Source organism: Hansschlegelia quercus, assembly GCF_004310425.1.
GTDB lineage: Bacteria > Pseudomonadota > Alphaproteobacteria > Rhizobiales > Methylopilaceae > Methylopila > Methylopila quercus.
In genome coordinates this window covers 1-222,841 of record NZ_SIUB01000003.1, presented here as the reverse complement: position 1 = coordinate 222,841, position 222,841 = coordinate 1, and the positions used below count along the sequence as shown (strand labels likewise).

The window sequence follows — 222,841 nt, the reverse complement described above, 5'->3', positions numbered from 1 at the left end:
GAGAACTGCGCGAGCACCTTTTCGGGCTCCATGTCGCGACGGATGATGAACAAAGTGCGGTCGCGTCGGGCGAAATCCGGGATCGCCTCGATCGTCTTCTGACCCGCGATCAGAACGTGGCCCTGCGTGAGCTCGAAGAAGCGCGCGACGTCGGCCGTGAACTCCGGCCGCTGGTCGCCCTCCCAGGGCAGCACGCCGTTCAGCCCCATCTGGCCGCTGAGGCCGGTCGCGCACATGGAACGGACGTCGGGCATGTCGGGCCTCCGGAGGTATGGCCTTGTCATGCCGCGTCGCGGCCGGTCTCGCCACCCCTTTCGTCAGATTGCGAGGTTCGCCGAAGCGGCCTCTCCTCCGGCGAGCGCCGCGGCGCGGGCGCCGTCCACCGGCCCGCCATAGAGCGAGCCCTGCGCTCGATCGCAGCCCTGCGCGGCGAGCGACGCCTCCTGCCCGGCGTCTCGGACCCCGTCCGCCGAGACGGAAAGATCCAGTCCCCGTCCGATGTTGATCAACGCGCGCACCATGACCGCGGCCTTCCGGTCGTGCTCCATGGCGGCGACGAAGCTGCTGTCGATCTTTATGCCGTCGAGCGAGAGCCGCTGGAGGTTCTTCAGGTTCGAATAGCCGGTGCCGAAATTCCGCGCGATGACCGCGACGCCGGCCGCCCTGAGCGGCGGCAGGAACGCTTCGGCCGCTTCGGTCTCGCGGATCAGAGCGCCTTCGTCGATCTCGAGGTCGAGACGCTTCGGGTCGAGCCCGGTTTCCGCAAAGGCCGCCAGGATTTTCAAGCCAAACGTGCGGTCGAGCATCAGGGCGCCGGGCAGGGCGAACGAGAGCCGCACGTCACGCGGCCAGCCCGCGGCCTCGGCGCACGCTCGCAGGAACAATCCCTGCATCAGCGAGGAGAGCAGACCAGCCTCCTCGGCGATCGGGGCGTAGCGTTCGGGTCCGATCTCGCCGAGCTTGGGATGGGTCCATTTGGCCGACGCTTCGAAGCTCGCGACGCCCTCCCCGCCAAGCCGCGCGGTCGGCTGGAAGAGCAAAGCGAAGCGGTTGGCCTCGATCGCCTCACGCAGAGCGCGCTCGAGTTCGTCGCGCTCACGGAGCCGGGCCTCCATGCCGGGTTCGAAGAAGCGGATGGCGGAGACGCGCTCGGCCTTGGCGCGGTAGAGCGCGACGTCGGCCTTGCGCAGGAGCTCATCGGCCTCGTCTCCGTCATGCGGGGCCAAGGCGACGCCGATGCCGACGCCGACCGCATGGCGCGATCCGGCGATCTCGACGGGCGTCGCGAAGGCGTCGAGCACGCGGCGCGCGACGCTGGAGGCGCCCTCGGCGCCTCCTACATTTCGCGCGACGATCGCAAATTCGTCGCCTCCAAGCCGCGCCACGAGATCCCCGTCGCGCACTGCCCTCATGAGCCGCGCGCCGACATTGATGAGGGCCTGATCGCCGACGGGGTGCCCGAATACGTCGTTGATCTTCTTGAAACCATTGAGATCGAGAAGAAGCAGAGCGTGGGCTTCGGGCTCGGCCGGCACGACCTTGAGCGCGGCCTTGAGGACATCGGTGAACTGGCGCCGGTTCGGCAGGCCCGTCAGCGGATCCTGCATCGCGAGCGCCATGACCTCGCTTTCAGCCTCGATCCGCCGCGCGTTTTCGCGCTTGTGCTCGCGGGCGCGCCGCCAAGCGTAGAACAGCACCCCGATCACGGTCAGCGTCGTCAGCGCGAACAGCTCGTCGAGTTCGATCCCTTGCTGGGCCTGCGAGAGCTGGCCCTCGTTCTTGAAGACGTCGACCTCGAACGCGAACAGCGCCGCGGCCGCAAGTCCGCCCGAGACCAGCCCGAGGTCGAAAATCTTGACGCGATGCCTCATGAAACCGGCCTTCAGCGTCGCTACTTGGTCTGCAAAATTCGCCATCGAACGCCTACCATCTCGTCAAGCTAGCCCCGCCGATGTTAACGCCTCCTTGATCCCTCGCCTTCGACGTCTTGCGATCCGCCGCTTGGGCGCGTATATCCCTGCCATCACTGACATCGTCGACTGGCTCGATAGAGCCCTTCGAGGGTGGGTCCTCCGGGGCCCGCTCCAAAATCGTTTAGGCGAACCCCAACTCTTCATGACCGACGGCATCGCGCTCGACATCGACAGCCCGCTGGACGAACCCCGCCTCGTCACCGAGACCGGGATCGACGCCCGCGTGGCCGCGATCGTCGCTCCTCCGCTCGCCGATCTCGGCTTCCGGTTGGTGCGGGTGAAGATCTCGGGGCGCGACGGCTGCACCCTCCAGATCATGGCCGAGCGCGCCGACGGCACGTTCACGGTCAATGATTGCGAGCTGGCCTCGAAGGCGATCGCGCCGGTGCTCGACGTCGAGGATCCGATCGACCGGGCCTACAATCTCGAAATGTCCTCACCGGGAATCGACCGGCCGCTGGTGCGGGTGACGGACTTCTCCCGCTGGGCCGGTCATCTCGCCAAAGTCGAGATGGAAGTGCCGGTCGAGGGGCGGAAGCGCTTCAAGGGCGTGATCGAGGGCGTCGAAGGTCAGAACGCCATTCTGCGGCGCGACGACGCCGCCAAGGACGAGACCGCGCGCTCGTCTCTGCCGATCGCCGATATCGGCGAGGCCCGGCTGATCCTGACCGACCAACTCATCCGCGAGGCCCTGCGCCGCGCGAAGGCCGCCGGGCGCGCGCCGGACGACGCGGACGAGGCGCCGCCCTCGGACGACGGACATAACGACGGCGCGAGCCCTGCTCGTAAGCCAAAGCCACGGAGGACGTGACATGGCGGTCAGCGCCAACAGGCTCGAGCTGCTGCAGATCGCGGAAGCCGTCGCCCGCGAGAAGGTGATCGACAAGTCGATCGTCCTCGAGGCGATGGAGGACGCGATCCAGAAGGCCGCGAAGTCGCGCTACGGTCAGGAGACCGAGATCAGGGCCGAGATCAACGCGAAGTCCGGCGAGATCCGGCTCTCGCGACTGATGCTCGTCGTCGACCTCGTCGAGAACGACAATATCGAGATCGGCGTCGAGGCCGCCCGCAAGAAGAACCCTGCGGCGCAGGCCGGCGACTATATCGCCGAGACGCTGCCGCCCTTCGACTTCGGCCGCATCGCCGCGCAGTCGGCCAAGCAGGTCATCGTCCAGAAGGTCCGCGACGCCGAGCGCGACCGTCAGTACCAGGAATACAAGGACCGCATCGGCGACATCGTGAACGGGCTCGTGAAGCGCGTCGAATACGGCAACGTGGTCGTGGACCTCGGCCGTGGCGAGGCGATCGTGCGGCGCGACGAGCTGCTGCCGCGCGAGCTGTTCCGCGTCGGCGACCGCGTCCGCGCTTATGTCTACGACGTCCGCCGCGAACCGCGTGGTCCGCAGATCTTCCTGTCGCGCACCCATCCGCAGTTCATGGCGAAGCTCTTCGCGCAGGAAGTGCCGGAGATCTATGACGGCGTGATCGAGGTTAAGGCGGTGGCGCGCGACCCGGGCTCGCGCGCCAAGATCGCCGTGATCTCGCGCGACGGCTCGATCGATCCGGTCGGCGCCTGCGTCGGCATGCGCGGGTCACGCGTCCAGGCGGTCGTGCAGGAGCTGCAGGGCGAGAAGATCGACATCATCCCGTGGAGCCAGGACGCGGCGACGTTCATCGTCAACGCGCTCCAACCCGCGCAGGTCGTGAAGGTCGTGCTCGACGAGGATTCGGCAAAGATCGAGGTTGTCGTCCCTGACGACCAGCTTTCGCTGGCCATCGGCCGCCGTGGCCAGAACGTGCGTCTCGCCTCCCAGCTCACCGGCTGGGACATCGACATCCTCACAGAGGCCGAGGAGAGCGAGCGTCGCCAGAAGGAGTTCCTGGCCCGCACGCAGACCTTCATGGACGCGCTCGACGTCGACGAGACGCTCGGCCAGCTGCTTGCGGCCGAAGGCTTCACCTCGGTCGAGGAAGTGGCCTATGTCGACCCGTCCGAACTCGCCGCGATCGAGGGCTTCGACGACGAGATGGCGGCCGAGATCCAGAGCCGCGCGCAGGACAATCTCGCCCGCATCGAGGCCGAATACGACGAGAAGCGCGTCGCGCTCGGCGTCGCGGACGATGTCAAGGAGGTCCCGGGCGTCACGACCGCGATGCTCGTCGCCTTCGGCGAAAACGACATCAAGTCGGTCGAGGACCTGGCGGGCTGCGCCACCGACGATCTCGTCGGCTGGATCGACCGCTCCGGCCCGGAGGCCCGCCGCGAGGCCGGCGCCCTCGACGGCTTCGAGATCACCCGCGACGAGGCGGAGGCGATGATCATGCAGGCCCGCGTGAAGGCCGGCTGGATCACCGAAGAAGACCTTGCCCCGCCCGCGATCGAGGAGCCGGCCGAGGCCGGCGTCTGAGGTCACGACCGGAATGGCCGCGAAGGACGACGACCGGAATGCGCCCGAGCGCACCTGTGTCGCGACCCGCGCGGTCCGACCGGCGGAAGAGCTGATCCGCTTCGTCCGCGCGCCGGACGGGCAGGTTGTCCCCGACCTGAAGCGCGAGCTTCCCGGCCGGGGCGCATGGGTGACGGCGACTGCGGACGCGGTGCGTCTCGCGGTCACCCGCAAGGCGTTCGCCCGCGGCCTGAAGGATGCGGTCATGGTCGATCCGGCGATCGACCAGACCGTCGACGAACTTCTCGAGCGCCAGACGCTCGCCATGCTCGGCTTCGCCAACAAAGCGGGCCGGGTGGTCTGCGGCTTCGCCAAGGTCGAGGCGGCTCTGATGAAGGAGCCCGTTCTCGCCCTGATCGAAGCCGCGGACGCCGGCGCCGACGGCGTCCGCAAGCTTGCGCAGGCCTGGAGGCGCGCCGGAAAGACCGGCGAGACCAGGCGTGTGGGACTGTTCCGCTCCGCCCAATTGGACTTGGCGTTGGGGCGGTCGAATGTGGTACATGCAGCGCTGCTCGCCGGCCCGGTCAGCGCCGCCTTTCTCGCGCGATGCGAAGCCCTCGCGCGATACAGGGGCATGAACGACGGGCCCGAGCCGGCGGAAGCCGCCGGTTCGACTGCGGCGTCGGGCGAAGAGCCCGCTAAAATGGACAGGGCATGACGGACAACAATAACAGCGGCGACAAGACACTGACGGCTTCCCCGAAGACGCTTTCCCTGAAGGGGCGTTCGGAGCCCGGAGTCGTGCGCCAGAGCTTCAGCCATGGCCGCACCAATGCGGTGGTGGTCGAGAAGGTGAAGCGTCGCATCCTGACGCCGGCCGAGGCCGCGAAGGCCGCCGCGCCGCAGCCGGCCGCGCCCGCACGACCTGCCGCCCCACCGCCGCCGCCTGCGGCCAAGCCCGAGCCGACAGCCCCGGCCCCCCGCCCGGCCGCGCCGCGCCCGTCCTCGCCCGGGATGGTCCTGCGCACGCTGACCTCCGACGAGATGGGCGCCCGCGCCCAGGCGCTCGCCGGCGCCAAGCAACGCGAGGCGGTGGACCGTCAGAAGTCTCAGGACGAGGCCCGCGCCCGCATCATCCGCGAGGCGAACGAGGAGCGTGAGCGCCTCGCCGCCGAAGCGCGCAAGCGCGAAGAGGACGCCCGCCGCGCGCAGGAGGAGGAGATCCGCCGCCGCGCCGAGATTGATGCCGCTAAGCGTCTCGGCGAAGAGCGCACGATCGAGCGCCCCTCCGACAACCCAAATTATGTCGCGCCCGCGCCTTCGCCGTCGCCCGCGCCTTATTCGCCCTCGCCGCGGCCGTCTTCGCCCAGCGCGCCACGTCCTCCGCGCAGCTTCGAAGGCCCCGCCGGCGGCGCCGGCCGCCGTCCGATGACGACGGAGAGCGATGAGCCTGCGCGCGCCGCTCCCCGCCGCATGGGCGCCGCGCCTGCGCGTCCCGTGACGCCGCCGAAGCCCGAGCGCACCCGCGTCGCGCCGACCAAGGAGCGCACGCGCCTCACCATCACGACCGCGACCGGCGCGACGGGCGAAGACCGCACGCGCTCCGTCGCCTCCTATCGCCGGCGCGTCCAGCGGATGACCGGCAAGGGCCATCAGGAGCCCAAGGAGAAGCTGATCCGCGAGGTCGTGGTGCCTGAGACGATCACCGTCCAGGAGCTCGCGAACCGCATGTCGGAGCGCGCGGTCGACGTCGTGCGCCTGCTGATGAAGCAGGGCGTGATGAAGAAGATCAACGAGCTGATCGACGCCGATACCGCGCAGCTCGTCGCCGAGGAGCTCGGCCACACGGTTCGCCGCGTGGCGGAGTCCGACGTCGAGGAAGGCCTGTTCGACGCTCCCGATCCTGAGGGCGGGCTCAAGACGCGCCCGCCGGTCGTGACCATCATGGGCCATGTCGACCACGGCAAGACGTCGCTGCTCGACGCCATTCGCCACACCACCGTGGTGAAGGGCGAGGCCGGCGGCATCACCCAGCACATTGGCGCCTATCAGGTGACCTCGCCGCTCGGCGGCCTCATCACCTTCATCGACACGCCCGGCCACGCCGCCTTCACCGCCATGCGCCAGCGCGGCGCGCGGTCGACGGACATCGTGGTGCTGGTGGTCGCGGCCGACGACGGCGTCATGCCGCAGACGGCGGAGGCCATCAACCACGCCCGCGCGGCCGGCGTGCCGATCATCGTGGCGATCAACAAGATCGACAAGCCCGAGGCCAAGCCGGACAAGGTGCGCAGCGAGCTGCTGCAGTACGAAATCCAGGTCGAGTCGCTGGGCGGCGAGACCATCGAGGTCGAGGTTTCGGCCAAGGAGAAGCTCAACCTCGACAAGCTGCTCGAGCTCATCCAGCTGCAGGCCGAAATCCTCGAACTGAAGGCGAACCCCGACCGTCCGGCCGAAGGCACCGTCATCGAGGCCAAGCTCGACCGCGGCCGCGGTCCAGTGGCGACCGTGCTGGTCCAGCGCGGCACGCTCAGGCACGGCGACATCGTCGTCGCCGGCGCCGAGTGGGGCCGCGTGCGCGCGCTGATCGACGATCAGGGCCAGGGGGTCGCCGAAGCCGGCCCGTCCATGCCGGTCGAGATCCTCGGCTTCAACGGCGCGCCGGAGGCGGGCGACCGTCTCGCGGTGGTCGAGAACGAAGCTCGCGCCCGCGAGGTCGCAGAATACCGTCAGCGCCAGAAGCGCGAGAAGGCGGCGGCGCGCTCCACGGTGCGCGTCTCCGGCCTCGAAGAAATGATGTCGCAGATCAAGGTCGCCGGGAAAAAGGAGTTCCCGCTGGTCATCAAGGGCGACGTGCAGGGCTCGGTCGAGGCGATCGTGCAGGCGCTCGAGAAGGTCGGCAACGACGAGGTCGGCGTGCGCATCCTGCTGTCGGGCGCCGGTGGCGTGACCGAGAGCGACGTGATCCTGGCCTCGGCTTCGAACGCGGTGGTGCTCGGCTTCAACGTCCGCGCGCTGAAGGAGGCGCGCGACGCCGCCGACCGCACCGGCACCGAGATCCGCTACTACAACATCATCTACGACCTGGTGGACGACATTAAGTCCGCGATGTCGGGGATGCTGTCGCCGGAGCGGCGTGAGGACTTCCTCGGCAACGCCGAGATCCGCGAGATCTTCGCCGTGTCGAAGGTCGGCAAGATCGCCGGCTGCCTCGTCACCGAGGGCGTGGTGCAGAAGGGCGCAAGCGTCCGCCTGATCCGCGAGAACGTGGTGATCCACGAGGGCAAGCTCTCGACGCTGAAGCGCTTCAAGGACGACGTGCCCGAGGTCCGCGCCGGCACTGAGTGCGGCATGTCCTTCGAGAACTACCAGGACATGCGCGCGGGCGACGTCATCGAGTGCTACCGCGTCACGGAAGTGAAGCGCTCGCTCTGAGAAAGACCGTGATCCCGGATCGGCCTGGCCGCTGTCCGGGATCACGCCTGAACCCATTCCGCTCAGCGCCGGTCCGATCCCGGCCCTGACGGTTCGAAAGCCTTTGGGCCCGAGCCGCTTGGCGAAGAAGGAAGAAAAAATGTCCCGCAGTTCCGGGCCTAAGGCCCCGTCCCAGCGCATGCTGCGCGTGGGCGAACTCGTGCGCCATGCGTTGGCCGACGTGCTCCAGCGCGGCGAGGTGATGGATCCCGTGCTGGAAAAGCACGTCATCACCGTCCCGGAGGTCCGCATGACGCCGGACCTCAAGCTCGCGACCGCCTATGTCATGCCGCTCGGCGGCAGGGACGAGGCGAAGGTGCTTGCGGCGCTCGACGCCAACCGCAAGCAGCTCCGCATGATGGTGGTTAAGCGGCTGGCGCTGAAATCCGCGCCGGATTTGCGCTTCCGCATCGACGACAGCTTCGACCGCGGCTCCCAGATCGACGCCCTGCTCCGCTCGCCCCAGGTCGCCCGCGACCTCGGCGGCGACGGGGCGGAGGACGAAGGATGAGCCGCCGCAAGAAAGGCCTCGACATCTCCGGCTGGCTGATCCTCGATAAGCCGGTCGGCGTTACCTCAACCCACGCCGTCTCGAAGGCGCGCTGGCTGTATCAGGCGAAGAAGGCGGGCCACGCGGGCACGCTCGATCCGCTCGCCTCCGGCATCCTGCCGATCGCGTTCGGCGAGGCGACCAAGACCGTGCCCTTCGTGATGGACGGCCGGAAGATCTACCGCTTCGAGGCGACCTGGGGCGTCGAAACCAACACCGACGACACGGAAGGCGAGGCGGTCGAGACCTCCGAGGTCCGGCCAACGCGCGAGGACATCCTCGCCATCCTGCCGAATTTTCGCGGACAGGTGACGCAGATCCCGCCGAAGTTCTCCGCGCTGAAGATCGACGGCGAGCGCGCTTACGATCTCGCGCGCGAAGGCGAGGACGTCATTCTCGAGCCGCGCGTCGTCGACGTCCACCGGCTCGACCTCGTCGACATGCCCTCCCCCGACCGCGCGGTGTTCGAAACCGAATGCGGCAAGGGCACCTATGTGCGCGCGATCGCCCGCGACATGGGTCGTGCGCTCGGGACCCGCGCCCACATCTCGGCGCTCCGGCGCACGGCCGTTGGCGGCTTCACCGAGGAGGACGCCGTCACGCTCGAGGAGCTCGAACGCTTGCGGCAGAGCGACGGTGCGTATAAGGAGATGGCCGACGCTCTCCTACCGGTCGAGACGGCGCTGGACGACATCCCGGCGCTCGCCGTCAACCGGGCGGAGGCGGCCCGACTGCTCAATGGGCAGCCGGTGCTGCTGCGCGGACGGGATGCCCCGACCTTTCAAGGAACGGTCTCCGTGACGACCGACGGCGCGTTGATCGCGCTCGCCGAGATCGAACGCGGCGAACTTCATCCCAGACGCGTCTTCAACCTCGACAGGCCTTGAGCCCGTCGGGTCCAGAAAACCGATCGAACAGTGAGACCCCGATGTCGATCACCGCTGAACGCAAGCAAGAGCTGGTCGCCCAGTACGCGACCAAGGAAGGCGACACCGGATCGCCTGAAGTCCAGGTGGCCGTTCTGACCGAACGCATCACCAACCTGACCGAACACTTCAAGACCCACGCGAAGGACAACCATTCGCGCCGCGGCCTGCTGAAGATGGTCAGCCAGCGCCGTTCGCTGCTGGACTACGTGAAGGGCAAGGACGTCGCCCGCTACCAGACCCTGATCGGGCGTCTCGGCATCCGCCGCTGACGCTCGCTTCGACGGCCGGTCCGATCGGCCGCCGTTCGCTTTTCGGGCGCGCCTTAAGCGCCCGCTGACGGTTTCGGGGCCCGCCCGGAACCGCCCAAGAGACCACGCGACGTCGGCGCAATGGGGCGCTGGCGCGTGATACGACAGACGAAAGGGACCCGGGACGCCATCGGGCCCGAACGTCATGGGGCAGGATCGCAGGGCGCTTCTTTCTTCACCGAAAGCGAGCGCCGCGCCGTCTTGCCCGTGGCGGACAATTAAGCCCGACGGCTTCCTTGGCTGGTCCCGTGACCGCAAGGAAAACCACACGCATGTTCGAAATTCACCGCGAATCCATCGAATGGGCCGGCCGCACGCTGACCCTCGAGACCGGCCACGTCGCCCGCCAAGCGGACGGCGCAGTGCTCGTCACCTACGGCGAGACCACCGTGCTCGCCACCGCCGTCTCGGCGAAGTCGCCGAAGCCCGGCATCGACTTCTTCCCGCTGACCGTCAATTACACCGAGAAGTACTATGCCGCGGGCCGTATCCCGGGCGGCTACTTCAAGCGTGAGCGCGGGCCGACCGAGAAGGACACGCTGACCTCGCGCCTGATCGACCGGCCGATCCGTCCGCTGTTCGCCGACGGCTACAAGAACGAGACCCAGGTCGTCGTCACCGTCCTCTCCTACGACCTCGAGAACGACGCCGACATCGTCGGCATGATCGGCGCCTCGGCTGCGCTGACGCTCTCCGGCGTGCCCTTCATGGGTCCGATCGGCGGCGCTCGCGTCGGCTATATCGACGGCGAATACGTGCTGAACCCGGTCGCCGACCGCATGCCGACATCCGACCTCGACCTCGTGGTCGCCGGCACGCAGGACGCGGTGCTGATGGTGGAGTCGGAAGCCAAGGAGCTTTCCGAGGAAGTCATGCTCGGCGCCGTCATGTTCGGCCACAAGGGCTTCCAGCCGGTGATCGACGCGATCATCAAGCTCGCCGAGAAGGCCGCCAAGGAGCCCCGCGACCACCAGGTCGCCGACGTCTCCGAGCTCGAGGCCAAGCTCCGCGAGCTGGTCGAGGCCGACCTTCGCGACGCCTACAAGATCAAGCGCAAGCAGGACCGTCAGGACGCCGTCGGCGCCGCCAAGAAGAAGGCGCTCGCCGCCTTCTCCGGCGAAGGCGTCGATAACCCCGTCGATCCGCTGAAGCTCGGCGCCGTGTTCAAGGAGCTCGAGGCCAAGATCGTCCGCTGGGGCATCCTCGACGACAAGATCCGCATCGACGGCCGCGACCTCACGACCGTGCGTCCGATCCTGGCCGAAGTCGGCGTCCTGCCGCGTACGCACGGCTCGGCGATCTTCACACGCGGCGAGACGCAGGCGATCGTGGTCGCGACGCTCGGCACCGGTGAGGACGAGCAGTTCATCGACTCGCTTGGCGGCACGTACAAGGAGCGCTTCCTGCTCCACTACAACTTCCCGCCCTACTCCGTCGGTGAGACCGGACGCATGGGCGCCCCCGGGCGTCGTGAGATCGGCCACGGCAAGCTCGCCTGGCGCGCGATCCACCCGATGCTGCCGAAGGCGGACGAGTTCCCCTACACGCTGCGCATCGTCTCCGAGATCACGGAGTCGAACGGCTCGTCCTCGATGGCGTCGGTCTGCGGCGCCTCCCTCTCGGCGATGGACGCGGGCGTTCCGCTGAAGCGCCCGGTCGCGGGCATCGCGATGGGCCTGATCCTGGAAGGCGAGAAGTTCGCCGTCCTCTCCGACATCCTCGGCGACGAGGATCACCTCGGCGACATGGACTTCAAGGTGGCCGGAACGGACGAGGGCGTCACCGCCCTCCAGATGGACATCAAGATCGCCGGCATCACCGAGGAGATCATGCAGGTCGCTCTCGGCCAGGCCAAGGAAGGCCGTCTCGGCATCCTGATCGAGATGGGCAAGGCGATCGAGGCCGGCCGCACCGAACTCGGCGAATACGCGCCGCGCATCGAGGTCATCAAGATCCCGACCGACAAGATCCGCGAAGTGATCGGCACCGGCGGCAAGGTCATCCGCGAGATCGTGGAGAAGACCGGCGCCAAGGTGAACATCGAGGACGACGGCACCGTGAAGGTCGCCTCCTCGGACGGCAAGGCGATCAAGGCGGCGCTCGCCTGGATCCGCTCGATCGCGTCCGACCCGGAAGTCGGCGTGGTCTATGACGGCACGGTCGTGAAGGTGGTCGAGTTCGGCGCCTTCGTGAACTTCTTCGGCGCCAAGGACGGCCTCGTCCACGTCAGCCAGATCTCCTCAGAGCGCGTCGCCAAGGTCTCGGACGTCCTCAAGGAGGGCGACAAGGTCAAGGTGAAGCTCATGGGCTTCGACGATCGCGGCAAAACCCGTTTGTCGATGAAGGTCGTGAACCAGGAAACCGGCGAAGACCTCGAGGGCGGCGCGTCCGCTCCGGCGCCTGCGGCCGGCGGCGAGGCCCCTGCGGCCGAAGCGCCCGCCGAGGACGGCAGCGAGCAGCGCGCCGGCGGCGGCCGCCGTCGCCGCGGCCCGCGTCGCGAGGAAGCCGCCGAGTAATCGAACGGTTCTTCGCCTGAAATGGAAAAGCGCCCCTCGCGGGGCGCTTTTTTCGTTCGGGGAGAGGGAGTTTCCGTGAAACGGACCCTCACCCTTACCGTCTCCCGCAAGCGGAATAGGGCCTAGTGATACCTACCCGTGCTTGATCATCACATGCCGCACGGCCGTGTAGTCCTCGAGCGCATAGGCCGACAGATCCTTGCCATAGCCGGACTGTTTTAGGCCGCCATGCGGCATCTCGCTGACCAGCATGAAGTGCGTGTTGATCCAGGTGCAGCCGTACTGCAGCCGTGACGCGACGGTCATCGCCTTGCCCACGTCCTTGGTCCAGACCGAGCTGGCGAGCCCGTAATCGCTGTCGTTCGCCCAGGCGATGGCGTCTTCCGGGTCGCTGAAACGCGTGACGGAGACGACCGGGCCAAAGACCTCGCGGCGGACAATCTCATCCTCCTGCCGGGCGCCGGCGATCACCGTCGGCTCGTAGAAGAAGCCGCCGTCGCCGGATTTCTTGCCGCCGGCCGCGATCTCGATGTGTGAAAGCTCGGACGCCCGCTCGACGAAGCTCGCGACCCGGTCGCGCTGGCGGCCCGAGATGAGCGGGCCGATCTCGTTCTTCGAGTCGTCCGGATCGTTGAAGACGAGGCTGGAGGCCGCGGAGGAGAGGTCCGCCACGAGCCGGTCGTAGATCTTCTCGCCGGCATAGACCCGGCAGGCGGCCGTGCAATCCTGCCCGGCGTTATAGAACGAGAAGGCGCGAAGGCCGTTCACGACCTCGTCGAGATCGGCGTCGTCGAACACGATGACGGGCGCCTTGCCGCCGAGCTCGAGATGGGTGCGCTTCACGGTCTTCGAGGCCGCCTGCAGGACCTTCTTGCCGGTCGCGACGTCGCCGGTGATCGAGATCATGTCGACGCGGGGATGGTTGATCAGCGCATTACCGACGCTCTCGCCACGGCCGAGGATGATGTTGACGACCCCCTCGGGGAGGATGTCGGCGAGCAGCTTCGCCATCTTGAGCGCGGTGAGCGGCGTCTGCTCGGACGGCTTGAAGACCACCGTGTTGCCGCCCGCGATCGCCGGCGCGAGCTTCCACGCCATCATCATCAGCGGGTAGTTCCACGGCGCGATCGAGGCGACGACGCCGATCGGGTCCCGGCGGATCATTGAGGTGTGGCCGGCCATGTATTCGCCCGCGACGGCCGCGTGCATGTTGCGCACCGCGCCGGCGAAGAACCGCCAGCAATCGACGATCGCCGGCATCTCGTCGTTCAGCACGGCGTTGATCGGCTTGCCGCAGTTCAGCGATTCCAGCGCGGCGAAGCCTTCAGCGTCCTTCTCGATCGCGTCGGCGATCTTGAGCAGATAAGCCGAGCGCTCGCCCGGCGTCGTGCGCGCCCAGCTCTTGAAGGCGGTCGAGGCGGAAGCGACGGCGGCTTCCACCTGCGCCGGCGAGGCCTCGGGCAGCGCTAGGATCTCGGCGCCGGTCTTCGGGTTCAGCACCTTCTCTTCGGTCTCGGTCCCGGCCTCGAAGGCGGAGCCGATCAGCATCGCGGTGTCCATGGGACGTCTCCTTGGTGGGGCTATTTTCCGGCGGCGGCGGCGGTCTGCTCGTCCGCGCCGGTGAGATAGAAGGCGAGCAGGATGGGGATGAAGGTCACGGCGATCACGACCAGCGCGACCACGTTGGTGACAGGGCGCTGACGCGGGCGGATCAGCTCCTCAAGCATCCAGAGCGGGAGGGTCTGCTGCTGGCCTGCCGTGAAGGTCGTGACGATGACTTCGTCGAAGGACAGCGCGAAGGCCAGCATGCCGCCGGCGAGGAGCGCCGTGCCGACATTCGGCAGGACGATATGGCGGAAGGTCTGAAAGCCGGTCGCTCCGAGGTCCATCGAGGCTTCGACCAGCGAGCCGGACATCCGCCGCAGCCGCGCGACGGCGTTGTTGTAGACGACGACGATGCAGAAGGTCGCGTGGCCGACCACGATCGTCCAAAACGAGAAGGGGATCTCGAAGGTCGCGAAGGCGGAGCGGAGCGCGATGCCGGTGATGATGCCGGGCAGCGCGATCGGCAGGATGACCAGCAGCGAGACCGCGTCGCGCCCGAAGAACCGGCTGCGGGCGACCGCCATCGCGGTCAGCGTCCCCAGGATCAGCGCGAGGATGGTGGCGACGGCCGCGACGCGGAGCGAGAGGGTGAGCGCGGCCCAGACGTCCGTTCGCTCCCAAGCCACGCCGAACCATTTGAGAGTGAGCCCCGGCGGCGGCCAGACGAAGCTGCGCTCTTCAGTGGTGAAGGCGTAGGCCACGATCACCAGCAGCGGCGCGATCAGGAAGGCGAGGCCGAGCCCCGCCGCGATTTTCACCGCCAGCGACCCTTCAGAGCGCATCGAAGGCTCCAAGGCGGCGGGCGATCGCGAGGTAAACGCCCATGATGAGGATCGGCACCACCGTGAAGGCGGCCGCGAGCGGGATGTTGCCAGCCGTGCCCTGCTGCACGTAGACGGCCTGCCCGATGAAGTAGCGGCCGGAGCCCACGATCTGCGGGATGATGTAGTCGCCGAGCGTCAGCGAGAAGGTGAAGATCGAGCCGGCCACGACGCCCGGCATCGCTAAAGGCAGGATGACATGGCGGAAGGTCGCCCACGGTGTCGCGCCGAGATCGGCCGAGGCCGCGATGAGCCCGCCCGGCACGCGCTCCAGCGCCGCCTGCGTCGGCAGGATCATGTAAGGCAGCCAGATGTAGAGGAAGACCAGGAAGGTCCCGATATAGCTCGTCGAGAGCGACGGGCCGCCGATCCCGGGCAGCGCGAGCGCCCAGTCGAGCACCGGCGTTAGCCCGACCTTGGCGAAGGCCCAGGTGAGGATGCCCTCGCGCGCCAGCATGAGCTTCCAGGCGTAGACCTTGACCAGGTAGCTCGACCACAGCGGCAGCATGACCGCGAGGTAGAACGCCGCCTTCCACGCCCCGCGGCAGTAGCGCGCCGCGACATAGGCGATGGGGAAACCCACGATCGCGCTCGCGACGCTGACGCAGGCCGCCATGGCGACGGTGCGGACGATGATGTCGAAGTTCGCCGGCTGGAACAGCTCCGCGTAGGTCGCGAGCGTGTAGTCCTCGACGATGAGGCCGGAAAACTCCTCGAGCGAGAAGAAGCTCTGCCGCAGGAGAGTCGCGAGCGAGCCGAGATAGACGATCGCCAGCCAGAGCAGCGCGGGGGCGAGGAGCAGCAGGACGGCGAGCTTCGGCGCGCGCCACAGGCCGTCGCTCAAACGCCCGGTCAGGCTGCGCGGCGGGGGCGCGATGGCCTCGGCGACGCTCATCCCGCCGGGCCCTCGATGAAGTGCAGCGCGCTTTTGTCGAAAGCGACCGCGACCCGCCCGTCGCTCGGCGTCGCGAACGCTCCGGCCGGCATGATGGCGTGAAGCGAGACGTCCGGAAGCGTGACGGCATAGCGCGTGGTCGCGCCGAGATAGCTTTCCGCCGTCACCTTCCCGACCAGCGCGCCATTCGCGCCGGTCGGGGCCGAGAGCCTGATCTGTTCCGGCCGCAGGCTCGCCCAGCGCGCCTCGCCCGCCGTGGCCTGCACGAAAGACGGCGGCAGCACGTTGGACGAGCCCACGAAGTCCGCGACGAAGGCGTTGACCGGACGCCGGTAGATCTCCTGTGGCGGCCCGACCTGGACGACCTTGCCGTCATTGAACACAGCGACGCGATCCGCCATCGAGAGCGCCTCGCTCTGGTCGTGGGTCACGAACACGAAGGTGAGGCCGAGGCTGCGCTGCAGCGTCTTCAGCTCCTCCTGCATGTTCTCGCGGAGCTTCAGGTCGAGCGCGCCGAGCGGCTCGTCGAGCAGCAGCGCCTTCGGGCGGTTGACGATGGCGCGGGCGAGCGCGACGCGCTGGCGCTGGCCGCCTGAAAGCTCGGCTGGCTTGCGGTCGAAGAAGTTCGGCAGCCGCATCAGCGCCAGCGCCTCTTCCGCGCGCTTCCTGCGCTCCGCCTTCGCGACCTTCTTCAGCATCATGGAATAGGCGACGTTCTCACCGACGCTCATATGCGGGAACAGCGCGTAGTCCTGGAACACGGTGTTCACCGCGCGCCGGTAAGGCGGGACGTTGGTCGCGTCTTCGCCGAAGATCATGACCTTGCCGGCGTTCGGGCGTTCGAAGCCGGCGATGACGCGCAGGCAGGTCGTCTTGCCGGAGCCCGAGGGGCCGAGCATCGCAAAGAACTCGCCCTCGGCGATCTCGAGATCGACCTCGTCCATCGCCCGCGTCGCTCCGAAATGGCGCGACACGCGTGCGAGCGAGATGGCGGGAGTCGCGGTCATAGGCAGTCTTTCGTGGATGACGCGAGCTCGCGCCGGACACTCCGCGGTCATCCGGAGCTCTCCGGGATCCGTTTCCGCCGCCCTCGCCTCGTCAGGCGAGCGGCGTGCTTATGGGTTCCGGCGCCGCGCCCGGAATGACTCGAGAATCAGATGGCGAGCGGCGCTCCGGTCCGCGGGCTTGGCCCTACTTCCCCATCACCGCGATGTAGTCCGACACCCAGCGAGAATACGGCACGCAGGTCTTGTCGCCGCACTTCGCGGTCGGCGTGCGCCAGAACTTGATCTTCTCGAAATTGTCGAAGCCGTTGGTCGCGCAGCCCTCGGCGCCGAGCAGTTCGTTGCCCTTGCACGCCGCCGGCGCGGAGGGCACGGAGCCGAACCACGCCGCGAGGTCGCCTTGCGTCTTCGGCGAGATCGAGTGCTCCAGCCATTTGTAGGCGCAGTTCGGGTGCTTGGCGTCGGTCGCGAGCATGGTCGTGTCCGCCCAGCCGGTCGCGCCCTCCTCCGGGATGGTGGACGCCACCTTGCGCTTGTCGGCGACCAGCGTGTTGACCTGGAACGGCCACGAGCTCGAGGCGACGACGCCTTCGGTCTTAAAGTCGTCCACCTGCACCGCCGCGTCGTGCCAGTATTTCGCGACCAACGCGCGCTGGCCCTTCAGCAGATCGAGCGCGGCCTCGTACTGCTTGTCGGTCAGGGCGTAGGGATCCTTGATGCCAAGCTCGGGCTTTTTCGCCATCAGATAATTGGCGGCGTCGGCGATGTAGATCGGCCCGTCATAAGCCTGCACGCGACCCTTGTTCGGCTTGCCGTCGGGAAAGTCCTGCGGCTCGAAGACCACCGCCCAGCTCTTCGGCGCCTCCTTGAAGACGTCCGTGTTGTAGAGCAGCACGTTCGGGCCCCATTGGAACGGCACGCCGTAATGCTTCCCACCGACCGTGTGCCACGGCGCGTCCTTCAGCCGGTCGTCGACCGTCTTCCAGCTCGGGACGAGGTCGGTGTCGATCGGCTGAACCTTCTTGCCGGCAACCAGGCGCAGCGACGCGTCGCCGGAAGCGGTCACGAGGTCAAAGCCGCCCTGGTTCATCAGGGTCACCATCTCGTCGGAGGTGGCGGCGGTCTTCACGTTGACCTTGCAGCCGGTCTCCTTCTCGAAGCCAGTGACCCAGTCATAGGCTTTGTCGGTCTCGCCGCGCTCGATGTAGCCGGGCCAAGCGACGATGCTGACCTCTCCTTCACCCGCGCCGACCTTTGTCATGGCAGCGAAAGCGGCGTTCTGAGAGGCGAGAAGGGCGATCGCGGCGAGCGCCGCCGTAGTCCGGGATGCTGAAGGCGTCATGGCGTCTCTCCGGAACGGGGAATGTCGTGCCTATAAAGTCAGCGTAGCCACGAAAGCAGCAATCGCAAATTCAAAAAACCGAACGCTGCTATCGGCTCACCCGATAGCAATCGGCCGCGTCTTCTGCTCCCGCCCGAAGCGGGCGAGCGCGATAAAGTCCTGCGCCGCCTGCGGCAGCGTCGATCCGCGACGCCACGCGACGCCGACCTGGATGACCGGCAGCGGCTCGATCAGCCTGCGGCTCTCGATGCGGTCGCCTTCCAGCGACCACGGGCGGTAGAACAGATCCGGCAGCAAAGCGACGCCTGCGCCGGTTGCGACCAGGCTGCGGACCGCCTCGACCGAGCGGGTGCGGAATGCGATCTCCGGTCGGACGCCGAGCGCCGCCAGCAGCCGCTCCGTCCCGTCCTCGAACTCGTCGACGGACAGCGCGATGAGCTTTTCGCCCTGAAGCGCGGCGGCAGGGGCGCTTTCGGCCTCGGCGAGCGGGTGACCGATCGGCAGCCAGAGCCGATGGGACGAACTCTCGACGATCTCGATCTGCAACGCGCTGTGGTCGCGCCGCGGCGAGACCTCCATGACCGCGACGTCGAGCTCGCCGCCGATCAGCAGATGCTCGAGATAGTCGCCGCCGTCCTCGATCGCCCTTAGCGCGACGGAGGGATGGGCGCGCCGATAGCGCTCCAGCAGGTCCGGCAGCACATAGCCCGCGACCAGCGACGTCACGCCAAAATTAAGCGCCCCGCCGCTTTCCGCAGTCCGTTCGGCCAGGCCGTGCCTGGCGTCCGCGACAGCGCTGAGGATGCGCCGCGCGTGCCGCTCGAACTGCCGGCCCTCATAAGTGACGACGAGTCCGCGCGGGCGCCGCTCGAACAGCAGCACGCCGAGATCGGCCTCGAGCGCTTTGATCGCCTCCGTCATCGCGGACTGTGAAACGCTGAGCTCCTGCGCGGCGCCGGACACGGTGCCGCCCTCCGCGACCGCGACGAAATAGCGAAGCTGGCGAAGGGTGAAGCTCATCTCGGCGCGCACCATTCCACGGGCGAAGGCCCCCGCGAAAGGGCCGCAGCGCCCGAATCGCGTAAAGCTCGGGCCCATGGAGACGACGCTCTACGCGCCCGTAAAAGCCTTCCTGGAAATGCTCGGTTATTCCGTGAAGGGGGAGGTCGGCAATTGCGACCTCGTCGGGCTGAAGGAGGGCGAGCCGCCTGTTGTCGTGGTCTGCGAGCTGAAGAAGAGCTTCAATCTCGAGCTCGTGCTGCAGGCGGTGGACCGCGCCGCCGCCTGCGACGAGGTCTGGATCGCCGCCGCCATGGCGTCGCGCGGCGTTGGGCATGACCGCCGCTTCCGCGCGCTCTGCAAACGGCTCGGCTTCGGCATGCTGGGCGTCTCGAGCGCCGGCGCCGTCGAGATCCTGGTGAGCCCGGTCGCGCCCGCGCCGCGCCGCGACCCGCGCCGTCGCTCTCGCCTTGTCGACGAACACCGCCGCCGCAAGGGCGACCCGACGGCCGGCGGCGGAAATCGCGCGCCGATCATGACCGCCTATCGCCAGCAGGCGCTCATCTGCGCCGCAGCCCTCGTCGCCGGGCCTTTGCGCCCGCGCGACCTCAGGCCGGCCGCCCCCGACGCGCTCAAGATCCTAGCCCGCAACGTCTATGGATGGTTCGAACGCGCCGAACGCGGCGTCTACGCGCTGACCCCCGTCGGACGCGAAGCGCTGGCCCGCTGGCCCCAGGAGCCGGCGAAAATGTCGAGGGAGATGTCAGAAGCTTGAATTCGGGAGGCTGGTGGAGCCGAGGGGAATCGAACCCCTGACCTCTGCAGTGCGATTGCAGCGCTCTCCCATCTGAGCTACGGCCCCGCGTCCCGAAGGCGCGCCATTTACGGGGGGCGCCTGAGTCCTGTCAAGGAGAAGCGGCGGCTCGAGACCGGCCGCGCTTGCGGGGCGCTCGCACGGCCGATATGTCTCCAGCCGTCACACTCTGCGAGAAGGCATCACAAGACCGCATGCGCGCGCTCCTCGACGTCGTCCTCCTCGCCCTCCAGCTCTACACCTGGCTGCTGATCGCCTCCGCCATCCTGTCATGGCTGATCGCGTTCAACGTCGTGAACACCCGCAACAGCGTGGTCTCGGCGATCTGGGACTTCCTCTACAGGGTGACGGAGCCGCTGCTGAGGCCGATCCGCAACTCGCTGCCGAACCTTGGCGGGATCGACATCTCGCCCATCATCCTGCTGCTGATCATCTTCCTGATCGAGCGGGTGATCGTGCTGTACCTCTACCCGAACGTGTTCTGACCGGGCGGCCGATCAAGGTCGCCACGTTCCCCGCTCGCCTGAAAGCTCGCGGTCGAGGAAAAACGCCGCGCTGATCAGCGCAAGATGGGTGAGCGCCTGCGGAAAGTTGCCGAGGTGCCCGCCGTCGAGGCCGATCTCCTCGGCGAACAGGCCGACATGGTTGGCGTAGCCCAGGATCTTCTCGAAGGCGGTGCGCGCCTCGTCAAGCCGCTCGGCCCTGGCGAGGCATTCGACGTACCAGAACGAGCAAGCCGTGAAGGCGCCCTCCCGACCCTTCAGCCCGTCCTCGCCGCGGTAGCGGAACACCAGCGCGTCGTCGGACAGCTTGTGGCCGATGGCGTCGAGGGTCGCGAGCCACTTCGGGTCGCGGGCGCCGAGGAAGCGGACGAGCGGCATCAACAGCATCGCGCCGTCGAGGTCCTTGGAGCCGCGGCTCTCGACGAAATGGCCGAGCTCCTCGTCCCAGAAGTTCGTCCAGATGTCCTTGTGGATCTCGTCGCGGCACGCGGTCCAGCGCGCGATCGGCGCCGGCAGCGAGCGCTTGCTCGCGAGCCTCAGCGCCCGGTCGACGGCGACCCAGCACATCAGGCGGGAGTGCAGGAACTCGCGCGGCTCGCACCTGATCTCCCAAATGCCGGCGTCGGCGCTCTTCCAGTGGTCGCAGACGTGCTCGACGATCTTGCAGGTCGCCCTCCAGCCGTCCGCCGACATCGCGCGCCCGTATTTGTCGGCGAGATAGGCCGCGTCGAGCAGTTCGCCGTAGATGTCGAGCTGGATCTGGTCGACCGCCTTGTTGCCGATCCGGACCGGCCGCGCCCCGCCATAGCCCGCGAGATGATCCAGCTCGATCTCCTCGAGCTCCCTGCCGCCGGTCGGCCCGTACATGATCGAAAGCCGGCCGTCATTCTCTTCGAGACGCTTGGCGATCCAGGCCATGAAATCCACCGCCTCGTCATGGAAGCCGAGGCGGACCAGCGCGTAGACTGTGAAGGAGGCGTCGCGGATCCAGGTGGCGCGATAATCCCAATTGCGCTCTCCACCGGGAGCTTCCGGAAGGCCGAAAGTCGGCGCCGCCACGATCGAGCCATGGTCGCGCGTGGTCATCAGCTTGAGCGCGAGCGCCGAGCGCATCACCGTCTCGCGCCAACGGCCCTTATACGTGGACTGGCCGGCCCAGCGCCGCCACCAGGCGACGGCGGAGGCGAGCGCGACCTCGGCCGCCTCGCCGAGCGGCGCGTCGCCCTCACCGCCGTCGAGCACGAACCAGGCGACCTCGCCCTTCTTCAGCGTGAAGCTCGCCGTAGCGTCGCCGCCGCGACGTGCGCGCAAAGGCGCGTCGGAGGTGAGGCGCAGATCGGCATGGCGCGATTTGAAGATGACCGAGTCGCCTTTCTTGCGCGCGACGCCGCGAGAGCGGGCGTAATCGAAGCGCGGGCTGCATGAGGCCTCGAACCGGACTTCGCCGCGGGTGGCCTCGACGCGGCGGAGGATGTGCGGCTCGCCGCCATCGACGCCGCGCTGCGGGCGCATGACGTCGGTGACCTCCGCGCTGCCGTCCTCGGCGAGCCAGCGGGTAAGAGCGACATTGGTGTCGGGTAGATAGATCTGCATTGTGCGCGCCCCGCGTAGCACCGGTCGGATCACGAACTCGCCGCCCTTCTCGGGGTCGAGCAGCGAGGCGAACACCGTCGGGCTGTCGAAGCGCGGCCAGCACAGAAAGTCGATCGCGCCTTCGCGCGAGACGAGCGCAGCCGTCGACATGTCGCCGATCAGCGCGTGGTCTTCGATCGCGACCGGCGGACGCCGCGCGCGCCGCTCAGCCATTCCCGCGGAATTCCGGATAGAGCGTCATGCCGCCGTCGACCGTGATCGTAGTCCCGACCACATAGTCGGCGAGATCGGACGCCAGCCAGACGGCTGCGTTCGCGACATCCTTGGCGACGCCGATGCGGCCGTAGGGGATAAGCTTCAGCAGCGCCTTCGCCGCCTCCCCTTGCGTCTCCTGCTCGTTGATCGCGGTGCGGATCGCGCCGGGCGCGATCGCGTTCACACGGATGCCCTCCTGCGCATATTCCTGCGCAAGGGTCTTCATCATCAGCATGACGCCGCCTTTCGACGCCGCGTAGTTCACGTGGCCGGCCCAGGGAATGACCTCGTGGACGGAGCTCATGCAGATGAGTTTTCCCAACGCCTTCGAGACGTCGCGGCGGCCTTGCGCGCGGAACTGCCGGATCGCGGCGCGGGCGCAGAGGAACTGGCCGGTAAGGTTGACGTCGATGACCTTGCGCCAGTCGTCGAGCGTCATCTCCGCGGCGCCGGAATCCTTCTGCATGCCGGCGTTGGCGACAACGATGTCGATCGCGCCGTACCGCCACACAGTCTCGGCGAACAGCGCGCCGATCTCGGCCTCGTCGGAGACGTCGGCCTTGATGGCGAAGGCCTCGCCGCCGGCGTTCGTGATCGTCGCGACGACTTCGTCGGCGGCCTCCGGCTGCGAACGGTAATTCACAGCGACTTTGGCGCCGGCGGCGCCCATGGCTTCAGCCACCGCGCGCCCGATTCCCGAGCTCGCGCCGGTCACGATCGCGACCTGCCCTTCGAGCGAAATCTTCATTCGGAACTCCGCGCGCGAAAACGGGCGGACGCTCACGCGCCCGCCCGTCAGTAAAAGATCAATCCGCTCAGGCGGCCTTCTTGTTCGCGCTCTTGTTCGCGCTCTCGGCGATCTGGCTCAGAAGCGCGTCGGCCTTCTTCTCTTCCTCGAGCGTCTGCTCCAGAAGCTTCGCCGCATCGGCATGGCCGAGCTGCGTCGCCCAGGTCCTGAGCATGCCGTAGCGCGCGATCTCGTAATGCTCGATCGCCTGCGCGCAGCCGATGAGGACGGCGTCGGCGGCGTCGGTCTCGCCGAAGTCCTCAAGGTCCTCCTCCATCTCGGAGGTGATGCCCTGCATGGCTTCACAGGTCTTGGCGCGCGGCGCCTTACCGATGATCTCGAACACCTGCTCGAGGCGCGTCACCTGACCGGCGCTCTCTTCCTGATGATTCTGGAACGCGGTCTTGAGCTCCTCGCTCTTCGCCGCCTTCGCAGACTTCTTCAGCGCCTTCACCGACTGCTTTTCGGCGTAATAGACATCCTTCAGCGTTTCGTAGAACGCGTCGCTCAGGGTTTTCTGCGCGGCCATCGGCACGTCTCCTCGCTTGTGGGCGCGTTCGCGGCCGCGCCCTTCCGCGTGCCTAACGGCCGCCGCCGCGAATCGTTCAGCGGGAGTCTAGTTCCCGCGGAAGATCTCGCGTTTTCCGGCATGGTTGGGCTGACCGACGATGCCCTCCTGCTCCATCCGCTCCATGATCGAGGCCGCGCGGTTGTAGCCGATCTGGAGGCGGCGCTGGATGTAGGAGGTCGAGGCCTTGCGGTCGCGCAGGACCACGGCGACGGCCTGGTCGTAGGCGTCGCCGCTCTCCTCGCCAAAGTCGCCGGCGTCGAACACAGCGCGCTCGTCGCCTTCGGATTCCTCGACGACCATCTCCTCGTCGTCGGCGGTGACCGCGTCGAGATATTCCGGGCGTCCCTGAAGCTTCAGATGGTCGACGACCTTCTCGACCTCGGCGTCGGAGCAGAACGGTCCGTGCACGCGGGCGATGCGGCCGCCGCCCTGCATGTGCAGCATGTCGCCCTGCCCGAGCAGTTGCTCGGCGCCCATCTCGCCGAGAATGGTGCGGCTGTCGATCTTGCTGGTCACCTGGAAGGAGATGCGGGTCGGGAAGTTCGCCTTGATCGTGCCGGTGATGACGTCGACCGAGGGGCGTTGCGTCGCCATGATGATGTGGATGCCGGCCGCGCGCGCCATTTGGGCCAAGCGCTGGATGGCGCCCTCGATGTCCTTGCCGGCGACCATCATCAGGTCGGCCATCTCGTCGACGATGACGACGATGTAAGGCAGCGCGGTGAGATCCATGACCTCGTCTTCATAGGTCGGCTGGCCCGTCTCGCGATCGAAGCCGGTTTGCACCTGCCGCGTCACGGTCTCGCCGCGCGCCATCGCCTCGCCGGCGCGGGCGTTGAAGCCGTCGATGTTGCGGACGCCGAGCTTCGACATCTTGCGGTAGCGGTCCTCCATCTCCCGGACCGCCCATTTCAGCGCGATCACCGCCTTCTTCGGATCGGTGACGACCGGGGTCAGAAGGTGCGGGATGCCCTCATAGACCGAGAGCTCCAGCATCTTCGGATCGACCATGATGAGGCGGACCTTCTCCGGCGGGTGCTGGTAGAGGAGGCTGAGGATCATGGTGTTGATCGCGACCGACTTGCCGGAGCCGGTGGTGCCCGCGACCAGAAGATGCGGCATCTTCGCGAGATCGGCGATCACCGGTTCGCCGCCGATCGTCTTGCCGAGGCACACCGGCAGCTTGTGCTGCGTCTCAGTGAAGGCCGGGCTTTCCAGCAGCTCGCGCAGGAACACGGTCTCGCGGGTCCGGTTCGGCAGCTCGATGCCGATGACGTTGCGGCCCTCGACCACGGCGACGCGAGCGGATTTCGCGCTCATCGAGCGGGCGATGTCGGAGGCGAGGGCGATGACGCGGCTCGACTTCACGCCGGGCGCCGGCTCCAGCTCATAGAGCGTGACCACGGGGCCTGGATTGGCGTCGATGATCTCGCCGCGCACGCCGAAATCCTGCAGCGTCTGCTGGAGCTTCACGGAATTCTTCTCGAGCGCCTCCTCGGAGAGCTCGGCGCTCGGCTCGCTCTCCTGCGGAAGGCTGAGCAGATCGAGCGGCGGGAGTTCGTAGATGTCCGAGAACGGGCGCGCGGCCGGGCGGGGAGCGGACACGACCGACGCCGCGGGCGTCGGCCGCGCGGCGACCGCGGGCTGCTCGACTCGCGCAGGCTGCGGCTCGGGCACGGGGACGGGAGCGACGGGCGCTTCCACGGACTCCGGCTCCTGGCTCGCGCGCTTCGCGATCAGCGGAGCGGGGCGGACGACCTTCGGCGACGGCGTCTTCGGGGCCGCGGGCTCCGCCCAGCCGAAACTGCTGCGGTAGGTCACGGGCGCGAAGCTCGCAAAAGGTTGCCCGAGCGAGCCGGTGATCGGCGACGCTACCGTGTCCTGCGCCTCACCCCCGCGGCTCTCATCGGACTCCGGGGCATTGTCCTGGCTAGCGGCGCGCGGCGGCGTCGCGGGCTCGCCGACGCGGATGGCGGTCGCGAGCCTGCGCAGCGTCGCGGGCGTCTCGCCGACCGGACGCGGCTCTCCCGCGAAGCTCATGTGAGACATCGCCTCGGCCGCGACGTCCGGCTCCATCGGCTGTGCGGATTCCGGGATCTCCGCGAGACGGTGCCGGCCGCGCAGGATGCTGTCCGGCGTGCGGGTGAAGCGTGCGTTCGGGCCGCTCGCGAAGGGCTTCAGCCAGCTCGGAATCATGTCGGCGGGCGCGCCCGGAGACGCGGCGACCTCGTCACGCTCAGCCGCGCGGCGCTCGCGTAACACCCGGTCGGGCGTGCGGACCGAGCGCACCAAAGGCGGCGCTTCCCGCCTGTTCGCCGCCTCGGCGGCGTCTTCGGAAACAGGCGGACGGCCGGAAAAACGCATGTCTGCTCACCCTGTGGAAGCGGCTCCGCAGCCGCTTTCGACGGAGGCAATTAACGAAGCTCAGCGTTAAGGAAGGGTGGATCGATCCGCAAAAGAACGTAGCGGGCTGTGGATCGTAGCCGGCAAGTTCAGCGCTCGACTATGCTGGCGAAGGCGCATGGCGATGCGGCCCGCAGTCAAGCCGCGAGTCGGTCACGTCGCTAGAAGCAGAGAGTTCAGGCCGTTTTGTCGACCGTCTCGCCGACGCCGGACTGCGTCAGCGCCTTGGTGGTCTCGGCGGATTGCTGAACGAAGTTCGCCATCAGCTGCTGCTGGTCGTTGGCGATCTTGAGCGCGGCTACGGAAAAGCCGTCGCGGGTCGACTGCGCAGATGTTGCAACGGCGGATGCGGCGAGCGAGCTGACGTCCATGGGCTGATGGCCTCCGATCAGGGACCATTGCGTGGACAAGACTAACAGGGCGTGAAGGGCCGAGCGCGCTCGACCGAAATGATCAACGAAGCGTTAACGCGTCGGGACCGGATGCTCGCCGCGATAGTCGTAGAAGCCGCGCTGGGTCTTCCGGCCGAGCCAACCTGCCTCGACATACTTCACCAACAACGGACACGGACGGTACTTCGAATCCGCGAGGCCGTCGTGGAGCACCTGCATGACCGACAGGCAGGTGTCGAGGCCGATGAAATCGGCGAGCTGGAGCGGACCCATCGGGTGGTTCGCGCCGAGCCGCATCGCTGTGTCGATCGCATCGACCGAACCGACGCCTTCGTAAAGCGTGTAGATCGCCTCGTTGATCATCGGCAGCAGGATGCGGTTGACCATGAAGGCTGGAAAATCCTCGGAGACCGCGACGGTCTTGCCGAGCTTGGCGATCAGGTTCTTGGAGCTCTCAAAGGTCTCGTCTTCGGTCGCGATGCCGCGGATGAGCTCGACGAGCTGCATCACCGGCACCGGGTTCATGAAATGGATGCCGATGAAGCGCTCCGGCCGGTCGGTCGAGGCGGCGAGCCGCGTGATCGAGATCGACGACGTGTTCGTCGCGAGCATCGCCTCAGGCTTCAGCTTCGGGCAGAGCTCGGAGTAAATCTTTCGCTTGGTCTGCTCGTCCTCTGTCGCGGCCTCGATCACGAGGTCGCAATCAACCAGCTCCTTGAAGTCCGAAGAGGTCGCGATGCGCTTGAGAGCGGCCTCGCGGTCGGCGTCGGTGATCGCGCCCTTGCCGGTCTGACGCTGCATGTTGGCGTTGATGAGCTCGACGCCGGCCTTCGCCTTGTCCTGGCTGACGTCGTTCAGGATGACGTCGCAGCCCGCGAGCGAAACCACGTGGGCGATGCCGCTGCCCATCTGTCCGGCGCCAACAACGCCGATCTTGCGAATATCCGTCGGCATGATGATCGTCCGACCGTCCTTGCTTGACTCGCGCGGGGGGCATTTCCCCGGCGCGGCCGGATATTACGTACCGCGTCGCACAAAGCCAGACTTTAGGCCGCGGCTCCTACCAAAGTCTGGCATGCCACGTCAGCGCTTCGCCTTCGCCAGTTCTTCCTTGAGCTCGGGCACGGCGGTGAAGAGATCCGCCACCAGGCCGTAATCGGCGACCTGGAAGATCGGGGCCTCCTCGTCCTTGTTGATCGCCACGATGACCTTCGAGTCCTTCATGCCGGCGAGATGCTGGATCGCGCCGGAAATGCCGAGCGCCAGGTAGAGCTGCGGCGCGACCACCTTGCCGGTCTGGCCGACCTGCTGGTCGTTCGGCGCGTAGCCTGCGTCAACGGCAGCCCGGCTCGCGCCGATCGCGGCGCCGAGCTGGTCCGCCAGCGGCTCGATGACTTCCTTGAACTTTTCCGCCGAACCCAACGCGCGGCCGCCGGAGACGATGATCTTGGCGGAGCCAAGCTCGGGCCGGTCCGACTCCGTCAGCGCCTCGCCGACGAAGCTCGATAGACCCGGATCGCCGGCGGCCGAAACCTCCTCGATCGCGGCCGAGCCGCCCTCGCCCGCGGCGGCGAAGGCCGCGGTCCGCACGGTCACGATCTTCTTGGCGTCGGTCGAACGAACCGTCTGCAGGGCGTTGCCGGCATAGACCGGACGCTCGAACGTATCCGGCCCCTCGACCTTCGAGATGTCGGAGATCTGCATCATGTCGAGCTTGGCCGCGACGCGGGGCAGGATGTTCTTGCCCGTGGTCGAGGATGAGGCGACGAGCGCGTCGTAGCCGTCGATCAGGCCGAGCAGCAGGTCGGTGAAGGGCTCGGCGAGGCCGTGGGCGTATTGCTCGCCGGAAGCGACGAGCACTTTCTCGACGCCGTCGAGCTTCGCAGCCTCGGCGGCCGCGCCTTGCGGCGCACGGCCCGCAACAAGGATATGGACCGGCGACCCGATCTGCTTGGCGGCCGTCAGCGCCTTCGCCGTAGCGTCGCCGAGATGGTCTTCGTGGTGGTCGGCGAGAAGCAGAGTCGCCATGGTCAGATCACTCCCGCTTCGGCCTTGAGCTTCTCCACGAGTTCGGCGACCGAGCCGACCTTAGCGCCGGCCTGCCGCTTTGGCGGCTCCGTGGTCTTCAGGATCTCAAGGCGCGGTTTCACGTCCACGCCGAGATCGGCCGCCGACTTCTCGTCGAGGGGCTTCTTCTTGGCTTTCATGATGTTCGGCAGCGAGGCGTAACGCGGCTCGTTGAGGCGCAGGTCGGTCGTCACCACCGCCGGAAGCTTCAGCGAAACCGTCTGCAGGCCGCCGTCGACTTCGCGGGTGACGTTCACCTTGCCGTCGCCGGGCTCGACCTTCGAGGCGAAGGTGCCCTGCGGCCAGCCCAGCAGCGCGGCCAGCATCTGGCCGGTCTGGTTGCAGTCGTCGTCGATCGCCTGCTTGCCGAGGATGACGAGCTCCGGCTTCTCTTCCTCGACGATCTTGGCGAGGATCTTGGCCACGGCGAGCGGCTCGGTCGGGCCGTCGGTTTTCACCAGGATGCCGCGGTCGCCGCCCATCGCGAGGCCGGTGCGGATGGTCTCGGCAGCCTGCGCCGGGCCGATCGAGACGACCACGATCTCGGTCGCCTTGCCGGCCTCCTTGAGGCGCAGCGCTTCTTCGACGGCGATCTCGTCGAAGGGGTTCATCGACATTTTGACATTGGCGAGCTCGACGCCCGAACCGTCCGGCTTCACGCGGATTTTGACGTTGTAGTCGACGACTCTCTTGACCGGCACCAGCACCTTCATCGGGTCGTCCACCTCAGAAAATTTGATCGCGCCTGACGGGCCGAGCGGCCCGCGCGAGAGGCCGCGCTCGCGGCCGGAACGCCCGCGCTTCGCTTGAAGAAATTATGCCGCGCGGAGCGGCGGACAGTAGGAGGCGGCCCGAACCCAAGTCAACGCTCGCAGGTGCAGCATAAGGTCTTACGACGCAGGTCCGTGGGCGGGTCCGCCGCGAGCGGACAGCCAGTCAGGCCGAGCCTTCCGCCGGCCCTTCGCCCCGTCGGCGGATGCGCGCGCGCAGTTCGTGGTCGAACAGGCCGACATCCGGACGCTTCAGTGCGGCGACCAAAACGGCGCCCGTGAGGAAGCCGCCGACATGCGCCCAGAACGCGACCTGCTGCTCGCCCGCAATCAACGCGTTGCCAAGTTGGAAGACGACCCACGCCCCGATGATCCAGAACGCCCGCAGCCTCAGCGACAGCACGTAGAACACCAGCACCCACACCTTGAGCTGCGGATGCAGGATGACATAGGCGGCGACGACGCCCGCAACCGCGCCCGAGGCGCCGACCAGCGGCGCATCCGGGTTTGTCGCGCCGAGCGCATGCGCCACGCCGGCCCCGACCCCGCACATGATCAGGAAGATGGCGTAGCGGACATGCCCGAGGTCCTCCTCGACATTGTCGCCGAAGGCGCGGAGGAACAGCAGGTTGCCGACGAGATGCAGCAGCCCGCCATGCAGGAACAGCGAGGTGACCAGCGTCGCCCAGGCGGGCACGACGGCGTAGCCGTCGGGCAGCACGGCTTCGGAGAACAGGACGCTCGGGATCAAGCCGAAGGAAACGACGGCTTCAGGGTGAGGGGGGAACAGCCAGTCCGACTGGAAGATCACCCAGATCATCGTGCAGACGGCCATAAAACCGTAGGTCACCCACGGCCTGCCGATGCGGCGGACCGGAGTGTCGTCCAGGAGGGGGACGAACATCGGCTCAAGGCTTTCGTCGTTACCGAGCAGGGGCGCTCTCGTCTAACGCCGAATATGTGCGGCCGGCGGTTTTCCTCCAAGACCTCCAAGGCCGGAGGCCGACGATAGACTCGTCAGCGTGTCTTTCCGGGCGCCCAAAGCACATCGCCTTGCGCGAGATTAGCGACCCGCGCCGCGACGAACAGATAGTCCGACAGCCGGTTCACATAGGACAGCGTCGCCTGCGAGACGGTTTCGCGCGCAGCGAGCGCCGTCATCAGCCGCTCGGCGCGACGGGCGATCGTCCGGGCCATGTGGAGATTAGCGGCCAGCGGCGTGCCTGCCGGCAGGACAAAGGACTTCAGCGGCTCCAGCCGCGCGTTCAGCGCGTCGATATCATGCTCGAGCCGCTCGACCTGGCTCGCCACGATCCGCAGCGGCTCATAGCCGAGATCCGCGCCGTCATCAGGCGTCGCGAGGTCGGCGCCGAGGTCGAACAGTTCGTTCTGGATGCGCGCGAGCGTCTCCTCGATCTCCGGCGCGGCCCCGGAATGGAGGCGCGCGAGGCCGATCGCGGCGTTGGTCTCGTCGACGGCGCCGAAGCTGTCGACCCGCAGATCGTGCTTCGCGCGGCGGGGCCCGGCGGCGAGCCCGGTCGTGCCGTCGTCGCCAGTGCGCGTGTAGATCTTGTTGAGCTTGACCATCTCAGCGCCCCATCACCCACAGCGTGATCATGATCAGCACGATCGCGCCGAACTGAAGGATCACGCGCCAGCGCATCAGCTTCTGGGACGTGTTGGAGTCGCCGCCGCGCATCATGTTCCAGAGGCCGAGCAGCAGCACCACCGCCACGGCGCCGACGGCGATCGGCACGGCGAAGTTCGCGAGAAAGGCGGACATGCGGCCTCTTAGGCGTTGAGGAACAGGATCGCGGCGTTGAGCGCGCAGGCATAGCCGACCCAGGCGAGATAAGGCGCCAGCAGCCACGCCGCGACGGCGTCGACCGCGCGGAAGCGCAGGATCGTCCAGACAATCGCGGGGATCAGCAACACGATGTCGACAAGCCCGAGCGCCGGGCTATGCGCGGAGAAAAAGGCGAACGACCATCCAATGTTGAGCGCGAGCTGGACGCCAAAGGCGATCAGGGCCCGACGCTTGGGCTCTCCCGAGCCGAGCACGAGCACGCGCCAGAGCGCGATCGCCATCAGCGCGAACAGCAGCGACCAGGCGATGGGGAAGGCGAGGTTCGGCGGATTGAAGAAAGGCTTCTCGAGACCCTCGTACCAGGGCGTGATGTTCGGCCGGGTCGCCGCCGAGCCGAGCTGGACGGCGGCGAAGCAGACGAGCGTGGCGGCGGCGAGCTTCAGCAGCGAGCCGGGCGCGACCCAGGACGGCTGACGGCTCGCCGCATTCACGTCCGTACGCCCTCCGCGGTCACCTCAGCCTCCGGCGGCTCGCGGTCGGGCTTCGGCGGAACCTCGCCGTAGATCACGGCCTCGAATCCGCGCAGGCGCTTATAGACCGAGAGCAGTTCGACGATCTGCGTCCAGGAGTTCACCAGATATTGGAATGACGAGCTGACCTGCTCGAACGCGCCCGCGATCTGCTGCAGCAGACCAAGCGTCAGCCGCCCGGCGACGATGCTCGGCGCAAGCGCGACATAGATCATGATGCTGTCTGCCTGCAGGTAGAAATAGCGGGCGACGTTGAAATACATGTAGTGGAAGTAAAGCCGGAAATAATTGGTCCGGACATGGGAGAACAGCTCCCACAGGGTGGGCGGCTGGGCCCGGCCGGGATCGTCCTCGCCATAGACGAGCTCCTTGCGGTAGGCCGCCTCCACGCGCTGATTGCGGAACTCCAGCCCGGGTAGCTTCACGCCGACGGTCGCGAGCAGCACGGTGCCGAAAAGCGCCCAGCCGATCGCGAGGAACACCAGCGGATAAGGGATCGCGCCGACGATCGGCAGCTCGGAGACTGCGCCGGACAATCCCATGAGAACCGGCAGGAACGCGATCAGCGTCATGACGCTATCCACGAGGCTGACGCCGAGCGCCTCCACCTGGGTGGAGAACCGCATCGTGTCTTCCTGCACGCGCTGCGAGGCGCCCTCGACCTCGCGGAGCCTCGGCCAATGCTCCGTGTAGAACTCGGTCATCGCCGTGCGCCAGCGGAAGATGTAGTGCTGGACGAAGAAGCGCGTCAGCACGGCGACAGCGATCGCGATCATGGCGATGCCCGCGAACTGAGCGAGCCCGCTATAGACCTCTTCAATCCCGACGGGGCGCGATTTCGCCAGCGCCGCCTGGATGACGTCGAAGAACGGTCCGCGCCAAGCGTTGATCGCGACGCTGACCTCGACCTGAAAGTATGTGACGAAGATGATCAGCGCCGAGCCGAGGATCGACCACGCCGCCCAGCGGTGCGGGGCGATCGTCATCCAGGCGCCGGCGAACAGGCCGACGGCCACCACGTAATAGGCGTAGAACCAGAGAAAGGGGCCGGTGAGGAACACCTGCGGCCCGATGACCGGCGCTGCGTCCGGCGCGGGATAGCTCAGGCCGATCGCCGCGCCGAGTTGCGATCCTCCGGCGAACCAGACCGCCGTGACGAAGGCGGTCCAGAGCGCCGCCGACAGGAAGAACACGCGGGGATTGGGAAAGAAGGATACGAACATGGGGCGAGCCGGCTCCTGAGCGCGAGGCCGGCGAGCGTTAGACCCCGCGAACGGCCGCGGCAAGTTACGAGCGGTTCACCACGTCGGACGCATCGCTGAGGGCAGGACGCGTCCGACGCCCGGCCGGTGCCGGCTCAGGCGTTGCCGGCGGTCTCTTCGGCGCGGGCGCGGTAAAGCGCCGCAAAGTCGACGGGGTCGATCATCAGCGGGGGGAAGCCGCCATTGCGCACCGCATCCGCCACGATCTGGCGGGCGAACGGGAACAGCAGGCGCGGGCACTCGATCATGACGACCGGATGGATCTGCTCCTCGGGGATGTTCACGACGCGGAACACCGCGCCATAGGTGAGGTCCACGTGGAAGATCAGCGTGTCGCCGTCCTTGGCCTGGCCCTCGAGCGCGAGCTCGACCTCGAAGTCGTTCTCCCCGACCTTGCGGGCGTTGACGTTGACCTTGATCTCGATGTTCGGCGAGCTCTCGCGCGGCTGCAGCGAACGCGGCGCGTTCGGGTTCTCGAACGACAGGTCCTTGGCGTACTGCGCGAGCACGTTGATGGCGGGCGCCTTGTTGTCGGCGGGCGCGCCGTTGTTGCTGGCCATGCGTCTCTCTCAGGCTCGCGGAACACGGCGCTCAGGGACGAGGCCGCAATTTGCGCGGGGCGTAGCACGAGGCTTCACGCCCCCGCAAGGCGATGAGAGGAGGGCGTCAAGCGTCCCGGCGCGGAACCTCGGCGGTCTCGCGCCACTGCCCGCGATCGAGTTCGAGCACGTCGCCGCGCGCAGTGCGCGTCGAAGCGGGCGCAGGCTGCGGGCGGAGCGGCGGCGCGCCGCCGATGAGGCGGCGAAGCCTCGCGCGCACCTCAGGCACGAGCGCCAAAACGCCAATGACGTCGGTGACGAAGCCGGGGATCGCAAACAGCAGGCCAGCGAGGCCACGCATCGAGCGAGAACTATCAAGCGCGAAGGAGACGAAGCCGCCGGCGGTGCGCGCCCGCGCTTTGGCCTCCGTCAAAAGGGAGCCGAGCATCGCGAAGCCGATGAGCGAGATGGCGAGCTGGAGAAGCACCGCCTTCCCGAGGCCGATCATGCCCGCCACCGCCACGAAGGCGACCAGTTCGAGCACAGGCAGAAGCAGGATGAGGCCGAGCAGACGGGGCATGACGTATCCGTGAAGGTCCTTTGAAGCGGAGGGCCGCAACCCTCATCTGGTGACGCTGCTATACGCCATTCAAGGACATGCCCGCAGCGAGCCGACTGGAATCGCGGGCCGGCTTGATCACATAGTAAGGCGCGCCGGCGTGATCGCGTTCCCCGCGGCCGCCCACGACGCGAACCAAGTGCGAGACGAGATGAGCGACGGCTTCGACATTTACACGATCATCATTCTCGTCCTGGCGGTGTTCATCTTCCTCCGGCTGAGATCGGTGCTCGGCACCCGCACCGGCAATGAGCGGCGCCCAAGCGACCCGCTCGTCGGGCGGCCCACGCCGACGCCTGCCTCCGACAAGGTCGTGCCCCTGCCACAGCGGAATTCTGAGCCCGTCCCGCTTGATCCGGACGCTGAGCCCGCGGCCGACCGCTGGGCCGGCGTGGCGACCGCCGACGGAGAGGTCGCCCGCGGCCTCGACCAGATAGCCGCCGCCGAGCGCGGCTTCGACGCCCGCGGCTTCGTGACCGGCGCCCGTAGCGCCTACGAGATGATCGTCACCGCCTTCGCCACCGGCGACCGCAAGACGCTGAAGCCCCTGCTCGCCCGCGACGTGTTCGAAAGCTTCTCCGCCGAGATCGCCGCCCGCGAGAGCCGTGGCGAGACGGTCGAGTCGAGCTTCGTGTCGATCGACAAGTCCGAAATCACCGCCGCCGAAGTCGCGGGCAAGAACGCCCAGATTACCATGCGCTTCGTCTCCAAGCTGATCTCCGTCACGCGCGACAAGAACGGCGCCGTGATCGACGGCGACCCCACCGAAATCGCGGATCTCGTCGACGTCTGGACCTTCGCGCGGGAGGTGAATGCCCGCGATCCTAACTGGCGGGTGATCGCCACCTCCGCGATCTGACGGACCGGCGATGCGCGGTTTGGCGACCGCCGCGCTTTTGGCTTCGGCGCTCATGATTGGCGTCGCCCGAGCGGAGGAGCCGCGCCCCGTAGCCTTCGCCGATCTTCCGGGATGGGCCGCGGACGACCACGCCGCGGCGCTCGCGGCGCTCAAGGTCTCCTGCGGCGGAGTGGACCCCCAGGCGCCGAAGCTTCGGGAAGGCGTACCCGACGGCGCCGCCCTCACCCAGGTCTGCGCGCGCGCAGCCGCCGTCCCGCCGGAAGCCGCACGATCGTTCTTCGAGGACATCTTTCAGCCGGTCCTGATCGGCCGCGGGCGGCTGACGGGCTATTACGAGCCGGAAATCGAGGGCTCGCTGAAGCCGGACGGCCGGTTCGACACGCCGCTGCTGGCGCGGCCAGATGATCTCGTCTCGCTCGACCCCGGCGTCGTGGCCTCCGGCCTGCCCGCCGGTCTCAGCGCCGCGCGGCGCACCGCAGCTGGGCTCGAGCCCTTTCCGACACGGGCGGCGATCGAAGACGGGGCGCTTGCCGGGCGCAGGCTCGAACTCCTTTACGCCGACCGGATCAACGCCTTTTTCACCCACGTGCAGGGCTCGGCCCGCGTGCGGCTCGCCGACGGGACCGCGCTCAGGATCGCTTATGACGGCAAGAACGGATGGCCTTTCACCGCCATCGGGCGGCTGCTCGTCGAGCGCGGGATCATGACGCCGCAGACGGCGACGATGGCGTCGATCCGCGCCTGGCTTGCGGACCACGAGGCCGAGGGGCGCGAGCTGATGCGGCAGAACAAATCGTACATCTTCTTCCGCATCGATCGATCGCTCCGGCCCGAGGACGGTCCGCGTGGCGCACAGAAGACGCCGCTGACCGCCGGCCGCAGCCTCGCCGTCGATCAGACGCTGTGGCCCTATGGCCTTCCGGTTTTTGTCGCAGGTCGCGCGCCGGACGGCGCCGATCTCCACCGGCTGCTGGTGGCGCAGGACACCGGCTCCGCCATCCTCGGCCCCGCCCGCGGCGACCTGTTTGTCGGCTCGGGCGACCAAGCGGGCGCGATCGCCGGAGCGATGCGCGACGAAGCCGACTTTTATGTTCTGCTTCCGAAGATCGAGACGGCGCGATGACGGGTCGCCGCCGACGCGTTGTCTCGGAGGCCGAGCTGGCGCTCTGGACCAAGGTCGTCGAGAGCGTAAAGCCGATGCCCGGCCGACGGCGCGCCAAGGCCGAGCCACAGCCGGCCGCGGCGCCGCCGGAGGTCCCCGCTTCCGAAAAGCCGCAGGCCGCGCCGAAGCGGTCATCGCCGCCACCGAAAGCAGCGACGCCCGTCGCGCCGAAGCCGCCGCCGCTGGCGCCGCTCGAACCCCGGATGCGCCGGCGGCTCGCACGCGGCGTGGTCGCGGTTGACGCCCGCATCGACCTGCACGGCCTTCGCCAGGACGAGGCGCATCGCCGCCTCGCGTCTTTCCTTCTCGGCGCGCAAGCGGGAGGCGCGCGCGTTGTGCTGGTGATCACCGGCAAGGGCCGGCCTTCCGCGGAGGGGACGCTTTTCGGCGAAGAGCGCGGCGTCCTTCGTCGCTCGGTCCCTCTATGGCTGAGCTCGCCCGCGGCGCGGCAGGTCGTCATAGGCTACGAGGAGGCCGACCCGGTTCATGGCGGCGGCGGAGCGCTTTACGTGCGCATCCGTAAGGCGGCCTCGAAGCGGTAGCTCTCGGCCGATCGTCATCCGATCAACTTACCCGTAATGCAACCTTAAGCTCAACTTGCGATCAGTGTCTTTACCGCAGGGGGCGCGGACCTTCACAAACCTCAAAAGGGCTGCGGAATGTTCGGACGTGACGATGCAGGCGCGATCCTGCGGGCGCAACACGCCTCCCAGGCGATCATCGAATTCGATCTTCAAGGCGCGATCCTCAGCGCGAACGCCAACTTCCTGACGCTCTTCGGCTACGCCGCGGAAGAACTGAAAGGCGCCAAGCACGCGCTGTTCGTCGATCCCGCCGACGTCAAAGGCGAGGCGTATAAAGGTTTCTGGGCGGCGCTCGCGCGCGGCGAGTTCCAGAGCGGTGAGTTCCGCCGGATCGGCAAAGGCGGCCGTGAGGTTTGGATTCAGGGTAGCTACAGCCCGGTCAAGGATCGCCGCGGCGTTCCTTACAAGGTGATCAAGGTCGCGTCTGACATCACCGCGCGAAAGCTGCTGTCGCTTTCCTATGCGGGTCAGCGCGAGGCGCTCAACCGCTCCCAGGCCGTGATCTCGTTCGAGCCGAACGGCAGGATCCTCCATGCGAACGCGAACTTCCTGAACGCGCTCGGCTACACGCTCGAGGAGATCAAGGACCGCCACCACTCGATGTTCGTGAGCGCCGACGAACGCGAGGGGCGCGCCTACGAAGCGTTCTGGGAGGCGCTTCGCAGGGGCGAGTACCAGAGCGCCGAATTCCTGCGCATCGGCAAAGGCGGCCGCGAGGTCTGGATCCAGGCGACCTACAATCCCGTCTTCGACGGCGCTGGCGGCGTCTTCGAGATCGTGAAGTTTGCGACCGACATCACGCCCCAGGTGACCGCCCGGCGCCGGCGCGAGGCGATGCAAGCGGTGATCACCAGCGGCCTCAACACAATCGGCGACTCGATCGCCGGCGTGAACGTGCAAACGGCCGACGTCGCAAACGCCGTGACCCAGGTGTCGACCGACATCCAGGCCGTCGCCGCAGGCGCGGAGGAGATGTCCGCCGCCGTGTCAGAGATCAGCCAGCAGGTCCATCAGGCCTCGGCCATCTGCACGCAGGCGGTCGATGAGGCCCAGCGCACCAGCGACATCGTCACCGGCCTGAGCGAGCAGGCGCGGGCGATCGATGACGTCGTCACCTTGATCCACGGCATCGCCGGCCAGACCAATCTGCTTGCGCTCAACGCCACCATCGAAGCGGCGCGGGCGGGGGAGTCGGGAAAAGGCTTCGCCGTCGTCGCCCATGAGGTGAAGACGCTGGCCGAGCAGACCGCCAAGGCCACTGAGCAGATCCGCAAGCAGATCAGCGCCACGCAGGCCGCCACAGCCGGCGCCGTCACGGCGATTGACGTCATCCGGAGTACGATCCGCACGCTCAACCAAGTCTCGGCGAGCATCGCGGCGTCAGTGGAGGAGCAGACCGCCGTGACGCGCGACATGTCCGCCACGATGCATACGGCCTCGGAAGGCGTGGCGCAGGTGGCGCAAAGCATGGGCCTGATCTCCCGATCGACCAGCGACGTCGACGAAGCCGCACGAAACGTCCGCGCGGCAGCGGCTGAAGCAGCCTGACGCCTTCCTCCGCGCCCTGCGCCAATGAGAACGGCGGAGCCCACCAGGGCTTTGCCGTTTCCATAACGGGACCCCTGCGTTAGCGGCGCTTGCGTGCGTGACGTCCCACAGTCGAAGCTGCGGGCGGCCGTCCTGGCCGGAGGAGCCGTCATTGCCGGAAACCCATCGGATCGCATCGTCAGCCGTCTCGGTCGTGATCGCAGCGAAGGGCGCTGAGCCCGTCAGCCTCAAGGACGCCGCGGGGACGGAGCTGCTCTGGCAGGCGGGCCCTGAGTGGCCGCGCCACGCGCCCGTGCTGTTTCCGATCGTCGGGCGGCTTGCCGGCGATACGCTGCGAAGCGGCGGTGAGGCCTACCGGCTGACCCAGCACGGTTTTGCCCGGGACGCGCAGTTCGAATGGCTCGAACGATCTTCGGACCGGGCGCGGCTCGCGTTCTCCGACGACAAGACGACGCGCGACAAGTACCCTTTCGCATTCCGCCTCGAGCTCGACTACCGCGTCGAGGGCGCTTCGTTCGCCGCCACGGCTCGGGTGACGAACCCTTCGGCGGACGCCGTGCTGCCGTTCTCGATCGGCGCGCATCCGGGCTTCCGCTGGCCCCTCGTGGAGGGAGTTCCCAAGGAGGCGCATGTCCTCGAATTCGCAGCCCAGGAGACGGGCCCGTCGCGCTCGGTCATCGGCGGCCTGCTCGGACCGGAACAACCGCTGCCGTTCGGCGGGCGGACCATGACGCTCATGCCCGAGCTGTTCGCGAACGACGCGGTGGTGATGCCCTCACTGTCGAGCCGCTCCGTCCGCTATGTCGCCGTTGCGCCCGAGGGCGGAATCGCAAGAGCGCTGACGATCTCATGGCGCGGCTACGACGATCTCGGCGTCTGGTCGCCGCCCTCCGGCGCGCCCTTCCTCTGCATCGAGCCATGGCGCGGCATGGCGAGCCCGCAAGGCTGGGATGGCGCATTCATCGACAAGCCGGGCGTGTCCCGCCTCAAGCCGGGCGCAACCGCGACATTCGAGTGGCGGGTGGAGGTCTGACGGTGCGAGCCGAAATGGCAAGGCGCTGCAGTCGTTAACAGTAAATTCAGGATGTTCTGCGCCCGACGATCGGCTGTGCCATGTCTACTCGGCAAGATTGTAGTCGAGGCCAGCACGTGGGGAGTCCTGCATACGCCGTTAACCTGCGGAACGGCTCCTCCGGCATGACCATCATCTGCAGCGAGAGCCGCGCCCGCGACCTCATCGGCAGCATCACGCCGGACCAGTTGATCGAAGTCGCCCGCGTCGAAGACGAGCGGCAGCCGCTCGTCCGGGCGAAAGAGCTTCAGGTTGCAGCGACTTCGGCTCCAAGCCTCTCCCGTCCGGAATGGATGAACGCCTTCGCAGACTACGAGCGCACGGAGCGACGGCGGCAGCTCACATGGAATCTGATCGTCTTCGCGCCGTTCATCCTGATCCCGCTATTCGCCTTGGCGGCGCTTATCTGATCGGACGTTAGATGCGCATCAGCGCCGCACGAGCGACAGGAACGCTCGGCTAGATCCGCTGACTGGTGCCAGGCTCCACGCCCAAGCGCGCCGCCTGGGCTCGAACGTCTCGGCCGCTTTCCACGATCGCATGCTCCCAGCCGGGCAGGTCGCGTTCGGCAATCTGGAGAGCCTCCGCCTCATCGAGCGCCAAGGCGATGAGTCTGAGCGTTCGCGCGCCTTGCGAGGCGTCGGCGTCGCCGCTTTTCGAGCGGCTCTCGATGATGAAACCATCGTCCGTGTTCGTTCCCATCGCCTGCATATGGGCGCGGAACCGAAGCGATCCACCGTCCGATAGGCTCGCGTGGGCAGGAGAGGTATACCGCGCCATCGAATCGCGGACCTTGAATGAGGTGGACCTCATGAGATTGCTCGCAGCCGTGGCGGCCCTTCTCTGCCTCGCCGCGCCCGCATCGGCTCAGGACGCTCAGGGCGCGACGTCGGTGCGCGGCTCATGCACGAAGCTCGTCCTCGCCGGTGAGGACGCGGTGGGCTCCTGCGGGGGCAAGCTCACGAGGATGACGCTCCCGGACGGCGCCCTCTTCCTGATCTTCACTTCGGGACAGACGATGATCGGCTTCAGCGGCCGCGTGGCGGACGAGCACGCGCAGGGCGACGAGACCACATGGCCCGTGGGCTTCGTGAATATCGGCGCGCCCGGCGCCGAGCCGAACGCCATCCCGGCCCGCGGCTCCTGCAGGTCCGGCGATCTCAATCGTGCTTCAGCGGCAATTGTCTGCTCGGCGACGACGGCTCAAGGCGCTTTTGAGGCGGCGTTCCGGTCGGGCCGGTCCACCAACCGCTGAGCCGCGCGACGCTTAGCAAGCTTGCTAATGCGTGAGATGAATGGCGCGTCCAAGCGGAGCAAGGCGAATTACTATAAAGTTTTATGAAATTTTTTCTAATCTGCCGCGGGAGATCTATAACATCCGATTACCACACGATTAAGTTGCATAAAACGAAAACATCCCGCGGAGGGTTCAGCAGTCTCATAGAAGGGAGACTGCAATGCGCTCGATACAATTCCTGGGCTCTGCCTCTCTAAGTACGCTTCTTCTGTTAAGTCCCGCTCTCATGCCGTCCGCCTCCGGGGCTTCCGTCCACGTGGGCGGATTAGGGGGGATCTCGGTGGGCGGGGGTAATGGCGTGTCCGCCAGCGTTGGCGGAGCATCCGTGGGCGTCGGGGGCGGAGGCGTCTCGGCAACCGCAGGCGGCGTGGGCAATGTCGGCGCGACCGTCGGCGGAGGCGGCGGAGGCGTCTCAGCAACCGTAGGAGGCGTGGGCAATGTCGGCGCGACTGTCGGCGGAGGCGGCGGCGCGGGCAGTCTCGGGTCGGGAACCGGCCTAACCGGCCTAAGCGGTTCACACGGCGGCGGCTCCGGCTTCGCCTCGAGCTTCAACAGCGGCTCCAATTTCTTCTCCGGCGGCGCTTCGCCGAATGGTTCAGCGGGGAACGCCGCGTCGTCGGCCTCGAACGGCTCGTCGCAGGGCGCCCTCGCAAGACGCGCCGCCGCTACGACCGGTCGCTCAACGAGATCGGCGACCGCAGCAGAGCGCTCCAGGCCGCTCGTCAGCGCAAAGGTCGGCGTCTTGAACCGTCAGAGAGGCGGAACGTCCGAATCGCCGTCCAACGCCCGATCGGCTGTGGCGATCAAGGCCGACGCGCTGAACCGCAACCGGACCGCCACGCGTGATGGCGGAGCGTCCGGCCGGGTCGCAACCGTCGACGTAGGCGCGCTCAACACGCGTCAGGGAGGCGCGTCCAGCTCGAACAGCAGCTCGCCGTCCGGCGCGACGCCGGCGGCCGCTGCTCAGATCCGGGCGCTGAACCGCGGCGACGGCGCAAATGGCGGCGCAACGCCGGCAGCTCGCGCAGCGGCTGTGGATGTCGGCGTGCTCAACAGCGGCGCCAGCCGTTCCCCGGCCTCCAACGACGGCTCATCGGCTGGCGCCGCGCCTGCGGTCGCCGCAAAGCTGAGGGTTCTCAACAGAGGTGACGGCTCGGGCAACGCGGCTCCGGAAGGCCGGGCCGCTGCGGTCGACGTCGGCGTGCTGAACAGAGACGGTGCGCGCCGATCCGCCTCTCCTGAAACGGGGACCGGCTCGTCATCCGGCGCCACGCCTGCCGTCGCAGCCGATGTCGGCGTCCTCAACCGCGGCGACGCGCGCGGCTCAACGCAGCGTTCGTCGGCCGGCCTTGCAGCGGTCGACGTCGGCGTCCTCAATCGCCGTGGCGGATCTGCGGGCTCCGGCGCGGGATCGTCGGGCGGCGCCAACGCGTCAGACGCCGGCGCAACGCCGGGCGCGGACCCTGCCGCCGCGATCGGGGTCGAAGCGCTCAACAGAGGCGCGGCTCAGCCGCGTCCGTCAGGCCAGCTCGCGACGGCCGATGTCGGCATATTGAACCGGAACTCCGGCGGCCGGGCCGGCTCCGCTTCGTCTGGAGACGATGGCGGTTCGTCACCCGGCTCGACGCCAGCCATCGCAGCCGTTGATGTCGGCGCGCTCAATCGGAGCGGACTTTCTTCGGCTCCGGGCTCCTCCGCGTCGGGCGGGTCTTCGCCGGCTCCGGCGGCCGCCGTCGGTCTCCGGGTCCTGAATCGCACCGCGGCCCCGAGCTCCGGATCGAACGCGGGCTCTGCTAGCGGCTCCTCGACACCTGCGGTGGCCGCCAATATCGGCGTGCTCAATCGGGGTGATGGCTCCGGCGCCGCCCAAGCGCCCGCGGCCGGTCTCGCGGCGGCCAATATCGGCGTCCTGAACACCGACGGATCCAGAGGTACGGGAGCGGCGGGCGGCGGAATGAACTCGGGCGCACCGGCGCCGGCAAACGGCTCTTCGTCGGGCGCGACGCCTGCAGTCGCGGCCGACATCGGAGTGCTCAATCGTTCCACAGGTCCTTCCACAGGCAGCCGGACGCCCGCAGCCCGCCTCGCCGCGGTGAATGCTGGCGTGCTGAACAGCGGAAGCGGCGCCGGGTCGACCCCCTCGGGCGCGAGCGGCGGATCTCCCGCAGCGAGTCCGGCTGTCGGCGCCGATATCGGCGTGCTTAACAGCGGAGAGGGCGCCGGCGGCTCCTCGGCCTCTCCGTCAGGGCGTCTTGCAGGCGTCAAAGTGGGCGTGCTCAACCGCGGCTCCGGCGGGACCGGACAGGCGCCTTCCGGCGGTCTCGCGGCTGCTAATGTCGGCGTTCTGAACGGCGGCGGCTCCGGGGGAACCGGAGGATCGAGCGCCGGGTCTGGCTCGTCCGGATCGGGTAACGGCTCTTCGTCCGCGCCGGCGGTCGCCGCTGATGTCGGTCTGCTGAATCATGGCGGCGGTTCGGCTACGGGCGGACAGACCCCGCCGGCGCGCGTGGCGTCCGTTAACGTCGGCGCGCTGAACAATGGCGGGACGTCCAACGCCAACCCCGCGGGTTCGAACGGCGGCTCGCCCTCCGCAGGCCCAGTGGTCGGCGCCAATGTCGGCGTACTCAACAGCGGCGGCGGAGACGGTTCCGGGGCCGGAAACAGCGGTACCGGTGGAACGGGCGGCGGGTCGCCGCCCACCGACTCCCTTGTCGCGGTCAATGTCGGCGTGCTCGACGGTCGCGGCTCTGACGGCCCGGCGGGCGGAACCGGCGGCGGCACCGGACCCGGCGGAACGGGCGGCGGCGGAACGGGCGGCGGTATTGGATCAGGCGTCGACGGAACCGGTAGCGGCGTCCAGGCCAGCGGCGGTGAGTCCGGCGGCGGCGGCGGCGGCGGTGGCGGCGGCGGCATCTCGATCGGCGGACCGAGCACGGTCTATGTCGAACGGGACGGTCGTCTGGACCAACGCGACCGCTGCTTCGAAATCCTCAAGCAGCCCCGCCGGTTCAAGCAAAGGATCGTCGACACCTGCCGGCGCTACGTCGCAAAGCAAGATCGCCGGAAGGAAGCGACGAACTGATCCCAGACGGGCGCCAGACTAAAAGGCGGGCGGCGAAAGCCGCCCGCCTTTCGCGCGTCATGATCAGAAGCGGGCCGTCACCGACGCCAGAGCGACGTTGCGCTGGAACTGCGACGACAGCGGATCATCGGTGTGGAACGCGAGCCGCCGATACTCCAGTCCCAGCGTGATGTTCTTGCTGGCGACGTATTTAAGCGACGCAAGCGGGCTCCAGTAATGGTCGCGGCGGTCTGCGTTCTTGAACGAGTCCACGAGGTAGGTCACACCGCCGCCCACGAAGAGGTTCGGCATCAGCTGATAGTCGAGCCGGCCTCCGCCATATGATTCGATCAGGCTCACGCCGCCATTGAGGCCCGATTCCTTGGCCTCGCGTCGACCTTCGACCGTAAAGGTCAGATCGTTCGTGACGAGGAAGGACAGCGAGCCGCCATAGGTGAAAGACGAGATGTTCGACAGCGTCGCGCCCTTATAGGTCTGGCGCATGAAGCCGCCCCACGCCTCGCCCTTCACGCGCGCGCCGGGGCCAGGTTCGAGCAGCACGCCGCCCACCACCCGGTAGCCGTCCGAGGAGAAGTAATCCTCCTTGAAGTCGCGGCGGTTCCCGGCGACTTCGACGAACACGCTGGTGAGCGGAGCGACCACATAGCCGACGCGCCCGTTCGCGACGCTGATCCCGCCGTCTCGATAGCTTTGGTCGATCGTGACGCCGCCAATCTTCGGGTTTTCGTAATTGACGTAGAGGCCCGCCAGGCCAAGCGACGTCCACAGCGGCCCGTAGCGGTTGTTGAGCGCGACGGCCCCGTCGAACTGATTGAAGGCGGTGGGTCGATCGGTCCGGAAGAAGGCTTCTTCGCCCGAGCCGCGTTCCTCATGACCCCGGAGATAGGATGCGCGCGCCTGTAGCTGCGAATCCGGAGTGAACTGATACGTGCCGCCGAGCGAGGCGCCGGCGTTCGTCTGGCTCTCCCGGGTCTGCTCGAAATATTGGCGGCGCTCTGCGAAGGCGTTCGCCTGGAATCCATAGTTTGCGCCGCTCGCCGCGAAGGAGAGGTCGGGCCGGACGACATAAGCGAAGTCCGACGTCTTATTGCGTCGGGTGGCGTAGATATTGTCGTCGAAGAGGATTGACTGGACGATGCTCGGAACGAGGACGTGAGAGCTCGCCGAAGGCGCTTCCGGACTGGCGGACCCCGGCCCTGTCGGAGCCACGGGCTGGGACGGTCGCGAGTCGATGATCGAACGCGTCGTCGCGGGCAGCGAACCAGTGTCGCGCCCGGATTGATCGGCTTTGGCGGTGGCGCCCAGAACGAGAGCGAGGGGAATCGCCGCACTAAGTGCAATGATGCGCACGGAATATTCCCTTGTTCTTGCGCGAAGTTTTCTCTGAAAGTCCTTTCGAGCAAAGCGTTGGGCGCGCTGTCATAACGATCGCTCCGTCGCCCTTCTCAACCATCGGTTTTGACGGCATCGAAGTACCTCGCTCGTTAAACGAGGCTGAGCTAATCATGGTTAATGAAGGGTTAATCTCTCATCGACCCGCATAAGTTGCGCATCCATGAGGATCACCGATCCGAGCCCGTCGCCTCAATGAGCCGTTGCGGTGGCCGTCGCTGCCGATGCCTTGGGTAGCGTCGGAATGGACGGCGCGCCTCTCATCCTTGATCGCCGCGGCTCGGCGCGCATCTCTTTCCGCCCGAGCCGCTGGGAAGGGGCTGATCTAAAGCCGCGCGGAACACGAATACGAGCCAGTGCGCCATCCGAGCGCGCCTCAACCAAGATCGTCAGGAGAGGTTATGACCCACAAGAAAATCGTCGCCGGTGTCGCCGCCGCCATTCTCACGGCTTCGACCAGCTTCGCCATGGCTCAGGCGACGGGCAAGGAGAACAACGCGACGACCGGATCTGAGGCTGGCTCAGGCCCCGCGTCGGGCATGGACAAGAAGGGCTCGCCTGGCATGCAGGGCGATATGAAGAGCTCCGGTTCGTCCGGCATGATGAAAGACAACACGCCGACCTCGGCGGGAACCGCTGACGAGCAGGCTAAGAACCTTCGCGGCCACAGCGAAACGCCTACGACCGGCAAGTAAGCTGATTGAAACGGCGGAGACGACCAACTGGCCTCCGCCGTTTCCTGTCTCCCGACCCGCTTGCTACCCTGCGAAGCCTCTTCGGTTTTTGTAGCATTCTGGCGTTCGACCTCGACTGGCTGCGGCTACGCGCGACGGTAATCCTTGGTTGGGGAGCAAGGACGGGAATTTCTCCAATCGTCTAACGGAAAAGTAGCAAATTACCTCCAGGCTCGCGTAATGAGACCCGTTCGCGCGCGCCCGATCCTTCCGCCTACGGCCACGATCCTTGGATTGATGGCGATAATTCTTCTGTCGACGTTCATGCTCTGCTACACGTGGCAGGAATTCGTCGATCGACAACTTTCCGCCGCTCTCGGCTGGGTCTATGAAAATCTTTCGGATCGTCTCCAGCTCGCGCTGACGTCGACTGCGTTTGCCGGAGCGTCGCTCTTCATTCCGACTGTCGTGCTGCTGACCATGTTCCGGCGGCTGAGCGCGGCGGAAGCCGAGACTTCGACGCTTTCACGCCGGGATTCTCTTACAGGCTTGGCCAACCGTCGTGGGTTCAGTGAGGCCCTGCAGTGCCTTTGCGGCGACCCCGGAGCACATTTCGCTCTTGTTCTTGTGGACGTCGATAACTTCAAGCCGGTCAACGACCAGCACGGTCATGGAGCCGGCGACGTTCTCCTGTGCACCGTGGCGGAGAGGCTGTCCGCATTAACGCCGGCGAAGGGCTTGGCGGCTCGCCTTGGAGGCGACGAGTTCGCCGTTTTGGTTCCGGACTGCGAGGATGCGCGCGCGGCGTCGCAGCTTGCGGAGAAGATGGCGCGGAGTCTCGCTGCGCCCGCGAGTCTTCATGACATTTGCATCGCGACATCGGCGAGCCTTGGCGTCGCCATGCGGACAAGCGCGTCGCAGCAGGCCGAGGCCATCCTGCGCTTCGCAGACATCGCCTTGTACCGCGCCAAGAATGAGGAACGCGGCGGTTTCCGCCTTTTTGAACAGCGCATGGAAGACGAGATCGAGGAGCAGCGCGCACTGGATCTGGAGATCCGCACATCGATCGCGGCCGGATCATTCGTGCCGTACTTTCAGCCTCTCGTTGAGTTAAATGGCGGACGCATCGTCGGTTTCGAGATCCTGGCGAGATGGCGTCACCCCCGGCGGGGGCTCCTTCTGCCCGTCGAGTTCATTCCTGCGGCCGAGCGTTTGGGATGCGTCACCAACCTCACGTTGGGGGTGCTGCGACAGGCGTGCGAGCAGGTGAAGAGCTGGACGGCAAAGCCGCGCCTCGCCGTCAACATCTCACCCGGCGAGCTCCATGATCGAACGCTGGCGCTGAAGCTTATGGCGGTTCTCTCCCAGACAGGCTTCCCGCCCAATCGCCTCGAGGTCGAGATCACTGAAGGCGCCGTCATCATCGATAATCTGGCCCGTGATTTCGTGGATCAGCTGAGGAGCGTCGGCATCAGCGTCGCGCTCGACGATTTCGGAACCGGCTATTCCAGTCTGTCCAAGCTGCAAGAGTTGCGGTTCGACAAGATCAAGATCGATCGCTCCTTCATTCGGCGAGCAGAACATAGCTCCGAAAGCCGCAAGCTCATTCGCATGATCGTCGCTCTGGGTAAGACCCTGAACGTGGCGACGACCGCCGAGGGGGTCGAGTCGCCTGAAATGGCGCGCCTTCTGGCGAGGAAGGGATGCACCTACGGGCAGGGATATCACTTCGGCAAGCCGATGCCGGTGAGCGAAGCGGAGACGCTGTTCAACGCGTCCGTGACGCCTTTCGGCATGTCAGCCTCGGAACGAGCCGCTGGACGTAAAACGACGGGACACCGGGAGATCGGCGAACCGGAGAACGACAGCAGTTCGCCGCCATCTTCGCTCGCGGTCGCCATAAGCGCCTTGCAAGGAGCGGGCTACACCGTGAACGTATGCTCCAATCCGGGGCGGATAGCCGTCGACGGCGCAGAGCTTGCGGTCGACGAGATCCTCGCGTTCGCTGCTGAAAAGACGGGCTTGCCGCCGCAAGCGGCTTCCGTGGCCTGAGCAGCGTCCAGGCCGGTTCAAGTTCAAATGCCGCAGCCCTCGAACGCCGGTTCATTCGACCGGGTGCGCGGAAACGGCTGACGAGCCGCTTCTCCCACATTGCATCGACATACGGCGGTCTAAGCCGTGCGGGCAGTTCGGCTAAACAGCGTGAGGCCAGCCGCTGATGCCTCCAGCTGGGCCTACGAGCGTCTCATGGCCGGTCGATCGTGGAGCCCCAAACCCTCACGAGATGAATTGGCCCCGGGAGCACGCCTTGTCGAAGTCTGGATTCATGGCGCCGGAGCCGCCTGTCCTACCGTCACCGTGGGCGACCGAGGCGCGTGTCGCGCTGATGGAGGACGCCCGAACCTTCGCCCGCGACGTGGTGCTGCCGATCGCCGATCGGCTCGACCCCCAAAAGGGCGAGATGCCGCGCGAACTGATCGACCAGATGGCCTCCAAGGGTTGGTTCGGACTGACGATCCCGGCCGAGCATGGGGGGATGGGGCTCGGCGTCTTTGAATACTGCCTCGTTTCCGAGGAGCTTTCACGCGCTTGGCTCTCCGTCGGTTCGATCCTGGCGCGCGGCCAGGGTCTCGGAACCCAGACCATCGACGACGAGCGCCGCAGGGCGCTGCTCGCAAGGTCGGCCCGAGGCGAATGGATCGGATCGATTTCGCTCTCTGAACCTACAGCGGGTTCCGATCTCGCAGGCGTTCAGACCCGCGCCGTGCGCGATGGCGATCATTGGGTCCTCACCGGCACAAAACGCTGGGCTGGATTCGCCCAAGGAGCCGACTTCATCGAGGTGCTCGCGCGGGTAAGGGATCCGAACGATGGCGAGCCGCGCTCCGCAGGCCTCGAGCCCTTTCTCGTCGTCAAGGAGAGGGGTTCCTTTCCGGAAGGCATCACGGCCAAGGTCATCGACAAGATCGGCTATCACGGCTTCCTCACCTTCGAACTCGCGCTCGACGCGGTTCGGGTCCCCGAAAACGACCGGCTCACCGGTCTCTATGGCGACGGTGGATCGGACGCCGATTCCGGCGGGTTCGCCTCGGTTCAGCGCGGCCTGAACATCGCGCGCGTCCACACCGCGGCCCGGGCCGTTGGCGTGGCGCGCGCAGCGGTGGAGGACGCCCAGGCCTATCTTCAGGAGCGCGAGCAGTTCGGGCGCGCGATCGGCGACTTCCAGGCGCTCCGGTTCGCGCTGGCCGACATGGCAGCCGAGGTCGCTCAAGCCCGCGCCTTCTGGCGACAAGCGGCGCACCTGCTGGATCAAGGGGAGCCTGCGGAGAGCGAGACCGCAATGGTGAAGCTGCTCGCGACCGAGATGGCGGTAAAGGTCACGAACCAAGCCATGCAACTGCATGGCGGGAACGGCTACACCACGGAGCGCAGAGTAGAGCGCTATTGGCGCGACGCGCGCCTGACGACAATTTTCGAAGGCACGAGCGAGATCCAGCGCCGGATCATCAGCGACCGCATGCTGCCGAGGCCATGACGCGCGTGTGGCGCGCCTTCTGAGGTAGCGTCGGATCTTCATAACGACGTACAGCGTTGGCCTCGGCGGAAGAGCGCCGCCAGCCGGCCATCACCAGAGGATCAGCTTATGCGATTGAGCGAGGTTATCGACGATGCAACCAGCGCCGCTGGCTACAAGTTCGACCTCTTCGACGCGGAGACGAAGGAGATCGTGAAGGTGTTCGCCACGCGAGACGCTCTCCAAAAAGCTGTCGCCATCGGCGACACGGAGCGCTCCTTCGATCTGGTTTTGATCGAGGCCGCGAACGCCAAATTCGGCCGCGGAGAACTCGAGGAGGACGGCTTGATCCTGATCAAGCCAGGCGACCTGCCTGACTGAAGCTCAAGTGCCGGCGGTCGTTCTGCGCCCCATCCAAGACGAAACGTCGAGAGCTGGAACGGCCGATAGAAGTCCAACAGGAATGTACGGCGGCCCTGGACGGTCAGGCGCCAACCGTCGAGCTGCGGTCGCACCGTCCCCGCTCGTGGAGCAAAGCGGCCATGTCCTCATCCTCGAACAGACCGCAATCGCCGCCGAACAGCAGCGAGGACGCGGAGCGTCGGTCAGGAGTCGAGAAAATATATTCTAAATCAATGAGATAATGGCGCGCCCGAAAGGATTCGAACCTCTGACCCCCAGATTCGTAGTCTGGTGCTCTATCCAGCTGAGCTACGGGCGCGCGGCCGGCTCGGGACTTTAGCCCCGGCGGAGGCGACGTGTTAGCCGCTGACGATCTGCTTGGCAAGCCTGCGAGTGATGTCCTGACATCAGGCGCGGGCGCGCTCGCGGACGCGGGCCTGAAGGTCGATCGGGCGGTCGGGAATGGTGATGCGGAAGGTCGCGCCGATCGTTCCGTCGACCAGCGCGATCGAGCCGCCGTGGGCGCGTACGAGCTCGTCGGCGATGGCGAGGCCGAGGCCCGAGCCGCCGGCCTTGGTCGAGGCGTGGAACGGCTGGAACATCCTTTCGCGCGCCTTCGGTGAAACGCCGGGCCCGGTGTCGGAGACCTCGATCACCGCGACGCCGCCCTCGCGACGGCCGGAGATCCGGATCTGGTCGCGCGCCGGGTCGGGGTCGCCGCGGTTCTCGAAGGCCTGAGCGGCGTTGCGGCCGAGGTTGAGCAGGACCCGGAACAGCTGATCGGGGTCCGCGTCGACGGCGAGGCCGCGCTCGATCGCGGTGGTGAAGCCGATCCGGCCGCCGCCGGCGGCCAAGCCGAGCGCGGTGCGCACCTCCTCCACGATCTCGTCGAAACCGGTCATCCGCCGCTGCGGCGGCGTTTCCTGCGCGGCGCCATAGGACAGCGTCGACTGGCAGAAGCTGATCGCCCGGTCGAGCGTCGCGACCAGCTTGGGCGCGAGCTTCTGCACCGTCGGGTCTGCGACCGTTCCCAGTCTGTCGGACATGAGCTGCGCCGAGGCCAGCAGGTTCCTCAGATCGTGATTGATCTTGCTGACCGCGAGGCCGAGCGCCGCCAGCCGGGACTTCTGCTGGAGCTGCGCGTGAAGCTCGCTCTGCATGCGCTCGAGCTCGGCTTCCGCGACGCCAATCTCGTCGGCCCGGCCGGAGGCCACCACGATCCGGCTCGCATCGTCCGGCGCCTCGGCGAAGGCGACCATCGTGGCGGTGAGCCGGCGGACCGGTCGCACGATGATGAGGTCGAGCGCGAGATAGACCAGGCCGCCGGCGATCAGCGAGATCGCCAGCGCAACCAGAAGGACGTTGGCCGAGAACGCCACCATCGCGCGGCGCAGCTCGGTCTCGTCGACCACGACGTCGAGCGTGTCGCCGGGCTCGCCCGCATCCTCGGCTGGCGCGACCAGACGCGCGATGCGCTTGTCGCCGTTCATCAGCGTGTCGAAGGCGTCGAGGATCGCCATGGCGCCTGCCGCAGGGCGCCGGTCGACCGTCACAGCGACCTCGTGCGGCATGTCGTCCACCGCGAGCAGCCGGCGCGCGTCGCCGGACTTGATCGCGAGCGCCTTGGCCCCGACGCTGCGCAGAAGCTTTCGCGCGAGCGGCTCGGCCACCATGCCATCTGGGGCTGCGTCGAGCGCCAGCGCCGCGGTGCGGGCCCGGTTCACCTGGTCGTCGATGAAGTTCAGGCGGAAGTTCGCGACCGACGGCACGAAGATGAGAATTTCGGAGACCATCACGAACAGCGCAGTGAGCGCGAGCAGCTTGCCGGAAAGGCCAAGCCGTCCGGTCGTTGCTGCTGCTGAGGGCGCGGTGTTCGTCATCTCGTCGGGTCGGAGGCAGGGCGAAGCGCGCCACTCGAAGCGCGCCGATGATGCGGCGGGAGAAGGGCTTCGTCAAACCGCCCGGTCGACCTCCGCTGCTCTCGCGCGTTGACTTTTGAGGCCGCGCGACCTTATAAGCCGCCCCGTGAAGCGCGCCCGCATTCGTCGCGGGCTTTTTTGTTATCGCCGCCCGAGAGGCCGCACGCCTGAGAGGGCGAGCCTTCGCGGTTTCGACCGGAGACTTACTGCCGTGAAACGGACCTATCAGCCCTCCAAGCTCGTCCGCAAGCGCCGCCACGGCTTCCGCGCCCGCATGGCGACCGTTGGCGGCCGCAAGATCATCGCCGCTCGCCGCGCCAAGGGCCGGAAGAAGCTCAGCGCCTGATCGGTCGGCCAGCCCGACGCTTATGCCTGCCGCCGCGTTCGAGACGCTCAAGTTGAGGCGCGACTTCGTCGCCGCCTCTCGCGACGGCGTGAAGATCGGCGGTCCGCTGGTCGGCCTCCAGATGCGCGATCGCAACGCCGCCGACGCCCTGCCGCGCGTCGGCTTCACCGCGACCAAGCGGGTGGGCGGCGCGGTTGAGCGCAACCGCATGAAGCGGCGGATGCGCGCCGCGGCGCGCGAAGCGCTTTCGGACATCGCCCGGCCCGGCTGCGACTATGTCGTGATCGCGCGGCGGGCCGTGCTGGATGCGGCCTTCGACCGCCTCCTCAAAGACCTCAAAGACGCCGCCCGGCGCGCCCACGGCCGCGCGAAACGCCCCTTACCGGCCGAGGCCGGAACCCCTCCGGCGCCGCTGGATGGGCGCGAAAGCGGACGCTGATGGACACCCGGAACACCATTCTCGCCGTCGTGCTGTCGATCGCGGTGCTGCTCGGCTGGCAGTATTTCTTTGCGCGCCCGCAGATCGAGGCGCAGCGCGCGAACCAGGCGACCCAGCAGGCGCTGACTGACAACAAGGACGCCGCGGCCCCGCTGCCGACGACATCGGCTGCGCCCGCAGCCACGCCGCAGCCCGGCGCCCCGGCGACGGCCGGCGCGCCCGCTGGCGCGACCCAACCGCAAGCCTCGCGCGACGCGCCGCGCGTCAAGATCGACAGCGAGCGGCTGAGCGGCTCGATCGCGCTCGTCGGCGGCCGGATCGACGACGTCTCGCTGAAGGACTATCGCGAGACGGTCGACCCGAAGAGCCCCGAGATCGTGCTGTTCGCGCCGATCGACAGCCCGCAGCCATATTACGCCGAGTTCGGCTTCGTGAACGCGCCGGGCGGCTCGATGAAACTCCCCGACGCCTCGACGCAGTGGACGCCCGAGGGCGAAGGTCCGCTGACCAGCGAGAAGCCGGTTGTGCTCACGTGGGACAATGGCGCAGGCCTGACCTTCCGCCGCACGATCTCGCTCGACAAGGACTACATGTTCACGATCCGGGACACGGTCGCGAACGCAGGCGGCCAGGCGGCGACGCTGTTCCCTTACGCTCTGATCTCCAGGCGCGGCGAACCGCATGTCTCGGGCTACTACATCCTGCATGAAGGCCCGATCGGCGTGATCGGCGAGCAGGGCCTGCAGGAGCTGAGCTACAAGAACCTGACCGAGGGCCCCAAGACCTTCAAGGCGACGGGCGGCTGGCTCGGCATCACCGACAAGTACTGGGCGGCGACGCTGATCCCGCCGCAGGAGACGCCCTACGCGGCGCGCTTCGCCTCGACCACCGATGGCGGCAAGGCCTATCAGACCGACTATCTGCTCGATCCCGTGACGGTACAGCCGGGCGCGCAGGCGGAGACCTCGGGACGACTGTTCGCCGGCGCCAAGCAGGTCGCGGTCGTCGACCGCTACGAGACCGACGGCGGCGTCCGCAAGTTCGAGCTGCTGATCGACTGGGGCTGGTTCCACTTCCTGACCCGGCCGATGTTCTACGCGCTCGACTTCTTCTACAAGCTCGTGGGCAATTTCGGCGTCGCGATCCTGATCGTGACGGTGCTGGTGAAGCTGCTGTTCTTCCCGCTCGCCAACAAATCCTACGTCTCGATGTCGAAGATGAAGCTTGTGCAGCCCGAGATGGCCAAGCTTCGCGAGCGCTTCAAGGACGACAAGGCCAAGCAGCAGCAGGAGCTGATGGCGCTCTACAAGCGCGAGAAGATCAATCCGCTCGCGGGCTGCCTTCCGATCGTGGTGCAGATCCCGGTGTTCTTCTCGCTCTACAAGGTGCTGTTCATCACCATCGAGATGCGGCATGCGCCGTTCTTCGGGTGGATCCGGGACCTTGCGGCGCCCGATCCCACGACTTTGTTCAACCTGTTCGGCCTGATCCCCTGGACGCCGCCGCACGTGCTGATGATCGGCGTCTGGCCGCTGATCATGGGCGTGACGATGTTCCTGCAGATGCGCTTGAACCCGACGCCGACCGATCCTGCGCAGCAGATCGTATTCACTTGGATGCCGGTGTTCTTCACCTATCTGCTCGCCTCCTTCCCGGCCGGCCTAGTGATCTACTGGTCGTGGAACAACACGCTGTCGATCATCCAGCAGACCATCATCATGAAGCGCCAGGGCGTGAAGGTGGACCTGCTGGGGAACATCCGCGAGACGTTCCGGAAGAAACCGGCGGATCCGGCGAAGACGTAGCCCGGCTAGCCGCCATCCCGGACGCCGCGAAGGCGGCGAGCCGGGATCGTCGTCAGGGTCGGACGCCTGCGTGCTTCGAGATGGCCCCTCGGGCCTCCTCAGCATGAGGAGGTCTGTGACACCCAAATGGTCCTCATGCTGAGGAGCCCGCGGCAGCGGGCGTCTCGAAGCACGCAGGGCGACAGCGCCGAGCGCCCTGATCCGATGACGACCGACACGCCTCCTGAAGACGATCCCTATCCCGAGATCGGCCGAAAACTGTTCGCAGGGCCGTGCGACTTCGTCATGGGCGCGGCGCGGCTCGAGCAGCTTCCGGCGATGGACCGGATCGAGATCGCCTTCGCCGGTCGATCCAACGTCGGCAAGTCGAGCCTCGTCAACGCGCTCACCGGGCGAAAGACGCTCGCGAAGACCTCCAACACGCCCGGCCGCACCCAGCAGCTCAACTACTTCAAGCTCGGCGCCGAAGCCTACATGGTCGACATGCCGGGTTACGGCTACGCGCAGGCGCCCGTCGAGACCGTCCGCACCTGGACCTCGCTGGTGCGCGCCTATCTCCGCGGCCGCGCCAGCCTCGCCCGCGTCTTCCTGCTGGTGGATAGCCGCCATGGCGTGAAGGAGGTCGACCGCGACGCCATGAGCCTGCTCGACCAGTCGGCGAGCTCCTACCAGGTCGTGCTCACCAAACTCGACCAGCTGAAGGTTCCGGAGCGTCAAGTCCGCATCGACGAGACCTTAGCCGCGCTCGCGCGCCGACCGGCGGCGTTTCCCGTGGTGCTCGCGACCTCGAGCCGCGAGGGCATCGGCCTCGAAGATCTGCGCGCCGCGATCGCCCGGCTTATCGACGAAAGACGGTAGTCCGGGGGCTTCACGCGGCGGCGATTTCGGCGTCTCGTCGCCAGCGCTTCGCGATACGAACTTAAAGACGTCGCTCGCGACGTCTCGGCCCGGCGCAGAGCCACAAGTTCGCCGCTCATTGGAATTAGAGGGATTATCAATTGACCCTCATGGCCTTGATGTGTGCGGAAGCTGACCTTAATCGGGCCGGATCGACGCTCGATCTTGTGTTGAAGGAGCCGGACCGTTGTCGAAACTGGTCGATCATCAAGCGCGCCGTTTCGGCGGTCTCGCGGCGGGCGCGGCGCTTGGCGCGCTCATCGCTCTGCCGGCGCTCGCTGCGTCCGGCGTGTCGATCGAGCTCAACCGGCTGGAGACCCGCGACCAGTCGTGCCGCGTCTCGCTCGTCGTCGGCAATCCCGGCGACAAGGCCTATGACAGCCTGAAGCTCGACCTCGTCTTCTTCGACAAGGACGGCGTGATCTCGCGCCGCCTCGCGGTCGAAGCCGGTCCGGTTCGCGCCGCGAAGACCACAGTGAAGCTGTTCGACGCCGCCGACACGCCCTGCGACGGCGTCAGCCGCGTGCTGCTGAACGACGTCACCGCCTGCGGGGGCGAGCAGGATTGCCTCGGCCTCGTGAGCACGACCTCGCGGGTGAAGGGCGTGGAGTTCGGCAAGTGAGCGCCACCAAGCGCTTCGCAGTAATATGGCTGGCCGCGAGCCTCGCTGGCTGGGTTGCGCCCGCCCATGCCCAGACGCCCACCGGCGCGCCCAATCAGGCCGCTCCCACTCAGCACGCCGCGCCGACGGCGACGCCCGCTCTGCCGCCCGCGGAAGAAGTGACGGCGACCGAACCCGGCGCGTCGCCCATCGCGCCCGCGGCCGCGCAGCAGGCCGCGCCAGCCAATGGTCAGCCGGTCGCGACCGAGCTGCAGCAGGTCGGCGGCATGAAGATTCCGCACGATCTCTCGCCAATCGGCATGTTTCTCGCCGCCGACTGGGTGGTGAAGGGCGTCATGATCGGCCTCGCCTTCGCTTCGCTCGTCACCTGGACCGTGTTCCTCGTGAAGGTGATCGAGATCGCCGCCGCCGATCGGCGCGCAAAAAAGGGCCTGTCGGCTCTTGTCGCGTCCCGCAGCCTGGAGGACGCCCGCTCGATCCTCGAGGGGGAGAAAGGCGCCGTGCCGGTCTTCGTGGCGGCGGCCGACGCCGAACTCGCTTATTCCGGCGACGCGCTTTCGCCCGAGGGCGTCAAGGAGCGCGTCGCGTCGCATCTGTCGCGCCTCGAGGCGCAGGCCGGGCGCAGGCTCACTATCGGCACTGGCCTGCTCGCCACCATCGGCTCCACCGCTCCCTTCGTCGGCCTGTTCGGCACGGTCTGGGGCATCATGAACTCGTTCATCGGCATCTCGAACGCGCAGACGACCAACCTTGCGGTCGTCGCTCCGGGCATCGCCGAGGCGTTGCTTGCGACCGCGATCGGCCTCGTGGCCGCCATCCCGGCGGTCGTGATCTACAACGTGTTTGCGCGCGCCATCTCGGCCCATCGCGCCGCGCTCGCCGACGCCTCCGCCGCGGTGCTGCGCCTCGTCAGTCGCGACCTGGACCGCCTCCCAGGCCGCCGTCTCCACGCCGCCGCCGAGTAAGCCCGGACCATGGCCGCCAAACTCGACCACTCCGGCGGAGACGAACTCGCCGAAACGCACGAGATCAACGTCACGCCGTTCATCGACGTGATCCTCGTGCTGCTGATCATTTTCATGGTGGCGGCGCCGCTGGCTACGGTGGACGTCGGCGTCGATCTGCCGTCGTCGAATGCGGCGCGCCAGCAGCGGCCGGACAAGCCGGTTTATCTCACGGTGAAATCCGATCTGAAGCTCGCGCTCGGCTCCGAGATGCTGGATCAGACGCAGCTCGGCGCGGCGCTCCAGCGCGCGACCAACGGCGACCGCGAACAGCGCGTGTTCCTGCGCGCCGACAAGTCCGTGCCCTATGGCGAGCTGATGAAGGTGATGAACGACCTGAGGCGCGCGGGCTATCTCAAGATCGCGCTCGTGGCGCTGGAGAGCGTCGGCCCCGATGGCGGCCGTTGACGGCCTGAACCTTGGCGCGCCTGACGGAGGCGCGGACTGGAAGCGTTGGTCGCTCGCCGGCGCGGCCGTGCTCGCGCTCCATCTCGGCGTCGTCGCCATGCTCAGGCAGACCGAAACGGTTGGCGGCGACTTCTCAGCGCAGACCGCAATCGAGATGGACCTGACCCCGCCGCCTTCGGGCGAGGCTCAGAAGGTCGAAGCCGGCGCGAACGCCGACCAGGTCGCAAACGAAGAGACCCCTCCCGCCGAGCCCGAACAGCTCGAGGAGGTGCAGGACGACACGACGCCGCCCGACCAGCTAGAGCCGGTGACCGCGGAGACCACGCCAACCGAAGACGTGCAGGAGGCGCAGCCGATCGAGACGCCGGAGGTCGCCGCCGACGACGTGGTGACGCCGAACGACGTCCAGGCCGCGGTCTCGCTGCCCCCGGAACGGACTGTCGTCGCGCAGGAAGAGACGCCGACGCCGCGCAAGGAGCGGGTCAAGGCGCCGCCGAAGCGCGAGCCGGTCAAGGAAGTGAAGCGCGAGAAGCCCGTCGACAAGCCGGTAGCGAAGCCCCGGACGGTCGCGTCCCAGGCCGGAGGTTCGGGCGGGGCGGCGAGCAGCCCCGGCGCCGCCGCTGCGGCGGCCGCAAGCTACGGGTCTCAGGTACGGTCCGCAGTTGCGTCGCAGAAGCGCTCGGGCACGAGTTTCACCGGACGCGCCAGCGTGACCTTCGTCGTGAATCGCGCGGGGCGGGTGTCGAGCGTTTCCGCATCTGGTCCGCCGGAGGCGGCGGCGGAAGCGCAGGCGATGGTGCGGCGCGCGTCGTTGCCCCCGATGCCGCCGGAGATGACGGGCGCCTCGAAGACCTACACTCTGCCGGTCAACTTCACGACGCGGTGACGGCCCTCAAAGGTCGGTCGGCGACTTGGTAGCCGCGGCAGACTTCGACTGGTCATTCTTCGGCAGCTTCTGCGCGATGCCGTAAAGCCGCTCGCGGCGGTCCATCTCGTCGAAGACGTCCTGCGGCGTAACGTCCGTGGCCGACCAGAGCACGACGAGATTGTAGATGAGGTCCGCGCTTTCGAGGATCAGCGCCTCGCGGGCCCCGGTTACGGCCTCGATCGCGACTTCGGCGGCCTCTTCGGCCACCTTCTTCGCCATCTTAGGCAGGCCTTCCTGGCGTAGCTTCGCCGTGCGCGAGAGAGCCGGATCGCCATCGCTCGCTTGGCAGGCCTTGAACAGGCGTTCGATCGAATCAGACATGGCTGCGCGGTGGGTCCGGCTGATCCCGACTGAGACGACGGGTGGTTGACGAAGGATTGAGATAGGGCTCCTCGGAACTCTGTGGATACCCCCGAAGACCGAAGATCGCCCATCTACGCTCCGCACGACCATGACGGATCGCCCGAAACGCCCTATAGTACGTTCGATCGACGGGCGAGCAGCGCATCAAGCGGTCGCCCGCCACACCCTCCGGACGCTCTATGCCTCTCCTCGACATCGCCGTTCTCTTGGGCCTCGTGCTCCTGAACGGTTTCTTCGCCATGTCGGAGTTGGCGGTCGTCTCCTCCCGCAGACCGCGCCTGAAAATGCTGGCGGAGTCGGGCAATGCCGGCGCGGAGCGGGCGATCAAGCTTGCGGACGACCCGTCCAGCTTCCTGTCGTCGGTTCAAATCGGCATCACGCTGATCGCGATCCTGACCGGCGTCGTCGGCGAGGCGTCGTTCGCCGATCCCGTCGCTGGCCTGCTCGCTGCGATCACGCCGCTAGACGACTACGTTCGGCCCGTGTCGAGCGCGCTCGTCGTTATGGCCATAGGCGGCCTGTCGCTGATCATGGGCGAGCTCGTGCCCAAGCGCATCGCGCTATCCAATCCCGAGCCCATCGCGGCCTATGTCGCCGGGCCGATGACGGTTCTGGCGCTCGTGGGCCGACCGGTCGTGGTCTTCCTGAACGTCGTGTCTGCGGTCACCCTCAAGCTGCTGCGCGTGAAGGAGCAGGACGGCTCCAACGTCACCGAAGAGGAGGTGCGCTCGGTCATCGCAGAAGGCGTAGCCGCGGGCTCCATCGAGCCGGTCGAAAAGCGCATGATCGAAGGCGTGCTCGGCCTCGCCGACCGGCCTGTGCGCTCCATCATGACCCCGCGCCGCGAGGTGTTCTGGGTCGACATCACAGACGACCTCGAAACCATCAAGACCGAGCTCGCCGAAAGCCCGTTCTCGCGCATCGTCGTGGGCAAAGAGGGGTCGGTCGACGACCCCGTGGGCATCCTGCACAAAAAGGACGTCCTGGCCTCGATGATCGCCGGCCGGTCCTTCGACGTCGCGACCGAGGTCAAGGACCCGCTTTACGTCCCCGAGGGCGCCTCGGCGTTGTCGTTGCTCGAGCTGTTCAAGTCGCAGCCCTCCTCCACCGCCTTCGTGGTCGACGAGTTCGGCGGGTTTGAGGGCATCGTGACCTCGCACGACGTGCTCGGCGCCATCGCCGGCGCGATGCCCGAGGAGCACGAGCGCCCCGAGGACCAGGACATCCGCCGTCGCGAGGACGGCAGCTACATGGTCGACGGTCGCGCCTCGCTCGACGTCATCATCGACACCTTCGCGGTGCCCGTGCCGCAGGGCGAGTTCCACACCGCGGCGGGGCTCGTGATCGCCGAACTCGGCCGCATCCCCATCGAAGGCGACACGATCGACTTCGGTGGCTGGACGGTCGAGGTGATCGACATGGACGGTCCGCGCGTCGACAAGCTGATGTTCCGCGCCAAGGGCGCGGAAGTGGGCGAGACGCCCGCCGGCGTCGGCGTCTGAAAGCAGGCAGACGTGACTCCGCCGCCGCTGCTGCGCGAGGCCGACCGCGCCGCCTTCGAAGCCGCTTTCGCGGTGCTCGCCGAAGCGGCGCTCGCCGGTGCGCCCAGCCCGACGCCGCTCATCCCGGGAAGGCCAGGCCCTCTCGTGTTGACCCAAGAGGGCGCGGCGCTCGAGGACGTTCTGGCGGAGATGATCGGCGAGGTGCTGCCGCGCGCGGCCCGTGGCGACCATCCCCGAGCCTTCGGCTTTACGCCCAGTCCCGCAAGTCCGCTGTCGCGGCTTGGCGACCTGCTCGCCTCAACGTTCAATCCGCATGCCGGCGCCTGGCCGCAAGCCGAGGGGCCGCTCGCCGTCGAACGCGCGATGATCCGCTTCATGGCGGACGCCGGGGGGTTTCCGGAGAGCGCCGGCGGGTTGTTCCTGGCCGGCGGTTCGGCCGCCAACCTGACCGCGGTCGTCGCCGCGCGCGAAGCGCGGCTTGGCCCCGACGACACGGCGCGCGGCGTCGCCTATCTCTCCGAAGAGACCCACGTCTCCGCCTTGAAGGCGCTGAGGATCGCCGGAATCCCTGACGCCCGCATCCGCCGTGTGGCCTTGAGCGACAACATGGCGATGGAGCCGACGGCGCTTGCGGCTGCGGTGGAAACCGACCTCGCAGCCGGCCTAAAGCCGTTCATCGTGATCGCCACGGCGGGCTCGACCCGCTCCGGCGCCGTCGATCCGCTGCCGGCGATCGCCGACATCTGCGAGCCTCATGGACTCTGGCTTCATGTCGACGGCGCGCTGGGAGGGTCCGCGCTGCTGTCGCCTGCTCACCGGCATTTGCTGGCGGGCGTCGAACGCGCGGATTCGCTCGGCTGGGACGCGCACAAATGGCTGTTCCAGACGTATGGTTGCGCCGCGCTGCTCGTGCGCGACCAGGAGACGCTGCGGCGCGCCTTCGCCGTCGGTCCGGCCTATCTCGAGGATGCGGCTGCAGGCGAGGGCGAGGTCAACGCCTGGGACCTCGGCCCCGAAATGACCCGGCCCGCCCGCGCTCTCAAGCTTTGGCTGACGCTGCGCGTGATGGGAACGCAGGCAGTCGGCTCAGCGGTCGCCCATGGCTTCCAGCTCGTGGAATGGGCTGAGGCCGCGTTGGGCGAGACGCCTGGCTGGAAGGTCGTCTCGCCCGCGCGGATGGCGACGCTGCTGTTCCGCTTCGAGGATTGCGAGGAAGATGAGCGCGACGCCGTCAACGCAGCGGCGGCGCGCCGGCTGCTCGACGACGGCTACGCCAGCGTGGGGACCGCGCGCGTCGATGGCCGGCTGACGCTGAGGATCTGCGCGCTGCACCCGGAAGCGACCGAAGACGACATGCGTGAGACGGTGCGGAGACTGGACAGGTTCGCGCGGGAGGCGGCCGAAGCCCGACCATCATCCCGGCCGCAGCGAAGCGGAGAGCCGGGATCGTGCGCAGAGTGAGCGCCATTTCGGAGGACGATCCCGGATCGGCCTGATGGCCGTCCGGGATGACAAGCCTCGACCCGAAGGCCGATCCTCACGCCCAGGGGCGCTCGGCCGCGAGCTTCTGCTCGAACCCCGTTATCGAGTCGGCCTTCTGCATCGTGAGACCGATATCGTCGAGGCCCTCGATCAGGCAGCGCTTACGGAAGGGATCAATGTCGAACCTGACGACGCCGCCGTCCGGGCCGTGGATTTCCTGGGCCGGCAGGTCGATCGTCAGCCGCGCGTTCGAGCCGCGCTCGGCGTCGTCCAACAGCTTGGCGTGGTCTTCCGGCGAGACCACGATCGGCAGAATGCCGTTCTTGAAGCAATTGTTGTAGAAGATATCGGCGAACGAGGTGGAGATCACGCAGCGGATGCCCTTGTCGAGCAGCGCCCAGGGCGCATGCTCGCGCGACGAGCCGCAGCCGAAATTGTCGCCCGCGACGAGGATCTCGGCGTTGGCGTAAGCGGGCTTGTTCAGTACGAAGTCCGGGTTGGCGGAACCGTCGGCGTTATAGCGCAGTTCGGAGAACAAGCCGGCGCCGAGACCAGTCCGCTTGATGGTCTTCAGGTACTGCTTGGGAATGATCATGTCGGTATCGATGTTGATCATCGGCAGCGGGGCGGCTACGCCCGTCAGCGTGACGAACTTCTGCATTTCGCGTCTCCTGATGCGAACGTCATGCTCCCGCCGGAAAGCGCGGTCAAGCCGCGGACACTGCAAGCCTCTCCTTCAATTCCAGCCGGTTTTAAAGCGCCTTCAGCAGCATGATCTTTTCAGTCCACATTCCGAAGACCGCCGGCACCAGCTTCCGCAATGCGCTCAAGGAGCGCTACGGAGACCGGCTCGCGCTGTATTACGGTCCGAACGACCCGGCCACGCATCCGCTGCTCAAGGTTTCCCGAAGGGCGCTGGCCGATCAGGTGCCGGCTCTCGAGAGCGCGGGGATCGAGGTCCTGCACGGCCATTATACGCTCGATACGGTCAAGGACGCGGTAGACGATCCGTCGCGGCAGGTGATCACCTGGCTGCGAGATCCTATCGACAGGCTGGTCTCCCATTACTCGTTCATCAAGGAGCGGCCGACCAAATGGGCCTTCGACAAGGAGATCAAGTCCGGGGCGCTGCCGCTCGTCAGCTTCGCGCGCAAGCGCAGGATCCGGAACATGGCGACGCGTTATCTCGGCGGATACGCGCTTGAGGACCTCGCCTTTGTCGGCGTGACGGAGCGCTTCGAGCTCGGCCTCGCCATGCTGTTCGGCGAGGAGGCGCCTGTGCTCAGCCGCCGCTACAATGCGGTGAGCGAGCTGGTCGACGTGAGCCCGCGCACGCGCCAGAAGCTCTATGCGCTGAACATCGCCGACATCAGGCTTTACGGCGAGGCCTGCCGCCTGATGATGGACCGTGTCGCCGCCTCTAAGGCCGTTATCATGCCGCCGAGGCCCGAGATCGCCGGAACCGGCGTCGTGCGCCGCCTGATCCGCCGAGCCCAGATCTGACGCCTCAGCGCAGGACGTAGGTGGCTTCCTCGACGTATGGGCCGCCGCCGACCGAGTCCCGCGAGGAGTAGAGCACGAACCGCTCTGCGCGGAAGGACAGGCGCGTTGGTCCGCCGCGCAGCCCGAGATAGTCCGCCACTGCCCTGGAAGATGCGTCGCGCAGCCGCGCCAGGGTCACGTGCGGCGTGAAGTTGCGCCGCTCCGGCTCCAGTCCTGCGCGCCGCATCAGGCGCTCGTGCTCGGCCTGCAACTCCGTCAGCGCCGTCGAGGGCTTCACTCGCGCGATCAGCGCCCTCGGCCGAGAGCCGCCGAAGACGTCGATCCCCTCGATCGTGACGTCGAACGGCGCGCGCCTGACATGGCCGAGCAGATAGGAGGCTTCACGCGCGGTCTCGTCATCCACGTCGCCGAGGAAGCGAAGCGTGACGTGGTAATTCTCGACGTCGATCCAGCGCGCGCCGGAGAGGCCGCCGCGATAGGTCGCGAGGGCGGCCCCAATGTCTTCCGGGATTTCGATGGCGGTGAAGAGACGCGGCACGGCGGGGCTCTGGAGGCGGGCCCTTACGAAAGGCCGCGCCGTCAGGTGTTTCAAGTCGGGAACGCCGATCTTAACAGCGTAAGTTGGAGCGCCCGCGCGTCACCCGCCTTTGATCTGGTCGAGAAACTGTTCGACGCTCGGCAGGATCCCGGCCACGATCTTGTCAACGCCTTTCGCGTTCGGGTGGACGCCGTCCTGCAAGGCGAGCGAGCGATCGCCCGCCACGCCTTCGAGGAAGAACGGGTAGAGGACGAGCCCGCGGGATTTCGCAAGGTCCGGGTAGATCGACTCGAACGCCTCGATGTAATCCGGCCCTAGGTTTCTCAGCGCCTTCATGCCGGCCAGCATCGCCGGGATTTTTCGGGCGGCGAGCCTATCCAGAACGCGGGTCAACGCAGCGCGGGTGATCTTGGGATCGACCCCGCGGAGCATGTCGTTGGCGCCGAGCTCGACGATCACGCCCTGCGTGCCCTCCGGCACGGACCAGTCCACGCGGTCGGCGCCGCCCGTCGCCGTATCCCCCGAAACGCCCGCGTTTCCTACGATGACGTCCCGCCCGCGCGCCTTCAGTGCCGCCTGAAGCTTCGCGGTGAAGCCTTCGTTCGCCGGGAGCCCGTAGCCCGCGGTCAGGCTGTCGCCCAAGGCGACGAGCTTGACGGGCGCGGCTGCCCGGACCGGCGAGCCCATCACGCCTGCGAGAGAAGCGGCGATCGCCGCTGAGACCAGACGCCGCGAAGGGTGGCGTGCGGCGTTGTCGTGAATATATCGCGATGCGGCGCCGGCCTTCTTCGCGCGCTCATTTTGCGTCGGAAACCTCATGTCGGCTGTCGAACTCCAGGGCGTCGAGCTCTCGCTGGGCCAGGGCGCAGCGCGGGTGCACATTCTCAAAGGCGTCAGCCTCGTCATCGAGCGCGGCGAAACGATCGGCCTCGTCGGCCCGTCCGGCTCCGGAAAATCCACGCTGCTGATGACGATCGCGGGACTGGAACGCCCCGACGGCGGTTCCGTTCACGCGCTCGGCCAGGACCTCGTCTCGTTGAACGAGGACGGGCTTGCGCGCTTCCGTGGACGGAACATAGGGGTGGTGTTCCAATCCTTCCATCTCATCCCGACCATGACGGCGCTCGAAAACGTCGCGACGCCGCTCGAGCTCGCCGGCGAGCCGAACGCGTTCGAGCGCGCCCGCGCCGAACTCGCCGCCGTCGGCCTCGCCGATCGCGCCGAGCACAGGCCAGCGGAACTGTCGGGCGGCGAGCAGCAGCGCGTCGCGCTTGCCCGGGCGCTGGTTTCGAGGCCCGCGATCCTGGTCGCCGATGAGCCCACCGGCAATCTCGACGAGACGACCGGCCGACAGATCGCCGATCTGCTGTTCGAGAAGACCGCTGAGCGTAACGCGACGCTCATCATCGTGACCCACGACAACGCGCTCGCCGCGCGTTGCGGCCGCACGATCCGCCTTCGCTCCGGCCGCATCGAGCCTGCAGAGCGGGCGGCGTGAGCGCGCGTCACCACGCTGCGTGCTTCGAGGCGCCGTCCTCCGGACGGCTCCTCAGCATGAGGAAGGTCTGCGTTCTTTGACCCTCAACGTCCCCCATGCCGAGGAGCCCACGACAGCGGGCGTCTCGAAGCGCGAACACTTTTTTCGTTCTCCCCTCGTGCTGCGGCTCGCCGCGCGCGAATTGCGCGGCGGGATCCGCGGCTTCGCGGTCTTCCTGCTCTGCCTGGCGCTCGGCGTCGCGGCGATCGCGGGCGTCGGTTCGCTCGCGCGCGGACTGACTGAAGGACTGGCGCGCGAGGGCCGCACGATCCTCGGCGGGGACGCATCGTTCTCGTTGATGAACCGGGAGGCGACCGACGCTGAAAAGGCCGCGGTCGCGAGCCACGGCAGGGTAGCGACCGTCGTCACGCTCCGTTCGATGGCGCGGGTCGCGTCCGGCGACGCCGCTTTGGTCGAGCTCAAGGCGGTCGACGCCTCCTGGCCCATGGTAGGACAGGCGACGCTCGAGCCGGCCCGCCCTCTGCCGGAGCTCACCGGCCAGGCGAACGGCTCCTGGGGCGCCGCTGTCGATCCCGCTCTGCTCGCGCGCCTCGGCCTCAAGGTCGGCGACCACCTCACGATCGGATCGTCGAGCTTCGAAATCCGCGCGACGCTCGCGAGCGAGCCGGACCGCCTGTCGGAGGGCGTCGGTTTTGGGCCGCGCGTGCTTGTCAGTGAACAGGCGCTGCGGGCGTCGGGGCTTATCCAGCCCGGCGCGCTCATCAAGTGGAGCTACCGGCTCGCGCTTCCCGAAGCGGCGCGGGGAGATGAAGCCGTCACGCGCGCAACGTCGGAGATCGAGCGAGCGGCCCCGGACGCGGCCTTCGAAATTCGCTCGCGCGGCAACGCGGCGCCTCAGCTTGAGCGCAACGTCAACCACTTCACCGAATTTCTCACGATCGTCGGCCTCGCCGCGCTGGTCGTCGGCGGGGTCGGCGTCGCGAACGCCGTGTCGGCCTTTGTCGACCGGAAACGCGAGACGATCGCTGCGCTGAAGAGCGTCGGCGCCTCGGGCTTCACCGTCTTCCTCATTCATCTCGCGCAGGTCGCGGCGCTCGGCGTCCTTGGCGTAGCGATCGGGCTCGTGGTGGGCGTCGCGCTGCCCTTCGCGGCCGCAAGGGCGCTTGAAGGCGTCGCGCCCCTACCGCTGGCGCCGTCGATCTATCCCGAGACGTTGGCGCTTGCGGCGGCCTATGGCGCGCTGGCGGCGCTGGCGTTCGCCGTCTGGCCCCTCGGCCGCACGCACGACGTGCCCGTGGCCGCCTTGTTCCGGGAACAGGTCGCGCCGACCCGGCGCCTGCCGCGGTGGCCCTATGTGGCGGCGACCGCCGCGCTCGCCGTGGCGCTGGCGCTGCTCGCGGTCTACGCCGCCTATGACAGGCGCATCGCCACCATCTTCGTCGGCGCTACGGTCGCGGTCTTCGTCGCGCTCCGGCTGATCGCCTGGGGCATCATGCGGCTCACCGCCCATGCGCCGAGGCCCCGCTCGGCGGAGCTCAGGCTGGCGCTCGCGAATGTCCACCGGCCCGGCGCGCTGACGCCCTCCGTCGTGTTGTCGCTCGGCCTCGGTCTCGTACTCCTGGTGACGCTGACGTTGATCGACAGCTCGATCCGCCGCCAGATCTCCCAGGAGCTGCCGGCGAAGGCCCCGGCCTTCTTCTTCCTTGATATTCCTTCGGGCGAACGCGACCGCTTCGCCGAGACGGTCCGCGCCGCGGCGCCCAAGGCCGAGCTGGCGACGGCCCCAATGCTGCGCGGCTTCATCGTTTCGCTGAAGGGCCAGTCGGCGGACGCGGCCAACGTCGATCCGGAGTATCGCTGGGCGCTGCGCGGCGACCGCGGCGTCACATTCTCGGCCGACGTGCCCGAGGGCTCCAAAATCGTCGACGGAGAATGGTGGCCCAAGGATTATTCCGGGCCGCCGCTGGTCTCGTTTGAGAAGAAGCTCGGCGCAGCTCTGGGTTTGTCCGTCGGCGACGAGATCGGCGTCAACGTGCTCGGCCGCACCATCAACGCCAAGGTTGCGAACTTCCGCGAAGTCTCGTGGGAGACGCTCGGGATCAACTTCTTCATGGTGTTTGCGCCGAACGCCTTCGCCGGCGCGCCTTACATGAACCTCGCGACGCTGACGCTGCCCAACGGCGGCGGCGACAAACAGGAGTTCGCGGTGATGCGCGAGACGACGCAGGCCTTCCCGTCGGTCACGGCGATCCGCGTCAAGGACGCGCTCGCCTCCATCGGCGAAGTCGTACGCAGCCTCGGGCTGGCGATCCGCGCCGCCAGCGGCGTGACGCTGGCGGCCAGCATCCTGGTGCTCGCGGGCGCGCTCGCCGCAGGCCATCGCCGGAGGGTCTACGAGGCGGTGATCCTGAAGACGCTGGGCGCGACGCGCGGGCGGCTGCTGGCGGCGTTCGCCGCGGAATATGCTCTGCTTGGGCTGATCACCGCGATCTTCGGGTTGATCGTCGGCTCGCTTGCCGCATGGGGCCTGACCGCGGGCATCATGGGGATCGATTTCGCGTTCGATCCCCTGGGCGCCGGGCTCGCCGCTGTCGGCGCGCTTCTCCTGACCATCGCCCTAGGTCTCGCGGGCACGTGGCGCGTCCTTGGCGAAAAGCCGGCGCGCCATCTCAGGAACATGTGAGGCTAAACGACAAACGCCGCGGACTTAGCCGCGGCGTTTCGATCAGTTCAGGCTGGCAGCCTTAGTGGAAGACGCCGAGCAGCCAGAGCACGATGATGATCGGCAGCGGAATGCCGATCAGCCAAAGAAGTCCGCCTTTAAGCATAGCGTCGCCTCCCATAATGCGGGAGGGCACCCCTCCCATTCATAACGGCTGACAACGCATAAAGTGGGTCGCCGTTCCGGAGCGGTTCGCGATTCCGTGATTTCTGGTCAGAGCTGGTCGCGCTGGTCGGTGATCAGCCGGGCGCCGCGCTGGAAGGTCGCGAAATCCCACACCCACTTGAACGCCACGGTCAGACGATTGCGAGCGCCGATCAGGAAGTAGATGTGCGCGACGCACCAGACGAGCCAGGCCATCAGCCCGGACATCTCCAGATAGGGCAGCCGCATCACGGCCGAGCGCCGGCCGATCGTCGCAAAATCCCCCTGGTGGCGGTAGTGGAACGCCTTTGGCGGAATCGCCCCGCGCGCTCGCGAGGCGATGACGTCGGCGACGTGCGCGCCCATCTGCTTCGCGGCCGGCGCGATGCCGGGGATCGGCTTGCCGTCCGCCGTCTTGGCGGAGGCCGTGTCACCGATCACGAAAATCTCGGGATGACCGGGCACGCTCAGATCAGGCGTTACGACCACGCGGCCAGCATTGTCGCGCTCGGCCCCGATCCAACGTCCCGCATCCGAGGCGACGACGCCTGCAGCCCAGATCACCGTCGCGGCTTCGATGCGCCCGGCTTCGATATCGACGCCGGTCTCGTCACAATTGGTCACGCGCGTCGAGGTCATGACCTCGACGCCCATCTCCTCGAGCGACTTCTGCGTATAGGCCGACAGCTTTTCGGAGAACGCCGGCAGCACGCGCGGACCAGCCTCGATCAGGATGACGCGGGTCGTGCGCGTCTCGATGCGGCGGAACTCCGACGGCATGACCTGCCGGGCCACCTCGATGATCGCGCCGGCCATCTCGACGCCGGTTGGTCCGGCCCCCACGATCGCGAAGGTCAGCAGCCGCTCGCGCTCCTCCGGGTCGTCTGAGAGCTCGGCGCGCTCGAAGGCGAGCAGCAGGCGGCGGCGGATGATGGTCGCATCCTCGACCCGCTTCAGGCCGGGCGCCGACTTCTCCCATTCGTCATGGCCGAAATAGGAGTGCGTCGCGCCGGTCGCGAGGACCAGTTCGTCATAGGGGAGGGTGATCGTGTCGGCGATCACCCTCTTGTTCTCGACATCCACCGCCTCGACCTTGCCGAGCAGCACGCGGGCGTTCTTCTGCTTGCGCAGGACGTGGCGGATCGGCCAGGCGATGTCGCCGGGCGACAGTTCGGCGGTTGCGACCTGGTAGAGCAACGGCTGGAAGCAGTGGTAATTGTGGCGATCGAGAATGGTGACCTCGACGTCGGCCTTGGCGAGGCTCATCGCGACGGTGAGGCCGCCAAAACCTCCGCCCACGACCACGACCTTTGGGCGGTTCGACGTCGCCACGTCCATCTATTCTGCTCTCCTGCCGCCAAGCCTCTGTAACAGCCGGGCTTCGCCTTATGCTGCGGTCGTTCTCATTAAGAGGGCCTGAAGACGAGCGCCACCCCCGGCTACCTAACGTCGGCCATGTCGTTTTGTCTCAGATTTGCATTCGCCTCGCGCATCCCCCATCTCTGCCCGCACTTGAGGCGCGACGATCACGCGCGCCACACAGGGAGACGCGCATGCTCGCCGGTGACGCCACGACCGCTGCGACGGATGGGTTGATCGTCGCGACGACGACCCAGACCTTCGTGAAGGACGTCGTGCAGGCGTCGACGACCACGCCGGTTCTGGTCGACTTCTGGGCGCCATGGTGCGGCCCGTGCCGCCAGCTCACCCCTGTGCTCGAAAAGGTGGTCAAGGCCGCCGGCGGCAAGGTGAAGCTCGCGACCATGAACATCGACGAGCATCCCCAAATCGCGGGCCAGCTCGGCATCCAGTCCATCCCCGCCGTCATCGCCTTCACCCGCGGGCAGCCGGTCGACGGCTTTATGGGCGCATTGCCCGAGGCGCAGGTGCAGGCTTTCGTCGCTCGCATTCTTGGCGAGGAACTGCCGGACGAGGCGGGCGACATCCTGGCCGAAGCCGACGCGATGCTGGAGGCGGGCGACGCGGCGACCGCGGTCGAACTCTATGCCGCCCTGCTGGAGGCCGAGCCGGAGAACGCCGCGGCGCTCGCGGGACTCGCCGGGGCGCGTCTCGCGACCGGCGACCTCGAAGGGGCCAAGGAGATCGTCGCGGCGGCTTCGCCCACCGACGAGGCCTTCACCGCCGTCAAGGCGCAGATCGAAATCGCCGAACGCGCCGCAGCCGTCGGCGACCTCGCGCCGCTCGAGGCGAGAGTCGCGGCCGATCCCGCCGACCACCGCGCGCGCTTCGACCTCGCGGTCGGCCTCGCCGCCGCGGGCCTGCGCAAGGAGGCGGTCGCTCATCTGCTCGAGATCGTCCGGCGTGACCGGACCTGGGAGGAGGACGGCGCACGCAAGGAGCTCGTCAAGCTGTTCGAAGCCTGGGGCTCGAAGGACGAGCACACGATCGCCGGCCGGAAGCGGCTGTCCTCGCTGCTGTTCTCGTGATCTGATCGCCCATGGCCTCCAACGTCGTTTATCACAAGATCGAAGAGCTGCCGGGCGTCGTCCCGCTCTTCCCACTGCGCGCCGCGCTGCTGCTGCCGCGAGGGGAAATGCCGCTCAATGTGTTCGAGCCGCGGTATCTTTCGATGATCGAGGACGCAATCCGCGGCCACCGCATCATCGGGCTGATCCAGCCGGATCCCGAGACCGCGGAAGACGACGAGCGGCCCGAGCTCGTGAAGATCGGCTGCGCCGGCCGGCTCACCGCCTTCGGCGAGACCGGCGATGGGCGCTATCTCATCACGCTCACCGGCGTCGCCCGGTTCAGGATCGTCGAGGAGCTCAGCGTAGTGACGCCCTATCGTCAGGCGCGCGTCGCATTCGACGACTATGTCGCGGACCTCGCTCCAGGCGAGGGCCAGGACGACGTCGACCGCGAGGCGCTGCTGAAGACGCTCAAGGATTACCTCGAAGCCAACAGCCTTGAGGCCGACTGGGACGGCATTCGCCGGGCGCCGAACGAGGCGCTGGTCAACGCGCTCGCCATGATGAGCCCGTTCGGCCCGCGCGAGAAGCAGGCGCTGCTGGAGGCCGCCGACCTCAAGGCGCGCGCCGAGATATTGGTCGCGGTCACCGAAATGGATCTTGCCCGCGCGAAGGGAGACGCGAGTTCGTCGCTGCAATGACAGACGCCCCCGATAGCCACCGCCGCGCGAGCGGAGTCGACCCGAAGCTGCTCGAGATCCTGGTCTGCCCGCTGACGAAGGCGACGCTGACCTATGACGCGGAGCGCCAGGAGCTGATCTCGCGTCCCGCTCGGCTCGCCTACCCCATCCGCGACGGCATCCCGATCATGCTTCCGGACGAGGCGCGCCCGCTCGACGACTGACGACCGTCTCGTCATCCCGGCCGAGCGAAGCGAGAGCCGGGATCGTGCGCAGAACAAACCCCGCCTCAACTTGAGGACGATCCCGGCTTGGCCTAAGCGGCCGTCCGGGGGGATGACGGCAAGCCCAACGAAAAAGGCCCGGAGCGATCCGGGCCTTTATTCATTCCAGCACTGAGATATCCGATTACTCGGCGGCGGCGACCGGCTGCTTGCCCGCCTTCTTCGCCGCGGCCGCGGCCTTCTGACTGCGGTCCTGCTTCTCGACGATGCGGGCCGACTTGCCGCGACGATCGCGCAGGTAATAAAGCTTGGCGCGACGGACCTTGCCGCGGCGCACGACCTTCACGCTGTCGATCATCGGCGAGTAGAACGGGAACACCCGCTCGACGCCTTCGCCGTAGGAAATCTTGCGGACGGTGAAGTTCTCGTTCAGGCCGCCGCCCGAGCGCGCGATCACCACGCCCTCATAGGCCTGCACGCGGACGCGCTCGCCTTCCTTGACCCGCACGTTGACCGTGACGGTGTCGCCGGGGCCAAATTCAGGAATCTGGCGCTTCTCGGCGATCGCGTTCATCTGCTCGCGATCGAGCTGCTCGATAATGTTCATGGCAATGTCTCCGCGTTCCCCGCAAACGCGGGACGCACGAGAAGGTTTGGGGAATCTCGTGATTGCGCGGGTCTCTACTCGGTTTCATCCGGTTTGTCGACGCCCCCGGTGGCCGCTGCGACATATTTTGCCCAGAGATCCGGCCTGCGGGTGCGCGTATCGACGAGCGAACGCCGCTTCCTCCAGCGCGCGACCGCCGCATGATCGCCCGAGGTCAGCGCCTCCGGAATGACGAGGCCCTCGAATGCGCGAGGCTTGGAATAATGCGGGTGCTCGAGCAGCGGGCGCTCGAAACTCTCGTCGTCGCCGGAGGTCGCGTCGCCCATTACGCCCGGCAATAGCCTGACGCAGGCGTCGAGCAGCAGCAGCGCCGCCGCCTCGCCGCCCGACAGCACCACGTCGCCGACCGAGACCTCCTCGAGATCCCGCTTCTCGATCAGCCTCTGATCGACGCCCTCGAAGCGCCCGCAGACCAGCGTGACGCCCGGACCGCGACTGAGCGCGCGGACGCGCTCCTGCGTCAGCGGTTTTCCGCGGGGCGTCATCAGAATCCTCGGGCCGCAGCCGCCGGAGGAATCGAGAGCAGCCGCGGCGACGTCGGCCCTCAGCACCATGCCGGGACCGCCGCCCGCTGGCGTGTCGTCCACCGAGCGATGCCGGTCGAGGGCATGCGCGCGGATATCCAGCGCCTCGCACGACCACGCGACGCCGAGCGCGCGCCCGGCGAGCGCGTGCCCGAGCGGGCCAGGGAACATCGCGGGATAGAGCGTGAGGACGGTGGCGCGCCACATGACGTTTCAGGTTCCGGACCTTGAGCTTTCCCGCTCCTCTATGCGCGGGACGCGGGCTTCGGTCCACACGGCGCGACGGAACAAGTGAAAACGCGCCCCGCCTTTCCGCTTGTCGCGGCGCTGAAGCGCGGCTTACTCTTCGTTTGTGAGCACCGTTTCGATCGAGATCAGGCCGGCCCACGCGGAAGACGCCGCCTCGATCGCAGCTGTCCACGATCTCGCATGGCGCAACGCCTATCGCGGCCTCATCCCCGGCCGTGAGCTCGAGCGCATGGTCGAGCGACGCGGTCCCGCCTGGTGGGCCGGCGCCCTCCGGCGCGGCAGCCGGGTGAGTCTCCTGACCTTCGGCGGCGAGACCGTCGGCTACGCCTCCTCCGGCCGCAACCGCGCGTCGACGCTGGCCGTCGGCGGTGAGGTCTACGAGCTCTACCTCAAACCCGAATATCAGGGCCTCGGCCTCGGCCGGCGGTTGTTCTCGGCGGCCCGCGGCGAGCTCGCCTCGCGCGGTCTGTCCGGCGCCGCCGCATGGTCGCTCGCCGGCAACGACCCCGCCTGCGGCTTCTACGCCCGCCTCGGCGGCAAGCTCGCCGCCCGTGGCGTCGAGCATTTCGGCGACGTCACGCTGGAGAAGTTCGCCTACGTCTGGCGGTAAAGTTGGTCATTCCGGGCTTGTCCCGGAATCCATCTCCGCGACGGCGCAGGAAGGACGGCTCGCCTTTCAATCCTGCAGGACCCGGTGTTGATGGATTCCGGGACAAGCCCGGAATGATGGTTTTGCCTCAACCCGTTCTCCGCGCTAGACGTTCGGCCAAACGTCAACTCCTCGAGGAGCGCGCGCATGTTCGTCGCCATGAACCGGTTCAAGGTCTTCACGCAGGAGGCGGAAGCCTTCGAGACCATCTGGCGCGAACGCGACCGGCATCTCTCGGAAGTCGACGGCTTCGTGGAATTCTCGCTGCTCAAGGGCCCCGAGGCCGACGACACCGTGCTCTACGCCAGCCACACGATCTGGCGCTCGAAGGCGGACTTCGAGGCCTGGACGCGCTCTGAGGCGTTCCGCAAGGCGCACGCCAACGCCGGCCAGAACAAGCCGATGTATGCCGGCCACCCGCAGTTCGAAGGCTTCGAGGCGGTGCTGACGGAAAAGAACGACCGCGTCTCGGCCGGGCGGATGAACGGCTGATGGTCGTCGCTGCCGACCACCGCGAAGAGTTGAAGGCGGTCATCCGCGCCCGCTCGTTCCGACAAGGCAAGTTCACGCTCGCCTCCGGCCGCGAGAGCGACCTCTACTTCAACATGAAGCCGACCATGATGAACGCGCGCGGGGCGGAGCTCTCCGCCCGCTGCCTGCTCGACCTGCTGGCCGCCTACCGCTTCGACTATATCGGCGGACTGGAGATGGGCGCCGTGCCCGTCATCGGCTCGGCTGCGGCGCTGAGCTCGGCCGCGGGCCAGCCCGTCGAGACCATCTTCGTCCGCAAGGAGAAGAAGGGCCACGGCACGCGCGACCTCGTGGAAGGGCTGTCGCCGGGCGAGAGCATGGACGGCAAGGTAGTGCTCGTCGTCGACGACGTCGCGACCTCCGGCGGCTCTTTCCTGAAGGCGATCGAGGCCGTGCGCGAAGCCGGCGCGACGGTCACCCAGGCGCTGTGCCTGATCGACCGGGAGGAGGGGGCCTCGGAATTCCTCAGCCAGCACGGGGTCGCGCTGGGCTCGGTGTTCAAGGGCGCCGAGTTCCGGACCTGAAAAGGGCGTCTCACCCCGCCTTAGCGATCTTGCCGCCGGCCTTCAGCCGCTCGACCAGAGCGAGATTGGCGCGCACAGTGTCGTCGGCCTTGGGGCTCGCCGCCGCGATGCGCAGCGTGTCCTCGGCCTTTCCGATATCCTTCGTCAGCGCGTAGGACAGGCCGAGATTGGACAGGATCGACGGCTCTCCCGGGGCGATCTTCAGCGCGGCGGCGTAATAGCCGCGGGCCTCGCCGCTACGGCCGAGCTGGTCGAGAATCGCGCCCTGCGCGTTCAGGATCTTCCAATCCGGCGCATCCGGCGCATGGGAGCGCTCGAGCACGCCCATCGCGTCGTCATAGCGTCCGACGTCGGCCAGCGCGCGGCCGTAAGCCGCCTGGATCTGTCGCTGCTGCGGATGCTTGATGCTCGCGTTTTCGAGAACGGCCAGCGCCTGGGCGCGTTGGCCGAGCGCGCGTAGCGCCATCCCATAGCCGAGCGCCGTCGCGGGATCGGCGGGGTTCTTTTCGTAGGCAGCCGCATAATGGGCGGAGAGCTCGCGCCAGCGCGCCTCCCGCTGCTCGGGCGTGGCGCTCCGCGCGGCGTCGGCGTTCGTGATCGAGCCGGTGACGTCGCCGTCCGTCTTGCAGGCCGAAAGGCCCGCGCCGAGCGCGACGATAAGTGCGAGGCGCGACAGGAAGGACGCGGCGAGCGGCATGGCGGAACCCCGGAATCTGAGCGCGCTGAAAGCGAGCGCCGCTTCGTTCAGTCATGATCCGTTAACCTTAAGTCGCGGTTAACGATGGCCGCATCGCTGCCGCGCCGCCAAGCGCTATGATCCCCGGAGGACGCGAAGCGCGGCCCGACCATTTCTCCGGAGAGATCGTGCGCGGACCGGCGATCGCAGTGCTGCTGGTTCTAGCCGCCTCCGCCGCCGCGCATGAAGCGCCGCAGGTCTCCGACCAGTTCGCGCCGGAGATCGCAAGCAGCGTCCGGCCGCGCCCGCTCGTGCGCGCAAAACGCTGGATGGCGGCGACAGCGAACCGCAATGCCAGCGAGGCCGCCGCCGCCATGCTGCGCGCCGGCGGCGGTGCGGTCGACGCAACGATCGCCGCGCAGTTCGTGCTCGGCCTCGTCGAGCCGCAATCCTCCGGGCTCGGCGGCGGCGGATTTCTCGTTCTTTACGACGCGGCGGCAAAGGCCGTGACCACCTTCGACGGCCGCGAGACGGCGCCGATGGCGGCGACGCCCGACCTGTTCCAGGACAAGAAGGGTGAGCCGTTGGCGTTCATGGAAGCGGCGCTTGGCGGCCGAGCAGTCGGCACGCCTGCCGCGCCCCGCCTCATGGAGACTGTCCACCGCCGCTTTGGAAAACTGCCGTGGCCCCAACTGTTTGAGCCGGCTATACAATTGGCGGAGAAGGGGTTCATTGTGTCGCCGCGGCTTGCCGCGCAGATCGCGGCCGATGCGCCTCGTCTGGCGAGAGATCCGACTGCCGCGGCCTATTTCCTGCCCGGCGGCATCGCGCTGAAGGCTGGCGACCGGCTGAAGAACCCGGCCTACGCCGAGACGCTGAAGGCGTTGCGAGATGGCGGCGCGAGCGCCTTCTATAGGGGGCCGATCGCCGAAGATGTGGTCGCCGCCGTGCGCGGCGCACGGAACCCGGGCCAGCTCTCGCTCGAGGATCTCGCCAACTATGCCGTCGTCGAGCGTTCTCCCGTCTGCGGAGGCTTTCGCGCCTACCTCATCTGCGGGATGGGCCCGCCATCCTCCGGCGGCATCGCCGTGGCGCAGATCCTGGGGCTCCTCGAGTCGTCAAACATCGCCGGCCTCGGCAAGGACAGTCCGCAGGCCTGGCGGCTGATCGGCGACGCCTCCCGCCTCGCCTTCGCAGACCGCGAGGCCTATGTCGCCGATCCCGCCTTCGTCCCTCAGCCGACGGCGGGCCTTCTGGCGCAGGACTATCTTGCCGGCCGCGCGGCGCTGCTTTCCGGAGAGCGTGCTCTGGGCTCGGTCGCTGCCGGGCAGCCCAAGCAGGACCGGACACAATTATTCGCGCCGGATCCCGCGATCGAGCTCCCCGGCACCAGCCATCTGTCGATTGTGGATGCGGACGGCAACGCGGTCGCCTTCACCACCACCATCGAAGCGTCGTTCGGCTCGAAGCTGATGACGCGCGGCTTCATGCTCAATAGTGAGATGACGGACTTCTCGTTCCGCTCGCAAAGAGGCGGCGCGCCGGTGGCGAACCGCGTCGAGCCGGGCAAGCGGCCGCGCTCCTCGATGGCGCCGACCATCGTGCTGAAGGATGGAGCGCCCGTCTTCATCGTCGGTTCGCCTGGCGGCAGCCAGATCATCGGCTACGTCGTGAAGACGCTGATCGCCGCGCTCGACTGGGGCCTCGATCCGGCAGCGGCCGCCGCTCTGCCGAACATGCTGAACCGCTATGGCCCGTTCGAGCTCGAGGAAGGAACGGCGGCAGAAACGATGGCCGAACCTCTGAGGGAGCTCGGTTATGGGACCCGGGCGACCGCGCTCGTTTCTGGCGTGCAGGCGATCGCGATAGGGCCAGAAGGCATCCTTGGAGGCGCCGACCCACGACGGGAAGGCGTAGCGGTCGGAGAGTAGGCGCTCCGCATTGGAGCGCGCTACCTCCGGCTCATTTTGCGGGCGACGGTCCCCAGCATTCCCTTCTCGGTGACAGGCGGCGAACACGCCATGCCGGCGCAGACATAAGCGGCGACCGCCTCCTGACCCGCCCGCGCCGGATGCGCCTCCGGCAGATTGTCCGGCGATAGCGCGCGACGCACGACGCGGTCCGTCGCCGGCAGCGACAGCGCTTCGGCGTGGAGCGCGTCCGCAGTCTCACCCTCACCCACGATGACGATCGACGCGAAACGCAGGCGTTCGTCCAGCGCGTTGACGAGACCGGCATGCCCGACCGGGTTCGCCGCCATCGTCCCCATCAGCGCGGCGAACTCGCCGTCGATCCGAGCGAGCCGCTCGTCGTCGGCATCGAAAGTCGCGAGCCGCAGCGATGCGGACAGGATCAGAGCGGTTCCGCTCGGCATCGCGTCGTCGGCAAGCGCCTGCGGTCGCATGACGAGAGGGCTCGCGTCGTCGGCGTCGACCGCGAAACCCGGGCCGTCCGGATCGCGATGATGCGCTCCGGCCGCCTGGATCCAACCAGCCGCGACGTCGCGATAGCGCGTTTCTCCGGTCGCGCCGGCGAGCGCCAGTCCCGCCAGCGCCATCGCGCCGTAATCGGTCGCGAAGCCCGGGAAGACGAGGCGTCCGTCGCGGAAGCTGTGACCAAGCCGGGCGCCGCGCGTCATGTTCCGCTCGATGAAAGCGAACGCGGCTCTCGCCATATCGAGCGCGTCGGGCCGTCCGAGCGGGACTGCCGCTTCGGCCAGCGCCGCGATCATCAGTCCGTTCCAATCCGCCAGAACCTTGTCGTCGCGGCCGGGCCTCACTCGCGCCTCCCGCGCCGCGAGCAATCGCGCCGAGACGTCGGCAAGGCGAGCGCCGTCTGGACGCGCCTCCGGACGCTCCTTCAGCCGGTTCAGGATCGCGACGTCTTCCCAGTTGCCGAGCGGCGTGACGTCGAACGCCTCCGCGGCGAACGCGGCGTCCTCAGCGCCCAGCACGCCGTCGAATTCATCTCGCATCCAGACATAGAACTTGCCTTCGACGCCCTCGCTGTCCGCGTCGAGGCTTGCGGCGAATGCGCCGTCGACCTCCATCTCGCGGGTGAGCCAGTCGATGATGCCGTGCGCCGCCGCGATCAGGCGCGGATCGTCCCTTTCTAGCCCGACCGCGACGAAGAGGCCGAGCAGTTGCGCGTTGTCGTAGAGCATCTTTTCGAAATGCGGAGCGAGCCAGCGCTCGTCGACGGAGTAGCGCGCGAAGCCGCCGCCGATATGGTCGTGGATGCCGCCCGCCACGATCCTCTGCAGCGTCAGGACCGCCGGCGCGGCAAGCGTCTCGTCGCCCGTCCGCCGGGCCGCGCGCAGCAGCATGTCGAGCGCGCCGGCCTGCGGAAACTTCGGCGCGCCGCGAAAGCCGCCATTCACCGGGTCGAATGCGTTGACGAGGCGGCGCGCCACCGCGTCCATCTCCTGCGGACCAAAGTTACCCGCCGGCGCCCGGCGCGGCGCGAGCCGCTCGGCGATCGCTTCGCTGTTCTGGGCGATGCGGTCCGGCTCCTCACGGTAAAGCCGGGCGATGGTGCGCACCACGTCAGGGAAACCGGGGCGGCCATAAGCGGCGGTCTTCGGAAAATAGGTGCCGCCCCAGAACGGATCGCCGTTCGGCGACAGGAACATGGTCAGCGGCCAGCCGCCCTGCTGGCCGAGCGCATGAAGCGCGGCCATGTAGATCTGGTCGACATCCGGCCGCTCCTCGCGGTCGACCTTGATCGAGACGACGTGCTCGTTCATGACGGCGGCCACGGCTTCGTCCTCGAAGCTTTCATGCGCCATGACGTGGCACCAATGGCAGGCGGCGTAGCCGATCGAGAGCAGCACCGGCCGGTTCAGCCGCCGCGCTTCCTCGAACGCTTCCGGCGACCACTCCCACCAGTCCACCGGGTTTTCCGCATGCTGAAGCAGATAGGGACTGGCGGATCTGGCCAAGCGGTTGGGCATGGTTCAGCGTCTCTTCTCGGGGACCAATGACCCAACCTAGCGCGCCCATCTCGCGAGACACGATCGTCGCGCTGTCGAGCGCCCCCGGCCGCGCCGCGGTGGCGGTCATCCGACTGTCGGGGCCGGAGGCGGGAACGTCACTTGCGGCGCTCTGCGGCCCCCTTCCCGAGCCCCGCAGAGTTTCGCTTCGGACCATTCGCGATCCGCGCACGTCCGAGCCGATCGATCGCGGTTTCGCGCTCTGGCTGCCCGGCCCGAACACGCAAACCGGCGAGAATGCTGCGGAGATGCATCTGCACGGCGGACGGGCCGTTATCGCCGCGGCGCTCGATGCTGCGCTTTCCATCGCCGGCGTTCGCATGGCGGAGCCTGGTGAATTCACGCGCCGCGCCTTTCTCGCCGGAAAGCTCGATCTGGCGGAGGCGGAGGGACTTGCGGATCTTCTCGAAGCTGAAACCGAAGCGCAGCGGCGTCAGGCTCTGGCGCAGAGCTCCGGCGCGCTGTCGGTCCGGATCAATGGCTGGCGGGATCGTGTCGTCGAGGTGATGGCGCTCGTCGAGGCCGGCATAGACTTCTCCGACGAGAGCGACGTCACCGACGCCGCGAGGGCGCAGGCTTATGACGTGCTCACCCCGTTGCGCGAAGAGATCGCCGTCGCCCTCGCCGACACGCGAGGGGAGCGTCTGCGGGAAGGATTCCGGGTCGCGATCCTCGGCCGTCCGAACGCCGGCAAGTCCTCGCTGCTGAACGCGCTCGCTCGGAGAGAGGCGGCGATCGTCGCGGCCGAGCCCGGAACGACCCGTGACGTCATAGAAGTCCAGATGGACCTCGGCGGATTGCCGGTCGTCCTGGTGGACACCGCGGGCCTCCGCGAAGCGCGCGACGCTGCGGAGATGGAAGGCGTGCGCCGCGCCGGCGAGCAGGCGAAGGCGGCTGACCTCGTCATCTGGCTCGAGGATGTGGCGGGTAGGACGGAGCCTGAAGTCCCGCCGGAGGCGCGCGTGTGGCGGGTTGTCAACAAGATCGATACGGCCCCTGCGGCGGAGTTCGCTCACCGCATTTCGGCGCGCACCGGCGAGGGCCTCGATCGATTGGCGGCGGCCCTTGGGGCGGCGGCGGCCGACGCGCTGAACAGCGGCGGGAGCGCAGGCGTCACCCGCGCCCGTCACCGCGACGCTCTCGCGGCGGCAGTCGCTTCGATCGACACTGCGCTGGATGCCTGGACGGACACCCCTGATGAGATCCTCGCGGAACTGCTTCGGCGAGCCGCGGACGAACTCGGACGGGTCACCGGACGCGTCGGCGTGGAGGAGGTGCTGGGCCGGATCTTCTCGACCTTCTGCATCGGCAAGTGAGTCTAACGGCCGGATTGTTTCACGTGGAACATTCCTGGCTTGGCGCGGACGCCTGCGCGGCGGCATGCTCCTCATGTTGAGCATCCCGTGCTAAAGGATCGGGATCGCCTTAGCGCACGCCTTCCTTCTAGAGAGGGCAGACAGCCTGCGGCTCTCCGTACGCACCTATCCAACTCCCATGACCCCATCACTCCCTCAAAAGTTCGACGTCATCGTCGTCGGCGGCGGCCATGCCGGCTGCGAGGCGGCAGCCGCCTCCGCGCGGATGGGCGCCCGCACCGTGCTGGTTACGCATCGCGCTGCGACGCTCGGCGCGATGTCATGCAACCCGGCGATCGGCGGGCTCGGCAAGGGGCATCTGGTGCGCGAAGTGGACGCGCTAGACGGGCTGATGGGCCGCTGCGCGGATGAGGGCGGCATCCAGTTCCGCGTGCTCAATCGCAGCAAGGGACCCGCCGTGCGTGGCCCACGCGCCCAGCAGGACCGCAAGCTCTACGCCGCCGCGATCCAGAAGGCGCTCGGCGAACAGCCGGGCCTGACGATCGTGGAAGGCGAGGTCGACGATCTGGTCGTCGATAATGGCGCCGCCGCAGGCGTCACGCTTGGCGACGGACGAACCCTGAGCGCCGCTGCCGTCGTGCTGACCACCGGCACCTTTCTCCGCGGCCTCATCCATATCGGCGATCGGACCATGCCCGCCGGCCGAGTCGGGGAAGCGCCGGCGTTGGGTCTGTCTGCGCGGCTCGAGGCGCTAGGCCTCTCACTCGGTCGCCTTAAGACCGGGACCCCACCGCGGCTCGATGGCAGGACGATCGACTTCGCCGCGCTGGTCGAACAGCCCGGCGACACGCCGCCCGATCCGTTCTCGACGCTGACGGCGGAGATAACGCAGCGCCAGATTCCCTGCCACGTCACGCGCACCACCGCGGAGACGCACGAGGTGATCCGCGCAAACCTGTCACGCTCGGCGATGTATTCAGGCCGCATCGAAAGCCGCGGACCGCGCTATTGTCCGTCGATCGAGGACAAGGTTGTGCGGTTCGGCGACCGCGAGAGCCACCAGATCTTTCTGGAGCCGGAAGGCCTCGACGACGCCACGATCTACCCGAACGGCATTTCGACGTCGCTGCCCGCTGACGTGCAGCTCGCGCTCGTGCGAACAATGCCGGGCCTCGCGCAGGCCGAGATCCTGCAGCCGGGCTACGCGATCGAATACGACCACGTCGATCCTCGAGAGCTCGATCCGACGCTGGCGCTGAAGCGTCTGCCCGGCCTCTTCCTCGCCGGTCAGATCAACGGCACGACAGGCTATGAGGAGGCGGCGGCGCAGGGGCTGTTGGCGGGTCTCAACGCTGCGCGTCTGGCTGGCGACGAGGACGGAATCGTCATCGGTCGCGACGAAGGCTATCTCGGCGTCATGGTCGACGACCTCGTGACCCACGGCGTCACCGAGCCCTATCGCATGTTCACGTCGCGCGCGGAGTACCGCCTCGCTCTGCGCGCCGACAATGCGGATCTCCGGCTCACTCCAAGGGGCGAGGCTCTGGGCTGCGTCGGCGCAGAGCGCGCCGCGTCCTTCCAAAAAAAGGCCTCCGCGCTTGCAGACGCCGAACGTTTGGCGCGCTCGCTGAGCGTCACGCCAAGCGAAGCCGAGAAGGCAGGGATCACGGTCAATCGCGACGGGCGGCGGCGAACGGCCTTCGATCTTCTGTCGCTGCCCGCCGTCAGCGCGGCCGAGGTCATCCGAGTCTTTCCTGAGCTCGACGCAATCGAGCCGGCGACCATGGCCCAGCTCGAGACCGAGGCCTCTTACGCTGTCTATCTTGATCGGCAGGAGGCGGACATTCGCCGGCGCAAAGCCGAGGAGGAAGCGGTTCTGCCCGAGAACATCGACTACGCCCGCGTGCCTGGCCTTTCCGCAGAGCTTTCTGAAAAGCTCGCGCGGGTGAGCCCGCGCACCCTTGGCCAGGCCGGTCGCATCGAGGGCATGACGCCGGCTGCGCTCGCGCTGCTGTCCGCCCGCATCCGTCGTGCAGGCGCGGCGTGAGCCGCGAGGCGGATCGGCAGGACGTCAAAACGCGCTTCAATGTTCCACGTGAAACATTGGCGCGGCTCGACGTGTTGGTGGCGGCGCTCGACCGCTGGCAGGCCAAAACCAATCTTGTCGCGCCGTCGACGCTACCCGACGTTTGGAGCCGACACATCGCGGACAGCCTCCAGCTGATCTCGCTCGTCGACAGGAAGCCGGGCGACCCGATCGTTTGGGTCGATCTTGGTTCCGGCGGTGGCTTTCCGGGGCTGCCGGTGGCGGCGGCGCTCGGGAGCGCCTGCGCCATGCATCTCGTCGAAAGCAACGCCAAGAAAGCCGCGTTCCTCCGCGAAGCCGCGCGCGCCATAGGCGTCTCCGCCACCATTCATGCCGCGCGAAGTGAAGATGTTATCGGCTCTGAGATCGAAACCGCCGACATCGTCAGCGCCCGTGCGCTGGCTTCGCTAGGCGATTTGATCCGCCTTGCGGCCCCGCTGTTGAAAACCGGGGCGATCGGGCTGTTTCCAAAGGGGCGTGAGGCTTCCGCTGAATTGACCGAGGCGGAGAAATGCTGGAAATTCCAAGCCTCGCTCCACCCGAGTCTGACCGACGCCGACGCTCGAATCGTGCGCGTCGAACGCTTTGACGGCGGGCTCTGAGGGCCTCTGGACCAAGACCAGCGATATGCTCTCCTCTCATTTTCCGCCCGGCGCGCCCCGCGTGCTCACCCTCGCCAACCAGAAGGGAGGGGTTGGCAAGACGACGACCGCAATCAATCTCGGCACCGCGCTCGCCGCGATCGGCGAGACCGTGTTGATCGTGGACCTCGACCCGCAGGGCAACGCCTCCACCGGCCTCGGCATCGAGCGCAAGGCGCGCACGCTCTCGACCTATGACGTGCTGATCGGCGAAGCCTCGCTGCGCGACATCGTGCACGAGACGGCCGTGCCCCGCCTCCACGTCGCGCCGTCGACCATGGATCTGCTGGGCGTCGAGCTTGAAATCGCATCGGCGAAAGACCGTGCGTTCCGGATTCGCGACGCCGTCGCGGGGCTGCATCGTGGCGGCGGCGAGCCGCGCTTCACCTATGTGCTGATCGACTGCCCGCCCTCGCTGAACCTGCTGACGATCAACGCCATGGCGGCGGCGAACGCGATCGTGGTGCCTCTGCAATGCGAGTTCTTCGCGCTTGAAGGTCTGAGCCAGCTGCTCAGCACGGTCGAGCAGGTGCGCGGGTCGCTCAATCCCGCGCTCGCGATTCATGGCGTTGTGCTCACCATGTTCGACCCACGGAACAACCTCTCGTCCCAGGTTGTCGCCGACGTCCGCGCTTTCATGGGCGACAAGGTCTACGAGACCATGATCCCGCGGAACGTCCGGGTCTCGGAAGCGCCCTCCTACGGCAAGCCCGTGCTGCTCTACGACTTCAAATGTCTCGGCAGCCAGGCCTATCTAAAGCTTGCCTCAGAGGTCATCCAGCGCGAGCGCACCTTGAGGACGGCGGCGTGAGCGCGGCGAAGGCTGACGAACCGCAGCGCCGTCTCGGCCGCGGTCTCGCCGCGCTGATCGGGGAGGTCGGTGACGAAGGCGCGGTGCTCGACCGCGCCGCGCGGCCCCAGCGCCGCGCCCAGATCGCGCAGCTCAGAGCGAGCCGCGCCAATCCGCGCCGCAGCTTTCGCGAGGAAGACCTCGAAGAGCTGACCGCTTCTGTGCGCGAAAAAGGCGTGATCCAGCCGATCCTGGTGCGCCGCTTGGCCGGCGAAAGCGACCAGTTCGAGATCATCGCTGGCGAGCGACGCTGGCGCGCGGCGCAGCGGGCCGGGGTCCACGATGCGCCGATCGTGGTGCTCGACGTCACCGACCGCGAGGCGCTCGAGATCGCGATCGTCGAGAACGTGCAGCGCGCCGACCTGAACGCGATCGACGAGGCCGCAGGCTACGAGCAGCTCGCAAGCCAGTTCTCCTACACGCAGGAGAAGCTCGCTGAGGTCATCGGCAAGAGCCGCAGCCACATCGCGAACACGCTGCGCCTGTTGAAGCTGCCCGAGTCCGTGAAGGCGCATGTCGCTGCCGGCGCGCTCACTGCCGGTCACGCCCGCGCGCTGCTGGCTCTGCCCGACCCGGAAAAAGCGGCGGAGAAGGCGGTTGCGAAGCGTCTCTCGGTCCGCGAGGTCGAGGCGATGGCGCGTGCGCCAGAGGTGAAGAGCGCCGACGGCGCCCGCAAGCCTCGCGCGGAGAAGGACGCCGACGTCCGCGCAATCGAGCGGGAGCTATCGGAGGCGCTTGGCCTCGCAGTCACGCTGACGCCTAAAGCCGAAGGCGGCGATCTCACGATCCGTTTTACCACGCTCGATCAGCTCGACATGGTGGCGCGTCGGCTGAGAGGCTGAACTCACGCGCGAACGGGGTTCAGCTCGCGCCGGCCGCTCAACACACCTAAAAATCGCGTTCGGCTTGCGCAGAAACGGGCCCTGTCGCCGCCGAGCCCGTCAGGAGCCTGTACGCGGCAGGCGCTCGGCCGGGGTCCCATCGCACAGGCGGCCCCTGAGAACGCCGCCAGTGACTCTCTGAGAGGCTCGCGTTTTTCGCGGCGGCCACAACCGCCACGCGAAGATCAGCGCGCGAAGCGGGACGCTTCCGTCGCAATGGCGAGCAGCGCGCGTTCGGACGCGGCTTCGCCGATCGCTGCGGATTTACGGGCAAGCGCGATCGTGTCGGCGAGCCTCGCGGTCGCCTCCATCAGCCGCGCGCCGGTCCAGCGCGACAGCGCGCGCTCGACGGCGTCCTTGCGACGGAAATGGATCATGCCGCCGGCGCTCTCGACGACCGTGCGCGAGGAACGCCCGCTGTCCACGTCACCGCGCATCCGATGCAAGGTCAGCGCGTGCCGGAGCGCCGCCGCGACCACGACGGAGGCCGGCGTGCCGGATGTCCGCAGCGAACGGAGCGCCGAAGCCGCGTCTGCCGGCCGTCCGGCGAAGGCCGCGTCCACCGCCTCATCCATGCCGACCTCGCCAGCGTCGGCGATGACCGCCACAATATCGTCCGACGTGATCGTCCCCTGCCCCATGGCGTAGAGGCAGAGCTTCTTCACCTCCTCGCGCGCGGCCAGCCTATCGGCGGAGAGATGCGCGGAGAGCAGCGAGCGCGCGTCGGCCGAGATGGTGAGGCCGGCCGACCGCATCTCCTCGTCGATTAGCCTTTCACGCGCTCCCGCCTCGTCCGGGTAGCAGGGCAGCGCAGCCGCCCGCGGGCTCTTTTCGCAAAGCGCGCGCAAGGGCGCGTTCTTCTTGAGGTCGCCGGCTTCCAGAACCGTTAGAGATTCCGGCTGCGGGCCGGACAACAGCGCCTCGACCGCAGTGACGATCGGCCTGCCCCCGACGCGAACGCGGATCGCGCGCTTGCCGCCGAACAGCGCGATGGTCAGCGCCTCGTCCGCCAGTCGACCTGGATCGCCCGCGAGATCGTCGCCCTCGAGCCGCACCATGGCGAAAGGGTCGTCTGAGCCCGCGACTGCTTGGCTCGCAAGTTTGGCGGCGCGCTCGGCGACGAGGCCGGCGTCCGGCCCGTGCACCAATACCGCGTAGACGTCCGCGGGCGGGCGGGCGACGAAACCGTCGACGGCTGAGGCTTTGATCGCGACCATTTTTCGACCGTGCGGGGCCGACGCGAGAGCGTCAAGCGCAGCCCCGCACGGACAGTCGGCGTTCCCTGCGTGCTCGAGACGGCCGTCCGGACCTCCTCAGCATGAGGAAGGTTGGGAGATCCTAACGCTTAAACGCTCTTCATGCTGAGGAGCCGGCTAAAGCCGGCGTCTCGCAGCATGGCCGAGAGCGCTTCTGCTTGGGCTCCTAGAACCGAGGCGTAACGAGCGTCACGCCGCCTTCGACGCCTCCGCTTTACTGGCGGCATAAGCCTCGACAACGTCGTCCACCGTCCGAAGGCCGGCGCGCGGCGCATTGACCAGCACGGCCATGTTGCCCGGAGCGTGCTGGTTCTTCCACATCTTGGTGTGCGCGGCCGGGATGTCCTTGAAGGCGAACACTTCGGACATGCAGGGGTCGACGCGGCGGTCGATGACGAACTTGTTCGCAGCGGCGGCCTGCTTCAGGTGGGCGAAATGCGACCCCTGGATGCGCTTCTGCCGCATCCAGACGTAGCGGGCATCGAAGGTGATGTTGAAGCCGGTCGTGCCGGCGCAGAACACTACCATGCCGCCGCGTTTCACCACCAGGCACGAGACCGGGAATGTCGATTCTCCGGGATGCTCGAACACCATGTCGACATCGACGCCCTTGCCGGTGATTTCCCAGATCGCCTTGCCGAATGCGCGGGCCGACTTCACCCAGGTGTTGTATTCCGGCGAATTCACCTTGGGCATCTGGCCCCAGCAGTCGAAATCCTTACGGTTGATCACGCCCTTGGCGCCTAGGCCCATGACGTAGTCCCGCTTGGATTCGTCCGAGATGACGCCGATCGCGTTCGCGCCCGAGGCGGCGATGAGCTGCACGGCGAACACGCCGAGGCCACCGCTTGCGCCCCACACCAGCACGTTGTCGGAGGGTTTCAGGTGATGCGGCGCGTGGCCGAACAGCATGCGGTAGGCGGTCGCGAGCGTGAGCGTGTAGCAGGCGGCCTCTTCCCAGGTCAGGTGCTTCGGCCGCGGCATCAGCTGGCGGGACTGAGCCCGGCAGAACTGTGCGAACGACCCGTCGGGCGTCTCATAGCCCCAGATTCGCTGGGAGCTTGAGAACATCGGGTCGCCGCCGTTGCACTCCTCGTCGTCGCCATCGTCCTGATTGCAGTGGATGACGACCTCGTCGCCGACCTTCCAGCGCTTCACCTTGGCGCCGACCGCCCAGACGATTCCGGATGCGTCCGAGCCGCCGATGTGGATGTCCTGCTTGTGCACGTCGAGCGGGGAGATCGGCTCGCCGAGCGACGCCCAGACGTGATTGTAATTCACGCCCGCCGCCATGACGTAGACCAGCACATCGTCGTCCCCGAGCGGCCAGGTCGGCACCACCTCGAGCTCGTTGGCGCTCTCCGGCGGTCCATGCCGTTCCCTGCGCACGACCCAAGCATGCATCTTCGCCGGCACATGGCCGAGCGGGGGCATTTCGCCGAGGTCGTAAAGATCTTTCATTTCGGCGCTCTGGGTCATTGCGGGGCGCTTTCGTTCGGGATGACTGGTTTCGCCACGCAATATGCGGCCCTGGGAAAAGCCCGCAATGCGACCATGGCCGGGGGCGCCGCAGTGCGGCATGGCCTTCAAAGCCGCCGCGCGTTATCTCTGGAGGCCTCAGGCGGAACAGGCCGCCCTTCGCACGAGGCGCATATGGAACCCTTCGCAGGCTATGGCATCATCGCCGTTCTTCTCATCGGCGGCATCGCGGGCTGGCTCGCGGGCGTCATCGTCCGCGGCTTTGGCCTCGGCATCATCGGCAACATCGCAGTCGGCGTCATCGGCGCCTTTGTCGGCGCCTGGCTGCTCGCCAAGCTCGGCATCCATGTCGGCGACGGGCTTATAGGCACGCTTGTGGGCGCGACGATCGGCGCTGTCGTGCTGCTGATCATCATCGGCTTCTTCCGAAGAGTCTGAAGGGACTTCGCCGGCTAATCTCTTCGGCGTAGATCTAAGGGGCGCCAGCCGCGTAGGACATTCCATGGTTTCCCTGCGCTCCGTCATCAAAACCCGCGCCCTCGCAATGGTGGGCGCGGATAGACCGGCGAACGGCCCGCCTCCTCCGCGCCAGGACGATGGCCTGTTCGGCCCGCGCTCCGCGGCGTGGCGCGTTCACGGCGACCTCGCCACGATGATGATCGGCGGCGTCGGCGCCCTCCTCCTGCAGATGCTGCACCCCGCCGCGCTCGCTGGCGTCTGGGACCACAGCGACTTTCGGCACGACATGGCGGCCCGCCTCCGCCGCACTGCGCAATTCGTCGGAGGCGTAACCTACGGCTCGGTTGAACGGGCAACCGGGCTCATCGCGCGGGTTCGCACAATCCATGACGGCGTGACCGGCGAACTGCCCGACGGCGCGCCATACAGCGCAAACGATCCAAAACTCCTCGCCTTCGTGCATGTCGCGGAGGGGCTTTGCTTCCTCGACGCTTTCCGCCGCTATCGCGATCCGCTGATGAGCCGGGCCGAGCAGGACCGCTACTTTCGCGAGACGGCGGTGGTCGCGCGCATGCTCGGCTCGGACCCTGCGCCAGAAACACGGGCGGACGCAGTCGCCTTTCTGGAGGCGATCCGGCCGGAGCTCCGCGTCGATCATCGCACCCGCGAGGTCGCGCGGACCCTGCTGTCACAGAAGCCAGACAGCCCGGCGCTCGCGCCGCTGTTCGGCGTGATGTTCGACGCTGGCGCAGATCTGATGCCGGACTGGGCCGTTCGCATGCATGGCTTCCACTACCCACCGGCACGGAAGACAGCGATCCGCGCAAGCGCCCTCGGCGTGGTGGGCGTGATGCGCTGGGTCATGCGCGACAACTAAGAAGCGCCGTGCCCTGCTGTCGGGTCGACGAAGGAAGCAGGGCGCACACCGCCCGGCAAATACGAACTTATTCACCAAAAATGACCGAACGGTTCGGTCAATGCTTGCGCAAGCCCCGTTTTCGCAGTACCGATTGACCGAACGGTTCGGTCAGGTTCTGCGTCCGAACTGTCGTGGGAAACCCTCGGGCGATGCGGCGGACCTCTGGACCGCAGGCGATGGACGCAATGGCTCAGGCTCAGACCGATATGGCCGCAAGGCCCCGCCTTGTCGCCGAAGCGCGCCGCGAGGCTGAGGCGGAGGCGCCTGCGCGTCCGGCATCCGAGGCCGCCGCTGCGCCGGCCGCATCCGCGCCGCCGAAGAAAAGCTCGCGCCGCAGGATCCCGCTGCTCGTCGCGGCGGTGGCGGCGCTCGGATTCGGCGGCTGGTACGGCTATGACTGGTGGGTCGACGGCCGCTTCCTTGTGGAGACGGATGACGCTTATGTCGGCGCCGACATGGCGGTCATCGCGCCGAAGGTCTCCGGCTATGTCGCGACCGTCGCAGTCGCGCAGAACGCCGCGGTCAAGAAAGGCGATCTGCTGCTGACGCTCGACCGGGAGGATTATCGCCTCGCGGTCGAGGCTGCGGACGGCCGGATCGCGACGCAGCGCGCGGCGCTGACGCGCTTCGACAGCCAGCTGATCGCGTCCGACGCCCAGATCGCCCAGGCCCGTGCGCAAGGATCAAGCGCAGACGCCGAAAACGCCCGGGCGAACGCCGATTTCGACCGCGCGCAGCAGCTCATGAAATCGACCTTCGGCTCGCGGCAGGCGGCAGACCAGGCCCGCGCCGACCGCGACCGCGGGGCGGCTTCGGTCGCAAGCGCGAAGGCTGGTCTGGCGCTGGCCGAGGCCAACCGCGCGGTGCTCGCCGCCCAGAAGACCGAGGCCGAGCGCACGCTCGCCGAACTCGTCACCGCCCGCGCGCAGAAGCAGCGGGACCTCGACGCGACGGAAATCCGCGCGCCGTTCGACGGCGTCGTCGGCAACAAGGCCGTGCAGGAGGGCGACTATGTGACGCCCGCCAAGCGCCTGATGGCCGTCGCCCCGCTCGACCGCGTCTATGTCGACGCGAACTTCAAGGAAACCCAGCTCGCCGACATCCGGCCGGGCTCAAAGGTTCGCTTGGCCGTGGACGCCTACCCCGAGCATGACGCGACGGGCGTGGTCGACAGTTTGGCGCCCGCTTCCGGCGCGCAGTTCTCGCTGCTGCCGCCCGAAAACGCGACGGGCAACTTCACCAAGATCGTGCAGCGCGTGCCGGTTCGTATCCGGGTCGACCAGAAGGATGTGGCGAAGGGCCTGCTGCGCCCGGGCCTCTCCGTGGTCGCCTCCGTCGACACGCGCACCGCGCCGACGAATACGTCGGACGCCGCCTCCAAGCGGCGCTGACGTGACCCCGCGCCCGAGACGCGCGCGATGAGCGACGACGCCAATCCTCCAGGCGTCGTTGGAGCCGACGGACCATCCCGCGTCCCCACCGGGTCGTCGGCTCCGGGCTCATCGCGCGCTTCGGGCGCGGGGATTTCTCCGCCCTCCGAGCCTGTCGTCACGCCGCGAAGACTGATCGCGTTCTTCGCGCTGGTGTTCGGCATGTTCATGGCGATCCTGGACATCCAGATCGTCTCGTCCTCGATCGCCGAGATCCAGGCAGGGCTCTCCGCCAGCGCCGACGAGATCTCGTGGGTGCAGACGAGCTATCTGATCGCCGAGGTCGTGATGATCCCGCTGTCGGGCTTCCTCAGCCGGGCGCTCTCGACGCGCGTGCTGTTCTCGATCTCGGCCGCCGGCTTCACGATCGCGAGCGTGCTCTGCGCCACCGCGACGACGCTGCCGGAGATGATCGTCTACCGCGCGCTGCAGGGCTTCATCGGCGGCGGCATGATCCCGACCGCATTCGCCGCGGCCTACACCATTTTTCCCCGCCGCCATCAGCCCGCGATCATGGCGCTGGTCGGCCTCACCGTGACGCTCGCGCCGACCGTCGGCCCGACCGTCGGCGGCTATCTCACCGAGCTGCTCTCCTGGCACTGGCTGTTCCTGATCAACGTCGTGCCCGGCGCGGTCGCGACCCTGCTCGCATGGACGCTGGTCGACTTCGACGAGCCGGAGACCGGGCTGCTGAAGCAGCTCGACTATGTCGCGCTGATCGCGCTCGCCATTTTCCTCGGCGGCATGGAGTACGTGCTGGAGGACGGCGCGAAGGACGACTGGTTTCAGGACGAGACGATCCGCAACCTCGCGGTGCTCTCGCTGATCGGCGGCGCGGTATTCTTCTGGCGCTCCTTCACGGCGCGGACGCCGCTGGTCGACCTCCAGGTCTACCGCAACCGCAACTTCGCCGTCGGCTCGCTGCTCACCTTCATCATGGGCATCGGGCTCTACGGGATGACCTATCTCTACCCGGTCTTCCTCGGCCGGGTGCGCGGCTACGACAGCCTACAGATCGGCGAAACGGTGTTCGTCTCCGGCCTGTTCATGTTCATGACCGCGCCGGTCGTCGGCATCCTGTCGCGCAAGGTCGATCCCCGCTTTCTGATCGCCGCCGGCTTTTCCGGCTTCGCGCTGTCCTGCATCGATCTCACCTACATCACCAAGGACTGGGCGTTCTGGAACCTGTTCGTTCCCCAGGCGCTGCGCGGCTCCGCGCTGATGATGTGCATGGTGCCCATCAACGTCGTCTCGCTCGCCACGTTGCCGCCCCCAAAACTCAAGAACGCCAGCGGCCTGTTCAACCTGATGCGCAATCTCGGCGGCGCCTTCGGGCTCGCCTTCATCAACACCTTCCTGAACGACCGGCAGGACCTTCACATGCTGCGCCTGCGCGAGCACGTGACCTGGGGCCGGCAGGCCGCGGAGGAGCAGATGGCGTCGCTCGCGCAAGGCTTCTCGACGCGGCTCGGCTCGGATTCGGACCTTGTGGCGGTCAGGCAGCTTGCGAACATGGTGCGCCGGGAGGGGTTGGTGCTCGCCTTCGGCGACTTGTTCTGGGCCCTGACGATCCTGTTCTTCGCGATCGTCCTGCTGGTCCCGCTGGTGAAGCGGCCGGCCTCCGGAGCGGCCGCGCCTGCGGGGCACTGAGGAGCAGCTACAGCCTGTCGCGTAGCGCGTAATAGCTCATCACGGCGATCAACAGCGGCCTTTGCAGCCAGCGGCCGCCCGGGAAACTCGGCACGGGAAGGCGCGACAGCAGATCGAAGCGGTCAAGCTGGCCGGAACACGCCTCCGCCAGAATCTTGCCGAAGAGCGGGCCGAGCATGACGCCCTGGCCGGAATAGCCGGCCGCGACCAGCACATTCGGGCTGACCGCGCGTACGAAAGGAAGCCGCGTCGGCGTGATGCCGAGAACTCCGCCCCAGGCATGCTCGAGCTCGACGTCGGCGAGCTGCGGGAACACCTTCAGCATATGCGGCCGCACGATCGGCGCGATGTCCCTGGGCAGCGTCGTCGAATAGGTCTCGCCGCCGCCGAATAGCAGCCGCCCGTCCGGCGTCGGGCGGTAGTAATAGACGACATAGCGGCTGTCGGAGACCGCGGCCTGGGAGGTCAGGGCCTCCTGCAGCCGGTCGCCGAGCGGCACGGTGGTCGCGATGTGGTTCGCGATCGGCGCGACATGCGCCTCCACCGCAGGCTCGACGCCCTCCAGCAGTCCGTCCGTGCAGATCAGCACCGTGTCCGCCGAGACCGAGCCTTCCGCGGTAAACAGCTGCGGCCGACCGCCATGGCGGATGCGCCTCACTTTGGCGCCCTCGTAGATCTTGGCGCCGGCGCCTTCAGCCGCTTGGGCGAGGCCGTAGACCAGCGCGAGCGGATCGAGATGGCCTCCGCCATGATCGATCGAGCCGCCGTGATAGCTGTCCGATCTCACCAGCTCGTAGAGCTGCTCGCGGTCGAGCGGCTCGACCTCCTCGTACCCGTAATCCTCGGCTAGCCGCCGGGCGTAGGCATGCGTCTCAGCGACGTAAGACGGCTTGTGATCGGCGTGGATCAGACCCGGCGTCCAAGCGCAATCGATCCCGCGCCGGCCGATCAGGTCGTGAAGCAGGAGGCGCTTGGCCTCCTCCGCGAGCGCCCAGAGCCGTCTTGCGTCGTCGCGGCCGGCCATCCGTTCGAGCTCGTCCTGCTCGCGCCGCTGGCCGGTGTGAACCTGTCCGCCGTTGCGCCCCGAGGCGCCCCAGCCGACGCGCGCCTGCTCCAGCACCACGACGCGCTTGCCGCCTTCGGCGAGATGCAGCGCCGCCGACAGCCCGGTGAACCCCGCTCCCACGATCGCCACGTCGACGCGCAGGTCGCCTCGCAGCGGCTCACGGGGAGCCTGCGCGGGGTTTGCGGCGGCGTAATAAGAGGGGGCGTCGAGGAAGGTCATCGAGGCCGAACAATCGGCTGGACCGGCACGGAAGGGCAAGGGGGAGCGGTCGCGCGAGATGCGCGCTTCGCCTCCCTACTCCGCCGCAACCATCTCCGGCACCACGAAATAATCCCGCCAGACCGGCTCCTTCAGCGTCGCGACGAAGGCCAGATGCGCGGCGATGTCGTTGGGCGTCAGGCGCGGGGCGAGCGGCGTGGGGCGGCGCGCGGCAGTGCGGCCGCCGCCGGCCACGCGGTCGGCGAGGTGGCTGAGACCGAGCGTCGCCTGACGGCCGCCGAGGAGTTCGAGATAGACCTCGGCCAGGATTTCGCTGTCGAGCAATGCGCCGTGCTTGGTGCGGCGGGAATTGTCGATGCCGTAGCGCTGGCAGAGCGCGTCGAGCGAGTTGGAGCCGCCGGGGTTCTTCCGCCGCGCCAGCATCAGCGTGTCGATCACGCGCTCCGAGCCGATCGCCTCCCGCCCGCAGCGCGACAGCTCGGCGTTCAGGAAGCCCATGTCGAAGGCCGCGTTGTGAATGACGAGCGAGCCTTCCTTGATGAAGTCCAGGAACTCGTCGACCACGTCGGCGAACAGCGGCTTGTCGGAGAGAAACTCGCGGGACAGGCCGTGGACGCGGAACGCGTCGTCGGGCATGTCCCGTTCGGGGTTGAGATAGACGTGATAGCTGTTCCCGGTCGCGATCCGGTTCAGCAGCTCGACGCAGCCGATCTCGACCACGCGGTCGCCGGTCAGGGCGTCAAGGCCGGTCGTCTCCGTATCGAGCACGATCTCGCGCATCAGGCGGCCCCGAAATCTTTCAGCGCCGCGCGGACCTGCGCGCGGGCGTCCTCGACGCCGCGCGAGGTGTCGATGACGACACCGGCGCGAGCGCGCTTCTCGGCGTCCGGAAGCTGGCGCTCAAGAATGCGCGCAAAGATCTCTTCCGTCATGCCCGGTCTCTCCATCACCCGGCGGCGCTGCTCGTCCGCGCCGGCGCTGACCACCACGACCCGGTCGAAGTCCTTCGCGCGCCCGGTCTCAAACAGCAGCGGAATGTCCGCCACGGCGATTGTCGCCCCGGAAGCGCGCGCTTCGTCGAGAAACGCCCGCTCCGCCGCCCGCACCAGAGGATGGACGATGTTTTCGAGCTTTTCGAGCGCCTTGGCGTCGCCCAGCACCCTCGTCCCCAGCTCCTTCCGATCGACCGCGCCCTCGCGCGTCGTTCCGGGGAAAGCGGCCTCGATCAAAGGCACAGCCGCGCCAGCGTAGAGCGCGTGGACGGCGGCGTCGGAATCATGCACCGCAGCCCCTTCCTCCGCGAACAGCCGGGCCGTTGTCGACTTGCCCATGCCGATGGAGCCAGTGAGGCCTATCAGGAGCATGAGGCCCTACGATCCACCCTCTAGGTCCTTTACCACCAGAGCCCTGAGTTCCTCCGTCACCTCCGGCCGAACGCCGAACCAGCGCTCGAAGCCGGGAACCGCCTGGTGCAGCAGCATGCCGAGGCCGTCGACGACGATGTTCCCGCGGGCGCGGGCGCGGGCCAGCAGTTCGGTCTCCAGCGGCGCGTAGACGAGATCGGTCACGACCGCCGAGCGGGCGAGCGAGCTCAGATCGACGTAGAGCCGCCCCTTGCCGGCCATCCCCAGCGAGGTGGCGTTGACCAGCAGGCCGGCCTCCGAGAGCAGCTCCGGCGCTTCGTCCGGTCCGTAGGCTTCCCCGGCGCTTCCGGCGAGCCTGGCGACGGCGGCGGCGCGCGTGACCGTGCGGTTCACCACGGCCACCCGCGAAAACCCCCGAGAACGGAGCGCGTGCACGACCGCCCGCGCAGCGCCGCCAGCGCCGAGCACTACCGCGAGCTGTCGCCTGCCTTCCCATCCCGGAGCAGCCTGGTCCAGATTGGCGAGGAAGCCAAAACCGTCGGTATTCGCGCCCTTGAGCCTCCCGTCGTCTAGCCACAGCGTGTTGGCGGCGCCCATCGCCGACGCCGCCTCGTCGGCTTCGTCGAGAAGCGCGAAGGCGGCCTCCTTATGCGGCACGGTGACGTTGCCGCCGACGAAGCCGTTCTCCGCCAGGTCTTGGACGAAGGTTTCGAAGTCCTCGGCGGGCAGCTGCACGCGCTCGTAGGACCCGTCGATCCCATGCTGGCGAAGCCAGTGACCGTGGATCAGCGGCGAGCGCGATTGCGCGACCGGGAACCCCATGACGCAGGCGCGGCGCGCGGTCACGAAGCCAGCGCCCCGATCCCGCGCAGCGCTTCGAGGACGATGAGAAGCGGCAGTCCGAACACGGTGCGGTCGTCTCCGTCGACGCGCTCGAAAAGATGCGCGCCCAGTCCCTCATACTGATAGCCGCCGACGCTCGAAAGCGGCGCGTCGCCGGCTTCCTGCAGATAAAGCGCAATGAAGTCGGCCGAAAGCGGGCGCATGGTCAGACGCGCGTCCGCGAAGCCGCTCCAGAGCAGCAGGCCGTCTCGAGCGAGCGCCGAGCCAGAGACAAGGCGGTGGGTGCGGCCGGAAAGGCGCTCGAGCTGAGCGCGCGCAGCGTCCCGATCGACGGGCTTGGTGAAGCGCTCGCCATCGAGATCGAGGGTCTGGTCGCATCCGAGCACCAGCCTGCCGGGCATGCGGTCCGACACGGCGAGCGCCTTGGCCTGCGACAGCGAGACTGCGACCGCGGCGGGTGTCGCCGCCCCGGACGAGACTTCGACGGCGCGCTCGTCGACGCCCGAGCCGACCGCCTCGGCCGGGAGCCCGGCTTCCGCGAGAACCCTCAGACGGATCGCGCTCGTCGAAGCGAGGACGAGCGGCATATGGAACCGCCAGAACCCGATCATTCCCGCTCCGCCGTCCGTCCGGCGCGGTGTTCGACGAGCATCGCCATGATCGCCGCCGCCGTCTCCTCGATCGAACGGCGGGTGACGTCGATGGTCGGCCAGCCATGTCGGGCGCAGAAGCGACGGGACGCCATGATCTCGGACGCGACGGAGCCTGGATCGACGTAGTTGCTCTCCTGCAGCCGGCCCGCCTTGTCGCCTTCGAGGCCGAGCAGCCTGTTGTGGCGGATCGCGACGATGCGCTCGGGCGAGGCGACGAGGCCGACGATCAGCGGGCCTTTCAGCGTCTCCAGTCCATGCGGCGGCGGAAGATCGGGGACGAGCGGGATGTTCGCAGTCTTGACGCCGCGGTTGGCGAGATAGATCGAGGTCGGCGTCTTCGAGGTGCGGCTGACGCCGAGCAGGATGACGTCGGCCTCCGCGAGATAGCGGCCCTGGCTGTCCTGCCCGTCGTCATGCGCCATCGTGTAATTCAGCGCGTCGATGCGCCTGAAATACTCCGCGTCGAGCTGGTGCTGGGCGCCCGGCATGTTGGCCTGCTCAGCGCCGAGATAGGAGCGCAGCAGCTGGAACACCGGGGCGAGCACGGAGAGGCAGGGGCAGCCGAGATCCCGGCAGCGCGCCTCCAGCGTCTCGATCAGAGTCTCCTCCACCAGCGTGTAGAGCACGATGCCTGGTTCGGCCTCGATCTCCTTCAGCACGCGTTCGAGCTGGCGAGCCGAGCGCACCAGCGGATGGACGTGATCGACGCTCGAGATCCCCGCATACTGCGAGGCCGCCGCGCGAGCGACCGCGACCAGCGTCTCGCCGGTGGAGTCGGAGACCAGATGGACATGGAACGAAGGAGGCGTCTCGATCATTTCGGACACGCACAGCCTGTCGACGCAGCGGTGGATGACTGGGGATGAAAACGCCCGTTGGCGCCCGGTCGGGACCGGCTGGCGCCGAACGCCCGAATTCCATCAACACCGGTCACGATCGCTGTCGTCGACGCGGCCAAATCCGCCCAATCCGTTAACAACTCGTAAACGCCCTCTTAACGCAGCGTTAACCCGCTTGGTTGATTCCGGGTTAACGCCGGTCTCGCTGTGGACGCCTTGTGGACGACCTATAACGGTTGTAATCCGCCCCCCTAATAAAAGCAGTAGAAGACTCAATCTCTAAGAGTCTGGGAAAGGAGACCGGGTGAGCGGTCCTGTGGCTGAACGGCTCGCCGAGCCTTCGACGCGAGAGGCTTCGCGCTTCCTGAAGGCGCTCTCCGGAGAGACCCAGAAGACGCCTCCGGTCTGGCTGATGCGGCAGGCGGGCCGCTATCTCCCGGAATATCGGGAGCTTCGGGCCAGGGCCGGCGGCTTCCTCGACCTCTGCTACACGCCCGATTTCGCGACCGAGGTCACGCTCCAGCCGATCCGCCGCTTCGATCTCGACGCGGCGATCCTGTTCTCCGACATCCTGGTCGTGCCCCATGCGCTCGGCCAGAACGTTCGCTTCGTCGAAGGCGAAGGGCCGCGGCTCGATCCGGTGACGTCGCTCGGCGAGTTCAAGAGGCTTCGCGAGACGATCGATCTTGCGATGCTCTCGCCGGTCTACGAGACTGTCTCCCGCGTGCGCTCCGAGCTCTCGCAGAATAAGGCGCTGATCGGGTTCTGCGGCGCGCCTTACACGGTTGCGACCTATATGGTCGCCGGACGCGGCGGCGACGAGCAAGCCCCGGCGCGGCTGCTCGCCTATCGCGAGCCAGAAACGTTCCAGGCGCTGATGGACATGCTGGTGGAAGCCTCCGCCGCGCATCTCGTCGCGCAGCTCAAGGCTGGCGCGGACGCCGTGCAGATCTTCGACAGCTGGAGCGGCGACCTGCCGCCGTCGGAGTTCGAGCGTTGGTCGACTGCGCCGATCAAGGCGCTTTGCGACAAGGTGCGGGCTGAGGTTCCTGACGCGAAGATCATCGCCTTCGCTCGCGGCGCCGGGACCAAGCTCGGGGCCTTCGCCCGCGCCATCCCGGCGCAGGGTTTTGGAATCGGCACATCGGAGGATCCTGCGGCCGCACGCGCGGCGGTTCCCTCCCACATCGCCCTCCAGGGGGCCGTGGACCCGATTGCACTGGTCGCCGGGGGTCCCGCGCTTGATCGAGCCGTCGACGCAGTCCTGGACGCCCTGAGCGGGTTTCCGCTGATCCTCAATCTCGGCCATGGCGTGCGCCAGCAGACGCCGCCGGAGCATGTCGCTCAGCTTGTCGCGCGGGTCCGCAGCGCGGGCTGAGGCGGCGTGCCCGAGCTTCCCGAGGTCGAGACCGTCCGGCGGGGCCTTGCGCCGGTCATGGAAGGGCGGCGGATCGAGCAGGTTGAAGCCCGCCGCCCGGATCTGCGCTTTCCTTTTCCCGAGCGTTTCGCGGAACGCTTGACCGGTCGCACCGTCGTCTCGCTCGGACGCCGGGCGAAATATCTGTTGGCCGATCTTGACGACGGCGAGACGCTGGTGATGCATCTCGGCATGTCCGGCTCGTTCCGGGTCGATCTCGGCGATGAGGCAGCGACGCCGGGCGCCTTCCACCATCCGCGCTCGAAAGCCGCCGCGCACGATCACGTCGAGTTCCGCATGTCCGGCGGCGCGGTGATCACGTACAACGACCCACGGCGCTTCGGCTTCATGCTGCTTGCGCCACGCGCCACGCTCATGGCGCATCCTCTGTTCAGCCGCATGGGCATAGAGCCGCTCGGCAATGAACTCGACGGCGCCCTGCTGGCGAAACTGTTCCGAAACAAGCAGACGAGCCTGAAGGCCGCGCTGCTCGACCAGCGGCTGATCGCCGGCCTCGGCAACATCTATGTGTGCGAGGCGCTCCACCGTTCGCGCCTGTCGCCGAAGCGGCTGGCTGGCACAATCGCCAAGGCGAATGGCGGCCCCAGGCCAAAGGCCGGTGACCTCGCAGTCGCGATCCGCAACGTTCTGGAGGACGCGATCGCAGCAGGCGGCTCGACGCTGCGCGACTTCTCCCACGCCGACGGCGAGCTCGGCTATTTCCAGCATTCCTTCCGGGTCTACGATCGCGAAGACGAGCCTTGCCTGACGCCGGGCTGCCGGGGGATCGTGAAGCGGATCGTGCAGACGGGGCGGTCGACGTTCTTCTGCCCGGTCTGCCAGAAGTGACGTTCGCAGAAGGTCGTCGTCCCGCACCGGCCCTCAGCCGATCCGGGATCGTCATCCGGATAAAGCGCCTTATGCTGTGAACGATCCCGGCTCTGCGGCCGGGATGACGTTCTCTACGATCGAGGCCGCATGACCGCTCCTTACGAAACCCTCGTCGTCGAAACTCGTGAGACTGTCGGCCTCATCACGCTCAATCGCCCCAAGGCGCTGAACGCCTTGAACGCGGCGCTTATCCGCGAACTCGGCGAGGCCCTGGAGGCTTTCGAGTTTGACGAGGTGGTCGGGGCGGTGGTGATCACGGGCGCCGAAAAGGCGTTCGCGGCGGGCGCAGACATCCGGGAGATGGCGGACAAGAGCTTCGCCGACGTCTATCTCGCCGACCTCGGCGGCGCGTGGAGGCGCGTCGTCGGCTGCCGCAAGCCGCGGATCGCGGCGGTGTCGGGCTATGCGCTCGGCGGCGGGTCGGAACTCGCCCAGATGTGCGACCTGGTGTTCGCGAGCCCGACCGCGAAGTTCGGTCAGCCCGAGATCACGCTCGGCATCATTCCGGGCTTCGGCGGCACGCAGCGGCTGACCCGCGCAGTCGGCAAGGCGAAGGCCATGGACCTGATCCTGACCGGCCGGATGATGGACGCGGAAGAGGCGGAGCGCGCAGGGCTGGTGTCGCGGATCGTCCCGGCGGAGACGCTGCTCGACGAGGCGCTGGAGGCTGGGGCGAAGATCGCCTCGTTCTCCCGCGCGGCGGTGCTTGCCGCCAAGGAGGCGGTCGACGTTGCGGCGGAAGTCGGCCTGTCGGAAGGCGTGCGGTTCGAGCGTCGGATGTTCCAGGCGATGTTCGCGACGGACGACCAGACCGAAGGGATGGCCGCTTTCGTCGAGAAGCGGAAGCCGGCGTTCAAGAACCGCTGAGGCTTACCGCGTCACGGGCGCGTTCGGCAGTTCGTCCCCCACGCCCCTCGTGGGGGGGAGGACGTCGGCGAGAGCCTCGCCGCATCGCTGAACCGCACGAACGACGCCGTCGGCTAGATGCCCGGCTTTGGCGGCCCCGACGATCGCCTCCACCAGTTCGTCCCAGGTCTCCGGCGCGACCGCGGCGTGGACCCCCTCGTCGGCGATCACCTCGACGTGACGTTCGGCAAGCGCGACGTGGATCAATACGCCGGTGCGCTCGCGGGTGCGGGCGAGGCCGAGTTCGTCGAACGCCTTCTGCGCAGCCCGGCGGGCGGCGGAGCCCGGCAGGCGCGTCAGGCCGAGAACCGACCGGGCCCGCGACGAAGCGGCGACCGTCGCCAGCATTGCGAAAAGCGCGAACTGGACGGCGACCACCATCGTTTCGGTCAGCCCGAGGAAGTCGAGGGGCGCCGCTGACGCGATCGCGATCAGGCCGGCGGCGACAAGGGCGACCGTAGCGTCGAACTCCTCGCAGGAATCGGTTTCGATCGCGACGACGATCTCGGCTGCGGTGCGCGTCTCGGCGAGGCGCACGGCGTCTGCGATCCGGTCACGTTCGAGGTCGGTGAGAGGCTCGCGCGTCACCATCCGCCCGACGCTCCGCCGCCGCCGGACGAGCCGCCCCCGCCCCCGCCGAAGCCGCCTCCTCCGCCGAAACCTCCTCCGAAGCCGCCGCCTCCTCCGCCCCAGCCGGGCCCGCCGACGATCCATGGGCTCGCCCGCCCGCGCCCGCCGCGTCCGCCCTGACGGAACGCTCGGATAAAAATGAAGACGAAGATCAGGCAGAAGACGATCAGGAAGATCTTGGTCTCGAGCGGCATTTCGTCGTCCGCCGTCTCGGCGGCTCGCGCCTTGTAGTCGTCAGCCTGCCCGGAGAAGACCGCGATCGCGTCGTCGACGCCGCGGTTGATCCCGCCTGTAATGTCGCCGGCCTTGAAGCGCGGCAGGACAGCGTTGCGGATGATGAAGCCGGAGACCAAGTCCGTCAGGTCGCCCTCGAGCCCGTAGCCGACCTCGATGCGGACCTTGCGCTCGTTGGGCGCGACCAGCAGCAGCACGCCGTCATTGCGCTTGGCGTCGCCCAGCTTCCACGCGCGAAACAGCTGGTTGCCGAAATCCTCGACGCTCGTTCCCTGCAGCGACGGAACGGTCGCGACGGCGAACTGGTGACCGCTGCGGTCCTGGAAGCCTTTGAGCTTGGCGACGAGGGCCTGCTCGGCGTCGTCCGGAAGGACGTTGGCTTCGTCGACGACGGTGTTCGAGAAGGCGGGAAATGTGAGCTCCGCGCGGGCGGGGAGGCTCATAGCCGCGAGCAGCGCGAAGACGGCCGCCAGAAGTTTCGCGATGGGGCGGCGGGCGCTCATGGGCGCATTCCGAACATGGCGAAGGCTGCGGGGCAAGACGGCTGCCCAGGATCCGTCATCCCGGACGCGCGTCAGCGCGATCCGGGATCGTAGGCGGAGTGAAGCGATCGATCCTGAGGAACGGTCCCGGCTCTGCGCCGTGCTTCGGCCGGGATGACGCGTCAGTCGTCAGGTGTTCATCGACTCGAAGAAGTCCGCGTTGGTCTTGGTGGACCGCAGCTTGTCGAGCAGGAACTCCATCGCGTCGACCGTGCCCATCGGGTTCAGGATGCGGCGGAGCACATACATCTTCTTGAGCTGGTCGGGCGGAACGATGAGCTCTTCCTTGCGCGTGCCCGAGCGGGTGATGTCCATCGCCGGGAAGGTACGCTTGTCGGAGACCTTGCGGTCGAGGATGAGCTCCGAGTTGCCGGTGCCCTTGAACTCCTCGAAGATCACCTCGTCCATGCGCGAGCCGGTGTCGATCAGGGCGGACGCGATGATCGTCAGCGAGCCGCCCTCCTCGATGTTGCGCGCCGCGCCGAAGAAGCGCTTGGGGCGCTGCAGCGCGTTGGCGTCCACACCGCCGGTCAGCACCTTGCCGGACGACGGCACGACGGTGTTGTAGGCGCGGCCAAGGCGGGTGATCGAATCCAGCAGGATGACCACGTCCCGGCCGTGCTCGACGAGCCGCTTGGCCTTCTCGATCACCATTTCGGCGACCTGCACGTGACGCTGGGCCGGCTCGTCGAAGGTGGAGGAGATCACCTCGCCCTTCACCGAGCGCTGCATGTCGGTGACCTCTTCGGGCCGCTCGTCGATCAGCAGCACGATCAGGTAGCACTCGGGATGATTGGCGGCGATCGCGGTCGCGATGTTCTGCATCATGACCGTCTTGCCGGTCCGCGGCGGCGCGACGATCAAGGCGCGCTGGCCCTTGCCGAGCGGCGCGACGATGTCGATCACGCGGGTCGACATGTCCTTCTTGGTCGGATTGTCGATCTCCATCTTCAGCCGCTCGTCCGGATAAAGCGGCGTCAGATTGTCGAAATGGACCTTGTGACGGACCTTGTCGGGGTCGTCGAAATTGATCGTGTTGACCTTGAGCAGCGCGAAGTAGCGCTCGCCGTCCTTCGGGCTCCTGATCTGCCCCTCGACCGTGTCGCCGGTGCGCAAGCTGAAGCGGCGGATCTGCGAGGGCGAGATGTAGATGTCGTCCGGACCCGGGAGATAGTTCGCGTCGGGCGAGCGCAGGAAGCCGAAGCCGTCCTGCAGCACCTCGACGACGCCGGTGCCGATAATGTCGACCTCGCGGGCCGCAAACTGCTTGAGAATGGCGAACAGCAGCTCCTGCTTGCGCAGCGTGCTTGCGTTTTCGACCTCGAGCTCGTCCGCCTGGACGAGCAGTTCCGTCGGCGATTTCGCCTTGAGGTCGAAGAGCCTGATTTCGGGCATCGAAGGCCTTTGAATTATAGAGTCCGGCTCGGTCAGACGTGAGACGTGCGCGGGAACTTGGATATGGAGGAAAGTGCGCAGGCGGAGGAGGGGATCGTCCGCGAACCGGAATGCGTCCGTCGGGTGGGAGGTCTAGTCGCCGGGCGCTGCGCGCGCCGGCCGGACCTTGCGCTTGCGCGCCTACGCCGACTTCGAGAGGAGTTTCCTCATAAACGCTGAAATCTCGCGCGACAAGCGCAATCGCGCGCCGTCATTCCGTTTTCGCGAAAGATGGGCTCAGAACGGCTTCACGATGACGAGAATGACGATACCGAGCATCAGCACGGCGGGGACCTCGTTCATCACCCGGTAGAATTTCGACGACCGCTTGTTGGCGTCGTTGGCGAATTCGCGCGTCCACTTCGACAGCATGCCGTGGATGCCGGAGAGCAGCACCACCAGCAGCAGCTTGCCATGCAGCCAGCCCGACGTGATCCAACCGCCCTGCCAGACGAGAAACAAGCCTGCGAGCCAGGTCACGATCATCGCCGGCGTTGCGATCCCCTTGAGCAGGCGGCGCTCCATCACCTTGAACGTCTCGGATTTCTCGGAGCCTGTGGTCGCCTCGGCATGATAGACGAACAGGCGCGGCAGATAGAGCATCGCGGCCATCCACGAGATGACGGCCACGACGTGCAGCGCTTTGATCCAGAGATAGAAATCCACGCGCGGCCTGCCTTGCTAACCCTGACCCCGGAGGCGGGGAGCGGGACCCTAGCGCCGGTGGCGCCGCCAAGCTAGGGTCCGCGCCTTCGCCCGCGCCCGAGGATTCCGATGGACCGCTCCGTCTCCGACGACACGCATTTCGGTTTCGCCGAAGTCAGGCTCGACGAGAAGCAGGGCCTGGTCGACGAGGTGTTCCACAAGGTCGCCTCGCGCTACGACCTGATGAACGACCTGATGTCCGGCGGTCTCCACCGGGCCTGGAAATCGGCGATGACCACCGCGATCGGCCTGCCGCGCGGCGCGCGGCGGTTCGACATGCTGGACGTCGCGGGCGGGACCGGCGACATCGCCTTCCGCGCGCTGAAGTCCGGCGGGCCCGGCGTTTCGGTCACGGTGTTCGACATCAACCAGGCGATGCTCGACGTCGGCGCGGCGCGGGCGGCGAAGCGCCGGCTCGGCGATCGCGTGACGTTCATCCAGGGCAACGCCGAGGATCTTCCGTTCCCCGACCGCTCGTTCGACGCGGTCACCATCGCCTTCGGCATCCGCAACGTGCCGCGGATCCCCGTCGCGCTGAAGGAGATGCGCCGCGTTCTGAAGCCCGGCGGACGACTTCTTGTGCTCGAGTTCTCCAAGGTCGACGTGCCGGGCCTCGCCAAGGTCTACGACGCCTTTTCGTTCGGCGTGATCCCGCGGCTCGGCCAAATGGTGGCGGGCGATGGCGAGCCCTATCGCTATCTCGTCGAGTCGATCCGCCGCTTTCCCGACGCCGAGACCTTCGCCGGCATGATTTGCGACGCCGGCTTCGAGCAGGTGACCGCGACGCCGATGACAGGCGGGGTCGCGGCGCTTCATGTCGGTTTCCGGATCTGACGCCATGATCGCCCCTCGACAGGCCGGCCTGCCCGCGTGTTGAGGGCGCTTCCCAATCTCGTCCGCCTCGCCCGCGCCGGCTTCGTCATGGCGCGGGAGGGCGCGCTCAGGCTCGTCGACCCGATCGAGCTGCCGCCTTTCGCGCGCACGCTGATCCGCGTCGGCCGCATCATCGAGCGCAGCTCAGCGAAGGATGGCGGGGTCGGTCTCGCCCGCGCGCTGCAGCGGCTCGGGCCGTCTTACGTCAAGCTCGGTCAGTTCCTCGCGACCCGGCCGGACGTCGTCGGTTTCAAGACGGCGCGCGATCTCGAACTGCTGCACGACCAGGTCGCGCCCTTCCCTCAAGGAATCGCGGAAGCGCAGATCCTCGAGGCGCTCGGACGGCCGCCAGCCGACGTCTACGCCTCGCTTGGACCAGCGGTCGCCGCCGCCTCGATCGCGCAGGTCCACAAGGCGACGGTGATCGATCTGGACGGCGTCGAGCGCGCCGTCGCGGTCAAGATTCTGCGGCCGGGCGTCACCCGCTCCTTCGGGCGCGATCTCTCCGCCTTCTTCGCGGTCGCCAGGCTGATCGAGCGCTGGGTCCCGAAGGCGCGGCGGCTGAAGCCGATCGTGGTGGTGGAGACGCTTGCGCGCTCTGTCGCGATCGAGATGGATCTGCGGCTCGAGGCGGCGGCGCTGTCGGAGATCGCCGAAAACACGGCGGCCGATCCGGGCTTCCGGGTTCCCGGCGTCGACTGGGAGCGCACCGCGCGCGGCGTGCTCACCATGGAATGGGTCGACGGCGTAAAGCTCGCCGATCGCGAAGGCCTCGCCCGCGCCGGCCATGACCTGCCTGCTCTCGGCCGGCACCTGATGCAGACCTTTCTGCGGCACGCGATGCGCGACGGCTTCTTCCACGCCGACATGCATCCCGGAAACCTGTTCGTCGACGCCTCCGGCACGCTGGTCGCGGTCGATTTCGGCATCACCGGCCGCCTCGGCCTGAAGGAGCGCCGCTTCCTCGCGGAGATCCTGCACGGCTTCATCGTGCGCGACTACAAACGCATCGCCGAAGTCCACTTCGAGGCGGGCTATGTGCCGGCGGAGGAATCGATCGCCGAGTTCGCACGTGCGCTCAGGGCGATTGGGGAGCCGATCCACTCGCGCACCGCGGACCAGATCTCGATGGCCCGCCTGCTCACCTTACTGTTCGAGGTGACCGAGCTGTTCCAGATGCAGACCCGGCCCGAGCTGCTGATGCTGCAGAAGACGATGGTCGTCGTCGAAGGCGTCGCGCGCACGCTCGACCCGCGGCTCGACATGTGGCGCACGGCAGAGCCTGTGGTCCGCGAATGGCTCGAGCGCAATCTCGGGCCCATCGGGATCGCGGAGAGCGCCGCCTCGGAGCTGCGGCAGCTCGCGCGGGGTCTCGCGGCCGGCCCCGAACTCCTGCTGCGACTGGAGCGCATCTCTGTCGATCTCGAATATGTCGTGCGCGGCGGGTTGAGCTATTCGGAAGAGAGCATTCAGGCGATCGTCTCGGGCGTCCGGCGGACCATGATCTGGTCGAACGTCGCGCTCGCGGCCATCGCGGTCGGCGTGTTGGTCTATCTGTTCGGTCTGCCGCATTGACGCCGGCAAGTCTGACGTCGGCAGGCCTCCGGCGAACCGTGGAGCGCCTATGAGCTCGCCCGCGCGCATCCTTCTCGTCATCGGCGGCGGTATCGCGGCCTACAAGTCGCTCGACCTGATCCGGCGGCTGAAGGAGCGCGGCCATTCGGTGCGCGCGATCCTGACCGCCGCCGCCGCCGAGTTCGTCACGCCGCTCTCCGTCGCCACGCTGACCGGCGAGCGCTGCTTCCAGAGCCTGTTCGACCTCACCGACGAGCACGACGTCGGCCACATCCGGCTCGCCCGCGACGCCGACCTCGTCATCGTCGCGCCAGCGACCGCCGATCTTCTCGCGAAGCTCGCGAACGGTCTCGCGAACGATCTTGCCTCCACGGCTCTGGTCGCGACCACGGCGCCGGTGCTTGCGGCGCCAGCGATGAATCCGACCATGTGGGCGCATCCCGCCACGCAGCGGAACGTCACGCGGCTGAAGGAGGACGGCGTCGCCTTCGTAGGGCCCGAGACCGGGCTCATGGCCGAGCGCGGCGAGAATGGGCTCGGGCGGATGAGCGAGCCGCTCGCGATCGTCGCCGCGGCGGAAGGCCTGCTCGGATCCGGTGAGAAGCCGCTCGTCGGAAAGACTGTGCTCGTCACCTCCGGGCCGACCCACGAGCCGATCGACCCGGTGCGCGTGCTCGCCAACCGCTCCTCGGGCCGCCAGGGCCACGCGATCGCCGAAGCCGCCGCGCGCGCCGGCGCGACGGTGACGCTGGTCACAGGGCCGGTCGCCATTCCCGATCCTGAGGGCGTCGCCGTCATCCGCGTCGAGACGGCGCGCGAGATGCTGGCGGCGGTCGAAGCCGCCCTGCCCGCAGATGCCGCCGTGTTCGCCGCCGCGGTGGCGGACTGGCGGGTCGCGGAAGATTCAGGCCAGAAGATCAAGAAGGGCGCCGGCGGTCCGCCCACCCTCGCGCTGGTCGAGAATCCGGACATCCTCGCGACTGTCGCGAAAGGCGCGAGGCGCCCCGCAATCGTGGTCGGCTTCGCGGCGGAGACGGAGCGCGTCGTCGAGCACGCCAAGGCGAAGCTCGCACGCAAAGGGGCGGACTTCATCGTCGCGAACGACGTCTCCGAGGCCGGCGGCGCGATGGGCGGCGAGGACAATTCCGTCCACATCGTCGGGCCGGAGGGCGTCGAGAGCTGGCCTTCCATGACGAAGCGGGCGGTCGCCGCAGCCCTCGTCGAGAGAATCGCCGCGGCGCTCGGAGCCAGGACGTGAGCGCGCTGCGCGTCGTCGTGCTGCCGCACGGCCGGGGCCTGCCCTTGCCGGCCTACGAGACCGAGGGCGCCGCAGGCATGGATCTGCGCGCGGCGGTTGAGGACGGCGACCCGATCGTGATCGTCCCGGGCGGCCGCGCCCTTGTCCCGACTGGACTGGCGCTCCAGATTCCTGCGGGCTTCGAATGTCAGGTCAGGCCGCGCTCGGGACTGGCTGTGAAGCACGGGGTGACCGTGCTGAACGCCCCGGGAACGGTCGACGCGGATTATCGCGGCGAGGTGAAGGTCCTTCTGATCAATCTGGGAACTGAGACGTTTTCCGTTGGGAGGGGCGATCGCATCGCTCAGCTCGTGATGGCGGCGGTCGAAAAGGCCGCCCTCGTTCAAGCGGACCGGCTCGATTCCAGCGAACGGGGGGAGGGCGGATTCGGTTCGACGGGGCGGTGACCCGGAAGGAAAAAATCGATGAACCTGTTGCCGCGCCGGAGTTTGTTGGCTGTCGCCGCCGTCGTGGACATCGCCTATCACGCGCGTCCGACCCCGATCGCCGCCAAGACGCTCGCCGCGCGTCATGGCCTGCCGCCCCGGCATCTCGAGACGCTTCTGCAGGTCTTAGTGCGCGCAGGCATTCTCAAGGGCGTGCGTGGACCGCGCGGCGGCTATGAGCTTGCGCGCGAGCGCCGCCGCATCACCATCGCCGACATCGTTCGCGCAGCGCTTGGCGAGCCTGAGGATCCGAGCGAAGTGGCCTTGCGCGAGCCCGAGCCCGGCTCGGAGGCCTCCCCGCTCGTCGGCAGCGTCGTGATGCCGATGATCCGCTCGGCCTCCGAGGCCTTTCTGGAGCGCCTCGACGAAATCACGGTCGAGGAGCTTTGCGCCGAGGCGGAGCGCCGCCATGTCTTTGGGGAAGAACGCCCTCTTTATGATTTTACGATCTAAGAACGTATATCATAGAGTTTATCGACAGTTGTCTGTGCGTTGACTACGATGCCCCGCCAAGAGGGAAACAGCGCCGTCCAGATTGCGATCGGACGACAGGGAGAACCGAGATGAGCCAGCCCGCTCTCAAGACCGCGGAAGAGTCGGCCCGCGCGCCGGGCCGCAGAAGGATCTACGATTCCATTACCGATACGATCGGCGACACGCCGCTGGTTCGGCTCGACCGCCTAGCCGCGCACAAGGGCGTCAAGGCCACCATCCTGGCCAAGCTCGAATTCTTCAATCCGATCTCGAGCGTGAAGGACCGTATCGGCGTCGCGATGATCGACGCGCTGGAGCGCGACGGCGTCATCAAGCCAGACAGCGTCCTGATCGAGCCGACCTCCGGCAACACCGGCATCGCGCTGGCCTTCGTGGCCGCGGCGCGCGGTTACCGCCTGATCCTCGTGATGCCCGAGACCATGTCGATCGAGCGCCGAAAGATGCTTGCGCTGCTCGGCGCCGAACTGGTGCTGACCGAAGGGCCGAAGGGCATGAAGGGCGCGGTCGCCCGCGCGCAGGAGCTCGTGCAGGAGATTCCGAACGCGGTCATCCCGCAGCAGTTCGAGAACCCGGCGAACCCCGAGATCCACCGCCGCACGACCGCGGAGGAGATCTGGAACGACACTGACGGCGCGGTCGACTATTTCGTGGCGGGCGTCGGCACGGGCGGCACCATCACCGGCGTCGGGCACGTGCTGAAGTCGCGCAAGCCGGGCGTGAAGATCGTGGCGGTCGAGCCCGAGGATTCGCCCGTGCTCTCCGGCGGGCAGCCCGGCCCGCACAAGATCCAGGGCATCGGCGCCGGCTTCGTGCCGGGCGTGCTCGACCGGTCCGCGATCGACGAAGTCGTCACCGTCGGCAACCAGACGTCGTTCGAGACCGCGCGGCTTGTCGCCCGTCTCGAAGGCGTGCCGGTCGGCATCTCGTCGGGGGCCGCCGTGGCCGCGGCGCTGGAGATCGCCGCGCGTCCGGAAGCGGCCGGCAAGACGATCGTGGTGATCATCCCGAGCTTCGCCGAACGCTATCTGTCGACGGCCCTGTTCGAAGGGCTCTGATCGCGGCCTCGTCATCCCGGACGGCTCGCAAGCGTTGATCCGGGATCGTGAGCTCTGTTCTAAGGACGATCCCGGTTCGCTTGCGCTCCGGCCGGGATGACGCTCAATTCACGCCGCTTCCCAGACCTCTCCAGGCCTTAGGGCTCGAAACCGTTCCGGGGCGATCGCTGCTTTGTCGAGCGCGGTCGCTAAATCCTTCGCGGGCGCGTCGATTGCCTCCGCCGTCAGCCGGAAGACGCCCCAGTGGCATCCGATCGCGGCCTCCGCGTTCAGCAGCTTGAACGCCTCCACCGCCTCGGCCGGGTTCATATGCTGGTCGCCCATGAACCAGCGCGGCTCGTAGGCGCCGATCGGGATGATGGCGAGCCGGAAGGGACCGAGCTTTTCGCCGGCGGCGCGGAAGATCGTCCCGGGGCCGAACCCGCTGTCGCCCCCGAAATAGACCCTGCCGGCGGCGCCGAAATCGAGCGCGTAGGCGCACCAGAGCGCCTTGCGCCGGTCGGTCACGCTGCGCGCCGACCAGTGATAGGCCGGGGCGAGCGTGGCCGTCACGCCGTCCTCAAGGGGCACGACGGCGCCCCAATCATAAGCCTCGGCCGCGCTGGAAGGGTCGTTCGCTTTGATGATGGCGTTGTTGCCAAGCGGGACGATCACCCGGGGCCGATCGCGCTTCTCGATCCGCGCCAGCGTGTCGAGGTCGAGATGGTCGTAATGGTTGTGCGACAGCAGGACGACGTCGATCTTCGGCAGGTCGTCGAACGCGATCCCCGGCGCGACCACGCGTCTCGGGCCGGCAAAGCCGACGGGCGAGGCGCGCTCCGACCAGACCGGGTCGGTCAGGATGTTGAGCCCCGCTGCCTGGATGAGGTGCGTGGCGTGGCCGACGGCCGTGACGCGCAAGGCGGAGCCCTCGACGCGGGCAGGCGGCTTGGCGGCCCAGAACGGGCTCGGCCAGCTCTCCGGCCATTCGACCCTGTCGCCGAGCCAGATCGCGCGGATCGTCTCGATCGGCGTCTTCGCCCATTTGTGATCGGGATTGAAGAAGCGCAGGCCATCGAAATGATCGGTCGGCGGCCCGGAATAATAGGGGTTGCGGTTACGGCTCCAGCTGAACCAGCCGGCTCCGGCGGCGGGAAGGGCGAGCAGCGCCAGCAGCAGCTTGCGGCGGGTCATGCAGACGTTCCTAAGCTGCGCTTCGCGCGCTGGATGGCGTGCTCAAGCTCCTGAAGGAAGCGCGAGCGATCGGCCGGGCGGAAGGATTTGGGGCCGCCCGTGATCTCGCCGATTTCTCTCAAGTGGCTCATCAGCTCGCGAGAGGCGAGCGCGCTTCCGATCGAGGCTGACGTGAACGGCCGCCCGGTCGTGCCGATCGCCGCCGCGCCCTTGGCGAGGCAGCGCGCGGCGAGCGGAATATCCGCCGTGATCGCGACGTCATGCGGCCGGATAGCCTCGGCGATCCAGTCGTCGGCGACGTCCGGACCTTCCGGCACAAGCTGCAGGCGCACGCGGCCGCCGCGCGGGGTGACCATGAAGCGGTTGGCGACCACGACGACGTCGAGATCGTGGCGCTCCGCGACGCGGTAGACCTCATCCTTCACGGGACAGGCGTCGCCGTCGACGTATAGGGTCGGGGTTATCCGGCCTTCGCTCAAACCTGCGGTCTCCATCGGCGCGCAGGCTGAGATAAGCTCGCCCACATTGACTTCCCAGCGGTTTGTTACGATCTTGGACGCCAAGCGGCCGATGCGCCGTCCGCGTTGCCCTCGTGCGTTCCGCCACGGGGTTTTTCGCGTTTTGAACGACCCCTTTGTCGTCTAGAGGAGACTGAAGCCATTCGTCGACCCATGAGGCCCGTCGCGCCCGCCCAGAAGGACGGTCCCCGCGTCAACAAGGAGATCCGCGTCCTCGAAGTTCAGCTCATCGACGCCGAGGGAGCCAATCTCGGCCCGACCAAGATCAACGACGCGCTGCAAGCCGCGGAGGATGCGGGGCTCGATCTCGTGGAGATCGCTCCGAATTCGGTCCCGCCCGTTTGTAAGCTGCTCGATTACGGCAAGTACAAGTATCAGAACCAGAAGAAGGCCGCCGAGGCTCGCAAAAACCAGAAGATCGTCGAAGTCAAAGAGATCAAGATGCGCCCGAACATCGATGATCACGACTACGACGTGAAGATGCGCGCGATGCGCCGGTTCTTCGAGGAGGGCGACAAGGTCAAGGTGACCATGCGCTTCCGCGGTCGCGAGATGGCGCATCAGGATCTTGGGCTGAAGCTTCTCGTCAAGGTCCGCGAGGAAGTCGCGGAGGAAGCCAAGGTCGAGAGCGACCCGTCACTCGAAGGACGGCAGATGACGATGGTGCTTGCGCCGCGCTGACGGGGCGCGCCGTTCACCAACTTTGCAGGAAACCGCCGCCCCGCCGGCGCTTCCCTTGCTCGGTCTCATCCAAGGGTATAGTGCATCGATTGGTCGCGGGCGGCGGCTGACGTCCCGACGCCGTCTTGGCGGAGCTTTTGATGCACATGACGATCGACGCTGGCCAAGCGCCAGACGGTTTCGTTCCGACGGGCGAAATGACCCTTCTCATCGTTGATGACGACCGCGCGTTCGTGCAACGCCTCGGGCGCGCGATGGAGGCGCGTGGCTATTCCGTTACTGTTGCAGAAACGGTGCGGGACGGCATCGAGAGCGTCGACCGCGCCCCGCCCGCCTTTGCGGTGGTTGATATGCGGCTTGGCGACGGCTCGGGCCTCGACGTCATCCAGGCCTTGAAGACGCGCCGCCCGGATGCGCGCGGCGTCGTCCTCACCGGCTACGGCAACATCGCGACGGCCGTTACCGCCGTGAAGCTCGGCGCGGTCGATTACCTTGCCAAACCCGCCGATGCCGACGAAATCCATAACGCGCTGGTCGCCGGCGACCACAAGCCGGAGCCGCCGGAGAATCCGATGTCGGCGGACCGCGTGCGGTGGGAGCACATCCAGCGCGTCTACGAGCTCTGCGGCCGCAACGTCTCCGAGACCGCCCGCCGGCTCAACATGCACCGCCGGACCCTCCAGCGCATTCTCGCCAAGCGCGCGCCTCGCTGATCGACGCGCCCGCGCAACTTTGAGCGCGCCCGTCGGTTGATCTGGATGAACATCCAGAAACCCGCTCTCCTCGACGCCGACGCCGTCATCTTCGACGTCGACGGCACGCTCGTCGACACCGTCGACTTCCACGCCGAAGCCTGGCGCCGCGCCTTCGCTGAATTCGGGCGCGACGTCGCCTTCGACGCCATCCGCAGCCAGATCGGTAAAGGCGGCGACCAGCTCCTGCCCGTGTTCCTGAGCGCCGACGAAGTCGACCGCGAGGGCGAGCAGCTCGAAGCGTTCCGCTCCGACCTGATCAAGCGCGACTACCTCCCGAAAGTGCGCGGCTTTCCGGGCGTCAGGGAGCTGTTCGACGCGCTGCTCGCCCGCGGCGTCGTCGTAGCCCTCGGCTCCTCCGCCAAGGGCGAGGAGCTCGAGGTCTACAAGAAGGCCGCCGGGATCGACGATCTCGACCTCGTCGAAGTCACTTCGGAAGACGCCGAGCGCACGAAGCCGCATCCTGACATCTTCTCAGTCGCAATCGAGAAGACCGGCGTCCCTGCGGCGCGGACGATCGTCGTCGGCGATAGCCCCTACGACGCGGAAGCGGCTGGGAAGGCCGGCGTCAGGACGATCGGCCTGCTGTGCGGGGGCTTCGACGAGGCGACGCTGCGCGAGGCCGGGGCCGTCCAGATCTACCGCGATCCTTCAGAGCTCGCCGCGGCGGTGCGAAAGGCGGGCTGAGCGGCCGCCCCCGTGAAGATCGCGACCTTCAACATCAACGGCGTCAACGGCCGGCTGCCTTTGCTGCTGAGATGGCTCGCCGAGGCTGAACCGGACGTCGTCTGCCTGCAGGAGCTGAAGGCGCCGCAGGAACGCTTCCCCGAAAGCGCGTTTAGGGAGGCTGGTTACGGCGCCGTATGGCAGGGCCAGAAGAGCTGGAACGGCGTCGCGATCCTCGCCCGCGGCGCAGACCCGGTCGAGACGCGGCGCGGTCTGCCCGGCGAGCCCGAGGACGTGCAGTCGCGCTACATCGAGGCGGCCGTAAACGGGGTGCTGATCGGCTGCCTCTATGCGCCGAACGGCAATCCCGCGCCCGGCCCGAAGTTCGACTACAAGCTGCGCTGGTTCGCCCGCCTGAAGGCGCATGCGGCCGAATTGCTGGCGCTCGATGCGCCCGTCGCTCTCGTCGGCGACTACAACATCATCCCCACCGAGCTCGACGTCTACAAACCCGAGCGCTGGACCGACGACGCGCTGTTCCGCCGGGAGGCGCGCGTCGTCTTCGAGGAGCTCACCGCATCAGGTTGGTCCGACGCGCTGCGGACGCTCCATCCCGAGGAACGGCTCTATACGTTCTGGGACTACTTTCGGAACGCCTGGGGTCGCGACGCCGGGCTCCGACTCGATCACATCCTGCTCAATCCGACGCTCGCCGCCCGATTGCGCGCGGCCGGCGTCGACCGCGCCGTTCGGGCCCAGGAGAAGGCGAGCGACCACGCGCCGGCATGGGTTGAGCTCGGCCGCGCCGGATCGCGTCGCTCGAAGGCGTCCAAACCGTGAAGACGCGCTCGCGGCGTTACGCCTCATATAACAAAACACGTAGGTACTAATTGTAATTGCACTCGCGTCGATCGTGGATCGTTGTGCGCCAAGCTGGAGTGTGTCTAACTTTTCCCGCCTGCTGTCTCGTCGGAGAGCGCGCATTCCGCACGGGAGACGATGATGCTGACCTCTTCGAGACGCGACGAGAACGCGCGACCGAAACGCTTGCCCGAACGCATCGTGGCTCCGCCCGTGGCGCAGGTTCTCCCGGGATCGACCGCCCTGTTCCTGAGCGAGACGGTCGACGGCCTCGATGACGGAGCGCACTTCCTGGACGGGCTGAACGCTGAGGAGCTGTCCCTGGTGCGTTCCTGCGGCCGGGCAATGGAGGTCCCGGCGGGCGAGCCGGTCTTCACGCAGGGCGAGCGGCACGACGGCATCTTCATCATCGAACGCGGCCGTGTCCGAGTGTTCTACGGCGCGCCGTCAGGTCGCGAGATCACGCTCGCTTATTGGACGCCGGGCCATTTCATCGGCGGTCCGAGCATGACAGGGGGAGGAACCCATGTCTGGTCGGGCGTGGCGCTGGACGATTGCCGTATCCTGAGCTTGTCGGGATCGGCCCTGCTCGCGCTGATCACCCAGGTTCCGAGCTTCGCGGTCTGCCTCATCGAGGGGCTCGCCGCGAAAGGCCGGTGCTATTCGGCGATGGCGCAGATGCTCGGCACCCGCTCGGTGATCGAGCGCCTGGCGCAGTTCCTTCTCAACGTCGGAGATCTCTACGGCGTCCGCGAGGGCAGGGCGATCGTGATCAGCCGGAAGATCACCCACGACCAGATCGCCGCGATGGTGGGCTCGACCCGCCAATGGGTGACGATGATGCTCAGGCGGTTCCACAACGAAGGCTTGGTCACCGTCGACGCGCGCGGCATCCGCATCTCGAAGCCGGAGCGGCTGAACGAGATCGTCTTCAGCGAGAGGGACTGATCCTCCCCCAAGATCGGCCCAATCGCTTACCACTCATCAAGAACAGACCCGCGAAGTTCTTCGCGACGGGCAGCTGCAGACGCTTCTCGAAGATTTTAAGCCGACCCGCTGCCGATCCGCATCGTGCCTGTCGAACGCCGCGGGTCCTTCGAGGACTTCGCGGCAACCGGCTGCGGAGGAACGTCCCGATAAACGAAGTGCGCCACCCGTTGCGCTCTCAGTTAAGCAGACGGTTGCCGGACCGACACGAAGCGAAAGGCCGCTGATCTCTCGACAGCGGCACCTCAGTTAAAGGGGGTGAATGGCGGAGAGGGTGGGACTCTCACCCACCACCCGAACTCCTTAGAAGATCAACGATCCGCGTCGCCAGTTTCTCGTTCTGTGTACCACCACTGTGGACCCCTTACAAATGCTTTCGTAAATGCGGCGGCCGATTGAGAACCCCCTAGCAGCTTGGTCATCATCTTCGCCTCACGATCTCCATGCGCTCTGGGCGTCATGCAAAGGCGAGGAAGGCGTGTCCAGCGCCGTCGATGAAGCCGGCACTTGGCGATGCACTGATCATGGTGCCGATCGACATTCTACCGGGCGGTCCGTCCAAGCCATCTGTGGACTTGCTTGGTCATAGCGCAGGAGAGAAGCCTGTGGTGCTGTCTAGAGCCGGCAGAGCTGAGCGGGCTATCAATGCGAACGAGCGTCCAACAAACTTGGTCAGTTACGTGGGTGCTCACGTCATCCTATGAACCGACTAGGATGATGATCACGAAACCGTGATCGGGCGAGTTCTACAATCCACGTGTCGTATGCATCGTCTGCTCTGAAGGTCGGATCCAACAAGGATCAGCAGATGACAGAGTGCAGTTTTTTCCACATTGAAGGCTACGGGCGGAAGCCGCTCGTAGGCAAGCGCCCGAAGCCGGCGCTTGATGGCGTCGTGGCCGAGGCCGAACGCCGCCCCGGGTTTTGCGCCCATGTGGCCAGCCCTCTCCCGCCTCAGATCTTACTGGGCATCACGCCGACTCAGGCAGCCGAATTTGCGGTGGAGCAGGCGAGCCGCGCTCGCAACGCTGCTAGCCGCAGGATCCGGTCCATCGACATTGTCATGTATGCAGGGGTTGTCTCTTATCCGGTTGAGGCTGGAAAGGTCGTGAGGCGGCACGGCGATAAGGCTGAGGTCATCGACCCGCTCTACACCGCTTGGCTCAAGGAAAACCTGGTCTGGTTAGCCCGCGAGTTTGGAGACGCGCTCGTTTCGGTTGTTGAGCATCTCGATGAAGCCTATCCGCATGTCCACTTCTACGTGCAGCCACCTCTTGAGGAAGGGCGGCTCCGGCTTGATCGCGTGCACCGGGGCCGCAGGGCGCAGGTCGGCGTGACCGATAAAAGTGAACAGGGCCGCGTCTATTGCTTCGCCATGAGCAGGTGGCTTGATGACTATCAAGCTGCCGTAGGAGCGTCCTTTGGACATGAGCGTTTCGGACCTAAGCGCATGCGGACCTCACGCTGGTGGCAGATGGAGAAGCGCCGCGTCCAAAACCAGGCTAACGCGGTTGCGGAGGCGGCACGACTGGCCGCTGAGCGGAGCGTGGTCGAGACCAAGAAGAAGCTTCACAGCCAGCTGCTGTTGCTGAAGGAGGAACTGTGCCGGACGAGCGACACTGAAGCGCTGCAGCTCATTTTCCACGCCGAGCGGCGGAAGTTGCAACAGCGACTTGACGAGGCCGACAAGCGCGCGGCTTTGGACGCTCGGCGCATCGCCAAAGCGGGGGCGATGTTGAGGGCAGCCGGCCTACTTCCAGATATCGGGCCGGGCGAGTTAAACGCACCCGCCGCATGCTCGGCGAGGTAGCCTCTGGCCGGACGCGAGGAGATGGCTGGCGCTCCCTTGAAGTAGCGGCAGCTGTCCGCGATCACTAGAGGCGCCGCCCTCTCCAACCGGCGTTGCAACTAGCTCGGGCTCCGCACGATGAACGACAAACGGGAATCAACAGATCAAGGCGACGTCGATCTGCCCGCAACCATCACCGTCGAGCGAACGTATGACATGCGCTTCGTGGGTTCAGGTTCTAGAAGGTTGGTGGGCACCCATCAGGAACTGCTAGAGATGGGGCAAGGCGATGGAGGTCGCCCGCTCGACATAGACGTTGAGCCTGCAAGCAGCGCTTCAACGTCCGCGCCCGTTCCGAACCGATGAACCACAAGCCATGCCGCCAGCGCCTCGATCTCCGATCGATGACGCTGCACGATCTCCCGCGCGGTCTTCATCAGCCGCGCGAGGTCTGCCTCGACCAGGCGTCGGAGAGACGCGTCGAACGCGACCAGGTCGCCGGCAGCCGAGTACGACGTGCGGCTCGCGAGCGTGGCGCCAAGTCCGAAACTTGCGTGGATGGCTGCGGCGAGCTGGGTCACCTTCCGCAGGTCGTCCTGAGCGCCACTGGATGGTCCTCCGGACAACAGCTCATCTGCGGCCCGGCCGCCGAGTCCTATGACAACCTGACGTTCCAGTCCTTTCCGATCGAGGATCGACGGTGACGGCACGAAGTTGGTGGCGCCATTGGCCGCGCCACTTTCGATGATGCTCACCGACACGATCGTCTGGCCGAGGGTTCGTCCGACGACTGCATGCCCGGCCTCATGGATCGCGACCGCGCGACGCACGCCTTCGCAACGTGGGTCCCGCGGCGCAATTGCCATGGCGAGGTCGGCAAGGGCGAGGGGGCGGTCCTCGCGCCGAGCCATTTCCTTCGCCTGCCGGACCCAATCTTCGGCCTGTGCGCCAGTGGCTCCGACGCCCAGCCGGGCGGCGCCCGTAAGATTTTCATTCTCCAGCGCGCCGCGGAGATGGTGGCGCAGAACAGCTGAGAGTTCCCCGACGGTCTGCGGCGCCGTGACCTCCACATGCCGATCAAAACGACCCGGCCGGCGTATCGCGTCATCAAGACGATCTCGATAGTTGGTGGCGCCAATCAGCACCACTCCGCTCCCCCGCGTCCTGTCGATCATCATCAATACGCCGGTCACCACCGGCAGCCACCAGTCGCGTGACCGGGCGTCCATCGCCGACCGATCCGGCAAAGCATCGAGCTCGTCGACGAACAGGATTGACGGACTTGAAGCAACAGCGCGATCGAATGCCCTCTGAGCCGCGACTACGACGTCTCCGAGGTGGCCGTTTGAACTCGCAAACCAATCGGCCACTGACGTAAGAATAAGCGGTAAGCCAACCGTCTTCGCAAAGCTGCGGGCGACCAGCGTCTTGCCCACGCCTGGTTTGCCGAAGATCAACAGACTCGGCAGCGCCTTGGCGTCGAGGCCGCCGGCAACCACCTGCTCGACATCATCAGCGATAGACTGGATGGTCGCGAGAGCCGCGCCGTACCCGACGAGGTCGCGAAGCAGAGGCACATCGTCCTTGGTCGCGCCGATGGTCCGGCTTTGAACGGCCTCCTTCATGCGGCGGACGGCCTTTGCCGCACTTTCGCCAGGCCGTATTGCTGAGGCGACGTCGAGGACGTCGAGCCCGACGATGTCGAGGGGCTCCACGCGAGCCTTGCGCCCGGTCGCCAGCTTCAGGGCCGCCTCGACGACCTGCGGCGTGAGCGTCACACGCACACTGACATCCGCGGCCGCAACTAGGGCCGGGGCAAGCCAGCCGCGGTCGCTCGTGATCGCAAACGTCGGTCTGAGGATCGTCGGCGCCTCGGCGGGCTCGTACCGGGTCGGCGGCTTGACGGGGGACACGACCTGAGGTTTTGGCCTCAATTTAAGAGCGGCGACGGCCAGCTCGTGTGTCCAGGCGACGTTCGCCGTGTCGATGAGCACCACGACTGGTTCTCCGCGTTGGGCGGCGCGAAGAATGTTGTTTGGGAGCGCGCGTTCGAGAGCAGCCTTCGCAATGGCCTGCTTCGGCGTCAGCCGAAAAGACAGCGCCCCGGCGTCCCCATCGTCTGCCGTGGCGAAGAATTCAGCGTCCTCGTCGGTGTCGGCTGTCAGGCCGGACAGCTGCTTCTTGGGCGCGCGGCTCACAGCCGGGCTCCAAGCACTACGGGGGCCTCAATCGCCACGCCCTGCAAGGCGAGCCTGTACATGAGGCTGTCCAGCACGTCGGACGCTCCCAGCTTACCTCGTACGGCACAGAGAAAAACCGCCGACATCGCGATGTCGACGACCCGGGTAGCCGGACCCGGACGAGCGGCGTTGGTCGCCTCGACGGCGAACCGGACCGCGCTGGCGAGATCGCCGCTCTCAGCCTTGCGCCAGTCAGCCGCGCCGATCGGAGTGACCTTGGCCAGGATGCTTTGCAGCGCGTCGGCCAAAGTTACGTGCCCCTCAGGCGCCGGCACGCGACGCCACAGCGAAAGCAGATCCTCGTCGCGATCAAGCTGAGGCCGCGCGACCGCTTCCGGCGGCGTTGGCTCGGTGACACGCCAGAGCTGAACTTGGCCGCTCGATGAAGCCGAGACGAACAACGCCATGCTGTTCCAGGTGCCGAACGTCAGATCGCAGGTGAGCGTCAACACGCCATCGGCGTCGGGCGCCACGGTTCCGCTGAAAACCGCCTCATGCCGCAACGCCGAGATGCCGCCATGCAGGGACGGGGCCTCGAACGCCCGGATGTGAGATCCTGACTTCAGGATAGCCAAGCCGTTGGTCAGGAAGAGGGCCTCGGCGGTGACCTCGCGCTTCACGTATCGCCGCCGGACCGCGCCCACGAGCGCCATCGGATCGACGGGCTCGGGCAGGGCGGTAAAGGCGAGCTCCGGTCCCGCGAGGAGATGCATCTTGGGGCTGTTGAAAGGGATCAGGTTGCTCTCGGCCAAGCGGCAGAGAGCGTCCCCCGTAAACACGCGCAACTGGGCGTAGCGGTCACCGGGCCGGCGTCCGTGGAACGGCGGCTCATCATTCAGAAGCTCGACGTCAGCGCACAGCGTGAGCGCTGAATGGATCAGGCGCTCGAGCACCCGAGCGTCGGACCGGTCGAGATCGTCCGCATCTGAGGTGATGCAGATGACCTGGAACGTTCCAGAGTTTGACCTCAGGCGCTCATGGCCGAGGAGACGGTCGGCGATTGCGCCGCTCATGCCGACATAGGCGGCGGGCCGTTCGTTCGGGCGATCAAGGAGGAGGATGTAGGCGCCCGGCTGGCCAATCCCGTCGGCCTGGTCGATCGGGAGCGGCGTGCCGGTTAGCACGGTGATAGTTGCCCGCCCCAGGGGTGCCGGCAGAGTGACAACGGCCGGGACAAGCGGGGGCAGTTCCGGACCGGGTCCGGAGATCGAAATGGACATGGGAGATCCTTCCGCGCCGCAAAGGGCGCAGTGCTGAAACCGGGACGGGCCGGTAAGACCGCAAGGCGCGCAAGACGGAATGTCGCCAGTCAAAGAAGTGATGGCGCTATCCAGAGCCTTTAAAGGCGTGAGCGGTCTAGGGCCCTAGAGGAGGGCGAGCGTTGCGGCGGAAGCCGAACGCGTGCGTCCCAACGGAGGCGACGTTCGCGCGACGCGGTGCGTAGGCGGATAGCCGGTGGGTTCAGTTGAAGGAGGGTTGAGATCGGCCGCAAAGCAGCCGTAACTGGCGATAGCCATGGTCGGTGGTCCTGTTACCGCAGGACTCGCTGGTCGTGGTCAGGACGTCGGCGGCTGTGCAACCAGCTGTCGGCGTCCGCCCCAAGCAGAGGCTGAAGACCGTCGAGGCGAATCTGAGAAGACGTCATATGACGTCAAGAGCACGGTCAGATGCCGCGTCTCTAGCGTCAACCTGAAGCTGTGTGTTTGGTTAACAGCGGGAAGAGGGCGGTGGCGACAGTTCGTGACAAGAACTGACTTAGCGGTCATGCGAAACGCGCGCCTGCAAGCCATTTCCCGGGTTGCACTCCATCCCGACGACCCTTGTCGCGCCGGCCTGCGCCACGCCCTTGTTAGCGAGCCACTTGAGCTTCTCCGGTTGCTCAATTGTCTAGGGTTGCCGATGCCGTTCAAATCGCTCTGTCACAATTAGCTCCTGCTTTGCTGGGACATCTCCGGCAATCGCGCATCTATAGCAGCGATCGCGACGAATTTGGCCGCACGTAAGATGGGTACCAAGCCCCATCCGCCGCTTGGCGCCAACAGCGGGCATCAAAGCTTAGGCCAAAAATAGACATCTCAGGGGGCCCAGCCAATCTGCGCTCTATGCCATCGATCTCAGCGTCCAACGTCTGCTGTCACTGACGAGAAGCGCGACACTGAGCGGCGCGACGTCAACGCGGATGAACGCCTAGTGCGGCGCGAAAAGGAGGCTGAGATGCCCCGCCAGTGCCCTTGAAGCGTTGGTCTACGCGCACCGCACCCGTGAAGTTGGCCGCGGGGGCCGGCCTTCGAGGCTTCGGAACCGGCCCGCAAGGGAGTGACGCGTAGCTTTGTCGGACGCAGGGCACAGCCATTAGGAGGAGCATGGAGGCTGCCGCAGCCAGTGTCGTCCTCGTCGCCTCTCTCGACACGGCTTTGCTTGTCGCTCAGGAGGGTAGCTGTAGAAGCCGACCCGGACTACACCAACAATCGCACATACGCCTATGAGGCTGTTTCATGAATTCCCGAGGCGACATACGAGATGTGATCGCCTTCGTAGCGGTCGCCCGGGAGCGCAGCTTCACGCGTGCAGCGGCGAAGATCGGCGTCTCGCAGTCCGCCCTCAGCCATACGATCCGGGGACTTGAGGAGAAACTCGGGATCCGGCTCCTAACGCGGACAACTCGCAGCGTGTCGCCGACGGAGGCCGGGGAACGTCTCCTTCATGCGATCGGCCCGCGGTTCGACGAGATCGACGCGGAGCTTGCGGCGCTCAGCGACTGGCGCGACAGGCCTGCGGGCACTATCCGGATCACGGCCGGGGAGCACGCCGTGACGACCGTGCTGTGGCCGACGCTCGCCCGCCTGCTGCCGGACTACCCGGACGTCAACGTCGAGATCGTGACCGACCTTGGTCTCGTGGACATCGTGGCGGAGCGCTACGACGCCGGCGTCCGTCTCGGCGAGCAGGTCGCCAAGGACATGGTTGCGGTCAGGATCGGGCCTGACATGCGCATGGCCGTCGTCGGATCGCCCGCTTACGTCGAGGCGCATAGCCGTCCGGTGACACCGCAGGATCTGACCGACCACCGGTGCGTCAACCTGCGCCTGCCGACTTATGGCGGTCTGTTCGCCTGGGAGTTTGAAAAAGACGGGCGCGAGGTCCGTGTGCGCGTCGAAGGTCAGCTCACCTTCAATTCGATGGCTCAGAGGCTGGACGCGGCGCTATGCGGCCTCGGCCTATCCTACATGCCGGAAGACCTGGTGACCGAACACGTCGCGGCCGGACGGCTGGTGCGGGTGCTCGAGGACTGGTGCGACCCGTTTCCGGGCTACCACCTCTACTATCCGAGTCGCCGCCATCACTCCTCGGCCTTCGCCCTGGTGGTGGAAGCGCTCCGCTACCGAGGCTGAGGGCCGTCCGCCACCAGCCCTGGTATTTGTCCGGCATCCCTCGGCGCGATCCTCATCCCACCTCGGGCATTGCCGAGAGGAGCTTGTCGAGCGTAATCGGGTAGTCGCGGACCCTGACGCCCGTTGCATTGTAGATGGCGTTCGCGACCGCGGCCGCCACACCGCAGATCCCAAGCTCACCGACTCCCTTCGCCTTCATCGGGGAGGAGTACGGATCAGTCTCGTCGAGGAACACGACCTCTTGGTGAGGGATGTCGGCATGGACCGGGACCTCGTATCCTGCGAGGTCGTGGTTCACGAAGAAGCCGCGCTCCTTGTCGACCGCGAGTTCCTCCATCAGCGCTGCGCCCGCGCCCATCGTCATCGCGCCGATGACCTGACTTCGCGCGGACTTCGGATTGAGGATGCGGCCCGCAGCGCAGACCGCGAGCATGCGGCGGATGCGGGACTCTCCCGTGGCATGGTCGACGCCGATTTCGACGAAGTGCGCCCCGAAGGTCGACTGGGCATAGCGCTTGTCCAGGTCGCCGAACTCGATGCCGTCCTCGACCACGATGTCCCGGGCGTTGGCTACGCCCGCGAGTGCAACGCTCTTGCCATCGGCGGTCACCTGACCGTCAGCGAAGTCGGCCTTGAGTGGATCGAGGCCGGCCTGGCGCGCGATCGCCTCCCTAAGCTTCACGCAGCAAGCGTAAACGCCCGACGTCGCCGAGTTCGCTCCCCACTGCCCGCCGGAGCCGGCGGAGACGGGGAACGCGCTGTCACCGAGCTTCACGTCGATCTGGGTCAGCGGCACGCCGAGCATCTCGGCGGTGGTCTGGGCGATGATCGTGTAGGTGCCTGTCCCGATGTCGGTCATGTCGGTCTCGACCGTGATCCGGCCGTCCGCCGCGAGCCGCGCGCGAGCCGCCGACTTCATCACGAGGTTGCCGCGGAACGCCGTCGCGACGCCCATTCCGACGAGCCAGCGTCCGTCGCGCGTTTCGCCGGGCTGCTTTCGCGCCGACCAGCCGAAGCGGCCGGAACCGATCCGGAAGCATTCCGACAGACGCCGCTGGGAGAACTTCCGCTCCGGGTTCTCGGGATCGACCTGTGTGTCGTTCAGGATCCGGAACTCGACCGGGTCCATGCCGAGCTTGCCAGCCATCTCGTCCATGGCAATCTCGAGCGCCATCAGGCCGGGCGCCTCGCCCGGGGCGCGCATGGCGTTGCCCTCCGGCAAGTTGAGCAGAGCGAGCCGCGTCGCCGTCATTCGGTTCGCCCCGGCATAGAGCAGCCGGGTCTGGTCGATGGCGTTCTCCGGCTTGCCGTTCGGAAGATTGCCGGACCAAGTCTCGTGCCCGATCGCGGTGATCTTGCCGTCGCGCCCGGCGCCGATCCGCACGCGCTGCACGGTGGCGGGCCGATGGGTGGTGTTGTTGAACACGAGCGGACGCGGCAGCGCGACCTTGACGGGGCGGCCCGCGGCCTTCGCGCCGAGCGCGGCCAGCACCGCATCCGCCCGTAGGAACAGCTTCCCGCCAAAACCGCCGCCGACATACGGCGAGACCAGCCGGACGTTCTCCTTCGGCAGGCCGAGCGTCTTGGCTAGGTCCGAGACGCCCCAGTCGATCATCTGGTTCGAGGTCCAGACCGTGACCTTGTTGCCGTCCCACGACGCCATCGAAGCGTGCGGCTCCATCATCGCGTGGGCGTGGTCCGGGGTCGTGTAGGTCTCGTCGAGCTTGACCGCCGCGGCCTCGAACGCCCCCGCGAAATCGCCTTTGGCGGAATCCGGCTCGTCGCCGCCGGATGGCTTCGGCTTCACCGACGTGTCCTTCGTCCCGCGCAGGTCGAACACGCCCTTCTCCGCCGCATAATCGACGCGCAGGAGGCCGGCTGCGGCGCGCGCCTGCTCGAAGCTCTCGGCGACCACGACTGCGATCGCCTGATGGTAATGGTCAATCTCCGGGCCGCCGAGGAGTTTGGCGATGTTGTATTTGCCGAGGCCGAGCTTTCCTGCGGTCTCGGCAGTCACCACGGCGAGGACCCCAGGCGCCTTCCTGGCGGCCGTCACGTCGATGCTCTTGATGCGCCCCTTCGCGATCCCTGCGCCGACCACGAAGCCGACCGCGGGGTTCTCGACAGCGTCGTGGCGCTCATAGGCGTAAGGCGCGCGGCCCGTGACCTTGAGCGGACCTTCAATCCGGTCGAACGGCTTGCCGATGACCTTCTGGCGGTCGATCGGGTTTGCGCCTGCGGGCTCGTTGAACTTCATCGGCATCAGCCTCGCGCCTCCGTGAGGACAGAGCCGAGCGTCCGCTCAGCGAGCGTCCGCTTGAACTCGTTGTGGTGGGTGGGTCGGGCGTTGGCGAACAGGCCGTCGGCGACGGCCTTCGCGCCGCGCTTCATGTCGGCCTCGGCCGCCTCAACGCGCCACGGCTTCGGCGCGACGCCACCGATCGCGACACGGCCCGTGCCGTCCGGTTGGACGACCGCCCCGACCGAGATGAGCGCGAAGGCGTAGGACGCGCGGTCGCGCACTTTGCGGTAGACGTGCTTGCCGCCGACGGGCGCCGGAAGCGTCATCGCGGTGATTAACTCCCCCTTCTCCAGCGCGTTCTCGACGTGCGGCGTGTCGCCGGGAAGGCGATGGAACTCCGCAACCGGGATCGTCCGGGTCTCGCCGTCAGGCTTCACGGTCTCGACCACGGCATCGAGCGCGCGCATGGCTACGCCCATGTCGCTTGGATGGGTCGCGATGCAGGCGTCCGAGACGCCGACCAACCCAAGCTGGCGCGAGAACCCGCCGATCGCCGCGCAACCGGAGCCGGGGCTCCGCTTATTGCAGGGCTGCGCGGTGTCGTAGAAGTACGGGCAGCGGGTGCGCTGAAGCAGGTTTCCTGCGGTCGTCGCCTTGTTGCGGAGCTGTCCGGAAGCCCCCGCCATCAGGGCGCGGGTCAGCAGCGCATAGTCCTTCCGGACCCGCTTGTGCGCCGCTAGGTCGGTGTTGCGGACCAGCGCGCCGATTTTGAGGCCGCCCTCCGGGGTCGTCTCGATGGTGTCGAGCGCAAGCCCGTTCACGTCGATCAGGTGCGCAGGCGTCTCAATCTCGAGCTTCATCAGGTCGAGGAGGTTCGTTCCGCCCGCGATGAACTTGGCGTCCTCGTGCTCGGCGGCCGCGGCCGCAGCTTCAGCGGGCGTCCTAGCGCGCTCATACGAAAAGGCCTTCATGCGCGCCTCCCTGCGACTTCGGCCATGGCGTCGACGATATTGGAGTAGGCGCCGCAGCGGCAGATGTTGCCGCTCATGCGCTCGCGAATCTCGTCACTGGTCGGCAGCAGCTCGCCGTCGAGCTCGACGGTGACATGGCTCGGAATACCGGCCTTGATCTCGTCGAGCACGGCGACGGCCGAACAGATCTGGCCAGGGGTGCAGTAGCCGCACTGGAAACCGTCGTGCTTCACGAAGGCGGCCTGCATCGGGTGCAGGTTCTCCGGCTGACCGAGGCCCTCGATAGTCGTGACCTCCGAGCCCTCGTGCATGACCGCAAGCGTCAGGCACGAGTTGATGCGGTGGCCGTCGACGATGACCGTGCAGGCGCCGCACTGGCCGTGGTCGCAGCCCTTCTTGGTGCCGGTGAGCTGAAGCCGCTCGCGCAACGCGTCGAGCAGCGTCGTGCGGGTGTCGACCTCGAGGCGGCGGCCCTCCCCATTTACAGTGAAGGACACCGAAGCCAGCGTCGGCATCCGGGTTTCGGAGGCGAGAGACGCGCCCGCCTCCGCGAGCTTGGGCGTGGCGGCAAGAACCGCCCCCGCCCCGGCGCCGACCATCAGGTCGCGCCGCGAAATCTCCCAGTCACGGGGTCCAGCCATATCGTGCTCCCGTCAATGCGGAGCCGAACATCTTCGAGCCCGCTTACAGAATTTCCAGCAGCGGGCGCGAGCCCGCCTTCCAACTTGGAAACAGTCTAGGGTCAGAACGGTTCGGTTTAATCGCGAGAAGCTGATCGCCGTTATGAGCACGGCTCATGAACGCTTTCGTTTTTCAGCGAAGATAGCAAGCGATACGGGCGTCTGCTACCGCTACCCAAGCCGGCAGCCCCAGCCACGCTGGCCTCGCCCTCGTTTTGGTCCATGAGCAAGCCTCATGACCGATAGCGAGATTGATCACCTAATCCTGCTTTCGACATGAGCCTATCTCCTGCCGCAGCGGCGTCCGACGGACGTCCAAGGCGACTGGAGAGCGGCCATGGAAAAGCGGACCCTCGGCACGAGCGGACTGGAAGTCTCGGCGATCGGCCTGGGCTGCATGGGCATCAGCTTCGGCTATGCCGACAAGCTTGGGACGAAGGACGGAGTGGCCCTCATCCGCGCGGCCGTCGAACGTGGCGTGACGTTCTTCGACACCGCCGAGGCCTACGGCCCGAGGGTCAACGAAGAAGTCGTGGGTGAGGCTTTGCAGCCGATCCGCGAAGGGGTCGTCATCGCGACCAAGTTTGGATTCCGGAACGGCGTGCCTGCGGAGGGCCTCGACAGCAGGCCCGAGCGGATCCGGGAAGTCGCCGAAGCCTCGCTGAAGCGCCTTCGCACCGACCATATCGATCTCTTCTACCAGCATCGCGTCGATCCCAATGTGCCGATCGAGGACGTCGCCGGCGCCGTGAAGGACCTGATCGCCGCTGGCAAGGTCCGCGCATTCGGCATGTCGGAGGCTGGGGCCGCGTCGATCCGACGGGCGCATGCGGTGCAGCCTGTCGCAGCGCTCCAGAGCGAATACTCGATGTGGTGGCGCGAACCTGAGGTCGAGATCCTCCCCACCCTAGAGGAACTAGGCATCGGCTTTGTGCCCTTCGCTCCGCTCGGCAAGGGCTTTCTCACGGGCACGCTAACGCCGGACACGACGTTCGCGCAGACCGACTTCCGCGCCTCCGTCCCGCGCTTCCAGGCGAAGGCTCTGAAGGCCAACCAAGCGCTCGTCAACCTCGTCGCCGCGATGGCCTCCGAGAAGGGCGCGACCTCTGCTCAGGTCGCGCTGGCGTGGCTTCTCGCCCAACGCCCGTGGATCGTCCCGATCCCCGGCACCACCAAGCCGCATCGCTTGGAGGAGAACCTCGGCGCCGTGGCGGTCGACCTGACCGAGGCCGACCTTTCCCGCATCCGCGGGGCGCTCGCAGAGATCGAGGTCGTCGGCGAACGCTATGGCGCCTCTCACCAGCAACTCGTCAACCGCTGACCGAACGAGAGAAGATCATGGCCAACAACGTACCGGCGGTGACGCTCAACAATGGCGTCGAGATGCCGATCCTCGGTTTCGGCGTGTTTCAGGTGCCCGACCCGGCCGAGTGCGAGCGCAGCGTTCGCGACGCGCTCGATGTCGGCTACCGTCTGCTCGACACCGCGACGTCCTACGGCAACGAACAGGCAGTCGGCGCCGCTATCCGCGACCATGGCGTCGACCGAAGCGAGCTGTTCGTCACGACGAAACTCTGGATCGAGGACGCCAGCTATGAGGGCGCTCTGTCTGCGTTTGAGCGCTCGCTGAACAAGCTGCAGCTCGACTATCTCGATCTCTGGCTGATCCATCAGCCGTTCGGCGATGTCTACGGCGCCTGGCGCGCGATGTCCGAGCTTCACAAGGCCGGGCGCATCCGCGCCATCGGCGTCAGCAACTTCTACCCTGACCGCCTGATGGACTTCGTGCTCCACAACGAGGTCACGCCTGCAGTCAACCAGATCGAGATCCATCCCTTCCATCATCAGGTCGACGCGCAGAAGCTGCTCGTGGACTACAAGGTCCAGCCGGAAGCCTGGGGGCCTTTCGCCGAGGGCAAGAACGGGTTGTTCAGCAACGAGGTGCTGCAATCCATCGGCCGCAAGCAAGGCAAGTCCATTGCCCAGGTCGTCCTGCGCTGGCTGATCCAGCGCAACATCGTCGCCATCCCGAAGTCGATCCGGAGGGAACGCATGGCCGAGAACATCGCCATCTTCGACTTCGAGCTCGACGCAGATGACGTCGCCACGATCGGTGAGCTGGACAAGAACGCCAGCAGCTTTTTCGACCACCGCGATCCGGCGATGGTGCACTGGCTCGGCACGCGGAAGCTTTAGTCCAGCGTCGCTGACTTGGGATAATCGACACGCGTGGTGGTCAGGGCAGCCCAGCTTCGAGTCGGCGTGCACAGCGGTTTCGATCTCCATCGTCTTGGCCGTCTCGGCGGATAGATGCCTGATCGCGGATATTAGATCGATTTCGCCCTTAGCCTCAGGGCATTTCCAATGACGCTGACAGACGACAGCGCCATCGCCGCGGCCGCCACGACGGGCGAGAGCAGCAGCCCGAAGGCGGGGTAGAGCACCCCTGCGGCGATCGGGATCCCCGCCGCGTTGTAAACGAAGGCCAGTACGAGGTTCTGCCGGATGTTCGACATCGTCGCCTCCGAGAGCCGCCGCGCCCGCACGATGCCGTTGAGGTCGCCGTGCACGAGGGTCACGCCCGCGCTCTCGATCGCAACGTCGGTCCCAGCGCCCATCGCGATCCCGACGTCAGCGGCAGCCAGAGCCGGTGCGTCGTTCACGCCGTCGCCGGCCATCGCCACGACGCGGCCCTCGCGCTTCAGCCGCTCCACGATTTCGTGCTTGGCCTCCGGGAGAACGTCGGCCTCGACCTCGTCGATGCCGAGCTTTCGCGCCACCGTCTCGGCCGTCGTGCGATTATCGCCCGTCAACATCACGACGCGCAGCCCCTCGGACTTCAGCGCGCGAATTGCTTCCGCCGTCGTGGACTTGATTGGATCGGCGATGGCGAGGACCCCCGCGGCCTTCCCGTCGACGGCCACGTAGATGGCGGTGGCGCCGTCGCGCCTCAGCTCGTCGGCGCGGTCGGAGAGGGCCGGGACCTCGACGCCGCCGGCCTTCATGAACCAAGCGTTGCCGATCACCACCAGGCGACCACCCACGGCGCCGGACACGCCTTTGCCGCTCGGGGCGTCGAAGTCCGCGACGGGCGGGACGGCGAGACCGCGCGCCTCGGCCGCTGTGATCACCGCCTGACCAAGCGGGTGCTCGGACGCGCGCTCCACCGCGGCGGCGAGGCTCAGGAGCTCGTCTTCCGTAAATCCTTCCGTCGTGATCACCGCGGTGATGGCCGGCCGGCCCTCGGTGAGGGTGCCCGTCTTGTCGACCACCAGCGTGTCCACCTTTTCCAGCCGCTCCAGCGCTTCCGCGTTCCGCACAAGGACGCCAAGACCGGCGCCTTTGCCGACCCCGACCATGATCGACATCGGTGTGGCGAGGCCGAGCGCGCAGGGGCAGGCGATGATCAGGACGGCGACCGCCGCGACCAGGCCGTAGGCGTAGGAGGGCTCCGGCCCCAACGCGGCCCACGCCGCGAAGGCGACGCCCGCGATCAGGATCACAGCGGGCACGAACCAGCCTGAGACGGTGTCCGCGAGCCGCTGGATCGGCGCCCGGGAGCGCTGCGCCTGGGCTACCATCTGGACGATGCGCGCCAGCATCGTGTCCCGGCCGATCCTGGTGGCCCGGACGGTCAATCCGCCCGACTGGTTCAGCGTGCCGCCCGTGACAGCGTCTCCGGCGGCCTTGGAGACCGGCATCGACTCGCCTGTGACCAGCGCCTCGTCGACGACGGAGCGACCGTCGACAACCTCGCCGTCCACGGGGACCTTCTCGCCCGGACGTATGCGGATGAGGTCGCCGACGGCGATGTGCTCGACCGAGACCTCCTCGTCTGAGCCGTCGTCCCTGATCCGCCGCGCGGTCTTAGGCGTAAGGTTGATCAAAGCGCGGATGGCGCCGGAGGTCTGGTCGCGCGCGCGCAGCTCCAGCACCTGGCCGAGCAGCACCAGCACCGTAATGACGGCCGCGGCCTCGAAGTAGACCGCAACCGTTCCGTCTGGTCCGCGGAACGCCGGGGGGAAGATCCCGGGCGCCAGCGTCGCGACCACGCTGTAGGCGTAGGCGACGCCAGTGCCCATCGCGATCAGTGTGAACATGTTGAGGTTGCGGGAGACCACAGAGGCCCATCCGCGCTGGAAGAACGGCCACCCTGCCCAGAGAAGCACAGGCGTCGCGAGCGCGAGCTGGATCCAGACCGAGGCCGTCGGCGGCACGATGTGGTGGATGGCCGGAAAGACGTGCGAGCCCATCTCCAGCAGGAAGACAGGCACCGCCAGCGCCAGGCCGATCCAGAACCGACGGGTCATGTCCGCGAGCTCGTGATTGGGCTGGGCCTCCGCGGTCACGAGCTCCGGCTCGAGCGCCATGCCGCAGATCGGGCAAGAGCCCGGGCCAACCTGGCGGATCTGGGGGTGCATCGGGCAGGTGTAGATCGTGCCCTCGGGCATCGGCTCCGGCTCGGCTGCGGACGGCAACAGGTACTTGTCGGGATCGGCCTCGAACTTCGCCTTGCATCTGGCCGAACAGAAGAACTCGGTCTTGCCGCAACGGTCGACGCGGTGCTTCGCGGTCGCCACCTCTACCGACATCCCGCAGACCGGGTCCGTCGCCGAGCCGGTTCCGTGATCGTGTCCGTGGCTGCCGCAGCAGGAGGCGGGCTTCGCTGTACCGTGAGCGTGTATGTGCGTCTCCATAAGCCAAGCCCTCCTGCATGAAGTATACCCCACCGGGGTATTTTTCGGCTTGCGTTGTATACCCCCATTGGGTATCGATCAAGCCATGCAGTGCTGCACCAAGACCTCCTGCGCAAAGCGGCTGAACCGGATCGAGGGTCAGGTCCGCGGCATCACGCGCATGCTCGAGGAGGACCGCTACTGCATCGACGTGGTCACCCAGATCTCCGCGGTCCGCGCCGCCCTGAAACGGGTGGAGGAGGAAATCCTCAAGGACCACGTCGGCCACTGCGTCGAGGACGCCATCCAGTCCGGCGACAAGGACGAGCAGCGCCAGAAGGTCGCCGAACTCGTCCATGTCCTCGGGAGGGTGCGCGCATGACCGTTCACTCGCTCCTGCGGCTCTTCGCGGGCCTCGCGCTCGCGATGTTCATGGCGTCGAGCTGGGTAACCCCGAGCGAGGCTCACGCGGCCCAAGACGCGCCGCCCGTGGCGGCGCAGCAGGCAAGCGCCGTCCCGACAGCGAAGTCCGAGATCGTGGTGGCTGCCTCGATCGAGCAGGGCGTCCAGTCCGCATCCGAGGACTGCGCGAGCCACATGGCACAGCCTGGTTCAGCCAAGTCGTCCTGCTGCAGCAACACCTGCCATGCGGTCATCTCGATCGAGTTCGCGTCGTTCGGCGCCGTATCGGCGGCCGTGACCGTCCTGCCCGCGCTTCCGGCCCCCGTCGCCCTTGCGGGACCGACGGTCCACATCAAGCGCCCCCCGAGACCGTCCGCCGCGCTGGTCGGCTGACGTCCTCGCACGCCCGACGCATGCCCTGAACAGGGCTCCGTCGGACATACCCCGAGACATCTGACCGATCGCGCGCCTCGCCGGCGCCCGTGCGCCATCGCGCCTGCTCGTTCAGATCCCGGGGTTCCCCCATGAAGCCGCTCGTCTCGGCTGCCGCCGCCCTTCTAGTGGGCGGATGCACCGCGCAACTGCCGTCGCCCGTCGCAGGAGGCGATCCACGCGATCCCTCCGCACCCGTTCCGGCGGTCAGGCACGCCTCCGTAACGGCGGGAACGGTCGACTACCGTCCAGTCGAGCCCAAGCTGTGGCTCGAGCAGAACAAGGGCGTCTCTCCCAAACCCGCGGAGGGGATGTGATGGCGGCCCTGCGCCCGCTCCTCGTGCGGACAGCCGCGGTCGCGGCGCTGTCGGCCTCGCTCGCCGCCTGCGCCTCTGTCGGCTCGGACGGCGGGATGGCTCCCGTCATCTCCAGGGTCTCCCTCGACCTCGGGAAGGACACGGCGAAGATCGTCACGGCGTCGGACGCCGCGGCGGTCAAGGCCCGCGTCGATAGGCTGCTCGCGCGCCCGTTGACCGCCGACGCGGCGGTGCAGATCGCGCTGTTGAACAATCGCGGCCTGCAGGCCGAGTACAACGTGCTCGGCGTGTCCGAGGCGGAGTACGTCGAGGCGAGCCTGCCGCCGTCGCCAACGGTCTCCATCGAGCGGGTCGCCGGCTCGGGCGACCTCGACGTCGAGCGGCGGCTGATCGCTGACCTGCTTCAGCTCCTGACGCTGCCAAAGCGGGCCAAGATCGCGAAGACCGAATTCCGCGCGGCCCAGTACAAGGCGATCGCCGCGACCTTCCGCACCGCCACCGAGGCGCGACGGGCGTTCTACCGGGCCGTGGCGGCGCGGGAGACCGCCGCCTTTCTCGAGAGCGCGAGGGCGTCGGCCGGAGCCGCCGCCGAACTCACCAAGAAGCTGGGCGAAACCGGAGCCGCGACCAAGCTCAACCAGGCACGTTCCGGCGCGCTCTACGCGGAGGTCGCGACCGAGCTTGCCGAGGCGCGGCTGGAGGCGTCGAAGGAGCGCGAGGCTCTGACGCGCCAACTCGGCCTCTGGGGCCGCGACCTTAATTACAAGCTCCCCGGGAGGCTCCCGTCCTTCCCGCGGCTCAAGAGCCAGGGCGACGTAGAGGCGACCGCGATCCGCCAGCGGGTCGACATCATCGGGGACCGCCTCGAGCTCGACGCGCTCGCCCAAGCCTACGGCCTCACCGAGCAGACCCGAGCGATCTCGATGCTCGAGGTCACGGGCCTCGCCAACCACACTAGGTCGGCGGATGGCGAGAAGGCGAACCCGAAGGGATTCGAGGTCGCCGCCGAGATCCCGATCTTCGATTTCGGGAGGGCGCGCTCCGTCAAGGCCCGGGAGACCTACATGGGCGCGGTCAACCGCCTGCTCGAGAAGGCGGTCAACGCCCGCTCCGAGGCACGCGAGGCCTACGCCACCTACCGCGGCCGCCACGAGATCGCCCGAGCATACCAGGACAGGGTGCTGCCGCTCCGCAAGGTCATCACCGAGGAAGCGCAGCTCCAGTACAACGGCATGCTGGTCGACGCCTTCGAGCTGCTCACCAACGCCCGCGAGAACGTCGCCGCGAACGTCGCGGGGATCCGGGCAAAGCGCGACTTCTTCATCGCCGACGTCGATTTCCAGGCTGCCCTGATCGGCGGCGGCTCGGCCGACGAACCCGCGCCCGAACCCAAGCCCGCCTCCGCAAATCCGGCCTCGGCCGCATCGCCCGAATGAGGAGACACCCATGACCGTCTCGCGCAGATCCTTCCTGTCGGCGTCCGCGGCCGGCGCGACGTCGCTGGTGGCGGCGACCGCCGTCTCAGGCCGCGTTCAAGCCGCGGGCATCCCCGAGGCCGCGACCATGACGGAGGCGACCATGCAGCCGCCGCTCGTTCCGTCGACGGGGGTCGACTACAACCCGGTCGTCACGCTCAACGGCTGGACGGCGCCCTGGCGCATGAACGGCGAGTGGAAGGAGTTCCACCTCGTCGCCGAGCCAGTGATCCGGGAGCTCGCCCCCGGCATGGTCGCCCATCTGTGGGGCTACAACGGGCAGTCGCCCGGCCCGACCATCGAGGCCGTCGAGGGCGACAAGGTCCGGATCTTCGTGACCAACAGGCTGCCGGAGCACACCACGGTGCACTGGCACGGCCAGTTGGTGCCGTCCGGCATGGACGGCGTGGGCGGACTCACCCAGCCGCACATCAAGCCGGGGAAGACGTTCGTCTACGAGTTCCAGCTCCGGAAGAGCGGGACCTTCATGTACCACCCGCACGCCGACGAGATGGTCCAGATGGCGATGGGCATGATGGGCTTTTTCGTCGTGCACCCGAAGGATCCGGCGTTCCGCCGGGTCGACCGCGACTTCGTCTTCCTGATGTCGGCCTACGACATCGACCCAGGGACCTACGTGCCCCGGGTCGCGGAGATGACAGACTTCAACCTCTGGACATGGAACACGCGCGTGTTCCCGGGGATCGACCATCTCGTCGCCGCCAAGGGGGACAAGGTGAGGATCCGGTTCGGCAATCTCACGATGACGAACCACCCGATCCACATGCACGGCTACGACTTCAAGGTGTCTTGCACCGACGGGGGCTGGGTCCCGGAGGCGGCCGCCTGGCCGGAGGTCACGGTCGACTGCGCCGTCGGACAGATGCGCGCCTTCGACTTCGTCGCCGACGCCCCCGGCGACTGGGCGATCCACTGCCACAAGTCGCACCACACCATGAACGCCATGGGCCATGAGGTCTCGAACTTCATCGGCGTGGACAAGAAGGACATCGCCAAGAAGATCAAGGCGGTGGTCCCCGGCTACATGCCGATGGGCGGCGCGGGCATGGCCGACATGGGCGAGATGGAGATGCCGCTCCCCGACAACACGCTGCCGATGATGACCGGCTTCGGCCAGTTCGGCCCGATCGAGATGGGCGGGATGTTCTCGGTCGTGAAGGTCCGCGAGGGGCTGGCGAGCGGCGACTACAAGGATCCGGGCTGGTTCAAGCACCCCGAGGGGCAGGTCGCCTTCGAATGGAAGGGGCCGGACCAGGACGCGGCCGCAGCCCCTCCCGCGAAGCCAAAGCCCGGCGACATCGAGATGGACGTCGTGAAGCCCAAGGCGGGCTCCGGCGGTCATGCGAACCACTGAACGTCCATCACCATCAGGAGCATGTTCATGAAGAAGCTGTTGATCGCGGCTGTCGCCGCCATCGCGATCCCCGCTGCTGCCCTCGCGCATTCCGACCACGAGAGCACGGCGTTCGGAGAGCCCGGGGATCCGAAGGCGCCGTCGCGCACGGTCGAAATCGTCATGAAGGAGACCTCGGACGGCAAGATGCTGTTCGAGCCGCTTTCCGTCACCGCCAAGAAGGGCGAGCAGATCCGCTTCGTCCTCAAGAACGAGGGGCGGCTCACCCACGAATTCATGCTGGCCACGCGGGCGGACAACGACAAGCACGCGATCGCGATGCGCAAGAACCCCGACATGGAACATGACGACCCCAACGGTCGCACGATCCTCGCGGGAAAGACTGACCAGATCGTCTGGAAGTTCTCGAAATCGGGCGACTTCAACTTCGCCTGCCTGATTCCGGGCCATCGCGAGGCCGGGATGGACGGCTCCGTCGCCGTCAAGTGAACCCCGCAATCAAGGAGACCACGATGAAGAAGTTCCACATCGCGGGCGGCGCCATGGCCGCCGTCCTGTTCGCCGCCACCGCGGCCTTCGCCGCCGAGGGCACCGTGAAGAAGATCGACGAGAGCGCCGGGAAGATCACGCTCGAGCATGGTCCGATCAAGAGCCTCGACATGGACGAGGGGATGACCATGGTTTTCAAGGCCGCGGACCCGGCGATGCTCAAGTCCGTGAAGGTCGGCGACAAGGTCACCTTCGACGCCGACCGCGTGAATGGCCAGATCACGGTCACCAAGATCCAGAAGAAGAAATGACCTCGTTCGGCGGGCGCGGTCCGCGCGCTCGCCGCCCTTACTCGACTCAAGGAGCAAAATGATGCGCAAGACGATCTTCGCCGCCGCCCTCCTGCTCGCGCCCGCCATGGCCCATGCCGAGGACGCCAAGTCGCCCCCGGAAGGCGCGGAGAGCCTTCCCAAGGCCTGCCAACAGGCCTCGTCCGGTCAGGGCATGGCGGGCAAAGCCATGGAGATGGGCGACAAGGCCAGCCATTCGATGTCGTCCGACATGAGCGAGGCGCAGAAGGCGTCGATGAAGGCGATGTCCGACATGAACAGGACCATGCGCGCCGCCCACTCGATCAAGGATCCCGATCTCGCCTTCATCTGCGGGATGATCGCCCATCACCGTGGGGCGGTCGCCATGAGCAAGATCGAGCTGCAGTCCGGCAAGGACCAGCAGGCGAAGACCTGGGCCAAGAAGATCATCGAGGACCAGGAGAAGGAGATCGCGGAATTCGAGGCGTTGGCGGCCAAGGTCGGCAATGCGAAGTGAGGGACGGCGGCGTGCGGGCGATTCCGGCGCCGCCATTTTCAGGAGGACAACGATGCGCGTCATCCTCATTTGCCTTGCGTTCGGCGCGTCAACGGCGGTCGCGGCTCCTGGAGGTTCAGGCCCCTCGGCTCCGGACACCGACATGCTGGCGGACGTGCTGTCGACGGCTTTCCTCGCTAAGAACCTCACGCTGGTCTGCTCGCAGCAGGACAGGTGGTTCGCTGAAGACACCAAGAAAGGCGACTTGGACGGCGTTGGCTTCGCCGACCATGTCGAGCGTGAGGTGCTCGACCGACTGTCGAAGACGGAGTCGGGTATCGTGGTGATCCGCGCGGCGAACGCGTCGCGGGCGGTCTCCCTCGGCCTCATCCACGTGATGGGAGACGCGCCGGCGGACGAGCAATCGGAGCGCCTTAGCGCCTGGTGCAAGGCCAAGGCGAAGCCCCTGGTGCAAGGGATCCTCGTGCAGCATTAGATCCGCCACGACCTTTACGACCGCATGCTCGTGCAGGCGAAGCAGTGATGCGCGCTGGCACACGTAGCGATGGACGGACGCCTCGCGAGCGCCTCATTTGGACGCGTTGGTCGCTTTCATGTACCCACGGCGCACAGGCTTTCCAGGTGCATGGCGTCGAACTCCCCCGACGCCAGCAAATCCTGGAGCTTCGACGGCGTCGTGATCAGCTTCTGGTAGACGAAATACATGCGAGCGTCCGGAAGGTCCCCGAACGACTTGAGGCTCGCCTCTTTCGCCAGCCGTGCCCGGTCGAAGTGCAGAGCCGTGAAAGGAGTTCTCCCGCGGCGGGGAACGCGCCCATCCCTCGATCCGCAACCCTTTGGGATGTAGGTAAGCTTGGCCCGGAGGTCGCGGGTCCTGTCTGGGGGACGGCCGTCGACGATCGCCTCGCAGTCACTGAACACCAGGTCGTGCAGGGCGATGTAGTGGGCGCATCAGGGTGCGGCGACCTTCCGTGCGCGTTCCGCTTCGACGCGGGCAGCGATGAATTGCGCGATGCCGGGCCCCGCCAGCAGCGTGAAGATCAGCCTTCCGGTCTGCAGCGCCATCACGAACGACGCGTCGACATTGGCGGTCGCGGCGATGATCGCGACAGAGTCCGCTCCGCCCGGGCTGGTCGCGAGATAGGCGGTGAGCGGGTCGATCCCGCCGAATGCGACGAGCGTCCACGCGAAGAACGCGCAGATCGCGATCAGCGCGAAGATCGAGAGCAGGATCTGCGGCAGTGCGCGGGCGGCGTGAGCCAGGATCTCGCGCGTGAACCGCGTGCCGATGCTGACCCCCATCACGGAAAAGGCGACGACGAGAAGCCAGGGCGGCAGCGCGAGCGTTACGCCCATGGCGTCCTGCAGCGCGATGGTCACCGCCATCGGGACGAGAAGCGGGCCAGCCGGGATCTTCAGCGCTCGGGCGAGCGGTACGCCGAAGCCCACCACGGCGACCGTCACCAGCAGGCCCCGCCAGTCGAAATTGGGAAAGAAGACGTGCCGCGCGGTCGCGTCGGTCGGGCCGATCCACACCCGCGAGACGATCGAGGCCGTCGCGACCACCATCACGACGCGGGCGTATTGCATGAAGGCGACGAGGCGGAAGTCCGCGCCGTAGCTCTGGGACATCAGCGTCATGGCTGCGGCGGCCCCCGGCGAGGAGCCCCACACCGCGGTCGTCCCCGGCAGGACGCCGCTGCGCGCGATCGCCCAACCGAGCAGGCTGCTGGCGAGCGTGACGGCCACGATTGGGCCGATCAGCAGCGGCCAGTTCGCGACGATCCCGCCAAGCGCAGACGCCGGGACCCCATGCCCGATCAGACAGCCGACGACGCCTTGCGCCACAAGGAAAGCGCCGCGGTGCGCGCGCGCCTTGCCGCCGGAAACCGCCACCGTGATCGAGGCGATCATCGATCCGACCAGAACGGCGGCCGGAAAGCCCATCAGTTCGAGCAGGACGATCAGCGGAACAGCGAGCGCCGCGAGCGTCGCCCAGCTCACGAGAGCCGGACGGCGGGCGAGCGCCGGCAAGCGCTCAGGATCGCGGGACATCGCCTGTCAGCGCCTTGCCGCCGCGGGCGTCACGTTCCGGTCCAGGTCGGGGCGCGCTTGGCGAGAAACGCTTCCACGCCATGATGGAAGTCTGCGCTGCCGTAGACCTCCTCGACGATGTCATGGTCCGAGGCCTGCGGATCGAGGCTCAGGCGCCGCATCGCCTCCTTGGTGGCGCGCAGCGTGACCGGGGCGTGCGCCGCAAGGCGCGAGCACATTTCCTCGACGGCCGCGTCCACGTCGGCCGTGACGGTGACGTAGCCCGCCGGCATCTCCTCGGCGGTCGGCGTTTCGGCGAGAAGCAACATCCGCTTCACGATCCCAGGCCCGAACGCGTCGGTCAGCCGCCGAAGGCTCGCGACCGAGAGGCAATTGCCGAGCGTGCGCGCGATCGGCACGCCGAAGCGCGCGCCGGGCGTCGCGACACGGAAGTCGCAGGCGTTGGCGAGCGCCATGCCGCCGCCGACCGCCCAGCCTTCCACCACCGCGATCGACGGCACCGGTAGAGCCTCGAGCGCGCCGACATAGGAGTCGACCTTCTGTTCGTAGGCGACGCCGTCCGCGCCGGAAGAGAACGCTCGAAACTGCTCGATGTCCGTGCCGGCGACGAAGGCCTTGCCGCCCGCGCCGCGGAAGACGGCGACGCGAACGTGAGGATCCGCCGCGATCCGGCCGCAGGCGGCGGCGAGATCCTCATACATCGCGAACGTCATCGCGTTGCGCGCATGCGGCCGGTCGAAGATCACGCGCGCCACGGCGCCTTCGATCGTCAGCCGCACCGCGCCCTGTGGAGGCGCGGCGCCTTCGGCGAGCGGCTCCGTCGCGCTCACGACGCGAACGCTCCGCGGTCGGCGAGGTCGCGGCGGGCGTCCGCATCGAGCCCGAGTTCGGTCAGGATGGCGTCGGTATGCTCGCCGAGCAGCGGCGGGTGCAGGCGCACCTGCTGCGGCGTGCCGTTCAGCTTCACCGGGAAGCCGATGTTCGGAACCTTGCCTTCGATCGGATGATCGATCTCCATCCGCATCTGGCGATGGCGGCTGTGTTCGCTGTCATAGGCTTCCGGATAGGTGTGCATCGGCCCAGCCGGGATGCCGACCGCAAGCAGCGCCTCCACCCAGTCCTCGGAGGTGCGGGTGACGAAAATGGTCTCGAGCTCCTCGATCAGCACGAGCCGGTTCTTAAGCCGCGCGGGGTTGTCGATGAAACGGGTATCCTCGATCAGCTCGGTGCGCCCGATCGTCTCGCAGAGCTTGATCCACAGCTTCTGGTTGGTCGCGCCCATGACGAAGTAACCGTCGCTGGAGCGGACCGCCTGATAGGGCGCGCTCATGCGGTTCGAGGTGCCGAGCGGCACAGGGTCGACGCCCGTGCCCCAATACTCGGACGTATCCCAGATGGAGAACGCCAGGGCGGCCTCGAACAGCGACGCGTCGATATACTGGCCCTGGCCGGTGCTCTTGGCCCCGATATAGGCCGCGAGCGCCGCATAGGTCGCGAACAGGCCGCATCCGATGTCGGCCACGGGAACGCCTGCCTTCACCGGCGCGCCGCCCGGATGACCGGTCACGCTCATCACGCCTGACATGGCCTGCGCGATGAGGTCAAAGCCCGGACGGCCCGCCCAGGGGCCGGTCTGTCCGAAGCCCGAGATTGAAGCGTAGACGAGCCGCGGATTGATCTTGCTGAGGACATCGTAGCCGCACTTCAGCTTCGTCATGACGCCCGGGCGATAGTTTTCGACCAGAATGTCGGCGGTCTCGACGAGCTTGTACAGGACTTCGCGGCCGGCCTCTGTTTTCAGGTTGACCGCGACGCTGCGCTTGTTCCGGTTCATGTTGAGGAAGCCCATGCTGTCGGGCCCCTTCATCTTGAATCCCATGGCGCCGCGCGTCTGATCGCCGCCGGCCGGCGGCTCGATCTTGACCACGTCCGCGCCGAGGTCTCCGAGCAGCATGCAGGCGTAAGGTCCGGCCATCACCTGGCTGACGTCGAGCACGCGAACGCCGGCCAACGGAAGCGGACGGGCCGACGCGCCGGTCTCGGTCTTGCGCTCCGTGTCGAGGCGCTCCTGTTCCAGAACATCGCTCATGGGACTGTCTCCTGGCTCTATCGCCTCGGGCCGTGCCGAGCAGCGAAATCAATAATTACGTTCGGAGGCGGCGAGCGCCTCCTTGGATCGTGGCGGTCAGGCGACCGCCGGTTCTCCGGCGTCGGCCATCCGCCCGTCGCTCGACGGCGCGGCCGTCTCTCCCTTGATGTATGCGCGAGCGATGCCCACGGTCGTGCCGGTCACGTGGCGCTCGAGCAATTCGCCGAGCTCCGCGCCGGCGCGCGCCTCGAGCAGGCCGATCATCTCCTCATGCTCGGCGACCGCGTTCCGCCAGTGCTCCGGCTTCTTCCGGACCACGAAGCGGCACGCGTTGATGCGGGTCAGGATCTGCTGATAGAACGCGACGAGCGTGGCGTTGCCCGCGATCTCGAAGAACGTCTCATGGATCAGCCGGTTGAAGCGGAGATAACCGGGCTCGTCGCCGCTCCGATAGCAGGCCATCATCTGCTCATGGAGGTTCTTCACGCGCGCCACGTCCGCGTCGGTGGCGCGCTCGCAGGCGAGCGAGCCCGCGAGCCGCTCGAGCGAGGCCATGATCGGGAACAGCTCGGCGATCTTCTCTTCCGAGATGCGAGAGACGATCGCTCCGCGGTGCGGAAGGATCTCGAGCGCGCCCTCCGCCGCCAGCACCTTGAGCGCCTCGCGGATCGGCGTGCGCGACACGCCGAACCGCTCGCACAGCTGCTCCTCCGGCACCTTCTCGCCCGGCCGCAACTCGCCCTGCATGATCATCTCGCGCAACGGGGCGACCAATGACTGGTAGAGCGAATGGCGGATGATCGGGCTAGTCGGCTTCATCACTGACCTGCAGTCGTCGCGGGCGCGTCACGACCATCGTAGCGCGCGGCCGCAACTACCGAAACAACGCCCTCTCGCGCGCCGTCCGGCTTGAACCGGCGGTGTACGTAGGAGATCGCCGGCAGCAGGAGCAGCAGGATTCCGAGGCCCATCATGGTGGCGACGAGGCCGTTGGCGAAGAAGATCGAGGCCGAACCGTCGGACGTCAGAAGCGCCTGCCGGAACGCGTCCTCGGCCTTGTCGCCGAGCACCATGGCGAGCACGAATGGCGCGAGCGGATAGTTCAGCTTCTTGAACGCGTAGCCCAGGACGCCGAACACCAGCGCCAGCCATACGTCGAACATGTGGTTCGCGACCGTGTAGGCGCCGATGACGCACACCACGGCGATGATCGGGCCGACGACCTTGAACGGCGCGCGCAGCACGTAGGCGAACAGCGGCACGGTCGCGAGCACCAGAACGACCGCGATGACGTTCCCGAGATACATGCTGGCGATCAGGCCCCAGACGAAGTCCGGGCGCGTGGTGAACAGCATCGGTCCGGGCGACAGGCCCCAGATCATGAGGCCGCCCATCATCACGGCGGCGGTGGCGGAGCCCGGAATGCCGAGCGCGAGCATCGGCAGGAGCGCGCAGGAGCCCGCCGAGTGGTCCGCGGTCTCGGGCGCGACCACCCCCTCAGGCTCGCCGGTGCCGAACTTCGAGCCGCGCTTCGAGAAGCGGCGTCCGAGCGCATAGCTCATGAAGGACGCGGCAGTCGGCCCGCCCGGCGTGATGCCCATCCAGCAGCCGATCGCGGCGCTGCGGATCAGCGTCGCCCAGTAGCGCGGAAGCTCGGCGAGCGTCCTGAAGATTTCTGTCATACTCAGGCGCGCTTTCACGCCCTCGAACTTGACGCCCTCTTCCATGGTGATGAGCAGTTCGCCTAGGCCGAAGAGCCCGATGACGGCGATGAGGAAGCTGACGCCGCCGATGAGCGGGTCCCAATCGAACGTCAGGCGGCTTTCGCCCGAAATCGTGTCCATGCCGATGGTCGCGCAGGCGAAGCCGAGCATCATTGAGACGAGCGTCTTGAACGGCGAGCCGCCCGACATGCCGATGAAACTGGCGAACGCCATGAAGTAGACCGCGAAATATTCGGCCGCGCCGAAGCGAAGCGCGAACTGCGCGACCCAGCCCGACAGCAGGGTGATCACGATGACCCCCGTCATCGCGCCGATGCCCGCCGACCCAAAGGCGAGCGTCAGGGCTCGGACAGCCTCGCCCTTGCGCGCCATGGGGTAGCCGTCGAACGTCGTCGCGACCGAAGACGGCTCGCCGGGTATGTTGAACAGGATCGAGGTTGTGGATCCGCCGAACAGCGCGCCCCAATACATCGACGTCAGCAGGATGATGGCCGCGATCGGGTCCATCCCGAAGGTCAGCGGCAGAAGCAGCGACACGCCGTTTGGCGCGCCGAGGCCGGGCAGCACGCCGACCACGAGGCCGAGTAGCACGCCGGCGATCATGATGAGGACGTGATGCGTGGTCAGAGCGACCGCGAATCCGTCCATAAGCTGGCCGAAATTGCCCATTCTGGCTGTCCCTCCCGGCCGCTCAGTAGATGCCGAAATATTCGAGCACCGGCCCCTTGAGCAGCGGCACGGTGAACAAGATCTCGAAGATCACGAAATTCGCCGCGGTGGTGATAGCCGCGACGAGAAAGGCGTTGAACGGCCGAAGCTTCGCGCCGAGCCAGGTGGCGAAGAACAGATAGAGCGCCATTGCGATGTAGAGGCCGAGCCACTGGCACAGCGCGACGAGGACGACGAGCGGCACGAAGAAGGCCGCGACCGTGCGTATATTGTGGCCGTCCGCGAAGACCTCTGCAGCGCCAGAGCGCCAGAGCGCCTGGACGGCCGTGCCGGCGCTGCCGAGGATGATCAGGCAGCCGACATAGAAGGGGAAGTACCCGGGCTCGGGGCCCGAGGCTCCCCAGGCGACGCCGTTCTGGAGCGCGCTGTAGCAGACCAGCGCGCCGAGCCCTCCGGTGACGAAGGCGACGACGAATTCTGCGGCGTTGCGCGAGATGACCATGGCGAAGACCTCCGGAAATGCGGGCGCAGGAGCGCAGGCGGCTCGGCCGCCGGCCCCTGCGCGCCCGCGTCAGTTCTCGGCGCGCAGCCAGCCGTTGGTCTTGTACATCTCGGCGTAAGACGCCTTGTGCTTGGCGATGAACTCCTTGAAGGCGTCGCCTGTCAGCACGCGCGGGATCTGGGCGCCGCGCGAGACGTAAGCCTTGAAGTCCGGCGTCTCGGCAGCCTTTTTCAGAAGCTCGGTGTAGTAGGCGACCGCCTCCGGCGGCGTCTTCGCTGACATCCATACGGTCCTCGGCTGCGCGAAGCTCTTCACGTCGATGCCGGACTCGGCGCAGGTCGGAATCGCGTTCCATGACATGCCATCGGCGATCACCGTCTTGTCCTCGAGGCGGGCGTCCTCGAAAACGCAGAGCGGCTTCTGCACGCCGGCCTTCCACTGCTCGACGCTCTCGCTCGGATTGTTGACGTTGGCGGTGATGTGGCCGCCCGCGACCTGGATCGCGGCCTCGCTGCCGCTTTTGAACGGGATGTAGGTGAGATCGACGCCGGCCTTCTGCTCGATCAACGTCATCAAGGTCTCGTCGGCTTCCTTCGCCTTGGCGCCGCCGACCTTGAGCGCGCCGGGCTGTTCCTTGGCCTTGGCGATGAAGCCCTTCACGTCCTCGATGCCGGAGGTCTTCGGGTTGACCCACAGCAGGAAGGGGTCGAACGCCATCGCGGCGATCGGCGTCAGATCGTCGAGGCTGTAGGAAAGCTTCGAGGCGAGGGGCAGGACGTAGGCGTCCTGCGTGCCGAAGAACAGCTTGTAGGGATCGCCCGGGCTGGTCTTGGCGTAGATGAAGGTCTCGGCGCCCGAGCCGCCCGCCTTGTTGGTGACGATGATCGGGCTCGTCAGCAGGCCAGACTTCGACAGCGAAGCCTGAACGACGCGTGCGAAGGTGTCGCTGCCGCCGCCGGGGCCCGCCGCCACGATGAATTCGACGGGCCGCGTCGGTTTGAAGTCCTGCGCCATCGCAGGCGCCCCCGCCGCCAGCATCGCGGCGAGCGCGATGGTTCTTTGGATTTTCATGAGCGGCCTCCCAGCAATTCGGCGTTCGCCGTTGTTGAAAACCAGCCTGATCTCGCAGAAATCAAAAATCAATAATTATAGATGCATTTAATACGAAAGGCTTACCGACGTCGTGGCAAAAGACATAGCAGCGCCAGCTGCAGATGCGCTTCCACGAATTAGACGCAGTGCGCGCGGGGAAGTTCGGAGCTCCCTTCGCGACATCAGCTTCACGCCCGCGGCTGCGATCGGCACGGCGGCGGTGAAGGCGAAGCGAGCTTCGTCCGCGCCCAGCGGCCGCAGCGTCGTGACCAAGACTTCGTCGGAAAGCGCAGCGCCGGTGCCGAGCATCTTCGCTCCGCGGATCGTGACGCCCCCCGGATCCTCATCGACGATGCGGACGGCGACCTCGCCGTTACCACCCTCGCTTGCCGCCTTCGACCGGTCGCCCTGCGGATCGATGATGACGTAGGACAGATATAGGTCCTGGTCGCGTGCATAGGCGTAGTAATCGAGCACTGCGTCGGCCCGGCGCCTTCATGCCTGCGGTAGACCTCCGCGCTAGCGCGTGGCCCTTGTAGCGATCAGCGTGACGCAGACGAAATATCAACGACGTCCTTTCGACAATTAGATCAAATACAATTTGCGACACTCTCGTCAATCATCCAAAAACTTATAGTGTCGTCAGTTTAAGCTGTTGATATATAAATGAGAAGGCGACTAGCGCGATAGCATCCAGGGGAGCGACGCTGACTGGAAATCGGCCAAGCTTCGGCTAGCCGATAATAGAACTTGGCGCACGGAGGAATTGCGCTCGGCCTTCACAGCCGACATCAGCAAGTGGGCGACACCGGTCTACCAACCCAAGCAAACTTCGGGTTTCGCGATGAATGGATCATCCTTCGCCCCTATTATGCAATGCCGCGTCCATGAACATTTCCGATGCGAGGGCGGTATCGGCCTTTGCTTCAAGCGCCGTTCGATCACGCCTCGGGACGCCAGATTCATGACAGCCTTACGATCTGTTTTGCGCGCGAGACCCTTTCGCGCCGGGAGCGTCGCCGTCGCTTTGGCGCTCGCCTGCCTGGTGGCCGCGGCGCCGGCTGAGGCGGCGCTGGTCAAGGTTAAGGCTGGCCATCTCGTCGCTATCGACATGGCGCCTCTGTTCGTGGCCAAGGAGAGCGGGTGTTTTGAAAAGGAAGGGCTCGATGTCGAGACGGTGTTCTTCGCCAACCCCGGCGACAACAACGCCGCCCTTGCCGGTGGGGCCATCGATTTCAGCACGAACCCCTTCACGCTGCCGTTCTTTGCCGCCAACAGCGGCGTACCCATCCGGGTGGTGGCGTCCGCCGGCGGTTGGGGCGTGATCGAAGTGGTCGCGCAGAAGGCCTCCGGGCTGAAGACGCTCGACGACGTCAAGGATCACATCGCGGCGGCCAAGCCTAAGCTCAAGATCGCGACCCTACAGGGCGACACGCTGGAGCTGATCCTGACGCGCGCCTTCGCCAAGGCCGGGATCGACCCCGAAGCGACTGAGTTCGTCTACTTCAACGACCTGCTCGCGATGGTCGAGGCGTTCCGTGCGGGCCAGGTCGACATCCTGAGCCACATCAAGCCCTACACGACCGAAATGGTCGCCGAAGAGGGCGCCATCGTACTGACCAACGATGCGGAGACCTGGACCCGGTTCTCGCCGAACACGGTGGTGAGCGTCCTGGACAAGACGCTGACCGAAAAACCAGACGTGGTGAAGGGATATCTCAGCGGGCTGATCTGCGCGGCAAAGATCATCAACGAGACGCCGGAGAAGGCCGTCGAGATACTGACCAAGGGCAGGTATTTCCGCGTCGAGCCGGCTGTCCTGCTGGAGGCCTTCAAGTCGGCGCCGGCGCCGGTTTCGTTCATCCCGGACGTGGACTCGATCCAGGGCGTCGTGACCGATCTGACGAAGCTCGGCTACGTGAAGGGCGCGACGAAGGCTTCCGACATCTTCCGTCTCGACATGATCACGTCCCTGCAAAAATGAGCCGCGCCGACGCCCTCGCCCCGACAATCTTCGGCGCGGGCACGCTCGCGCTGCTGCTGGGGCTTTGGGAGTATCTCGGTGCCGGCCAGGGGGTGGCTTTAACGTCGGTGCTGCCGCCACCGAGCCGGTTCATTGCCACCGTGGCTGAGAGCGGTTTCCGCATCGGGCTCGGGTCGCAGGCCGCGCCGCTCGTCCAGAGCGTCGCATCCACCTTCTTCCGCGTGTTCGCCGGCATGGCGATCGCCTTCATCGCCGCGATCGTCACTGGCGCGGCGCTCAGCCTGTCGAAGGTCGCGACATGGTGCCTGACGCCGGTGCTCTACGTGCTCGCGCCGATCGCGCCGATCGCCTGGATCCCGACCGCGATCGTGGTGTTCGGCATCTCTAACGTCACCGCGGTCTTCATCGTCTTCATGGGGGTCTACTTCATCCTGACGATCGCAACGCTCGCGGAGATACGCCGCCTGCCTGAGGAGTTCACGACGATCGCCGGCAATCTCGGCGCAGGGCCGGCGCACCGCTGGTTCCGCGTGGTGCTTCCGGCCATTCTGCCCGGCGTGTTCACGCTGTTGCGCACCAACTTCATCGCGGCCTGGATGGCGGTGCTCGTGGCGGAGATGGTCGGCCTGCGCGACGGGCTCGGCGCTATCATCATGATGGGTCGGAATCTGTTCAACAACGAGCTGATCATGTTCGGCATGGCGATCATCGGCGTGTCGGGCTTCATCGTGGACCGGATGCTCGCCCTGATCGCTGCCCGGGTGCTGTGGTGGCGGATCTGACCGTGCTGGCCCCGTCGCCCGAGGAGCCCGCGTTAAAGGTCGACCGCCTGACCGTCGCGTTTCCCGGCGCCGGCGCCGCTGCGCGCTCGCCGATCGTAGATTTTTCGCTGGAGATCGCCCTCGGCGAGATCACCTGCCTGCTAGGCCCTTCTGGGTGTGGGAAGACGACCCTGCTGAGGGCGCTCGGGGGCTTCGCGCGCGCAAAGGACACCGGCGGCGTGCTGTTCCAGGGCCAGTGGCTGAAGGAGCCGACGCCCGACATCGTCATGATCTTCCAGGAGAACAATCTTTACCCCTGGCTGACGGTGCGCCGGAACGTTGCCTTCGGGCTCCCATATTGCGAGGGGACGCGAGAAGAGAAGCGTGTGCGGCTGGAGGCGATGCTGCGCCATGTTGGCTTGGAGGCCGCGGCCGATCAGTATCCCCGCGAGCTCTCCGGCGGCATGCGCCAGCGGACGGCGATCGCCCGCGCTCTGGTGGTCAACCCCAAGGTTTTGCTGCTGGACGAGCCGTTCAGCGCGCTGGACGTGGCGCTGAGGCGGCGGATGCAGGACCTGATGCGCGCGATCTGGGAGACGACCCGAACCACCTTCGTCATGGTCACCCACAATGTGGAGGAGGCCATCATGGTCGGTCACCGCGTCATCGTGCTCGGCGGACGCCCCATGACGGTGCTGCTGGACGAGCGGACCGAGGCGACGCCGAAGGACCGCTACGCGCCCGAGACGCTGGCGCTGCAGCGCCGGATCGAAGACCTTATCGAATAGCTGAGGGATCGCATGAGGAGGGCGGCATGAACGGAATCCATGACATGGGCGGGCTGCATGGCTTCGGTCCTGTCACGGTCGAGCCGAACGAGCCGGTGTTCCACGCCCGCTGGGAGGGGCGCGTCTACGCTATCACCCAGGCGATGGACACAACGGGTCTTTACAATCTCGACGAGCACCGGCACGAGATCGAGCTGATGGACGCCGCCTCCTATCTGACCGATGGTTATTACGGGCGCTGGCTGTTTGCGATGGAGAGGATCCTCGATCGCAAGGGTGTGGTGCGCCGGGCGGAGGTCGATCGGAGGATTGCGCAGGACGTGGCCGGAGAGGTCGCGCCGGTCGAGCACGCCGACCGCGCCTGGCCTGTTCCGTCGGAGACGCGCATCCGCTGGGGCGCTTGGCGCAAAGACGTCGCGGTCGCGCCGAAATTCGCAGTCGGAGACCGGGTGCGGGTTCGCAACCATCAGCCTGCCGGCCACACCAGGCTGACGCATTACGTCCGCGACAAGGTCGGGACCGTCACGGTGGTGAACGCGCAGGCCTGGGTTTATCCCGACACGCGCGCCCACAATACGGGTGAGAACCTTCAGCCCGTCTACAACGTGTCTTTTTCGGGAGAGGAGGTCTGGGGCGACGCCGCCGAGCCGAACACGATCGTGCGGGTCGACCTCAGCGAAGACTATCTGGATCGGGAGACGGGCGCATGAGCGGCCACCATCACGATCATGGCCATGACGACCATGATCACGACCATGGCGCCGAGAAGCCCTGGCAGGCGGTGCGCACGGAAGCGCTGGAGTCCCTCCTGAACGATCTCGGAATCATCTCGTCGGCGCGGATTGACGAGATCGTCTCGCATTACGAGGACAAGATCGGTCCGAAATCCGGCGCCAGGGTGGTCGCGCGGGCTTGGACCGATCCGGCCTTCAAGGCGCGCTTGCTGGCCGACGGCCTCGCGGCCTGCGCCGAGCTCGGGCTCGGTGGCCCGGAAACGGAGTATCTCCACGTCGTGGAGAACACCGCGACGGTCCACAACGTGGTCGTCTGCACGTTGTGCTCCTGCTACCCGTGGACGATCCTCGGCCTCCCGCCCGCATGGTACAAGTCGAGCGCCTACCGCTCCCGCGCCGTCAGGGAGCCGCGTCGGGTGCTCGCCGAAATGGGACTGACGCTCGCCGACGACGTCACGATCCAGGTCTGGGACAGCGTATCGGAGATCCGCTACCTCGTGCTGCCGGAACGCCCACCGGGCGCGGAAGGCATGACCGAGGACGAACTCGCCGACATCGTCACCCGCGACGCGATGATAGGCGTCGCGCGGGTCCAGGTCTGAGCGGGAGGGCCAATGCGACCAGTCCATGATCTCGGCCGTTTGGCGGCGCCGTCTGCTCCAGACGGTCTGGCGTTCGAGCAGCCGTGGGAGGCGCAGGCCTTCGCGCTTACGCTTGCGCTTTCCGAGCGAGGCGTCTTCACGCTCGAAGAGTTTCAGCAGTCACTGATCTCGCGCATCGGCGCCTACGAGGCGACGGCGTGCATCGTCGGCGGCGAGGACTACTACACCCGCTGGATCGAGGCGCTGCAGGATTTGTTGGCGGAGCGCGGCGTGCTGCCGGCGGCGCGCATGCCGGTTGTCGAGGCGGACATCGTCTTCGACGCGGCGTCTCGCAAGGCGCACCAGCATCTTTCGGCGCGCGATGCCGACGGCCGGCTGAAGATCGCCCCTTTGGTGATCGATCGCCCTTCGGCGACGTGATCAGGCTGCGACTTCGGCTGCGGCGAGACCAGCCGCGACCGCAGCCGCCGAGGCGACCGCCCCGAAGATGCCGCCCTCCGAGCAGATCGTCTCGATCGAGGCGGCGTGATTGGCCGGATCGGTGGCCGCGCAGCAGTCGGAGACCAGCAGCGGTTCGTAGCCCCGGTCGACGGCGTCGCGCAGGGTCGAGTGCACGCATACGTCCGTCGTGACGCCGCAGACGATGAGGTGGCGGACCCCGCGCGCGCCGAGAATGCGGTCGAGATCGGTGGCGTGAAAGGCGCTGAAGCCCGGCTTGTCGACGACGGGCTCGCCGTCCGCGGGCGCCAGCGCCGCGACGATGTCCCAGCCTGGTTCGCCACGCACCAGCAACCGGCCGAGCGGGCCGCGCGATCCGATCTCGCCGCCGGCCGCGCGGGAGCGGAACCGCTTGTGGGAGCCGAGGTCGCTAAGATCGGACCGATGGCCCTCGCGGGTGTAGACCACCAGCCCGCCCCAGCTCCGCACTGCGTCCCGCAGCGCCGCGATGCGTGGGATGAGCGCATGGGCTGGCGCGACGTCGTAGCCCACCGTCGCGATGTATCCGCCCGGCTCGCAGAAATCGCGCTGCATGTCGATGACGATCAGGGCCGTCGCGCCGGGCGCGAGGTCCTGACGGTGCGGCCAGCGGTACGGCCGCGCGTCTATGGAGGTCATGGACGGGGATTTTCGAGCAGGAGGCGCAGCGGCATGTCTTCAACCGGAAAAGCCGACGTCATTCGCGGCTACGGTCGGCCGCGACCGTCCCCGTTTCAATCTGCGAACGTCAATCGTTTCATCGGGGTCTGTGATGCATCCCGGAGCAGTTCGCCGATGAGGAGGGAGGCGAGCGTGCTGAGCTTCGAGGCGTCCTGGCGATGCACCAGCGTCATCTTCGAGGTCCGCGTGTAGCTCTTCTCCAGCAGGATGCGCATATCGCCGGCCTCGATCCAGCGACGGGCGTAGTGGTCTGGGAGGAAGCCGATATGGTGGCCGGCCAGGATCAGGAGGGCCGCGGCCTCCACGCTGTCCACCTGCGCGGTGATGCTGTCGCGCTGGTCGCTCAGGAAGAAGAAGTCCTGGAGCCTGAGGAAGCTGCGGACGACCTTCTCGGCCCCGCGGATCCGAGAAAACAGCTCGAGATCGTCGGCCTCGTCGTAGAGCGCATTTCGCCGACCGCAGACCAGCACGTCTCTTTCCTGATAGAGCGGATGATAGATGAGCTGCGGCGAGGGTTCGGCGAAGATGCCGATCGCGAGGTCAATCCGGCCGGATGCGACGCCGTGCTCGATCTCGCTCGGCCCCAGCACGTCTAACGCGATATGCGCACGGCCCCCGGTATGCCCGTGAAACCGGTCCAGAGCTGGGATGAGCGGGCAAATTGGATCCGTCACCAGATTGTCGATGATCGCTATCCGAACGGCGCCGAGGCCCTGCTTGCGCCGCTTGGCGACATTTGTTTCGAAGCTCGAAAGTGCGGCGAGCAGGGTGGTGGCGTCCAACACGAAGGCTTCGCCCTGCGGCGTCAGTTGAAAGCCTCCCCGCCCGCGTCGGCACAGCACGTAGCCCAGCCGCGCCTCGAGAGCCGCGACCTCAGTGCTGATGGTGGACTGGGCGAGGCCGAGCATGTCCTGCGCGGCCGAGAACCCGCCGCATTGGGCGACCGCGAGAAACACTCTGATCTGCCGGATATCGACGTCCGCGGTCTGCACCGTCTCCTCCAAAATTTACGCAGGTCAGCGACCGTGATGGCTAAAAAAATTTTCAAGTTCGCATTTTAGCGTGCGTACTAAGTCGTGGTCATAACCGCGACCAAGGCAGCGCTGCGCGAGGGACCGCTAGGACTGACCTCTTTGCGCCACTAGCGGAAGTTGGCATCCTTCCAGGAAGAGGACATTCGCGCATCCGCGTTGGCTGTCGCGAAATAACGTTCCACTGTTCGTCCTGCTGGCTGCCCCACCGAGACGATGATTGTCGTCTCTTCCGGAAGATACGCGTCCGCCTCAGGTGGGTGATCGGAATCTGTGGCGGAGTTAGCCCAACTGCTGCGGCGTCGCCACCCGCAAGCAACGTCTAAGCCGTGAGCAGGCCGCCGGCGTGCATTTTAGAAAGCTCCAGGGATGCTCATACGGCGAGGCTACCAGCCTGACGGGGCCACACGCCGGATAGCAGCGATCCCGCGCCTTTGATCGCCGGCCGGTGGCCGAGCGCAAAAAAAATCTCGAACGCAGTCGCCGTCGCGGCGGTGATCACAGGAACGCCAATCTCGTCCTCAACGCACTGAACCGCGGCGAGCGACGGCATCTGCACGCAGGCGGACAGCACCACGGCGTCGACGCCGTTCCGCTTCAGACCGCGCGCGATTTCGGGCAGGTTCTCAGGATTTAATCGGCCGACGGCGAGGTTGTCGGCGACCTCAAGCGCGATGGCGTCGACCACTTCGAAGCCCTCGCCTGTGACGTAATCGCAGACCATCTGGGTCAGGGGCCGCATGTAAGGGGTCACCATCGACACCCGCCTGACGCCCATCGACCGCAGGGTCCGCACGAGAGCGCCCGCGCTGCTAGTCACCGCCGCCGGTCGGCCGTTTTCCGCTGCGGCCTTCGCGATCACCGCCTCGGCCTGAATATGCGCGCCGGGTCCCTGGGCCATGACGGCGACGAGGCAGGCATAGGCGATGACCTCGACGTCGGCGTCGGAGACCGCCGCGGCGCAATCCGCGGCCTTGCCGACCATGGCGCGCAGCTCTTCGGGGTTAACACGCCGCATTCCGGCGCGCGCGGAGTGGAAGGTGTAGCGATGGCCGGTCGCCTCGGTTTGGCGACGGAACAACTCCGGCAGCTCAGTCTCCATCGTTGTGTTCGAACTCGGGACGATGAGGCCGACGCGCGTCGTGTCGGCGGCAGGAGCCGGCGCAGGGCATTCGCTAAGGGCGAAGTCAGGCAGTGAACTCATCTCAGCACTTTCGAAATCGACGCGAGCGGACGCGCGGAGCGTCTGGTCTGGGACGTCAGGAGCGGAGGTCGGCGACGTAGCGGAGCCGAACCTGATCGGCGATCACCGCGGCGATCAGGATCAGGCCGATCACTACGGTTTGCAGATAGGACTCGATGCGAGCGAGGTTCATCCCGTTCTGGACGAGATTGATGAAGAGCGCCCCAAGGACGACGTTGCCGACGCGGCCCACGCCGCCGCGCAGGCTCACGCCCGCGATGACGCACGCGGCGATCGACTCGAGCGGCATGGACGAGCCGATGTTCGCCTCGCCGCTGTCCAGTCGGGCGGTCAGCAACATTCCGGCGATCGCAGCCAGCAAGCCCGACAGGACATAGACGACGAACAGCGTGGCCCGGGTGTTGATGCCGGAGAGCAGCGCGGCGCGGGCATTGCCGCCGACCGCATAGAGCGTGCGGCCGTAGCGGGTCCAGCTCACCAGCGCCCAAGTCGCGGCGATCAGGCCGGCTGCGACCCAGATCGGCACCGGCGCGCCGAGCAACACGCCGAAACCGAAGACGTTTCCGAAAGCGACGGGCATTCCGTAGACGGGCGTGCCGCCGGTCAGCGACAGCGCTATGCCGAAGCCGATCGAGGACACGCCGAGCGTCATGATGAACGGCGACACGCCGAACGCCGAGACGCCGATCCCGTTGACGATTCCGATCGCCACTCCGGCGGCGACGCCGGCAAGGCAGCCGACCGCGATGACGAGCATGGTCGCTTCAGGATAGAGCGCGCTCAACGCCGCCATCGTCGTCGCGCCGACGACGGAGCTCAGCGCGAGGATGGTGCCGACCGACAGGTCGAACCCGCCGGTGAGCAGCACCATCATCTGTCCCATCGAGACGATCGTCAGGAAGACCGACTGGCGCAGGACGTTGCTGAGGTTGCCTACGGTCAGAAAGTTCGGCGCCATCAGCGAGAACACGCAGACGGCTATCACGAGCAGGAAGGGCAGCACGCCTAGTCTGACGAACAGGCGCTTCAGTTTCTGACCCGAAGGCGCCGGGCGGGGCGTGACGACGGCAGCGGAAGCGGGCGTCATGTGCCCCGACGCTGGAATAATGCTCATGCGGCGACGCGCCTTTCGAAGAAATGTCGCAGGACGGCCTCCTCGGTGAGCTCGGCGCCCGCGAGTTCGGCCTGGACACGGCCGCCGGCGAAGACCAGAGCGCGATGCGCGAGGTTGAGGATTTCCGGTAGATCCGAGGAGATCAGCACCACCGCGGCGCCGCTTTCGCACAGCTCCTTGATGAAGCGGTAGATCGCGACGCGCGCGCCCACGTCGACGCCGACCGTCGGTTCGTCGAAGGCGTAGACGGCGACCGGCCGCGTGAGGCTGCGGGCGAGCAGCACCTTCTGCTGGTTGCCGCCGGAGAACGCTTCAACGTCGCGGTCCGGCCGCATCGGATGTAGATCCATTCTCCGGGCGAGGCTCATACCCTCGCGCGCCTCGGCGCGGCGATTCAGCCACGGACCCCAGGCGAACGGCGGAAGGCGGAGAGCCGCAAGACTCATGTTTTCCCGACAGGGCCGCATCATCGCGAGCCCTTCGTTCTTGCGGTCGGGCGGCAGGTAGAGAAGGCCGGCGTCGAGCGCCCGGCGCGGCGTCGGGTTCGCGACTGCGCGGCCCGCGATGGTCACGCTTCCCGCGACCACGCGCTCCAGCCCGAACGCGGCGCGCACCGCCTCGGACTTGCCGGAGCCGACCAACCCGGCGAGACCGACCACCTCCCCGCCACGCACCTCGAACGAGGCGTCACGAACCGAACCCGAGGCCGTCGAGAGGTTCTCGATCGATAGAGCGACGTCCTTCGGGTCGGCCTTGATTTCAGGAAAGATCGCGCCTGCGGCGCGACCGGTCATCAGCCGCACCAGCGTCTCCTCGTCAGCCTCGCTGGCGGCGATGGTCTTGATGTAGTGGCCGTCCCGCAGCACCGTGATGCGATCGGCGATGCGTTCGATCTCCCGGAGCCGGTGCGTGATGTAGACGACGCCGACCCCGTCGGCTTTCGCCTGCGCGACGAGCTCGAACAGGCGGTCGGCCTCGCGATCGGTCAGGCTTGCGGTAGGCTCGTCGAGAATGAGCACGGACAATCTCGAGCGGAACGCGCGGGCGATCTCGACCATCTGCTGTTCGGCGCGCGAGAGGTCGCCGACGAGAGCGGTCGGCGACAGGTCGAAGTCGAGACGCTTCAACAGCGCGCGCGTCTCGGCCCGGATGGCTTGCCTGTCGAGCAGGCCGGCGCGCGTCGGCTCTGCTCCGAGCACAAGGTTCTCCTCGACCGTCATGGACGGCACGAGCGAGAACTCCTGGAAGACCGTGGTGATCCCCTTCGAGCGGGCCTCATGCACCGATCCGAGATCGAGGCGCTCGCCGTTCATCAGCAGAGCGCCCGAGGTCGGCCGGATTGCGCCTGCGACGATCGAGATCAGCGTCGACTTGCCCGCGCCGTTCTCGCCGAACAGGACGTGGACCTCACCGGAGCGAACGGTGAAGTCCACGCCATCGAGCGCCGTCACTCCCGGATACTGCTTCGTGACTTTCAGCAGCTCCAGAAGCGGCGGCTCACCGACCCTCGACGACGCGGCTTTCACAGCCATGGAAGCGGGATCGAGGCTCATTTGACCTCGAACACCGGGCGAAAGTCGTTCGGCGCGAGCACCGCCGACATCGTCACGCCGGGCAGCGTCTCCTTCTCGATGACGAAGATCGAAGGCGCGACGTGCTTGACGTAGTCCTTGCCCTCGAGGATCCGCACCGCCTGATCGATCGCGATACGGCCCTGGACGACGGTGGAGTCGGTCGGCGCGGCAAGGATCTGCCCCCGGCGGATGCCCTGGTCGACGCCGGGCGTGTAGTAATAGGCGAGCACCTTCACCCTGTCCGCGACGCCGGCCGCTCGGATGATCGGGACCGCCGCCTCGGCCGCGACCGCCGAGCCCGCGACATAGTCGAGGTCGGGATGCGCCTGAAGGGCGTCGGCGACGAGCTTTGACTGGACCTCCTTGCCGGTGTCCCCGTAGCGCGTGTCGACGATCTCGACCGCGGTCCCTTCCAGCGCCTTCTTGAAGCCGAGGTTCGCGGATTCGGCGAAGCCTGCGCCCGCCGGCCCGGGGAACCACGCGACCTTGACCTTGGCGGAGCCTGCGGGGTGCTTCTTGGCGAGATACCCGCCGATCGTCTCGCCGACGTCGGCCCAGGACGCCAGCGCCTTGGCGTCGACCTGCTTGGATGAGACGCCGTTGATCATGTCGACGACGACGATCTTCTTCGCCTTGAGCTCGGCGATCAGGTTGTTCAGCCCGTCATAGGAGATCGCGCCGATCACCACGGCCTTGGCGCCGGAGGACACGCAGTCCTCGATCTGCGAGATCTGCTTGTTCAACTCGGTGTAGCCGCCGGCCTCGACCACCTGCAGCTTCACGCCGAGGCGCTTGGCCTCCTCGGTGACGCCGTAGTCCACGGCGAGCCAATAGGCGTCCTTCATGTGCGGGAACGAAACGCAGATCTCGTGGGGCGCGGACGCCTTATCGAGCGCCGTGTAATCGCGCTGCGATTTGGCCGCGCCCTTCTCGAACGGCGGCTGCCAGACGTCGACTTTGTAGGGGAACCAATCTCCGGCCGCCGCAAGGCCGGACGAAGCGATAACGCCCAGACCGGCGATCATGGCGATTGCAGAAAGGCGCATCGTTCTTCCTTCGGCTCAGGCCGGCAGACCCTGCGACACAGGCGTCTCCGGCGAGGCTACTTAGCCACCGGCGCCATTCTTCCTCTTGCCGGTAAGTGCGGAAGGATTTGACGATCCGAGCACTGCTCGAAGTTGAACTTGCCGGAGCGCAGGCAGAGACACTACCACTCCCCATCATATCTACAGAAGGCCAAGGTGGCCTCCATGATCAGGACTGGGGAGCTGGGGCGATGAAGCTCGGTGTATTTTTGCCGAACGGCCAGAACGGCTACATTATCTCGAAGAACAGCCCGCAATACATCCCCACATGGAAGCACTGCCTTGCGATCACGAAGGAGGCGGAGCGCGTCGGCCTCGACTTCATTCTATCCATGATCAAGTACCACGGCTTCGGGGGAGAGACCGGCTACTGGGATTCCTGCCTGGACTCGATCTCTCTGGCGTCGGGGCTCGCCGCCGCGACGGATCGTATCGAGCTTTACGCCACGGTGCCCGTTCTCGGCGTCCATCCCGCCGTCGCCGCCCGGATGATCGCGACCTTCAACGACATTTCGGGCGGCCGCGCGGGCGTCAACATCGTGACGGGCTGGAACCGACCCGAATACAGCCAGATGGGCCTGTGGCCCTCCGACGACTATCACGACCGTCGCTATGAGCTGACCGGCGAGTACATCCGCATCATGCGCGAGCTTTGGGCGACCGGCCGCTCGAGCTTCAAGGGCGATTATTTTCGGCTCGACGACTGCGAGTGCTTCCCGACGCCGGGCCGCGACATTCCGATCGTCTGCGCAGGACAGTCGCCGAAGGGCGTGCAGTTCACCGCCCGCCACGCCGAATACAACTTCGTGTTCGGCGGCCCGGAGAAGCTGAAGCGCATCGCGGAGCCCGTGCTGACGGAATCAGCGAAGATCGGCCGCAAGGTCGGCACGCTCGCGCTCGTCACCATCATCGGAGCCGACACCGACGCGGAGGCCAAGGACCGCTGCGACGACATCGTCGCCGGTGCCGATCAGGAAGCGCTGCTGAACGTGGTCAAGAGCGCCTCGATGGACACCAATCCCGAAGGGACCAGCAGGCACTTCCGCGACGGCATGACGGCCGACGTGACCGAGGGCAACCTGACCTTCATGGGCTTTCCCGTGATCCACGGATCCTGGGAATCGATAGCCCTTCAGATCCAGGATCTGGAGGCGAAGACCGGCATCAGCGGCATGCTGTTGACGTTCCCCGAGTTTGTCGAGGGCGTTCGCAGCTTTGGTGAACGGAGCCTGCCGCTGCTGCGCGGCGGCGCCGCGGCGAGAAAAGTGGCCTGAGCGGCGCGCTTAACCACCCGGATCATTTTCATATCGCCGGGCTCCGCCCGCGACCTACGGAATGGCATGATGGAAGCGTTCATTTGCACGACCTGCGGCACGCAGTTCTCTCCGACCGAGACCGCGCCGGAGAGCTGCCCGATCTGCGAGGAGGAACGGCAGTTCGTTCCTGCCTCGGGTCAGAACTGGACGACGCTCAAGAAGCTCCGCCGTTCGCACATGACGGTTTACCGCTATGACGGCGAGATCCTTGGCGTCGGCTCGGCCCCGCAGTTCGGCATTGGCCAGCGCGCGCTGATCATCCGCACGCCGGCGGGAAACGTGCTCTGGGATTGCGTCTCGCTTCTGGATGCATCCACGATCGAGCTGATCAAGGGGATCGGCGGCCTTGCGGCGATCGCGATCTCTCACCCGCACTACTACACGACGATGGTGGAGTGGAGCCGCGCCTTCGGCGACATTCCGGTGCACCTGCACGACGGGGATCGGCAGTGGGTGATGCGGGAGGATCCGTGCCTCTCCTTCTGGAGCGGCGACTCCAAGGAAATCCTGCCGGGACTGACGCTGATCCGGACCGGCGGCCATTTCGAAGGCGGCGCGATCCTGCACTGGGCGGAGGGCTGCGGCGGCAAGGGCGCGCTGTTCACCGGCGACCTTCTGCAGGTCGTCGCCGACGGCAAGCACCTAGCCTTCATGCGCTCCTATCCGAACTTCATTCCGCTGGGAGCGACGTCCGTCCGCCGGATCGCGGAGCGCGTCGAGACATGGAGCTACGACGCGATCTATGGCGCGTGGTGGGACAAGGTAATCGCGACGGGCGCCAAGCAGGCGATGGCGACGTCGGTCGCGCGTCACCTCCACTGGCTGGATCACGACGCCGACGATTGAGGTCCAAGCGCCCCGACGCCGACGTCACGTTCGAAGAGCGATCCATGCAGATCAACGATGCCGAAATCGTCGCCGAGGTCCGCGCGGCCTTCGACGGCTACGAGATCGCGCTTTGCGCAAACGACCTCGCGATGCTGAGGGAGCTGTTCTGGGCGTCGCCGCTGACCCTGCGATACGGCCCGAGGGAGAACCTCTACGGCGCGGACGCCATCCACGCGTTTCGCGCCGGCAGACCAGCGATTCAAAGACCGCGGGATCTTCTGAGGGTGATCATCTCGACGTTCGGGCGTGACGCGGCCACCGCGAACGCCGAGTTCATGATGCCGGGCGACGCCCGTCTGGGGCGGCAAAGCCAGACCTGGATACGGACGCCGAACGGCTGGCGCATCGTCGCGGCTCACGTTTCCTATGAGGAGCCGTGATCCACACCGTCGTAAGCCGCCCGTCCAACCCCAAGCGACCCGGTCGGGGTGCAGTGCAGGAGATCCTCTATGTCGAAGCATACCTACAAGATCATCGAGATCGTCGGCTCTTCGCCTTCCTCGATCGACGACGCCATCAAGACCGCCGTCACGGACGCCGCGAAAACCGTGCGAAACATCGGTTGGTTCGAGGTCGTGGAGACCCGCGGCCACGTCGAGGAGGGCAGGGTGGCGCATTTCCAGGTCACGCTGAAGATCGGCTTCACTCTTGAGGACGCGCAGACGACCTAACCCGCCGCGCCGTTCCTGGTCGGCGCCCACATCGAGGGTCTCCGGGCTGCGCACATGATCAAAGGCTTGTGCGTAGCCCGGCAAGCGCGACGGCCGCGCGATCTCTAGGCTCCGGGATATAAGCTGAAGGCCGGTGAACAGCCTGAGACTGCTTCGAGCAAGGATATCCGATGCCGTTCATTCTCGTCGTGTCCGGGAGCCCCTCCGAAAATTCGAAGACCGCGAAGCTCGCTCAATATGTCAGCGAGCGGCTGGCGGAGCGCGGCATGCGGACGAAGCACCTCCGAGTGCGCGATTTGCCGGCCGGGCCTCTGCTGTCAGCCCAGGCGTCCGATCCGGCAATTGGGGAAGCGATCGAACTGGTGGAGCTCGCTGACGGCGTCGTTTTCGTCACGCCGACGTACAAGGCCTCTTTCTCCGGCCTGCTGAAGACATTTATCGATCTGCTGCCGCAATTCGCGCTGACGGGCAAAGCGATCCTTCCGCTGGCGACCGGCGGGACCATGGCCCACGTTTTGATGCTCGACTACGCGCTGCGGCCGATCCTTCATGCGCTCGGCGCACGCCACTCGGTTCAGGGGCACTTCATGATCGAGAGCGCGCTAGATCCTGCCGGTCCCGAGTTCATCACGGACATCAAACATCGGGAGATGCTTCACCAGGCGATCAGCCATTTCGACCAGGCTGTCTCACGCACGCTGGAGGCAGCTTGAACGCTCCGCTGCATAGGCCGGTATCGGCGCCGACGCTGGACTGCGCCAACGCGCTCGCGTCCTTCTTCTCTTCCGCCGACCAGATCGTGGCCGCCGTCGCCCGAGGCGAGATGGTGGTGTTGATCGATGACGAAGATCGCGAGAACGAGGGCGACCTCGTCGTCGCAGCCGAGTTCGCTACCCCTGCGGTCATCAATTTCATGGCCACACACGCGCGCGGCCTGATCTGTCTCGTCTTGACCCCGCGGCGCGTTGAGGAACTGGGTCTCAGGCCGATGGTCGAGCATAACGGGTGTCCGCGCGGAACGGGCTTCACCGTCTCGGTGGAGGCGAAAGAGGGGGTGACGACCGGTATCTCGGCATTCGATCGCGCGCACACGATCGCGACCGTGATCGATCCCGCTATGGGAGGAGCCGACCTTGTCAGCCCGGGCCACGTCTTTCCGCTGCGTGCTCGCGAGGGCGGCCTGCTCGAGCGTCCGGGCCATACGGAGGCGGCCGTCGACGTCGCGCGCCTCGCGGGCCTGAGCCCAGCGGGCGTGATCTGCGAGATTATGAGCGCCGACGGCCATATGGCGCGCACGCCCGAACTCGTGGCCTTCGCACGCAGACATGGCTTGAGGATCGGGACCGTCGCCGCATTGGCGCGCTACCGGGTTGAGGGGAACACGCCCTATTCGCTAGGTCCGCTGAGTGCGTGATTCCCGAGTTGCGCCCCGAGCCGACCGTTCGGTCCTGCGCGCTGTGGCGGAGTTGCGTGGCGGCCGGCCCGTCATCATCAAGGCGTGTGCGCCTTTGCTGGTTCTGTCGGCCGAGGCGGCTTCACCCAGCGGAATCGATGACCTTCTAGACAATACGGGGAAGCGGACGCTTGTCGTCGCCTCCGGACGCGCAGCCTTTATGGCGAGAGGCGACGCGGAACCATCGACGGCGCGGGCGTTTGAGGCGCCTGACAGTCTGTTCGAGCCGCAGGCGCTATCTGCCCTCTCAGACGCCGAGCCGTCTTCTCCACCGTTCCGGCCGGCCAGCCCTCCCGAAGGTTCCGACGCCGCGATCTCGCTGGCTCGGCTCGCGCGGCTCATCCCGACTTTGATCGTCGGAGCCGCTGATCGCAGCCTGGACGATTTCGTCGAGGTTGAAGCCGCTTCGATCATGGCGTTCACCGCCGGCGGAGGATCGAGCGCAAGGCTGCGCCTCGTGGCGGAAACCCCGATGCCGCTCGCGGCGGCCCCGACGGCACGGATGCTTGCATTCCGTTCCGATGTCGACGCCGCCGAGCATCTTGCCGTTGTCGTCGGCGACGTCCGGGCGGCCGGGCCGCCGCTGGTGCGCATCCACTCCAAATGCCTCACCGGAGACCTGTTCGGAAGCATGCGCTGCGATTGCGGCCCGCAGTTGCATGAAGCCGGCCGGCTCATCTTCGAATCCGGCGCGGGCGTCCTGCTCTATCTCGATCAGGAAGGACGGGGGATCGGGCTCGTCAATAAGCTGAGGGCGTATCGCCTGCAGGATCTCGGCCTCGACACGCTCGACGCCAACATCGCGCTTGGTTACGAACCGGATGACCGCAGCTTCGAGCCCGCGGCCGCGATGTTGCGGCTCCTCGGGGTCGAGCGCCTGCGGCTGCTGACCAATAACCCCGCGAAGATCTTCGCGCTGCGCGCTCTCGGGTTCGACGTCGCGTCGAGGACGCCGTTGATCGCCCCCGCCACCCCGCAAAACGCCGGCTACCTCGAAACCAAGCGCCTCCGCTTCGGCCATCTGCTCAGCGGCTAATCGACGGTCGTCTCCAGCTCCAATGAAAAAGGGCGACCGCGTGGGCCGCCCTTTTTCATTCGTCGTCGATCCTGCGTTCAGAAGGAGCGCAGGTTCTCCTTCAGCGTCTTGCCCGTGTATTCCGTACGCACCAGTCCGCGACGCTGAAGCGCTGGCACCAGTCCTTCGCAGACCTCAATGACCGTGCGTCGATTGGTGGCCTGCACGGGCGTGGTGATCAGAAAGCCGTCGCCGCCGACCATCTCCATGGTCTCGCCCATCTTGTCGGCGACCTGCTCCGGCGTGCCGACCAGTTCGACCGAGGCCACGATGCCGCCGGAGGCTTCGACCACGAGGTCGCGGAGCGTCTTGTTCGAGCCCCACTGTTGGAACATGTCGAGCGATCCCTGTTCGCCGTTCGTGTAAAGCTTCTCCGGCAGCGGCTTGTCCAGGTCGTACTTCTTGAAGTCGATGTCGGTGATCGCCGAGATCAGCACGAGGCACTGCTCAAGGAACTGCGGCTCGGCCGACATGCGCCGGTACTTCGCCCAGGCCTCGTCCTCAGTCTCCCCAAGAACGGGCGCGACCAGGAAGAGGACTTTGATGTCGTCGGGATTGCGGCCGTGAGCGCGGGCGCGGGCCCGGATGTCGTAGCGATACTCCCGCATCCCCTCGACGCCCTCGCCAATCGCGATGATGGAGTCCGCGTGCTTAGCGGCGAAGTCGCGTCCCTTCGGCGAACCGCCGGCCTGCACCAGAGCCGGGACGCCCTGCGGGGATCGGACGGTGTTCAGCGGGCCTCGACATTTGAAGAACCGGCCTTCGAAGTTGATCGCGTTGACCTTGGTGTAGTCGACATAGGTTCCGGTTTCACGGTCGCGGACGATCGCGCCCTCGTCCCACGAATTCCAGAGCCGGTAGCAGAGGTCCATGTATTCGTGCGCCATGTCGTAGCGCAGCTCGCGCGGCGGCAGCTCGGTCATGCCGAAGTTCTGCGCAGCGGCGTTCTCGGCGGAGGTCACGATGTTCCAGCCGAAGCGGCCTTCCGCGATGCTGTCGACCGTCGAGCACAGCCGCGCCAGCAGGAACGGCGGATAGGCCATCGTCGACATGGTCGCGACCACGCCCAGATTCTTGGTCGCGCCGCCGATCAGCGTCGCGAGAGGGACGGGATCCTGCTTCGGCGCGAAGCCGAGCGCGTGCTTGAGGTAGGCCTCCGAGGTGCCGCCGTAGGTCTCGGAGACCGCGAGCTTGTCCTCGAGCATGATGTAATCAAAGCACGCCCGTTCGAGCATCTTCGCCATGTCGACGTAGAACTCACCGTTCCACGGCATTCCGCCGTTCGAAAACGGGCCATTCCACTCATCAGGCGTGAAGTTCGTAAACCAGCCGAGATGGAACTTTTTTGCGGGCATGTCTTTTCCTCTTGAATTACTCGTCACCCTCGGGTGAGGCTTCTCATAACCTGAGAGTTCCTTTACAGACACCTCGGTTTTATCTCTAGGACGATCATCCAGTTGTGCGCCGAGCTGCAAATTATTGTGCGTGAGGGTCGGAACGCTTGCGGGCGGCAGCAACTTGGGAGCGCCCGTCAAGGCTTGATCGGCCTTCAACCGTCCGCTCCGCCAGTCCTCCAGAAGGGCCACCCTCTGATCCGCACCTTTGCCGATCAGGTCGTAGTCCTGCTGAAGCGTGGCGCCGTAGACCTCAGGCGCCTGCGGATCGCGGCGCACCTTGTCAAAGCCGAGCACGCGGGTCGCGAGGCTGAAGCCCTCGAGCAGATCATGAGTGACCATGAACACGGTCATCTTCTGATCGCGCCAGAGCTCGAGCATAAGTTCGTGGATCTGCGTCTTGGTGGCTGGATCAAGAGCCCCGAACGGCTCGTCTAGCAGCAGCACCTTGGGCTTGCAGAGCAGCGCCTGCGCGATCGCGAGGCGTTGCTGCATCCCACCGGAGAGCTCGCTTGGATAACGCGCCAGCGCGTGGCCGAGGCCGACCCGCTCGAGCATCGCTACGGCGGCGGCCTCGGCCGCGCGGCGGCGAGGACCGAACAACCGACCTGTGAAGCGCGCTCCGGCGAGCTCGGCGCCCAGCATGGCGTTTCCGAGCACGGTCAGGTTCGGAAAAACCGAATAGCGCTGGAAAACGATGCCTCGGTCGCGGTCCGGCTCGCGGGCGATCGGCGCGCCCCCGATCGTGATCTCGCCGCGCGTGGGCAGCTCCATCGACAGAAGCATTCGCAGGAAGGTCGTCTTACCGCAGCCGGAGGGCCCGACAAGCGCGCAGAACGCGCCATCTGCGACGGTGAAGTTCAGGCGTTCCAGGACCGTCTGGTCCGCGTATTCCTTCCAGACGTCCCGGATCATGATCTCGGTCATGACGTCGAGATCCGCGCCCAGGGAAAGAGCCGCGCGCTCAGTAGTCTGAGGGCGAAGTCCATGGCGAATGCGAGCAGCGTGATCCAGACGACGTAAGGCAGGATCACGTCCATCGCGAGGTAGCGGCGAACGAGGAAGATGCGGTAGCCGAGCCCATTCGTGGCGGCGATCGCCTCGGCCGCGATCAGGAACAGCCACGCCGGTCCGATCGAGAAACGCAGGGCGTCGATGACCCGCGGCAGCATCTGCGGCAGCACGATGCGCACGATGATCTGCCAGGTCGAGGCGCCCATCGTCTGGGCCTTGATCAGGAGTTCGTAGGGCATCTGTTCGATGCGCAGGGCCAGATCGCGGATCATGAACGGCGCGACGCCGATCGCGATCAGCACGACCTTGGAGAGCTCGTCGAGGCCGAACACGATGAACAAGATGGGAAGCAGCGCGAGCGGCGGAATGAGAGAGATGGCCGCGATCAGCGGGTTGCCGAGCGCCTTGGCCCATGGAACGAGGCCGAGGATTGTGCCGACGGTAATCGCGATGATGACGGACGCCGCGATCGCGAGGCCCAGCCGCTGGAGGCTTGCGGCCGTATCGGCCCAGAACACCATCTGCCCGGTGCGCGCGTCGGCCTCCAGCGCGAGCCGGCTCAGCGTCGAAGCCATAGCGCTGAGCGGCGGGAGAAGCTTGTCGCCCGGATTGGCGGCGAGCCGCACGGCGGACGACGCCACGTAAAGCCCGAGCAAACCCACGAAGGGCGCCAGACCGAGGAGCGCGAGGCTCCTCGGATCCGGCTTTACATTGATAATGCGGCGCACCTTAGAGCTTCCCGTCGGCCGCCATCTTAGTGAAGGAGGCGTCGAAGCGGAGCTTGACGTTGTTGGGGTCGCCGAGAACCGTCCCGTCCGGGAAAGCGATGCCCACGGCGTCCTTCGACTTGGCCCCCTCTCCGAGCAGGCGATGGTCGAAGGAGAACGTCCGGACGAGATCCATCGTCTTCGACAACGCCGGCGCCGTGGTGAACTGAACGGCCTCGGCGGGCGTGTTGAACATGTAGGTGGTCGCGAGTTGCGCCTTGAAGCCCGCGAGATCGGTCCCCGACGCCGACGCCATGGACTCGATGGCCTTCGCGGCCTCGGGCGTCCCTGAATTCATGAGCGCGAGCATTTCGTACCAGGCTCCGACGAGAGCCTTGCCGAGCGCCGGATTGTCCTTGAGCGTCTCGGTGTTGACCGTCATGACGTCCATGATCTCGCCGGGGATCTTGGAGCTGTCGAACACGGGCGTGGCGCCCGGCGTCTTCTTGATGTCGCTGAGCATCGGGTTCCAGCTCACGACGTTCTGAATGCTGTCGGAGCCGGTGAAGGCGGCGACGGCGTCGTTCTCGGACGTGTTGACCGTCGTGATGTCTTTCTCGGTCAGGCCGGCGCTCTCCAGCGCGCGGGCGAGCAGGTAGTGCGAAACCGAGAACTCCACGAGATTGACCTTCTGGCCCTTCATGTCAGCGACAGTCTTGCCCTTCTTGAGCACGATGCCGTCATTGCCGTTCGAGTAGTCGCCCATGACCAGCACGGTCGTGTCGACGCCGCCGGCGGCGGGAATGGTCAGCGCGTCCATGCTCGCCATCGCCGCGCCGTCGAACTTGCCGGCCGCGTACTGGTTGATTGACTCGACGTAGTCGTTGAGCTGGGTGACCTCGACCTCGATGCCGTATTTGTCGGCCCACTTCTTCATGATGCCGTGGTCGACGAGATATCCCCAAGGCATCCAGCCGGCGTAGATCGACCAGACGACCTTGAAGCTCGTCTTCTGCTCGGCGGCTGCGGGCGCGGCCGAAAGCGAGAAAATGCTCCCGGCGACAAGCGCATAGGCGAGTAGACGCTTCAGACGAATGTGCATGACCAGGTCCCTTATCTTCCGCGGCTTCTCGCCTTCGAGAGCGCACGGGTCCATGCCGATCGGCGGCGCGCCGAACAGCCGCAATGCGTTTCGCCCGCGGCGGCTTCCATCCCTGCTGTTTGACCGGCGGCTGCTTCGCGCATCGAGCCGCAGCTCGCTCGGCCTTGGACTGTTTCCGTCCACCAACACCGTAGTGAACTTCATGCCGGATCATCTTGCGGGAGTGCGCACAAAGACTTGGCTGGAGGCGCATGGTCGGCCGGCCGCGGCGCTCGGCGCCCCGTTCGTCCGGATCGTGCGAGCGGGCTAGAAGCGATGCGGCTTAACACTGAAGCCGTCTTGCGGCTTAGCCGGCGCACGCTGTCGCTTGTGTCGGCAAGCCCTCGTCCTGTGGGGCTCCGCAACGACCCCGCCCTCAGGCTTGACCTACCCCGACCGGCGGGCGTCGGCGGCATCGCCTATCGCGGGCGAAGCGATGGGCTCAGGCGGGCTCATCCGGCGCCAATCGAGACGGCGGATTCATCATCGTCGGCGCTACGGCCTGACCTCGGGGCGCTTGTTCGCCTGACGGCCTAGCCTGCTTCGGCGGCCTTACGCGCCTCGGCGCGCATATCGCGCGGGGTCATGCCGAACTGCGCCTTGAAGAGGCGGCTGAACTGGGCCTGGTCGCCGAAGCCCCAGCGGTAGGCGATCTCGCCCAGGCTTTCACGACGATGAGGTTCGCAGAGCTGGGTCCGGCACGATTCCAGCCGCATCTCGCGTATCCACTGGGCGACGGACGACCCGCTACCCTGGAAGAGCGCGTGCAGATATCGCACCGAGATGTTGCATGCGCGGGCGATCTTCTCCGGCGAGAGGTCGGGGTCGCCGAGATGCTGGCGCACGAATTTTTCGATACGCGCGACGTGGCCTCGCTGGACCGACGACCTCCCGCTCGTCAACGCGCGTTCATCGGCCTCGACGGCAAGAACAAGAAGCTCCATCAGCGTCTGCCCGACGCCTTCCGCCGCCAGGGAGTTGGTGGCGCCATAGCGGTGCGGAATCTGCCGGACCATGTCGAACAGCAGCCCGCCGACTCCCGTGTCTCCATCGAACAGGGAGGAGTAGAAGGGATCGATCGACCTGGTATATCGCTTTAGGGACGTGATCGGCAGCTTGAGGACCCAGACCTCGTTGAAGTCCGACTGAACGAAATCCGACGCCTGGTGAGTCTTTTCAATGAAGAACTGTCGCTTGCGACAGAGCAGATCCACGCCGTCTTGGCTGAAACCGACATCAGAGTGCGAGGAGAAGGAGACCAGCACATGGTCGCCGCTGTCCGCGCTCACATGGTGGTTGCGTCGTACATAACGCGCCGCGTCCGTCTGAAGATGAATGAGCGACGCTGATCCAAGATCCCAGCTTCTGAGAGTTCCGCTGAATCGATCTCCATCCTGAAACGACAGGTCGAGCGGGAAGATGACGGCAGACGCCATGTCTTGCCAATATCTGGCCCGCTGGGGCGCGGGTACGCTTTGAGCGCAGTATTCGCGGTACACTGCATCACCTCAACAAAGACTGACTTCGTTTGCCCGCCGTTTGCGTTGCAGCAAGCGGCATGCCACACGGAGCTTTCGGCCAAAGGTTCGTTCCGCGGCGGCCCTCCTCAGACACCTCCCTCAGGTTCTTGCAAACTCACGGTTAACAAAGAAAGCTCGTTCGTCGATCAGCGGCGCTTGGGCCTCAAAGATGCGACGCGCCCATGCCGCGAACTTGTGCAAAACACTTTCAGTATGGTCAGCTTCGCAGCATCGGGCGGGTAGTTCGATGCCGTAAGCTTCAGATCCCGCTCGGAAGTGGCGACGGCGCTGCCTGAGCCTGAGCAGATTCCGAAAAAGCCGCTGAACGCGGGCAGCTGGCACAAGGCTTGCCCGACTAATGCGAATTGCTTCGGGTTCAGCTCGGTTTTCCGGGGGCGCGATGTCGATCGAGTACACTGCGGACGCGGCTCCTCCTGGGACGAGAGCTCAATACTGGTCTGAGTCAGTCAGCGAGATCTTCTTCCCCCTGGACGTCGAGATCCGCGACCCCGGCCATTTCGGTGGCAACGTCACCTACTGGGACGTCGGGCCGACTTCGCTCGCCCGCTTCGCTTCGGGCGCCGTCCGCTATCGGCGCGAGCGCGAGCATCTTCGCTCGATCGCAAGCGAACAGTTGCTGATCACGTTCGCGCTTCGGTCCGGCGCGAGCTTTCGCCAGAACGACGTCGAGCTGAACTGCAAAACGAGGGGGTTTTTTATCCAGCGGGGCAATTCGCCCTATGAGTTCGAGCACTCGGGCGACAACGAGCTCTGGGTTGTCAAGCTTGATTCCGAGAGCCTGAGACATCGGGTCCGGTCGATAGACCGGTTCGCGTCGCAGGTGTTCGACGCCGAACTTGGAATGGGCGCCCTTCTGCTCGATACGCTTTCGGCGATGCCGCAGCGCCTGGATGAGACGGACAAGCGCCTCCACGACCGCCTCGGCTCCCATCTGATCGATCTTCTCAGTCTCGCCCTGGAGGGCGACGAGCGCGTGCTCCGCAGCGGCGAGAGCACGGTCCAACGCGCCCATATCGGCCGAATTGAGCGGTTCATCCGCCAGAACCTGCGGTCGCGTTCGTTGACGCCGGAACTCATCGCCGCCGAATGCGGCATCTCGGTCCGATACCTCCACGACCTCTTCAGCGGAGGAGACAGGACCGTCGGACGCTGGATCCGGGAGTTGAGGCTCGAGGAATGCCGCAGCCAGTTGCAGGACGCTGACCGGCGCGACACCATCGCCGAGATCGCCTATCGCTGGGGCTTCGGCGACCACGCCCAGTTCAGCCGGCATTACCGGGCGCATTTCGGCGAGACCCCACGCCAAACGCGAGACGCCGGGCGCGCCTGAGGCGACCGATGAGCGCGCAGATTCCCTAGGAACGGCGCACGCAACGCCAAGCGCCGCTCCTCGGGCGTCGCTAGCCTCCTAGCACATCGCGATGGGAGGCTAGCGCTTGATCGACCGGCAAAGCCTGCAGGAAAATTACAGGGGCGTCTGGGACGGACGCATCGGCTTCGGCGAGCGCCCGGCCATCCTGATGATCGATTTCATGAAGGGCTACACCACCGAAGGCTCGCCGCTCTATGCCGAAGGCGTCGTGTCGGCGGTGGCCGAAGCAGAAACCTTCCTCGCGACCGTCCGCGAGCTCGGTCTTCCCGTGATTCACACTAATATCCGATACTTCGCGCAAGACTGCGCCGACGGCGGCGTCTGGGTGAAGAAGTCGACCGTGATGACGGCGATGGCGGACGGCAATCCGCTCGCCGAATTTTGCGACGAGGTGGCGCCCCGACCAGGCGAACTCGTCATGACCAAGCAGTATGCGAGCTCCTTCTTCGGAACGAGCCTCGCCTCCACTCTTCACGCGAGCGGGGTGGACACCATCGTCCTTCTCGGCTGCTCCACGAGCGGGTGTATCCGTGCGACCGCCGTCGACGGAGTGCAGCACGGGTTTCGCACCATCGTCGTGCGCGAGTGCGTGGGAGACCGTCATGTGGCTCCGCATGAAGCCAACCTCTTCGATATCCATAGCAAATATGGCGACGTCGTCTCGAAGTTCGAGGCCATCGAAGCGCTTCGCGCCGCCGCCGCCAATTCGAAAAACGGGACCCCCTGATGATTGTTGAGCTCACGCAATTCCCGGTCGCGCCCGAGAACAGGGATGCCTTTGAAAAAGGATGGCTTCAGGCCGCGGCGATCCTGGTGAGGCAACCCGGCTACCTGAGCCACCGCATCGGTTCGACGGTAGAGCAGCCAGACGTCTTCGTGCTCGAGATCGAGTGGGAGTCGCTTGAAGCCCATACCGAGCGGTTCGTGAACGACCCGTCGTTCGGAGAGTTCCTCGGCTGCTTTGCGCCATACCTTTCGGGAGAAGCGTCGGTGATGCACTTCCGACCTTGAGCTCCCTAGAGACACATTGAGTGAAAATTCAGAATAAGAGTGTCTCGACGCCAGGCGTGTTTCGCAGAACGCGGCGCTGTTAGCGTCGCTATAGCCATTGTTTCTTCCCGACGCATGGCTGTTTTGGCAACGGGACCGTGAAAGCGCCCGTTCGGGAACCCTGACGGCGACGCGCTCGTCGCTGCGGCTGCGTCTGGCCAAGGCGCCGTCTATCAACCGACCTTCATTCTCGCGGATAGGCTTCGGGCCGGCCGTCTGTCGCGCGCGATCTAGACGTTCCGTCAACTGAGTTGCCGGGCCTTTTTCGCAGTGACCCCAGGATGATTCCGACGCCCTCCGCAAAGGTCTGGCGCACGTGGATTTTCTGGTCGCGATATGGCGCCGCGCCTTGGGAGCGCGAAGGAACCTGTAATCCACTCGCGACCTGCTTCGTTATTAAGGTGTCGAAGGCCGCGACCTTTGGAGTGATACTCGCTCTGACTGGAAGCGCAGGACTCTCGTGCGCCGTTCATCGCCGAAACCGGCGACACATCGCTCGGCGCATCGGCGTCCTGACCATACTAGCGGAGCTAATGGCCTAACGGCAGTTTCGCCCGAACCGTGGATCGCTGCGCTTAAGACAAACGGCTTGATCGCGCAGGCTGGCTATAAAGAGGACATGCCGAACTACAGCTACGGGTCAGGCTGCGACCTGAACTCACCGCCGCTTGGCGCCAGAAGCGGAATTCGGCGCTTGTCCAAAGAGCCGACATCGGCCGAAGGACCATGACCGCTGTAGAACAGTGCGGCGTCGGCTGCCCACCATTAGTGATTAGAGGCACGGTCAAACCGCACCGTCGGGGCGTTCAGGCGCTAGTTAGGGACTTGGCAAGGTCAGCGTCGTCCCATGCTTCTTCCTGGTCAGTATGGCACCTCGGGCGACCTAGAACATCCCGACGGCCTGTCGTGGCAGGAGGCCGCCGCCACCTGGATGATATTGTCTCAGTCTACGCCGCGACCGCGTCGAGGATGAAGTCGAAGCTTCCGGCGTGCGCCGCCATCTCGTCCGGGTTCTTCGAGATCACCACGTCGGCGCCGAGGCCCTTGCCGTCCTCGACCTCGCCGGGGGATGTCGTGAACAGCACGACATGCGCGCCCATCGCGTGAGCGAGCTTCACGCCCATGTGGCCAAGCCCGCCGAGGCCCACGATGCCGACTTTCATGCCCGGCCCGACCTTCCAGCTATGATCACGGCTCGCTTGGCCTCGACGCTATCAAGCTGGGCCCGTCGCTCGCTCCACGCTCGTGCTAACGCTCCCCCGGAAGGCGAGGCGCCCGCTTCAGTCTCGCCTGAAGCTGATTACCCCGGGAGGTAGAGGCCGCGTTCCCAGGGAGGCGCAGAGCCGTACCGTCCCAGAAGGAAGTCTACGAAGGCGCGGATCTTTGCGGGCGGCCGCCTCGCGCCCGGATAGACGGCGAAGATCCCGGGAAGCTCGATCGGCGCGACATCGAGCGAAACAGCTACGAGACGGCCGGCTCTCAATTCGTCGGCGACGATGAATGTTGGCTGGTAGATCAGTCCCTGGCCTGCGACCGCCGCCGCCACGAGCGCGTCGCCGTTGTTCGCCTGCAGGTTTCCCCAGACGGGAGCCCGGACGCCCCCATCCGTCCCGAAGAGCCAGTGGCCGGGCCCCACAGCGCTCGACAGCGTGTAGCCAAGGCAGTTGTGGGCGGAGAGCTCCGCTACCGCTCGGGGGACGCCGCGTTCCGAGAGATAGGCCGGCGAGCCGGCGACGAGCAGGCGGCAGGGCGCAAGCTTGCGGGCGATCAGGTTCTGGTCCGAGACGCGGCCGATCCGCACCGCGACGTCCCAGCCCTCCTCGACGAGGTCAATGACGCGATCGCTCAGCCCAAGCTCGATCCGCAAAGCGGGATGAAGGCGGGCGAACTCCGGCAGGATTGGCGCGAGCTCGCGGACGCCGAAGGAGGCCGGAGCGTTCACCCTCAGCGCGCCCGTCACCTCAACACGCTCCGCCGCCGCAAGAGCGTCAGCCTCAGCCATCTCGGACAGAATCCGCTCGACGCTCTCCAGGTAGCGCCGCCCGGCCTCGGTCAAGGAGATCCTGCGCGTCGTACGGTGCACGAGCCGGACGCCCAGCCGGTTCTCCACGGCCGCCATATGCTTCGTCGCCATAGTCTGGGACATGCCGAGCGCCCTCGCCGCGCCCGATAGGCTTCCCAGCGCGGCCACTTTGGCGAAGACCTGGAGTCCGAGGATCCGATCGAGCACGCCGCCTCACTCCATTAGTGTGAAGTGTTACTCCTAGCGCGCGCATTATCAAATATGAAGCTCAGGCGTACATCGGCGGGGACAAGACCATCATCTAAGGAGTCTCAGATGATCGATACACGCACCGCCCCTTTCGCCGCCGCCCTTCTGCGGGTTGCGGTGGGCGGGCTTTTTCTCGCGCACGCCGGCCTCAAGCTGTTCGTGTTCACGCCGGCCGGAACGGCGCAGTTTTTCGAGAGCCTTGGGCTGCCCGGCGCCCTCGGTTATGTCGTGATCGCGGCTGAGACGCTCGGCGGCGCCGCGTTGATCGCGGGCGTCTACGCCAGGGTCGTCGCGCTCGCCCTGATCCCGATCCTCATCGGCGCGATCGTCACAGTCCACGGCGCCGCCGGCTTTTTCTTCAACAATCCGAACGGCGGCTGGGAGTTCGTCGCGCTCTGGATCGTCGGCCTCGTGGCCGTCGCCCTGCTTGGCGACGGAGCTCTCGCTCTTCGTCCGACTCCAGGAACGACACGGTCGCTCGGCGTTCGCTGAGCGCATCGATCAAGGACGCAAATCATGGAAACTCCATCCTCGGCGGAAACCGCCGGTTCCCGCTCCGCAGCCGGCGTGACCTCGGCCGGCGCGCCGATCCGGATCGGCCAGGTCGTGCTGACCGTGCGGGACATGGAGGCCGTCAGCCGCTTCTACCAAGACGTCGTCGGCCTCCGCGTTCTGGAGACCGGCGACGCGGGCTGCACGCTCGGGGCGGGCGCAACGCCCCTGCTCGAACTGTGGCGCGACCCGGACGCGCGGCGCGACGACCCGCGCTCCGCCGGTCTCTTCCACACCGCCTTCCTGCTGCCGAGCCGAGCGGATTTGGCTGCATGGATGACGCACGCTGCCGATGGCGGCGTCCACGTCGAGGGGGCGTCGGATCATCTCGTCAGCGAAGCGTTCTACCTTTCGGACCCTGAAGGCAACGGGGTCGAGATCTACGCCGATCGCCCAAGCGAGACATGGGAGAAACGCGACGGCATGATCGCGATGGCGACGGCGCAGCTCGATCTTGCCTCACTCGCGGCGGCCTCGACCGGCGGATGGACCGGCGCTCCGGAAGGCTCGATCATCGGACACGTCCATCTCCGGGTCGGCGCGCTCGCGGGGGCCGAGAGCTTCTATGGCGGCGCGCTGGGGCTCGACATCGCCTGCAGATACCCCGGCGCGACCTTCTTCGGTTCCGGCGGGTATCACCACCATATCGCCGCCAACGTCTGGCGCAGCAGCGGCGCCCAGATGAGGCCCGCCGGGACGACCGGGCTCGCCGAGGTCCGCCTGATTGCGAACGCGGGGCAAATGGAGGCTATCCGCTCGCGGACAGCCTTGGAGCCTGCGGTCGAGTCCGCGCCGGACAGGCTTTCGCGGCGCGATCCCTGGGGAACGTCGATAATCGTGACGTCCGTCTGACGGGCGCGTAAGAAGTCCACGCCGCTACGCGCGGCATCGAAGGAGACAGATCATGCCCGTCGTCCGAGTGAGCTGGTTCGAAGGCAAAAGCCACGACCAGAAAAAGAATGTCGCCGCCGAGATCACGGAAAGCATCGTTCGCCAAACCGGGACCGATCCGAAATACATCTACGTCATCTTCGACGATGTCGCCCCAAGCGACTGGGCCGGAGAGGGCAAGCTCTTCGGAGAACCAAGCGTTACGCCGGCGACGTGATCGAAGCGACTTCCCCGAGATAGTAGGATGCACGGCCGTGGCGATGGCCGTACCAACGAGGTCGCGCGCGCCGTTTGCTCCTCGATCGAACCGCCCGCAAGAGAGCGGATCATCCCAAGGCCGACAGCGCGGGCCGCTCCCGCGGCGCTGAGCACAATGGGAGCCGCCTCCTCGCGCGTCATCGTCGCGAGTATCTCGTCCTGGATGTGCCGGATCAGGGCGCTCGCGTCGCCACCTTTGCCTCCGAGCTTCCGAGCGAACTCGGGATCGATCCTCATGCAGACGGCCGTGAGGTTCTGCGCCAGGTAGACGGGCGAGAGGATGTTGCGCATGACGTCCTCGTTCAGCGCGCGCGCCGGAGCCGGGACCCCCGCCACGAGCGCCAGGACCATCGCCGCGCCCGCGAGTTCAGTTCGCATAGATGTGTCCTTCCTCATGACGCGACGGCCGCGGCATGCTTGGGCTCGGGAATTGGCTCCCGCCGACGGCGCGTGAACAGGACATAGAGGGCGGGCAGAACCAGCAGCGTCAGGATCGTGGAGGACACGATCCCGCCGATCACCACGGTCGCGAGCGGGCGCTGCACCTCCGCCCCCGGGCCTGTCGCCACCGCCATGGGCACGAAGCCAAGCGAGGCCACCATCGCGGTCATCAGCACCGGGCGGAGCCTTGTCAGGGCGCCCTCCTTCACGGCTTCCACCAGCTCCACGCCCTGGGCGCGAAGCTTCTGGATGAAAGCGATGATGACGAGGCCGTTCAGCACAGCGACGCCCGACAGCGCGATGAACCCGATGCCCGCCGAGATCGACAGCGGGATGTCGCGGACCAACAGAGCCGCCACGCCGCCCGTCAGCGCGAGCGGCACGCCGGAGAAGACCAGCGCCGCGTCCTTGACGGAACCGAGGCTCATGATCAGCAGCACGAAGATCAGGCCCAGCGCGATCGGCACCACGATGGTGAGGCGCTCGGTCGCCGACACCAACTGCTCGAACTGTCCGCCCCAGCCGATCCAGTAGCCGGTCGGGAGCCGCACCTGGTCGGTGATGGCCCTCTCGGCCTCGCCCACGAAGGAACCGAGGTCGCGGTCGCGGACATTGGCCGAGACCACGATCCGCCGCTTGCCGTTCTCACGGCTGATCTGGTTGGGGCCGGGGGCCACCTCAAGCGAGGCGAGCGACGATAGCGGCACGTAGCGCGTGCGCGGCTGGGTCGTCCCGAAAGCTGCTGGCGTCGGCTGGGCCGCAGCGTCGCCGTCTCCGGCGGGCAGCGGCACGGGCAGGTTCTTGAGCGCGTCGATGTCGGTCCGGAGCGCCTCGGGCAGCCGCACGACGATGTCGAAACGGCGGTCGCCCTCGAAGATCTGGCCGGCCTCCTTGCCGCCGACCGCGATCTCGACGATCTCCTGGACGTCTCCGACGCTCACCCCGTAGCGGGAGAGCGCGGCGCGGTTGAGCTTCACCGTCAGGATCGGCAGGCCGGTGACCTGCTCGGTCTTCACGTCGGCCGCGCCCGGCACCTTGGACAACACCGCCTGCACCTTGCCCGCGGTCTGGAGCAGCGTGTCGAGGTCGTCGCCGAAGATCTTCACGCCGACATCGGATCGCACGCCCGAGATCAGCTCGTTGAAGCGGAGCTGGATCGGCTGCGAGAGCTCGTAGTTCGACCCCGGAATCTCCTCCGCGGCCTTCTCCACGTCCTCCATGAGCTCCGCCTTGGTCTTGGCCGGGTTCGGCCATTCGGAGCGGGGCTTGAGCATGAGGTAGCCGTCGGAAATCGAGGGCGGCATGGCGTCGGTCGCGACCTCGGCGACGCCCGTGCGGGCGAACACCTCCTTCACTTCGGGCAGCTGCATGAGGCGCTTCTCCAGCGCGCCTTGCATCTCGAGCGACTGGGTGAGGCTCGTTCCAGGGACGCGGAGCGCCTGGACCGCCGCGTCGCCCTCGTCGAGGCTCGGGATGAACTCTCCCCCCATCCGCGATGCCGCCAGCGCCGTGACCGCGACCAGCGCCGCAGCGGCCGGCGCCACCACCCAGCGGAGCCGGATCATCAGGCCGAGCAGCGGCTCGTAGGTCACGCGCGCGCCGCGCATGAACCAGTTCTCCTTCTCCGACACCTTGCCGGAGACGAAGATCGCGATCGCGGCGGGCACGAACGTCATCGAGAAGATCGAGGCGCCGAGCAGCGCCATCAGCACGGTCACGGCCATCGGCGTGAACATCTTGCCCTCGACGCCCGTGAGGGTGAGGACGGGCAGATAAACGACCGCGATGATCAGCGTGCCGAACAGGCTCGGTCTTATGACCTCGCTCGCTCCGGCGAGGATCGTGTCGAACCGCTCCTGGAGGGTCAGCAGGCGGCCGCGGCGATGCTGCTCGTGGGCGAGCAGGCGAAGGCAATTCTCGACGATGATGACCGCGCCGTCGATGATGATGCCGAAATCGATCGCGCCGAGGCTCATCAGGTTCGCCGAGACCTTGTTCTCGACCATCCCTGTGATGGTGAAGAGCATCGCGAGGGGGATCACAAAGGCGGTGACGATCGCCGCGCGGATATTGCCGAGCAGCAGGAACAGCACGGCGATGACGAACAGGGCGCCCTCGACGAGGTTCTTTTCGACGGTCGCGATGGTGGCCTCGACCAGAGTCGAGCGGTCGTAGACGGGGCGCGCCTCGACGCCCTCCGGCAACGACTTCTGCACCTCGCCGAGCTTGGTCGCGACCCGGTCGGCCACGGTCCGGCTGTTCTCGCCGATCAGCAGCATCGTGGTGCCGAGCACGACCTCGTGGCCGTTCAGCGTCGCGGCCCCGTTGCGGAGCTCTCGGCCGTCCTTCACCTCGGCGACGTCCGACACCCGCACCGGCGTGCCCGAATGCGAGCCGATCACGATGCGCGCCACGTCGTCCGCCGACATCGCCTGGCCTGGGGTGCGGACGAGGTACTGCTCGCCGTTCCGCTCGATGTAGCCGGCCCCGACATTGTTGTTGTTGGAGCTGAGCGCCGTCATCACGTCCCGGAAGGTGAGGCCATAGGCCATCAGCCGCGCAGGGTTCGGCAGCACGTGGAGCTGGCGCTCGTAGCCGCCGATCGTGTTGACCTCCACCACCCCAGGGACGGTGCGAAGCTGGGGCTTGATGATCCAGTCCTGGATCGTTCGGAGATCGGAGGGCGAGTAGTCGGAGCCGTCCGGCTTCTTCGCTCCCGGCTTCGCGTCCACCACGTAATTGTAGATCTCGCCGAGCCCGGTCGAGATCGGCCCCATTGCGGCCTCGGTCGACGGCGGGAGCTGGTCCTTGGCCTGCTGCAGCCGCTCGTTCACGAGCTGGCGCGCGAAGTAGATATCGGTCCCGTCCTTGAACACGACCGTCACCTGGCTGAGGCCGTAGCGCGACAGCGATCGGGTGTAGTCGAGGTCCGGCAGCCCTCCCATCTCGGTCTCGAGGGGATAGGTGATGCGCTGCTCGACCTCGAGCGGCGAGAAGCCTGGCGCGGTGGTGTTGATCTGGACCTGGACGTTGGTGATGTCCGGGACCGCGTCGATCGGCAGCCGCAGGAAGTTCCACGCGCCGAGGCCGGCGACCCCGAGGCAGGCGAAGACCACCAGCCAGCGCTGGGCGATCGCGACGGCGAGGATCCGCTCGATCAGGCCCGACGGGCTTCCATTCGAGGCCTCAGTGCTCATGGCTCGCGCTCCCCTTGGCGAGCTCGGCCTTCACCACGAAGCTGTTCCTGGCCGCATAGGCCTCTCCAGCCTTCAGCCCCGAGACGATCTCGACGTTGGACGCGTCGCGGCGCCCCAGAGCCACGTCGCGGGCGGCGAAGCGGTCGCCCTCGCGAACGAAGATCACGTCCCGGCCCTCCAGCGACTGGATCGCGTCGATCGAAACGGCGAGCGGCACGTCCTGCTCGGCGGTTGAAACCATGCCGACCGCGAACAGCCCCGGACGGAATCGGCCGTCGTTCTGGATGACAGCCCGCGCGAGGGCGCTTTGGGTGTCCGCGGCGCCGATCGGCGAGAGATAGGAGATCTTCGCCTCGATCGGCGCTCCGCCGTCCTCGGGGTCGATGCGCACCGTCTCGCCGACCTGCACCTTGGCGAGGTCGCGGCGATAGACCGAGAAGTCCGCCCACAGCGTCGAGAGGTCGGTCACCACGAAGGCGGGCTTCTGCTCCGAGACGTACTCGCCGAGCGACGCCTGGCGCTCCGTGATCACCCCGGAGATCGGCGCCCGGAGATCGTAGGGCGTGAGGCTCTGGTTGCTCTCGACGACCGCGAGCAGCTCACCCTTCTTCACTTCGTCTCCGAGCCGCTTGGCGAGCGTGCGCACGATGCCCGGAAAGCGCGGCGTGACCTGCACCGTCGCCTCCTGGTTCGCCTGCACGATCCCGTTGAGCTGGAGCTCCTCGCGCAGCGTCGCGGGCTTCGCCTCGCCGAGCGTGATCCCGGAGACCTTCACCTTGGCGTCGCCGAGCTCGACGACGCCCTCGGGAAGTTCCTCGTCGTGGCCCCCGCCGCCGTGACCATGGCCGTCGTCCTTGGCGTCGACCGCCGCGACCTTCATCGACTGCGCCGCTTCGGCCTTGGGCTTGTCGTAGCCGTGACCATCGTCCTTCCCGTGCGCGTCGGCTTTGCCCGAGCCGTGCCCGTGCCCGTCATCCTCAGCGTGCGCCTTTCCTGGCTCGTCGCGACCGTGGCCGTCGCCTTCCTTATGGTCATCCGCGGCCGCGACGATGGCCGACGGGCCCGTCTCGGCCTTGGGCTTGTCATGGCCATGACCGTCGTCCTTGCCAGAGCCATGGCCGTGCCCGTCGTCGCCGGAATGCTTGCCCTCCTCGCCGTGGCCATGGCCGTCATCCTTGCCGTGGCCCGTTTCGGCCTCGCCATGAGCATGGCCGTCGTCCTTATTGTGGCCATCCGCGGCCGCGACCGCCTTGGGTCCTTCCGCATGGGCGTGGCCATCGCCCCCGAGCAGGCCGGAATAGAGCGAAAGCGCCTTCACGGAGAGGGCTGACGGCCCCTCCTGGACCGCGTACAGGCTCCCGGCTCCGATGAGGCCGCCGATCGCTAGGACGGCGGCGTTGCGCGCGGCGGAACGGCTCATGACAAGTCTCCGGACAGGGCGTGGAGCGCCGCGGCGGCCACGCCGACGGCTGAAGGACGTGTCTGGATTGCGGGAATGGCCGTCGCCTGGCCGCGGACGTCCGCGGCGCGGCGGATGTAGCAGGGCGGCTTGGTCAGGTAGCCCTTGAAGTTCCGGTCGTTCCACTTGTGGCCATGGCCGAGGTGCTCGTGCCCGGTCGTGTGTCCGTCGCCGTGGAAGTGGCGGACGCGGCGGTTCCGGTCGTTACAGCTCGGCGGTCGGCGGCCGTCATAGACCCAGCGGCCGTCCGTGTTCGGGACGGGTACGATGCGCTTCGCCTCGGGTGAGCTCGAGCAGGCCGCCGTCAGCGAGGCGAGCAGGATCAGCGCCGCGGCGCGGGCGGGCTTGCAAACGGTCATTTGTCTCTCCGGGACAGAACGAGTGCGGATCCCGTCAGGCCTTCGAGACTGGCGAGCGATGCGTGGAAGGAGACGAGCGCATCGATCTCCTTGAGGGAGGCTTCCGAAAGCGCAGCCCGCGCCTCGAGAAGCTCGAGCAGCGTGTAGCGGCCCTCCGCGTAGCCGGAGCGGATGCTGTCGTAGGCCTCGCGGGCGACGGGCAGGACGTTGCCGCGGGTAAGCCGGGCTTCCTCGTAGGAGCCGCGAAGCGCCTCGTAGGCGCGGCCGACCAGAACCGTCAGCGCGTTCCGGGACGCCGCGCGCTCGGCGTCGGTCTTGGCGAGGGTCTGCTGCGCCTCGATCACGCCGCCCTCGTTCCGGTCGAACAGCGGGAGCGGCACGCTGAGCGAGACCAGCGCGGCGTTCGACCGGTCCTCCTCGTAGCGCCGCCAGGCGACGCCCGCGGTGATGTCCGGCACGGCCTTCGCGCGGGCCGCCGCAAGAAGCGCGCGCCGCTGCGCCATGACGGCCGTGAAGCGCGTGAGCTGAGGCGTCTGGAGGGCCCGCGCCATCAAGCCGTCGAACGAGGGCGGCGCGCCGATCCGGGAAAGGTCCCCGCCGACCGCGGCGAAGGACGGCGCCGTCTCTCCGATCAGCACCGCGAGTTCGCGCCGGGCGGACTGGAAGGCCGCGCGCGCCTTTGCGAGTTCGACCCTCGTCGTCTCCGTCGCCAGCCGGCCCCGCGAGATCTCGGCGCTGGAGGAAGCCCCGGCCTCGACGCGCCTCTGCAGCAGCGGGGTCAGGCGGTCGAGATCGTCGACCTGGTCCTCGAGCTCGGCGACGCGCCGCTGCGCCCCGAGCGTCCTCGCGAACGCCTCGGCCGCTTCGGCGAGGACCTGCAGGCGGGTGGCGGCGCGCTCCCACCGCGCCGCGTCTCCCTCTGCCGCGGCGACCGCCATGCGGGCGTCGCGCTTGCCGCCGAGCTCGAAGAGCTGGCTGATCTGGATGGTGGTCTCCGCGGCGTCGAGGTTGCGCTTCGACCTTGAGCCGAAGGCGTTGTCGAGCTCGAAGGCGAGTTCGGGGTTCGGGAACACCGCCGACTGCATGGCGCGCCCCGACGCGGCGCCGATCTCCCGGTCCGCGGCCGCGAGGCTCGGGCTGGAGGCGACGGCGCGCGACAGCGCCTGGGAAAGCGTAAGGGTCCGCGATGCGGACTTGGCGTGCGTCGCGGGAGCCGGGAGCAGCGCGATCGCCACCCCCAGCGCAAGCGCGCGGGTTCTGAAAAGCATGATTGACCTGGAGAACTGACGAGCGGGGGCGCGGCTTGTTAGGCGCGCGCCGACACAGAAGCCGTCAGGTCAGGCCCGGGGAGGCCGAAGGTCGATGAGGGGCTCGCGTCCCGAAGACGAAGGAATCGAGGCCCAGGCCGGGACCGCCTTGTTGAAAGCGCGGTCCGCCGCGCCGTTCCGCAGCGGCTGGGGAATTGCCGCACAGCCATGGCATCCATGGTCGGCGAGTTCCGCCCCCTTGTCGAGGTCGCCGCCGGGCTGGTCGCTGGAGGCGTCCGCCGCCGTCATGGCGAGCGTAAGGGTGGAACCCGCGCCGCCGTTGGCCTCAAGCCCGTGCTGGACGGCGCTGCCGAAGGCCAGAACGACGAGGCAAAGCGCGATCGCCAACCGGACGCAGATGCGTCCGATCCACGCCAAGTTCGCCTTCGACCAATCGACCATGTTGCGACGCAATCCGGGAATTCGGGGGCCATGTCAAGGAGATGCGAGGCCACGAATCCGCGAGGTCATGGTCGCGGCGGAAGGTGAACGGCTCCTTAATCCGGCGACGTAGCCGTCTCGACCGGAGGCGACAGGGCCTCGATGATCCGGCAGTCGCGGACCGCGCCGTGGCCGCATTGACGCACCATGTCGCGGAGTTCCTCGCGGAGCGCGGCAAGGTCGGCGATCTTGCGCTCGACTTCCGCGAGGTGGACCCGGGCTATCTCGTCGACGGCCTCGCACGGACGGTCCTTCTGGTCCGCGAGGTCGAGCAGCGCCCGCACCTGCTCGAGCGAGAAGCCGAGGTCGCGCGAGCGCCGGATGAAGCTCAGGCGGTTCAGATGCGCCCTGTCATAGGCCCGGTAGTTGCCCGATGTGCGAAGCGGCGCCGCGAGCAGGCCGATCCGCTCGTAGTACCGGATGGTCTCGACCTTGGTGTCGGTCGCCCGTCCCAGCTCGCCGATCGCGAGAATGTCCGACATGCCGACCCTCCGGCTTGACCCTGTAGTTGCTACAGGGTCCATATCGGTTGTCGCTTCAGGATTGTCGAGGTGACGAGATGGCCGCCGCAAACGCGTTCAAGCTGCAGATCGAGGGCATGGACTGCGGGTCCTGCGCCGCGAAGATCGAGACGGCGATGCGTCGCCTGCCGGGCGTCGCCGATGTCGAGGTCAGCGTGTCCGCCGGCTTCATGTCCATCACGGTCGACGAGGACCGGACCAGCCGCGAGACCATCAAGGCGAAGGTCGACTCCCTCGGCTTCAAGACGCTGGACCCGTCTCTGGCCGGCCCCGCGGATGAACACAACCACGGCGCCCATGACGGCGTCTGGTGGACGAGCGCGAAAGGCAGGCTGGTGCTGGCCTCCGGAGCGCTGCTCGCCGTCGCCTGGGGAGTGGCGCTCCTTGAGCCGCAGTGGGCCCAGTGGCCCTACGTGGTGGCGGCGCTTGTAGCTCTCGTTCCCGTGGTCCGCCGCGCTGTTGCGGGAGCGCTCAACGGCACGCCCTTCAGCATCGAGACGCTGATGTCCGTGGCCGCTGTCGGCGCGATCGCCATCGGCGAGGCGCCCGAGGCTGCGGTCGTGGTCTTCCTGTTCGCGTTGGGGGAGTTGCTCGAGGGCGTCGCGGCGAACCGGGCGCGGGCGGGCGTGAAGGCGCTCGTCGGCCTGATCCCGCGTACGGCGCGCCGACTTCGCGCCGACGGGATCGACGAGGTCGCCGCGTCGGAGCTCGCGGTCGGCGACGTCGTGCTCGTGCGTCCGGGAGACCGCGTCCCCTCGGACGGAACGGTCGCGGAGGGAACCTCCGAGGTGAACGAAGCTCCGATTACGGGCGAGTCGAGGCCCGTGCTGAAGGAGGCTGGCGCGAGCGTCTACGCGGGCAGCATCAACGCCGACGGCGAGCTCCACGTCACGATCACAAAGGCGGCGGCGGACAACACGATCGCCCGCATCGTCCACATGGTCGAGGAGGCGCAAGGTTCGAAGGCGCCGACCGCGCGGTTCATCGAGCGCTTCAGCCGCTGGTACACGCCCGCCGCCATGGCGTTCGCCCTCCTCGTCATCCTCGTCCCGCCGCTGCTCGCTGGCGCCGACTGGCAGACGTGGATCTACCGCGGCCTCGCGGTGCTCCTCATCGCATGCCCCTGCGCGCTGGTGATCTCGACCCCGGCGGCGATCGCGTCCGGCCTCTCCTCCGGCGCGCGCCGCGGCCTGCTCATCAAAGGCGGCGCCGCGCTCGAGACGCTCGGCCGTGTCAAGACGGTCGCGTTCGACAAGACGGGCACGCTGACGGAAGGCAGGCCGAAGGTCGTCGACGTCGTGCCGTTCGACGCCTCCGTGGAGGCGGTCCTCGCGAAGGCCGCGGCGGTCGAGCGGAGCTCCAGCCATCCGCTTGGCGCCGCGATCATCGAGGAAGCCGAGCGGCTCTCGCTCGAGATCCCCCGGACCTTCGGCGGCGGGACCGCCACGCCTGGCAAGGCGGTCAAGGCCCGCCTCTCCTCCGGCTTCGTCTCCGTTGGCTCTCCGCGGCATGCCTCGGAAGAAGGGCTCCTAACGGACGCCGCGGCCGAGCGCGTTGCGGCTCTCGAGAGCGAGGGCAAGACGGTCGTCGTGGTCAGCGAGGGCAAGCGGCTGCTGGGCCTTGTGGCGCTGAAGGACCGCCCGCGGGAGGACGCGAAGGCCGGACTGGAGCGGCTGCGCTCGCTCGGCCTGCGCACGGTCATGCTGACGGGCGACAACGCGCGCGCGGCGGCCGTGATCGCGGCTGAGCTGGGCATCGAGCAGCGCGCCGAGCTTCTGCCCGCGGCCAAGCTCGACGCCATCGGGGCTTACCGGAACGAGGGCCCGATCGCGATGATCGGCGACGGCGTGAACGACGCGCCCGCGCTCGCCGCGGCCTCGGTCGGCGTGGCGATGGGCGGCGGCACTGACGTGGCGCTCGAGACCGCGGACGCGGCGCTCCTCAAGGACAGCGTCGGCGGAGTGGCGGAACTGGTCGTCCTGTCGCGAGCCACGCTGTCGAACATCTGGACCAACGTCGCGCTGGCGCTTGGACTGAAGGGGGCGTTCCTAGTCGCGACGCTGGTCGGCGCCACCCCGCTCTGGATGGCAATCCTCGCAGACACGGGGGCGACGGTGCTCGTCACCGCTAATGCCATTCGGCTCCTACGGTTCGATCCGTCGCGCTGATCCTCGATTCTTAAAACGTTCGAGGAATCGATGGCCGGACCTGCACGCGGCGGCATCGTCGGGGAAGGCGACAATTGCCGTGAACGTGACGGTGGAGACTCGACGCCGCCTATTCGATCAGGCGATTTCGGCCTGCGAGCGTCGCGAAGACGGCGACCAACGCGCTCGACGCAATCAGCAAGCATAGCGGAAAAGTCCAGCTGCCGGTCGCATCGTGCAAAACGCCGACCAGGAACGGTCCCGCCGCTGCGCCCGCATAACCGATGAACTGCGCCATTCCCGACAGCGCAGCGGCCTGATGGTGATCGCGGGTCCGGAGACCGAACAATGACAGGCTGGTGACCATCGCCACGCCGGCGCCGAGCCCGGCGCAGATCAGCCACAGCAGCGACAGGTTTGGTAGCAGCAATAGGCCGACGGCGCCGATCAGAAGCAAGAGCCCACACCCGAGGCCCAGTCCACTTTGATCTCGGAGCCGCCGGATGAGAGGAGCGCTGCCCAGGTTCGTGGCCACCGCCACCAACTGATAGATGAGCAGCATCAGGCCGCCGGATGACAGGGCGATGCCGCGGCTCGCCGCATAGGAAGCGAACCAGTCGACGATCGAATAGAAAACGAGGGAGTGAAAGGCGAAGAAGAGTGATACCTGCCATCCGATCGGGTGACGCCAAGGCGATGCGAACGCCTCGTCGCCTGCGGGGGCTGGTCCGAGGTGATGCTGCCGTACCCGGAGCTGCGGCGCCCAGACGAACAACGTGACGAGCGCGAGCAGCGCCCAGACTCCGATCGCCCAGCGCCAGTTCAGGCCTGGGATTTGCGCTATGGGCGCCGCCAATCCGGCAGCCAATCCAGCGGCCGCCGCCATGGCTGCGGCGTAGAGGCCGATCAGGCCCGGCGCGCGCGTCGGAAAGTCGCGCTTCACCAACGCGGGCAGAAGGACGTTGCCAAAGGCGATCCCTGCGCTGAGCAGAGTCGTTCCCAGCCAGATCGCGCCTGGCAAAGCCAGCGATCGAGTGACGGCGCCGATCAGGATGACGGCGATCGACGCGCCGAGAATTCGTTCAAGACCATGCCGCCGCCCTAGCGCAGGAGCTGTGAGGGACAGCAGCGCGAAGATGAGCAAAGGAAGCGCGTTCAACAGGCCGGCGGCCGTCCCACGGAGCGCAAGGTCGCGTTGAATGTCCGGAAGCACGGGACCAAGGCTCGTGATCGGCGCGCGCAGGTTCGCGCCGATCAGGACGATGCCGCAATAGAGGCCGAGCCCTGTCGCGAGCGAGGATCTAGTGGAAGTGGATGGGCTCTGCACGTCAACGTCCTGCACGCGCCGTCGGTCCGGTTCCGGACGACGGCGATGTGGCGCGTTGGTTGACGTTAACGCTTACGCGAATGGCCGTGGACGGCTACTCGTCTGTGGCCGCAGATATAGACCGATCAAGGCGTGGTCAACCCGTGATCAAGATACGACCTGACCTATCGCCGCTTTCATCGTTGAGGCGAACTAATGTGATTGACCTGTCCCAACGATGCCCCGGCGCTGGTGTTGCGGGATGCTGCGCAAAGCAAACATTCCGGACGTCGCGAAAGGGTCACCTGCGGTCAACGATCCGCAGCCGCTCGGCGCCAACAGCGGTCCTTAGCCGTGCGCCAGAAGCGGAAGTCAGGTCGGTGCCGTCATCGGACCCCGCGGCCGCAACGTTCCGACAGTTTTGAATTCCTATAAACTATTGATCTTGCAAGGTTTTATTCTGTTAGGTATGGAGCTCTCAACTGAGGGCGGGATCATGAACGTTTCGTTTCGAGGCGGGACGCATGGATCCGTCGATATGGACGCACTGTTTCGCAACTACAGTGACGACCTCAGGCGATACGCTTATCGGCGACTGCGCGACCGGGAAGCCGCGGCCGATCTGACGCAGGAGGCGTTCCTGCGTTATGTCGCGAGCCGGCACGACGAGCGCTCCGAGGCCGGCGCGTCGCAGTTCTTCCTGTGGCGGATCGCCGGCAACCTCATCGTCGATCTCGTGCGCCGTGAGCGTCGCCAGGGGCGGACCGTGCCGCTGGAGCAGGCGGCGCTGCTCGCGGACACAGCGCCGCTCGCCGATCGCCGTCTCATCGCCCGGCAGGATTTCGCCACGTTCAAGGCCGCGCTCGACGCTCTGCCGCCCAAGAGCCGCGCCGCGCTGCTGCTGAACCGCATGGAAGGCCTTACCCATGCGGAGATCGCTACGCGGCTGGCAATCTCGCCCAGCATGGTCAGCAAGCACATCATGAAGGCGCTCAGGGTCTGCCTGCGCAGTCTTGAAGCTTCTGACGCCTGAGCTGCTGTCGGGCTTCGTTTTCCGGACGTCTTCAAGTTTGGAACGACGCGCCGGGAGAGCGTGCACGCAATGACGGACAATTCCGAGGACGAACTGGATCCGCTCACCGAGGCGGCGTTGGAGCGCATCGTTCATCTCCATTCCGGGTCCGCCGTCGCGGAGGATTGGGAGGCCTACCAGGACTGGAAGGCGTCTTCAGCCGAACGCCGGGCGGCGGCCGAGCGGGCGGAGCGGGTATGGGCTCGGCTCGGCCCCGCCCTGAAGCCGCCAAGCCGTGGTGGCGGAACGGCCGTGATCCTCGCAGCGCTGACGATCGGCCTCGGCGGGGCGTTCGCCGGGGGAGGCTTCGGGCCGCCGCGAGCCTATTTCGCGGACGAACGCACATCCGCCTGTGAGAGGCGGACGGTCGCGCTCGCCGACGGATCGACCGTCGAGGCCGACGCTTCGACGAGCTTCGACATCGATTTCGCGCCAGGTGAGCGCCGCCTGAAGCTCTATTCCGGTCGCATCCATGTGGCGGTGTCGCCGGACGCCGCCCGTCCCTTCGTCGTTGAGGCCGGAGATCTTGAGGCGCGGGCGCTCGGCACCGCCTTCGAGGTCGAGCAGGCGAACGACGCGACGGACGTTCTGGTGACCGAACGCCGAGTCCGCGCCCGGGACGTCCGGACCGATGCTCAGGTCGATCTCGACGCGGGCGAGGAGACGACGCTCAAGAACGGCAGCCTACAGGCGCCGCGCTCCGTCGACGTCCGCTCCGCGACCGCGTGGCGGCGAGGCCTGCTGCTGTTCGACGACACGCCGCTGGACCAGGTCGCGGAGGAGATCGGCCGTTATGTCGGCGGACGGATCATCGTTCTCGGCGACGCGCGTCGACTGAGGCTGACCGGCGCGTTCCCCTCGGGCGACGCCGCCACGATGCTCGATGCGATCACGGCGGCGCTGCCCGTCCGCGTGACCCGGCTTCCCTTCATCACCGTGGTGCGCGCGGCTTCGCAATGACCCCTGAGAATTTTTGCGCCCGCCGGTGTCGGACCGGCGGCCGCCATCGTCTTCCCGGTTAAGGCCGCCGCGTGCGGCCTGGAAGACGAGCGGGGGCTTGAGATGACGCGACGGACTGAGGCATGGCGGCGGCGCGCGGGGGCAGTCGCGCTGGCGGCCGCGAGCGTATTCGCGGCATGCGGCCAAGGACGCGCGGAGGAGCCCGTTCGTTTCGCCATTCCCGCAGGGCCGCTCGGGGCGGCGCTGACGCAATGGGCGGAGGTTTCGGGCCGCAAGCTTCTGTCATCCGGCTCGGCCCTGCGCGGCGTCGAGACCCAAGGAGTTGCGGGAGAACTCGCGCCGGCCGAAGCGCTGCGCCGACTGCTGCAGGACACCGGCCTTTCTTACGAGCAAGTCGACCCGCACGCGGTGACGCTGGTGCAACTGCGCCGCGAAACCGCGGTCACAGCCGAGGACAGCACCCAGCTTGCGGAAATCGCCGTCCAGGGGGCGAGCACGGGCGGCGAGCCGGTCGGCTATGCCGCGAGCCGCAGTGCGGGCGCCACCAAGTCCAGCGCGCCGCTGGTCGAGACGCCGCGCGTCGTCAACGTCGTCACGCGCAAGCAGATCGAAGACCAGGGCGCGCAGAACGTCACCCAGGCGCTGCGCTATACGCCGGGCGTCGTGACCCAGTATGGCGACACCGACTCCCGCTATGACTGGCTGACGATCCGGGGTTTCACGCCAAGGCGTTATCTTGACGGCCTGCGGCTGCCCTTCGGCGCCCGCGGCTACTCGCAGGCGCGCATCGACTCACATTTGCTGGAAAGCGTGGAGGTGCTGAAGGGCCCGGCCTCGGGCCTCTACGGCCAGAGCAGTCCCGGCGGCCTCCTGGCGATGACCAGCAAGACGCCGACCGAGACGGCAAGGGGCGAGATCGAAGTTCTGGGCGGCAGCCATGACCGCAAGCAGGCCGCCTTCGACGTCTCCGGCCCGCTCGACGCCGACGGCCGCTTCCTCTACCGACTGATCGGTCTCGCCCGCGACGCCGACACCCAGACCGACCACGTCGAGGACGACAAGCTCCTCATCGCTCCGAGCTTCACCTGGAAGCCGACGGACGAAACCACGCTGACGCTGCTCGGGCACTACCAGAAGGTCGACGACAAGGGCGGCGGCGCGCAGCCCGCCCTGCCGGCGATCGGCACGCTTTACAGCTACCCCGGCTACGGCAGGCTCCCGACGAGCACGTTCACCGGCGAGCCGTCCTACGACCGCTTCGTCAACGAGCAGTGGTTCATGGGCTACAAGCTCAGCCACGAACTCTCAGATGGCTGGACGCTGCGGCAGAACCTTCGCTACGGCGAGGTCGACACCCACACCCGGCGCGTCCAGAACTACTGCGTTTCCGCGCCGACCTGCCTGCCGACCAGTCTATACCGCTATGCTTGGGCGTTCCCCGAGCGGTCGCAGATGTTCACCGTCGACAATCAGGCGGAGGGTCGTTTCGCGACGGGGGAGTTGGAGCACACATTGCTCGTGGGCGCGGACTTCACGCGCGAGAAGGCCGGTTATCGCGAATCCAGCCTGACGTTTCTGAACCTGGGGAACTACAACGCCTACGATCCCGGGCCAGGGATGTCGGTGACGGAGCCCCCGGTTGCGCTCCGCGTCGACACGCTCCAGCGCCAGTTGGGCCTCTACCTACAGGACAGCATCAATTGGGGCTCGTGGACGGTCCAGGCCGGCGGCCGCTACGACTGGGCGAAGAACAAGACGGCCACCGAAACTGTCTCGCCTGCCCGAACCGCTCGCGTGACGAGCGACGACGAAGCCTTCACCGGCAATATCGGACTGAGCTACCGGTTCGATAGCGGTTTTGCGCCCTTTATCGGTTACTCGACGTCGTTCCTGCCGGTGTCGAACGTCGACGCGGACGGCAGTCCGTTCAAGCCATCCGAGGGCAAGCAGGTCGAGGCCGGCGTGAAGTATCAGCCGAAAGGCTTCGACGGTCTCGTCAGCCTCTCGGCGTTCCATCTCACGCAGAAGAACGCGGTCACAGCGGGCCCCACCGGCGTCAGCACGCAAACCGGCGAGATCGAGGTCAAAGGCGTCGAATTCGAAGGCAAGGCCGATCTCGGCCAGGGCTTCGACGCGATCGTCTCCTACGCCTACACGGACGCTGAGATAACCCGGACGACCACCGCTAACCAGACCGGCAACCGCCCAGCCTTCGTGCCGAAGCATCAGGCGGGAGCCTGGCTGAACTATGCCTTCGGCCCCGGAGCGGCCGACGGTCTCGGCCTCGGCGGCGGCGTGCGCTATCTCGGAGCCTCCTTCGGCAACGAAGGGAACATGTTCAAGACGCCGGGCGTGACGTTGTTCGACGCGTCGCTGCGCTACGATTTCGGCCGCAAAGTCGCGCGGCTTGAAGGCGTGTCGCTGCAGGTGAACGCGACGAACCTGTTCGACAAGAAGTACATGTCGACCTGCCTTGCGGCCTATGGCTGCTATTACGGCGATCGGCGCACGGTCTACGCGACGATGAAATACAAGTGGTGAGCGGCTGGACGCGCCGCTCCGTTCTGGGCGGGGCGCTAGCCCTTGCTGGAGCGGCGCGGGCCCAGGCCGTGGGCAAGCGCGTCGTCGTGCTCGACTGGGCGCTGACGGAGCTCGCGCTCCTGCTAGGCGTGACCCCAATCGCCGTCGCCGAGGCGCCGTATTACCGGATGCGGGTAGCGACGCCCGACCTACCCGCCGAGGTGGCGGATGTCGGCCTGCGGGCGCAGCCAAACCTCGCGCTGATCGCCAGCCTCAAGCCGGACCTCATCGTGCGCCTGCGCCATTATGGGCCGCCGCAATCCCGGCTGGAAGCTATCGCTCCGACGCTCGAGCTCGCCATTTACGAGGCCGACCAACGCGCCTACGAGCGGGCGACCGACGCGCTCGCTAGAATGGGCGAGGCTTGTGGCGCGGCCGACCGGACGCCCATCGCGATGTCGCGAATCGACGCCACGCTTGCCCACTCTCGCGAGACGCTCGCTCCGCACTTTGATCGCCCTGTGCTGATCGCGAACTTCGCCGACGATCGGCGGGCCGACGTGTTCGGGCGAGGCTCCCTGTTCCAGAGCGCGCTCGAGCGCGTCGGGCTTTCGAACGCCTATGGCGGCCCGACCAACATGTGGGGCTTCGCGACTTTGGGCCTCGACCGGCTGGCCCGGTTCGACGGCGCCCGCCTCGTGGCGCTGTCGCCCGGCCCGCCGGCGGCGCTCGCGCAGAGCGCACTGTGGGGGGCGCTGCCAGCATTTCGAGACGTCGTCGTGCTGCCGCCGGTCTGGGTCTATGGCGGGCTCGCCAGCATGATGCGCTTCGCGACGCTGCTGTCGGACGCGCTTGGCGACGATCGCGCGCCGTGACGATGCGCCAGCTCGTCGCGGCGGCATTTTTTGGCCTTGCCGCAGCGCTGTTTCTTGCGAGCCTCGCGCGCGTCCTGCCGCCCGGCGAGTGGTCCGCGGCGCTGCTCGCGCCGGAGCCCGGCGACGTATCGGCGCTGCTCGCGCACTACACCCTGTTTCCTCGTGCGACGACAGCGATCGCGGCGGGCGCGGCGCTCGCTTTGTCCGGCATCATCCTCCAGATCGCGCTCGACAATCCGCTCGCCGAGCCATCCACCACCGGCGTCTCGGCCGGCGCGGTGCTCGCGCTCGCTCTGTTCGGAACAGCGTCCATGGGCGGCGCGGCGCAGTCCCTGATCGCGCTTGCAGGCGGCCTGACGGCGGCGGCGCTTACGCTCGGGCTCGCCTCGCGCGTTGGGATGAGGCCGGCGACCGTCGTGATCGCAGGCCTTGTCCTGGGTTTTGCGGCGAGCGCCGCGACGACGCTGATCGCCCTGTTCAATCATCAATGGATGCGGGCTCTCTTCCTGTGGAGCTCCGGATCCCTCCGGCAGAACGACTGGTCAGCGGCGGCCCACCTCGCTCCGCTTGTGGCACTGTCGTGGATCGCCGCCGGACTGCTCGCCCACACCTTCGCCCTCTTCGCGCTTCGGGACGCGGGCGCAGCGGCGCTCGGCGCGAAGCCCCATGTCATCCGCCTGGCGGCTCTGGTGCTCGCGGCGGGGCTTGCGGCCCTCACCACGGCCGAGGTCGGGGCGATCGCCTTTATCGGTCTCGCCGCGCCGCATCTGGCGCGCGGCGTCGGCGCCCGCACCATGACCGAGCGGCTGCTCTGGGCCCCGATCTTCGGTGCGGGGCTGCTGTGGCTGACCGACGAGACCGTCAAGCTCATCCCGCTCGATTTGCCGACGGGCGCCGCCACGGGGCTATTGGGCGCGCCCCTGCTGATGGCGCTCGCCGCCCGCATGCGCCGTCCCTCGCTCGCGCCTCTCCCGGCAAGCACGCCGTCAGGCCGCGTGCGACCGGCATGGGGCGTCTTGCTCGTCGCCTGTGCGCTCGCCCTCGGCGCCGCGCTCTTTCTTGATCGCACCGCCGATGGCTGGGGGCTGGCGGGACCCGCGCAGGCGCTCGACTGGCGCGTCGCGCGGGCGCTTGCAGCTTTCGGCGCCGGGGCGGCGATCGGCGTCGCGGGCGCGTTGCTCCAGCGCATGACGGGAAACGTCATGGCCAGCCCGGACATGATCGGTGTAAGCGCCGGCGCGGCTCTCGGGTTCCTCGTCCTGCTTTACGCCGCGCCGGCGGCCGGCGCCGCCGCCCAACTCGCAGCCGGCGGTCTCGGCGCCGGCCTCGCGGCTTTCTGGGCTCTGAAGGGACTGGCGCGAGGCGCCCCGCCCGAACAGCCGCTGCTGCTTGGCATAGGCCTCGCTGCGGCTTTCACGGGCGTCGTCTCGTTCCTGCTGGCGAGCGGAGATCCGCGCATGGCGCTCGCCGTCGTCTGGCTCAGCGGCTCGACCTATCTGGTCGACGCCCAGCGGGCGCTCGTCATTCTTCTCGTTGCGGCCGGAGGGCTTCTGGTGGCGCTGGCTCTTGCTCGGCCCTTGGCGCTGCTGCCGCTCGGGCCCGCGGCGCGCTCAGCCGGTCTGAGCGTCCGTCAGGTGCAGACGCTGACGCTCGCGCTCGCCAGCGTCCTGACCGCGGCCGCGACGCTCGTCATCGGACCGCTGAGCTTCGTGGGCCTGGTCGCGCCCCACGCCGCACGCGGCTCGGGATGCCGTTCGCCTGCGAGTTTGCTCGCTGGATCCGCGCTCATCGGGGGCGCGCTGCTCGCCGCCGCTGACTGGGGCGGACGCGTGGCTTTGTTCCCCTATGAGATCCCGGCTGGCATTGTTGCCATGCTCCTCGGCGGCACCGCAGCGCTCGTGGCTCTTCGTCGATTCTGAGTTGGCGAAGTGGATGCCATCCGAATCGCCCGGCTTGCGCCAAGAGCCGCAGTTAGCGTTCGACTGAAATGCGGACGTCATCGATGCAACAAGTCGGTTGGCGTCATTTAGTCTGACCAAACCTTCCGCCGGATGAGCCCCGGCGAACGCGGCAGCTCGCGGGTCGACTAGCAGCCTTCAGGTCGAGATCGGGACTGGTTGAATGACGTACGGCTCTAAAAGCGGGATACTAAGCCTTGAGCCGATGGCGGCCACGCGAGTTCTGGTTTCCTGGTAGATGTCTTGGGCGCTTTCCGGCGTCCTAAGCGATACGATCAAGGCATAGCGGACCGGAACGCCGGCGTAGACGGGAGCGTCCCGCCACCATCCACCTCTTGGCGCGATCCTGAGAGCGTTCTGTCGGGCAAGTTCGCTTGCCGGCCCGGTCCATACGTCATGGTGAACTGTGCCCCGCTCTCGCAGGGTCGAACCAAGTCGCCATCTGGCCTCGCTTCGCCGCGGAGGGCTGGCGCTGCGAATGCCCCGAAACGCTCGGTTTTGACGACGCGCGGCGTCGAGATCGTCGTCGTCGGGTCCCTTGAGGTCGAAATGCAGACGATGTGACGGGTAGTCCGCGTGGCGCCTGGCGGAGGGGGCCCGCATGTCGGGCTGCACGAAGTAGGACAGCGTCACGCGCAGCTCGACCTCCGTATCTCCCAGCCCCCTAAGCGCTGTCTCCGGCCACGGCAACGGATGGTACGCGCACTCGTTGAGCGCGTTGCTCCTGCCGTCCTCCTTGAACGGGACCAACGAACTCTGAGCCACGAGCGTCAGCCGGTTGGAGGCACTGTCGCTCGCCATGCTCTCGTCGGGCGCGCCCCAGCCGAACATCGACAGGATGTGCTCCCGCTTTTTCTCCTCATTGTCGCCGAAGCCGCGCTCGACCATGGCGGGCGTCCAGTCGGACGAATGGATCAACAGGCCTCGTATCGTCTCCGGCCAGTAGTCCGGATACCGCGCCATGAGCCGACCGGCCATGCCGGACACGGAGCCGGTCGCAGCGCTGGTCTCCCCGAGCGTGCCGAGCAGCATGCGCGGACTGGCGTTCGTGGTCAGAGGGTTAAGTTCGGCAAGGCTCTCGCAAGCGTCTTCGCCATCCACCTGGCCGACGTTGCCGGCTTCGAAAACCAGGTCGGGCTTGATCGATCGGCGCCGGAGCGTCCAGGAGGTCGAGGTCCGCGATGTCACGGAGATATCGCCCGCAGGACACAGAAGCTGCCCTCCAAGAGGATGCTCTTCGATGAAGGTGCATCCGCCGACCGTCAGGGCGTTGAGAGCCTGCCCGGGCGAGCCGATGCCGCTCGCGTCATTTCGTGCCGAGTAGCCGCTCACAAGGAGCGGATCGTCGGACAGGTTGCCCGCCGCGACGCAGAAAAGCCGCTGAACGCCGTTGTGGCCCCAGGCGAGCTGATCGACGCTTCCCGACAGCTTGGTGGGGACGCCGTCGTTCAACCCGCGATAGTCCGAGAATGCGAGGCAGAAAACGCGGGGACGGGCGCGGCCGGCTTCGATCAGACCGACGGCCGCGACGACTTCGCCGATGCTTTCCAGAGACGATCTGAGGCCAGTCGGCGGCCGCAGCACCACGACGGATTCCAGTCTGACGTCGAGACGCGTCTGTCGCGGTTTCTCGATCAGCCGCTCAAGATCTCTGTACAGGACAAGTCCGGCCACACGCGTTCCGTGCGGGTCCCAGCCATGTTTATCCCAGGCGTCGTTCAGGGTCAGGCAGTCGCCGGCGTCGAGAGCCGGCGCCAAAAGCGGATGGCTCGCCATAACGCCGGTGTCGAGGATGCAGACCGCCGGCGCTACCGCCCTGGGCGCAGAAATCTTCGAGACGAGCCCATCGGCGAGCGCGCGTTGGGCTGAGGCCTTCATGTTGAGGGCCAGCAGAGTGAGGCTCGAGCAGGCTCTGAGCTCGAGGACGGCGCTGGACGCGTCCACGAAGGACTGCAGGTCGTCGGCGCTGGCGCGAACCCGTATCATCGACACGCTCGGAAAGTCCGCCTGCCCGAGTTCGCAGAACACGCCGTAACGGCCGGCGAAACCGCGAACCCGGTTCGCAGCATCGGCGCGGACCCAAACCTCCCATTCCGCCTGGCTGGAGGATTTCTTGGGAAACAGCTCGATCCGATCAGTCCACAGATCGGTCAGCTTCGTCGGCGCAAGGCGCTCGGCGGCCTCGAAGAACGGAAAGCTCCACGGTTTCCGGACTTTCTCGTCTGCATTCGCCTCGAAGTCGGCGTAGCGGTCGAGCCGCTTCTTCGCCTCATCGATCCGGTCGGACCGGATGAAGAGGTTCACCCGCTGATCCTTGCCCTCTCCCTTGATCGAGAGGACGTCCATCAGGGCGCCTGACGCCTGGATCCCTGCCGCGGTCCGCGCGAACGCCGTGAGATGGACGCCTGCCTCCTCCTCAGGAAGCTCCTTGTCGTGCAGCCGCCCCTTCGCTGCGATGATCTGGTCGAGATCGCGCGCGAGACTGCGGCTATGGGCGCGGCGGTTTTTCACGGCAGGAACGTCCTGCCGTTTGTCGTCTCCCCCGGTCGCCGAATACGGCAACTTCAACGGGATAATGTCGAGCTTCAGATGAGGGTATGATTCGCCTGCCATCCGGCGATCTTGCTGGACGGATAGCCGAGGTCAACGCGCTTGGGTTGCGTTCTCCCGCAGAGATTCGATCAGCTGCGCGGTTGTCAGATGGCCATCGTGCTCGAGGACGGCGACCCTGGCGGCGTCGTCGCTCGCCCGCACGATATCGGCCTGGCTCAGTCCGTGGGCAGCCCCGCGGATCGCGTACCAATCCAGGTTTTCGAGCTTGAACCCAACAAGCGTCTCCTCGACGAGCGGCTGCACGAGCTCGGCGGCAGGCAGGCCGAAGAGGATCGACGCATCGAACCGACGGAAGAACGCCCGATCGAGGATTTCGGGATGATTGGTGGCTGCGAAAATAAGGCTCGCGCTCTTGTCTTCGTCGAGGAACTGAAGAAACGAAATGAGGATCCGGCGCGCCTCTCCGACTTCGTTGTCCGCCCCGCGACTGCCTGCGAGCGCGTCCACCTCGTCGAAAAAGTACACGCCCCGCCGCTCGGTCATGGCGTCGAACACGAGCCGCAGCTTCGCGGCCGTTTCGCCCATGTACTTGGTGATCAGCCCGTCGAGCAGGACTGTGAATAGCGGCAATCCCAGCTCGGCGGCGATCGCGCCCGCGCTCAGCGTCTTTCCGGTTCCTGGCGGTCCGGTCATCAGGAACTTGCGGCGCGGCTCCAGCCCTCGCTCGCGCAGCCGCGTCCGTTCGCGTTGCTCCTTGACGATCCGATCGAGGCGCTTCGAAAGGTCGTCTGACAGAACCATCTGTCCGAGGCGGCGATCGGGCATCGCCACCGACATGATGCCGGCAAGCTCTCCTCTCGGGCGAGCGAGCGGGATCGGGTCCGCCGACTTCCGGATCACGCCGCTCTGGGCGGCGGCATCGTCGAGCAGCCCACGGATCTCCGCCGCCACGCGGTTTTGGCCACGCGCCTCCGCCTCCTCGGCGACCTGGGCGGCGACCTGCAGAAAGCGGCCTTCGTCCTGCCGAGTGTAGCTTCGCACCAGCGCTATGACCTGTTCGGCTGTCGCCATGTTCCTCTTCGCGATGACCCGGAGCCCAGGAACCGCCTACCTGCGAGGCTGCCCCACTTGTTGCAGAATTTGCAAAAATTGCAACGCCAGCTTGAGTTCCTCTCGGCTCAGTCCACCGATGATCTCGATAAGCGACTCTACGGGAGCGTCGTCAATAGACAGTGAAGACGCCAAGCCCCGCTCGATCGCGGGAGACATTGCAATCTTGCCGCTTAGAACGCGGGACAAGTTCGAGGTCGAGCAGTCCAGATCGGCGGCTACCTGGCTCAAGGTGCGCCGCTGAACCTTCATGGCCCGCCGAGCCGTCTCGGCGAACGCCCTCTGCCTCAACGACTGTCGTTCGATCGCCATTCTTTGCAGAATTTGCAAAAACTGGCAGCGTGTCAATCGTGCTGGCGGACGCCGATGCGGTACGCGTTGGTCTGTCGGGCGCCTTGTCCTGGCCGGCTCAACGTAAGCTCCAGGGACGCATCAGCCGCCAGGAGCCTGAACCGGAAACTGACGATGCCGGCCGTCACAGTGTCGTCGCCCGCAGTGGCGACATGGTCGATCTCCTCCAGTGACTTTCCGTCGAAATGCGCGCTCCATCGAAAGCCAGCCGAAGCCCAGTTCGGAACCGTCACGGTGACGATTTCGCCGACGCTCGCGGGAACGTGCTCGACGGCTGGCGTCATGAGACCGCGTCCGTCACCCGGTCGACGTCGAGGGCGATGAAGGGGCGAGCGTCAATCTCGCATTCGCCGTAGCCGATCCGGAAGAAGCCGTTCTCTTGGACTTGCGCGCCCCAGCTGTTGAGGCAGATCCAGCAGTGCTCGGCGTCGTCATACCCAATCACGACGACGGCGTGCAGCCCGTTGTCGGCCCCCTGAACATGGCGATAGACGCCGCCCGTGTAAGCCAGAAAATCGTCGAACAGTCGCATCTCGGCATAGACCGGACCTTCGTCGGCGACGAAGAACTTACGCGTCCTGAGGTCGCCCGCGCACTGACGGATGCCGGTGACCCTAAGCGCAGGCGCGATGGCCTTGCACGTCTGGTCGGCGACTGAATATGGCGCAGCGGCCTCCAGTGCGACGCCGTTGCGGGCGCTCGACATAATGTCGGACGCATATCGGCCGACCGAACAGCCGGCCGGGTGGCCGCAGAAGAACAATGGCCTTGGGGCAAGAGCCAAAGCGAGGCCGGGCGCGCTCTCCGAGATGCGCAGGCTGCTCTCCATCACCGCGCAGGTGGCGAAGGCCACGCACGACCTGCAAAGATCCTGGTCGCGAACGGGACTGACATAGTTCCCACCGTTGTCGCGCCAGTCGACCTTGACCGCTGGCATCTCAGTGCTCGAATGCGGTGCCGTCAACGTCGCGGACGAAGCCTTGCTGAGCGTATGCGCCAACGGCTCGTCCATCGCTCCCGCGAGCGCGCGCGCCATGTCCGCCGGCAGCGACGTCAGCCTGGTCGGCGCAGCTGTCCAGGTCGCATTTCGGGAAGCGAGCGCGGAACTCAGGATCTCGACGTCCAGCATGCGCATCCTCCTAGGTGGCGAGTCGTGCGCCCGCCCTCACATAATATGTTCTCATTTTGTTCTAAAGCGCGAGCCTTGATGCTCATCGCCTGTCGCCGTGCGCCGCTGCGGCTTAGGAGATCTCCTCCCGATGCACGAGCGACGGCTTTCCGCCGATATCCTGATAGTAGTCGACCCGTGCCGGCGTCCCCTCGGTTCCGAGTTCGAGAAAAGCAAAACCGTGGGGCCAGACGGTGTCGCCGGGGCGGAGCTCCGTCTCCTTGACGAGCTTCGGAACGAGGTCCAAGCCTTCGACCGGCTCGTAGATCTTCTCGTCCGCGAAAACCGGGACCGCGCCATGCCCGATGCACCGGCCGCGATCAAGGTTTGCGAACTTCTCGTAGACGCACAAGTTGTGCTCGTGCCCCCAGAACCAGGCGGCGACCTTGCCGTCGCCGTTCAGCTGTTCCAGCACTGCAGCGAGATTGGGGTTCGTGGCGCTTCGCGCGCCGGTCTGATCAGCTGGACCGATCGGCGAGAACGCCGAGAATAGCTGGTGATGCGACAGCAGGATGGTCCTGCCCTCGAACTCGTCCACCCTGCGCCGGAGCCATTCGATCTCGCTCTTCTCGAGCCACGTGACCGCCGAGCTGACCGAGAACGGGGAATAATCGTGAAGGCCCGTGTCCATGGCGAGAAGCTGCCAGCTTCCATCCGACGAGCGCAGGCAGAAATAGCTCGCCGACTGCTTCAGCGGTCCGGGGTTGAGGGCGGCGATCGTCTCGTAAAACCCGACGCCGCCGCAGTACATGTCATGATTGCCCGACAGCACGTAGGCCGGAAGGGCGGCCCTGTCGTCCCCGAGTGCTGCGTTCAGCGGCTGCGTGAAGTTAGCCGCGCACTCTTTCGGCGTGCCGGAGTAGTAGATGTCGCCCAGATGGATGAATATGTCAGGTGACAGTCCAGCGATCTGTTTGAGGATCTTGATCGCTGGATCGGCTCCGGTGCCCCAGTCGGCGACCAGGGCGATCTTGGCTCCGGCCCTGATCTCGATGACCCCTTCGCCCGCCTGGGACGGCGCAATGTACGGGATCTGCCCGCGCTGTCCGTCAGGACCGAAGTAGCCGGCGTATTCGCTGATCGTCGTCGCCCAGGCGGGATCACAGCTGCCCGCCCTGAACTCGCCTTCGATCGCGGCGAGAGCGGCATGGTCGTTCTTGAGCTTGGCCTCGAGAAACCTCAACCCAAGGTCAGCGCAGGACTTCAGCGAAGCGCCCAATCCGCCCGGCGGCCCATCTGCCCCTCCGTTTCGCCTGTCCAGATAGCGCTGCGCGGCCTGCGCGGCCGACGCATTGATGGCGTCGGCCGTCTCGAGGCCTGGCGCAGCTCCCGGAGGACCGTCCTTTCTGCTCTGGATTTGACTGGCGACATCGGCGGCGGCGGACTGGAAAATGGAAAGAAAATGGTCGCGGAAAGTGGTCGGTCCCTCAGCCATTCTCGAGCCTTTCGCCGGTATCGCGGGTTGCGGACGACTTGGCCAACTACCGCTGTTCGAGGGTGGCCAGCAAGAGTTGCGTTCGGGCGCACGCCGCCGTTAGCGGACGCGACCGCGGATCTCACGAGCAAATTCTCCTGAATCGTCCTCGGCGCGGCACATATCCGCGGCGCACTTCATCACTACGGCTACCTCGCGATCAGCGTCGATGGCGACGAGACGCTGAAGGCGAAGCACGAGGTCTTCAACAACACACGAGGGCGAACGATCCCGCTGGGCTTGGCAAGGGACACGACAGCATCCAGAAAGCAGATGTGGCAGAGGTCTGCTTTGGGTCAGCTGCTAAAGTTGGCTCACCGCCGCTGTGCGCCAGTAGCGGAAGTTCGCACGCTACCCACAAGCAGACCTTCCCCCTCTTCAGGACGAATTCGCCGACGGCGCAACTAGCCCTTAATGGGTCCCCGTACGCGCACGAGCCCGACCCCCTTTCGTCCGAGAAGTTAAGCTGCCACACTGCTGTCACATTGCTGAGCTGGTGAGCCGGCGAGAGCGGGAGATGGCGATGCGTTCGAGCCGGATGACAACCTACATCCTGATCGCAATGCTCCTGGGAATAGTGGTCGGCGGCTTGATCCACGCCCAGTTCTCCGATCCGGCCACGCAGAAGGTCTTCTCGACCTACATCTCGTTCGGCAGCATGATCTTCTTACGTCTGATCAAGATGATCATCGCGCCTCTTGTCTTCTCGACCTTGGTTGTCGGCATCGGTCACATGTCCGATCTCGGCGCTGTTGGGCGGGTCGGCGCGAAAGCGATGCTGTGGTTCGTGTGCGCCTCGCTCGTATCGCTGACGCTCGGGATGGTCCTGGTGAACCTATTCCAGCCCGGTGAGGGCATCCACAAGGTGGTGAGCGGCGTCAGTTCGGGCATCAACGCCAATGCAATGTCTCTTGACGGCTTCATCAAACACGTTTTCCCGGATTCTGCCATACGGCCGATGGTTGAGAACGAGATCCTGCAGATTGTCGTCTTTTCGATTTTTTTCGGCGTGGCGTGCGCGGCCATGGGAGAACGAGCCAAGATCGTGCTCGGCGGCATCGAGCAGTTGTCCCACATCATCCTCAGGGTCACGGGCTATGTGATGAAGTTGGCGCCTCTCGCAGTGTTCTGCGCGATGGCCGCAACCATCGCGACGAACGGCCTCAGCATTCTGGTGAACTACGCCAAGTTTATGGGCGAGTTCTATGTGGGCCTGATCTGTCTTTGGGGCGTCCTCGTCGCCGTCGGGTTTCTCATCCTCGGGCCGGCCGTCATGCGGCTCGTCAGGCTCGTGCAGGAGCCGTTCCTGCTCGCCTTCTCGACCGCGAGTTCCGAGGCCGCCTACCCGAAGATGCTCGAGCAGTTGGCAAAATTCCCGATCAACTCGCGCATCTCGTCCTTCGTTCTGCCGCTCGGCTACTCGTTCAATCTCGACGGTACGATGATGTACTGCACCTTCGCGAGCGTGTTCATCGCGCAGGCTTATGACATCCCGCTCGGGCTCGGCACACAGATCGCGATGCTTCTGACCCTAATGCTCACGTCCAAGGGCGTCGCCGGCGTGCCACGGGCCTCGCTCGTCGTCATTGCGGCGACGCTCAGCCAGTTCAGCCTGCCCGAGGAGGGACTTCTCTTGATCCTCGGCATCGACACGTTTCTAGACATGGGCCGATCGGCTACGAACGTCATCGGCAACTCGCTTGCAACGGCGGTCGTGGCCAAGTGGGAAGGGCAGCTCGTCTCTGATTCCGAGGCGCGGGAATATGTCGAGGAGATGGAGATACAGCCGGCATGACCCGACGCAGCGCTTTCTTCCTCGCATTAGCGGCCGGGCTGGCGATGGCCGGCGCTGTCCGGGCGCAGGAGACGGAAGGGCTGTTATCGGGAACACTGAAGAAGGTTCGGGACCGCGGCACGATCCTCATTGGTTATAGGACAGGAGCGGTCCCGTTCTCATTCCTAAACAGGGGCGGGCAGCCGGTAGGCTTTTCGGTAGAGATCTGCCGCGGGATCGCCTCCGACATTGCAGCCCGCCTTCATCGCGATCTGCTCGAGCCGGATGCCGCCGTCTGGCAGACCGGCATCCGGCTCGTCTTTGTTCCGCTCTCGGCCGAGGCGCGTCTGCCAAAGGTCACCGCGGGCGAGGTCGATCTCGAATGCGGCTCAACGACGGCAACCGACGAGCGCCGCAAGAGCGTGGCCTTTTCGCCCGTATTCTTTCTGGCCGGCACGAAAATCATGGGGAGGGACGGAAACGGCGTGTCGTCCTATCGTGATCTGGCGGGCCGAAAGCTTGCGGTCGGCGCGGGCACGACGAATGCCGAGGTGGTCCGGCGGCTGGCCGTGAAAGTCTCGCCGCCGATCGAGGTTCAAGAGGTCGCCTCCGCCGAAGCCGCCGTCGAGGCGCTCGCGTCCGGAAAGGCCGACGCGGCCGCGTCCGACGACATCCTACTCTACGGCCTCAAGGCGTCCCGTCCTGATGGCGATAGCTTCACGATCGAGGGCGACTACCTCTCATTTGAGCCCTACGCCATCATGTTTCGGAAGGACGATCCCGATCTCGCCGAACTGGTCGGGCAGAGTTTCGCCCGAATGGCTCGCGACAGCATCCTCAGCTCCTCTTACGAGCGCTGGTTCTTGAAGCCACTGCCCACCGGGGCGGAACTCGGTCTTCCGATGAGCTCGTATCTTGCTGAGATTTATCGGGCGCTCGGCCAGCCTGACTAACCCATTCGCCGCGCTCAGTTGAGAGCGGGATGCGCCATAAGCGCAGTTGCATCATCGTCCAACAGCGGGCATCGCCGTTGCGCCCCCGGCCGTGCCGTGGGCACGGCTAACGGAGCTTGGCGATACCGATGCCATCGAGTTCGCGCGGTCTTTGATGGATTCTTCGCTGCGGCTCATCGCTTTCGAAATTGCGCTAAGTGCCACGCCCTTGTTAGCGAACAACTTGAGCTTCTCCGGTTCCTCATTTGTCCAAGGTTGCCGATGCCGTTCAAATCGCTCTGTCACGATTAGCTCTGCTTTGCTGGGCATCTTCGGCATTCGCGCATCTATAGCAGCGATCGCGACGAATTTGGCCACACGTATAGATGGGACCAAGCCCATCCGCCGCTTCGCGCCACAAGCGGAGCTTGGCATTCTTCAATCCAACTTAGGCAGATCAGGTCTAGGCAGACCTGCGCGCGAGGCGATGAACGACCGTATCTGCTCCGCTGTCTCCATCGTGGATGGATTGTAGACGATCATCGCAAGATCAGGACGACCGTCGACGGCGAAACTCGAGAACTCGAGCTCGATCAAACCGAGCTCCGGATGTCGAAGGCGTTTCATGCCATCACCTTCGACAGCGACGTCATTCTCCTGCCAGAGCGCATGGAACTCCGGGCTGGTTCGGGAAAGCTCCTTGACGAGTTGCGCGATCTCGGCGCCGGCGCCGGCTCGTGCGGCATCCGCCCTGAACGAGGCCACCACGAAGCGGGCGACGCTTCTCCAATCCTCCTGCGCCGCCCGCACGCGCGCATTGGAGAACATGATGCGCAGAACGTTGCGCTGCTCGCGGGGCAACGTGGAATAGTCGGTCAAAACAGTCGCCGCCGCCTGGTTCCAGGCGATGACGTCCCAAGTCGCCGTCTTGACGATGGCGGGACTGTTCGGCAGGGCGTCAAGCACGCGTTGCAGTCGTGGCGTCACCGCATCCGCGTGCCGATAACGAGCCTCGGGCGGACGCCCAAGACCGAGGATGAAAAGGTGCTCACGCTCAGGCTCGGTCAGCATCAGTCCGGTGGCGATGCGATTGAGCACATCGGCGGAGGGGGCTCCTCCTCGGCCCTGTTCCAGCCACGTGTACCAGGTCGGGCTGATGTTCGAGCGCGCCGCCACCTCTTCACGGCGCAGGCCGGGCGTGCGGCGACGTCCAGCCGTGAAGCCGAAAGCGGCGGGGTCGAGCTTGATCCGGCGGTCGCGCAGGAAACTCCCAAGCGCATTGGCGACGTCGCCCGACATGGCGATCCTGTTGGTTATTATACTAGGATAAGATCACTACTTTTACATGAAAGGTTGTAGACCGATCTTCTGCCCCGGACAATAACGGGACGTATTCCATGCGAGTCTTTCTGACAGGCGCGACCGGCTTTATCGGATCGCGCATCATTCCTGAACTGCTTGACGCCGGGCACCAGGTTCTCGGCCTGACGCGATCGGAGAGCGGAGAGCGGTCGCTTGCGGCGGCTGGAGCGGAAGTCTATCGCGGCATGTTGGAGGATCCCGAAAGCCTGCGTGCCGGAGCGGCGCAGGCGGACGCGGTGATCCACACAGCCTTCGACCATGATTTCACGAACTTCGCGGCAAATTGCGACAAAGACCGGCGCGTCATCGATGTGCTGGGTTCGGAGTTCAAGCACTCCGACCGGCCTTTGATCATCACGTCCGGAACCGGCATGGGCAGCGCCAAGCCGGGTCAACCGGCGACCGAGGACATCTTCAACCGAGACCACCCGAACCCACGCGTCGCGTCCGAGTTGGCGGGCGAGGCGCTGCTTGAGGCGGGAGTGAATGTCTCCGTGGTGCGGCTTCCACAGGTTCACGATCCAGTGAAGCAGGGTCTGATCACGCCGTTTGTGGAGCTCTCGCGGGAAAAGGGGGTCGTCGCCTATATCGGCGATGGCCGCAACCGGTGGCCGGCCGCCCACGTGCTCGATGTCGCGAAGCTCTACGTGCTCGCGCTCGAGAAAATGCGACCGGGCGCGCGGTATCACGCTGTCGACGAGGAGGGCGTGGAGACCCGCGAGATCGCGGAGGTGGTGGGCGCCGGCCTCAACATGCCTGTCATCTCGCTCTCGGCCGAGGAGGCGCCAAGTCATTTCGGATGGTTCGCGATGTTCGCCGGACTGGACATGCCGGCCTCAAGCGCGAAGACGCGTGGATGGCTTGGGTGGCGGCCGACCGGACCGGATCTGATCTCTGACCTCAAGAGGATGGATTATGCGCAAGCTGCTTCGGCGTAAGCCTCGCCTCTCATGAGTGCGAGGCTGGCGGAGCGCATTCGCCGACTGCGAACGTCAGGCGTGACATTTTTCCAGTCGCGCTAGACAGCGGACATGTGGAAAGTCAGCTAAGGGTCATCCTCAGTCCCAAGCCGATCGCCGACCCGCGCCAGGAGCTGACATCAAACTCCGCCGGCAAGCGGACATACCACCCAGTCCAAGTCCTTGCTTAGGAGCAGAACCTCACATGCTTCGGAGCTCGCGCTGGCCCTCAGGTGGGCCAAAGCGGAAGCAAGCGCCGCTCAGACTTGTGCAAGGCCCCCATCGACGAAGAGCTCGGCGCCGTTCACGAAGCTCGAAGCGTCAGAGGCGAGGAAGACGGCCACCTTGCCAGTCTCGTCGGGGTCGCCGATGCGTCCGAGCGGGACCTGCGAGGTGAGATAATCGAGCAGCCCCTCCGCTTGGTTCGCAACCCCGCGCAAAGCCGGGGTATCGATCGGTCCGGGGCTGAGCACGTTGACGCGTATGTTGCGGCCTTTGAGGTCGAGGATCCAGCTTCGCACGAAGTTCCGGATCGCCGCCTTCGTCCCGCTGTAGACGCTGAACGCCTCGGTGCCCATGACCGAGGTCGTGGAGCCCGTAACGATGATGGAGCCGCCTTTTTCCATCAGCGGCAGCGCCTTCTGGACCGTGAACAAGACGCCTTTCACGTTGATCGCAAAGGTCTGATCGAAATGCTCCTCGGTGATCTCGCCGAGCTTCGCGAGGCTTCCGCCGCCGGCATTTGCGACCAGCACATCGATGCGGCCGTGCTTGCGTCCTACCTCCTGATAGAGCGCGTCGAGGTCACTGAGAACGGAGACATCCGCGCGGATCGCCAAAGCCTTGGGACCGATCTCAGCGACCGCTACATCGAGTTCGGCTTGGCGGCGGCCAGTGATGACCACCGTGGCGCCTTCCGATACGAAGCGCTTGGCAATGCCGAGGCCGATGCCGGTGCTGCCGCCGGTCACGACCGCGATCTTGCCTTCGAGGGAGTTCGACATGGGGTTTTCCTTTGCATCGTCGGATCAGGAGAAGCGGCCGACAGACGTAATTTAATACCGATCGTTATAATACCAATCGGTACTGTTTGCGTGGTGGGCTGTCAAGGATATGAAAACGGGCGTTATCGAAAGCAGAGCCGATGGGACGCCACCGCGAATTCGACCTCGACAAAGCGATCGACGCCGCGCTCGCAGTGTTCTGGGCGAAAGGCTTCGAGGGCGCTTCCTATGCGGATCTCACCGCTGCGACCGGCGTGGCGCGACCCGGGCTTTATGCTGCTTTCGGCAACAAGGAGGAAATGTTCCTCAAGGCGCTCGACCGCTACGACGAGCTGTTCATGGGGTTCTTCCATGAAGCGCTCCTTGAGCCCCGCTCGGCTTTCGTTGTGCGGAGGTTCCTCGAGGGCTCAGCGGGGGTTCAAACCGGGGCCTGCACGCCGCAGGGCTGTTTTGGGATCAACGGCGCGTTGGCGGGTTCGGACGAAAGCGAAGCGATTCGGGCTAAGCTAGTACGCCGCCGTGGCGGCGCAGAGCAGAGGCTCGCCGAGCGGTTCATCCGGGCGCGCGAAGAAGGCGACCTTCAAGCCGACGCCGATCCCGCCGCGCTGGCGCGGTTTGTCATGGCGGTCTCGCAAGGGATGGCCATCCAGGCAAAAGCCGGAGCGACCCGCGAGCAGCTCCTCGCGATCGTGGACCTTGCTCTCGCGGGATGGCCGACGGACCAGGCTCTTGGCGCTTGAACAACTTCGTTTTCGTTCAAGCGCGGATTGAGCAAAGTACCTAGCTGCATATCCGAACGAAGACGCGGCCGCTCTGCGCCGATTGTGTTGAAAAACTCCGTCGTTGAAGCGAGGCGCCGTCGCTGATTCACTCCGTCATGCGGGTGGAGGGCATCGGCGATGATGGGCGAGCGGCAGGTCGACCAGGCGGCCTTGTTCTACGAGTTCTCGCTCGAGCGGCATGTGCCGGAGGACCATCTGCTGAGGGCGATCGACCGGTTCGTCGACCTGTCGGAGGTGCGGCGAGAGCTCGCTCCGTTCTACAGCTCGACGGGGCGACCCTCGATCGATCCGGAGTTGCTGATCCGGATGCTGCTCGTCGGCTACTGCTTCGGCGTCCGCTCGGAGCGGCGGCTTTGCGAGGAGGTTCACCTGAACCTCGCCTACCGCTGGTTCTGCCGGCTCGCCCTCGACGGCGACGTGCCGCACCACTCGACCTTCTCAAAAACCGCCACGGCCGCTTCCGCGACAGCGACCTGCTGCGCAAGCTGTTCGAGACCGTCGTCCGGCGCTGCATGACGGAGGGCCTCGTCGGCGACGACGGCTTCGCGGTCGACGCCAGCCTGATCCGGGCCGACGCCAACCGGCAGCGCTCGGCGGACGGCGTGGACGAGGTCGACTGGGAAGAGCTTGCGGCATCCCGCCGTGCCGTCCGCGAGTACCTCGACACGCTCGACGAGGCGGCCTGGGGCGCGGCGAGCGAGACGACGCCGAAGTTCGTCTCGCGGTCTGATCCGGCTGCGCAGTGGACTGGCGCGCACAAGGGCCACGCCTTCTTCGCCTACGCCACCAACTACCTGATCGACAATGCCGAGCGCGATGCTGACGGTCACTGACTTGAGCGCAAGCGCCGCGATGGCGCCGGCGTCGACGCCAAACAATCTGGCGAGACCGATCACGGACCGGCACGCGACCGGCGCGCCGACCAGCAGGGCAGCGACGATCGGCAGGGCGTCGCGCTTCACGAGATTGCGGTTGCGGTAGAGCGATACGCCGAGCGCGACGGTGGCCGGTCCGAGCGCGAAATGCACGAATTGGGCGCCTTCGAAATAAGTCCTGTAATCCGTGTCCGTGAGCTGCAGCACGATAACGATCGCGACGATCGAGAGCAGCACCGGATTGATCAGCGGGTTGAAGCGCGCGAGCGCCGCGAGCCTGGGCGGCCAGAAACGTGCCGATCGTGACGGTGAGCCACAGCAAGGGATTCGCGGAGAGGAAGACCCAAAGCTCGAAGAAGCGCTCCGGGGTCGGCGTTCTCATCGGCCGTCGTCTCTAGGCAGGCGCCGCGCTACCAGCCGGAAGGTCGTGACGGTCGCGATAAGCGTGATGACCGTCGACCCGATCAATGCGGCAGTTACCGAGATCAGTTGACCGTTGAGCGCCTGGTAGCTGTGCGCGATCCCGACGCCCGCGGGCACGAACAGCAGACCGAGATGACGCAGCAGCCCGTCCGCAGCCTCGCCGACTGCGCCTTGATGGTCGTGCGTGGCGGTCTCATCGCCGCGGCCGCGGCCGCGGAAAAAATGGCTCCGAACGAACAAGGCCGCCACGAGCAGCACAATGCCGATGACCGGTCCTGGAAGCGGCAGGTCAGGAGTGCGCGCGAACGCCTCGCCTGCGAGTTGACAGATGAGCAGAACCAAGAGGCCTGGAAGCACGGATGACCTGACCGTCGCAGTCGAGCGAGCGAACAGCGCTCAGGCGGCCGCCCAGTGCGCTCTCGATGGAGACTCGCGCAAAGCGCCAAGCCTGCCAATCGCTCGACTTCCTAACCTAGCAGGGTCTTCGATACGGAAGCGCCCAAAGTGTATTTGGGATCCACCATGTTCCCGACCCGCAGCTTACCCGCCTGCGTGAGCAGCATATACGCGTCGAGTTCGTCATAGCCGTAGTCGGCGGCCATCCAGCGGACAAGCTCCCGATAGGCGATCCGGGCGGCGTCCTCCATCGGTCGACCCGAACCGATCGTCATGATCAATCCTTCGGTTTCGAGCCTCGGCCAACGGAACGTCCAGTTCTTGATGAGATCGATCTGGATCGTGGTGACGGTCGGATGCTCGATTGCGAAACCGCAGATTTCCCCGTCTCCCTGCGTGGCGTGGCAGTCGCCGAGATAGAGCAGCGCGCCCGGCGCATGCACCGGCAGGTAAATCACCGCGCCGGGGCCAACGTCCGGCAGATCCATGTTGCCGCCGTAATAATCGGGGACGAGGGATGAGATCGCCTCGATCTCGGGCGAGGTCCCAATCGTGCCGATGAACGGCTGGTAGGGCAGCGTGATCTTGTCGTTCCATACCACGCCCTTCTCCGGGGTGACCTCGACCTTCTTGACGATCTCAGGCAGCGGCGGATTGAGGATGGCGGTGTCGCCAGTGCCGACAAGCCCGCCAAACTCAGGCATGATGCAGGTGGTGCCGACCGGCTGCGGACCGCGCGGAACGATCTTGCGGATGTAGACCGCGAGGCAGTCGCCCTTCTCTGCGCCGTTGACGAAGATCGGGCCGTTCTGCGGATTAAGGAACGGGAAGTTCAGGATCGCGCTGGGACTGTCACTCTCGCTTTTGATCTGGCCTTCCATGGCGTCATGGGTTTCAGCGGAGACTACCGCCCCCGGATCAACCCGCAGGATCGGCTCGGCGTAGGGCCCGTAGACGTAGTGGTACTTCCCCTGACTTTCCTCGGTGATCGAGAAGGTCTGACCAGCAAGACCCTTCGCTTCGCCGCGCGCTGCCATGATGGAATTTTCGAGCCAACTCATGTCGTTCTCCTCAGAGAGGGCGGGCTGGCGTCGCTGACAGCCGGGGTTCTGGAAGCGCGCAGGCGCCGCGTCGCCCTCGGGCGATCGCCGGTCTACCGCGTCGTCGAAAGTGAGGGGATCAGCGCCGCGCGAGCGTCAGCTCGACAGGCGCGTTTTCAGAAGATCCGGTCGGCTCTGACCGGCAGGCGAGTTGCTGTTCGCAGTAATCCTCGAGGCTGAGGCGGCTGCGCATGCTGTCCCGGCGCAGGAACGCGTAGGCCTCGTCGTCGTCGATCGCATGCTCTTCCATGATGCGAACGATAGTCTTGATCACCAGCCGGCGACGGCGCCGCCGGTCCTGATGCTCGCTTAGCTGATCGGCGAGCGTCTTGCGCTGAAGATACTGGTTCACGCCAAGGAACAGCGTAGTGTACACGGCGCCGGCATAGACCGGCTTGCGCAGGAAGGCCGTGGCCCCTTGCAGCATCAGCCCCTTCAGTCGACTCGGCGCCTCGACGCCGACGAGACCGATGACGGCCACAGGCGGCAATCCGGCCTTGATCGCGCTCGGCTCCAGGACGCCCTCAAGGTCTCCGTCGATGAACAGAACGTCGCGGGCGGAATCGAACGAAGACGCATCGACCGCCGCGGCGTTCGCCGGAACGCCGGGACGCTCTACGGCAAGCCCAAGTTTGTTCAGCACCGACGCGAGCGTGTCTATGCCGCCTTCTCCGGAGGCGAAGATCAAAGCCCGCATCCCGCGGAAATTCTGGACTGGCGACAGGGTCATCAGTTCACCGCCCGCAGACGGGAGGCAGGCGAGCCCCAGGCGTCCGTCGCGGAAAAGCTGACGAGGTAGGGATCGGGCCGGATTGCCGCCGGCTCCTGGCGGATGACGTCGAAGCTCCCGTCCGCGCGGGACCGGCCTATGCGCGGCGTGAGGTAGAGGTGCATGGTGTCGGCGTCGACCAGAACCTCGCCCTGCGGGGCGTTCAGGCGCTGATGGCCAAGCGCCCGCCGCACTACGCCGATTTCGTCGCTGCGGGCTTCCGAAAGGGCGGCGGCCAAAAGCTTGACTGCGATGTAGGAGGCCTCCGCGTCGGCCGACGCCCAGGGCTTGTCTGGATAGGCGGCGGCGTAGCTCGCGACGAAGGTCCGGCTCTCTGACGTCGGCAGCGACGAAAAATAGACGCTTGAGCTGATGTGGCCGTCCATGGCCGCGCCGCCGATGTCGATCAGGTCGGGCTCGTTCAGATTGCAGCTTGCGACCGGCATTACGCCCGGTTGATTGATCCCGCGCGCGAGGCAGGCCTCGCGCAGGCTGCGGATGAAGACATATCCGCTGAGGCCGATGAGAGACGAGAACACGAAGCTCGGCCTGGCCGCGAGGATCGCCTCTATGGTCTTGGCGAAATCGGTCTCGCCGACCGGCAAATAGCGCTCCGCCAGCACCGTCCCGCCGCGAGCGACGACGACCTCCCGCAAGATGCGGTTGTTCTCCCAAGCCCAGATGTAGTTGGAGCCGACGCAGAACGCCCGATCGCCATGGGACGACATCAGGTAGTCAATCAGCGGGAGGATGTGCTGGTTCGGGGCCGCGCCTGTATACACGACGTTCTCGGAGCTCTCGAAGCCTTCGTAGTGCGACGGATACCAGAGCAGGCCGTCGTGCTTTTCGAAAACCGGAATGACTTCCTTCCGGCTTGATGAGGTGTAGCAGCCGACGACCTGCCGGATGCCGGACGACAGCAATTGTGAGCTCAGAGGACCATAGCGGGTGAGGTCGCCGCCAGGGTTCACCATGACAGGGTCGAGCTTGATCGCGGCGCCGGCGTTGACTTCGGAGACCGCGAGCAACGCTCCGTTCAGCATGGGGCTCGCGACCGAGCTGTAGGGCCCTGTCGAGGAAAACATCAGGCCGATGCGGTAGCTGTCAGTCGTCGTCATCGGATCGCCGAACACAAAAAGCCCTCGAGCCGGGAGGCTTGAGGGCGTCGCTGCCTGACGCGGACAACGTCCGCGCCTTGATATCTATCGAAACGCATGGCGCTCAATCGGGCATCGTTGCCCCGCGCCTATATCTTAGGCTCGAACGGTCCGCGTCGCTTGTCAAGCGGCGATCGATCTCGGCTTAGCGACAGGCGAATGAAAAGCGTGCTCGGACCGATCAAAAAATGTGCTTGACTGTCTTTTCAGCGCGGATCAGTCTGGGAGCAAGCGTCGGGCAGTGCTGCCCATGTAGACGCAAATCACGCGAAACATAGGAACTTGGCATAGTCGCCCGCAGCAGGATGCTGACGGGCCTTTTTTGCGTTTGGTCGCGATGACCTGCTTCGCGGAGAGGCCTTGCATCTTAGAATTTACTCGGCCAGCACGAACGCCGTGAAAGCGGCCGGCCGCTGCAGGCCTGGTTCAATCGAGGCGTCGGCTTAGAGCGACGCCCATCGACCGCGGAGGCTTTAGCGTGAAGGTCCAGCATTATCTCGGGGGCATCGAGAATCTCGGCCCCGTCGACGTCGAAAAGCGCGTTTTCGTCGAGCCGTGGGAGGCCCAACTCTTCGCCGTCCACACCACAATGATGGGCACCGGCATCTGGGCTTGGCCTGATCTGCGCGTGCTCGCGGAGTCCATGAACCCACTCGATTACTTCAAATACCGCTATTACATCAAATGGCTCGGCGGCATGTGCAAGTTCCTGGTCTCCAGGAACTACATCTCGGATAAGGAACTCGAGGAGAAGACCAAGTACTACCTAGACAACCCCGAGGCCAAGCAGCCGAACGCCGGCGATAACGACGTCACCGAAAAGGTGATCGAGTATTTCTACACCGGGTCGAACCCGTATCGCGACGTCGCGGTGAACCCAATCTTCAAGACCGGCGACACGGTGCGCGTCAAGGACATGCCGCCCGCCGCGCACACCCGTCTGCCGGGCTATCTCCGCAACCGGACCGGCATCGTCGAGACCGTCTACAAGGGCGCCTACCTCTACGCAGACAACGTGCCCACCGACGGCATCTGCACCGCCCAACCGGTTTACTTGGTGAAGTTCAAGACCCGCGATCTCTGGGACGACATCCCGGACAAAGGCGACGTTCTCTACAACGACTTCTTCGAGGTCTACCTCGAGGCGGCGTGACCCGGCCCCTTTTTAATCAACACGACGAATAACGGCGGCGCGCCGCCAAAAGAAGGCGATATCCATGAGCGACGATCACGACCACGAACATCATCACCATCTACGCGAGAGCGAAACCTATTACGCCGCGCGCACCAAGGCGCTCGAGTCCCTGTTCCGCGAGAAGGGCCTCATCGGGACCGACACGGTCGACCGCGTCATCAACTTCTTCGAGCATGAGATGGGGCCGTTCAACGGCGCCAAGGTCGTCGCCAAGGCCTGGACTGACCCGGCCTTCAAGGGAAGGCTTCTCGCCGACGCCAACAAGGCGATTGCGGAGCTCGGCATGCGCGACGGCATCGAGGGCGAGAACCTCAAGGTCGTCGAGAACAAGCCGGGCACCCACAACGTGGTGTGCTGCACGCTGTGCTCGTGCTGGCCATGGCCGCTGCTCGGGCTGCCGCCCTACTGGTTCAAGGATCCGGTCTTTCGCGCCCGCATCGTGCGCGAGCCCCGCGGCGTGCTCTCCGACTTCGGCGTAAAGCTGCCAGACGACCACAAGATCGAGATCTGGGATTCGAGCGCCCAAGTCCGCTACTTCGTCATCCCCGAACGTCCTGCCGGCACGGACGGTTGGGACGAGGAGAAACTCGCCGCGCTCGTCTCCACCGAGGCCATGCAGGGCCTCGGCCTGGCGACGGCCTGACGGAGGGCTGATCGATGGACGCCTATCTCGACGACCTCACGGGCCGGGAGGCCATTCCGCGCAACTGCGAGAGCCTGAAGTTCGACGAGCCATGGCAGGGCCGGGCCTTCGGCATGGTGCTCGCGCTCGCCGAGGCGAAGTCCTACCCGTACGAGGACTTCCGCAAGAGCCTGATCAGCACCATCGGCGAGTGGGACAAGACCCACGAGCCTGGCGACGAAGCCTGGAGCTATTACGAGCAGTGGCTCGCGGCCTTCGAGAAGCTCGCGCTCGACAAGGGACTGGTCCAGGCCGACGAACTCGACCGGCGGACGGAGGAGTTCCTGCATCGCACCCGTGACGAGGTCATCTGACCGCCTCGTAACGGCTTTCGAACCGGCACTTCGCCGACTGGCGCGCGACCCCGTGCGCCGGAACGGGGAAGCCTTGACCTCCCGCGTCTCGAAAGGACGCAAGCGATGATCATCCCTCTCGCAATCAGCGTGGGCTTGCTCGGGGGCGTGTGCACCTGGCTGTTCCTCGCGACCAACGCCTTCCTGATCTGGGCGGCGTTCGCGGCCTGGGCGTGCTTCTACCACTGCGGCGGCGACCCCGCCGCGTTCAGGACCACCGTCGTCGCGAACCTCTTCGGGGTCGTCGTCGCATGGTCCGCCGGTCTGGCGCTCGCGACCATTGCCCCGGGACCTGTTCTCGGCGCCACCATCGTGGCGGCGTCGATCGCGATCTACATTCTTGCCGCCTACATCCCCGCCTTCTCGTCGATCCCGGCGGTGACCTACGGCTACGCCTGCACCTTCTCGTTCCTGACGCAGAACGCGGACGCCTTCACGCCCACGATCATGCTGTCGGCATCCAGCCGAAACGCCCTTCTGATCGTTCCGTTTTCGATGATCATCGGGGCCTGCTTCGGCTTCGTCTCGGCGAAGCTCGCTGGCTGGATCCATGGCGTGGCGCCGAAACAGTCCGTCCGCGCCTCCTGACCAGCGAAGCCTCGGCTCGCGACAATCGTCGCGCGGTGACCGCGCGGCGATCCTTCCAACGGTCTGAATGGGAGATCCCGATGACCAACGCCGCATTCGCCACTTCCGCGTCGACGCCGTCGCGCGCCGAGCCGATCCCGGTCTCGAAGATTCTGCCCTGGGCCGTTTTCGGCGGCCTGATGCTTGTCCTCACTGTCTACTTCGTCGGGGCGGAAGAAGGCGCCACTTCGCTGATCGGAGGCTCCGTCGTGCATGAGTTCGTGCATGACGGCCGCCATCTGCTCGGCTTTCCCTGTCACTGAAGGAGAGCGAGATGGTCGGCAACCTTCTGCTGAGGGGCATGATGGTCGGCGTGCTCGCCGGCCTTCTCGCCTTCTGCTTCGCCCGGACCTTCGGCGAACCTTGGGTCGATTACGCCATCGCGTTCGAGGAGCACGCGAGCCATGCCGCAGGCGCCGCCGGCGGCATGGAGGAGCCTGAGATCGTCAGCCGCGCGACGCAGGCGGGTCTCGGCCTGTTTACGGGCCTCGTCATCTATGGGGCCGCCGTCGGCGGACTGATCGCGCTCGCCTTCGCCTTCGCCAATGGCCGTCTCGGTCGCTTGAGCCCCCGCTCGGTCGCGGCCCTGATCGCGACGCTGGGTTACGTCGCGATCGTCATCGTTCCGCAACTCAAATATCCCGCCAACCCGCCGGCGGTCGGCAGCGCCGACACGATCGTCGCGCGCACCGAACTGTTCTTCGCGATGCTCGCGTTTTCGGTCGCGCTTATGATCGCGTCCGTGATGCTCGCCCGGCGCCTCGCGGAGCGGATCGGCGGCTGGAACGGCGCGACGGTCGCAGCCATCGTCTATGTCTCGATCGTCGCGGTAATGTTCGCGGCCCTGCCTGACATCGAGGAAATCCCGGCCTCGTTCTCGCCGGCCGCGCTCTGGAACTTCCGGATCGCGTCGATCGGCGTCCAGGCCGTGCTTTGGAGCGTTGTCGGCCTAGCATTCGGCGCCGTGACCGAGTACGCGGCCCGTAGAGAAAACGCGCCACGCCATACGGCCGGCGCAGCGGCGTTGCGGTGACGAAAGGCTTTCTCCAGCCTTGGAAGCGGTCGCGGCTCGGGCGCCTCGCCTGGGCCGCGATCCTCGTCGCGCTGACGTCGATCCCTAGCGAAGCGTCCGCTCATTCACCGGGATCCGGCGACGCTTTCCGAGCGGGCCTGTCGATCCCCGCGATCTCGCATGGCGAGATGGCGCTGATCGACGAACGCCTCGACGAGATCATCGCGCTCGCGCGCGTTCAGACGCCAAGCGACGGGCCCATGCGCCGGCTCTACAATCATTACGGCGTCCAGTTCGCCTACTGCCTGTGGGGCCTCGCGCCCGGCGGCGTCGCGCGCGAGGACAGCCCTTTCAACGCCTGCGCTCACGCCTATCTCGCGGCCGCCAAGCAACTCCTGCTCGTCATGAGCCGCGAGTCCTCAGGCGCAACGTCGGCGCTCGCGATCCTCGATCGGCTCGAGGCGCGTCGACGCGCGGCGCCCGAGGCAGGCGAAATCTGCTCCTCGAGCGGCGAGACCTTCAACACGGCGACGATCGTCAGACCGCGGCTGGTCGACATCGCGCGGGATCCGGCGTCCGCGATCATGAGCCTTGCCGCGATGCTGCTTCTGACCGGCGGCGGGTACGCCGTGCGATCTCTGCGTTTGCGTTCGCAGAGGAGCGGTCCGGCGCGAGGTTGACGACCGTATGCCGGAAACCGTCCGATGACGCATCGTCTGCTGATGATCTGCGCGCTACGGTCGAAGCGGCCTGTCTTTCCGGGCGATAATGGGCCGGACGAGGGTCTGAGCCAGTCTGTCCGGCCGTCTCCACCCGTTCTCAGCGCCGATCGGATCTGGTGCGGGCCCGACGCGATCACACGACGAAGCGCCGCGGCGCTCGGCCTCGACGCCAAGGTGCGGGCCGAACTTTCTGAGATTGATTTTGGATCGTGGCGCGGTCGGACGCTCGACGATGTCGCCGGGGCGGATCCGGGCGGTTTTCAGTCTTGGACCACTGACCCGTCTCAAGCTGCGCACGGAGGGGAGTCAATCGAGGCCCTCTTGACGCGGGCCAAAAGGTGGCTCGCCGAATGCGAACGGTTGCCCGGTCGTACAATAGCCGTTGCGCCTGCCTCCGTGCTTAAGGCTTGTATGCTTCATGTATTTGACGCGCCTGCGCGGTCATTCTTTTGTATTGACGTAGAGCCCTTGAGCTCGGTCGTCCTAAGCAGCGACGGTCGTCGTTGGGCCCTTCGCGTTACGTCTGAGCCAAGAAGCGAGATGTCGGAAGTGGGTAGGCGGCAGTCGAAACTGCGCGCTTAGCGTGCGTGAATTCTGACGTCCATGTTGCCGCGTGTTGCCCGGGAATATGGACAGACTTCTTCGTGCGCGATGCGAACGAACTCCTCTACTTCCGCACGATCACGGCCTGGCGCCGCTACCTCGAGGACGGCTGTAAGGCGGAAAAACCCGTCTGGTCCTCGTCCGATGCATACGTGAGCGGTTACCGACGATTCGCCGATCGGCGCCTTCTTTTCACGTGCGACGCGCAGCAACGCATTCTCGAAGCATCCGGCGTACCCTGCGTCGAATAGCTGTTCAGGATTCGTCGCCGCTCCGCCCGGCCCGCCGAGTTCCTTGGGAAGCGCCAGCGGTTGATCGAGGACGCCGTCCGAAGATCGAACGCGTCCCTGTCGTCCGCCAGTTGCGGTCGCGGTCGCGGTGTAAAGCTCGGCCATGTCACGATCCTCGTCTGGTTGATGAACGCCAAGACGCACTGTCGTCCCGGCTATCGGGTAATTTCGCGATCGACTGCTTGGTCGTTGACGTCTTGTGGGTAAACGGCGCTGTAGCGACCCTCGGACCTACCGGAACGCGATCATGTCCGCCGGTCGCCTTAGAACGCGAGCTGCATGAACGACCCGACCATGCATCGGGAAAGCGCTAGTCTGGACGACGCCCGAGATCGCGACCGGACCGACGAACGACCGCCTCCTCAAACATGTCGAGACGATCTTGCCCCCAGAATTTTTCGCCGGAATACACGTAGAAGGGCGACCCGAACACGCCCGCGGCCAGAGCGCGCTGGGTGTTGCCGGCGTACTCCGATCGAACGGCGTCGGTCGTCGCGGAAGCGAGCAACTCTCTTCCATCCATGCCCACGCTGTTCGCGATTTCGACCAGCACGGCGGGATCGGCCAGATCTAGATCGGCCACCCACATTGCACGCATCATCGCCTCGCAAAGGTCGAGGACGGCCAGCCCCGCTCGCTGCGCGGCGATGACCATGCATGAAGCCATATCGACGTCCGTCGGGAAGAACTTGGGCTCGATGTTCACGGGGACGCCCAAGCGCGCGCTCCAGCGCTTCAGCTCGTGTATTCGATAGTCGCGCCGCTGCCAGGATCGATCATCCAACAGGATGCCGCCGCTCTCCTTGTACACCTCCTGCATGCGCATCGGGATCACGTTAACCGCCAGACCATGGCGGGCGGCGATTTGCCTGAACCGCACGCCGCCGAGATAAGCCCAGTCGGACATCAGCCAGCAATAATAATCTACAGAGTTGTCAATATCCATCTCAAGCTTACCCCGAGGCGCGTTGAACTCATGATTTCGAAACGACGATCAGGATCGTCGCTCGTGGCCCGATCCTTCTCATCTGGTGCACCAGATGGCCGGGAAACTGCAGGTAATCTCCCGCCGTCATCGAAAGGGTGCGGTCGGCGAACTTGATCTCGATCTGACCTTCGACGACGAAGAGCGATTCCTCGCCTGAATGTTCAGCCTGTCCCGTGTCCTTGAAGCGGAGGGGCGGATACATCAGGAACGCCTCGGTGCGCGGCGTTTGACCCGGAGGAGACAGCGGGACGAAGGCGTATCCCTTCTTCGGCTCGGGCCCCTTCGAGGGCTGGGCGCGGACCAAGTGGATCTCGGCGTCGTCGATCTGCTCCCCGAACAGCTGCCCGACGGACACGTCCAGCGTTCGGGCCAATTTCAGCAACGTGTCGATGGATGGGGTCTTCGCGTCGTTCTCAATGCGCGACAGGAAGCCCTTGTTGAGGCCTGTGGCCTGCGCAAGCTGCTCGAGCGTCATCTCTTTGCGCCGCCGCCACGCGCGCAAACGATTTCCGATCCGAGGGGGGATGATGTCTTCCGTAGGGTCAGGTTGCGCCATGCCGATAACTTGAACCGCCGCCGATGGATCCGAGCATCAGCACGAGCGGCTTTCCGACGTCGTCCCTGACACGCGGTTCCCGATACGCTTCCGCTCCGATGCGGCGCAAGGCCGGATCGCGATGGACAAGGCGACGCCGCCCGCGCCGGACCGCGCGTCGAACCTCTTCGTGCATCTTGAGTTCTGACGTCAGTCACCATTCGACTGCCGATCTATCCTTGAGCCGCAAGCAGGCGCCCATTCAATGTGCTTGGGGAGCCCAGAAATGCGGCTTGCATCTAAAAGCATCCGCGTTACCCCTATGTCTAGGCAACAAGTTGCCCGTAGGCAACCCCTGTTTTAACCTGGGGCGTCGCCGTAGTTAAAATCGTCAGGACGGGGTAGTCATGAGCAGCTATGTTGATTCGAGCGCGTCTCCGCCGACATCAAAGTCGTGGGTCGCCGCTGCGACGATCGTCGGAACGACAATCGAGTGGTATGACTTCTTTATTTTTGGAACAGCTTCGGCGCTCGTCTTCAGTAAGCTGTTCTTCCCGAGCTATGATCCGGTCACAGGCACTTTGGCGTCGTTCGCAACCTTTGCGGTGGGCCTTTTCGCACGCCCCTTGGGAGGCTTCGTCTTCGGGCACTTCGGCGACCGCGTGGGTCGCAAGAGCATGCTGCTGCTGAGCCTGTTTCTGATGGGCGTGCCGACAGTCCTGATCGGCCTGCTGCCGACCTACAACGAGATCGGCGTTTGGGCGGCGGTCTTGCTTGTGCTCCTGCGCATTTGTCAGGGCGTCGCCGTCGGCGGCGAGTGGGGAGGGGCTGTCCTGATGGCGGTTGAGCACGCGAGCGTCGAGAAGCGGTCGCTTTTCGGCAGCTTGCCGCAAGTGGGAACGCCCGCCGGCCTCATCATCTCCACAATCGTATTCTCCGTCGCGAGCAGCCTGCCGGAGGACGTGTTTTTGAACTGGGGTTGGCGCGTGCCGTTCCTGGCCAGCATTGTGCTGATTGCGCTCGGGGTGTTTGTACGAAGCAAGGTCGCCGAAAGTCCTGCCTTCTTGGCGGCCAAGACTTCCGGCGAGACGGTCGCCCTCCCCTCCGTCCGCGTCTTCACCGCGTATCCTCGGCCGCTGCTGCTCGCTATCGGCGCGAAGTTGGCCGAAGTGACGCTGTTCTATCTCGTCACCGTATTCGTCCTGCAATACGCCACTTCGAAATTGGGGATACCTAAGTCATATATCCTCAACAGCATTCTACTCGCCGCTACGCTGTGTCTTTTCATGATCCCGTTCTCGGGCTACATCGCAGGGAAGTTCGGGTTGCGGCGGATCTACGGCATCGGCACGATCCTTCTCGCGATCGCCGCAGTTCCGGCCTTCCTGGCCCTCAGCACAGGCGACGCGCTCGCCATCCGCCTCGCGATCGTCATCTGCCTGGGCGGGATCTACCCTCTGATGTTCGGCGCTCAGCCGGCTCTGTACTCCGCTCAGTTCCCGACCAACATTCGGTACAGCGGCATATCGCTCGGCGTTCAGTTCGCCGCGGCGATCGGCGGCGGCCTTGCGCCGATCATCGCTACGACGTTGCTGGCGGCCACGGGAGGGACGCTCGCGATCGGTCTCTACTTGAGCGGTCTCGCGGTCCTCGCCGGCTTGTGCGTCCTGGCGATGAAGAAGCCGCAAGCCACGACGCTCTGACGCCCGGCCTCCCCGGGAGGTGCGGCGTCGACGACCATCACCACGGTCCAACCACTCGGCGAAGGCTCGCCGAGCCTTAGTAAAAAGAGAAGACATGAATAGATCAGCAGTAGACACGGCCAAGACGCCAGCAGCGATCGGCCCGTTCTCCAAGGCCGTTCGCATCGGCGACTTCTTGTTCGTCTCGGGCCAGCTGCCGGCCGATCCGGCTTCGGGAGCGTTCCCTGACAGCATAGAAGATCAAACCCGCGTCTCGCTCGGCAATTTGGCGGCGGTGCTGGAGGCTGGCGGCGCGAGCTTGGCCAGCGTCGCCAAGACCACCGTGTATCTCAAGGACATGAACGACTTCGCTCGGATGAATGCCGTCTACGCAGAACATTTTCCCGACGCGCCGCCGGCCCGTTCGACCGTCGAGGTCGCGCGTCTCCCAGGCGACGCCAAGGTCGAGATCGAGGCGATAGCCTTGGCGTCCGGGCCGTTGAAGTCATGACGGACGAGGCTCCGACGGACGGCCCGGCGCCGAAGACAATCGAGGCGTTCGCTCACCCCGCGGGTTCGATCGCCGTAGGCGTGCCCGGCGGCGCGACCGGCTGGCGCGGTACGGTGCTGAACATCCATATCGCGCCCGCCGCGAGCTACGAGATGGAGGAGTTGACCGAGGCCCATTGCGTGGCCGGGCGCGGCATCAAGGGCGACCGGTATTATCTCGGAAACGGGACCTACTCGCCCAAACCCGACACGCGCGAGATCTCGCTGATCGAACAGGAAGCTCTCGACGCGATGAGCCGGAACGATCCTCCGCTTCAGGGCGGGCCGATCAAATTGCTGCCTGGCGACCATCGCCGAAACCTGACGGTTCGCGGAGTTCCGCTCAATCACCTCGTCGGGCGCCGCTTTCGGGTCGGGGACGTCATTCTGCGTGGAGGCCGTCTCAGCTTTCCTTGCAAGTACATCGAGGAATTGCTCGGCCAGCCAGTCTACCTGCCCCTCTATAACCGGGCAGGTTTGAACTGCGGCATTGAGCGCGGGGGCGTGATACGGCCGGGCGACGTCGTCGAGATGTTGGGCTAGGGCGGATGTCGGCGCGCATCATCATGAAACTCAAGGTGGAGGCTGCGGTCGCCACCACCCCGGACATCGTGCGGCTGTCACTTGTTCATCCCCACCGCCCGACGCTGCCCTTGTGGGAGCCGGGCGCGCATGTCGATCTGCGGCTGCCGGACGGAAGGGTTCGGCAATACTCGCTCTGCAGCGATCCCGCCGATCTCGGTCGCTACGAGATCGCAATCAAACGCGAGGATCTTGGAAGAGGCGGGTCGGTATGGGCTCATGCGAATCTGCTTGAAGGGTCAACTGCGCATGTGTCGCATCCGCGGAACAACTTTCCTCTTCAGGACGATGCGATCAGACACGTCTTCGTGGCCGGCGGGATCGGGGTGACCCCTTTCCTCGCGATGGCGCATTCGCTTGCGGCCAGACGCCAGGAATACGAACTGCATCTCTGCGCCCGCGCGCCGACGCATGCGCCGCTGCTTTCCGAGCTCCGGGCAGTCTGCGGTGACAAACTCCGTTGCTGGTACTCATCAGAAGCTCGTCGCTTCGATCCGGATGTCTTGCCGCGCCCGCAAGCGGGCGTCCATATCTACGCGTGCGGCCCGCAGAGCCTTATGGACAGCTTGCAGTCCGACCTGAAAAAGAAGGGCTGGCCGTTGGATCAGGTCCATGTCGAGCACTTTGGCGCCTTGGACGACGAGAACTTTGCGCCTGAGCCGTTCGATGTCTTGATCAAGTCCACCGGACGCGCCGTGCATATCCCTGCAGAGCGTTCGTTGCTTGATGTTTTACGCGAGGAGGGGTTCCGAATGTCCTCGTCTTGCGGCATCGGCGTCTGCGGCGCCTGCGAGTGCGGATATTCCGACGGAACGGTCATTCACCGCGATGTCGTCCTGGCGAGCGCGAAACGTCATGACCGCATGATCCCGTGCGTCTCCCGTGCAAAAGGGCGTTTGACGCTTCTGCTGTAGGAAAACGCGAAGAGAGATCACGGATATACAATGATGATGCCGCAAAACTTATTGCGATCAATTAAGCACTATAAGTTATTTTGAAGAAGTATCGCGCGCGCTGACTAGTTCCGCGTGATGTGAACAAAGGCAGGTGAGTTATGGCGAAGGTGGCGTTTCTGGGCCTTGGCGTTATGGGCTTTCCCATGGCGGGGTATCTAGCCTCGCGCGGCGGGCACGATGTCGTCGTGTACAACCGTACGCCGGCGAAAGCAGAGGCTTGGGCGAAGCAGTTCAGGGGAGCTGTGGCACGCACCCCGCAAGAGGCCGCAGAAGGGCGAGACTTCGTCATGGCCTGCGTCGGCGACGATGATGACGTGCGCTCCGTGTCGATCGGCGTCGACGGCGCATTCCAGTCAATGCCGGCCAATAGCGTCTTCGTCGATCATACGACAGCCTCAGCAGAAGTCGCGCGGCAGTTGGCGGTCGCCGCCAGGGAACGAGGCTTCCACGTCATGGACGCTCCGGTCTCGGGAGGGCGTCGCGGGGCTGAGAATGGCAGCCTGACGATCATGTGCGGCGGCGACGACCATGTCTACGAGCGGGTTGCTTTAATAGTTGCGAGCTACGCCGCCGCAACGACGCATATCGGTCCGGTCGGGTCCGGGCAGCTGACGAAGATGGTCAATCAGATCTGTCTGGTGGGATTGATCGAAGGGCTTGCCGAGGGCATCCACTTCGCCAAGCGCGCGGGCCTCGATCTTGAGAAGGTCATCGGGGCGATTTCGCAGGGCAGCGCTCGATCCTGGCAGATGGAGAACCACTGGGAGTCGATGAACGAAGGCAGGTTCGACTTCGGGTTCGCCGTCGAGCTGATGAGGAAGGACCTCTCGATCTGCAATGCGGAGGCGCGTCGTAACGGGGCCAGCCTGCCAATGGCGGCGCTTGTCGATACGTTTTTCGCCGAGGTCGAGCGGATGGGCGGCAACCGCTGGGATACGTCGAGCCTTCTTTCTCGCCTTGAGCGCAATTGATCCCAGTGCCAAGTGTTCTGGCTAACTCCTGACTAGAATCACATGCGGCCACAATGATCGCATCAACGGCGTGTCAGATCGATTCGGCGCCAGAAGCGGACTTCACTGCATGGACCAACAGCCGACCTTGAAACGCAACCTTCGATAGGTGGCAGGCTCAGAGTGTCACGCAGGCGCTATGGTTGAGGCGGCTGCCTGAGGCTGGGGCATGGCCCATTGGATGAACAGAATCCGTGCGGCGCAGGTCGCCGCGAACGCCTTAGCCGTAACGCCGTGCCGCTTCTATGGTGAGCCCTGCACCAACGGCGCCGAAGATGTCGCCCTCGACGACGCGGGCCTCCGGCGCCTCCCCCAAGATCGCGGCGCGGACATGCGGGATGCGGGTCGATCCGCCGGTGAGGAACACCGCGTCGATCTGGTCAGCGCCGACGCCGGCGCTCTTCAGGCAGCGGCGGATGTGCTCCGCGATCCTTTCGCCCAGCGCGCTCGTGTGAGCCTCGAACGCCTGCCGCCGGATCGGCGCCTTCAGGCCCGCCTCCACGGAAGCCTAGGGGCAGTTCGGTCTCCTTGCCATCCGACAGCCGGATCTTGGCGTGCTCGACCTCGGCCGCCAGTCCAT

At 66.6% G+C, this 222,841-nt stretch carries 215 protein-coding genes, 2 tRNA genes and 4 pseudogenes (1 of these 221 cut by a window edge); 121 read left to right on the top strand and 100 right to left on the bottom strand.

Going from position 1 to position 222,841, the window contains the following annotated elements; all coding sequences use genetic code 11:
• Together EYR15_RS08040 and EYR15_RS08035 are read right to left on the bottom strand one after the other, a co-directional pair.
• On the bottom strand, positions 1–254 hold the 5' portion of the coding sequence (locus EYR15_RS08040) for a dihydrofolate reductase (RefSeq protein WP_131002840.1). It extends 157 nt beyond the left edge of the window; the window shows 254 of its 411 coding nt (coding positions 1–254); its start codon is at positions 252–254; its stop codon lies off the left edge, out of view.
• Between the two features lie 63 nt (positions 255–317).
• The gene (locus EYR15_RS08035; protein ID WP_165455459.1) at positions 318–1,871 is read right to left on the bottom strand and encodes a putative bifunctional diguanylate cyclase/phosphodiesterase; all 1,554 of its coding nucleotides are present in this window, start codon (positions 1,869–1,871) and stop codon (positions 318–320) included.
• Positions 1,872–2,115: 244 nt separating this feature from the next.
• Here EYR15_RS08035 and rimP point away from each other — a divergent pair, with 244 nt between their 5' ends.
• The 8 genes from rimP to pnp all read left to right on the top strand — a co-directional run bounded on the left by rimP (position 2,116) and on the right by pnp (position 12,137).
• Positions 2,116–2,784 carry a ribosome maturation factor RimP gene (rimP, locus tag EYR15_RS08030; RefSeq protein WP_131002836.1) on the top strand — a complete coding sequence of 223 codons (669 nt, stop codon included), beginning with the start codon at positions 2,116–2,118 and terminating at the stop codon, positions 2,782–2,784.
• Position 2,785: 1 nt separating this feature from the next.
• Entirely contained in the window at positions 2,786–4,381 is a 1,596-nt protein-coding gene (gene nusA, locus EYR15_RS08025; protein ID WP_131002834.1) for a transcription termination factor NusA, read from the top strand.
• A gap of 13 nt (positions 4,382–4,394) precedes the next feature.
• Positions 4,395–5,078 (top strand): RNA-binding protein, encoded by a 684-nt coding sequence (locus EYR15_RS08020; protein WP_131002832.1) that lies wholly within the window; start codon positions 4,395–4,397, stop codon positions 5,076–5,078.
• Positions 5,075–7,795, top strand: coding sequence for a translation initiation factor IF-2 (gene infB, locus EYR15_RS08015; RefSeq protein ID WP_131002830.1), 2,721 nt, complete (start codon positions 5,075–5,077; stop codon positions 7,793–7,795). The genes EYR15_RS08020 and infB overlap by 4 nt, the downstream gene beginning before the upstream one ends.
• Positions 7,796–7,934: 139 nt before the next feature.
• Positions 7,935–8,345, top strand: coding sequence for a 30S ribosome-binding factor RbfA (rbfA, locus tag EYR15_RS08010; RefSeq protein ID WP_131002828.1), 411 nt, complete (start codon positions 7,935–7,937; stop codon positions 8,343–8,345).
• Positions 8,342–9,271: a tRNA pseudouridine(55) synthase TruB gene (gene truB / locus EYR15_RS08005; protein WP_131002827.1), complete on the top strand. Its 930-nt coding sequence runs from the start codon at positions 8,342–8,344 to the stop codon at positions 9,269–9,271. Before rbfA ends, truB begins: the two co-directional genes overlap by 4 nt.
• 41 nt (positions 9,272–9,312) lie before the next feature.
• Positions 9,313–9,582 carry a 30S ribosomal protein S15 gene (gene rpsO, locus EYR15_RS08000; protein ID WP_131002825.1) on the top strand — a complete coding sequence of 90 codons (270 nt, stop codon included), beginning with the start codon at positions 9,313–9,315 and terminating at the stop codon, positions 9,580–9,582.
• Between the two features lie 311 nt (positions 9,583–9,893).
• Positions 9,894–12,137, top strand: coding sequence for a polyribonucleotide nucleotidyltransferase (gene pnp / locus EYR15_RS07995; RefSeq protein ID WP_131002823.1), 2,244 nt, complete (start codon positions 9,894–9,896; stop codon positions 12,135–12,137).
• A gap of 132 nt (positions 12,138–12,269) precedes the next feature.
• Here the strand turns inward: pnp and EYR15_RS07990 are convergent, their stop codons facing one another.
• The 6 genes from EYR15_RS07990 to EYR15_RS07965 all read right to left on the bottom strand — a co-directional run bounded on the left by EYR15_RS07990 (position 12,270) and on the right by EYR15_RS07965 (position 18,824).
• The gene (locus tag EYR15_RS07990; RefSeq protein ID WP_131002822.1) at positions 12,270–13,697 is read right to left on the bottom strand and encodes a gamma-aminobutyraldehyde dehydrogenase; all 1,428 of its coding nucleotides are present in this window, start codon (positions 13,695–13,697) and stop codon (positions 12,270–12,272) included.
• 20 nt (positions 13,698–13,717) lie between these two features.
• Complete coding sequence (locus tag EYR15_RS07985; protein WP_131002820.1) at positions 13,718–14,524, bottom strand: ABC transporter permease; 807 nt, start codon at positions 14,522–14,524, stop codon at positions 13,718–13,720.
• The gene (locus EYR15_RS07980; RefSeq protein WP_131002818.1) at positions 14,514–15,458 is read right to left on the bottom strand and encodes an ABC transporter permease; all 945 of its coding nucleotides are present in this window, start codon (positions 15,456–15,458) and stop codon (positions 14,514–14,516) included. Before EYR15_RS07980 ends, EYR15_RS07985 begins: the two co-directional genes overlap by 11 nt.
• On the bottom strand, positions 15,455–16,465 hold the full coding sequence (locus EYR15_RS07975) for an ABC transporter ATP-binding protein (RefSeq protein ID WP_131002816.1): 1,011 nt from the start codon (positions 16,463–16,465) through the stop codon (positions 15,455–15,457). Before EYR15_RS07975 ends, EYR15_RS07980 begins: the two co-directional genes overlap by 4 nt.
• A 184-nt stretch (positions 16,466–16,649) precedes the next feature.
• On the bottom strand, positions 16,650–17,804 hold the full coding sequence (locus EYR15_RS07970; RefSeq protein ID WP_131002814.1) for an ABC transporter substrate-binding protein: 1,155 nt from the start codon (positions 17,802–17,804) through the stop codon (positions 16,650–16,652).
• Positions 17,805–17,900: 96 nt separating this feature from the next.
• Entirely contained in the window at positions 17,901–18,824 is a 924-nt protein-coding gene (locus EYR15_RS07965; protein ID WP_131002812.1) for a LysR family transcriptional regulator, read from the bottom strand.
• A gap of 76 nt (positions 18,825–18,900) precedes the next feature.
• Between EYR15_RS07965 and EYR15_RS07960 the strand changes: the two genes are divergently transcribed.
• On the top strand, positions 18,901–19,578 hold the full coding sequence (locus EYR15_RS07960; protein ID WP_131002810.1) for a DUF2161 domain-containing phosphodiesterase: 678 nt from the start codon (positions 18,901–18,903) through the stop codon (positions 19,576–19,578).
• An 11-nt stretch (positions 19,579–19,589) separates the two neighbouring features.
• On the opposite strand, the gene EYR15_RS07955 is transcribed toward EYR15_RS07960, so the two are convergent.
• Positions 19,590–19,665: transfer RNA gene (locus tag EYR15_RS07955), tRNA-Ala, on the bottom strand.
• A gap of 146 nt (positions 19,666–19,811) precedes the next feature.
• Here EYR15_RS07955 and EYR15_RS07950 point away from each other — a divergent pair.
• The gene (locus tag EYR15_RS07950) at positions 19,812–20,102 is read left to right on the top strand and encodes a YggT family protein (protein ID WP_131002808.1); all 291 of its coding nucleotides are present in this window, start codon (positions 19,812–19,814) and stop codon (positions 20,100–20,102) included.
• A 12-nt stretch (positions 20,103–20,114) separates the two neighbouring features.
• On the opposite strand, the gene EYR15_RS07945 is transcribed toward EYR15_RS07950, so the two are convergent.
• The 15 genes from EYR15_RS07945 to EYR15_RS07875 all read right to left on the bottom strand — a co-directional run bounded on the left by EYR15_RS07945 (position 20,115) and on the right by EYR15_RS07875 (position 33,676).
• Entirely contained in the window at positions 20,115–21,926 is a 1,812-nt protein-coding gene (locus EYR15_RS07945; protein ID WP_131002806.1) for a glycoside hydrolase family 15 protein, read from the bottom strand.
• Positions 21,919–22,716 carry a glucose 1-dehydrogenase gene (locus EYR15_RS07940; RefSeq protein ID WP_131002804.1) on the bottom strand — a complete coding sequence of 266 codons (798 nt, stop codon included), beginning with the start codon at positions 22,714–22,716 and terminating at the stop codon, positions 21,919–21,921. The genes EYR15_RS07945 and EYR15_RS07940 overlap by 8 nt, the downstream gene beginning before the upstream one ends.
• Before the next feature lie 67 nt (positions 22,717–22,783).
• Positions 22,784–23,284, bottom strand: a complete 501-nt coding sequence (locus EYR15_RS07935) for a YciE/YciF ferroxidase family protein (protein WP_131002802.1) — start codon at positions 23,282–23,284, stop codon at positions 22,784–22,786.
• Between the two features lie 87 nt (positions 23,285–23,371).
• Positions 23,372–25,690: a DNA translocase FtsK gene (locus tag EYR15_RS07930; protein WP_131002800.1), complete on the bottom strand. Its 2,319-nt coding sequence runs from the start codon at positions 25,688–25,690 to the stop codon at positions 23,372–23,374.
• A 215-nt stretch (positions 25,691–25,905) separates the two neighbouring features.
• Positions 25,906–26,100, bottom strand: a complete 195-nt coding sequence (locus tag EYR15_RS07925) for a hypothetical protein (protein ID WP_131002798.1) — start codon at positions 26,098–26,100, stop codon at positions 25,906–25,908.
• Positions 26,101–26,193: 93 nt separating this feature from the next.
• The gene (locus EYR15_RS07920) at positions 26,194–27,075 is read right to left on the bottom strand and encodes a 3-hydroxybutyryl-CoA dehydrogenase (RefSeq protein ID WP_131002797.1); all 882 of its coding nucleotides are present in this window, start codon (positions 27,073–27,075) and stop codon (positions 26,194–26,196) included.
• A gap of 129 nt (positions 27,076–27,204) precedes the next feature.
• Positions 27,205–28,149 carry an electron transfer flavoprotein subunit alpha/FixB family protein gene (locus tag EYR15_RS07915; protein WP_131002795.1) on the bottom strand — a complete coding sequence of 315 codons (945 nt, stop codon included), beginning with the start codon at positions 28,147–28,149 and terminating at the stop codon, positions 27,205–27,207.
• A 2-nt stretch (positions 28,150–28,151) separates the two neighbouring features.
• A complete protein-coding gene (locus EYR15_RS07910; protein WP_131002793.1) occupies positions 28,152–28,901 on the bottom strand; it encodes an electron transfer flavoprotein subunit beta/FixA family protein in 750 nt (249 codons plus the stop codon).
• 223 nt (positions 28,902–29,124) lie between these two features.
• On the bottom strand, positions 29,125–29,862 hold the full coding sequence (locus tag EYR15_RS07905; RefSeq protein WP_131002791.1) for a rhomboid family intramembrane serine protease: 738 nt from the start codon (positions 29,860–29,862) through the stop codon (positions 29,125–29,127).
• Positions 29,863–29,975: 113 nt separating this feature from the next.
• Positions 29,976–30,545: a cob(I)yrinic acid a,c-diamide adenosyltransferase gene (locus EYR15_RS07900; RefSeq protein WP_131002789.1), complete on the bottom strand. Its 570-nt coding sequence runs from the start codon at positions 30,543–30,545 to the stop codon at positions 29,976–29,978.
• A gap of 1 nt (position 30,546) precedes the next feature.
• Complete coding sequence (locus tag EYR15_RS07895) at positions 30,547–30,741, bottom strand: twin transmembrane helix small protein (RefSeq protein ID WP_131002787.1); 195 nt, start codon at positions 30,739–30,741, stop codon at positions 30,547–30,549.
• Positions 30,742–30,749: 8 nt separating this feature from the next.
• On the bottom strand, positions 30,750–31,256 hold the full coding sequence (locus EYR15_RS07890; protein WP_245498208.1) for a TspO/MBR family protein: 507 nt from the start codon (positions 31,254–31,256) through the stop codon (positions 30,750–30,752).
• On the bottom strand, positions 31,253–32,518 hold the full coding sequence (gene sbmA, locus EYR15_RS07885; RefSeq protein ID WP_131002786.1) for a peptide antibiotic transporter SbmA: 1,266 nt from the start codon (positions 32,516–32,518) through the stop codon (positions 31,253–31,255). Before sbmA ends, EYR15_RS07890 begins: the two co-directional genes overlap by 4 nt.
• A gap of 134 nt (positions 32,519–32,652) precedes the next feature.
• Positions 32,653–33,117: a protein-export chaperone SecB gene (gene secB, locus EYR15_RS07880; RefSeq protein WP_131002784.1), complete on the bottom strand. Its 465-nt coding sequence runs from the start codon at positions 33,115–33,117 to the stop codon at positions 32,653–32,655.
• A 106-nt stretch (positions 33,118–33,223) separates the two neighbouring features.
• Positions 33,224–33,676, bottom strand: coding sequence for an FxsA family protein (locus EYR15_RS07875; RefSeq protein ID WP_131002782.1), 453 nt, complete (start codon positions 33,674–33,676; stop codon positions 33,224–33,226).
• 190 nt (positions 33,677–33,866) lie between these two features.
• Here EYR15_RS07875 and EYR15_RS07870 point away from each other — a divergent pair, with 190 nt between their 5' ends.
• The 6 genes from EYR15_RS07870 (at position 33,867) to EYR15_RS07845 (ending at position 39,350) form a co-directional block, all read left to right on the top strand.
• A complete protein-coding gene (locus EYR15_RS07870; protein WP_131003277.1) occupies positions 33,867–34,574 on the top strand; it encodes a Tim44/TimA family putative adaptor protein in 708 nt (235 codons plus the stop codon).
• Positions 34,575–34,584: 10 nt separating this feature from the next.
• Complete coding sequence (mltA, locus tag EYR15_RS07865) at positions 34,585–35,697, top strand: murein transglycosylase A (RefSeq protein WP_131002780.1); 1,113 nt, start codon at positions 34,585–34,587, stop codon at positions 35,695–35,697.
• Positions 35,694–36,278 (top strand): Smr/MutS family protein, encoded by a 585-nt coding sequence (locus tag EYR15_RS07860; protein WP_131002778.1) that lies wholly within the window; start codon positions 35,694–35,696, stop codon positions 36,276–36,278. Before mltA ends, EYR15_RS07860 begins: the two co-directional genes overlap by 4 nt.
• Positions 36,279–36,395: 117 nt before the next feature.
• Positions 36,396–37,868 (top strand): methyl-accepting chemotaxis protein, encoded by a 1,473-nt coding sequence (locus tag EYR15_RS07855; protein ID WP_131002776.1) that lies wholly within the window; start codon positions 36,396–36,398, stop codon positions 37,866–37,868.
• A 151-nt stretch (positions 37,869–38,019) separates the two neighbouring features.
• Positions 38,020–38,901, top strand: a complete 882-nt coding sequence (locus EYR15_RS07850; RefSeq protein ID WP_131002774.1) for an aldose 1-epimerase family protein — start codon at positions 38,020–38,022, stop codon at positions 38,899–38,901.
• Between the two features lie 164 nt (positions 38,902–39,065).
• The gene (locus EYR15_RS07845) at positions 39,066–39,350 is read left to right on the top strand and encodes a hypothetical protein (RefSeq protein WP_131002772.1); all 285 of its coding nucleotides are present in this window, start codon (positions 39,066–39,068) and stop codon (positions 39,348–39,350) included.
• Positions 39,351–39,399: 49 nt separating this feature from the next.
• Here EYR15_RS07845 and EYR15_RS07840 read toward each other — a convergent pair whose 3' ends face one another.
• Positions 39,400–39,753, bottom strand: coding sequence for a hypothetical protein (locus tag EYR15_RS07840; RefSeq protein WP_131002770.1), 354 nt, complete (start codon positions 39,751–39,753; stop codon positions 39,400–39,402).
• Between EYR15_RS07840 and EYR15_RS07835 the strand changes: the two genes are divergently transcribed.
• Together EYR15_RS07835 and EYR15_RS17290 are read left to right on the top strand one after the other, a co-directional pair.
• Complete coding sequence (locus tag EYR15_RS07835; RefSeq protein WP_131002768.1) at positions 39,752–40,195, top strand: hypothetical protein; 444 nt, start codon at positions 39,752–39,754, stop codon at positions 40,193–40,195. The genes EYR15_RS07840 and EYR15_RS07835 overlap by 2 nt on opposite strands.
• Before the next feature lie 838 nt (positions 40,196–41,033).
• Positions 41,034–43,319 (top strand): hypothetical protein, encoded by a 2,286-nt coding sequence (locus EYR15_RS17290; protein WP_131002766.1) that lies wholly within the window; start codon positions 41,034–41,036, stop codon positions 43,317–43,319.
• 63 nt (positions 43,320–43,382) lie between these two features.
• On the opposite strand, the gene EYR15_RS07825 is transcribed toward EYR15_RS17290, so the two are convergent.
• Positions 43,383–44,669, bottom strand: coding sequence for an outer membrane beta-barrel protein (locus tag EYR15_RS07825; RefSeq protein WP_131002764.1), 1,287 nt, complete (start codon positions 44,667–44,669; stop codon positions 43,383–43,385).
• Between the two features lie 443 nt (positions 44,670–45,112).
• On the opposite strand from EYR15_RS07825, the gene EYR15_RS07820 reads away from it, so the two are divergent.
• From EYR15_RS07820 to EYR15_RS07805, 4 genes are all read left to right on the top strand, one after another.
• The gene (locus tag EYR15_RS07820) at positions 45,113–45,406 is read left to right on the top strand and encodes a hypothetical protein (RefSeq protein ID WP_245498207.1); all 294 of its coding nucleotides are present in this window, start codon (positions 45,113–45,115) and stop codon (positions 45,404–45,406) included.
• Positions 45,407–45,682: 276 nt separating this feature from the next.
• A complete protein-coding gene (locus EYR15_RS07815) occupies positions 45,683–47,437 on the top strand; it encodes a putative bifunctional diguanylate cyclase/phosphodiesterase (protein WP_165455458.1) in 1,755 nt (584 codons plus the stop codon).
• Positions 47,438–47,711: 274 nt separating this feature from the next.
• Positions 47,712–48,920 (top strand): acyl-CoA dehydrogenase family protein, encoded by a 1,209-nt coding sequence (locus tag EYR15_RS07810; protein WP_382238690.1) that lies wholly within the window; start codon positions 47,712–47,714, stop codon positions 48,918–48,920.
• 114 nt (positions 48,921–49,034) lie between these two features.
• Positions 49,035–49,280, top strand: coding sequence for a hypothetical protein (locus tag EYR15_RS07805; protein WP_131002758.1), 246 nt, complete (start codon positions 49,035–49,037; stop codon positions 49,278–49,280).
• Positions 49,281–49,543: 263 nt separating this feature from the next.
• On the opposite strand, the gene EYR15_RS07800 is transcribed toward EYR15_RS07805, so the two are convergent.
• Positions 49,544–49,620, bottom strand: a tRNA-Arg gene (locus tag EYR15_RS07800).
• 88 nt (positions 49,621–49,708) lie between these two features.
• A complete protein-coding gene (locus EYR15_RS07795; RefSeq protein WP_131002756.1) occupies positions 49,709–51,181 on the bottom strand; it encodes a sensor histidine kinase in 1,473 nt (490 codons plus the stop codon).
• 250 nt (positions 51,182–51,431) lie between these two features.
• Here EYR15_RS07795 and rpmH point away from each other — a divergent pair, with 250 nt between their 5' ends.
• From rpmH to EYR15_RS07755, 8 genes are all read left to right on the top strand, one after another.
• A complete protein-coding gene (gene rpmH / locus EYR15_RS07790) occupies positions 51,432–51,566 on the top strand; it encodes a 50S ribosomal protein L34 (RefSeq protein ID WP_131002755.1) in 135 nt (44 codons plus the stop codon).
• 22 nt (positions 51,567–51,588) lie between these two features.
• Entirely contained in the window at positions 51,589–52,005 is a 417-nt protein-coding gene (gene rnpA, locus EYR15_RS07785; RefSeq protein ID WP_131002753.1) for a ribonuclease P protein component, read from the top strand.
• Entirely contained in the window at positions 52,005–53,810 is a 1,806-nt protein-coding gene (gene yidC / locus EYR15_RS07780) for a membrane protein insertase YidC (protein ID WP_245498206.1), read from the top strand. Before rnpA ends, yidC begins: the two co-directional genes overlap by 1 nt.
• A gap of 204 nt (positions 53,811–54,014) precedes the next feature.
• The gene (gene yihA, locus EYR15_RS07775; RefSeq protein WP_131002749.1) at positions 54,015–54,668 is read left to right on the top strand and encodes a ribosome biogenesis GTP-binding protein YihA/YsxC; all 654 of its coding nucleotides are present in this window, start codon (positions 54,015–54,017) and stop codon (positions 54,666–54,668) included.
• Positions 54,669–54,894: 226 nt separating this feature from the next.
• Positions 54,895–55,329: a hypothetical protein gene (locus EYR15_RS07770; RefSeq protein ID WP_131002747.1), complete on the top strand. Its 435-nt coding sequence runs from the start codon at positions 54,895–54,897 to the stop codon at positions 55,327–55,329.
• Between the two features lie 140 nt (positions 55,330–55,469).
• Positions 55,470–56,294, top strand: coding sequence for a tonB-system energizer ExbB (gene exbB, locus EYR15_RS07765; protein WP_382238692.1), 825 nt, complete (start codon positions 55,470–55,472; stop codon positions 56,292–56,294).
• 9 nt (positions 56,295–56,303) lie between these two features.
• Positions 56,304–56,741: a TonB system transport protein ExbD gene (gene exbD, locus EYR15_RS07760; RefSeq protein ID WP_131002743.1), complete on the top strand. Its 438-nt coding sequence runs from the start codon at positions 56,304–56,306 to the stop codon at positions 56,739–56,741.
• Positions 56,728–57,627, top strand: coding sequence for a TonB family protein (locus EYR15_RS07755; protein WP_131002741.1), 900 nt, complete (start codon positions 56,728–56,730; stop codon positions 57,625–57,627). Before exbD ends, EYR15_RS07755 begins: the two co-directional genes overlap by 14 nt.
• 6 nt (positions 57,628–57,633) lie before the next feature.
• Here the strand turns inward: EYR15_RS07755 and hisE are convergent, their stop codons facing one another.
• Positions 57,634–57,990 (bottom strand): phosphoribosyl-ATP diphosphatase, encoded by a 357-nt coding sequence (hisE, locus tag EYR15_RS07750; protein WP_131002739.1) that lies wholly within the window; start codon positions 57,988–57,990, stop codon positions 57,634–57,636.
• Positions 57,991–58,211: 221 nt separating this feature from the next.
• Between hisE and EYR15_RS07745 the strand changes: the two genes are divergently transcribed.
• Positions 58,212–59,534 carry a hemolysin family protein gene (locus tag EYR15_RS07745; protein WP_131002737.1) on the top strand — a complete coding sequence of 441 codons (1,323 nt, stop codon included), beginning with the start codon at positions 58,212–58,214 and terminating at the stop codon, positions 59,532–59,534.
• A 12-nt stretch (positions 59,535–59,546) separates the two neighbouring features.
• Complete coding sequence (locus tag EYR15_RS07740; protein ID WP_131002735.1) at positions 59,547–60,995, top strand: pyridoxal phosphate-dependent decarboxylase family protein; 1,449 nt, start codon at positions 59,547–59,549, stop codon at positions 60,993–60,995.
• A gap of 76 nt (positions 60,996–61,071) precedes the next feature.
• On the opposite strand, the gene leuD is transcribed toward EYR15_RS07740, so the two are convergent.
• Entirely contained in the window at positions 61,072–61,677 is a 606-nt protein-coding gene (gene leuD / locus EYR15_RS07735; protein WP_131002733.1) for a 3-isopropylmalate dehydratase small subunit, read from the bottom strand.
• A gap of 110 nt (positions 61,678–61,787) precedes the next feature.
• On the opposite strand from leuD, the gene EYR15_RS07730 reads away from it, so the two are divergent.
• Positions 61,788–62,519 carry a sulfotransferase family protein gene (locus EYR15_RS07730; protein WP_131002732.1) on the top strand — a complete coding sequence of 244 codons (732 nt, stop codon included), beginning with the start codon at positions 61,788–61,790 and terminating at the stop codon, positions 62,517–62,519.
• Between the two features lie 4 nt (positions 62,520–62,523).
• Here EYR15_RS07730 and thpR read toward each other — a convergent pair whose 3' ends face one another.
• Both thpR and EYR15_RS07720 read right to left on the bottom strand, forming a co-directional pair.
• On the bottom strand, positions 62,524–63,057 hold the full coding sequence (thpR, locus tag EYR15_RS07725; RefSeq protein ID WP_131002730.1) for an RNA 2',3'-cyclic phosphodiesterase: 534 nt from the start codon (positions 63,055–63,057) through the stop codon (positions 62,524–62,526).
• A 99-nt stretch (positions 63,058–63,156) separates the two neighbouring features.
• Entirely contained in the window at positions 63,157–63,744 is a 588-nt protein-coding gene (locus EYR15_RS07720; protein WP_131003275.1) for an arylesterase, read from the bottom strand.
• A gap of 130 nt (positions 63,745–63,874) precedes the next feature.
• On the opposite strand from EYR15_RS07720, the gene EYR15_RS07715 reads away from it, so the two are divergent.
• Together EYR15_RS07715 and EYR15_RS07710 are read left to right on the top strand one after the other, a co-directional pair.
• Positions 63,875–64,555, top strand: coding sequence for an ABC transporter ATP-binding protein (locus tag EYR15_RS07715; RefSeq protein WP_131002728.1), 681 nt, complete (start codon positions 63,875–63,877; stop codon positions 64,553–64,555).
• Between the two features lie 76 nt (positions 64,556–64,631).
• Entirely contained in the window at positions 64,632–67,238 is a 2,607-nt protein-coding gene (locus EYR15_RS07710; protein ID WP_131002726.1) for an ABC transporter permease, read from the top strand.
• Positions 67,239–67,490: 252 nt separating this feature from the next.
• On the opposite strand, the gene EYR15_RS07705 is transcribed toward EYR15_RS07710, so the two are convergent.
• Positions 67,491–68,759: an NAD(P)/FAD-dependent oxidoreductase gene (locus EYR15_RS07705; protein WP_131002724.1), complete on the bottom strand. Its 1,269-nt coding sequence runs from the start codon at positions 68,757–68,759 to the stop codon at positions 67,491–67,493.
• A gap of 215 nt (positions 68,760–68,974) precedes the next feature.
• Between EYR15_RS07705 and trxA the strand changes: the two genes are divergently transcribed.
• From trxA to EYR15_RS07690, 3 genes are read left to right on the top strand one after another with little or no spacing between them, the layout of a single operon-like run.
• Positions 68,975–69,868 (top strand): thioredoxin, encoded by an 894-nt coding sequence (trxA, locus tag EYR15_RS07700; protein WP_131002722.1) that lies wholly within the window; start codon positions 68,975–68,977, stop codon positions 69,866–69,868.
• Between the two features lie 11 nt (positions 69,869–69,879).
• Positions 69,880–70,551, top strand: a complete 672-nt coding sequence (locus tag EYR15_RS07695; protein ID WP_131002720.1) for an LON peptidase substrate-binding domain-containing protein — start codon at positions 69,880–69,882, stop codon at positions 70,549–70,551.
• On the top strand, positions 70,548–70,754 hold the full coding sequence (locus EYR15_RS07690; protein WP_131002718.1) for a Trm112 family protein: 207 nt from the start codon (positions 70,548–70,550) through the stop codon (positions 70,752–70,754). Before EYR15_RS07695 ends, EYR15_RS07690 begins: the two co-directional genes overlap by 4 nt.
• Positions 70,755–70,938: 184 nt before the next feature.
• Here EYR15_RS07690 and rplS read toward each other — a convergent pair whose 3' ends face one another.
• Positions 70,939–71,361, bottom strand: a complete 423-nt coding sequence (gene rplS, locus EYR15_RS07685) for a 50S ribosomal protein L19 (protein ID WP_131002716.1) — start codon at positions 71,359–71,361, stop codon at positions 70,939–70,941.
• Positions 71,362–71,435: 74 nt separating this feature from the next.
• On the bottom strand, positions 71,436–72,152 hold the full coding sequence (trmD, locus tag EYR15_RS07680; protein ID WP_131002714.1) for a tRNA (guanosine(37)-N1)-methyltransferase TrmD: 717 nt from the start codon (positions 72,150–72,152) through the stop codon (positions 71,436–71,438).
• Positions 72,153–72,297: 145 nt separating this feature from the next.
• Between trmD and EYR15_RS07675 the strand changes: the two genes are divergently transcribed.
• The 3 genes from EYR15_RS07675 (at position 72,298) to pyrE (ending at position 73,898) form a co-directional block, all read left to right on the top strand.
• Positions 72,298–72,804, top strand: coding sequence for a GNAT family N-acetyltransferase (locus EYR15_RS07675; RefSeq protein ID WP_131002712.1), 507 nt, complete (start codon positions 72,298–72,300; stop codon positions 72,802–72,804).
• A 186-nt stretch (positions 72,805–72,990) separates the two neighbouring features.
• Positions 72,991–73,335, top strand: coding sequence for a heme-degrading protein HmuQ (gene hmuQ / locus EYR15_RS07670; protein ID WP_131002710.1), 345 nt, complete (start codon positions 72,991–72,993; stop codon positions 73,333–73,335).
• Positions 73,335–73,898: an orotate phosphoribosyltransferase gene (gene pyrE / locus EYR15_RS07665; RefSeq protein ID WP_131002708.1), complete on the top strand. Its 564-nt coding sequence runs from the start codon at positions 73,335–73,337 to the stop codon at positions 73,896–73,898. Before hmuQ ends, pyrE begins: the two co-directional genes overlap by 1 nt.
• 10 nt (positions 73,899–73,908) lie before the next feature.
• On the opposite strand, the gene EYR15_RS07660 is transcribed toward pyrE, so the two are convergent.
• Positions 73,909–74,595, bottom strand: a complete 687-nt coding sequence (locus tag EYR15_RS07660; RefSeq protein ID WP_131002706.1) for a tetratricopeptide repeat protein — start codon at positions 74,593–74,595, stop codon at positions 73,909–73,911.
• Positions 74,596–74,711: 116 nt separating this feature from the next.
• Here EYR15_RS07660 and ggt point away from each other — a divergent pair, with 116 nt between their 5' ends.
• A complete protein-coding gene (ggt, locus tag EYR15_RS07655; RefSeq protein ID WP_131002704.1) occupies positions 74,712–76,505 on the top strand; it encodes a gamma-glutamyltransferase in 1,794 nt (597 codons plus the stop codon).
• A 20-nt stretch (positions 76,506–76,525) separates the two neighbouring features.
• Here ggt and EYR15_RS07650 read toward each other — a convergent pair whose 3' ends face one another.
• Positions 76,526–78,526 (bottom strand): thioredoxin domain-containing protein, encoded by a 2,001-nt coding sequence (locus tag EYR15_RS07650; RefSeq protein ID WP_131002702.1) that lies wholly within the window; start codon positions 78,524–78,526, stop codon positions 76,526–76,528.
• A 26-nt stretch (positions 78,527–78,552) separates the two neighbouring features.
• On the opposite strand from EYR15_RS07650, the gene mnmE reads away from it, so the two are divergent.
• The 5 genes from mnmE to EYR15_RS07625 all read left to right on the top strand — a co-directional run bounded on the left by mnmE (position 78,553) and on the right by EYR15_RS07625 (position 84,300).
• The gene (mnmE, locus tag EYR15_RS07645; protein WP_131002700.1) at positions 78,553–79,881 is read left to right on the top strand and encodes a tRNA uridine-5-carboxymethylaminomethyl(34) synthesis GTPase MnmE; all 1,329 of its coding nucleotides are present in this window, start codon (positions 78,553–78,555) and stop codon (positions 79,879–79,881) included.
• Between the two features lie 178 nt (positions 79,882–80,059).
• Positions 80,060–81,928 (top strand): tRNA uridine-5-carboxymethylaminomethyl(34) synthesis enzyme MnmG, encoded by a 1,869-nt coding sequence (mnmG, locus tag EYR15_RS07640; RefSeq protein WP_131002698.1) that lies wholly within the window; start codon positions 80,060–80,062, stop codon positions 81,926–81,928.
• Positions 81,925–82,569: a 16S rRNA (guanine(527)-N(7))-methyltransferase RsmG gene (rsmG, locus tag EYR15_RS07635; RefSeq protein ID WP_131002696.1), complete on the top strand. Its 645-nt coding sequence runs from the start codon at positions 81,925–81,927 to the stop codon at positions 82,567–82,569. Before mnmG ends, rsmG begins: the two co-directional genes overlap by 4 nt.
• 25 nt (positions 82,570–82,594) lie before the next feature.
• The gene (locus tag EYR15_RS07630) at positions 82,595–83,419 is read left to right on the top strand and encodes a ParA family protein (RefSeq protein ID WP_131002694.1); all 825 of its coding nucleotides are present in this window, start codon (positions 82,595–82,597) and stop codon (positions 83,417–83,419) included.
• Complete coding sequence (locus tag EYR15_RS07625; protein WP_245498205.1) at positions 83,416–84,300, top strand: ParB/RepB/Spo0J family partition protein; 885 nt, start codon at positions 83,416–83,418, stop codon at positions 84,298–84,300. Before EYR15_RS07630 ends, EYR15_RS07625 begins: the two co-directional genes overlap by 4 nt.
• Positions 84,301–84,524: 224 nt before the next feature.
• On the opposite strand, the gene holA is transcribed toward EYR15_RS07625, so the two are convergent.
• Both holA and ccrA read right to left on the bottom strand, forming a co-directional pair.
• Complete coding sequence (holA, locus tag EYR15_RS07620; RefSeq protein WP_131002690.1) at positions 84,525–85,556, bottom strand: DNA polymerase III subunit delta; 1,032 nt, start codon at positions 85,554–85,556, stop codon at positions 84,525–84,527.
• 228 nt (positions 85,557–85,784) lie between these two features.
• Positions 85,785–87,056: a crotonyl-CoA carboxylase/reductase gene (gene ccrA / locus EYR15_RS07615; protein ID WP_245498204.1), complete on the bottom strand. Its 1,272-nt coding sequence runs from the start codon at positions 87,054–87,056 to the stop codon at positions 85,785–85,787.
• A gap of 192 nt (positions 87,057–87,248) precedes the next feature.
• On the opposite strand from ccrA, the gene EYR15_RS07610 reads away from it, so the two are divergent.
• From EYR15_RS07610 to EYR15_RS07595, 4 genes are all read left to right on the top strand, one after another.
• Positions 87,249–87,512, top strand: coding sequence for a GlsB/YeaQ/YmgE family stress response membrane protein (locus EYR15_RS07610; protein ID WP_131002686.1), 264 nt, complete (start codon positions 87,249–87,251; stop codon positions 87,510–87,512).
• Positions 87,513–87,576: 64 nt separating this feature from the next.
• Positions 87,577–88,410 carry an oxygenase MpaB family protein gene (locus EYR15_RS07605; RefSeq protein ID WP_131002684.1) on the top strand — a complete coding sequence of 278 codons (834 nt, stop codon included), beginning with the start codon at positions 87,577–87,579 and terminating at the stop codon, positions 88,408–88,410.
• A 227-nt stretch (positions 88,411–88,637) separates the two neighbouring features.
• Positions 88,638–89,843: an HlyD family secretion protein gene (locus EYR15_RS07600; protein WP_131002682.1), complete on the top strand. Its 1,206-nt coding sequence runs from the start codon at positions 88,638–88,640 to the stop codon at positions 89,841–89,843.
• 27 nt (positions 89,844–89,870) lie between these two features.
• The gene (locus tag EYR15_RS07595; RefSeq protein WP_131002680.1) at positions 89,871–91,532 is read left to right on the top strand and encodes a DHA2 family efflux MFS transporter permease subunit; all 1,662 of its coding nucleotides are present in this window, start codon (positions 89,871–89,873) and stop codon (positions 91,530–91,532) included.
• Positions 91,533–91,539: 7 nt separating this feature from the next.
• Here EYR15_RS07595 and EYR15_RS07590 read toward each other — a convergent pair whose 3' ends face one another.
• From EYR15_RS07590 to EYR15_RS07565, 6 genes are all read right to left on the bottom strand, one after another.
• Positions 91,540–92,817: an NAD(P)/FAD-dependent oxidoreductase gene (locus EYR15_RS07590; protein WP_131002678.1), complete on the bottom strand. Its 1,278-nt coding sequence runs from the start codon at positions 92,815–92,817 to the stop codon at positions 91,540–91,542.
• Positions 92,818–92,892: 75 nt separating this feature from the next.
• Positions 92,893–93,597 (bottom strand): DNA polymerase III subunit epsilon, encoded by a 705-nt coding sequence (gene dnaQ, locus EYR15_RS07585; RefSeq protein ID WP_131002676.1) that lies wholly within the window; start codon positions 93,595–93,597, stop codon positions 92,893–92,895.
• A complete protein-coding gene (coaE, locus tag EYR15_RS07580) occupies positions 93,597–94,181 on the bottom strand; it encodes a dephospho-CoA kinase (RefSeq protein ID WP_131002674.1) in 585 nt (194 codons plus the stop codon). The genes dnaQ and coaE overlap by 1 nt, the downstream gene beginning before the upstream one ends.
• Before the next feature lie 6 nt (positions 94,182–94,187).
• Positions 94,188–95,027, bottom strand: coding sequence for a shikimate dehydrogenase (locus EYR15_RS07575; protein WP_131002672.1), 840 nt, complete (start codon positions 95,025–95,027; stop codon positions 94,188–94,190).
• The gene (locus EYR15_RS07570; protein ID WP_131002670.1) at positions 95,024–95,635 is read right to left on the bottom strand and encodes a Maf family protein; all 612 of its coding nucleotides are present in this window, start codon (positions 95,633–95,635) and stop codon (positions 95,024–95,026) included. The genes EYR15_RS07575 and EYR15_RS07570 overlap by 4 nt, the downstream gene beginning before the upstream one ends.
• Positions 95,632–96,495 (bottom strand): pyruvate, water dikinase regulatory protein, encoded by an 864-nt coding sequence (locus EYR15_RS07565; protein ID WP_131003274.1) that lies wholly within the window; start codon positions 96,493–96,495, stop codon positions 95,632–95,634. Before EYR15_RS07565 ends, EYR15_RS07570 begins: the two co-directional genes overlap by 4 nt.
• A 325-nt stretch (positions 96,496–96,820) precedes the next feature.
• Between EYR15_RS07565 and hemE the strand changes: the two genes are divergently transcribed.
• The 3 genes from hemE to EYR15_RS07550 all read left to right on the top strand — a co-directional run bounded on the left by hemE (position 96,821) and on the right by EYR15_RS07550 (position 99,691).
• Positions 96,821–97,894, top strand: coding sequence for a uroporphyrinogen decarboxylase (gene hemE, locus EYR15_RS07560; RefSeq protein ID WP_280987206.1), 1,074 nt, complete (start codon positions 96,821–96,823; stop codon positions 97,892–97,894).
• 6 nt (positions 97,895–97,900) lie between these two features.
• A complete protein-coding gene (gene mutM / locus EYR15_RS07555; protein WP_131002668.1) occupies positions 97,901–98,782 on the top strand; it encodes a bifunctional DNA-formamidopyrimidine glycosylase/DNA-(apurinic or apyrimidinic site) lyase in 882 nt (293 codons plus the stop codon).
• A gap of 129 nt (positions 98,783–98,911) precedes the next feature.
• The gene (locus tag EYR15_RS07550) at positions 98,912–99,691 is read left to right on the top strand and encodes an enoyl-CoA hydratase (RefSeq protein ID WP_131002666.1); all 780 of its coding nucleotides are present in this window, start codon (positions 98,912–98,914) and stop codon (positions 99,689–99,691) included.
• A gap of 3 nt (positions 99,692–99,694) precedes the next feature.
• Here the strand turns inward: EYR15_RS07550 and EYR15_RS07545 are convergent, their stop codons facing one another.
• From EYR15_RS07545 to hemJ, 4 genes are all read right to left on the bottom strand, one after another.
• Positions 99,695–100,321 carry a TPM domain-containing protein gene (locus EYR15_RS07545; protein ID WP_131002664.1) on the bottom strand — a complete coding sequence of 209 codons (627 nt, stop codon included), beginning with the start codon at positions 100,319–100,321 and terminating at the stop codon, positions 99,695–99,697.
• Entirely contained in the window at positions 100,315–101,097 is a 783-nt protein-coding gene (locus EYR15_RS07540; protein WP_131002662.1) for a TPM domain-containing protein, read from the bottom strand. Before EYR15_RS07540 ends, EYR15_RS07545 begins: the two co-directional genes overlap by 7 nt.
• A gap of 168 nt (positions 101,098–101,265) precedes the next feature.
• Positions 101,266–102,531, bottom strand: a complete 1,266-nt coding sequence (gene rho, locus EYR15_RS07535; RefSeq protein ID WP_131002660.1) for a transcription termination factor Rho — start codon at positions 102,529–102,531, stop codon at positions 101,266–101,268.
• A 276-nt stretch (positions 102,532–102,807) separates the two neighbouring features.
• Complete coding sequence (gene hemJ / locus EYR15_RS07530) at positions 102,808–103,182, bottom strand: protoporphyrinogen oxidase HemJ (RefSeq protein ID WP_245498225.1); 375 nt, start codon at positions 103,180–103,182, stop codon at positions 102,808–102,810.
• 162 nt (positions 103,183–103,344) lie between these two features.
• On the opposite strand from hemJ, the gene ubiE reads away from it, so the two are divergent.
• The 6 genes from ubiE (at position 103,345) to cysK (ending at position 109,016) form a co-directional block, all read left to right on the top strand.
• On the top strand, positions 103,345–104,109 hold the full coding sequence (ubiE, locus tag EYR15_RS07525; protein ID WP_131002656.1) for a bifunctional demethylmenaquinone methyltransferase/2-methoxy-6-polyprenyl-1,4-benzoquinol methylase UbiE: 765 nt from the start codon (positions 103,345–103,347) through the stop codon (positions 104,107–104,109).
• 36 nt (positions 104,110–104,145) lie between these two features.
• Positions 104,146–105,723: a 2-polyprenylphenol 6-hydroxylase gene (gene ubiB / locus EYR15_RS07520; protein ID WP_131002654.1), complete on the top strand. Its 1,578-nt coding sequence runs from the start codon at positions 104,146–104,148 to the stop codon at positions 105,721–105,723.
• A gap of 49 nt (positions 105,724–105,772) precedes the next feature.
• Positions 105,773–106,981: a bifunctional phosphopantothenoylcysteine decarboxylase/phosphopantothenate--cysteine ligase CoaBC gene (gene coaBC / locus EYR15_RS07515; protein WP_131002652.1), complete on the top strand. Its 1,209-nt coding sequence runs from the start codon at positions 105,773–105,775 to the stop codon at positions 106,979–106,981.
• Positions 106,978–107,427, top strand: coding sequence for a dUTP diphosphatase (gene dut, locus EYR15_RS07510; RefSeq protein WP_131002650.1), 450 nt, complete (start codon positions 106,978–106,980; stop codon positions 107,425–107,427). Before coaBC ends, dut begins: the two co-directional genes overlap by 4 nt.
• 18 nt (positions 107,428–107,445) lie before the next feature.
• Positions 107,446–107,919: an RrF2 family transcriptional regulator gene (locus EYR15_RS07505; RefSeq protein WP_131002648.1), complete on the top strand. Its 474-nt coding sequence runs from the start codon at positions 107,446–107,448 to the stop codon at positions 107,917–107,919.
• A 110-nt stretch (positions 107,920–108,029) separates the two neighbouring features.
• Positions 108,030–109,016, top strand: coding sequence for a cysteine synthase A (gene cysK / locus EYR15_RS07500; RefSeq protein ID WP_131002646.1), 987 nt, complete (start codon positions 108,030–108,032; stop codon positions 109,014–109,016).
• A 108-nt stretch (positions 109,017–109,124) separates the two neighbouring features.
• Here cysK and EYR15_RS07495 read toward each other — a convergent pair whose 3' ends face one another.
• Complete coding sequence (locus EYR15_RS07495) at positions 109,125–110,189, bottom strand: MBL fold metallo-hydrolase (protein WP_131002644.1); 1,065 nt, start codon at positions 110,187–110,189, stop codon at positions 109,125–109,127.
• A complete protein-coding gene (locus tag EYR15_RS07490) occupies positions 110,186–110,683 on the bottom strand; it encodes a YaiI/YqxD family protein (protein ID WP_131003272.1) in 498 nt (165 codons plus the stop codon). The genes EYR15_RS07495 and EYR15_RS07490 overlap by 4 nt, the downstream gene beginning before the upstream one ends.
• Before the next feature lie 165 nt (positions 110,684–110,848).
• Here EYR15_RS07490 and infC point away from each other — a divergent pair, with 165 nt between their 5' ends.
• From infC to EYR15_RS07460, 6 genes are all read left to right on the top strand, one after another.
• Positions 110,849–111,388, top strand: coding sequence for a translation initiation factor IF-3 (infC, locus tag EYR15_RS07485; RefSeq protein WP_205741603.1), 540 nt, complete (start codon positions 110,849–110,851; stop codon positions 111,386–111,388).
• Positions 111,389–111,534: 146 nt separating this feature from the next.
• Positions 111,535–112,101: an ActR/PrrA/RegA family redox response regulator transcription factor gene (locus tag EYR15_RS07480; protein ID WP_131002640.1), complete on the top strand. Its 567-nt coding sequence runs from the start codon at positions 111,535–111,537 to the stop codon at positions 112,099–112,101.
• Positions 112,102–112,146: 45 nt separating this feature from the next.
• A complete protein-coding gene (locus EYR15_RS07475; RefSeq protein WP_131002638.1) occupies positions 112,147–112,827 on the top strand; it encodes an HAD family hydrolase in 681 nt (226 codons plus the stop codon).
• Positions 112,828–112,839: 12 nt separating this feature from the next.
• Positions 112,840–113,646 carry an exodeoxyribonuclease III gene (xth, locus tag EYR15_RS07470; RefSeq protein WP_131002636.1) on the top strand — a complete coding sequence of 269 codons (807 nt, stop codon included), beginning with the start codon at positions 112,840–112,842 and terminating at the stop codon, positions 113,644–113,646.
• A gap of 234 nt (positions 113,647–113,880) precedes the next feature.
• On the top strand, positions 113,881–114,615 hold the full coding sequence (locus EYR15_RS07465; protein ID WP_245498203.1) for a Crp/Fnr family transcriptional regulator: 735 nt from the start codon (positions 113,881–113,883) through the stop codon (positions 114,613–114,615).
• Between the two features lie 847 nt (positions 114,616–115,462).
• Positions 115,463–116,464 carry a plasmid recombination protein gene (locus EYR15_RS07460; RefSeq protein ID WP_131002632.1) on the top strand — a complete coding sequence of 334 codons (1,002 nt, stop codon included), beginning with the start codon at positions 115,463–115,465 and terminating at the stop codon, positions 116,462–116,464.
• A 239-nt stretch (positions 116,465–116,703) separates the two neighbouring features.
• Here EYR15_RS07460 and EYR15_RS07455 read toward each other — a convergent pair whose 3' ends face one another.
• Together EYR15_RS07455 and EYR15_RS07450 are read right to left on the bottom strand one after the other, a co-directional pair.
• Positions 116,704–118,641 (bottom strand): AAA family ATPase, encoded by a 1,938-nt coding sequence (locus tag EYR15_RS07455; RefSeq protein WP_131002630.1) that lies wholly within the window; start codon positions 118,639–118,641, stop codon positions 116,704–116,706.
• Complete coding sequence (locus EYR15_RS07450; RefSeq protein WP_131002628.1) at positions 118,638–119,903, bottom strand: GIY-YIG nuclease family protein; 1,266 nt, start codon at positions 119,901–119,903, stop codon at positions 118,638–118,640. Before EYR15_RS07450 ends, EYR15_RS07455 begins: the two co-directional genes overlap by 4 nt.
• A gap of 1,275 nt (positions 119,904–121,178) precedes the next feature.
• On the opposite strand from EYR15_RS07450, the gene EYR15_RS07445 reads away from it, so the two are divergent.
• Complete coding sequence (locus EYR15_RS07445; protein ID WP_131002626.1) at positions 121,179–122,075, top strand: LysR family transcriptional regulator; 897 nt, start codon at positions 121,179–121,181, stop codon at positions 122,073–122,075.
• A 52-nt stretch (positions 122,076–122,127) separates the two neighbouring features.
• Here EYR15_RS07445 and paoC read toward each other — a convergent pair whose 3' ends face one another.
• The 3 genes from paoC to paoA are packed head-to-tail and all read right to left on the bottom strand — an operon-like array spanning position 122,128 to position 125,929.
• A complete protein-coding gene (gene paoC, locus EYR15_RS07440; protein WP_131003271.1) occupies positions 122,128–124,332 on the bottom strand; it encodes an aldehyde oxidoreductase molybdenum-binding subunit PaoC in 2,205 nt (734 codons plus the stop codon).
• A 5-nt stretch (positions 124,333–124,337) separates the two neighbouring features.
• On the bottom strand, positions 124,338–125,288 hold the full coding sequence (locus EYR15_RS07435) for an FAD binding domain-containing protein (RefSeq protein ID WP_131002625.1): 951 nt from the start codon (positions 125,286–125,288) through the stop codon (positions 124,338–124,340).
• Positions 125,285–125,929, bottom strand: coding sequence for an aldehyde dehydrogenase iron-sulfur subunit PaoA (gene paoA, locus EYR15_RS07430; protein ID WP_131002623.1), 645 nt, complete (start codon positions 125,927–125,929; stop codon positions 125,285–125,287). The genes EYR15_RS07435 and paoA overlap by 4 nt, the downstream gene beginning before the upstream one ends.
• 376 nt (positions 125,930–126,305) lie before the next feature.
• On the opposite strand from paoA, the gene EYR15_RS07425 reads away from it, so the two are divergent.
• Both EYR15_RS07425 and EYR15_RS07420 read left to right on the top strand, forming a co-directional pair.
• Positions 126,306–127,289 (top strand): aldo/keto reductase, encoded by a 984-nt coding sequence (locus EYR15_RS07425; protein ID WP_131002622.1) that lies wholly within the window; start codon positions 126,306–126,308, stop codon positions 127,287–127,289.
• Positions 127,290–127,306: 17 nt separating this feature from the next.
• Positions 127,307–128,164: an aldo/keto reductase gene (locus EYR15_RS07420; RefSeq protein ID WP_131002620.1), complete on the top strand. Its 858-nt coding sequence runs from the start codon at positions 127,307–127,309 to the stop codon at positions 128,162–128,164.
• A 131-nt stretch (positions 128,165–128,295) separates the two neighbouring features.
• Here EYR15_RS07420 and EYR15_RS07415 read toward each other — a convergent pair whose 3' ends face one another.
• Positions 128,296–130,665 carry a heavy metal translocating P-type ATPase gene (locus EYR15_RS07415; protein ID WP_131002618.1) on the bottom strand — a complete coding sequence of 790 codons (2,370 nt, stop codon included), beginning with the start codon at positions 130,663–130,665 and terminating at the stop codon, positions 128,296–128,298.
• 85 nt (positions 130,666–130,750) lie between these two features.
• Between EYR15_RS07415 and EYR15_RS07410 the strand changes: the two genes are divergently transcribed.
• The 8 genes from EYR15_RS07410 (at position 130,751) to EYR15_RS07370 (ending at position 136,437) form a co-directional block, all read left to right on the top strand.
• Positions 130,751–131,026: a metal-sensitive transcriptional regulator gene (locus EYR15_RS07410; protein ID WP_131002616.1), complete on the top strand. Its 276-nt coding sequence runs from the start codon at positions 130,751–130,753 to the stop codon at positions 131,024–131,026.
• On the top strand, positions 131,023–131,439 hold the full coding sequence (locus tag EYR15_RS07405; RefSeq protein WP_131002614.1) for a hypothetical protein: 417 nt from the start codon (positions 131,023–131,025) through the stop codon (positions 131,437–131,439). Before EYR15_RS07410 ends, EYR15_RS07405 begins: the two co-directional genes overlap by 4 nt.
• A 355-nt stretch (positions 131,440–131,794) precedes the next feature.
• Entirely contained in the window at positions 131,795–133,231 is a 1,437-nt protein-coding gene (locus EYR15_RS07395) for a TolC family protein (protein ID WP_131002610.1), read from the top strand.
• Between the two features lie 10 nt (positions 133,232–133,241).
• Positions 133,242–134,645: a multicopper oxidase family protein gene (locus EYR15_RS07390; RefSeq protein WP_131002608.1), complete on the top strand. Its 1,404-nt coding sequence runs from the start codon at positions 133,242–133,244 to the stop codon at positions 134,643–134,645.
• A 27-nt stretch (positions 134,646–134,672) separates the two neighbouring features.
• Positions 134,673–135,134: a cupredoxin domain-containing protein gene (locus EYR15_RS07385; RefSeq protein WP_131002606.1), complete on the top strand. Its 462-nt coding sequence runs from the start codon at positions 134,673–134,675 to the stop codon at positions 135,132–135,134.
• Positions 135,135–135,157: 23 nt separating this feature from the next.
• Positions 135,158–135,445: a copper-binding protein gene (locus EYR15_RS07380; protein WP_131002605.1), complete on the top strand. Its 288-nt coding sequence runs from the start codon at positions 135,158–135,160 to the stop codon at positions 135,443–135,445.
• Between the two features lie 61 nt (positions 135,446–135,506).
• Positions 135,507–135,962: a DUF305 domain-containing protein gene (locus EYR15_RS07375; protein WP_245498202.1), complete on the top strand. Its 456-nt coding sequence runs from the start codon at positions 135,507–135,509 to the stop codon at positions 135,960–135,962.
• Positions 135,963–136,014: 52 nt separating this feature from the next.
• Positions 136,015–136,437 carry a hypothetical protein gene (locus EYR15_RS07370; protein ID WP_131002603.1) on the top strand — a complete coding sequence of 141 codons (423 nt, stop codon included), beginning with the start codon at positions 136,015–136,017 and terminating at the stop codon, positions 136,435–136,437.
• Between the two features lie 476 nt (positions 136,438–136,913).
• Here the strand turns inward: EYR15_RS07370 and EYR15_RS07365 are convergent, their stop codons facing one another.
• The 8 genes from EYR15_RS07365 to EYR15_RS07330 all read right to left on the bottom strand — a co-directional run bounded on the left by EYR15_RS07365 (position 136,914) and on the right by EYR15_RS07330 (position 144,570).
• Positions 136,914–138,017 carry an AbrB family transcriptional regulator gene (locus EYR15_RS07365; protein WP_131002601.1) on the bottom strand — a complete coding sequence of 368 codons (1,104 nt, stop codon included), beginning with the start codon at positions 138,015–138,017 and terminating at the stop codon, positions 136,914–136,916.
• A 29-nt stretch (positions 138,018–138,046) separates the two neighbouring features.
• The gene (locus EYR15_RS07360) at positions 138,047–138,847 is read right to left on the bottom strand and encodes an enoyl-CoA hydratase/isomerase family protein (protein WP_131002599.1); all 801 of its coding nucleotides are present in this window, start codon (positions 138,845–138,847) and stop codon (positions 138,047–138,049) included.
• Entirely contained in the window at positions 138,844–140,106 is a 1,263-nt protein-coding gene (locus tag EYR15_RS07355) for a CaiB/BaiF CoA transferase family protein (protein ID WP_131002597.1), read from the bottom strand. The genes EYR15_RS07360 and EYR15_RS07355 overlap by 4 nt, the downstream gene beginning before the upstream one ends.
• A gap of 96 nt (positions 140,107–140,202) precedes the next feature.
• Positions 140,203–140,925: a GntR family transcriptional regulator gene (locus EYR15_RS07350; protein WP_131002596.1), complete on the bottom strand. Its 723-nt coding sequence runs from the start codon at positions 140,923–140,925 to the stop codon at positions 140,203–140,205.
• On the bottom strand, positions 140,925–142,499 hold the full coding sequence (locus EYR15_RS07345) for a tripartite tricarboxylate transporter permease (RefSeq protein ID WP_131002595.1): 1,575 nt from the start codon (positions 142,497–142,499) through the stop codon (positions 140,925–140,927). Before EYR15_RS07345 ends, EYR15_RS07350 begins: the two co-directional genes overlap by 1 nt.
• A 22-nt stretch (positions 142,500–142,521) precedes the next feature.
• On the bottom strand, positions 142,522–143,001 hold the full coding sequence (locus EYR15_RS07340) for a tripartite tricarboxylate transporter TctB family protein (protein WP_131002593.1): 480 nt from the start codon (positions 142,999–143,001) through the stop codon (positions 142,522–142,524).
• A 69-nt stretch (positions 143,002–143,070) separates the two neighbouring features.
• Positions 143,071–144,072, bottom strand: coding sequence for a tripartite tricarboxylate transporter substrate binding protein (locus EYR15_RS07335; RefSeq protein ID WP_131002591.1), 1,002 nt, complete (start codon positions 144,070–144,072; stop codon positions 143,071–143,073).
• 87 nt (positions 144,073–144,159) lie between these two features.
• Complete coding sequence (locus EYR15_RS07330) at positions 144,160–144,570, bottom strand: 4-hydroxyphenylacetate 3-hydroxylase N-terminal domain-containing protein (protein WP_131002589.1); 411 nt, start codon at positions 144,568–144,570, stop codon at positions 144,160–144,162.
• A 550-nt stretch (positions 144,571–145,120) separates the two neighbouring features.
• Between EYR15_RS07330 and EYR15_RS07325 the strand changes: the two genes are divergently transcribed.
• From EYR15_RS07325 to EYR15_RS07300, 6 genes are read left to right on the top strand one after another with little or no spacing between them, the layout of a single operon-like run.
• Positions 145,121–146,077 carry an ABC transporter substrate-binding protein gene (locus EYR15_RS07325; RefSeq protein ID WP_245498201.1) on the top strand — a complete coding sequence of 319 codons (957 nt, stop codon included), beginning with the start codon at positions 145,121–145,123 and terminating at the stop codon, positions 146,075–146,077.
• The gene (locus EYR15_RS07320) at positions 146,074–146,859 is read left to right on the top strand and encodes an ABC transporter permease (RefSeq protein ID WP_131002586.1); all 786 of its coding nucleotides are present in this window, start codon (positions 146,074–146,076) and stop codon (positions 146,857–146,859) included. The genes EYR15_RS07325 and EYR15_RS07320 overlap by 4 nt, the downstream gene beginning before the upstream one ends.
• Complete coding sequence (locus EYR15_RS07315; protein ID WP_165455456.1) at positions 146,847–147,626, top strand: ABC transporter ATP-binding protein; 780 nt, start codon at positions 146,847–146,849, stop codon at positions 147,624–147,626. Before EYR15_RS07320 ends, EYR15_RS07315 begins: the two co-directional genes overlap by 13 nt.
• Positions 147,627–147,652: 26 nt before the next feature.
• On the top strand, positions 147,653–148,336 hold the full coding sequence (nthB, locus tag EYR15_RS07310; RefSeq protein WP_131002582.1) for a nitrile hydratase subunit beta: 684 nt from the start codon (positions 147,653–147,655) through the stop codon (positions 148,334–148,336).
• The gene (gene nthA, locus EYR15_RS07305) at positions 148,333–148,962 is read left to right on the top strand and encodes a nitrile hydratase subunit alpha (protein ID WP_131002580.1); all 630 of its coding nucleotides are present in this window, start codon (positions 148,333–148,335) and stop codon (positions 148,960–148,962) included. Before nthB (EYR15_RS07310) ends, nthA (EYR15_RS07305) begins: the two co-directional genes overlap by 4 nt.
• Before the next feature lie 12 nt (positions 148,963–148,974).
• Entirely contained in the window at positions 148,975–149,382 is a 408-nt protein-coding gene (locus EYR15_RS07300) for a nitrile hydratase accessory protein (protein WP_131002578.1), read from the top strand.
• Here the strand turns inward: EYR15_RS07300 and EYR15_RS07295 are convergent, their stop codons facing one another.
• From EYR15_RS07295 to torT, 6 genes are all read right to left on the bottom strand, one after another.
• The gene (locus EYR15_RS07295) at positions 149,383–150,078 is read right to left on the bottom strand and encodes a cysteine hydrolase family protein (RefSeq protein ID WP_131002576.1); all 696 of its coding nucleotides are present in this window, start codon (positions 150,076–150,078) and stop codon (positions 149,383–149,385) included. It abuts the gene before it with no gap.
• 95 nt (positions 150,079–150,173) lie between these two features.
• Positions 150,174–151,112, bottom strand: coding sequence for a LysR family transcriptional regulator (locus EYR15_RS07290; protein WP_131002574.1), 939 nt, complete (start codon positions 151,110–151,112; stop codon positions 150,174–150,176).
• A 412-nt stretch (positions 151,113–151,524) separates the two neighbouring features.
• The gene (locus EYR15_RS07285) at positions 151,525–152,355 is read right to left on the bottom strand and encodes a maleate cis-trans isomerase family protein (RefSeq protein WP_131002572.1); all 831 of its coding nucleotides are present in this window, start codon (positions 152,353–152,355) and stop codon (positions 151,525–151,527) included.
• Positions 152,356–152,410: 55 nt separating this feature from the next.
• Positions 152,411–153,469, bottom strand: coding sequence for an ABC transporter permease (locus tag EYR15_RS07280; RefSeq protein ID WP_245498200.1), 1,059 nt, complete (start codon positions 153,467–153,469; stop codon positions 152,411–152,413).
• Complete coding sequence (locus EYR15_RS07275; protein ID WP_205741596.1) at positions 153,466–155,022, bottom strand: sugar ABC transporter ATP-binding protein; 1,557 nt, start codon at positions 155,020–155,022, stop codon at positions 153,466–153,468. The genes EYR15_RS07280 and EYR15_RS07275 overlap by 4 nt, the downstream gene beginning before the upstream one ends.
• The gene (torT, locus tag EYR15_RS07270) at positions 155,019–156,089 is read right to left on the bottom strand and encodes a TMAO reductase system periplasmic protein TorT (protein ID WP_131002570.1); all 1,071 of its coding nucleotides are present in this window, start codon (positions 156,087–156,089) and stop codon (positions 155,019–155,021) included. The genes EYR15_RS07275 and torT overlap by 4 nt, the downstream gene beginning before the upstream one ends.
• A 230-nt stretch (positions 156,090–156,319) precedes the next feature.
• On the opposite strand from torT, the gene EYR15_RS07265 reads away from it, so the two are divergent.
• The 7 genes from EYR15_RS07265 to ribA all read left to right on the top strand — a co-directional run bounded on the left by EYR15_RS07265 (position 156,320) and on the right by ribA (position 161,492).
• On the top strand, positions 156,320–157,402 hold the full coding sequence (locus tag EYR15_RS07265) for an LLM class flavin-dependent oxidoreductase (RefSeq protein WP_131002568.1): 1,083 nt from the start codon (positions 156,320–156,322) through the stop codon (positions 157,400–157,402).
• Between the two features lie 69 nt (positions 157,403–157,471).
• Positions 157,472–158,290: an MBL fold metallo-hydrolase gene (locus EYR15_RS07260; protein WP_131002566.1), complete on the top strand. Its 819-nt coding sequence runs from the start codon at positions 157,472–157,474 to the stop codon at positions 158,288–158,290.
• Positions 158,291–158,334: 44 nt separating this feature from the next.
• Positions 158,335–158,712, top strand: a complete 378-nt coding sequence (hpxZ, locus tag EYR15_RS07255) for an oxalurate catabolism protein HpxZ (protein ID WP_131002564.1) — start codon at positions 158,335–158,337, stop codon at positions 158,710–158,712.
• Between the two features lie 69 nt (positions 158,713–158,781).
• The gene (locus tag EYR15_RS07250; protein ID WP_131002562.1) at positions 158,782–159,003 is read left to right on the top strand and encodes a dodecin; all 222 of its coding nucleotides are present in this window, start codon (positions 158,782–158,784) and stop codon (positions 159,001–159,003) included.
• Positions 159,004–159,173: 170 nt separating this feature from the next.
• Positions 159,174–159,716, top strand: coding sequence for an NADPH-dependent FMN reductase (gene ssuE / locus EYR15_RS07245; protein ID WP_131002560.1), 543 nt, complete (start codon positions 159,174–159,176; stop codon positions 159,714–159,716).
• The gene (gene ribB, locus EYR15_RS07240; RefSeq protein WP_245498199.1) at positions 159,713–160,417 is read left to right on the top strand and encodes a 3,4-dihydroxy-2-butanone-4-phosphate synthase; all 705 of its coding nucleotides are present in this window, start codon (positions 159,713–159,715) and stop codon (positions 160,415–160,417) included. Before ssuE ends, ribB begins: the two co-directional genes overlap by 4 nt.
• 451 nt (positions 160,418–160,868) lie before the next feature.
• Positions 160,869–161,492 (top strand): GTP cyclohydrolase II, encoded by a 624-nt coding sequence (ribA, locus tag EYR15_RS17070; protein ID WP_205741595.1) that lies wholly within the window; start codon positions 160,869–160,871, stop codon positions 161,490–161,492.
• 77 nt (positions 161,493–161,569) lie between these two features.
• On the opposite strand, the gene EYR15_RS17155 is transcribed toward ribA, so the two are convergent.
• The 3 genes from EYR15_RS17155 to EYR15_RS07215 are packed head-to-tail and all read right to left on the bottom strand — an operon-like array spanning position 161,570 to position 165,748.
• Positions 161,570–163,852 carry an NtaA/DmoA family FMN-dependent monooxygenase gene (locus EYR15_RS17155; RefSeq protein ID WP_245498198.1) on the bottom strand — a complete coding sequence of 761 codons (2,283 nt, stop codon included), beginning with the start codon at positions 163,850–163,852 and terminating at the stop codon, positions 161,570–161,572.
• The gene (locus EYR15_RS07220) at positions 163,849–164,667 is read right to left on the bottom strand and encodes an ABC transporter permease (RefSeq protein WP_131002557.1); all 819 of its coding nucleotides are present in this window, start codon (positions 164,665–164,667) and stop codon (positions 163,849–163,851) included. The genes EYR15_RS17155 and EYR15_RS07220 overlap by 4 nt, the downstream gene beginning before the upstream one ends.
• 1 nt (position 164,668) lies before the next feature.
• The gene (locus EYR15_RS07215; protein WP_131002555.1) at positions 164,669–165,748 is read right to left on the bottom strand and encodes a putative urea ABC transporter substrate-binding protein; all 1,080 of its coding nucleotides are present in this window, start codon (positions 165,746–165,748) and stop codon (positions 164,669–164,671) included.
• On the opposite strand from EYR15_RS07215, the gene EYR15_RS07210 reads away from it, so the two are divergent.
• Positions 165,747–166,058 carry a hypothetical protein gene (locus tag EYR15_RS07210; protein WP_131002553.1) on the top strand — a complete coding sequence of 104 codons (312 nt, stop codon included), beginning with the start codon at positions 165,747–165,749 and terminating at the stop codon, positions 166,056–166,058. The genes EYR15_RS07215 and EYR15_RS07210 overlap by 2 nt on opposite strands.
• Before the next feature lie 262 nt (positions 166,059–166,320).
• On the opposite strand, the gene EYR15_RS07205 is transcribed toward EYR15_RS07210, so the two are convergent.
• Entirely contained in the window at positions 166,321–167,223 is a 903-nt protein-coding gene (locus EYR15_RS07205; protein WP_131002551.1) for a helix-turn-helix domain-containing protein, read from the bottom strand.
• Between the two features lie 484 nt (positions 167,224–167,707).
• Here EYR15_RS07205 and EYR15_RS07200 point away from each other — a divergent pair, with 484 nt between their 5' ends.
• The 3 genes from EYR15_RS07200 to EYR15_RS07190 all read left to right on the top strand — a co-directional run bounded on the left by EYR15_RS07200 (position 167,708) and on the right by EYR15_RS07190 (position 169,711).
• Positions 167,708–168,658, top strand: coding sequence for an AraC-like ligand-binding domain-containing protein (locus tag EYR15_RS07200; RefSeq protein ID WP_165455455.1), 951 nt, complete (start codon positions 167,708–167,710; stop codon positions 168,656–168,658).
• 106 nt (positions 168,659–168,764) lie between these two features.
• Positions 168,765–169,427, top strand: a complete 663-nt coding sequence (locus tag EYR15_RS07195) for an N-carbamoylsarcosine amidohydrolase (RefSeq protein WP_245498197.1) — start codon at positions 168,765–168,767, stop codon at positions 169,425–169,427.
• Positions 169,427–169,711, top strand: a complete 285-nt coding sequence (locus EYR15_RS07190) for an antibiotic biosynthesis monooxygenase family protein (RefSeq protein ID WP_131002547.1) — start codon at positions 169,427–169,429, stop codon at positions 169,709–169,711. Before EYR15_RS07195 ends, EYR15_RS07190 begins: the two co-directional genes overlap by 1 nt.
• A gap of 989 nt (positions 169,712–170,700) precedes the next feature.
• On the opposite strand, the pseudogene EYR15_RS07180 reads toward EYR15_RS07190, so the two are convergent.
• Together EYR15_RS07180 and EYR15_RS07175 are read right to left on the bottom strand one after the other, a co-directional pair.
• A pseudogene (locus EYR15_RS07180) lies at positions 170,701–170,931 on the bottom strand (zinc-binding dehydrogenase); the annotation flags it as partial.
• 119 nt (positions 170,932–171,050) lie between these two features.
• Positions 171,051–171,980, bottom strand: coding sequence for a LysR family transcriptional regulator (locus EYR15_RS07175; protein ID WP_131002545.1), 930 nt, complete (start codon positions 171,978–171,980; stop codon positions 171,051–171,053).
• A gap of 108 nt (positions 171,981–172,088) precedes the next feature.
• Here EYR15_RS07175 and EYR15_RS07170 point away from each other — a divergent pair, with 108 nt between their 5' ends.
• The 3 genes and pseudogenes from EYR15_RS07170 to EYR15_RS07160 form a co-directional block, all read left to right on the top strand.
• Positions 172,089–172,514, top strand: coding sequence for a DoxX family protein (locus tag EYR15_RS07170; protein ID WP_131002543.1), 426 nt, complete (start codon positions 172,089–172,091; stop codon positions 172,512–172,514).
• 24 nt (positions 172,515–172,538) lie between these two features.
• Positions 172,539–173,426, top strand: a complete 888-nt coding sequence (locus EYR15_RS07165; protein ID WP_131002542.1) for a VOC family protein — start codon at positions 172,539–172,541, stop codon at positions 173,424–173,426.
• 13 nt (positions 173,427–173,439) lie between these two features.
• Positions 173,440–173,682, top strand: a pseudogene (locus tag EYR15_RS07160) (tautomerase family protein); the annotation flags it as partial.
• A 433-nt stretch (positions 173,683–174,115) separates the two neighbouring features.
• Here the strand turns inward: EYR15_RS07160 and EYR15_RS07155 are convergent.
• The 6 genes from EYR15_RS07155 to EYR15_RS07130 form a co-directional block, all read right to left on the bottom strand.
• On the bottom strand, positions 174,116–177,325 hold the full coding sequence (locus EYR15_RS07155; RefSeq protein WP_131003264.1) for an efflux RND transporter permease subunit: 3,210 nt from the start codon (positions 177,323–177,325) through the stop codon (positions 174,116–174,118).
• A gap of 25 nt (positions 177,326–177,350) precedes the next feature.
• The gene (gene ihpB, locus EYR15_RS17320; protein ID WP_342635537.1) at positions 177,351–178,781 is read right to left on the bottom strand and encodes a divalent metal ion exporter adaptor subunit IhpB; all 1,431 of its coding nucleotides are present in this window, start codon (positions 178,779–178,781) and stop codon (positions 177,351–177,353) included.
• Positions 178,778–179,179, bottom strand: coding sequence for a hypothetical protein (locus tag EYR15_RS07145; RefSeq protein ID WP_131002539.1), 402 nt, complete (start codon positions 179,177–179,179; stop codon positions 178,778–178,780). The genes ihpB and EYR15_RS07145 overlap by 4 nt, the downstream gene beginning before the upstream one ends.
• Entirely contained in the window at positions 179,176–180,447 is a 1,272-nt protein-coding gene (locus EYR15_RS07140; RefSeq protein ID WP_131002538.1) for a TolC family protein, read from the bottom strand. The genes EYR15_RS07145 and EYR15_RS07140 overlap by 4 nt, the downstream gene beginning before the upstream one ends.
• A 69-nt stretch (positions 180,448–180,516) precedes the next feature.
• Positions 180,517–180,888, bottom strand: coding sequence for a hypothetical protein (locus EYR15_RS07135; protein WP_131002537.1), 372 nt, complete (start codon positions 180,886–180,888; stop codon positions 180,517–180,519).
• Positions 180,889–180,983: 95 nt separating this feature from the next.
• A complete protein-coding gene (locus tag EYR15_RS07130) occupies positions 180,984–181,409 on the bottom strand; it encodes a MerR family transcriptional regulator (RefSeq protein WP_131002535.1) in 426 nt (141 codons plus the stop codon).
• A gap of 77 nt (positions 181,410–181,486) precedes the next feature.
• Here EYR15_RS07130 and EYR15_RS07125 point away from each other — a divergent pair, with 77 nt between their 5' ends.
• Positions 181,487–183,616, top strand: a complete 2,130-nt coding sequence (locus EYR15_RS07125) for a heavy metal translocating P-type ATPase (protein WP_131002533.1) — start codon at positions 181,487–181,489, stop codon at positions 183,614–183,616.
• A gap of 109 nt (positions 183,617–183,725) precedes the next feature.
• On the opposite strand, the gene EYR15_RS07120 is transcribed toward EYR15_RS07125, so the two are convergent.
• Complete coding sequence (locus EYR15_RS07120) at positions 183,726–184,922, bottom strand: CynX/NimT family MFS transporter (protein WP_131003262.1); 1,197 nt, start codon at positions 184,920–184,922, stop codon at positions 183,726–183,728.
• Between the two features lie 517 nt (positions 184,923–185,439).
• Here EYR15_RS07120 and EYR15_RS07115 point away from each other — a divergent pair.
• The 5 genes from EYR15_RS07115 (at position 185,440) to EYR15_RS07095 (ending at position 192,247) form a co-directional block, all read left to right on the top strand.
• Positions 185,440–185,934, top strand: a complete 495-nt coding sequence (locus EYR15_RS07115) for an RNA polymerase sigma factor (protein ID WP_245498196.1) — start codon at positions 185,440–185,442, stop codon at positions 185,932–185,934.
• Between the two features lie 69 nt (positions 185,935–186,003).
• Positions 186,004–186,933, top strand: a complete 930-nt coding sequence (locus EYR15_RS07110) for a FecR family protein (protein WP_131002529.1) — start codon at positions 186,004–186,006, stop codon at positions 186,931–186,933.
• Positions 186,934–187,035: 102 nt separating this feature from the next.
• Entirely contained in the window at positions 187,036–189,474 is a 2,439-nt protein-coding gene (locus tag EYR15_RS07105) for a TonB-dependent siderophore receptor (protein ID WP_131002527.1), read from the top strand.
• Positions 189,471–190,328, top strand: coding sequence for an ABC transporter substrate-binding protein (locus EYR15_RS07100; protein ID WP_165455454.1), 858 nt, complete (start codon positions 189,471–189,473; stop codon positions 190,326–190,328). Before EYR15_RS07105 ends, EYR15_RS07100 begins: the two co-directional genes overlap by 4 nt.
• 2 nt (positions 190,329–190,330) lie before the next feature.
• The gene (locus EYR15_RS07095; protein WP_245498222.1) at positions 190,331–192,247 is read left to right on the top strand and encodes an iron ABC transporter permease; all 1,917 of its coding nucleotides are present in this window, start codon (positions 190,331–190,333) and stop codon (positions 192,245–192,247) included.
• Positions 192,248–192,424: 177 nt separating this feature from the next.
• On the opposite strand, the gene EYR15_RS07090 is transcribed toward EYR15_RS07095, so the two are convergent.
• From EYR15_RS07090 to EYR15_RS07070, 5 genes are all read right to left on the bottom strand, one after another.
• The gene (locus tag EYR15_RS07090; protein WP_165455453.1) at positions 192,425–194,797 is read right to left on the bottom strand and encodes a S8 family peptidase; all 2,373 of its coding nucleotides are present in this window, start codon (positions 194,795–194,797) and stop codon (positions 192,425–192,427) included.
• A 132-nt stretch (positions 194,798–194,929) separates the two neighbouring features.
• The gene (locus tag EYR15_RS07085) at positions 194,930–195,910 is read right to left on the bottom strand and encodes an AAA family ATPase (RefSeq protein ID WP_131002520.1); all 981 of its coding nucleotides are present in this window, start codon (positions 195,908–195,910) and stop codon (positions 194,930–194,932) included.
• Positions 195,911–196,293: 383 nt separating this feature from the next.
• Entirely contained in the window at positions 196,294–196,584 is a 291-nt protein-coding gene (locus EYR15_RS07080) for a protease inhibitor I42 family protein (protein ID WP_131002518.1), read from the bottom strand.
• Positions 196,581–197,429: a C1 family peptidase gene (locus tag EYR15_RS07075; protein WP_165455452.1), complete on the bottom strand. Its 849-nt coding sequence runs from the start codon at positions 197,427–197,429 to the stop codon at positions 196,581–196,583. Before EYR15_RS07075 ends, EYR15_RS07080 begins: the two co-directional genes overlap by 4 nt.
• Before the next feature lie 112 nt (positions 197,430–197,541).
• A complete protein-coding gene (locus tag EYR15_RS07070; RefSeq protein WP_131002514.1) occupies positions 197,542–198,903 on the bottom strand; it encodes a metallophosphoesterase family protein in 1,362 nt (453 codons plus the stop codon).
• Positions 198,904–199,465: 562 nt separating this feature from the next.
• Between EYR15_RS07070 and EYR15_RS07065 the strand changes: the two genes are divergently transcribed.
• Positions 199,466–200,737, top strand: a complete 1,272-nt coding sequence (locus EYR15_RS07065) for a dicarboxylate/amino acid:cation symporter (protein ID WP_131002512.1) — start codon at positions 199,466–199,468, stop codon at positions 200,735–200,737.
• Positions 200,734–201,669 carry an amino acid ABC transporter substrate-binding protein gene (locus EYR15_RS07060; RefSeq protein ID WP_131002510.1) on the top strand — a complete coding sequence of 312 codons (936 nt, stop codon included), beginning with the start codon at positions 200,734–200,736 and terminating at the stop codon, positions 201,667–201,669. The genes EYR15_RS07065 and EYR15_RS07060 overlap by 4 nt, the downstream gene beginning before the upstream one ends.
• A 417-nt stretch (positions 201,670–202,086) precedes the next feature.
• Here the strand turns inward: EYR15_RS07060 and EYR15_RS07050 are convergent, their stop codons facing one another.
• Positions 202,087–202,947: a helix-turn-helix transcriptional regulator gene (locus EYR15_RS07050; RefSeq protein ID WP_131002508.1), complete on the bottom strand. Its 861-nt coding sequence runs from the start codon at positions 202,945–202,947 to the stop codon at positions 202,087–202,089.
• Between the two features lie 98 nt (positions 202,948–203,045).
• On the opposite strand from EYR15_RS07050, the gene EYR15_RS07045 reads away from it, so the two are divergent.
• The gene (locus tag EYR15_RS07045) at positions 203,046–203,948 is read left to right on the top strand and encodes an SDR family oxidoreductase (protein WP_131002506.1); all 903 of its coding nucleotides are present in this window, start codon (positions 203,046–203,048) and stop codon (positions 203,946–203,948) included.
• A gap of 281 nt (positions 203,949–204,229) precedes the next feature.
• Here EYR15_RS07045 and EYR15_RS07040 read toward each other — a convergent pair whose 3' ends face one another.
• Positions 204,230–204,973 carry an SDR family NAD(P)-dependent oxidoreductase gene (locus tag EYR15_RS07040; RefSeq protein ID WP_131002504.1) on the bottom strand — a complete coding sequence of 248 codons (744 nt, stop codon included), beginning with the start codon at positions 204,971–204,973 and terminating at the stop codon, positions 204,230–204,232.
• Positions 204,974–205,113: 140 nt separating this feature from the next.
• Between EYR15_RS07040 and EYR15_RS07035 the strand changes: the two genes are divergently transcribed.
• Positions 205,114–205,713: a TetR/AcrR family transcriptional regulator gene (locus tag EYR15_RS07035; protein ID WP_131002502.1), complete on the top strand. Its 600-nt coding sequence runs from the start codon at positions 205,114–205,116 to the stop codon at positions 205,711–205,713.
• 159 nt (positions 205,714–205,872) lie between these two features.
• Positions 205,873–206,558, top strand: a pseudogene (locus EYR15_RS07030) (transposase); the annotation flags it as partial.
• 42 nt (positions 206,559–206,600) lie between these two features.
• On the opposite strand, the pseudogene EYR15_RS17395 reads toward EYR15_RS07030, so the two are convergent.
• From EYR15_RS17395 to EYR15_RS07005, 5 genes and pseudogenes are all read right to left on the bottom strand, one after another.
• Positions 206,601–206,837, bottom strand: a pseudogene (locus EYR15_RS17395) (LrgB family protein); the annotation flags it as partial.
• Positions 206,838–207,008: 171 nt separating this feature from the next.
• Positions 207,009–207,410 carry a CidA/LrgA family protein gene (locus EYR15_RS07020; protein ID WP_165455451.1) on the bottom strand — a complete coding sequence of 134 codons (402 nt, stop codon included), beginning with the start codon at positions 207,408–207,410 and terminating at the stop codon, positions 207,009–207,011.
• Between the two features lie 110 nt (positions 207,411–207,520).
• Positions 207,521–208,510: an acetamidase/formamidase family protein gene (locus EYR15_RS07015; protein WP_131002498.1), complete on the bottom strand. Its 990-nt coding sequence runs from the start codon at positions 208,508–208,510 to the stop codon at positions 207,521–207,523.
• Between the two features lie 118 nt (positions 208,511–208,628).
• The gene (locus EYR15_RS07010) at positions 208,629–209,279 is read right to left on the bottom strand and encodes an ANTAR domain-containing response regulator (RefSeq protein WP_131002496.1); all 651 of its coding nucleotides are present in this window, start codon (positions 209,277–209,279) and stop codon (positions 208,629–208,631) included.
• Complete coding sequence (locus EYR15_RS07005; protein WP_131002494.1) at positions 209,279–210,436, bottom strand: transporter substrate-binding domain-containing protein; 1,158 nt, start codon at positions 210,434–210,436, stop codon at positions 209,279–209,281. Before EYR15_RS07005 ends, EYR15_RS07010 begins: the two co-directional genes overlap by 1 nt.
• A gap of 517 nt (positions 210,437–210,953) precedes the next feature.
• Between EYR15_RS07005 and nthB (EYR15_RS07000) the strand changes: the two genes are divergently transcribed.
• From nthB (EYR15_RS07000) to EYR15_RS17390, 8 genes are all read left to right on the top strand, one after another.
• A complete protein-coding gene (gene nthB, locus EYR15_RS07000) occupies positions 210,954–211,628 on the top strand; it encodes a nitrile hydratase subunit beta (RefSeq protein ID WP_131002493.1) in 675 nt (224 codons plus the stop codon).
• A 64-nt stretch (positions 211,629–211,692) separates the two neighbouring features.
• Positions 211,693–212,313: a nitrile hydratase subunit alpha gene (gene nthA, locus EYR15_RS06995; protein ID WP_131002491.1), complete on the top strand. Its 621-nt coding sequence runs from the start codon at positions 211,693–211,695 to the stop codon at positions 212,311–212,313.
• Positions 212,314–212,327: 14 nt separating this feature from the next.
• On the top strand, positions 212,328–212,666 hold the full coding sequence (locus EYR15_RS06990; protein WP_131002489.1) for a nitrile hydratase accessory protein: 339 nt from the start codon (positions 212,328–212,330) through the stop codon (positions 212,664–212,666).
• 105 nt (positions 212,667–212,771) lie between these two features.
• Complete coding sequence (locus EYR15_RS06985; protein ID WP_131002487.1) at positions 212,772–213,293, top strand: DUF1097 domain-containing protein; 522 nt, start codon at positions 212,772–212,774, stop codon at positions 213,291–213,293.
• 80 nt (positions 213,294–213,373) lie between these two features.
• Positions 213,374–213,595, top strand: coding sequence for a CbtB domain-containing protein (locus tag EYR15_RS06980; protein ID WP_131002485.1), 222 nt, complete (start codon positions 213,374–213,376; stop codon positions 213,593–213,595).
• 11 nt (positions 213,596–213,606) lie between these two features.
• Positions 213,607–214,365, top strand: a complete 759-nt coding sequence (locus EYR15_RS06975; RefSeq protein WP_131002483.1) for a CbtA family protein — start codon at positions 213,607–213,609, stop codon at positions 214,363–214,365.
• Entirely contained in the window at positions 214,362–215,024 is a 663-nt protein-coding gene (locus EYR15_RS06970) for a hypothetical protein (protein ID WP_131002482.1), read from the top strand. The genes EYR15_RS06975 and EYR15_RS06970 overlap by 4 nt, the downstream gene beginning before the upstream one ends.
• Positions 215,025–215,048: 24 nt before the next feature.
• On the top strand, positions 215,049–215,648 hold the full coding sequence (locus EYR15_RS17390; protein ID WP_131002480.1) for a histidine phosphatase family protein: 600 nt from the start codon (positions 215,049–215,051) through the stop codon (positions 215,646–215,648).
• Here EYR15_RS17390 and EYR15_RS06960 read toward each other — a convergent pair.
• From EYR15_RS06960 to EYR15_RS06950, 3 genes are all read right to left on the bottom strand, one after another.
• Complete coding sequence (locus EYR15_RS06960; RefSeq protein ID WP_131002478.1) at positions 215,645–216,064, bottom strand: organic hydroperoxide resistance protein; 420 nt, start codon at positions 216,062–216,064, stop codon at positions 215,645–215,647. The two genes, EYR15_RS17390 and EYR15_RS06960, sit on opposite strands and share 4 nt — an antisense overlap.
• A gap of 205 nt (positions 216,065–216,269) precedes the next feature.
• On the bottom strand, positions 216,270–216,905 hold the full coding sequence (locus EYR15_RS06955) for a 2-hydroxychromene-2-carboxylate isomerase (protein WP_131002477.1): 636 nt from the start codon (positions 216,903–216,905) through the stop codon (positions 216,270–216,272).
• 28 nt (positions 216,906–216,933) lie between these two features.
• Positions 216,934–217,503, bottom strand: coding sequence for a helix-turn-helix domain-containing protein (locus tag EYR15_RS06950; RefSeq protein WP_131002475.1), 570 nt, complete (start codon positions 217,501–217,503; stop codon positions 216,934–216,936).
• A gap of 386 nt (positions 217,504–217,889) precedes the next feature.
• On the opposite strand from EYR15_RS06950, the gene EYR15_RS06945 reads away from it, so the two are divergent.
• The 5 genes from EYR15_RS06945 (at position 217,890) to EYR15_RS06925 (ending at position 222,222) form a co-directional block, all read left to right on the top strand.
• Positions 217,890–219,185 carry an MFS transporter gene (locus EYR15_RS06945; protein WP_205741593.1) on the top strand — a complete coding sequence of 432 codons (1,296 nt, stop codon included), beginning with the start codon at positions 217,890–217,892 and terminating at the stop codon, positions 219,183–219,185.
• A 94-nt stretch (positions 219,186–219,279) separates the two neighbouring features.
• A complete protein-coding gene (locus EYR15_RS06940) occupies positions 219,280–219,675 on the top strand; it encodes a RidA family protein (protein WP_131002473.1) in 396 nt (131 codons plus the stop codon).
• Positions 219,672–220,256 carry an MOSC domain-containing protein gene (locus tag EYR15_RS06935; protein ID WP_131002471.1) on the top strand — a complete coding sequence of 195 codons (585 nt, stop codon included), beginning with the start codon at positions 219,672–219,674 and terminating at the stop codon, positions 220,254–220,256. Before EYR15_RS06940 ends, EYR15_RS06935 begins: the two co-directional genes overlap by 4 nt.
• 5 nt (positions 220,257–220,261) lie before the next feature.
• On the top strand, positions 220,262–221,209 hold the full coding sequence (locus tag EYR15_RS06930; RefSeq protein WP_131002469.1) for a PDR/VanB family oxidoreductase: 948 nt from the start codon (positions 220,262–220,264) through the stop codon (positions 221,207–221,209).
• 140 nt (positions 221,210–221,349) lie between these two features.
• Positions 221,350–222,222, top strand: a complete 873-nt coding sequence (locus tag EYR15_RS06925) for an NAD(P)-dependent oxidoreductase (protein WP_131002467.1) — start codon at positions 221,350–221,352, stop codon at positions 222,220–222,222.
• A 259-nt stretch (positions 222,223–222,481) separates the two neighbouring features.
• Here EYR15_RS06925 and EYR15_RS06920 read toward each other — a convergent pair whose 3' ends face one another.
• Entirely contained in the window at positions 222,482–222,763 is a 282-nt protein-coding gene (locus EYR15_RS06920; protein ID WP_245498194.1) for an Hsp70 family protein, read from the bottom strand.
• Positions 222,764–222,841: the final 78 nt, after the last annotated feature.

What these genes read in the sequence shown, in the direction of transcription:
- EYR15_RS08035 (WP_165455459.1), bottom strand. Translation starts at nt 1,871, where the DNA reads ATGAGGCATCGCGTCAAGATTTTCGACCTCGGGCTGGTCTCGGGCGGA.
- rimP (WP_131002836.1), top strand. Translation starts at nt 2,116, where the DNA reads ATGACCGACGGCATCGCGCTCGACATCGACAGCCCGCTGGACGAACCC.
- nusA (WP_131002834.1), top strand. Translation starts at nt 2,786, where the DNA reads ATGGCGGTCAGCGCCAACAGGCTCGAGCTGCTGCAGATCGCGGAAGCC.
- EYR15_RS08020 (WP_131002832.1), top strand. Translation starts at nt 4,395, where the DNA reads ATGGCCGCGAAGGACGACGACCGGAATGCGCCCGAGCGCACCTGTGTC.
- infB (WP_131002830.1), top strand. Translation starts at nt 5,075, where the DNA reads ATGACGGACAACAATAACAGCGGCGACAAGACACTGACGGCTTCCCCG.
- rbfA (WP_131002828.1), top strand. Translation starts at nt 7,935, where the DNA reads ATGTCCCGCAGTTCCGGGCCTAAGGCCCCGTCCCAGCGCATGCTGCGC.
- truB (WP_131002827.1), top strand. Translation starts at nt 8,342, where the DNA reads ATGAGCCGCCGCAAGAAAGGCCTCGACATCTCCGGCTGGCTGATCCTC.
- rpsO (WP_131002825.1), top strand. Translation starts at nt 9,313, where the DNA reads ATGTCGATCACCGCTGAACGCAAGCAAGAGCTGGTCGCCCAGTACGCG.
- pnp (WP_131002823.1), top strand. Translation starts at nt 9,894, where the DNA reads ATGTTCGAAATTCACCGCGAATCCATCGAATGGGCCGGCCGCACGCTG.
- EYR15_RS07990 (WP_131002822.1), bottom strand. Translation starts at nt 13,697, where the DNA reads ATGGACACCGCGATGCTGATCGGCTCCGCCTTCGAGGCCGGGACCGAG.
- EYR15_RS07985 (WP_131002820.1), bottom strand. Translation starts at nt 14,524, where the DNA reads ATGCGCTCTGAAGGGTCGCTGGCGGTGAAAATCGCGGCGGGGCTCGGC.
- EYR15_RS07980 (WP_131002818.1), bottom strand. Translation starts at nt 15,458, where the DNA reads ATGAGCGTCGCCGAGGCCATCGCGCCCCCGCCGCGCAGCCTGACCGGG.
- EYR15_RS07975 (WP_131002816.1), bottom strand. Translation starts at nt 16,465, where the DNA reads ATGACCGCGACTCCCGCCATCTCGCTCGCACGCGTGTCGCGCCATTTC.
- EYR15_RS07970 (WP_131002814.1), bottom strand. Translation starts at nt 17,804, where the DNA reads ATGACGCCTTCAGCATCCCGGACTACGGCGGCGCTCGCCGCGATCGCC.
- EYR15_RS07965 (WP_131002812.1), bottom strand. Translation starts at nt 18,824, where the DNA reads ATGAGCTTCACCCTTCGCCAGCTTCGCTATTTCGTCGCGGTCGCGGAG.
- EYR15_RS07960 (WP_131002810.1), top strand. Translation starts at nt 18,901, where the DNA reads ATGGAGACGACGCTCTACGCGCCCGTAAAAGCCTTCCTGGAAATGCTC.
- EYR15_RS07950 (WP_131002808.1), top strand. Translation starts at nt 19,812, where the DNA reads ATGCGCGCGCTCCTCGACGTCGTCCTCCTCGCCCTCCAGCTCTACACC.
- EYR15_RS07945 (WP_131002806.1), bottom strand. Translation starts at nt 21,926, where the DNA reads ATGGCTGAGCGGCGCGCGCGGCGTCCGCCGGTCGCGATCGAAGACCAC.
- EYR15_RS07940 (WP_131002804.1), bottom strand. Translation starts at nt 22,716, where the DNA reads ATGAAGATTTCGCTCGAAGGGCAGGTCGCGATCGTGACCGGCGCGAGC.
- EYR15_RS07935 (WP_131002802.1), bottom strand. Translation starts at nt 23,284, where the DNA reads ATGGCCGCGCAGAAAACCCTGAGCGACGCGTTCTACGAAACGCTGAAG.
- EYR15_RS07930 (WP_131002800.1), bottom strand. Translation starts at nt 25,690, where the DNA reads ATGCGTTTTTCCGGCCGTCCGCCTGTTTCCGAAGACGCCGCCGAGGCG.
- EYR15_RS07925 (WP_131002798.1), bottom strand. Translation starts at nt 26,100, where the DNA reads ATGGACGTCAGCTCGCTCGCCGCATCCGCCGTTGCAACATCTGCGCAG.
- EYR15_RS07920 (WP_131002797.1), bottom strand. Translation starts at nt 27,075, where the DNA reads ATGCCGACGGATATTCGCAAGATCGGCGTTGTTGGCGCCGGACAGATG.
- EYR15_RS07915 (WP_131002795.1), bottom strand. Translation starts at nt 28,149, where the DNA reads ATGGCGACTCTGCTTCTCGCCGACCACCACGAAGACCATCTCGGCGAC.
- EYR15_RS07910 (WP_131002793.1), bottom strand. Translation starts at nt 28,901, where the DNA reads ATGAAGGTGCTGGTGCCGGTCAAGAGAGTCGTCGACTACAACGTCAAA.
- EYR15_RS07905 (WP_131002791.1), bottom strand. Translation starts at nt 29,862, where the DNA reads ATGTTCGTCCCCCTCCTGGACGACACTCCGGTCCGCCGCATCGGCAGG.
- EYR15_RS07900 (WP_131002789.1), bottom strand. Translation starts at nt 30,545, where the DNA reads ATGGTCAAGCTCAACAAGATCTACACGCGCACTGGCGACGACGGCACG.
- EYR15_RS07895 (WP_131002787.1), bottom strand. Translation starts at nt 30,741, where the DNA reads ATGTCCGCCTTTCTCGCGAACTTCGCCGTGCCGATCGCCGTCGGCGCC.
- sbmA (WP_131002786.1), bottom strand. Translation starts at nt 32,518, where the DNA reads ATGTTCGTATCCTTCTTTCCCAATCCCCGCGTGTTCTTCCTGTCGGCG.
- secB (WP_131002784.1), bottom strand. Translation starts at nt 33,117, where the DNA reads ATGGCCAGCAACAACGGCGCGCCCGCCGACAACAAGGCGCCCGCCATC.
- EYR15_RS07875 (WP_131002782.1), bottom strand. Translation starts at nt 33,676, where the DNA reads ATGCCCCGTCTGCTCGGCCTCATCCTGCTTCTGCCTGTGCTCGAACTG.
- EYR15_RS07870 (WP_131003277.1), top strand. Translation starts at nt 33,867, where the DNA reads ATGAGCGACGGCTTCGACATTTACACGATCATCATTCTCGTCCTGGCG.
- mltA (WP_131002780.1), top strand. Translation starts at nt 34,585, where the DNA reads ATGCGCGGTTTGGCGACCGCCGCGCTTTTGGCTTCGGCGCTCATGATT.
- EYR15_RS07860 (WP_131002778.1), top strand. Translation starts at nt 35,694, where the DNA reads ATGACGGGTCGCCGCCGACGCGTTGTCTCGGAGGCCGAGCTGGCGCTC.
- EYR15_RS07855 (WP_131002776.1), top strand. Translation starts at nt 36,396, where the DNA reads ATGTTCGGACGTGACGATGCAGGCGCGATCCTGCGGGCGCAACACGCC.
- EYR15_RS07845 (WP_131002772.1), top strand. Translation starts at nt 39,066, where the DNA reads ATGACCATCATCTGCAGCGAGAGCCGCGCCCGCGACCTCATCGGCAGC.
- EYR15_RS07835 (WP_131002768.1), top strand. Translation starts at nt 39,752, where the DNA reads ATGAGATTGCTCGCAGCCGTGGCGGCCCTTCTCTGCCTCGCCGCGCCC.
- EYR15_RS07840 (WP_131002770.1), bottom strand. Translation starts at nt 39,753, where the DNA reads ATGAGGTCCACCTCATTCAAGGTCCGCGATTCGATGGCGCGGTATACC.
- EYR15_RS07820 (WP_245498207.1), top strand. Translation starts at nt 45,113, where the DNA reads ATGACCCACAAGAAAATCGTCGCCGGTGTCGCCGCCGCCATTCTCACG.
- EYR15_RS07815 (WP_165455458.1), top strand. Translation starts at nt 45,683, where the DNA reads ATGGCGATAATTCTTCTGTCGACGTTCATGCTCTGCTACACGTGGCAG.
- EYR15_RS07810 (WP_382238690.1), top strand. Translation starts at nt 47,712, where the DNA reads ATGGCGCCGGAGCCGCCTGTCCTACCGTCACCGTGGGCGACCGAGGCG.
- EYR15_RS07795 (WP_131002756.1), bottom strand. Translation starts at nt 51,181, where the DNA reads ATGACGAACACCGCGCCCTCAGCAGCAGCAACGACCGGACGGCTTGGC.
- rnpA (WP_131002753.1), top strand. Translation starts at nt 51,589, where the DNA reads ATGCCTGCCGCCGCGTTCGAGACGCTCAAGTTGAGGCGCGACTTCGTC.
- yidC (WP_245498206.1), top strand. Translation starts at nt 52,005, where the DNA reads ATGGACACCCGGAACACCATTCTCGCCGTCGTGCTGTCGATCGCGGTG.
- yihA (WP_131002749.1), top strand. Translation starts at nt 54,015, where the DNA reads ATGACGACCGACACGCCTCCTGAAGACGATCCCTATCCCGAGATCGGC.
- exbD (WP_131002743.1), top strand. Translation starts at nt 56,304, where the DNA reads ATGGCCGCCAAACTCGACCACTCCGGCGGAGACGAACTCGCCGAAACG.
- EYR15_RS07755 (WP_131002741.1), top strand. Translation starts at nt 56,728, where the DNA reads ATGGCGGCCGTTGACGGCCTGAACCTTGGCGCGCCTGACGGAGGCGCG.
- hisE (WP_131002739.1), bottom strand. Translation starts at nt 57,990, where the DNA reads ATGTCTGATTCGATCGAACGCCTGTTCAAGGCCTGCCAAGCGAGCGAT.
- EYR15_RS07745 (WP_131002737.1), top strand. Translation starts at nt 58,212, where the DNA reads ATGCCTCTCCTCGACATCGCCGTTCTCTTGGGCCTCGTGCTCCTGAAC.
- leuD (WP_131002733.1), bottom strand. Translation starts at nt 61,677, where the DNA reads ATGCAGAAGTTCGTCACGCTGACGGGCGTAGCCGCCCCGCTGCCGATG.
- EYR15_RS07730 (WP_131002732.1), top strand. Translation starts at nt 61,788, where the DNA reads ATGATCTTTTCAGTCCACATTCCGAAGACCGCCGGCACCAGCTTCCGC.
- EYR15_RS07720 (WP_131003275.1), bottom strand. Translation starts at nt 63,744, where the DNA reads ATGGGCTCGCCGGTCCGGGCAGCCGCGCCCGTCAAGCTCGTCGCCTTG.
- EYR15_RS07715 (WP_131002728.1), top strand. Translation starts at nt 63,875, where the DNA reads ATGTCGGCTGTCGAACTCCAGGGCGTCGAGCTCTCGCTGGGCCAGGGC.
- EYR15_RS07705 (WP_131002724.1), bottom strand. Translation starts at nt 68,759, where the DNA reads ATGGACGTGGCGACGTCGAACCGCCCAAAGGTCGTGGTCGTGGGCGGA.
- trxA (WP_131002722.1), top strand. Translation starts at nt 68,975, where the DNA reads ATGCTCGCCGGTGACGCCACGACCGCTGCGACGGATGGGTTGATCGTC.
- EYR15_RS07695 (WP_131002720.1), top strand. Translation starts at nt 69,880, where the DNA reads ATGGCCTCCAACGTCGTTTATCACAAGATCGAAGAGCTGCCGGGCGTC.
- EYR15_RS07690 (WP_131002718.1), top strand. Translation starts at nt 70,548, where the DNA reads ATGACAGACGCCCCCGATAGCCACCGCCGCGCGAGCGGAGTCGACCCG.
- rplS (WP_131002716.1), bottom strand. Translation starts at nt 71,361, where the DNA reads ATGAACATTATCGAGCAGCTCGATCGCGAGCAGATGAACGCGATCGCC.
- trmD (WP_131002714.1), bottom strand. Translation starts at nt 72,152, where the DNA reads ATGTGGCGCGCCACCGTCCTCACGCTCTATCCCGCGATGTTCCCTGGC.
- hmuQ (WP_131002710.1), top strand. Translation starts at nt 72,991, where the DNA reads ATGTTCGTCGCCATGAACCGGTTCAAGGTCTTCACGCAGGAGGCGGAA.
- pyrE (WP_131002708.1), top strand. Translation starts at nt 73,335, where the DNA reads ATGGTCGTCGCTGCCGACCACCGCGAAGAGTTGAAGGCGGTCATCCGC.
- EYR15_RS07660 (WP_131002706.1), bottom strand. Translation starts at nt 74,595, where the DNA reads ATGCCGCTCGCCGCGTCCTTCCTGTCGCGCCTCGCACTTATCGTCGCG.
- ggt (WP_131002704.1), top strand. Translation starts at nt 74,712, where the DNA reads ATGATCCCCGGAGGACGCGAAGCGCGGCCCGACCATTTCTCCGGAGAG.
- EYR15_RS07650 (WP_131002702.1), bottom strand. Translation starts at nt 78,526, where the DNA reads ATGCCCAACCGCTTGGCCAGATCCGCCAGTCCCTATCTGCTTCAGCAT.
- mnmE (WP_131002700.1), top strand. Translation starts at nt 78,553, where the DNA reads ATGACCCAACCTAGCGCGCCCATCTCGCGAGACACGATCGTCGCGCTG.
- mnmG (WP_131002698.1), top strand. Translation starts at nt 80,060, where the DNA reads ATGACCCCATCACTCCCTCAAAAGTTCGACGTCATCGTCGTCGGCGGC.
- EYR15_RS07630 (WP_131002694.1), top strand. Translation starts at nt 82,595, where the DNA reads ATGCTCTCCTCTCATTTTCCGCCCGGCGCGCCCCGCGTGCTCACCCTC.
- holA (WP_131002690.1), bottom strand. Translation starts at nt 85,556, where the DNA reads ATGGTCGCGATCAAAGCCTCAGCCGTCGACGGTTTCGTCGCCCGCCCG.
- ccrA (WP_245498204.1), bottom strand. Translation starts at nt 87,056, where the DNA reads ATGAAAGATCTTTACGACCTCGGCGAAATGCCCCCGCTCGGCCATGTG.
- EYR15_RS07610 (WP_131002686.1), top strand. Translation starts at nt 87,249, where the DNA reads ATGGAACCCTTCGCAGGCTATGGCATCATCGCCGTTCTTCTCATCGGC.
- EYR15_RS07605 (WP_131002684.1), top strand. Translation starts at nt 87,577, where the DNA reads ATGGTTTCCCTGCGCTCCGTCATCAAAACCCGCGCCCTCGCAATGGTG.
- EYR15_RS07600 (WP_131002682.1), top strand. Translation starts at nt 88,638, where the DNA reads ATGGCTCAGGCTCAGACCGATATGGCCGCAAGGCCCCGCCTTGTCGCC.
- EYR15_RS07595 (WP_131002680.1), top strand. Translation starts at nt 89,871, where the DNA reads ATGAGCGACGACGCCAATCCTCCAGGCGTCGTTGGAGCCGACGGACCA.
- EYR15_RS07590 (WP_131002678.1), bottom strand. Translation starts at nt 92,817, where the DNA reads ATGACCTTCCTCGACGCCCCCTCTTATTACGCCGCCGCAAACCCCGCG.
- dnaQ (WP_131002676.1), bottom strand. Translation starts at nt 93,597, where the DNA reads ATGCGCGAGATCGTGCTCGATACGGAGACGACCGGCCTTGACGCCCTG.
- coaE (WP_131002674.1), bottom strand. Translation starts at nt 94,181, where the DNA reads ATGCTCCTGATAGGCCTCACTGGCTCCATCGGCATGGGCAAGTCGACA.
- EYR15_RS07570 (WP_131002670.1), bottom strand. Translation starts at nt 95,635, where the DNA reads ATGATCGGGTTCTGGCGGTTCCATATGCCGCTCGTCCTCGCTTCGACG.
- EYR15_RS07565 (WP_131003274.1), bottom strand. Translation starts at nt 96,495, where the DNA reads ATGATCGAGACGCCTCCTTCGTTCCATGTCCATCTGGTCTCCGACTCC.
- EYR15_RS07550 (WP_131002666.1), top strand. Translation starts at nt 98,912, where the DNA reads ATGACCGCTCCTTACGAAACCCTCGTCGTCGAAACTCGTGAGACTGTC.
- EYR15_RS07545 (WP_131002664.1), bottom strand. Translation starts at nt 100,321, where the DNA reads ATGGTGACGCGCGAGCCTCTCACCGACCTCGAACGTGACCGGATCGCA.
- EYR15_RS07540 (WP_131002662.1), bottom strand. Translation starts at nt 101,097, where the DNA reads ATGAGCGCCCGCCGCCCCATCGCGAAACTTCTGGCGGCCGTCTTCGCG.
- rho (WP_131002660.1), bottom strand. Translation starts at nt 102,531, where the DNA reads ATGCCCGAAATCAGGCTCTTCGACCTCAAGGCGAAATCGCCGACGGAA.
- hemJ (WP_245498225.1), bottom strand. Translation starts at nt 103,182, where the DNA reads ATGGCCGCGATGCTCTATCTGCCGCGCCTGTTCGTCTATCATGCCGAG.
- ubiE (WP_131002656.1), top strand. Translation starts at nt 103,345, where the DNA reads ATGGACCGCTCCGTCTCCGACGACACGCATTTCGGTTTCGCCGAAGTC.
- coaBC (WP_131002652.1), top strand. Translation starts at nt 105,773, where the DNA reads ATGAGCTCGCCCGCGCGCATCCTTCTCGTCATCGGCGGCGGTATCGCG.
- EYR15_RS07505 (WP_131002648.1), top strand. Translation starts at nt 107,446, where the DNA reads ATGAACCTGTTGCCGCGCCGGAGTTTGTTGGCTGTCGCCGCCGTCGTG.
- cysK (WP_131002646.1), top strand. Translation starts at nt 108,030, where the DNA reads ATGAGCCAGCCCGCTCTCAAGACCGCGGAAGAGTCGGCCCGCGCGCCG.
- EYR15_RS07495 (WP_131002644.1), bottom strand. Translation starts at nt 110,189, where the DNA reads ATGACCCGCCGCAAGCTGCTGCTGGCGCTGCTCGCCCTTCCCGCCGCC.
- EYR15_RS07490 (WP_131003272.1), bottom strand. Translation starts at nt 110,683, where the DNA reads ATGGAGACCGCAGGTTTGAGCGAAGGCCGGATAACCCCGACCCTATAC.
- EYR15_RS07480 (WP_131002640.1), top strand. Translation starts at nt 111,535, where the DNA reads ATGACGATCGACGCTGGCCAAGCGCCAGACGGTTTCGTTCCGACGGGC.
- EYR15_RS07475 (WP_131002638.1), top strand. Translation starts at nt 112,147, where the DNA reads ATGAACATCCAGAAACCCGCTCTCCTCGACGCCGACGCCGTCATCTTC.
- EYR15_RS07460 (WP_131002632.1), top strand. Translation starts at nt 115,463, where the DNA reads ATGACAGAGTGCAGTTTTTTCCACATTGAAGGCTACGGGCGGAAGCCG.
- EYR15_RS07450 (WP_131002628.1), bottom strand. Translation starts at nt 119,903, where the DNA reads ATGTCCATTTCGATCTCCGGACCCGGTCCGGAACTGCCCCCGCTTGTC.
- EYR15_RS07445 (WP_131002626.1), top strand. Translation starts at nt 121,179, where the DNA reads ATGAATTCCCGAGGCGACATACGAGATGTGATCGCCTTCGTAGCGGTC.
- paoC (WP_131003271.1), bottom strand. Translation starts at nt 124,332, where the DNA reads ATGAAGTTCAACGAGCCCGCAGGCGCAAACCCGATCGACCGCCAGAAG.
- EYR15_RS07435 (WP_131002625.1), bottom strand. Translation starts at nt 125,288, where the DNA reads ATGAAGGCCTTTTCGTATGAGCGCGCTAGGACGCCCGCTGAAGCTGCG.
- paoA (WP_131002623.1), bottom strand. Translation starts at nt 125,929, where the DNA reads ATGGCTGGACCCCGTGACTGGGAGATTTCGCGGCGCGACCTGATGGTC.
- EYR15_RS07425 (WP_131002622.1), top strand. Translation starts at nt 126,306, where the DNA reads ATGGAAAAGCGGACCCTCGGCACGAGCGGACTGGAAGTCTCGGCGATC.
- EYR15_RS07420 (WP_131002620.1), top strand. Translation starts at nt 127,307, where the DNA reads ATGGCCAACAACGTACCGGCGGTGACGCTCAACAATGGCGTCGAGATG.
- EYR15_RS07415 (WP_131002618.1), bottom strand. Translation starts at nt 130,665, where the DNA reads ATGGAGACGCACATACACGCTCACGGTACAGCGAAGCCCGCCTCCTGC.
- EYR15_RS07410 (WP_131002616.1), top strand. Translation starts at nt 130,751, where the DNA reads ATGCAGTGCTGCACCAAGACCTCCTGCGCAAAGCGGCTGAACCGGATC.
- EYR15_RS07405 (WP_131002614.1), top strand. Translation starts at nt 131,023, where the DNA reads ATGACCGTTCACTCGCTCCTGCGGCTCTTCGCGGGCCTCGCGCTCGCG.
- EYR15_RS07395 (WP_131002610.1), top strand. Translation starts at nt 131,795, where the DNA reads ATGGCGGCCCTGCGCCCGCTCCTCGTGCGGACAGCCGCGGTCGCGGCG.
- EYR15_RS07390 (WP_131002608.1), top strand. Translation starts at nt 133,242, where the DNA reads ATGACCGTCTCGCGCAGATCCTTCCTGTCGGCGTCCGCGGCCGGCGCG.
- EYR15_RS07385 (WP_131002606.1), top strand. Translation starts at nt 134,673, where the DNA reads ATGAAGAAGCTGTTGATCGCGGCTGTCGCCGCCATCGCGATCCCCGCT.
- EYR15_RS07380 (WP_131002605.1), top strand. Translation starts at nt 135,158, where the DNA reads ATGAAGAAGTTCCACATCGCGGGCGGCGCCATGGCCGCCGTCCTGTTC.
- EYR15_RS07375 (WP_245498202.1), top strand. Translation starts at nt 135,507, where the DNA reads ATGCGCAAGACGATCTTCGCCGCCGCCCTCCTGCTCGCGCCCGCCATG.
- EYR15_RS07370 (WP_131002603.1), top strand. Translation starts at nt 136,015, where the DNA reads ATGCGCGTCATCCTCATTTGCCTTGCGTTCGGCGCGTCAACGGCGGTC.
- EYR15_RS07365 (WP_131002601.1), bottom strand. Translation starts at nt 138,017, where the DNA reads ATGTCCCGCGATCCTGAGCGCTTGCCGGCGCTCGCCCGCCGTCCGGCT.
- EYR15_RS07355 (WP_131002597.1), bottom strand. Translation starts at nt 140,106, where the DNA reads ATGAGCGATGTTCTGGAACAGGAGCGCCTCGACACGGAGCGCAAGACC.
- EYR15_RS07350 (WP_131002596.1), bottom strand. Translation starts at nt 140,925, where the DNA reads ATGAAGCCGACTAGCCCGATCATCCGCCATTCGCTCTACCAGTCATTG.
- EYR15_RS07345 (WP_131002595.1), bottom strand. Translation starts at nt 142,499, where the DNA reads ATGGGCAATTTCGGCCAGCTTATGGACGGATTCGCGGTCGCTCTGACC.
- EYR15_RS07340 (WP_131002593.1), bottom strand. Translation starts at nt 143,001, where the DNA reads ATGGTCATCTCGCGCAACGCCGCAGAATTCGTCGTCGCCTTCGTCACC.
- EYR15_RS07335 (WP_131002591.1), bottom strand. Translation starts at nt 144,072, where the DNA reads ATGAAAATCCAAAGAACCATCGCGCTCGCCGCGATGCTGGCGGCGGGG.
- EYR15_RS07320 (WP_131002586.1), top strand. Translation starts at nt 146,074, where the DNA reads ATGAGCCGCGCCGACGCCCTCGCCCCGACAATCTTCGGCGCGGGCACG.
- nthB (WP_131002582.1), top strand. Translation starts at nt 147,653, where the DNA reads ATGAACGGAATCCATGACATGGGCGGGCTGCATGGCTTCGGTCCTGTC.
- nthA (WP_131002580.1), top strand. Translation starts at nt 148,333, where the DNA reads ATGAGCGGCCACCATCACGATCATGGCCATGACGACCATGATCACGAC.
- EYR15_RS07300 (WP_131002578.1), top strand. Translation starts at nt 148,975, where the DNA reads ATGCGACCAGTCCATGATCTCGGCCGTTTGGCGGCGCCGTCTGCTCCA.
- EYR15_RS07295 (WP_131002576.1), bottom strand. Translation starts at nt 150,078, where the DNA reads ATGACCTCCATAGACGCGCGGCCGTACCGCTGGCCGCACCGTCAGGAC.
- EYR15_RS07285 (WP_131002572.1), bottom strand. Translation starts at nt 152,355, where the DNA reads ATGAGTTCACTGCCTGACTTCGCCCTTAGCGAATGCCCTGCGCCGGCT.
- EYR15_RS07280 (WP_245498200.1), bottom strand. Translation starts at nt 153,469, where the DNA reads ATGAGCATTATTCCAGCGTCGGGGCACATGACGCCCGCTTCCGCTGCC.
- EYR15_RS07275 (WP_205741596.1), bottom strand. Translation starts at nt 155,022, where the DNA reads ATGAGCCTCGATCCCGCTTCCATGGCTGTGAAAGCCGCGTCGTCGAGG.
- torT (WP_131002570.1), bottom strand. Translation starts at nt 156,089, where the DNA reads ATGCGCCTTTCTGCAATCGCCATGATCGCCGGTCTGGGCGTTATCGCT.
- EYR15_RS07265 (WP_131002568.1), top strand. Translation starts at nt 156,320, where the DNA reads ATGAAGCTCGGTGTATTTTTGCCGAACGGCCAGAACGGCTACATTATC.
- EYR15_RS07260 (WP_131002566.1), top strand. Translation starts at nt 157,472, where the DNA reads ATGGAAGCGTTCATTTGCACGACCTGCGGCACGCAGTTCTCTCCGACC.
- hpxZ (WP_131002564.1), top strand. Translation starts at nt 158,335, where the DNA reads ATGCAGATCAACGATGCCGAAATCGTCGCCGAGGTCCGCGCGGCCTTC.
- EYR15_RS07250 (WP_131002562.1), top strand. Translation starts at nt 158,782, where the DNA reads ATGTCGAAGCATACCTACAAGATCATCGAGATCGTCGGCTCTTCGCCT.
- ssuE (WP_131002560.1), top strand. Translation starts at nt 159,174, where the DNA reads ATGCCGTTCATTCTCGTCGTGTCCGGGAGCCCCTCCGAAAATTCGAAG.
- ribA (WP_205741595.1), top strand. Translation starts at nt 160,869, where the DNA reads ATGGCGTTCACCGCCGGCGGAGGATCGAGCGCAAGGCTGCGCCTCGTG.
- EYR15_RS17155 (WP_245498198.1), bottom strand. Translation starts at nt 163,852, where the DNA reads ATGACCGAGATCATGATCCGGGACGTCTGGAAGGAATACGCGGACCAG.
- EYR15_RS07210 (WP_131002553.1), top strand. Translation starts at nt 165,747, where the DNA reads ATGACCAGGTCCCTTATCTTCCGCGGCTTCTCGCCTTCGAGAGCGCAC.
- EYR15_RS07215 (WP_131002555.1), bottom strand. Translation starts at nt 165,748, where the DNA reads ATGCACATTCGTCTGAAGCGTCTACTCGCCTATGCGCTTGTCGCCGGG.
- EYR15_RS07205 (WP_131002551.1), bottom strand. Translation starts at nt 167,223, where the DNA reads ATGGCGTCTGCCGTCATCTTCCCGCTCGACCTGTCGTTTCAGGATGGA.
- EYR15_RS07200 (WP_165455455.1), top strand. Translation starts at nt 167,708, where the DNA reads ATGTCGATCGAGTACACTGCGGACGCGGCTCCTCCTGGGACGAGAGCT.
- EYR15_RS07190 (WP_131002547.1), top strand. Translation starts at nt 169,427, where the DNA reads ATGATTGTTGAGCTCACGCAATTCCCGGTCGCGCCCGAGAACAGGGAT.
- EYR15_RS07170 (WP_131002543.1), top strand. Translation starts at nt 172,089, where the DNA reads ATGATCGATACACGCACCGCCCCTTTCGCCGCCGCCCTTCTGCGGGTT.
- EYR15_RS07165 (WP_131002542.1), top strand. Translation starts at nt 172,539, where the DNA reads ATGGAAACTCCATCCTCGGCGGAAACCGCCGGTTCCCGCTCCGCAGCC.
- ihpB (WP_342635537.1), bottom strand. Translation starts at nt 178,781, where the DNA reads ATGAGCCGTTCCGCCGCGCGCAACGCCGCCGTCCTAGCGATCGGCGGC.
- EYR15_RS07145 (WP_131002539.1), bottom strand. Translation starts at nt 179,179, where the DNA reads ATGACCGTTTGCAAGCCCGCCCGCGCCGCGGCGCTGATCCTGCTCGCC.
- EYR15_RS07140 (WP_131002538.1), bottom strand. Translation starts at nt 180,447, where the DNA reads ATGCTTTTCAGAACCCGCGCGCTTGCGCTGGGGGTGGCGATCGCGCTG.
- EYR15_RS07135 (WP_131002537.1), bottom strand. Translation starts at nt 180,888, where the DNA reads ATGGTCGATTGGTCGAAGGCGAACTTGGCGTGGATCGGACGCATCTGC.
- EYR15_RS07130 (WP_131002535.1), bottom strand. Translation starts at nt 181,409, where the DNA reads ATGTCGGACATTCTCGCGATCGGCGAGCTGGGACGGGCGACCGACACC.
- EYR15_RS07125 (WP_131002533.1), top strand. Translation starts at nt 181,487, where the DNA reads ATGGCCGCCGCAAACGCGTTCAAGCTGCAGATCGAGGGCATGGACTGC.
- EYR15_RS07115 (WP_245498196.1), top strand. Translation starts at nt 185,440, where the DNA reads ATGGACGCACTGTTTCGCAACTACAGTGACGACCTCAGGCGATACGCT.
- EYR15_RS07110 (WP_131002529.1), top strand. Translation starts at nt 186,004, where the DNA reads ATGACGGACAATTCCGAGGACGAACTGGATCCGCTCACCGAGGCGGCG.
- EYR15_RS07105 (WP_131002527.1), top strand. Translation starts at nt 187,036, where the DNA reads ATGACGCGACGGACTGAGGCATGGCGGCGGCGCGCGGGGGCAGTCGCG.
- EYR15_RS07095 (WP_245498222.1), top strand. Translation starts at nt 190,331, where the DNA reads ATGCGCCAGCTCGTCGCGGCGGCATTTTTTGGCCTTGCCGCAGCGCTG.
- EYR15_RS07085 (WP_131002520.1), bottom strand. Translation starts at nt 195,910, where the DNA reads ATGGCGACAGCCGAACAGGTCATAGCGCTGGTGCGAAGCTACACTCGG.
- EYR15_RS07080 (WP_131002518.1), bottom strand. Translation starts at nt 196,584, where the DNA reads ATGACGCCAGCCGTCGAGCACGTTCCCGCGAGCGTCGGCGAAATCGTC.
- EYR15_RS07075 (WP_165455452.1), bottom strand. Translation starts at nt 197,429, where the DNA reads ATGCTGGACGTCGAGATCCTGAGTTCCGCGCTCGCTTCCCGAAATGCG.
- EYR15_RS07070 (WP_131002514.1), bottom strand. Translation starts at nt 198,903, where the DNA reads ATGGCTGAGGGACCGACCACTTTCCGCGACCATTTTCTTTCCATTTTC.
- EYR15_RS07065 (WP_131002512.1), top strand. Translation starts at nt 199,466, where the DNA reads ATGCGTTCGAGCCGGATGACAACCTACATCCTGATCGCAATGCTCCTG.
- EYR15_RS07060 (WP_131002510.1), top strand. Translation starts at nt 200,734, where the DNA reads ATGACCCGACGCAGCGCTTTCTTCCTCGCATTAGCGGCCGGGCTGGCG.
- EYR15_RS07050 (WP_131002508.1), bottom strand. Translation starts at nt 202,947, where the DNA reads ATGTCGGGCGACGTCGCCAATGCGCTTGGGAGTTTCCTGCGCGACCGC.
- EYR15_RS07045 (WP_131002506.1), top strand. Translation starts at nt 203,046, where the DNA reads ATGCGAGTCTTTCTGACAGGCGCGACCGGCTTTATCGGATCGCGCATC.
- EYR15_RS07040 (WP_131002504.1), bottom strand. Translation starts at nt 204,973, where the DNA reads ATGTCGAACTCCCTCGAAGGCAAGATCGCGGTCGTGACCGGCGGCAGC.
- EYR15_RS07035 (WP_131002502.1), top strand. Translation starts at nt 205,114, where the DNA reads ATGGGACGCCACCGCGAATTCGACCTCGACAAAGCGATCGACGCCGCG.
- EYR15_RS07015 (WP_131002498.1), bottom strand. Translation starts at nt 208,510, where the DNA reads ATGAGTTGGCTCGAAAATTCCATCATGGCAGCGCGCGGCGAAGCGAAG.
- EYR15_RS07010 (WP_131002496.1), bottom strand. Translation starts at nt 209,279, where the DNA reads ATGACCCTGTCGCCAGTCCAGAATTTCCGCGGGATGCGGGCTTTGATC.
- EYR15_RS07005 (WP_131002494.1), bottom strand. Translation starts at nt 210,436, where the DNA reads ATGACGACGACTGACAGCTACCGCATCGGCCTGATGTTTTCCTCGACA.
- nthA (WP_131002491.1), top strand. Translation starts at nt 211,693, where the DNA reads ATGAGCGACGATCACGACCACGAACATCATCACCATCTACGCGAGAGC.
- EYR15_RS06990 (WP_131002489.1), top strand. Translation starts at nt 212,328, where the DNA reads ATGGACGCCTATCTCGACGACCTCACGGGCCGGGAGGCCATTCCGCGC.
- EYR15_RS06985 (WP_131002487.1), top strand. Translation starts at nt 212,772, where the DNA reads ATGATCATCCCTCTCGCAATCAGCGTGGGCTTGCTCGGGGGCGTGTGC.
- EYR15_RS06980 (WP_131002485.1), top strand. Translation starts at nt 213,374, where the DNA reads ATGACCAACGCCGCATTCGCCACTTCCGCGTCGACGCCGTCGCGCGCC.
- EYR15_RS06975 (WP_131002483.1), top strand. Translation starts at nt 213,607, where the DNA reads ATGGTCGGCAACCTTCTGCTGAGGGGCATGATGGTCGGCGTGCTCGCC.
- EYR15_RS17390 (WP_131002480.1), top strand. Translation starts at nt 215,049, where the DNA reads ATGACGCATCGTCTGCTGATGATCTGCGCGCTACGGTCGAAGCGGCCT.
- EYR15_RS06960 (WP_131002478.1), bottom strand. Translation starts at nt 216,064, where the DNA reads ATGGCCGAGCTTTACACCGCGACCGCGACCGCAACTGGCGGACGACAG.
- EYR15_RS06955 (WP_131002477.1), bottom strand. Translation starts at nt 216,905, where the DNA reads ATGGATATTGACAACTCTGTAGATTATTATTGCTGGCTGATGTCCGAC.
- EYR15_RS06950 (WP_131002475.1), bottom strand. Translation starts at nt 217,503, where the DNA reads ATGGCGCAACCTGACCCTACGGAAGACATCATCCCCCCTCGGATCGGA.
- EYR15_RS06945 (WP_205741593.1), top strand. Translation starts at nt 217,890, where the DNA reads ATGAGCAGCTATGTTGATTCGAGCGCGTCTCCGCCGACATCAAAGTCG.
- EYR15_RS06940 (WP_131002473.1), top strand. Translation starts at nt 219,280, where the DNA reads ATGAATAGATCAGCAGTAGACACGGCCAAGACGCCAGCAGCGATCGGC.
- EYR15_RS06935 (WP_131002471.1), top strand. Translation starts at nt 219,672, where the DNA reads ATGACGGACGAGGCTCCGACGGACGGCCCGGCGCCGAAGACAATCGAG.
- EYR15_RS06930 (WP_131002469.1), top strand. Translation starts at nt 220,262, where the DNA reads ATGTCGGCGCGCATCATCATGAAACTCAAGGTGGAGGCTGCGGTCGCC.
- EYR15_RS06925 (WP_131002467.1), top strand. Translation starts at nt 221,350, where the DNA reads ATGGCGAAGGTGGCGTTTCTGGGCCTTGGCGTTATGGGCTTTCCCATG.